This is a genomic window from Pedococcus sp. P2_D9 (assembly GCF_056404275.1).
The window spans coordinates 1-197,951 of the sequence record NZ_JBFUEI010000011.1; the positions used below are offsets into that span (position 1 = coordinate 1).

General features: G+C 69.9%; 189 protein-coding genes, 1 tRNA gene and 2 pseudogenes. 109 read left to right on the plus strand and 83 right to left on the minus strand.

The window, feature by feature from the left end; translation table 11 throughout:
* The 3 genes and pseudogenes from AC1DXJ_RS15870 to dapD form a co-directional block, all read right to left on the minus strand.
* Positions 1-121 (minus strand): annotated as a pseudogene (locus AC1DXJ_RS15870) (IS481 family transposase); the annotation flags it as partial.
* A 161-nt stretch (positions 122-282) separates the two neighbouring features.
* Complete coding sequence (locus tag AC1DXJ_RS15875; protein WP_477615618.1) at positions 283-1,170, minus strand: hypothetical protein; 888 nt, start codon at positions 1,168-1,170, stop codon at positions 283-285.
* On the minus strand, positions 1,157-2,089 hold the full coding sequence (dapD, locus tag AC1DXJ_RS15880; protein ID WP_477615619.1) for a 2,3,4,5-tetrahydropyridine-2,6-dicarboxylate N-succinyltransferase: 933 nt from the start codon (positions 2,087-2,089) through the stop codon (positions 1,157-1,159). Before dapD ends, AC1DXJ_RS15875 begins: the two co-directional genes overlap by 14 nt.
* Before the next feature lie 115 nt (positions 2,090-2,204).
* Here dapD and dapE point away from each other — a divergent pair, with 115 nt between their 5' ends.
* Complete coding sequence (gene dapE / locus AC1DXJ_RS15885) at positions 2,205-3,293, plus strand: succinyl-diaminopimelate desuccinylase (protein WP_477615620.1); 1,089 nt, start codon at positions 2,205-2,207, stop codon at positions 3,291-3,293.
* A 60-nt stretch (positions 3,294-3,353) separates the two neighbouring features.
* Here dapE and AC1DXJ_RS15890 read toward each other — a convergent pair whose 3' ends face one another.
* A complete protein-coding gene (locus AC1DXJ_RS15890) occupies positions 3,354-4,706 on the minus strand; it encodes a serine hydrolase domain-containing protein (protein ID WP_477615621.1) in 1,353 nt (450 codons plus the stop codon).
* Between the two features lie 132 nt (positions 4,707-4,838).
* Here AC1DXJ_RS15890 and AC1DXJ_RS15895 point away from each other — a divergent pair, with 132 nt between their 5' ends.
* From AC1DXJ_RS15895 to AC1DXJ_RS15925, 7 genes are all read left to right on the plus strand, one after another.
* Positions 4,839-5,627 (plus strand): LOG family protein, encoded by a 789-nt coding sequence (locus AC1DXJ_RS15895; RefSeq protein WP_477615755.1) that lies wholly within the window; start codon positions 4,839-4,841, stop codon positions 5,625-5,627.
* A 110-nt stretch (positions 5,628-5,737) separates the two neighbouring features.
* On the plus strand, positions 5,738-5,992 hold the full coding sequence (locus AC1DXJ_RS15900) for a hypothetical protein (RefSeq protein ID WP_477615622.1): 255 nt from the start codon (positions 5,738-5,740) through the stop codon (positions 5,990-5,992).
* A 37-nt stretch (positions 5,993-6,029) separates the two neighbouring features.
* Entirely contained in the window at positions 6,030-6,302 is a 273-nt protein-coding gene (locus tag AC1DXJ_RS15905) for a DivIVA domain-containing protein (protein ID WP_477615623.1), read from the plus strand.
* A 3-nt stretch (positions 6,303-6,305) separates the two neighbouring features.
* Positions 6,306-6,761 (plus strand): SRPBCC family protein, encoded by a 456-nt coding sequence (locus AC1DXJ_RS15910; RefSeq protein WP_477615624.1) that lies wholly within the window; start codon positions 6,306-6,308, stop codon positions 6,759-6,761.
* Positions 6,758-7,339 carry a DNA-3-methyladenine glycosylase I gene (locus AC1DXJ_RS15915; protein WP_477615625.1) on the plus strand — a complete coding sequence of 194 codons (582 nt, stop codon included), beginning with the start codon at positions 6,758-6,760 and terminating at the stop codon, positions 7,337-7,339. The genes AC1DXJ_RS15910 and AC1DXJ_RS15915 overlap by 4 nt, the downstream gene beginning before the upstream one ends.
* On the plus strand, positions 7,339-8,529 hold the full coding sequence (locus AC1DXJ_RS15920; protein ID WP_477615626.1) for a hypothetical protein: 1,191 nt from the start codon (positions 7,339-7,341) through the stop codon (positions 8,527-8,529). The genes AC1DXJ_RS15915 and AC1DXJ_RS15920 overlap by 1 nt, the downstream gene beginning before the upstream one ends.
* Positions 8,526-9,800: a hypothetical protein gene (locus AC1DXJ_RS15925; protein ID WP_477615627.1), complete on the plus strand. Its 1,275-nt coding sequence runs from the start codon at positions 8,526-8,528 to the stop codon at positions 9,798-9,800. The genes AC1DXJ_RS15920 and AC1DXJ_RS15925 overlap by 4 nt, the downstream gene beginning before the upstream one ends.
* 92 nt (positions 9,801-9,892) lie before the next feature.
* Here the strand turns inward: AC1DXJ_RS15925 and AC1DXJ_RS15930 are convergent, their stop codons facing one another.
* Positions 9,893-10,753, minus strand: coding sequence for an enoyl-CoA hydratase/isomerase family protein (locus AC1DXJ_RS15930; RefSeq protein WP_477615628.1), 861 nt, complete (start codon positions 10,751-10,753; stop codon positions 9,893-9,895).
* Between the two features lie 156 nt (positions 10,754-10,909).
* Between AC1DXJ_RS15930 and AC1DXJ_RS15935 the strand changes: the two genes are divergently transcribed.
* From AC1DXJ_RS15935 to AC1DXJ_RS15945, 3 genes are all read left to right on the plus strand, one after another.
* Entirely contained in the window at positions 10,910-11,083 is a 174-nt protein-coding gene (locus tag AC1DXJ_RS15935; protein ID WP_082592686.1) for a DUF3117 domain-containing protein, read from the plus strand.
* Positions 11,084-11,188: 105 nt separating this feature from the next.
* Positions 11,189-12,712: a leucyl aminopeptidase family protein gene (locus AC1DXJ_RS15940; RefSeq protein WP_477615629.1), complete on the plus strand. Its 1,524-nt coding sequence runs from the start codon at positions 11,189-11,191 to the stop codon at positions 12,710-12,712.
* The gene (locus AC1DXJ_RS15945; RefSeq protein ID WP_477624143.1) at positions 12,709-13,065 is read left to right on the plus strand and encodes a hypothetical protein; all 357 of its coding nucleotides are present in this window, start codon (positions 12,709-12,711) and stop codon (positions 13,063-13,065) included. Before AC1DXJ_RS15940 ends, AC1DXJ_RS15945 begins: the two co-directional genes overlap by 4 nt.
* A 3-nt stretch (positions 13,066-13,068) precedes the next feature.
* On the opposite strand, the gene AC1DXJ_RS15950 is transcribed toward AC1DXJ_RS15945, so the two are convergent.
* Positions 13,069-13,701, minus strand: coding sequence for an O-methyltransferase (locus AC1DXJ_RS15950; RefSeq protein WP_477615631.1), 633 nt, complete (start codon positions 13,699-13,701; stop codon positions 13,069-13,071).
* A gap of 149 nt (positions 13,702-13,850) precedes the next feature.
* On the opposite strand from AC1DXJ_RS15950, the gene sigE reads away from it, so the two are divergent.
* The 4 genes from sigE to AC1DXJ_RS15970 are packed head-to-tail and all read left to right on the plus strand — an operon-like array spanning position 13,851 to position 17,075.
* On the plus strand, positions 13,851-14,525 hold the full coding sequence (sigE, locus tag AC1DXJ_RS15955; RefSeq protein ID WP_477615632.1) for an RNA polymerase sigma factor SigE: 675 nt from the start codon (positions 13,851-13,853) through the stop codon (positions 14,523-14,525).
* Positions 14,522-15,154 (plus strand): anti-sigma factor, encoded by a 633-nt coding sequence (locus AC1DXJ_RS15960; RefSeq protein ID WP_477615633.1) that lies wholly within the window; start codon positions 14,522-14,524, stop codon positions 15,152-15,154. Before sigE ends, AC1DXJ_RS15960 begins: the two co-directional genes overlap by 4 nt.
* Positions 15,151-16,710, plus strand: coding sequence for a S1C family serine protease (locus tag AC1DXJ_RS15965; protein WP_477615634.1), 1,560 nt, complete (start codon positions 15,151-15,153; stop codon positions 16,708-16,710). Before AC1DXJ_RS15960 ends, AC1DXJ_RS15965 begins: the two co-directional genes overlap by 4 nt.
* Positions 16,711-16,724: 14 nt before the next feature.
* The gene (locus AC1DXJ_RS15970) at positions 16,725-17,075 is read left to right on the plus strand and encodes a twin-arginine translocase TatA/TatE family subunit (protein ID WP_477615635.1); all 351 of its coding nucleotides are present in this window, start codon (positions 16,725-16,727) and stop codon (positions 17,073-17,075) included.
* A gap of 40 nt (positions 17,076-17,115) precedes the next feature.
* On the opposite strand, the gene AC1DXJ_RS15975 is transcribed toward AC1DXJ_RS15970, so the two are convergent.
* Genes AC1DXJ_RS15975 through AC1DXJ_RS15990 form a run of 4 tightly spaced genes read right to left on the minus strand, consistent with a single transcriptional unit; the run spans position 17,116 to position 20,723 of the window.
* Positions 17,116-18,273: an Mrp/NBP35 family ATP-binding protein gene (locus AC1DXJ_RS15975; RefSeq protein ID WP_477615636.1), complete on the minus strand. Its 1,158-nt coding sequence runs from the start codon at positions 18,271-18,273 to the stop codon at positions 17,116-17,118.
* A gap of 9 nt (positions 18,274-18,282) precedes the next feature.
* Positions 18,283-18,852, minus strand: a complete 570-nt coding sequence (locus AC1DXJ_RS15980; protein ID WP_477615637.1) for a DUF1003 domain-containing protein — start codon at positions 18,850-18,852, stop codon at positions 18,283-18,285.
* Positions 18,845-20,119, minus strand: coding sequence for a magnesium transporter MgtE N-terminal domain-containing protein (locus AC1DXJ_RS15985; protein ID WP_477615638.1), 1,275 nt, complete (start codon positions 20,117-20,119; stop codon positions 18,845-18,847). Before AC1DXJ_RS15985 ends, AC1DXJ_RS15980 begins: the two co-directional genes overlap by 8 nt.
* A 22-nt stretch (positions 20,120-20,141) precedes the next feature.
* Entirely contained in the window at positions 20,142-20,723 is a 582-nt protein-coding gene (locus AC1DXJ_RS15990) for a hypothetical protein (protein ID WP_477615639.1), read from the minus strand.
* Between the two features lie 51 nt (positions 20,724-20,774).
* Between AC1DXJ_RS15990 and AC1DXJ_RS15995 the strand changes: the two genes are divergently transcribed.
* From AC1DXJ_RS15995 to AC1DXJ_RS16005, 3 genes are all read left to right on the plus strand, one after another.
* Complete coding sequence (locus AC1DXJ_RS15995; protein WP_477615640.1) at positions 20,775-21,866, plus strand: HpcH/HpaI aldolase/citrate lyase family protein; 1,092 nt, start codon at positions 20,775-20,777, stop codon at positions 21,864-21,866.
* Between the two features lies 1 nt (position 21,867).
* Entirely contained in the window at positions 21,868-22,770 is a 903-nt protein-coding gene (locus AC1DXJ_RS16000) for an HpcH/HpaI aldolase/citrate lyase family protein (RefSeq protein WP_477615641.1), read from the plus strand.
* Positions 22,771-23,003: 233 nt separating this feature from the next.
* On the plus strand, positions 23,004-23,885 hold the full coding sequence (locus tag AC1DXJ_RS16005; protein WP_477637488.1) for a L,D-transpeptidase family protein: 882 nt from the start codon (positions 23,004-23,006) through the stop codon (positions 23,883-23,885).
* On the opposite strand, the gene AC1DXJ_RS16010 is transcribed toward AC1DXJ_RS16005, so the two are convergent.
* Both AC1DXJ_RS16010 and AC1DXJ_RS16015 read right to left on the minus strand, forming a co-directional pair.
* Positions 23,879-24,667 (minus strand): alpha/beta fold hydrolase, encoded by a 789-nt coding sequence (locus AC1DXJ_RS16010; protein WP_477615643.1) that lies wholly within the window; start codon positions 24,665-24,667, stop codon positions 23,879-23,881. The two genes, AC1DXJ_RS16005 and AC1DXJ_RS16010, sit on opposite strands and share 7 nt — an antisense overlap.
* A gap of 52 nt (positions 24,668-24,719) precedes the next feature.
* Positions 24,720-25,556, minus strand: a complete 837-nt coding sequence (locus tag AC1DXJ_RS16015; protein WP_477637489.1) for a serine protein kinase RIO — start codon at positions 25,554-25,556, stop codon at positions 24,720-24,722.
* Positions 25,557-25,949: 393 nt separating this feature from the next.
* Here AC1DXJ_RS16015 and AC1DXJ_RS16020 point away from each other — a divergent pair, with 393 nt between their 5' ends.
* From AC1DXJ_RS16020 to AC1DXJ_RS16045, 6 genes are all read left to right on the plus strand, one after another.
* Positions 25,950-27,152, plus strand: a complete 1,203-nt coding sequence (locus AC1DXJ_RS16020; RefSeq protein ID WP_477615645.1) for an acyl-CoA dehydrogenase family protein — start codon at positions 25,950-25,952, stop codon at positions 27,150-27,152.
* Between the two features lie 97 nt (positions 27,153-27,249).
* Complete coding sequence (locus AC1DXJ_RS16025; protein WP_477615646.1) at positions 27,250-27,831, plus strand: YflT domain-containing protein; 582 nt, start codon at positions 27,250-27,252, stop codon at positions 27,829-27,831.
* Positions 27,832-27,969: 138 nt separating this feature from the next.
* Positions 27,970-30,696 carry a response regulator gene (locus AC1DXJ_RS16030; RefSeq protein WP_477615647.1) on the plus strand — a complete coding sequence of 909 codons (2,727 nt, stop codon included), beginning with the start codon at positions 27,970-27,972 and terminating at the stop codon, positions 30,694-30,696.
* On the plus strand, positions 30,693-31,088 hold the full coding sequence (locus AC1DXJ_RS16035) for a response regulator (RefSeq protein ID WP_477615648.1): 396 nt from the start codon (positions 30,693-30,695) through the stop codon (positions 31,086-31,088). Before AC1DXJ_RS16030 ends, AC1DXJ_RS16035 begins: the two co-directional genes overlap by 4 nt.
* Positions 31,081-32,211, plus strand: coding sequence for an adenylate/guanylate cyclase domain-containing protein (locus tag AC1DXJ_RS16040; protein ID WP_477615649.1), 1,131 nt, complete (start codon positions 31,081-31,083; stop codon positions 32,209-32,211). The genes AC1DXJ_RS16035 and AC1DXJ_RS16040 overlap by 8 nt, the downstream gene beginning before the upstream one ends.
* Positions 32,208-33,788, plus strand: a complete 1,581-nt coding sequence (locus tag AC1DXJ_RS16045) for a peptide ligase PGM1-related protein (RefSeq protein ID WP_477615650.1) — start codon at positions 32,208-32,210, stop codon at positions 33,786-33,788. Before AC1DXJ_RS16040 ends, AC1DXJ_RS16045 begins: the two co-directional genes overlap by 4 nt.
* Positions 33,789-33,899: 111 nt before the next feature.
* Here the strand turns inward: AC1DXJ_RS16045 and AC1DXJ_RS16050 are convergent, their stop codons facing one another.
* A complete protein-coding gene (locus tag AC1DXJ_RS16050) occupies positions 33,900-34,085 on the minus strand; it encodes a hypothetical protein (RefSeq protein WP_477615651.1) in 186 nt (61 codons plus the stop codon).
* A gap of 185 nt (positions 34,086-34,270) precedes the next feature.
* Between AC1DXJ_RS16050 and AC1DXJ_RS16055 the strand changes: the two genes are divergently transcribed.
* Positions 34,271-34,939 carry a Crp/Fnr family transcriptional regulator gene (locus tag AC1DXJ_RS16055; RefSeq protein WP_477624159.1) on the plus strand — a complete coding sequence of 223 codons (669 nt, stop codon included), beginning with the start codon at positions 34,271-34,273 and terminating at the stop codon, positions 34,937-34,939.
* 50 nt (positions 34,940-34,989) lie between these two features.
* A complete protein-coding gene (locus AC1DXJ_RS16060; RefSeq protein ID WP_477615653.1) occupies positions 34,990-35,733 on the plus strand; it encodes a PIG-L deacetylase family protein in 744 nt (247 codons plus the stop codon).
* Positions 35,734-35,751: 18 nt separating this feature from the next.
* Here AC1DXJ_RS16060 and AC1DXJ_RS16065 read toward each other — a convergent pair whose 3' ends face one another.
* From AC1DXJ_RS16065 to glpK, 8 genes are all read right to left on the minus strand, one after another.
* Positions 35,752-37,242 carry an aminopeptidase P family protein gene (locus AC1DXJ_RS16065; RefSeq protein WP_477615654.1) on the minus strand — a complete coding sequence of 497 codons (1,491 nt, stop codon included), beginning with the start codon at positions 37,240-37,242 and terminating at the stop codon, positions 35,752-35,754.
* Between the two features lie 101 nt (positions 37,243-37,343).
* Positions 37,344-38,327 carry a DNA topoisomerase IB gene (locus AC1DXJ_RS16070; protein WP_477615655.1) on the minus strand — a complete coding sequence of 328 codons (984 nt, stop codon included), beginning with the start codon at positions 38,325-38,327 and terminating at the stop codon, positions 37,344-37,346.
* A 24-nt stretch (positions 38,328-38,351) separates the two neighbouring features.
* Positions 38,352-38,780 (minus strand): SRPBCC family protein, encoded by a 429-nt coding sequence (locus tag AC1DXJ_RS16075; protein ID WP_477615656.1) that lies wholly within the window; start codon positions 38,778-38,780, stop codon positions 38,352-38,354.
* Positions 38,780-39,820, minus strand: coding sequence for an NAD(P)H-binding protein (locus tag AC1DXJ_RS16080; RefSeq protein ID WP_477615657.1), 1,041 nt, complete (start codon positions 39,818-39,820; stop codon positions 38,780-38,782). Before AC1DXJ_RS16080 ends, AC1DXJ_RS16075 begins: the two co-directional genes overlap by 1 nt.
* A gap of 4 nt (positions 39,821-39,824) precedes the next feature.
* Entirely contained in the window at positions 39,825-40,583 is a 759-nt protein-coding gene (locus AC1DXJ_RS16085) for a CPBP family intramembrane glutamic endopeptidase (RefSeq protein WP_477615658.1), read from the minus strand.
* On the minus strand, positions 40,580-41,992 hold the full coding sequence (locus tag AC1DXJ_RS16090) for a cryptochrome/photolyase family protein (RefSeq protein ID WP_477615659.1): 1,413 nt from the start codon (positions 41,990-41,992) through the stop codon (positions 40,580-40,582). Before AC1DXJ_RS16090 ends, AC1DXJ_RS16085 begins: the two co-directional genes overlap by 4 nt.
* Positions 41,993-42,087: 95 nt before the next feature.
* Positions 42,088-43,827 (minus strand): glycerol-3-phosphate dehydrogenase/oxidase, encoded by a 1,740-nt coding sequence (locus tag AC1DXJ_RS16095; RefSeq protein WP_477637490.1) that lies wholly within the window; start codon positions 43,825-43,827, stop codon positions 42,088-42,090.
* Positions 43,811-45,334: a glycerol kinase GlpK gene (gene glpK / locus AC1DXJ_RS16100; RefSeq protein WP_477615661.1), complete on the minus strand. Its 1,524-nt coding sequence runs from the start codon at positions 45,332-45,334 to the stop codon at positions 43,811-43,813. The genes AC1DXJ_RS16095 and glpK overlap by 17 nt, the downstream gene beginning before the upstream one ends.
* A 197-nt stretch (positions 45,335-45,531) precedes the next feature.
* On the opposite strand from glpK, the gene AC1DXJ_RS16105 reads away from it, so the two are divergent.
* Positions 45,532-45,987 (plus strand): hypothetical protein, encoded by a 456-nt coding sequence (locus AC1DXJ_RS16105; RefSeq protein WP_477615662.1) that lies wholly within the window; start codon positions 45,532-45,534, stop codon positions 45,985-45,987.
* 31 nt (positions 45,988-46,018) lie between these two features.
* Here AC1DXJ_RS16105 and AC1DXJ_RS16110 read toward each other — a convergent pair whose 3' ends face one another.
* Complete coding sequence (locus tag AC1DXJ_RS16110; RefSeq protein WP_477615663.1) at positions 46,019-46,537, minus strand: MaoC family dehydratase; 519 nt, start codon at positions 46,535-46,537, stop codon at positions 46,019-46,021.
* A gap of 183 nt (positions 46,538-46,720) precedes the next feature.
* On the opposite strand from AC1DXJ_RS16110, the gene AC1DXJ_RS16115 reads away from it, so the two are divergent.
* The 7 genes from AC1DXJ_RS16115 to AC1DXJ_RS16145 all read left to right on the plus strand — a co-directional run bounded on the left by AC1DXJ_RS16115 (position 46,721) and on the right by AC1DXJ_RS16145 (position 52,053).
* Complete coding sequence (locus AC1DXJ_RS16115; protein WP_477615664.1) at positions 46,721-47,095, plus strand: YciI family protein; 375 nt, start codon at positions 46,721-46,723, stop codon at positions 47,093-47,095.
* Between the two features lie 49 nt (positions 47,096-47,144).
* A complete protein-coding gene (locus AC1DXJ_RS16120; protein WP_477615665.1) occupies positions 47,145-48,005 on the plus strand; it encodes a PHP domain-containing protein in 861 nt (286 codons plus the stop codon).
* On the plus strand, positions 48,002-48,619 hold the full coding sequence (locus tag AC1DXJ_RS16125) for a MarC family protein (protein WP_477615666.1): 618 nt from the start codon (positions 48,002-48,004) through the stop codon (positions 48,617-48,619). Before AC1DXJ_RS16120 ends, AC1DXJ_RS16125 begins: the two co-directional genes overlap by 4 nt.
* A 10-nt stretch (positions 48,620-48,629) precedes the next feature.
* Positions 48,630-49,490, plus strand: coding sequence for a RecB family exonuclease (locus AC1DXJ_RS16130; RefSeq protein ID WP_477615667.1), 861 nt, complete (start codon positions 48,630-48,632; stop codon positions 49,488-49,490).
* 100 nt (positions 49,491-49,590) lie between these two features.
* Positions 49,591-50,331: a ParA family protein gene (locus AC1DXJ_RS16135; protein ID WP_477615668.1), complete on the plus strand. Its 741-nt coding sequence runs from the start codon at positions 49,591-49,593 to the stop codon at positions 50,329-50,331.
* A gap of 101 nt (positions 50,332-50,432) precedes the next feature.
* Positions 50,433-51,479, plus strand: coding sequence for an NAD(P)-dependent alcohol dehydrogenase (locus AC1DXJ_RS16140; RefSeq protein ID WP_477615669.1), 1,047 nt, complete (start codon positions 50,433-50,435; stop codon positions 51,477-51,479).
* 25 nt (positions 51,480-51,504) lie between these two features.
* Positions 51,505-52,053 (plus strand): GNAT family N-acetyltransferase, encoded by a 549-nt coding sequence (locus AC1DXJ_RS16145; protein WP_477615670.1) that lies wholly within the window; start codon positions 51,505-51,507, stop codon positions 52,051-52,053.
* 48 nt (positions 52,054-52,101) lie between these two features.
* Here AC1DXJ_RS16145 and AC1DXJ_RS16150 read toward each other — a convergent pair whose 3' ends face one another.
* Entirely contained in the window at positions 52,102-53,730 is a 1,629-nt protein-coding gene (locus AC1DXJ_RS16150) for a DEAD/DEAH box helicase (protein WP_477615671.1), read from the minus strand.
* Positions 53,731-53,938: 208 nt separating this feature from the next.
* On the opposite strand from AC1DXJ_RS16150, the gene AC1DXJ_RS16155 reads away from it, so the two are divergent.
* Positions 53,939-54,631, plus strand: a complete 693-nt coding sequence (locus AC1DXJ_RS16155) for a ferritin-like fold-containing protein (RefSeq protein ID WP_477615672.1) — start codon at positions 53,939-53,941, stop codon at positions 54,629-54,631.
* A 64-nt stretch (positions 54,632-54,695) separates the two neighbouring features.
* Here AC1DXJ_RS16155 and AC1DXJ_RS16160 read toward each other — a convergent pair whose 3' ends face one another.
* From AC1DXJ_RS16160 to AC1DXJ_RS16170, 3 genes are all read right to left on the minus strand, one after another.
* On the minus strand, positions 54,696-54,962 hold the full coding sequence (locus tag AC1DXJ_RS16160; protein ID WP_477615673.1) for a GlsB/YeaQ/YmgE family stress response membrane protein: 267 nt from the start codon (positions 54,960-54,962) through the stop codon (positions 54,696-54,698).
* Positions 54,963-55,136: 174 nt separating this feature from the next.
* A complete protein-coding gene (locus AC1DXJ_RS16165; RefSeq protein WP_477615674.1) occupies positions 55,137-55,358 on the minus strand; it encodes a DUF3107 domain-containing protein in 222 nt (73 codons plus the stop codon).
* A 79-nt stretch (positions 55,359-55,437) separates the two neighbouring features.
* Positions 55,438-56,079 (minus strand): TetR/AcrR family transcriptional regulator, encoded by a 642-nt coding sequence (locus AC1DXJ_RS16170; protein ID WP_477615675.1) that lies wholly within the window; start codon positions 56,077-56,079, stop codon positions 55,438-55,440.
* A 91-nt stretch (positions 56,080-56,170) separates the two neighbouring features.
* Between AC1DXJ_RS16170 and moeB the strand changes: the two genes are divergently transcribed.
* The 4 genes from moeB to AC1DXJ_RS16190 are packed head-to-tail and all read left to right on the plus strand — an operon-like array spanning position 56,171 to position 64,488.
* The gene (gene moeB, locus AC1DXJ_RS16175) at positions 56,171-57,397 is read left to right on the plus strand and encodes a molybdopterin-synthase adenylyltransferase MoeB (RefSeq protein ID WP_477615676.1); all 1,227 of its coding nucleotides are present in this window, start codon (positions 56,171-56,173) and stop codon (positions 57,395-57,397) included.
* 10 nt (positions 57,398-57,407) lie between these two features.
* Positions 57,408-57,770, plus strand: a complete 363-nt coding sequence (locus AC1DXJ_RS16180) for an MGMT family protein (RefSeq protein ID WP_477615677.1) — start codon at positions 57,408-57,410, stop codon at positions 57,768-57,770.
* A gap of 56 nt (positions 57,771-57,826) precedes the next feature.
* The gene (locus AC1DXJ_RS16185) at positions 57,827-61,036 is read left to right on the plus strand and encodes a PD-(D/E)XK nuclease family protein (protein ID WP_477637491.1); all 3,210 of its coding nucleotides are present in this window, start codon (positions 57,827-57,829) and stop codon (positions 61,034-61,036) included.
* Positions 61,036-64,488, plus strand: a complete 3,453-nt coding sequence (locus AC1DXJ_RS16190) for an ATP-dependent helicase (protein WP_477615679.1) — start codon at positions 61,036-61,038, stop codon at positions 64,486-64,488. Before AC1DXJ_RS16185 ends, AC1DXJ_RS16190 begins: the two co-directional genes overlap by 1 nt.
* 16 nt (positions 64,489-64,504) lie before the next feature.
* Here the strand turns inward: AC1DXJ_RS16190 and AC1DXJ_RS16195 are convergent, their stop codons facing one another.
* Positions 64,505-65,863: a phosphotransferase gene (locus AC1DXJ_RS16195; RefSeq protein WP_477615680.1), complete on the minus strand. Its 1,359-nt coding sequence runs from the start codon at positions 65,861-65,863 to the stop codon at positions 64,505-64,507.
* Positions 65,864-65,904: 41 nt separating this feature from the next.
* Here AC1DXJ_RS16195 and nudC point away from each other — a divergent pair, with 41 nt between their 5' ends.
* A complete protein-coding gene (gene nudC / locus AC1DXJ_RS16200; protein WP_477615681.1) occupies positions 65,905-66,882 on the plus strand; it encodes an NAD(+) diphosphatase in 978 nt (325 codons plus the stop codon).
* A gap of 24 nt (positions 66,883-66,906) precedes the next feature.
* Here the strand turns inward: nudC and AC1DXJ_RS16205 are convergent, their stop codons facing one another.
* Complete coding sequence (locus tag AC1DXJ_RS16205; protein WP_477615682.1) at positions 66,907-67,176, minus strand: glutaredoxin domain-containing protein; 270 nt, start codon at positions 67,174-67,176, stop codon at positions 66,907-66,909.
* Positions 67,177-67,313: 137 nt separating this feature from the next.
* Between AC1DXJ_RS16205 and AC1DXJ_RS16210 the strand changes: the two genes are divergently transcribed.
* The 8 genes from AC1DXJ_RS16210 to AC1DXJ_RS16245 all read left to right on the plus strand — a co-directional run bounded on the left by AC1DXJ_RS16210 (position 67,314) and on the right by AC1DXJ_RS16245 (position 73,634).
* Positions 67,314-67,799 carry a PPOX class F420-dependent oxidoreductase gene (locus AC1DXJ_RS16210; protein WP_477615683.1) on the plus strand — a complete coding sequence of 162 codons (486 nt, stop codon included), beginning with the start codon at positions 67,314-67,316 and terminating at the stop codon, positions 67,797-67,799.
* A 36-nt stretch (positions 67,800-67,835) separates the two neighbouring features.
* On the plus strand, positions 67,836-70,043 hold the full coding sequence (locus tag AC1DXJ_RS16215) for an ATP-dependent DNA helicase UvrD2 (RefSeq protein WP_477637492.1): 2,208 nt from the start codon (positions 67,836-67,838) through the stop codon (positions 70,041-70,043).
* 148 nt (positions 70,044-70,191) lie between these two features.
* Entirely contained in the window at positions 70,192-70,431 is a 240-nt protein-coding gene (locus AC1DXJ_RS16220; RefSeq protein WP_477615685.1) for a hypothetical protein, read from the plus strand.
* Between the two features lie 264 nt (positions 70,432-70,695).
* The gene (locus tag AC1DXJ_RS16225) at positions 70,696-70,983 is read left to right on the plus strand and encodes a WhiB family transcriptional regulator (RefSeq protein WP_477615686.1); all 288 of its coding nucleotides are present in this window, start codon (positions 70,696-70,698) and stop codon (positions 70,981-70,983) included.
* Positions 70,984-71,051: 68 nt separating this feature from the next.
* Entirely contained in the window at positions 71,052-71,183 is a 132-nt protein-coding gene (locus AC1DXJ_RS16230) for a hypothetical protein (RefSeq protein WP_477615687.1), read from the plus strand.
* 150 nt (positions 71,184-71,333) lie between these two features.
* On the plus strand, positions 71,334-72,815 hold the full coding sequence (locus tag AC1DXJ_RS16235; RefSeq protein WP_477615688.1) for an alkaline phosphatase family protein: 1,482 nt from the start codon (positions 71,334-71,336) through the stop codon (positions 72,813-72,815).
* 25 nt (positions 72,816-72,840) lie between these two features.
* On the plus strand, positions 72,841-73,434 hold the full coding sequence (locus tag AC1DXJ_RS16240) for an HhH-GPD-type base excision DNA repair protein (protein ID WP_477615689.1): 594 nt from the start codon (positions 72,841-72,843) through the stop codon (positions 73,432-73,434).
* A gap of 5 nt (positions 73,435-73,439) precedes the next feature.
* Positions 73,440-73,634, plus strand: a complete 195-nt coding sequence (locus tag AC1DXJ_RS16245) for a hypothetical protein (RefSeq protein ID WP_477615690.1) — start codon at positions 73,440-73,442, stop codon at positions 73,632-73,634.
* Positions 73,635-73,753: 119 nt separating this feature from the next.
* On the opposite strand, the gene AC1DXJ_RS16250 is transcribed toward AC1DXJ_RS16245, so the two are convergent.
* The 3 genes from AC1DXJ_RS16250 to AC1DXJ_RS16260 all read right to left on the minus strand — a co-directional run bounded on the left by AC1DXJ_RS16250 (position 73,754) and on the right by AC1DXJ_RS16260 (position 76,393).
* Entirely contained in the window at positions 73,754-75,091 is a 1,338-nt protein-coding gene (locus AC1DXJ_RS16250; protein ID WP_477615691.1) for an ABC1 kinase family protein, read from the minus strand.
* Entirely contained in the window at positions 75,088-76,071 is a 984-nt protein-coding gene (locus AC1DXJ_RS16255) for a hypothetical protein (RefSeq protein WP_477615692.1), read from the minus strand. Before AC1DXJ_RS16255 ends, AC1DXJ_RS16250 begins: the two co-directional genes overlap by 4 nt.
* Positions 76,072-76,234: 163 nt before the next feature.
* Positions 76,235-76,393 carry a DUF5679 domain-containing protein gene (locus AC1DXJ_RS16260; protein ID WP_091788997.1) on the minus strand — a complete coding sequence of 53 codons (159 nt, stop codon included), beginning with the start codon at positions 76,391-76,393 and terminating at the stop codon, positions 76,235-76,237.
* A 131-nt stretch (positions 76,394-76,524) separates the two neighbouring features.
* On the opposite strand from AC1DXJ_RS16260, the gene AC1DXJ_RS16265 reads away from it, so the two are divergent.
* The 4 genes from AC1DXJ_RS16265 to AC1DXJ_RS16280 all read left to right on the plus strand — a co-directional run bounded on the left by AC1DXJ_RS16265 (position 76,525) and on the right by AC1DXJ_RS16280 (position 80,445).
* Positions 76,525-77,349, plus strand: coding sequence for an enoyl-CoA hydratase/isomerase family protein (locus AC1DXJ_RS16265; RefSeq protein ID WP_477615693.1), 825 nt, complete (start codon positions 76,525-76,527; stop codon positions 77,347-77,349).
* Between the two features lie 24 nt (positions 77,350-77,373).
* Complete coding sequence (locus tag AC1DXJ_RS16270; RefSeq protein WP_477615694.1) at positions 77,374-78,624, plus strand: acyl-CoA dehydrogenase family protein; 1,251 nt, start codon at positions 77,374-77,376, stop codon at positions 78,622-78,624.
* 5 nt (positions 78,625-78,629) lie between these two features.
* The gene (locus AC1DXJ_RS16275; protein WP_477637493.1) at positions 78,630-79,688 is read left to right on the plus strand and encodes a phosphotransferase family protein; all 1,059 of its coding nucleotides are present in this window, start codon (positions 78,630-78,632) and stop codon (positions 79,686-79,688) included.
* A 187-nt stretch (positions 79,689-79,875) separates the two neighbouring features.
* Complete coding sequence (locus AC1DXJ_RS16280; protein WP_477615696.1) at positions 79,876-80,445, plus strand: M48 metallopeptidase family protein; 570 nt, start codon at positions 79,876-79,878, stop codon at positions 80,443-80,445.
* Positions 80,446-80,525: 80 nt separating this feature from the next.
* Here AC1DXJ_RS16280 and AC1DXJ_RS16285 read toward each other — a convergent pair whose 3' ends face one another.
* The gene (locus AC1DXJ_RS16285; protein ID WP_477615697.1) at positions 80,526-81,110 is read right to left on the minus strand and encodes an NUDIX hydrolase; all 585 of its coding nucleotides are present in this window, start codon (positions 81,108-81,110) and stop codon (positions 80,526-80,528) included.
* Entirely contained in the window at positions 81,107-82,699 is a 1,593-nt protein-coding gene (locus tag AC1DXJ_RS16290; protein WP_477615698.1) for a zinc-dependent metalloprotease, read from the minus strand. Before AC1DXJ_RS16290 ends, AC1DXJ_RS16285 begins: the two co-directional genes overlap by 4 nt.
* Positions 82,700-82,760: 61 nt before the next feature.
* On the opposite strand from AC1DXJ_RS16290, the gene AC1DXJ_RS16295 reads away from it, so the two are divergent.
* The 3 genes from AC1DXJ_RS16295 to AC1DXJ_RS16305 are packed head-to-tail and all read left to right on the plus strand — an operon-like array spanning position 82,761 to position 85,518.
* Positions 82,761-83,921, plus strand: coding sequence for an NAD-dependent epimerase/dehydratase family protein (locus tag AC1DXJ_RS16295; RefSeq protein WP_477615699.1), 1,161 nt, complete (start codon positions 82,761-82,763; stop codon positions 83,919-83,921).
* A complete protein-coding gene (locus tag AC1DXJ_RS16300) occupies positions 83,918-84,370 on the plus strand; it encodes a molybdenum cofactor biosynthesis protein MoaE (RefSeq protein WP_477615700.1) in 453 nt (150 codons plus the stop codon). The genes AC1DXJ_RS16295 and AC1DXJ_RS16300 overlap by 4 nt, the downstream gene beginning before the upstream one ends.
* Complete coding sequence (locus tag AC1DXJ_RS16305) at positions 84,367-85,518, plus strand: YlbL family protein (RefSeq protein WP_477637494.1); 1,152 nt, start codon at positions 84,367-84,369, stop codon at positions 85,516-85,518. The genes AC1DXJ_RS16300 and AC1DXJ_RS16305 overlap by 4 nt, the downstream gene beginning before the upstream one ends.
* A gap of 48 nt (positions 85,519-85,566) precedes the next feature.
* Here the strand turns inward: AC1DXJ_RS16305 and AC1DXJ_RS16310 are convergent, their stop codons facing one another.
* Positions 85,567-86,121 carry a PPA1309 family protein gene (locus AC1DXJ_RS16310; protein WP_477615756.1) on the minus strand — a complete coding sequence of 185 codons (555 nt, stop codon included), beginning with the start codon at positions 86,119-86,121 and terminating at the stop codon, positions 85,567-85,569.
* 156 nt (positions 86,122-86,277) lie between these two features.
* Here AC1DXJ_RS16310 and AC1DXJ_RS16315 point away from each other — a divergent pair, with 156 nt between their 5' ends.
* Positions 86,278-89,364 carry a UPF0182 family membrane protein gene (locus AC1DXJ_RS16315; protein ID WP_477615702.1) on the plus strand — a complete coding sequence of 1,029 codons (3,087 nt, stop codon included), beginning with the start codon at positions 86,278-86,280 and terminating at the stop codon, positions 89,362-89,364.
* 72 nt (positions 89,365-89,436) lie between these two features.
* Positions 89,437-89,513, plus strand: a tRNA-Met gene (locus AC1DXJ_RS16320).
* A 130-nt stretch (positions 89,514-89,643) separates the two neighbouring features.
* Here AC1DXJ_RS16320 and AC1DXJ_RS16325 read toward each other — a convergent pair.
* A complete protein-coding gene (locus tag AC1DXJ_RS16325; RefSeq protein WP_477615992.1) occupies positions 89,644-90,831 on the minus strand; it encodes an MFS transporter in 1,188 nt (395 codons plus the stop codon).
* Positions 90,717-91,088 carry a hypothetical protein gene (locus AC1DXJ_RS16330; RefSeq protein WP_477615998.1) on the minus strand — a complete coding sequence of 124 codons (372 nt, stop codon included), beginning with the start codon at positions 91,086-91,088 and terminating at the stop codon, positions 90,717-90,719. Before AC1DXJ_RS16330 ends, AC1DXJ_RS16325 begins: the two co-directional genes overlap by 115 nt.
* Before the next feature lie 253 nt (positions 91,089-91,341).
* On the opposite strand from AC1DXJ_RS16330, the gene AC1DXJ_RS16335 reads away from it, so the two are divergent.
* Together AC1DXJ_RS16335 and AC1DXJ_RS16340 are read left to right on the plus strand one after the other, a co-directional pair.
* Positions 91,342-92,448 (plus strand): flavin-containing monooxygenase, encoded by a 1,107-nt coding sequence (locus tag AC1DXJ_RS16335; RefSeq protein ID WP_477615899.1) that lies wholly within the window; start codon positions 91,342-91,344, stop codon positions 92,446-92,448.
* A 580-nt stretch (positions 92,449-93,028) separates the two neighbouring features.
* Positions 93,029-93,250 carry a hypothetical protein gene (locus AC1DXJ_RS16340; protein ID WP_477632409.1) on the plus strand — a complete coding sequence of 74 codons (222 nt, stop codon included), beginning with the start codon at positions 93,029-93,031 and terminating at the stop codon, positions 93,248-93,250.
* 34 nt (positions 93,251-93,284) lie between these two features.
* On the opposite strand, the gene AC1DXJ_RS16345 is transcribed toward AC1DXJ_RS16340, so the two are convergent.
* Complete coding sequence (locus AC1DXJ_RS16345) at positions 93,285-94,640, minus strand: DJ-1/PfpI family protein (protein ID WP_477615901.1); 1,356 nt, start codon at positions 94,638-94,640, stop codon at positions 93,285-93,287.
* A 220-nt stretch (positions 94,641-94,860) separates the two neighbouring features.
* Positions 94,861-96,234, minus strand: coding sequence for an alpha/beta fold hydrolase (locus tag AC1DXJ_RS16350; RefSeq protein ID WP_477615902.1), 1,374 nt, complete (start codon positions 96,232-96,234; stop codon positions 94,861-94,863).
* Positions 96,235-96,549: 315 nt separating this feature from the next.
* On the opposite strand from AC1DXJ_RS16350, the gene AC1DXJ_RS16355 reads away from it, so the two are divergent.
* From AC1DXJ_RS16355 to AC1DXJ_RS16370, 4 genes are all read left to right on the plus strand, one after another.
* Positions 96,550-97,314, plus strand: coding sequence for an HD domain-containing protein (locus AC1DXJ_RS16355; RefSeq protein ID WP_477615903.1), 765 nt, complete (start codon positions 96,550-96,552; stop codon positions 97,312-97,314).
* 44 nt (positions 97,315-97,358) lie between these two features.
* A complete protein-coding gene (locus AC1DXJ_RS16360; protein WP_477637495.1) occupies positions 97,359-98,324 on the plus strand; it encodes an NAD(P)-dependent alcohol dehydrogenase in 966 nt (321 codons plus the stop codon).
* Between the two features lie 93 nt (positions 98,325-98,417).
* Entirely contained in the window at positions 98,418-101,165 is a 2,748-nt protein-coding gene (locus tag AC1DXJ_RS16365; protein WP_477615905.1) for a helix-turn-helix transcriptional regulator, read from the plus strand.
* 169 nt (positions 101,166-101,334) lie between these two features.
* Positions 101,335-102,870 carry an MFS transporter gene (locus tag AC1DXJ_RS16370; protein WP_477615906.1) on the plus strand — a complete coding sequence of 512 codons (1,536 nt, stop codon included), beginning with the start codon at positions 101,335-101,337 and terminating at the stop codon, positions 102,868-102,870.
* A gap of 141 nt (positions 102,871-103,011) precedes the next feature.
* On the opposite strand, the gene AC1DXJ_RS16375 is transcribed toward AC1DXJ_RS16370, so the two are convergent.
* Positions 103,012-104,205 carry a nuclease-related domain-containing protein gene (locus AC1DXJ_RS16375; RefSeq protein ID WP_477637496.1) on the minus strand — a complete coding sequence of 398 codons (1,194 nt, stop codon included), beginning with the start codon at positions 104,203-104,205 and terminating at the stop codon, positions 103,012-103,014.
* Between the two features lie 325 nt (positions 104,206-104,530).
* Positions 104,531-105,451, minus strand: a complete 921-nt coding sequence (locus AC1DXJ_RS16380; protein WP_477615908.1) for a cation diffusion facilitator family transporter — start codon at positions 105,449-105,451, stop codon at positions 104,531-104,533.
* 434 nt (positions 105,452-105,885) lie between these two features.
* Between AC1DXJ_RS16380 and AC1DXJ_RS16385 the strand changes: the two genes are divergently transcribed.
* The gene (locus tag AC1DXJ_RS16385) at positions 105,886-108,144 is read left to right on the plus strand and encodes a DEAD/DEAH box helicase (RefSeq protein WP_477615909.1); all 2,259 of its coding nucleotides are present in this window, start codon (positions 105,886-105,888) and stop codon (positions 108,142-108,144) included.
* Between the two features lie 138 nt (positions 108,145-108,282).
* Here AC1DXJ_RS16385 and AC1DXJ_RS16390 read toward each other — a convergent pair whose 3' ends face one another.
* Positions 108,283-109,332 (minus strand): MerR family transcriptional regulator, encoded by a 1,050-nt coding sequence (locus AC1DXJ_RS16390; RefSeq protein WP_477615910.1) that lies wholly within the window; start codon positions 109,330-109,332, stop codon positions 108,283-108,285.
* Positions 109,333-109,455: 123 nt separating this feature from the next.
* Here AC1DXJ_RS16390 and AC1DXJ_RS16395 point away from each other — a divergent pair, with 123 nt between their 5' ends.
* From AC1DXJ_RS16395 to AC1DXJ_RS16460, 14 genes are all read left to right on the plus strand, one after another.
* Positions 109,456-110,673, plus strand: a complete 1,218-nt coding sequence (locus tag AC1DXJ_RS16395) for a heparan-alpha-glucosaminide N-acetyltransferase domain-containing protein (protein WP_477615911.1) — start codon at positions 109,456-109,458, stop codon at positions 110,671-110,673.
* A 65-nt stretch (positions 110,674-110,738) separates the two neighbouring features.
* Complete coding sequence (locus AC1DXJ_RS16400; protein WP_477637497.1) at positions 110,739-112,196, plus strand: NAD(P)/FAD-dependent oxidoreductase; 1,458 nt, start codon at positions 110,739-110,741, stop codon at positions 112,194-112,196.
* Entirely contained in the window at positions 112,193-112,924 is a 732-nt protein-coding gene (locus AC1DXJ_RS16405) for a DUF1365 domain-containing protein (protein WP_477615913.1), read from the plus strand. Before AC1DXJ_RS16400 ends, AC1DXJ_RS16405 begins: the two co-directional genes overlap by 4 nt.
* The gene (locus AC1DXJ_RS16410; protein ID WP_477615914.1) at positions 112,921-114,258 is read left to right on the plus strand and encodes a class I SAM-dependent methyltransferase; all 1,338 of its coding nucleotides are present in this window, start codon (positions 112,921-112,923) and stop codon (positions 114,256-114,258) included. Before AC1DXJ_RS16405 ends, AC1DXJ_RS16410 begins: the two co-directional genes overlap by 4 nt.
* Complete coding sequence (locus tag AC1DXJ_RS16415; protein WP_477615915.1) at positions 114,255-115,568, plus strand: class I SAM-dependent methyltransferase; 1,314 nt, start codon at positions 114,255-114,257, stop codon at positions 115,566-115,568. Before AC1DXJ_RS16410 ends, AC1DXJ_RS16415 begins: the two co-directional genes overlap by 4 nt.
* On the plus strand, positions 115,565-116,365 hold the full coding sequence (locus AC1DXJ_RS16420) for a DUF1295 domain-containing protein (protein ID WP_477637498.1): 801 nt from the start codon (positions 115,565-115,567) through the stop codon (positions 116,363-116,365). Before AC1DXJ_RS16415 ends, AC1DXJ_RS16420 begins: the two co-directional genes overlap by 4 nt.
* Positions 116,366-116,481: 116 nt before the next feature.
* Positions 116,482-117,066: an RNA polymerase sigma factor gene (locus AC1DXJ_RS16425; protein WP_477615917.1), complete on the plus strand. Its 585-nt coding sequence runs from the start codon at positions 116,482-116,484 to the stop codon at positions 117,064-117,066.
* Positions 117,059-117,784, plus strand: a complete 726-nt coding sequence (locus tag AC1DXJ_RS16430) for a hypothetical protein (protein WP_477615918.1) — start codon at positions 117,059-117,061, stop codon at positions 117,782-117,784. Before AC1DXJ_RS16425 ends, AC1DXJ_RS16430 begins: the two co-directional genes overlap by 8 nt.
* Positions 117,785-117,900: 116 nt before the next feature.
* Positions 117,901-118,323: an HIT family protein gene (locus tag AC1DXJ_RS16435; protein ID WP_477615919.1), complete on the plus strand. Its 423-nt coding sequence runs from the start codon at positions 117,901-117,903 to the stop codon at positions 118,321-118,323.
* Positions 118,324-118,435: 112 nt separating this feature from the next.
* Positions 118,436-118,948, plus strand: a complete 513-nt coding sequence (locus tag AC1DXJ_RS16440) for a methylated-DNA--[protein]-cysteine S-methyltransferase (protein ID WP_477615920.1) — start codon at positions 118,436-118,438, stop codon at positions 118,946-118,948.
* Between the two features lie 138 nt (positions 118,949-119,086).
* Entirely contained in the window at positions 119,087-120,193 is a 1,107-nt protein-coding gene (locus tag AC1DXJ_RS16445) for a lytic murein transglycosylase (RefSeq protein ID WP_477615921.1), read from the plus strand.
* Between the two features lie 188 nt (positions 120,194-120,381).
* The gene (locus AC1DXJ_RS16450; RefSeq protein WP_477615922.1) at positions 120,382-121,803 is read left to right on the plus strand and encodes an NAD(P)/FAD-dependent oxidoreductase; all 1,422 of its coding nucleotides are present in this window, start codon (positions 120,382-120,384) and stop codon (positions 121,801-121,803) included.
* Between the two features lie 90 nt (positions 121,804-121,893).
* On the plus strand, positions 121,894-123,180 hold the full coding sequence (locus tag AC1DXJ_RS16455; RefSeq protein WP_477615923.1) for a M16 family metallopeptidase: 1,287 nt from the start codon (positions 121,894-121,896) through the stop codon (positions 123,178-123,180).
* A complete protein-coding gene (locus AC1DXJ_RS16460) occupies positions 123,177-124,565 on the plus strand; it encodes a M16 family metallopeptidase (RefSeq protein ID WP_477615924.1) in 1,389 nt (462 codons plus the stop codon). The genes AC1DXJ_RS16455 and AC1DXJ_RS16460 overlap by 4 nt, the downstream gene beginning before the upstream one ends.
* 7 nt (positions 124,566-124,572) lie before the next feature.
* Here AC1DXJ_RS16460 and hisN read toward each other — a convergent pair whose 3' ends face one another.
* Positions 124,573-125,364 (minus strand): histidinol-phosphatase, encoded by a 792-nt coding sequence (hisN, locus tag AC1DXJ_RS16465; RefSeq protein WP_477637499.1) that lies wholly within the window; start codon positions 125,362-125,364, stop codon positions 124,573-124,575.
* 392 nt (positions 125,365-125,756) lie between these two features.
* Between hisN and AC1DXJ_RS16470 the strand changes: the two genes are divergently transcribed.
* From AC1DXJ_RS16470 to AC1DXJ_RS16490, 5 genes are all read left to right on the plus strand, one after another.
* Complete coding sequence (locus AC1DXJ_RS16470) at positions 125,757-127,418, plus strand: peptide ABC transporter substrate-binding protein (RefSeq protein ID WP_477615926.1); 1,662 nt, start codon at positions 125,757-125,759, stop codon at positions 127,416-127,418.
* A 245-nt stretch (positions 127,419-127,663) separates the two neighbouring features.
* Complete coding sequence (locus AC1DXJ_RS16475) at positions 127,664-128,590, plus strand: ABC transporter permease (protein ID WP_477615927.1); 927 nt, start codon at positions 127,664-127,666, stop codon at positions 128,588-128,590.
* A complete protein-coding gene (locus tag AC1DXJ_RS16480; RefSeq protein ID WP_477615928.1) occupies positions 128,583-129,512 on the plus strand; it encodes an ABC transporter permease in 930 nt (309 codons plus the stop codon). The genes AC1DXJ_RS16475 and AC1DXJ_RS16480 overlap by 8 nt, the downstream gene beginning before the upstream one ends.
* A 34-nt stretch (positions 129,513-129,546) precedes the next feature.
* A complete protein-coding gene (locus AC1DXJ_RS16485; protein WP_477615993.1) occupies positions 129,547-130,575 on the plus strand; it encodes an ABC transporter ATP-binding protein in 1,029 nt (342 codons plus the stop codon).
* Positions 130,568-131,668, plus strand: a complete 1,101-nt coding sequence (locus AC1DXJ_RS16490) for an ABC transporter ATP-binding protein (protein ID WP_477615929.1) — start codon at positions 130,568-130,570, stop codon at positions 131,666-131,668. The genes AC1DXJ_RS16485 and AC1DXJ_RS16490 overlap by 8 nt, the downstream gene beginning before the upstream one ends.
* A gap of 70 nt (positions 131,669-131,738) precedes the next feature.
* On the opposite strand, the gene AC1DXJ_RS16495 is transcribed toward AC1DXJ_RS16490, so the two are convergent.
* Positions 131,739-132,338 carry a hypothetical protein gene (locus AC1DXJ_RS16495; RefSeq protein WP_477615930.1) on the minus strand — a complete coding sequence of 200 codons (600 nt, stop codon included), beginning with the start codon at positions 132,336-132,338 and terminating at the stop codon, positions 131,739-131,741.
* The gene (locus AC1DXJ_RS16500; RefSeq protein ID WP_477615994.1) at positions 132,335-132,862 is read right to left on the minus strand and encodes an RNA polymerase sigma factor; all 528 of its coding nucleotides are present in this window, start codon (positions 132,860-132,862) and stop codon (positions 132,335-132,337) included. The genes AC1DXJ_RS16495 and AC1DXJ_RS16500 overlap by 4 nt, the downstream gene beginning before the upstream one ends.
* Before the next feature lie 195 nt (positions 132,863-133,057).
* Between AC1DXJ_RS16500 and AC1DXJ_RS16505 the strand changes: the two genes are divergently transcribed.
* Genes AC1DXJ_RS16505 through AC1DXJ_RS16515 form a run of 3 tightly spaced genes read left to right on the plus strand, consistent with a single transcriptional unit; the run spans position 133,058 to position 134,144 of the window.
* On the plus strand, positions 133,058-133,195 hold the full coding sequence (locus AC1DXJ_RS16505) for a hypothetical protein (RefSeq protein WP_477637500.1): 138 nt from the start codon (positions 133,058-133,060) through the stop codon (positions 133,193-133,195).
* 29 nt (positions 133,196-133,224) lie between these two features.
* Positions 133,225-133,545 (plus strand): hypothetical protein, encoded by a 321-nt coding sequence (locus AC1DXJ_RS16510; RefSeq protein ID WP_477637501.1) that lies wholly within the window; start codon positions 133,225-133,227, stop codon positions 133,543-133,545.
* Complete coding sequence (locus tag AC1DXJ_RS16515) at positions 133,545-134,144, plus strand: hypothetical protein (protein WP_477615932.1); 600 nt, start codon at positions 133,545-133,547, stop codon at positions 134,142-134,144. The genes AC1DXJ_RS16510 and AC1DXJ_RS16515 overlap by 1 nt, the downstream gene beginning before the upstream one ends.
* Here the strand turns inward: AC1DXJ_RS16515 and rsgA are convergent.
* Genes rsgA through AC1DXJ_RS16530 form a run of 3 tightly spaced genes read right to left on the minus strand, consistent with a single transcriptional unit; the run spans position 134,066 to position 137,050 of the window.
* A complete protein-coding gene (rsgA, locus tag AC1DXJ_RS16520; RefSeq protein ID WP_477615933.1) occupies positions 134,066-135,178 on the minus strand; it encodes a ribosome small subunit-dependent GTPase A in 1,113 nt (370 codons plus the stop codon). The genes AC1DXJ_RS16515 and rsgA overlap by 79 nt on opposite strands.
* Positions 135,175-136,524: a 3-phosphoshikimate 1-carboxyvinyltransferase gene (aroA, locus tag AC1DXJ_RS16525; RefSeq protein ID WP_477615934.1), complete on the minus strand. Its 1,350-nt coding sequence runs from the start codon at positions 136,522-136,524 to the stop codon at positions 135,175-135,177. The genes rsgA and aroA overlap by 4 nt, the downstream gene beginning before the upstream one ends.
* Positions 136,511-137,050 (minus strand): DoxX family protein, encoded by a 540-nt coding sequence (locus AC1DXJ_RS16530; RefSeq protein ID WP_477615935.1) that lies wholly within the window; start codon positions 137,048-137,050, stop codon positions 136,511-136,513. The genes aroA and AC1DXJ_RS16530 overlap by 14 nt, the downstream gene beginning before the upstream one ends.
* A gap of 171 nt (positions 137,051-137,221) precedes the next feature.
* On the opposite strand from AC1DXJ_RS16530, the gene AC1DXJ_RS16535 reads away from it, so the two are divergent.
* Positions 137,222-138,121, plus strand: coding sequence for an SOS response-associated peptidase (locus tag AC1DXJ_RS16535; protein WP_477637502.1), 900 nt, complete (start codon positions 137,222-137,224; stop codon positions 138,119-138,121).
* On the plus strand, positions 138,118-138,753 hold the full coding sequence (locus AC1DXJ_RS16540; RefSeq protein WP_477615937.1) for an alpha/beta hydrolase family protein: 636 nt from the start codon (positions 138,118-138,120) through the stop codon (positions 138,751-138,753). Before AC1DXJ_RS16535 ends, AC1DXJ_RS16540 begins: the two co-directional genes overlap by 4 nt.
* On the opposite strand, the gene AC1DXJ_RS16545 is transcribed toward AC1DXJ_RS16540, so the two are convergent.
* Positions 138,750-139,292, minus strand: coding sequence for a ferritin (locus AC1DXJ_RS16545; RefSeq protein WP_477615938.1), 543 nt, complete (start codon positions 139,290-139,292; stop codon positions 138,750-138,752). The genes AC1DXJ_RS16540 and AC1DXJ_RS16545 overlap by 4 nt on opposite strands.
* Before the next feature lie 225 nt (positions 139,293-139,517).
* Between AC1DXJ_RS16545 and AC1DXJ_RS16550 the strand changes: the two genes are divergently transcribed.
* Entirely contained in the window at positions 139,518-140,168 is a 651-nt protein-coding gene (locus tag AC1DXJ_RS16550) for a sigma-70 family RNA polymerase sigma factor (protein ID WP_477615939.1), read from the plus strand.
* The gene (rsrA, locus tag AC1DXJ_RS16555) at positions 140,165-140,446 is read left to right on the plus strand and encodes a mycothiol system anti-sigma-R factor (RefSeq protein ID WP_477615940.1); all 282 of its coding nucleotides are present in this window, start codon (positions 140,165-140,167) and stop codon (positions 140,444-140,446) included. The genes AC1DXJ_RS16550 and rsrA overlap by 4 nt, the downstream gene beginning before the upstream one ends.
* A 78-nt stretch (positions 140,447-140,524) precedes the next feature.
* On the opposite strand, the gene AC1DXJ_RS16560 is transcribed toward rsrA, so the two are convergent.
* Positions 140,525-140,599: a 50S ribosomal protein bL37 gene (locus AC1DXJ_RS16560; RefSeq protein WP_369791897.1), complete on the minus strand. Its 75-nt coding sequence runs from the start codon at positions 140,597-140,599 to the stop codon at positions 140,525-140,527.
* Between the two features lie 479 nt (positions 140,600-141,078).
* Between AC1DXJ_RS16560 and AC1DXJ_RS16565 the strand changes: the two genes are divergently transcribed.
* Positions 141,079-142,533, plus strand: a complete 1,455-nt coding sequence (locus AC1DXJ_RS16565; protein WP_477615941.1) for an HD-GYP domain-containing protein — start codon at positions 141,079-141,081, stop codon at positions 142,531-142,533.
* Positions 142,530-143,834, plus strand: coding sequence for an HD-GYP domain-containing protein (locus tag AC1DXJ_RS16570; protein WP_477615942.1), 1,305 nt, complete (start codon positions 142,530-142,532; stop codon positions 143,832-143,834). Before AC1DXJ_RS16565 ends, AC1DXJ_RS16570 begins: the two co-directional genes overlap by 4 nt.
* A 129-nt stretch (positions 143,835-143,963) precedes the next feature.
* On the opposite strand, the gene mctP is transcribed toward AC1DXJ_RS16570, so the two are convergent.
* Together mctP and AC1DXJ_RS16580 are read right to left on the minus strand one after the other, a co-directional pair.
* Positions 143,964-145,640 (minus strand): monocarboxylate uptake permease MctP, encoded by a 1,677-nt coding sequence (mctP, locus tag AC1DXJ_RS16575; RefSeq protein ID WP_477615943.1) that lies wholly within the window; start codon positions 145,638-145,640, stop codon positions 143,964-143,966.
* Positions 145,637-145,945 (minus strand): DUF3311 domain-containing protein, encoded by a 309-nt coding sequence (locus AC1DXJ_RS16580; protein WP_477615944.1) that lies wholly within the window; start codon positions 145,943-145,945, stop codon positions 145,637-145,639. Before AC1DXJ_RS16580 ends, mctP begins: the two co-directional genes overlap by 4 nt.
* A 156-nt stretch (positions 145,946-146,101) precedes the next feature.
* Between AC1DXJ_RS16580 and AC1DXJ_RS16585 the strand changes: the two genes are divergently transcribed.
* Positions 146,102-146,818 carry a class I SAM-dependent methyltransferase gene (locus AC1DXJ_RS16585; protein WP_477615945.1) on the plus strand — a complete coding sequence of 239 codons (717 nt, stop codon included), beginning with the start codon at positions 146,102-146,104 and terminating at the stop codon, positions 146,816-146,818.
* Positions 146,819-146,887: 69 nt separating this feature from the next.
* On the opposite strand, the gene AC1DXJ_RS16590 is transcribed toward AC1DXJ_RS16585, so the two are convergent.
* A complete protein-coding gene (locus AC1DXJ_RS16590) occupies positions 146,888-147,394 on the minus strand; it encodes a GtrA family protein (RefSeq protein WP_477615946.1) in 507 nt (168 codons plus the stop codon).
* Between the two features lie 63 nt (positions 147,395-147,457).
* On the opposite strand from AC1DXJ_RS16590, the gene AC1DXJ_RS16595 reads away from it, so the two are divergent.
* Positions 147,458-148,462 (plus strand): glycosyltransferase, encoded by a 1,005-nt coding sequence (locus AC1DXJ_RS16595; RefSeq protein ID WP_477615947.1) that lies wholly within the window; start codon positions 147,458-147,460, stop codon positions 148,460-148,462.
* On the plus strand, positions 148,459-149,418 hold the full coding sequence (locus AC1DXJ_RS16600) for an NAD-dependent epimerase/dehydratase family protein (RefSeq protein WP_477615948.1): 960 nt from the start codon (positions 148,459-148,461) through the stop codon (positions 149,416-149,418). Before AC1DXJ_RS16595 ends, AC1DXJ_RS16600 begins: the two co-directional genes overlap by 4 nt.
* Before the next feature lie 77 nt (positions 149,419-149,495).
* On the opposite strand, the pseudogene sodN reads toward AC1DXJ_RS16600, so the two are convergent.
* The 5 genes and pseudogenes from sodN to AC1DXJ_RS16625 form a co-directional block, all read right to left on the minus strand.
* A pseudogene (gene sodN / locus AC1DXJ_RS16605) lies at positions 149,496-149,801 on the minus strand (superoxide dismutase, Ni); the annotation flags it as partial.
* 157 nt (positions 149,802-149,958) lie between these two features.
* The gene (locus AC1DXJ_RS16610) at positions 149,959-150,333 is read right to left on the minus strand and encodes a S24/S26 family peptidase (RefSeq protein ID WP_477615950.1); all 375 of its coding nucleotides are present in this window, start codon (positions 150,331-150,333) and stop codon (positions 149,959-149,961) included.
* 90 nt (positions 150,334-150,423) lie between these two features.
* A complete protein-coding gene (locus AC1DXJ_RS16615; protein ID WP_477615951.1) occupies positions 150,424-151,281 on the minus strand; it encodes an amino acid ABC transporter ATP-binding protein in 858 nt (285 codons plus the stop codon).
* Entirely contained in the window at positions 151,281-152,228 is a 948-nt protein-coding gene (locus AC1DXJ_RS16620; RefSeq protein ID WP_477615952.1) for an amino acid ABC transporter permease, read from the minus strand. The genes AC1DXJ_RS16615 and AC1DXJ_RS16620 overlap by 1 nt, the downstream gene beginning before the upstream one ends.
* The gene (locus AC1DXJ_RS16625) at positions 152,228-153,145 is read right to left on the minus strand and encodes an ABC transporter substrate-binding protein (protein WP_477615953.1); all 918 of its coding nucleotides are present in this window, start codon (positions 153,143-153,145) and stop codon (positions 152,228-152,230) included. The genes AC1DXJ_RS16620 and AC1DXJ_RS16625 overlap by 1 nt, the downstream gene beginning before the upstream one ends.
* A 478-nt stretch (positions 153,146-153,623) precedes the next feature.
* Between AC1DXJ_RS16625 and AC1DXJ_RS16630 the strand changes: the two genes are divergently transcribed.
* Both AC1DXJ_RS16630 and AC1DXJ_RS16635 read left to right on the plus strand, forming a co-directional pair.
* The gene (locus AC1DXJ_RS16630; RefSeq protein ID WP_477637510.1) at positions 153,624-154,721 is read left to right on the plus strand and encodes an acyltransferase family protein; all 1,098 of its coding nucleotides are present in this window, start codon (positions 153,624-153,626) and stop codon (positions 154,719-154,721) included.
* Positions 154,722-154,981: 260 nt separating this feature from the next.
* Entirely contained in the window at positions 154,982-156,139 is a 1,158-nt protein-coding gene (locus tag AC1DXJ_RS16635) for an NAD(P)-dependent malic enzyme (RefSeq protein WP_477615954.1), read from the plus strand.
* Here the strand turns inward: AC1DXJ_RS16635 and AC1DXJ_RS16640 are convergent.
* The 21 genes from AC1DXJ_RS16640 to AC1DXJ_RS16740 all read right to left on the minus strand — a co-directional run bounded on the left by AC1DXJ_RS16640 (position 156,136) and on the right by AC1DXJ_RS16740 (position 178,094).
* Positions 156,136-156,801 carry an O-methyltransferase gene (locus AC1DXJ_RS16640; RefSeq protein WP_477637503.1) on the minus strand — a complete coding sequence of 222 codons (666 nt, stop codon included), beginning with the start codon at positions 156,799-156,801 and terminating at the stop codon, positions 156,136-156,138. The two genes, AC1DXJ_RS16635 and AC1DXJ_RS16640, sit on opposite strands and share 4 nt — an antisense overlap.
* 507 nt (positions 156,802-157,308) lie before the next feature.
* Positions 157,309-158,613: a lipopolysaccharide biosynthesis protein gene (locus tag AC1DXJ_RS16645; protein ID WP_477615956.1), complete on the minus strand. Its 1,305-nt coding sequence runs from the start codon at positions 158,611-158,613 to the stop codon at positions 157,309-157,311.
* Entirely contained in the window at positions 158,571-159,662 is a 1,092-nt protein-coding gene (locus AC1DXJ_RS16650; protein ID WP_477637504.1) for a glycosyltransferase family protein, read from the minus strand. The genes AC1DXJ_RS16645 and AC1DXJ_RS16650 overlap by 43 nt, the downstream gene beginning before the upstream one ends.
* Positions 159,659-160,885 carry an O-antigen ligase family protein gene (locus tag AC1DXJ_RS16655; protein WP_477637505.1) on the minus strand — a complete coding sequence of 409 codons (1,227 nt, stop codon included), beginning with the start codon at positions 160,883-160,885 and terminating at the stop codon, positions 159,659-159,661. Before AC1DXJ_RS16655 ends, AC1DXJ_RS16650 begins: the two co-directional genes overlap by 4 nt.
* A complete protein-coding gene (locus AC1DXJ_RS16660) occupies positions 160,872-161,990 on the minus strand; it encodes a glycosyltransferase family 4 protein (protein WP_477615959.1) in 1,119 nt (372 codons plus the stop codon). Before AC1DXJ_RS16660 ends, AC1DXJ_RS16655 begins: the two co-directional genes overlap by 14 nt.
* Entirely contained in the window at positions 161,983-162,567 is a 585-nt protein-coding gene (locus AC1DXJ_RS16665; protein ID WP_477615960.1) for an acyltransferase, read from the minus strand. Before AC1DXJ_RS16665 ends, AC1DXJ_RS16660 begins: the two co-directional genes overlap by 8 nt.
* Positions 162,549-163,661 carry a non-hydrolyzing UDP-N-acetylglucosamine 2-epimerase gene (gene wecB / locus AC1DXJ_RS16670; RefSeq protein ID WP_477615961.1) on the minus strand — a complete coding sequence of 371 codons (1,113 nt, stop codon included), beginning with the start codon at positions 163,659-163,661 and terminating at the stop codon, positions 162,549-162,551. Before wecB ends, AC1DXJ_RS16665 begins: the two co-directional genes overlap by 19 nt.
* Positions 163,658-164,767, minus strand: a complete 1,110-nt coding sequence (locus AC1DXJ_RS16675; RefSeq protein WP_477615962.1) for a polysaccharide biosynthesis C-terminal domain-containing protein — start codon at positions 164,765-164,767, stop codon at positions 163,658-163,660. The genes wecB and AC1DXJ_RS16675 overlap by 4 nt, the downstream gene beginning before the upstream one ends.
* Positions 164,767-165,783 (minus strand): SDR family NAD(P)-dependent oxidoreductase, encoded by a 1,017-nt coding sequence (locus AC1DXJ_RS16680; RefSeq protein ID WP_477615963.1) that lies wholly within the window; start codon positions 165,781-165,783, stop codon positions 164,767-164,769. Before AC1DXJ_RS16680 ends, AC1DXJ_RS16675 begins: the two co-directional genes overlap by 1 nt.
* A gap of 4 nt (positions 165,784-165,787) precedes the next feature.
* A complete protein-coding gene (locus AC1DXJ_RS16685; protein WP_477637506.1) occupies positions 165,788-167,026 on the minus strand; it encodes a glycosyltransferase family 4 protein in 1,239 nt (412 codons plus the stop codon).
* Between the two features lie 35 nt (positions 167,027-167,061).
* Positions 167,062-167,655: a GNAT family N-acetyltransferase gene (locus AC1DXJ_RS16690; RefSeq protein WP_477615965.1), complete on the minus strand. Its 594-nt coding sequence runs from the start codon at positions 167,653-167,655 to the stop codon at positions 167,062-167,064.
* Entirely contained in the window at positions 167,655-168,524 is an 870-nt protein-coding gene (locus AC1DXJ_RS16695; protein WP_477615966.1) for a hypothetical protein, read from the minus strand. The genes AC1DXJ_RS16690 and AC1DXJ_RS16695 overlap by 1 nt, the downstream gene beginning before the upstream one ends.
* Positions 168,525-168,747: 223 nt before the next feature.
* Positions 168,748-169,353 (minus strand): sugar transferase, encoded by a 606-nt coding sequence (locus AC1DXJ_RS16700; RefSeq protein ID WP_477615967.1) that lies wholly within the window; start codon positions 169,351-169,353, stop codon positions 168,748-168,750.
* Between the two features lie 46 nt (positions 169,354-169,399).
* Positions 169,400-170,416, minus strand: coding sequence for a GNAT family N-acetyltransferase (locus AC1DXJ_RS16705; protein ID WP_477615968.1), 1,017 nt, complete (start codon positions 170,414-170,416; stop codon positions 169,400-169,402).
* Positions 170,413-171,552, minus strand: a complete 1,140-nt coding sequence (locus AC1DXJ_RS16710; RefSeq protein ID WP_477615969.1) for a DegT/DnrJ/EryC1/StrS family aminotransferase — start codon at positions 171,550-171,552, stop codon at positions 170,413-170,415. Before AC1DXJ_RS16710 ends, AC1DXJ_RS16705 begins: the two co-directional genes overlap by 4 nt.
* Positions 171,552-173,372: a polysaccharide biosynthesis protein gene (locus AC1DXJ_RS16715; RefSeq protein ID WP_477637507.1), complete on the minus strand. Its 1,821-nt coding sequence runs from the start codon at positions 173,370-173,372 to the stop codon at positions 171,552-171,554. Before AC1DXJ_RS16715 ends, AC1DXJ_RS16710 begins: the two co-directional genes overlap by 1 nt.
* Before the next feature lie 202 nt (positions 173,373-173,574).
* On the minus strand, positions 173,575-174,174 hold the full coding sequence (locus AC1DXJ_RS16720) for a dTDP-4-dehydrorhamnose 3,5-epimerase family protein (RefSeq protein WP_477615971.1): 600 nt from the start codon (positions 174,172-174,174) through the stop codon (positions 173,575-173,577).
* Positions 174,174-175,052, minus strand: coding sequence for a glucose-1-phosphate thymidylyltransferase RfbA (gene rfbA, locus AC1DXJ_RS16725; protein ID WP_477615972.1), 879 nt, complete (start codon positions 175,050-175,052; stop codon positions 174,174-174,176). The genes AC1DXJ_RS16720 and rfbA overlap by 1 nt, the downstream gene beginning before the upstream one ends.
* Complete coding sequence (locus AC1DXJ_RS16730) at positions 175,049-175,996, minus strand: glycosyltransferase family 2 protein (RefSeq protein ID WP_477615973.1); 948 nt, start codon at positions 175,994-175,996, stop codon at positions 175,049-175,051. Before AC1DXJ_RS16730 ends, rfbA begins: the two co-directional genes overlap by 4 nt.
* A complete protein-coding gene (locus AC1DXJ_RS16735; protein ID WP_477615974.1) occupies positions 175,993-177,246 on the minus strand; it encodes an ABC transporter ATP-binding protein in 1,254 nt (417 codons plus the stop codon). Before AC1DXJ_RS16735 ends, AC1DXJ_RS16730 begins: the two co-directional genes overlap by 4 nt.
* Complete coding sequence (locus tag AC1DXJ_RS16740) at positions 177,243-178,094, minus strand: ABC transporter permease (protein WP_477615975.1); 852 nt, start codon at positions 178,092-178,094, stop codon at positions 177,243-177,245. Before AC1DXJ_RS16740 ends, AC1DXJ_RS16735 begins: the two co-directional genes overlap by 4 nt.
* A gap of 73 nt (positions 178,095-178,167) precedes the next feature.
* Here AC1DXJ_RS16740 and AC1DXJ_RS16745 point away from each other — a divergent pair, with 73 nt between their 5' ends.
* Genes AC1DXJ_RS16745 through AC1DXJ_RS16760 form a run of 4 tightly spaced genes read left to right on the plus strand, consistent with a single transcriptional unit; the run spans position 178,168 to position 183,205 of the window.
* The gene (locus tag AC1DXJ_RS16745) at positions 178,168-179,463 is read left to right on the plus strand and encodes an acyltransferase family protein (RefSeq protein WP_477615976.1); all 1,296 of its coding nucleotides are present in this window, start codon (positions 178,168-178,170) and stop codon (positions 179,461-179,463) included.
* On the plus strand, positions 179,460-180,527 hold the full coding sequence (locus AC1DXJ_RS16750) for an NAD-dependent epimerase/dehydratase family protein (protein ID WP_477615977.1): 1,068 nt from the start codon (positions 179,460-179,462) through the stop codon (positions 180,525-180,527). The genes AC1DXJ_RS16745 and AC1DXJ_RS16750 overlap by 4 nt, the downstream gene beginning before the upstream one ends.
* Positions 180,524-181,426: a glycosyltransferase family protein gene (locus AC1DXJ_RS16755; RefSeq protein ID WP_477615978.1), complete on the plus strand. Its 903-nt coding sequence runs from the start codon at positions 180,524-180,526 to the stop codon at positions 181,424-181,426. Before AC1DXJ_RS16750 ends, AC1DXJ_RS16755 begins: the two co-directional genes overlap by 4 nt.
* Positions 181,427-181,435: 9 nt before the next feature.
* Positions 181,436-183,205, plus strand: a complete 1,770-nt coding sequence (locus tag AC1DXJ_RS16760; protein ID WP_477615979.1) for a methyltransferase domain-containing protein — start codon at positions 181,436-181,438, stop codon at positions 183,203-183,205.
* 100 nt (positions 183,206-183,305) lie between these two features.
* Here AC1DXJ_RS16760 and AC1DXJ_RS16765 read toward each other — a convergent pair whose 3' ends face one another.
* The gene (locus AC1DXJ_RS16765; RefSeq protein WP_477637508.1) at positions 183,306-184,745 is read right to left on the minus strand and encodes a glycosyltransferase; all 1,440 of its coding nucleotides are present in this window, start codon (positions 184,743-184,745) and stop codon (positions 183,306-183,308) included.
* A 52-nt stretch (positions 184,746-184,797) separates the two neighbouring features.
* Between AC1DXJ_RS16765 and AC1DXJ_RS16770 the strand changes: the two genes are divergently transcribed.
* The 5 genes from AC1DXJ_RS16770 to rfbD are packed head-to-tail and all read left to right on the plus strand — an operon-like array spanning position 184,798 to position 189,893.
* Positions 184,798-185,895 carry a glycosyltransferase family 4 protein gene (locus tag AC1DXJ_RS16770; RefSeq protein WP_477615981.1) on the plus strand — a complete coding sequence of 366 codons (1,098 nt, stop codon included), beginning with the start codon at positions 184,798-184,800 and terminating at the stop codon, positions 185,893-185,895.
* Complete coding sequence (locus AC1DXJ_RS16775) at positions 185,892-187,037, plus strand: glycosyltransferase family 4 protein (RefSeq protein WP_477615982.1); 1,146 nt, start codon at positions 185,892-185,894, stop codon at positions 187,035-187,037. Before AC1DXJ_RS16770 ends, AC1DXJ_RS16775 begins: the two co-directional genes overlap by 4 nt.
* A 23-nt stretch (positions 187,038-187,060) precedes the next feature.
* Positions 187,061-188,005, plus strand: a complete 945-nt coding sequence (locus AC1DXJ_RS16780) for a glycosyltransferase family 2 protein (RefSeq protein ID WP_477615996.1) — start codon at positions 187,061-187,063, stop codon at positions 188,003-188,005.
* A gap of 8 nt (positions 188,006-188,013) precedes the next feature.
* Positions 188,014-189,009, plus strand: a complete 996-nt coding sequence (gene rfbB / locus AC1DXJ_RS16785; protein WP_477615983.1) for a dTDP-glucose 4,6-dehydratase — start codon at positions 188,014-188,016, stop codon at positions 189,007-189,009.
* Positions 189,009-189,893, plus strand: a complete 885-nt coding sequence (gene rfbD, locus AC1DXJ_RS16790; RefSeq protein ID WP_477615984.1) for a dTDP-4-dehydrorhamnose reductase — start codon at positions 189,009-189,011, stop codon at positions 189,891-189,893. Before rfbB ends, rfbD begins: the two co-directional genes overlap by 1 nt.
* Here the strand turns inward: rfbD and AC1DXJ_RS16795 are convergent.
* On the minus strand, positions 189,890-190,804 hold the full coding sequence (locus AC1DXJ_RS16795; RefSeq protein WP_477615985.1) for a nucleotidyltransferase family protein: 915 nt from the start codon (positions 190,802-190,804) through the stop codon (positions 189,890-189,892). The genes rfbD and AC1DXJ_RS16795 overlap by 4 nt on opposite strands.
* Positions 190,805-190,895: 91 nt before the next feature.
* Between AC1DXJ_RS16795 and AC1DXJ_RS16800 the strand changes: the two genes are divergently transcribed.
* Both AC1DXJ_RS16800 and AC1DXJ_RS16805 read left to right on the plus strand, forming a co-directional pair.
* Positions 190,896-191,870 carry a zinc-binding dehydrogenase gene (locus AC1DXJ_RS16800; protein ID WP_477615986.1) on the plus strand — a complete coding sequence of 325 codons (975 nt, stop codon included), beginning with the start codon at positions 190,896-190,898 and terminating at the stop codon, positions 191,868-191,870.
* A 69-nt stretch (positions 191,871-191,939) separates the two neighbouring features.
* Positions 191,940-192,161 (plus strand): hypothetical protein, encoded by a 222-nt coding sequence (locus tag AC1DXJ_RS16805; protein ID WP_477615987.1) that lies wholly within the window; start codon positions 191,940-191,942, stop codon positions 192,159-192,161.
* Between the two features lie 6 nt (positions 192,162-192,167).
* Here the strand turns inward: AC1DXJ_RS16805 and AC1DXJ_RS16810 are convergent, their stop codons facing one another.
* Positions 192,168-192,818, minus strand: a complete 651-nt coding sequence (locus AC1DXJ_RS16810; RefSeq protein WP_477615988.1) for a GDSL-type esterase/lipase family protein — start codon at positions 192,816-192,818, stop codon at positions 192,168-192,170.
* Between the two features lie 3 nt (positions 192,819-192,821).
* Positions 192,822-192,998, minus strand: coding sequence for a DUF6104 family protein (locus AC1DXJ_RS16815; RefSeq protein WP_140741227.1), 177 nt, complete (start codon positions 192,996-192,998; stop codon positions 192,822-192,824).
* Between the two features lie 224 nt (positions 192,999-193,222).
* Between AC1DXJ_RS16815 and AC1DXJ_RS16820 the strand changes: the two genes are divergently transcribed.
* Entirely contained in the window at positions 193,223-194,140 is a 918-nt protein-coding gene (locus tag AC1DXJ_RS16820; RefSeq protein WP_477615989.1) for a DUF559 domain-containing protein, read from the plus strand.
* Between the two features lie 198 nt (positions 194,141-194,338).
* Here AC1DXJ_RS16820 and AC1DXJ_RS16825 read toward each other — a convergent pair.
* On the minus strand, positions 194,339-197,951 hold a 3,613-nt coding region (locus AC1DXJ_RS16825; RefSeq protein ID WP_477637509.1), incomplete at its 5' end, for a multifunctional oxoglutarate decarboxylase/oxoglutarate dehydrogenase thiamine pyrophosphate-binding subunit/dihydrolipoyllysine-residue succinyltransferase subunit.

A 197,951-nucleotide genomic window follows, 5' to 3' on the forward strand; every position in this document is an offset into this window, starting at 1 on the left:
CCGTTGGCCATGAGCATTGGAACCGGGCCGCGACCTCGCTGATCGGGACGTGGCGGTCGACCACCAACTTGGCGACCTTGAGCCGGACACGAGGGGTCAGGGCAGCGTTAGCGTGGGACACGAGGGCCTCCTGTTTTGTGAGCGGATACCTAGGCAGTTCCACTCCACCGCGGGAGGCCCTCCCCGCGCCACTGATCAGATCAGCGGATCACACCCACTCAACCAACGTCTCGGGTCAGTACAGCTAGCAAAGGTTGCTCGCAGGGCAGGGCGAGGGGTGCGTCAGGAGGCGAAGGTGATGGTGACGGTGCTGGCCTTGCCGCCGGCCTTGGCGTCGTGCCACTCCCAGCCGGAGGAGTCGCGCGTCCGCGTCCACTCCCGCGACCCGACGCGCACGGACGTGGCGCCGTGCAGCGAGGCCGTCGCCACGGCATACGCCCCGGCACTCCAGGCGGCGCGCTCGGAGCCGGCTGTCACGGTGAGGGTCCGGCCGCTGACGGCGGAGGTCACGCCGAGCTCGGTCTTGAGGGCCGCCTTGAGGGCTGCCGGGTCGCCGGTGGTCGCGTCGTTGAGCCGGCAGCCGAGGCCTTCGGGGGAGTGGCCGCTCAGCGTGGAGGCGAGCAGCCGCCCCTCCTGCTCGTGGTCGGCATAGGCCTCGGGGTAGGCGCTCTTCTGCACCTTCTGCGCGATCTCGGTGATCCGCATGCCCTCGTAGCCGTCGATCTTCACGAGCGCGTCGTAGAACTTGTTGGTCGCGTAGACGGGGTCGAGGATCTGGTCGACGGTGCCCCAGCCCTGGCTCGGCCGCTGCTGGAACAGCCCCACGGAGTCGCGGTCGCCGTACTTGAGGTTGCGCAGCTTGGACTCCTGGATCGCTGTCGCGATCGCGATCGTGGCGGCTCTCGCGGGGAGGCCGCGCTTCTCCGCGACCGCCTCGATCGTGGCTGCGTATGCCGTCTGGCTGGGGTCGAAGTCGACGCTCGTCCCCGAGGCGGTCGCCTGGCAGCGGGGCCCACCGAAGTTGCTGATCACACCCCGAGCGCCGACGATGCCGGCCCCGACGACTCCGCCCGCCAGGACCAGCACGACCAGTCGGGTGGCGAGCCGGCGCTTGCGCGACGGTGGCCGCTGCTCCGAGAGCACGACCCCGCCGCGCCTAGTCGTTGGCATGCAGGGCCGAGTTCAGGACGATGCCGTGACCGTCGCGGGCACGGGCCTCGACGGTGCCGGTCACGGAGTTGCGGATGAACAGCAGGTTGGACTGGCCCGACAGCTCCCGGGCCTTGACCACCCGGCCGTCGGTCAACGTCACCTTGGTGCCGGCGGTGAGGTAGAGACCGGCCTCGATGACGCAGTCGTCGCCGAGGGCGATGCCCAGGCCCGACTCGGCGCCGAGCAGGCAGCGCTCGCCGATGCTGACCCGCTCGGTGCCGCCGCCGGACAGGGTGCCCATCGTGGAGGCGCCACCGCCGATGTCGGAGCCGTCGCCGACGACGACGCCCTGGCTGATCCGACCCTCGACCATGGAGTGGCCGAGCGTGCCGGCGTTGAAGTTGACGAAGCCCTCGTGCATGACGGTCGTGCCCGATGCGAGGTGCGCGCCGAGGCGTACGCGGTCGGCGTCCCCGATCCGGACTCCGGCGGGCACGACGTAGTCGGTCATCCGCGGGAACTTGTCGACGCCCAGCACCTGCACCGGACCACGGGCGCGCAGGCCCGCACGAGTCAGCTCGAAACCGTCCACCGAGCACGGTCCCTGGGTCGTCCAGACGACGTTGACCAGGACGCCGAACAAGCCGTCGAGGTTGATCGTGTTGGGCTGCACCAGGGTGTGGGAGAGCAGGTGCAGGCGCAGGTATGCGTCGGCCGGGTCGGCCGGGGCGGCGTCGAGGTCGATCTCGGTCGCGACGACCTCGCGGCGAACGTGCCGCACGTCGTCCTTGCCGACCAGTGCCTCGAGCTCGGCCGGGGCGTGGCTCCCGGCGGGTCGGGCACCGAGGGTGGGCTGCGGGTACCACGCGTCGAGGACCGCACCGTCGTCGTGGATTGTCGCCAGGCCGAAACCCCATGCGGTGCGTTCGCTGCTCATGGGACCAGCCTACGAGACGGGGTGGTGTCGCCCAGACCCATGGGTCTTCGGAAGATGCGCCGTGCCAGGGACCTGGCGGATCTTCCGAAGAAGTGGCGGTGGATAGGGTTCTGGCATGGCGAACTCACCTGTCGACACCATCGCACTCGACCTGTCGGCGGACATCGTCACCCTCACGGCGGCACTGTGTGACATCGAGTCGGTCTCGCGGGACGAGGCCGCGATCTGCGATGCGATCGAGGCGGCCCTCGCCCCGCTGGCCCACCTCACGGTGACCCGGATCGGGAACACCTTGGTGGCCCGGACCGACCTCGGTCGCGACGAGCGGGTCGTCCTCGCCGGCCACATCGACACGGTGCCGTTGACCCAGGACCCCGCCAACCTGCCGACCCACCGGCAGGGTGACGACCTCTGGGGCCGCGGCACCGTCGACATGAAGGGTGGGGTCGCCGTCCAGCTCAAGGCGGCCCTCGTGGCCGAGCCGAGCCGCGACCTGACGTTCGTGTTCTACGAGGGCGAGGAGATCGACAGCGAGTTCAACGGCTTGCTCCACATCGACAGGCAGCGTCCGGACCTCATCGCGGACGCCGACTTCGCGGTGCTCCTCGAGCCGACCGGCTCGATCGTCGAGGGCGGGTGCAAGGGAACGCTGCGCGCAGAGGTCGTCACCAAGGGCATCGCCGCCCACTCCGCCCGACCCTGGAACGGCCACAACGCCATCCACGACGCGGGCGAGGTCCTGACCCGCCTCGCGACCTACCAGCCCGAGACCGTGGTGGTCGACGGCCTGGAGTACCGCGAAGCCATGAACGCCGTGGGCATCACGGGTGGCATCGCCGGCAACGTCATCCCCGACCGGTGCGTCGTCACGGTCAACTACCGCTACGCCCCCGACAAGTCGCCCGAGGACGCGCTCGCCGTCGTGCACCAGCTGTTCAGCGGCTACGTCGTCGAGGTGAAGGACAACGCCCCCGGCGCCCGGCCCGGCCTGCACCTGCCGGCGGCCAAGGCGTTCGTCGAGGCCCTGGGTGTCGACGTCGTGGCCAAGCAGGGCTGGACCGATGTCGCGCGGTTCTCCGCCATGGGTGTGCCGGCAGTGAACTTCGGCCCGGGCGACCCGAACCTGGCCCACCACGATGAGGAGCGCTGCCCCGTCAGCCAGCTCGAGTCCGCGGAGGCCGCCCTGCTGCGCTGGCTCGCGTGAGCGCCTGAGGCGCGGCCGCGAGGCGGCCCCGGCCGCGAGGCGCGCCGCAGACCCGCGCGGTCATCCCTCCAGCGACTCCCCGAAGCCCAGCGGCGCCCGGGTGACGAGGTAGGTCGCCCAGTTCATCTTGAGCACGGTGCCATCGGAGGCGCGGGTGACCCGCAGCTGTTCGCCGCGCTCGCGACCCGACACGGTGCGGAAGGTGCTCTCGTCGAGCCGCTCGAAGACCGATGGCGCGCGGTCGGCCGGAGCCGAGTCGGCGCGTGCCTCGAGCCGCCCTTCGCGCACCGAGAAGGTGTACCCCGAACCCTCTGAGAACCACCGGCCCAGCAGGGGTGCGAGGTCTTCCGGGACGGACGTGCCCGCATGCCAGGGCTCCTCCTCCGCAGGGTCGTTCTCGAGGACGTGGTCGCCCAGGCCGATCGCGAAGGCCGCCGGGTCGGGCGACGAGGAGCTGTTCATCAGGACGATGCCTCCGGTGCCGCTCTCGCGGTGGGTGAAGACGCCGGACACCTGACCCGGCATCCCGCCCGTGTGCCCGACCCAGGTGCGTCGGGTGGTCGAGCGCATCAGGAAGAAGCCCAGGCCCATCGCGCCACCCCACCCCTCGGGGTCGACGAGCAGCTGCGGCTGGCACATCTCCTCGAGCGTGTCGGGGGACAGGATGGCCGCATCCGGGGCGGCCACGAAGCCGGACCACCGGGCGAGGTCGGTGACCGTGCTGGCCAGTGCCCCGCACGGCCCCATCGCCCGAAGGTCGAGCACCGGCTCCACCCGAGGCACGTCGTGGAACGGCTGCACGTGGTAGCCCGTCGCCCGTGGCCCGCCGTCGAAGCCGACGCTCGTGCGGGTCATCTCCAGCGGCTCGAGGATGCGGGCGCGCAGTGACTCCTCCCACGAGCGGCCCTCGAGGTGCTCCACGAGCTGGCCCAGCACGGCATACACGATGTTGGAGTAGTGCCAGTGGTCGTGGGGCCGGCCGACGCGCTCGATCGCGTTGAAGTCGCTCATCAGCGTGGCGGCGTCGGGCTGCTCCAAGGTCTCCCAGATGTCACCGAGCGGCTCGCGCGCCAGACCGGTCGCATGGGAGAGGGCTTGTCGCACCGTGGCCCGCTGCGTCACGCCGGGCAGGTGCTGGTCGAGGGTGTCGTCGAGGTCGAGGCGCCCCTCGTCGCGCAGGGCCATCACCAGGACAGCGGTGAAGCTCTTGGTGTTCGAGGCGATCAGGAACTGGTCGTCGGGGCCGGGGACGCGCGGCGAGGCGACGTCGACGGTGCCGATGCCGTCGGTCCAGACCGGCTCCCCGCGACGGACCACGGCGGCGGCTAGGCCCGGCACGCGACCTGTCCGCTGGCGGTCCAGCGCCAGGTTTCGCAGCTGGCGACGGGTGGCGTCCTGCACAGTGGTGTCCACCCGTCGACCCTAGCGAGGGTCCGGTCGCCGCTCGCCGACCAGCCGTCCTCGCGTAGGTTGGCCCCCGTGAGCGAGCAGCCCGACGAGCAGACGCCCGACGACCAGACGCCTGACGACCAGACGCCCGACGACCTGACGCAGACCGCAGGCGCCACCGAGCGCGACCACGAGTACCCCGGGTTCGACTACCACACGGGCCCGGTCACGTTGCGGGGTTCGCGCGTCCCGGCGTCGACCACCGACCAGCGCCTGCTCGACAGCGGTGGGTCGAGTGAGTGGGTCCACACGGACCCGTGGCGGGTGATGAGGATCCAGAGTGAGTTCGTCGAGGGCTTCGGCGCCCTCGCGGAGCTCGGCCCCGCCGTGAGCGTCTTCGGGTCGGCCCGCACCAAGCCCGGCACCCCCTTCTACGAGATGGGCGCCCACGTGGGTCGTCGCCTCGTCGAGGAGGGGTATGCCGTGATCACCGGCGGTGGCCCCGGCGCCATGGAGGCGGCCAACAAGGGTGCCCGCGACGCCGGCGGTGCCTCGGTGGGCCTGGGCATCGAGCTGCCGTTCGAGCAGGGTCTCAACGAGTACGTCAACCTCGGTGTGAACTTCCGGTACTTCTTCGCCCGCAAGACGATGTTCGTCAAGTACGCGCAGGGGTTCATCGTGCTGCCGGGTGGGTTCGGGACGCTGGACGAGCTGTTCGAGGCAGTCACCCTGGTCCAGACCCAGAAGGTCACGTCGTTCCCGATCGTGCTGATGGGCACCGAGTACTGGGGTGGCCTGTTCGACTGGCTGCGCAGCACCGTCCTGGACGCCGGCACAGTGAGTGCCAAGGACGTCGACCTGCTGCACCTGACCGACGACGTGGACGAAGCCGTCCGCCTCGTCACGGAGGCGGAGGAGCCGGTCGCGCCCAAGCGCCCGGAGTAGCCCTCCACCTCCACGAGTCCCACGGCCCGGCCCGGCCCGACCCGCGCTGGGAGGGAGGCGGTCGTGGACGGAGGGTGGACGGGACGGTTGCCGCCGCCGATGATGGAGGCGTGACCATCTCGCCGCTGCCGCGACATGGCGACGTCATCGTCGGTCGAGACGTCGCCGGGCGCACCCTGCGCATCTCAGGTCACCCCGAGTCCGGCCGCGTGGTGCTGTCGATCTGGCAGGACACGGTGTGTCGCGCCACGCTCCGACTGACGCCCGAAGACGTCCCGCAGTTCGTCGAGATGCTCACGCGCACGGCGATCGCGCGGTCCGACGGAGCCCCCGACGAGGTCCGTGACCTCAGCACGGCGGGCTGACTAGGTCGTCGTCAGGAGTTCGTGCGACGATCGCCCCGTGATCTGGGTCTTCTTCATCGCCGTCGGCGTGCTGGTCATCGGCGCGTTCGCCGCTCTCGTCCTGGGACGGGTGGGCTACGACCCCCTGGCCGAGGCGACGACGACCCAGGCGGATCCGATCCTCTCCGAGGAGTTCGGCTCCGGAGAGATCTCGGCTGTTCGTTTCGACACTGCGCTGCGCGGCTATCGCATGGACCAGGTGGACGCCGTGCTCGACCGGCTGCAGACCAGGATCGCGGAGCTCGAGGCCGGCAGCGATCCCCGCCGCTGACCCATGGCCGACCTCCACCTCACCCGGCACTGTGCCGCGCCGCCCACCACGGTGTGGGACGTCCTGAGCGACTTCGCGGCATACGGGGACTGGATGCCGCTCACCCGCATGCGGGTGGACGCGGGCGGTCCGCGGCCGGGCTGGGGTTTCGCGGGGTTCAGCGGGATCGGCAGAGTCGGGTTCTCGGACTCGATGCTGGTGACCGTGTGGGAGCCTCCGGACGCCGGGGGAGTCGGCCGCTTCCGGGTCGTCAAGACGGGATGGTTGCTGGGCGGCTGGGCCGAGATCTGCGTTGAACCGGCGGGCGAGGGCACCCGTCTGGACTGGCGTGAGGACGTCGTCGTGCGGCCGCTGCCGTTCAAGCGCGTCTTCACGCCCCTGTTGCGCAGGGCCAGCGACTGGCTCTACGGGCGGGCCGTGGACGCCATGGTCGCGCGGGCCGAAGAGCGTCATCGGTGAGCGGTCTGGTCGTGGGCGAGGACGGACTGGCCCGGTGTGCGTGGGCCGGCTCGACGCCCGACTACCTCGCCTACCACGACACCGAGTGGGGAGTGCCGGTCCACGGGGAGCAGGCGCTCTACGAACGGCTCACCCTGGAGGCCTTCCAGTCCGGGCTCGCCTGGATCACCATCCTGCGCAAGCGCGAGGGGTTCCGGTCGGCCTTCGCCGGCTTCGACCCCGAGGTCGTGGCGGCTTTCGGCGAGGACGACCGCGCCCGCCTGATGGCCGATGCGGGAATCGTCCGCAACCGCCTGAAGGTCAACGCCGCCATCCACAACGCCGGCGCGGTGCTGGCCCTGCGCGACCTCGGCGGGCTGGATCAGCTCATCTGGTCGCACGCCCCGGCCCACCACACCCCGCCGGCCACCACCGAGCAGCTGCGGGCCACCTCGCCCGAGTCGGTGGCCCTCGCCAAGGCGTTGAAGAAGGCCGGGTTCGTCTTCGTCGGCCCCACCACGATGTATGCCGCGATGCAGGCCTGTGGGCTGGTGGACGACCACCTCGTCGGCTGCCACCGGGCGGGCGGACACCAGTGATGCGCACCCTCACGGCGAGGGTGGTGCTGACCTACCTGGCGCTGCGTGCCGTCTCGGCCGTGCTGCTCGTGCTCGCGAGCCACGACCAGGTCGTCATGCCGGACTGGACCGGCCCGACCGTCGAACCCATGGACATGACGGTGCTGTGGGACGGCAGCTGGTACCGCTACATCGCCGAGCACGGCTATCCGCACGTGCTGCCCGTCGACGCGTCGACCGGCCGCGTCACCCAGAACGCCTGGGGCTTCTTCCCCTTGTTCCCCCTGCTGTCCCGGTTGCTCATGTCCGCCACCGGGCTCGGTTTCCCTGTCGTGGCGTCGTCCCTGTCCCTCGTGTGCGGTCTGGGCGCGGCCGTCATCATGGCCCGGCTCCTCGCCGAGCGGGTCGGCGACCGGGTGGCGCTCGCGACGGTCGTCGTCTGGGGTGCCCTCCCGGCGGCGGTCGCCCTGCAGCTCGCCTACACGGAGTCCCTCGCGATGGTCCTCCTGTGCGCCCTGTTGTGGGCGTTGATGCGGCGGAACTGGCTCGCCGTGGGAACCCTTGCACTGCTGTTCGGCGTGACCAGACCGATTGCCGTGCCCGTGGCCGTCGTGGTCGCGGCGATGCTCTGGCTGCGGTGGCGCGGTCGGGCCGCCGACCCGATCGACCGCGCCGAGTACGCCGCGGGAACCTTCGCGCTGGTCGCCTCCGGCGTCGGCGCCGTGGCCTGGCCCCTCATCGCGTGGCGGGTCACGGGGTCGCGCAGCGCGTACACCGACACGATGGCCGCCTGGCGGGCCGGGGGGGAGATCGCGCCGCTCAAGCCCTGGCTGGGCATGTCGCAGTGGGTGTTTCGCGACTTCGACGGCGGCGCTGTCTACGGACCGGTCGCCCTCGCGGCGCTCGCCACCACCATCGTCGTGCTCACCTGCGGTCCCTGGGCGACCCGGCTGGGCCCGGAGCTGCGCGCCTGGTCGCTGGCCTACCCGGCATACCTCGCCGTCGTGCTCGACCCCTTCACGAGCATCTTCCGCTACGTCCTTCCCCTCTTCCCGCTCGCGGCGGTGATCCTCGGTGGGGGCTGGGTGGAGCGCTCGGCGAGGTGGTTGTGGACTCGAACCGCCGTCCTCGTCGCGCTCGGCATCGTCGGGCAGGCCCTGTGGATCTGGAAGCTGCTCGTGTTCGTGCCGCCCTCGGACTACCCGCCGTGACCGTGACCGGCCTGCGGGCCGTCGTGACGTCTCAGGGCCGCAGCGCAGTGGGGCGGTGGGCGCTGCGCCGTCCAGTGGTTTTCCTGCTGCTCGTGTATGCCGTGACGAGGGCGCTCGCGTTCCTCGCCATGTGGGTGGCGGCGACGTGGTTCCAGACGCCGGCGGGGGTCGGTCACCTCGACCCGACCGTGGGCGACATCCTCGGCGGCTGGGACAGCATCTGGTACCGGCGCGTCGCCACGCAGGGCTACCCGGTCCCGTTGCCTGCGGACCCTGACAGCGGGCTGCTCACCTACAGCGCCTGGGCGTTCTACCCCGCCTTCCCCATGATGGTGCGTGGACTGATGGCCATCGGCCTGCCGTTCGAGGTGGCGGGTGTCGGACTCAACCTCGTGCTCGGTGCGGGGTGCACCCTGTTGGTGTGGCGGTGCTTCAACTACGCCATGCACGCGTCCCCGCAGCCGGCTCGCGAACGACTCGCGCTGGTCACCGGCGTCCTGTGGTGCCTCTATCCCGCGACCGGCATCCTCGTGATGCCCTACACCGAGGCGCTGGCGGGTGTGCTGATCGCCGGGTCGCTCCTGCTGCTCATGCAACGTCGCTACGCCTGGGTGGCGGTGCTGACGCTCGCACTCGGGTTCACCCGCGCCGCGGCTCCCGCGATCGCGTGTGCTGCGATCGCCCACCTGGTGCTGCGGTGGCGTGAGGACAGGGTGGCCGGAGTGGTGCCACTACGGGGCCACCGCATCTCGGCGGTCCTGATGCTGGTGGCGACCGGCATCTCCTCCCTCGCCTGGCCGGTCGTCGTGGGCTTCATCAGCGGGCTGCCGATGGCGTTCTTCGACGTGCAGGCGGCCTGGGGGCAAAAGCCCGAGTCCGGTCCCTTCGTGCTGTGGCTCTCCTGGGCGTGGGAGGGACACGGGATCGTCGGCGTGACGATCCTGGTCTCCCTCGTGGCGACCTACATCGCCCTCATCGTGGGTCGGCACGGTCGCTGGCTGGCGGTCGAGCTGCGGGTGTGGGCGCTGGCCTACCCGCTCTACCTGCTCGCCGTGGTGAGACCGATCACGAGCATGTGGCGCTTCCTGCTGCTGGACTTCCCGATCGCCGCGGTGGTCGCCTCAGTGGCGATGCGCACGTCGACCGGCGCCAAGATCGTGACGCACTGGCGCCGCCGGGTGGGCGTCGTCGGCGTGGTCCTGCTCGTCGGGCTCTTCTGGTTCACCTGCACGCTGCTGACCTACACGCCCTGGGCGTCCACCCCACCCTGACCCGAGCAACCTTTGCTAGCAAAGGTTGCTCGCTGAGGGACAGGTTGCAACGTGTCCGTCAGCGAGGAACCTGTGCTCGGTCGGGCGAATGCTCACTCGCCGATGAAGACCGGCTTCTCCTTGGCGAGGAACGCCGCGACCGCAGCGCGGTGGTCCGCGGTCCCGCCGGTGAGCGTCATGTACTCGCCCTCCTGGGCGAGGGACTCGGTGAGTCCGTGCCCTGCGCTGAACGCGACGGCCCGCCGGATGGACCCGTAGGCCAGGGTCGGTCCGGCGGCCAGGGTTGTCGCCAGCTCGCGCACCGTCGCCTCGAGCTCCTCGGCCGTGACGACCCTGGTGACCAGGCCCAGGGCCAGGCACTCGTCGGCCGGCACGGTGCGGGGCAGCAAGAGGAGCTCCTTGGCCTTGGCCGGACCCACGATCCGCTGAAGCGTCCAGGAGGTTCCCGAGTCGCAGGACAGTGCGATGCCGGCGAAGGCGAGGTTGAAGCCGGCGGTGTCCACGAGCACCCTGAAGTCCGCTGCGAGCGCGAACCCGGCACCTGCTCCGGCGGCCACCCCGTTGACCGCCGCGATGACCGGCTTGTCCATGGTGGCGAGGAGCTCGACGATGGGGTTGTAGTGCTTGGCGACGGTGTCCCACAGCGCCGGGTCGTCGCGCTGCAGGAAGGTGACGTGCTCGCGCAGGTCCTGCCCCACACAGAACGCGCGACCGCTGCCGGTCAGCACCACGCACCGCACCGTCGGGTCCTGCGCGACGTCGGTCAGCGCTGTGACGAGCGCTTCCTTGGTGGCGATGTCGAGCGAGTTCATCGCCTCGGGGCGGTTGAGCCGTACCGTGGCCACCGCGCCTTCCCTCTCGACGACGACGGGGGACTGCTGCGGGACAGTCGGGTCGGCGGCGTTGTCGCTGGTGGCGGGCGTGGTGCCCACGGTGTCGGAGGTGTCGGTCATGGGCGCCATCCTGCCGGACCGTCGTCCGACCCGGATTTCGCCTGTGAGCGGGTTCACGGGATAATGGAGCAAATCTGGCGCGCGCGGGGATGATCACAAGCACTGGCGTGGATCCGCGTGGCCAGCAGCAGACCACGCCAAACGGAAGGGACACTCATGGCGGCAATGAAGCCGAGGACCGGCGACGGCCCGCTCGAGGTGACCAAGGAAGGTCGGGGCATCGTGCTGCGCATGCCGCTCGAGGGTGGCGGCCGGCTCGTCGTCGAGATGACCCCCGACGAGGTTCGCGCGCTCGGCGACGCGATCACCAACTGCGAGGGCCTCAAGTAGCCTTCACCGCACGTTTCGAGGACCCCCGTCGGCAGTGTCCGACGGGGGTCCTCGCGAGTCCAGGGGTATGCCGCGGCCGAACCACAGGTGGGTAGGGTCGGGTCCGTGCGTGCACCCGAACTGCTCGATCCCGCTTCGAGCGCCTGGACCATCTCTGCCGAGCCCCTCACCGACGTCCTCGCGGACCTCGACGCCAGCGACCTGCTGCTGGCGCTCCCGGTTCCCAGGGGTGGTCTGCCGCCGACGGGCGCCGGCGCGGCAGCCCTGGCGTTGGTCGGCCTCGACGCCGCCGACGTCGTGGCAGCCCACGAACCCAAGGAGGGTGCCGGCTCGGTGACACGGATCCCCCTGGTCCCGGGGGAGCGACCGGCCCGGACCGTGCTCCTGGTGGGAGTCGCTGACGCGAGCCCGTCCGACCTGCGGACGGCCGGTGCCGCCCTGGGGCGGGCTGCCAAGGGGCACGCCTCGCTCGTGACCACTCTCGGCAGCGGCGCCGCCCGAGGCGCGCAGTCGGCCTTGGCCGAGGGACTCGCGCTCGGTGGCTACTCCAGCCCGCGATGGGTGGGCGACGACGCCGAGCCGGCGACCGGTCCGGCGGGGGAGATCGCGCTGGTCGGCTCCTATGACGAGCCCTCGGTCCGGCACTCGGTCGTGCGCGCCCGAGCCACGATGCTGGCTCGGAACCTGGCGGTGGTTCCGTCCAACATCAAGAACCCCGCCTGGCTCGCCGCCCAGGCGAGGACCATCGCAGGTCGCGCCGGGCTAGACGTGATCGTGTGGTCCGAGAGGGAGCTGCGCGCCGAGGGGTTCGGCGGTCTCCTGGCCGTCGGCGCCGCCTCCGCGTCGCCTCCCCGACTGGTCCAGCTCGACTACGCACCGCAGGGCGCGACGGCCAGGACGCCGCGAGTCGTCCTGGTGGGCAAGGGAATCACCTTCGACACCGGTGGGCTCGACATCAAGCCTGCCGAGGGCATGCTCGCCATGAAGACGGACATGAGTGGTGCGGCGGTCGTCCTCGCCGTGCTCGCGGCCTGTCGCGAGCTGGCCGTACCGGTGAAGGTGACCGGCCTGCTGGCGCTCGCCGAGAACGGCGTCGGCGGCGCGGCATACCGTCCCTCGGACGTCGTCACGCAGTACGGCGGACGTACGGTCGAGATCGGGAACACCGACGCCGAGGGGCGGATCGTGATGGCCGACGCGCTGGCCTATGCCGACCTGCGCCTCGACCCCACGGTGCTCCTCGACATCGCGACCCTGACGGGCGCTGCCCGCGTGGCGCTGGGTCGGTCGATGGCTCCGGTCTATGCGACCGAGGATTCCCTCACCCGCGCCCTCGTCGGGGCCGGCGAGGCGACCGGGGAGCTGCTCTGGCCCATGCCACTCGTCGAGGACTACCGGCCGAGCCTGGACAGCGACGTGGCCGACATCAACCACATCGCGGGCATCGGAGGCGGCGGCGGCTCGATCTCGGCAGCATTGTTCCTGCGCGAGTTCGTGGGTGCGCGACGCTGGGCACATCTCGACATCGCCGGGGTGGGTCGTTCCGACGTCGACCGCGGACTCCTCACCAAGGGCGGGACGGGCTTCGGTGCCCGCCTGCTGCTCACCTGGCTGGAGGAGATGTCATGAACGCGGGATACGGCCTGAGCGTGCGATGGTCCCTGGAGACCGCACCGGACGGCGTCGCCCAGGAGCTGCGTGACTACGTCGTGGGCACGTCGATGGCGAGGTTCATGTTCCTCGACGGGCTCGCCTTCAAGACCTGGCGGATGGTCGAGGGCAAGTGGTTCGAGGGCACCTACGTCTTCGACGAGAAGGTCTACCGCGACGACTTCCAGCGTGAGTTCACCGCGACCGCGGCCGAGTCCGCGGGCAGCGGGATCATCGGGTCCGCCCCGACCCTCATCGAGCCGTTCGAGGTCGTGGCGATCGCCGAGGGCCCAGGTCGGTTTCGTCGCGGCCCTGGTCCGGGCACCGCCTGACCGTCAGCGCTTGACGGCCGCCAGGACGCCGTCACCGACCGGCAGCAGGGCGGGGATCAACCGGTCGTCGTCGCGCAGGGCCTTGCCCAGGTCGCGCAGCACCGACGTCTGCTGGTCGCGTGCAGCCGGGTCGGCCACCTTGTCGTGCCACAGCATGTTGTCGAGCACGAGCACGCCGCCGGAGCGCAGGAGACGAATCCCGTGGCTGACGTACTCCGGGTACTCCACCTTGTCGCCGTCGATCACGACCATGTCGTAGGCGCCGTCGGTCATCCGGGGCAGCACGTCGAGCGCCCGGCCGGTGATGACGCGGGTGCGCTGGTGGGCGATGCCCGCCTCGGCGTAGGCCTTCTTGGCCACGCCCTGGTGCTCGGCCTCCACGTCGATCGTCGTGAGGATGCCGTCTTCGGGCATGCCCTGGAGCAGCCACAGTCCCGAGGTGCCGGCACCGGTGCCCACCTCGACGACCGACTTCGCCTTCACCGCGGCCGCCAGCAGTCGCAGCAGCACCCCCGCACCGTTGCCGACCGGCACGGCACCCAGCTCCTCGCCGCGGCGCCGCGCAGACTCGATCACCTCGTTCTCGGTGACGAACTCCTCGGCGTAGGCCCAGCTGGCCGGCTTCTGTGCGCTCATGCGGCAAACCCTACTGCCGCAAGCACGACGAACCGGGCACGCGGCATACAGGAAACGCTCAGGTTGTTGGGGAACGATGCAAGCCGTTCGGTCGTCTGGACCGAATGCAGGGTGTGCGCGCCGCCAGGCGCCCGACGGAGGTGAGGGACGTGACCGCGACCGACACGATCGGTTCGGCCCGACAGGATGCCCAGGGGGACGTCCCGGGCACCCAGGAGGCGACCGCGTGGGTGCCCCCGACGTGGGAGGAGATCGTCGAGCAGCACTCCGCGCGCGTCTACCGGCTGGCCTACCGCCTCACCGGCAACCCGCACGACGCCGAAGACCTGACCCACGACGTGTTCATCCGCGTCTTCCGGTCGCTGCACAGCTACCAGCCCGGCACGTTCGAGGGCTGGCTGCACCGCATCACGACCAACGTCTTCCTGGACAAGATGCGCCGCAAGCAGCGGATCCGCTTCGACGCCCTCTCCGACGAGTCCGCCGCGCGCCTGCCCACCCGTGAGGCGGGGCCCGAGGCGACGTTCGAGGCGACCCACTTCGACGACGACGTGCAGCGAGCGCTCGACGCCCTGTCGCCGGACTTCCGGGCCGCTGTCGTGCTGTGTGACATCGAGGGACTGTCCTACGAGGAGATCGCCGCCACGCTCGGCGTCAAGCTCGGCACCGTGCGCTCGCGCATCCACCGCGGCCGGGCCCAGCTCCGGGAAGCCCTCGCCCACCGCGACCCCACCCTCGCCCGCCCCGCAGTGGACGCCGACCGCGCGCCCGTCGCCAAGCGCCGCCTGCCGGTGCTCGGCCGGGCGGTGCACGGATCGCGATGAACCGCCCGCTGTGGGCAGGTATGCCGGGTGCGGCCCTCGCGGGGGGACGCGGCCGGTGTCTCGGCGACCAGCTGACGGCCTACGCCGACCGCGCCATGGACGAGGCGACCCTGCTGCGGTGGGACCGTCACGTGGTCGCGTGCCAGTGCTGCCGCGGAGCTGTCGACGAGGAGCGGCGCGTGCTGATGGCCCTGCGGTCCTCGCTCGGTGCCGCCGTGCCCGGAGACCTGCGCGGCATGTTGCTCGCCCTGGGCACCCAGACCCCGGGTCGCGCCCCTGACGGTTCGCCTGTCACGCCTGGCCCGTTGCTCCCGCCCATCCCGGCCGCGCCCGTGCGGGTCGTCGACCGTGGGGCCCCGGCGCAGCACCGCTCGGCCGGCCGGGCGACCGTCTACGCCGGACTGGCGGCCGGAGCCACGGCCGCGGCGGCCCTGAGCCTCGTGGTGACCGGTGGCCTGGCCCCGACCACGCAGCCGGTCTCTCCGGCGGTGCAGCGCGCCAGGCCGGCGACCCCGGGTTTCGCCACTGCCTCGTTCACCGTTCCCGGGCTCGGCGGCACCCCGTCTGCGACGTCCGTGGCACCCGCCGTGGGCACCGGTCGCGGTCGTTCGGCACAATCGTCTCCATGAGTGACGAGCGAGACCCGGCGGGCGCCGACCAGCCAGTCTCGGCCGACCCCGGCCAGTCCGCTCCCGACCCCCTGGCCGATTCCGCCTGGGACCCCTGGGCGCCCCCGGGGCGAACCGCTGCTGACAGCACCCAGCCGGTCGACCTGTCGCACACCCAGGAGCTCCACGGGGCCACCGGGCTGCCCGCGTCGGGCAGTGCACCGTCCGAGCCGCCACCCGTCGACGCGGTCTGGGCCGCTGAACCGACCGGCTGGCCGAGCGAGGCCTCCGCACACCAGGCACCCGCCGGACCCCCGGCACACCCCTCGAGCGATCCGGTCACGCAGGCCCCGACGGGCGCGGGCTGGGACCCCATCACCGCCCCCACGGCCGATGCGGGGTATGCCGGCCAGCCGGCACCGTGGGTCGGCCACCACCTCCCGGAGGCCACGGCCCCCCAGCAGAAGGGCCCCGGGTGGGGCGCCCTGGTCGCGGTGGCTGCGGTGGCGGCGCTGGTCGCGGCGGGGCTCGGTGGCCTGTTCGGCGGCTGGCTCGGGGCGACAGGACGGGTCGACTTCGGTTCGCTCGACCGCACACCCTCGTCCATCCCACGCGCCGGCGCCGGTGCCACGTCACGCCCCGAAGGCTCCATCGCCAACATCGCGGCCAAGGCACTGCCCAGTGTCGTGACCATCAAGGTCGACGGCGCCGACGGCGGCGGCACCGGCTCGGGGTTCGTGCTCGACCGGGACGGCCACATCATCACCAACAACCACGTCGTCGCCAGCGCGGCCGGCGGGGGCACGATCAAGGTCGAGCTGTCCAACGGCACCGAGATCGCTGCCACGATCGCCGGCCGGGACGCGTCCTACGACCTGGCGGTGCTCAAGACCAACCGCACCGACCTCGTTCCGCTGGTCATCGGCTCGTCGAAGGACGTCGTCGTGGGGGACCAGGTCATCGCCGTGGGTGCGCCGCTCGGTCTCGAGTCCAGCGTCACCAGCGGCATCGTCAGCGCCCTCAACCGCCCGGTGAGCCCCGGCGGTGACGGCAACCAGCAGTCGTACATCAACGCCATCCAGACCGACGCGGCGATCAACCCCGGCAACAGCGGTGGGCCGCTCCTCAACATGGCCGGTCAGGTGATCGGCGTGAACTCGGCCATCGCGCGGATCCCCGGAACCACCGACACCCAGTCGGGCAACATCGGTGTCGGCTTCTCGATCCCGAGCGACCAGGTCCTCAAGACGGCCGAACAGCTCATCAAGACCGGCTCGGCCCAGCACCCGGTGATCGGGGTCGTGCTCGACCGCGAGTTCACCGGTGACGGCGTGCGCATCCTGGCCAAGCCGAGCACCAGCAGCGGCCCGCCGGTCGACCCCAACGGCCCGGCAGGCAAGGCGGGGATCAAGGCAGGGGACGTCATCATCGAGTTCGACGGTCGGCGGGTGACCGACCCCGACGACCTCGTCGTGGCGATCCGCGCCAAGAGCGTCGGCGACGCGGTCTCGATGAAGGTCCGCCGCGGGAGTGAGACGATCAGCGTCACACTCACGTTGTCCGGCTCGGGCAAGTAGCGGCAGGGGCTGGCATGGCGGGCGTCAACGGCTGGGAGTTCATCGCGCTGATCGTGCTGGCCGTGGTGATCCTCGGACCCGAGCGACTGCCTGAGTACGCGTCGAAGCTGGCGCAGCTCGTCCGTCAGGCCCGCGCCCTGGCCGAGGGCGCCAAGGGCCAGCTGCGCGAGCAGATGGGACCGGAGTTCGACGACATCGACTGGCGGCAGTACGACCCGAGGCAGTACGACCCACGCCGGATCGTCCGCGAGGCCCTGCTCGACCCGACGCCGGTCCAGCCCGACGGGGACGGTCCGACCTACTCGACGAGCACGGGCGGCCACGACGCTGCCAGGCCGACGCCGTTCGACGACGACGCCACCTAGACCGGCGAGGCCAGACCCGGGTAGGGGTCAGGAGCGGGAGCTAGCGACCGACGGGGGACAGGCCGAGGGATCGACCGGCGAGTCCGCGCGACCGGGTGCCCAGACCCCGGGCGATGGCCCGCAGCGAGACGGCGGCCGGCGACTCGGGGTCGCGGAGCACGACCGGGGTGCCCTGGTCGGAGCATTCACGCAGGTTGGTGTCGAGGGGGATCTGACCCAGCAACGGCACCTCGGCGCCGACGGCCCGGGTGAGCGACTCGGCGACGACTTTGCCGCCACCGGACCCGAAGATCTCCTGGCGCGAACCGTCGGGCAGCTCGAGCCACGACATGTTCTCGATCACGCCGACAATGCGCTGATGTGTCTGCAACGCAATGGATCCCGCACGTTCGGCGACCTCTGCGGCGGCCTGCTGCGGGGTGGTCACGACGAGGATCTCGGCGTTGGGGATCAGCTGGGCGACGGAGATCGCGATGTCGCCCGTGCCCGGAGGCAGGTCGAGCAGCAGCACGTCGAGGTCGCCCCAGAAGACGTCGCCCAGGAACTGCTGGAGCGCGCGGTGCAGCATCGGTCCGCGCCAGACGACCGGCTGGTTCCCCGGCACGAACATGCCGATCGAGATGACCTTCACCTCGTGGGCGATGGGCGGCAGGATCATGTCGTCGACCTGGGTCGGCCGGTGCTCGACCCCGAGCATGCGCGGCACCGAGAAGCCGTAGACGTCGGCATCGACGACACCGACCCGCAGCCCGCTCTGCGCGAGGGACGCGGCGAGGTTCACGGTGATCGAGGACTTGCCGACGCCGCCCTTGCCGGACGCCACGGCATACACGCGGGTCAGCGAACCGGGCTTGGCGAAGGGGATCTCGCGCTCGGCGTTGCCGCCACGCAGCTGGGTGCGCAGGGCAACGCGCTGCTCGTCGCTCATCACCCCGAGGGTGACGTCGACGGCGGTCACGCCGGGCACCTTGGCCAGGGCGGCGGTGGTGTCCTTGGTGAGGGTGTCCTTCATGGGGCAGCCCGAGACGGTGAGCAGGATGGTCACGGCCACGCGGCCGGTCTCGTCGACCGTCACGCTCTCGACCATGCCGAGCTCGGTGACCGGCTTGCGGATCTCCGGGTCGATGACGGTCGTGAGCGCCTGGTGCAGGGCGTCGTCGGTCACCGTGGCGGGAGCGTCGGTCGGGCTGGGGGACATGCCCCCATGCTAGGTCGCGCCCTGGTCCTTCGAAGAACCGGTGGGTCCGCTCACGCTGTCATCTGGCTCACGTCGCCGGACCTCCAGCCCACGGTCCTCGAGCTCCTCGAGCAGGCCCCGCAGCTCGGACCGGAGGAAGTCGCGGGTGGCGGCGTCGCCCATGGCGTGCCGCAGCGACGCCACCTCGCGGGTGAGGTACTCGGTGTCGGCGAGGTTGCGCTCGTCGCGGGCACGGTCCTGCTCCAGGGCGACGCGGTCGCGGTCGGCCTGACGGTTCTGCGCGAGCAGGATCAGCGGCGCGGCATACGAGGCCTGGAGGCTGAGCATCAGCGTGAGGAAGATGAACGGGTAGTTGTCGAAGCGCCAGTCCTTGGGCGAGACGAGGTTCCAGGTCAGCCAGAAGGCGACGAAGACCGTCATCGCGAGCAGGAACTGGGCGGTGCCCATGAATCGAGCGAACTGCTCGCTCCACCGCCCGAACGTCTCCTGGTTCATGGCGGGTCGCGGCAGCAGCGCCCGGCGGGTCTCGCGGGGCTGGTCCAGCCGGCTGGAGGCCATCCTCCGGTCGCGCTCAGCCATGGGTCACCTCGTGGCGTTCCTCGCGCCAGTCGTCGGGAAGGATGTGGTCGAGCACGTCGTCGACCGTGACGGCGCCGATGAGCCGGCCGTCGCTGTCGACCACCGGGACGCCGACCAGGTTGTAGGTCGCCAGCATGCGGGTGACCTTGCCGAGCGGAGCATCGGCCCGCAGCGGTTCGATCTCCTTGTCGAGGATGCTGCCCACCGCGCCGTGCGGCGGTTCGCGCAGCAGCCGCTGGATGTGCACCATGCCGAGGTACTTGCCGGTGGGTGTCTCGTGCGGCGTCCGGCAGACGTAGACGGTCGAGGCCAGCGCGGGAGACAGCTCGACGCGACGCACGACGGCCAGGGCCTCGGCGATCGAGGCCTCTGGGCCGAGGATGACCGGCTCGGTCGTCATCATGCCGCCCGCGGACTCCTCGTCGTAGGTCAGCAGCCGGCGCAGGTCGGCGGCCTCGTCGGGCTCCATGAGCTGGAGCAGCTCCTCCTGCTTCTCCGCCGTGAGGTTGTGGAGCAGGTCGGTGGCGTCGTCGGGCTCCATCGCCTCGAGGACGTCGGCGGCGCGTCCCACGGGCAGCGTCTCGAGGATCTCGACCTGGTCGTCCTCGGGCAGCTCCTCGAGGACGTCCGCGAGCTTGTCGTCGGCCATCGCCTCGGCCACCTCCGCGCGACGCTTGGGCGACAGGTCGTGGATGACGTCGGCGAGGTCGGCGGACTTCAGGTCGTCATAGGTCTCGAGCAGCATCGCCGCCGACTGTCCGGCCGTGGACTGGTGTATGCCGGTGACGTCCTCGACGGGGACGAGCACCGTGGCGCCGCGGCGACGCCGGAACGCGCCGAGCGAGCCGCGGGCGGCACCTTGGCGCACGTAGACCTTGGACATGGCCCAGTCGCGGCTTCGCTCCTGTTCGATCGCGACGTCCTCGACGGTGGCCTCATAGGCACCCTCGGGGTCGTTGACCGTGACCGGCCGCTCGAGGATCTCGGCCATCACGAGCACCTCGTTGGTGCGCTGCTCGAAGCGACGCATGTTGACCAGACCGGTGGTGATGACCTGGCCACCGTCGACCGAGGTGACCCGGGTCATCGGCACGAAGACGCGACGCCTGCCCGGCACCTCGACCACCAGACCGATGATGCGGGGGCGGCGACGGGAGGCCCCGAACGTCACGACGACGTCGCGAACGCGCCCGACCTGGTCACCGAGCGGGTCGAACACGCTCAGGCTGGTCAGGCGGCCGACGAAGACGCGCGACGGAGTGCTCACGCGGCCAAGGTTATCCGTCCGATCAGCCGTCGTCGGGGAGGCGGTTGCCGCGCCGTCGGCGCGGTCGTCCGCGCCAGTGCCAAGGACGCCAGGTCGCCGTCGTCGCCTCGCTCGGCGGCACCGGCGCCGCACCCGAGGTCGTGGGGTACGAACCGGGTGCCTCGAGGGGGGCGCCGAACGGCTGCAGGGCACGCACGGTGCACTCGCGGGCCCACCGGTCGACGACGTCGTCGGTCGGACCGTCGTTGCGGGTGTTGAGGCGTCCTGCCTTGAGGGCCTCGGTGGCCGAGGCCCAGCGCTCGTCGGCGGGCCCGATCTCGTGGACCGTCGCCTGCACGGTCAGCAACCGACCGCCGGTGTCCTTGCTGCGCAGGATCAGCCGGACCTGCTCGGGCAGCCAGGGCAGGGTCTGCTCGCCCGGGCCCGACACGGCATACACGGTCTCGTCCGCCCAGGCGTGCCAGAACGGCCACGCGCGGTCGTCCGGTGGCTGAACCCACATCAGCCCGGACTTGGTGGCGGCTTCGGCGAACAGCGCCGTGACGTTCAGCGGCGCCGGGGCTGCGGGAGCGTCGGCAGCGGGCTCTCGCGCGGGCTCGGTCACACGTGAACTGTGTCATAACCGCCACGTGACTGTCGCTGCTAGCGTCGCCGCGTGCGCAGCCCCAAGGACTTCTTCGCCCCTCTCGCGGTGGGTGCTCCGGCGCCCCTCACCCAGGTGCCCTCCCGCCCCTCACGAGTGATCCACTTCTTCGACCCGAGCAACGACAAGATGGCCGCCAAGGTCCCGGCGATGGTCGGCACGGTCGACGTGCTGCTGGGCAACCTCGAGGACGCCGTCAAGGCGGACAAGAAGGAGGCGGCCCGCGCCGGTCTGGTGGCCATCGCCAAGGCCACCGACTTCGGCGACGCGACCCAGCTGTGGACCCGGGTCAACTCCCTCGACAGCCCGTGGGTGCTCGACGACCTCACCACGCTCGTCACCGAGATCGGCGACAAGCTCGACGTCATCATGGTCCCCAAGGTGCAGGGGCCGGAGGACATCCACTACGTCGACCGGCTGCTCGCCCAGCTCGAGGCGCGCGCTGGACTGCAGCGGCCGATCCTCGTGCACGCCATCCTCGAGACGGCGCGCGGCGTGGCCAACGTCGAGGCCATCGCCGGCGCGAGTCCTCGCATGCAGGGGCTGTCGCTCGGTCCGGCCGACCTCGCCGCGGACCGCCGCATGAAGACCACCCGGGTCGGTGGGGGCCACCCCGGGTACCTCGTTCGCCAGGACCCCCCGGCGGGTGTCGACGACGCGGTCAACGCGCCCCGCGCCACCTACCAGCAGGACCTGTGGCACTACACGATCGCGCGGATGGTCGACGCCTGCGCGATGCACGGGATCTTCCCGTACTACGGCCCGTTCGGTGACATCCAGGACGTCGTCGCCTGCGAGGACCAGTTCCGCAACGCGTTCCTCCTCGGCTGCGTGGGCACGTGGTCGCTGCACCCGGTGCAGATCGAGATCGCCAAGCGGGTCTTCAGCCCCTCGGCCGAGGACGTCGCGCACGCGCGCCGGGTCGTCGAGGCGATGGGCGACGGCACGGGCGCCGTGATGCTCGACGGCAAGATGGAGGACGACGCGTCGCTCAAGCAGTGCCAGGTGATGCTCGAGCTCGCCGAGCGCCTCGCGGCCACCGACCCGCAGCTCGCCGCCCTGTATGCCGCTGAGCCGGCTCCCGGCGAAGGTGCCGGTGCCTGACGTGGCGACGACACGCGAAGCCGGCGCCCCGGCATACCGGCCGCGTCGTTCGGTCCTCTACATGCCCTCGTCCAACGAGCGGGCCCTGGAGAAGGCGAAGACCCTCCCGGTCGATGCCCTGATCCTCGACCTCGAGGATGCGGTGGCGCCGGACGCCAAGGAGCAGGCGCGCGAGAACGCCTGCGCCGCGGTGCGGTCGGGCGAGTACGGCCGCCGAGAGCTGACGATCCGCGTCAACGGCCTCGGCACGCGGTGGCACGACGCCGACCTGGGCGCCGCGTGTGCGGCGGGTCCGGACGGGATCGTCGTCCCCAAGGTCGGCTCGGCCGACGAGGTGCGCGCCCTGGTGGCGGCCATGGAAGCGGCTGGGGCTCCCGAGCGCACCCGCTTGTGGGCGATGGTCGAGACGCCCGCGGCTGTGCTGCACGCGGAGGAGATCGCCCGGGCGTCAGACCGCCTCGCCTGCCTGGTCCTCGGCACCAACGACCTCTACAAGGAGCTGGGGGCCTCGTTCGCCCCGGGGCGCGCGGCCATCTCGGTCAGCCTGCAGCTGGTCCTGCTCGCCGCGCGGGCTGCCGGTGTCGCCGTGCTCGACGGGGTCTACAACGACGTCAAGGACGCCGACGGCTTCCTCGCGGAGGCAGGGCAGGGACGTGAGATGGGGTTCGACGGCAAGACCCTCATCCACCCCGGCCAGGTCGACCCGTGCAACGCGGCGTTCGCGCCGAGCCCCGCAGCCGTGGAGGACGCGCGCGCGGTGATCGCGGCGTTCGAGTCGGCGCAGGCGGAGGGACGTGGGGTCGCGACACTCGGCGGCCGGCTGATCGAGAGCCTGCACGTCGAGACGGCCCAGCGGGTGCTGGCCATCGACAAGGCCATCGCGGCGCTGGCCGACCAGACCTGAGCCGCTCGACCGGCGGGACAAAAGGTGGGCGGGCCGAGGCAACCTTTGCGCTCTCGGCGGCGTCTAGGTGAGTGCGGTCGTCCTCGGGGGAGGGCGACCGCGCCATGTGCCGCCCACGGTTTCGACGGTCACGATTCGGCGCGGGGGACAACCGGATCGCCCTCGCGTGCGTCACCATGACTGACAAGGCGTTGCCAGCGGACAGCGGTCTGCCGGCCAGGGAAGGGGAGTCGATGGATCGCAAGGACGTGGGAGCCCGCACCGCTCTGGCAGCATCCGTGCTGGCCGGGGTGCTCGCGTTGAGCGCCTGTGGCGGGATCACGTTCGGGCAGAACACCTCGGCGACGCCGTCGGCTGCGCAGGGCACGACCCCCGTGCCGGACCCCTCGTCCCCTGTCGTGGACCCAGCGCCCAGCGACACGGTCACGTCCACGAGCCCGGCGCCGTCGACCACCACACCCGCGCCCAAGCCGACCCCCAAGCCCTCGCCCAAGCCGACCCCGAGGCCGATCCCCACGGCGGGTGACACCCTCCACGCGGGCGACTCGGGTCCGTACGTCAAGCAGGTCCAGCAGCAGCTGTCGGCCCTCGGCTACTGGAACGGCTCGGCCGACGGGTCCTACGGCGGCCTCACCTCCCAGGCCGTGATGGCCCTGCAGAAGGCGGCCGGCCTCGGCCGCGACGGAGTCTTCGGTCCCTCGACGCGGCGCGCCCTCCAGAACGGCGTCCGCCCGCAGTCCCGCACCGGTGGCACCGGCATCGAGATCGACAAGGCCCGCCAGCTGCTGCTCGTCGTGCGGGGCGGCAGGGTCACCCTGATCCTCAACACCAGCACCGGCAGCGGTCAGCCGTACACCAGCCAGGGCACGACCCGGGTCGCCACCACGCCGGCCGGCAGCTACAGCACGTACCGGGCGGTCAACCACCTCGACAAGGGTCCGCTCGGTGACCTGTGGCGTCCGCGGTACTTCAACGGCGGTATCGCCGTCCACGGGGCGGGCAACGTGCCCGGCTACCCGGCCTCGCACGGGTGCGCGCGGGTGAGCAACCCCGCGATGGACATGATCTGGGCCACCAACCTGATGCCGCTCGGCAGCTCCGTCACCGTCTACTGACGGTCGAACTGGTCGCGGACCCAGCGCAGCTGGGCACCGCCATGGCTCTTCCAGTAGTCAGCCGTGTGTCCGCCCTCGTCGAGGGTCAGCTTTGCCGAGGGGAGTGCCGTCGCGAACTCCTTGTTGCCCGGCACGAACGGGTCTGAGCGGCCGCAGTCGAGCCGCACCGGGATCTGGCGCAGGACCTGGGTGCGGCTGGGGTCGAAGACGTCGTGGGCCTCGAAGTCCTCCGCGTCGTCGAAGGCGCCCGCGGCACTGAGCCCCGGGGCGGTCCACAGCGCGGCGCTCTCCGCGACGACGGCGGCGACCCGCTTCGGGCCCAGCTGGCTGGCAAGCAGCAGCGACCCGTAGCCACCCATCGACCAGCCGAGGAAGGCGACCTTCCCGGCATACCCCGTCTCGCGCTGGACGAGAGGCAGGAAGTCCTCGACCACCATGGCCCCGGTGTCGACGCCCGCGCGGCGCGCGTGCCAGTAGTAGTCGCCGCCGTCGACGGAGGCGAGCGTCAGGCGCGTGGAGATCACGTGGTCCTGGAGGTTCATGATCCGGAACGCGTGGCTCGCGTCGCCGCCCTTGCCGTGCAGCACGACCACGACCGGCCTCTGGTCGGCGGCACCCTCGGTCTGCTGGGCGATCCGCCACGTGATGTCGCGGCCGGGCCAGTGTTTGCTCGTCAGCGACCCGGAGCGGACCTCGACCGCGGACGGGCCACACCCCGCGACACCCAGGGCAGCCGCACCGGCCACCCCGCCGAGGAGGGTGCGGCGGGTGATCGTGGCCATGACTTCACCCTAGGGGCGAGAACGGCCAGACCTCGGTATGCCGCGTTGCCGGCTACCAGCGCGACGTCGCCTCCGCGACGAGGTCGCCGAGCAGCTCGCCCTCGTCGACCTCGAGACCCTTGGCGACGAACCACCGGCACATGTTCGCGACGTCACGCTCGAGGAACTCGAATCCGCGCGGGTTGCCGATGATGTCGACGATCTGCGGCCAGTCGATGATGACGAGGCGCTCGCCGTGGAGCAGGACGTTGTAGGGCGACAGGTCACCGTGGGTCCATCCGCGCCGCGCCAGGACGACCATCGAGGTCCGAAGCTGCTCGAACAGGTCGGCGAGCAGCCCCGGCTCGGGCCGGGTCTGGGAGAGCCGGGGGGCGGCCTCGCCGTCGCTGCCGATGAACTCCATGAGCATCTCGCGGTCGCTCAGCTGGACGGGGTAGGGCACGGGTAGCCCCATGCCCCACAGCGTGCCCAGGGCCTCGAACTCCGCGACCGCCCACTGCCCTGACAGCAGCTCCTTGCCGAACTCCGTGCGACGAGCCATCGCTCGCATCTCGCGGCTGCGACGGACCCTGCGGCCCTCGTGGTAGCCGGCGTCCCGGTGGAACATCCGGTGCTCACCGGTGCGGTAGCGCTTGGCGGCGAGGAACGAGTCGACGGCAGGCGTGGTGGTGCCGTCCGGCATCCAGCGCCGGACGATGTGGACGTCGGCCTCCTTGCCCGTCTTGAGGACGCCGAGGTCGGACTCGACGGCGCCGAGTGCGGTGATGACCCAGTCGGGCCGGGGTTGCGGACCGTGCGTGGCACCGTCCCAGCTCGACCAGCGCTCACCCTCGGGGGGTGCGTCGGGAAGGCTGTCAAACGAAAAGGAGATGTGCTCCTGGAACTGCATGGGTGGACTCCAGACAAAGAAGGGAAAGGGCACGGGATGCGCCCAGGACCGTCGTGGACATCTCGTGCCTCCAATCCCCGCTGAGGGAGTCGTGCGCGCGGCTCCGTGCCGCGCGGCATACCCGGAGAGCGTGACAGACGCGGCGCCCCTCCCGCCACCGAATTAACCGCGCCCCACCTTTATCGGGTCTAGGGACAAAGGGATGCTTCACCCCGGAACCGTTCCAGGGTGAAGCCGACACAAGTCCCTAAACCCGATAAAGGTGGGGTCTGGGTGGGGAGGCTCACATGGCGGGAACCTGTGCTGGGACTGGGGCACTCGGCATACTCGCGGGAGGTCCAATTCCCGCTGACCGCGACGACCCGGTCACGAAATCGCAAGGTGGCGAACCACATGTCCCGACTCCAGCAGACCGATGGCCTGACCGAGGAGCAGACCGAGCTCGTGAAGCTCGTGCGCGAGTTCGTCAACGAGCAGATCATCCCCGTGGCGCAGGAGCTCGAGCACAAGGACGAGTACCCCACCGAGATCGTGGAGGGCATGAAGGAGATGGGGATCTTCGGGTTGATGATCCCCGAGGAGTACGGCGGCCTGGGGGAGTCGCTGCTGACTTATGCGCTGGTGGTCGAGGAGATCGCCCGCGGCTGGATGTCGGTGAGCGGCATCGTCAACACCCACTTCATCGTCGCCTACATGCTGCTGCAGCACGGCACCGACGAGCAGAAGCAGCGCTACCTGCCGAAGATGGCGACCGGCGAGATCCGCGGCGCGTTCTCGATGAGCGAGCCTGGCCTGGGGTCCGACGTGTCCGCGATCAAGACCAAGGCCGTGCGTGACGGCGACACCGACAACTGGCAGATCACCGGCCAGAAGATGTGGCTCACCAACGGCGGCAGCGCGAATCTCGTTGCGGTGCTGGTGAAGACGGACCTTGGCGCCGACTCGGTCTACAAGAACATGACGACCTTCCTGATCGACAAGACCGCCGGGTTCGGCGAGACGGCGCAGGGCGTCACCATCCCGGGCAAGATCGACAAGATGGGTTACAAGGGCGTCGACACGACCGAGATGGTCCTCGACGGCCACCGGACCACCAGCGCCCAGATCCTCGGTGGTGAGCCGGGCAAGGGCTTCTACCAGATGATGGACGGCGTCGAGGTGGGTCGCGTGAACGTCGCAGCCCGCGCCTGTGGTGTTTCGATGCGGGCTTTCGAGCTCGGCATCTCCTACGCCCAGCAGCGCGAGACGTTCGGCAAGAAGATCGCCGAACACCAGGGGATCCTGTTCCGCCTCGCCGACATGGCCACCAAGGTCGAGGCCAGTCACCAGATGATGGTCAAGGCGGCCCGGCTCAAGGACGCCGGCGCGCGCAACGACCTCGAGGCCGGCATGGCCAAGTACCTCGCCGCCGAGAACTGCGCCGACGTGGTCGAGCAGTCCTTCCGCATCCACGGCGGCTACGGCTACTCCAAGGAGTACGAGATCGAGCGCCTCTACCGCGAGGCCCCCATGCTGCTGATCGGCGAGGGCACCGCCGAGATCCAGAAGATGATCATCGGCCGACGCCTGCTCGAGGACTTTGCATTGAAGAAGTGATGGCGAGGGTATGCCGCGGGGCCGGCCCCGCGGCATACCCACGTCGCGATCGGGTGCCGATCAGCGCACTCCCAGCCGGCTTTGACACACTGGTGCCATGAGCACGCAGCCGAATGCCATGGCGAGGTCCCGCGCGGTCCTGGCGCTGGAGTACCCGATGTCCCTGGGCCGCTACGACACCTACGCCAAGGCGCAGAAGGCCGTGGACTACCTGTCGGACCACGAGTTCCCGGTGCAGAACGTCCTCATCGTCGGCACCGACCTCAAGCAGCTCGAGCGGGTGACCGGCCGGCTGACCCGGCAGCGGGTCGCCATCGGCGGCCTGGTCTCCGGCGCGTGGCTGGGTCTGTTCGTCGGGCTGATCTTCTCGCTGCTCGACACCAGCGGCGGCGCGGGTCTGGTGGGCGTGCTGCTGACGGTGGCCTTCGGTGCGGTGTTCGGGCTCGTGTGGGCCCTGATCGGCTACGCCCTGACCGGCGGCAACCGCGACTTCACCTCTGTCATGCAGGTCGTCGCGACGCAGTACGAGGTGCTGGTGGAGCACAAGTTCGCCGCCCAGGCGCGTGAGCTGCTGACGACGATGGACCCGATGGCCGCGGCACAGGCCCAGGTGGACGCGGCGCGCGAGGCCGAGCGTCAGCGGGCTGCGGGCCAGCAACCGCCGCCGCCCTCCGCCTGACCCGCGGCTCGGCCGGCATACGTCATCGGGGCGCACGGCATACGCAATCAACCGTAGGCAAGTCCGCGCTGCGGGGAGCACACTGCTAGAGGCATCCGCACCGCTGTCTCGCAGCCCGGCTCTCGACGGGAGACCTCCATGGCCCGGTCAGCCGACGTCCCCGTCGACCCCGTGCAGTCGGTCGACGCGGCCACGCTGGCGGACCGGCTGCGCGAGACGCACGAGCGGCTCGCGGCGGTCAACGAGGTGCTCTCGGCGGTCGGACGATCCGCGGGGGACCCGGAGACGGTGCTCGCCACGATCGTCGACAGCGCCCGCCGCCTGTGCCGCTCCGACGCCGCGCAGCTCTGCCTCCTCGACGACGACCGCATCTTCCAGCTGATCAAGGCGGTGGGCATCAGCGACGAGGCCATCGCCTACATCGCCGAGCACCCGCTGCCGCTGGACCGGGCCACGCTGATGGGTCGGGTTGCGCTGGACCGCAGGGCCCAGCAGATCGAGGACGTCGTGGCGGACCCCGAGTACGGGCGCCTCGACCTGCAGCGGGTCGCGGGGTTCCGGACGACCATGGGCGCCCCCCTGATCGTGGACGACGAGGTCGTCGGGGCGATGGTGCTGTGGCGCAACGAGGTCAGCCCGTTCGCCGAGCGGGAGCTGTCCATCGTCACGGCGTTCGCCGGTCAGGCGGCGCTGGCCATCAACGGGGTCCGCCTGGTGCAGGAGCTCCAGGCCGGGCGGGCCGAGCTCGCGCGCAAGGTGGACCAGCTCGAGGCGCTCGCGGAGATCGGCCAGGCGATCAGCTCGACCCTGGACCCGGACGAGGTGCTCGGCACCATCGTGCTCCACGCCGTCGAGCTCTCCGAGGCCGACGGCGGCTCCCTCATGGAGTTCGACGAGGACTCGGGCTTGTTCCGCGTCCGGACTGCCTACGGGACCGGCCCGGAGGTGATCCAGGCACTGAAGGAGACCCGGATCCACGTCGAAGAGACGCTCGTCGGCCGAGCGGCCCTGTCCGGCAACCCGATCCAGGTCCCCGACCTGGGTGATGTCGAGCTGGATGCGCACCTCAAGGTCCTCCACGACAACGGGTGGCGCTCGCTCGTGGCCATCCCCATGGCGCGGCCCGACCGGATCGTCGGTGTGCTGGTCGTGCGCCGCAAGACCACCGGTGCCTTCACGGACGAGACGTGCGACATGCTGGCGGCCTTCGCGAGCCAGTCTGCGGTGGCCCTGATCAACGCCCGGCTCTACCGCGAGCTGGAGCGCCAGCGGGCCGAGCTGGCGGTCACGAGCGAGCACAAGTCCGAGTTCCTGGCGAGCATGTCGCACGAGCTCCGGACGCCGCTCAACGCCGTCATCGGGTTCTCGGAGGTCCTGCTCGAGCGGATGTTCGGGGACCTCAACGAGCGGCAGGAGGACTATCTGCAGGACATCCTCGGCGCTGGCCGCCACCTGCTCGACCTGCTCAACGACGTCCTCGACCTGTCCAAGGTCGAGTCCGGCCACATGGAGCTGGAGCTCACCACCTTCCCGATCGCCGACGCGGTCAACCAGGTCCTGTCGCTGCTGCGCGAACGCGCCGGACGGGGCGGCATCGACCTGCGCCCTGACATCGCTGCGGGCCTGTCCCAGGTCACCGCCGACCAGCTGCGGTTCAAGCAGGTGCTGCTCAACCTTGTTGGCAACGGCGTGAAGTTCACGCCCGAGGGTGGCACCGTGACCGTGTCGGCGTCGCGCGAGGGGGACGAGCTGACCGTGACCGTGACGGACACCGGCATCGGGATCGCGGAGGGCGACCGGGAGCGGATCTTCGACTCGTTCCAGCAGGGTCCCCGCACCCCCTCGGTGACCGAAGGCACCGGCCTCGGCCTCACCCTCACGCGTCGCATCGTCGAGCTGCACGGCGGCCGGGTCTGGCTCACCAGCGAGGTGGGGGTCGGCAGCACCTTCGGCTTCGCCCTGCCGCAGCCGGCGGCCGCGCCGCACGAGGCGCAGCAGGCTTGGACCCTGCCAGCCGTGGACGACACCCGGCCGACGGTCGTGGTGATCGAGGACGACCCGAGCTCGTCCGAGCTGGTCGGCGTCCATCTCACCGCGGCGGGCCTGCGGCCGGTGCCGGTGCGAAGCGGCGAGGAAGGTCTCGAGGCGATCCGCGCGCTGCGGCCGACAGCAGTGGTCCTCGACATCCGGCTGCCCGGCATGGACGGCTGGGACGTCCTGGGCCAGATCAAGGCCGACCCGGAGCTCGCGGGCACTCCGGTGGTCGTCGTCTCCGTCCTGCCGGACCGCGGTCGCGGCTTCGCCCTCGGCGCGTCCGACTACCTCCTGAAGCCGGTCGCCCGCGAGGTGCTTTTGGGAGCGGTATGGCGCGCGGTCGCCGACCACGCGGACCATGCGGGTGCGGGTGCGGGCGCCGGGAGGGAGGAGCGCACGCTGGTCGTCATCGACGACGACCCGCGGGCACTGGAGATCGTGCGCGCGACGCTCGAGCCCCAGGGCTGGCGGGTCGCGACGTTCACCCGCGGGGCCGAGGCGCTGAGGTCCATTGCGGCCCTCGCGCCGAGCGTGGTCCTGGTCGACCTGCTCATGCCCGACACCGACGGGTTCGCCGTCATCGACGCGCTGCGTGCCGACCCCACGACCGCCGCAGTGCCGGTGGTGGTCCTGACGGCCAAGTCGCTCACGCAGGATGACCGGGCCCGGTTGCAGGGGCGGATCGAGTTCGTGGCCTCCAAGAGCCAGCTCGACCTCGGGGTGCTGGCCCGACGGCTGGCCCAGGTCGCCACCTCGCGCGGCCGCACGGCGGCCGTGACGGAAGCGGCGGGCGTGACGGAAGCGGCGAGCGCGACGGAGGCGGCGGGATGAGCGAGGGAACCGTGCTGCTCGTCGAGGACAACCCGCGCAACCTGAAGCTGGCGCGCGACGTCCTGGAGTACGCCGGGTTCACCGTGACCGTCGCCACGACCGGGGAGGAGGCGGTCATCGAAGCGACCCGGACCCTGCCGGACCTCATCCTGATGGACCTCCAGCTGCCGGGGATCAGTGGTCACGCGGCACTGGTCCGGCTGCGGGACGACCCCCGCACTGCGGCCATTCCCGTCGTGGCGCTCACTGCCTTCGCAATGCGGGCTGATCGCGAGCACGCCCTGTCGACGGGCTTCGACGGCTACCTCGAGAAGCCGATCAACGTCCGCGAGTTCCCCGACCAGGTGCGCAGCCACCTGCGCGCCGGTCGGTCGGGGGGTCTTCGTGACTGACGTGGCCGGCACGGTCCTGGTCGTCGACGACCTTCCGCAGAACCTGCGCCTCATGGACGCGGTGCTCTCGCCCCGTGGGTACACCGTGGTGGGTGCCAGCTCCGGCGAGGAGGCGTTGGAGCTGATCGCCGCCCACCTGCCGGACGTGATCCTCCTCGACGTGATGATGCCGGGCATCGACGGCTACGAGACGTGTCGGCGCATCCGCTCGGACCCGGCCACGTCCTTCCTCCCCGTCGTGATGGTCACGGCCAGTGGCGACGCGGAGCGGTTGCGTGCACTCGAGGCGGGTGCCGACGACTTCATCACCAAACCCCTGGACCAGCCCGAGCTGCTGGCGCGGGTGCGCTCCCTGGTCCGGGTCAAGCGCTACCACGACACCGTGACCGCCCAGGCGGAGGCGCTCGCGTCCTGGAACCGCGAGCTGGAGGCCCGCGTGAGCGCCCAGGTCGAGACCTTGGAACGGTTCGGACGACTGCGCCGGTTCCTGTCGCCACAGATCGCAGGGCTGGTCGTCGACAGCGGCGACGAGTCGTTCCTCCAGAGCCACCGATGTGAGATCACGGCGGTGTTCACGGACCTGCGCGGCTTCACACCGTTCGCGGAGACGGCCGAACCGGAGGAGACGATGGCCGTCCTGAGGGAGTACCACCTGGCCCTGGGGGAGCTCGTCTTCGCGTACGAAGGGACGCTCGAGCACTTCGCCGGTGACGGGTTGCTGGTCTTCTTCAACGATCCCGTTCCCTGCCCGGATGCCCCGGAGCGTGCCGTGCGGATGGCCGTTGCCATGCGGGAGCGGGTGACCGAGCTGGCACAGGCCTGGCGAAGCCGCGGTCACGACCTCGGCTTCGGGGTGGGAATCGCGCAGGGGTACGCGACCCTCGGCCGCGTGGGCTTCCCCGGGCGGTACGACTACGCAGCCATCGGGACGGTGACCAACCTTGCCGCACGGTTGTGCTCGGAAGCGGCCGCCGGCCAGATCCTGGTGACCCAGCGGGTGCTGACCGGCGCCGGGGCCACGGCGACGAGCCGGAGTGTGGGACCACTGGCGCTGCGGGGCTTCAGCCGCCCCGTGGACGCCCACGAGATCCTCGGACTGACGAATGCGGAGGTAGTGCAATGACGACCACAGCGGAGAGCACGATGTCCGGTCGCACCCTCGACGACCTCGACGACGCGGCCCGGAACGCCGCCTTCGACGCCCTCCAGGCCCGGATGCCCGAGGTCTGGCGGGCGATCGGGACCAACGCGGCGGACGAGTCCGTGGTGGTCATCCCCTCGATGACGGTGGACCGGGTCGTCGCGAGCTCGGGCGGCATGAACCAGGCCCTGGAGGAGCGCTTCCTGTTCCTCCTCCTGCTGCTGCGCCAGCCGCGACTGCGCATGGTCTATGTCACCTCGATGCCGATCAACCCGATGGTCGTGGAGTACTACCTGTCGCTGCTGCCGGGCGTGATCCCGAGCCACGCCAGGGCGCGGCTGTCCCTCGTCTCCATCGGCGACACCGGCCCTGAGCCGCTGACCGAAAAGCTCCTGACCCGGCCGCGGGTGCTTGCCCAGATCAGGGCGCTCGTCCCGAACCGGTTGCGCTCGCACCTCATCCCCTACAACACGACCGAGCTCGAACGTGACCTGGCGCTCGTCCTGGGGATCCCCATGTATGGCGCGGATCCTCGGCTCTTCCCCCTCGGAACCAAGACGGGGTGTCGCCGCCTCTTCGGCGAGGCCGGTGTGTCCTATCCCGCGGGGTACGAGGACCTGCACTCACGGGCGGACCTGGAGGCGGCCCTGCAGTCCCTGCGCCACGACCGACCGAACGCGAGCGGTGCGATGGTGAAGCTCAACGAGGGTGTCTCCGGGGCGGGCAACGCCCTCGTGAGACTCGACGGGCTCCCCCCAGTGGGTGCCGCGGACGAGGCCGCGGAGCTGGCTCGTCGCATCGACGAGATGGAGCTGGAGGACACGCGGATCTCGGTGGACACCTACCTCGCCAAGCTCCTCGAGCGCGGCGGGATCGTCGAGGAACGCATCGCCGGCGACGAGATCCGCAGCCCGAGCGTCCAGCTCAGGGTCACCCCTCTCGGTGAGGTCGAGCTGCTGTCCACCCACGACCAGATCCTCGGTGGCCCGAGCGGGCAGTCCTACCTCGGCTGTCGCTTCCCTGCAGACCCGGAGTACGCCGGGCTCATCACCCGCGACGCCCAGCGGGTCGGGGACCTGTTGGCCGAGAAGGGCGTGCTGGGACGGTTCGCCCTCGACTTCGTGACGGTGCGCGAGGGCGACTCGTGGACGGCGCACGCCATCGAGGTGAACCTGCGCAAGGGCGGGACGACCCACCCCTTCCTGACCCTCCAGTTCCTCACCGACGGCCGGTACGACGCCGAGGAGGGGCGGTTCGTCACGCCCAACGGCGAGGAGCGACACCTCGTGGCCACGGACCACCTGCAGGACCCGAGCCTGCGCGGGCTGCGGGTCGAGGACCTGTTCGACCTCGTCGCCCGGGCCGGCCTGCACTTCGACCAGGCCCGGCAGACCGGCGTCGTCTTCCACATGATGAGTGCCCTGACGGCCTACGGACGGGTGGGGATGACGGCGATCGGGGAGTCGCCCGCGGCGGCGGACCAGCTCTACGCCGCCGCCGAGGGCGCCCTGCTCGAGGAGGCCCGCGCCGCCCTGCGGGCCGACCCCGTCCCCTCCTGACCCCCGTCCCCTCCTGACCCCCGTCCCCTCCTGACCCCGTCCCTCGGGGCACTGTGCCCTCCTGACCGCCCCGGCATTTCCCCTGGGGGCGGTCAGGGGGCGCTCATGGGGTCACGGCGCGATGGCCGTGGCGTGCAGCAGTGCCTCGATGACGACCTGGCGCCAGCTGGTCCGTTCGGTCGCGGTGCGACAGGAGGCGCCACCGCAGCGGCACTCCCACACCCACTTGGCGCCGACCTGCCGCACGGTGGGGTGGTGGTGGGCGATGTCGGGACGGTGGCGGGCGATGGTGCTCATGGGGTGCTCCCTCGTGTCGTGGCCGGTGGGCCGGCCGCCCCCTGCGGGACACCTCAACCTTCCCGTCGGCGAGCCGGACGGTCTGTGGGCGCCGACACGCCCGCTGTGTGCCGCCGGTGACACAGAGCCGCCGTGACACGGTGCCGGCGGTGACACGGCGGGCCGACCCGTGCTGCACTGAACGCATGGAGTGGCGACTGCTGGGGGGTCTGTCGGAGCAGGAGCGCCGGCTCGTCATCGCGGGCACCCAGCGGCACCGCTACCGCTCGGGTGAGGTCGTCTTCCACGAGGGCGACCTCGCGGAGTCCCTCCACTTCGTCGCGGAGGGTCGCCTCGTCGCGCGGCGCACCACGGCAGCCGGTGACAACGCGACCTTCGCCGTGATGGGGCCGGGAGAGGCGTTCGGCGAGATGGCGATGCTCTCGCCACAGGCGCGGCGCACGTCCACCGTCGCGGCCCTGGAGCCGGCGGTGACCCTCACCCTCCGGTATGCCGAGTTCGAGCGGCTGCGTGCAGCGCACCCGGGCGTCGAGAGACTTCTCGTCGACGTGCTGGCAGAGCGGGTCCTGCGGTTGTCCGACCACCTCGTCGAGGCGTTGTACCTGCCCGCCGAGCAGCGCGTGCTGCGTCGCCTCGACGGCCTCTGCGCTCAGTACGGCTCGCTCGGGAACGGACAACCGGTCCGGATTCCCTTGACCCAGACCGAGATCGGTGAGCTCTGCGGTGCCTCGCGGGCGACGACCAACAGGGTGCTCCAGGCGTTGGTGGCCGACGGGCTCGTCACGCTGCGCCGCGGGGGCGTCGACGTGCAGGACCGCCACGGGCTGCACCGCCGCGCGACCGCCGGGAGCTGACCCGCCGGTGAGGGAGGCGCGAACTCGGCCCGGCGGCATACCCTCTGTCCATGACTGAGCCTGCTGGGGACAAGCCCGCTCTCGCCGAGTTCGGCGACGACTTCTCGTCGGTGCTGTGCGTCGTCGCGCACCCCGACGACATCGAGTACGGCACCGCCGCCGCCGTGGCGAAGTGGACCGCGGTGGGCAAGACGGTGACGTACTTCCTGCTGACCCGCGGCGAGGCGGGGATCGACACGATGCACCCCGACGAGGCGGCCGGCGTGCGCGAACAGGAGGAGCGCGACGGCGCCGCCATCGTCGGCGTGACCGAGGTCGACTTCGGCACCCACCGGGATGGCAACGTCGAGTACGGCCTGGCCCTGCGGCGGGACATCTCCCGCGAGATCCGTCGTCGCAAGCCGGACGTCGTCATCACCGGGCACTACGGCGACCGGTTCGTCCAGGGCATGCTCAACCAGGCCGACCACCGGGCCGTCGGGCTGGCGACGGTCGATGCGGTCGCCGACGCGGGCAACCGGTGGATCTTCCCCGAGCTGGTCGACGAGGGCTTCGAGCCGTGGAATGCCAAGCGGCTCTGCTTCGCCGGCTCACCGACGGCCACGCACTACGTCGACGTGGGCGACCACTTCGACCAGGCGGTGGCCTCGCTCGAGGCGCACCAGGCCTACAACTCGGCTCTGCCTGAGGCCTTCCCCAAGCCGGCCGAGCTGATCGGCATGATCCTGGGCTGGGGTGGTCAGGCCGCAGGCGTCGACAGGGCCCTCACGCTGGACGTCGTCGAGCGCCGCTGAGTCCTTGGCGCTTGCAGCTCAGCGGGACTGGACCTCGCGGATCCACGTCTCCACGTCGGTCGACGTGCGTGGCATGGCGGCCGAGAGGTTCTCGCAGCCGTCGGCAGTGACGAGCACGTCGTCCTCGATCCGCACGCCGATGCCGCGGAACCGCTCCGGCACCTTGAGGTCGTCGGCCTTGAAGTAGAGGCCGGGCTCGACCGTCAGGACCATGCCGGGCTCCAGGTCGGCGTCCATGTACTCCTCGCGGGTGGCCAGCGCGCAGTCGTGGACGTCGAGGCCCAGGTGGTGGCTGGTGCCGTGCACCATCCAGCGCCGGTGGTACTGGCCGTGGTCCTTGTCGAGCGTGTCCTCGACCGAGACACCGTCGGGCAGCAGGCCCCAGGCGTGCAGGTGCTCGGCGATGACCCGGATCGCGGCGGCGTGGACGTCCGAGAACTTGTTCCCCGGCTTCACCGCCGCGAGCCCGGCCTCCTGCGCGGCATACACCGCGTCGTAGACCTCGCGCTGCGCGTCCGAGAAGGTGCCGCTGGCGGGGAGCGTGCGGGTGATGTCGGCGGTGAAGAGGGACTCCACCTCGACGCCGGCGTCGAGCAGGATGAGGTCGCCCTCGTGCAGCTCGCCGGTGTTCTTGATCCAGTGCAGCGTGGTGGCGTGGTCGCCGGCAGCGCAGATCGAGTCGTAGCCGACACCGTTGCCCTCGTGCCGTGCGGTGAGGCCGAAGACGCCTTCGACCCAGCGCTCGCCGCGGCCCTTCGCCAGGGCTTCGGGCAGATCGGCGATGACGGCCTCGAACCCGTGGTGGGTCGCCTCGACCGCCTTGCGCATCTCCTCGACCTCCCACTCGTCCTTGGTGAGGCGCAGGTGGGAGAGGAAGTGGGCGAGCTCGTTGTCGGCCTCGGTGAGGTCGTCCTGCTCGGTCGCCTCGGCGGTGCGGGCCGCGTCGAGCTCACGGGTCAGGTCACGGTCGGCGTCGCGCACCATGCGCACCGTCACCTCGCCCGAGTCCTTGACGACCGCGTCGGCGAGCTCGTCGATGTGGCGTCCGGTCAGCCCCAGCTCGACCTCGATGTCCTCGATGGTCGGTCGCGCGCCGACCCAGAACTCGCCGTAGCGGGTGTCGGCGAAGAACTCGTCGGTGTCGCGGCCGGCGAGCGGGCGGAAGTACAGGATCGCCTCGTGGGTGCCGTCGTCGCGGGGCTCCAGGACGAGCACGGCGTCGGGTTCCCGGTCGCCGCCGAGCCCGGTGAGGTGGGCGAACGCGGTGTGCGGCCGGAACACGTAGTCGGTGTCGTTGCTGCGCACCTTGAGGCCACCGGCGGGGATGACCAGCCGGTCGCCGGCGAACGCCGCGCTGACGGCGTCACGCCGCGCCGCGGCATACCTCGCGGCCTCGCTCAGGGCGCTGGGGCCGGGGCGACGTGGCGCCCAGTCCTCGGCGACGAACGCACGGAACTCGTCGGTGGTGGGGCGGGCGCGGTTCTCGGCGTTCTTCTGCTCTTCGCTCACCCCGCCATCGTGCCACGCGCGTATGCCGCGTCGCAGCCTGCCCGGTCGCGGCACCTCGGGCGGCGCTTCGAAGCGCCTCGGCGAGCGTCGGCGCTCGCCGCTCAGGCGTCGGAGAGGAGGGTGAGCACGGCCTTCTCGATCGCTGCCTGGCGGCGCTCGGGGGTGCGGTAGCGGGAGGGGTCGACGTCGACGGTGGAGCCCGACTCGTAGCGGTCGAGCACGCGCGGGTCGATGTAGGAGTTCTTCGCAATGGTCGGGGTGTTGCCGAGGTAGCCCGCGACCTCGTCGACGGCGGCCTTGATGGCCCGCTTGCGCGAAGCCTTGGTGTCACCCGGCTCGTCGCTGGCGCCGAGGGCGAGGGCGGCGAGGACGGTGGCGTGCCACGTGCGGAAGTCCTTGGCCGTCAGCTCACCACCGAGCAGGTCGGCAAGGTAGGCGTTGACCACGGTCGAGTCGAGGTCGGCCCAGCGCCGGGCGTCCTGGTAGGCCAGCAGCCGCTTGCTCGCCGACTTGCGGCGGCGCATCCGGTCGAGTGCGGCGATGGCGGCGGCGTCGTCGATCTCGATGGTGTGCTCGATCCCCGACTTGCCGACGAAGGTGAAGACGATGACCTCACCCCGGCGGCGGACGTGCTGGCGCTCGAGCGTGGTGAGGCCGAACGAGCCGTTGTCCTGGGTGTAGGCGTCGTTGCCGATGCGGAAGTAGCCGAGGTCGAGCAGTCGGACGGCGGTGGCGGCTGCCCTGGGGCGGGGCATGCCCTCGAGCGCGAGGTCGTTGAGGATCCGGCGTCGGGCCGCGGGCAGCTTGGCCGCCGCGGCCAGCACCCGGTCGAACTTGGTCTGGTCCTGCTTGAGCCGCCACACGGGGTGGTAGAGGTACTGCCGCCGTCCCGCGACGTCGGTGCCCACTGCCTGGATGTGTCCTTGGGGCAGCGGGCAGATCCAGACGTTCTCCCACGCCGGCGGGATGGCCAAGGAGCGGATCCGCTCCACGTCGGCGCCACCCAGCCGTTCGCCGTTCTCGTCCAGGTAGACGAACCCCTTGCCGGCACGTCGCCGCGTCCACCCCCTCGACTGGGGGGACACCTTCCGGAGCCTGGGCATCGCGGCCTACAGCCTGTCCAGGGCCGACTTCAGGGTGCCGGCGGTGTCGTTGCCGAGCTTGGTGAGGAGCGGCATGGCCACCGGCCAGAGCCACCGGCCCAGCCCGGTGAAGGAGAACTCGGCCTGGTAGTCCACCGACGACCCGGAGCCGTCAGGAGCCACCGTGATGGTGTCTCGGCTGGTCGTGGTCTCGTTGCGCCCCACGATGACGAACCCGTGGTCGGAGACGCTCTCAAGGGTGTAGTCGAGGTCGACGGTCCGGCCGGCGAACCTCGACACGTTGTGCCAGACGGTGCCCGGTGACCCGTCACCGGAGAGCAGCTCGCACCTGACCGTGCCGGCGTCCCACTCGACGGCGTTCTCGAAGTCGAGCAGGTAGGGCAGGACCTGTGCGGGGGTGGCGGACGTGGCGACGGTGCGCTGGACGGTGGGCATCAGGAGCTCCTGTGGTTGCGACGGGCACGGCGGGTGGTGAGGGCGGTCGTGCCCAGGACGAGTGCTGCGGCGCCGACCGAGGCTGCCGTGCGCCGGACTGTGTGCCGCCAGCGCAGGGGGTCCACCGAGCGCAGGGCCGCGCGGACGGCCGCGTCGTAGCCGGTCTGTCCGCCGGGCGGAGGGCCGATGGCCGACTGCACGTCGTCCTCGTGGCAGACCGCGTCGTGGACCAGGCTGCCCACCAGGGGGCGTGCGATGCCGGCCGAGATCGGCGTGACCAGGCCGACCCACAGCCCGGCCAGCCGAGGAGTGAGGACCGGGACCGAGACGATGAGCCGGCGCCCGATGCCCGCGACCAGGGCATAGCGCTGCATCATCTCGGCGTAGGTCAGGACGTCCGGGCCGCCGATGTCGAACGTCCGGTTGGTCTCGGACGGCAGGTCGGCTGCTCCCACGAGGTAGTGGACGACGTCGTCGACGGCGATCGGCTGGATGTTGTTGTCGACCCACCGGGGGGCCACCATCGCCGGCAGCCGTTCCGTGAGGTGACGCAGCATGTCGAAGGACGCGGAGCCGTCGCCGAGCACGACCCCGGCCTGCAGCACCGCCGCCGGCACGGGTGCGTCGAGGAAGATCTCGCCGACCTCGACGCGCGAGGCCAGGTGCTCGGACAGGTCGCCCTGGGGGTGCAGCCCGCTGAGGTAGACGATCCGGCCCGTGCCGGCGTCGGCCGCCGCCGCCGCGAATCCCTGGGCCATGGTGCGGTCGCGTTGGACGAAGCTGCCTTGGCCGTCCATCGAGTGCAGCAGGTAGTAGGCCACCTCGGCTCCGTCGAGCGCCCGCGCCAGGTCGTCGGGTGAGGTCGCGTCGCCTTCGACCACGTCCACGTCGTCGCGCCACCCATGGCGCTCGAGGCCCGCCCTGCTGCGGGTCAGGACCCGCACCGACCAGCCGGCGTCGAGCAGGGCAGGGACGAGCACCCCGCCGATGTAGCCGGTGGCGCCGGTGACGAGGGCGGTGCGGGGTGCGGGGGAGGTCATGGCATCAGCTTCCGGTGGACAGGACGACGGGTAGGAGGAAGAGCATCCCCAGCGACCACGTCAGGTGCGTGATCATCGGTCCGAGGATGCCGCCGGTCACCCGCCGCTGGAGTGCGGTGACGAGGCCGAGGAGGGCGGCCGCGAGGACGAGCAGCGGTATGCCGGCCCCGGCCGTGGTCAGCGCGTAGACGACCGTGGTGATCGCCACCGCGTGGCGCCGTCCGACGGCGGAGTAGAGCGCGCCGCGGAAGTAGAGCTCCTCGGCGACGCCGTTGACCGCGGTGAGCAGGGTGACGAGGGCCAGGGACCCCAGGCGTGCATGGTCGAGCAGGTGCTCCACCGGGTTGCGCAGGACCGGGACGTGGGCGACGACCGCGGCACCGGCCAGGAACAGGACGAGCAGCAGCGCCCCGAGGGCGAGGGACTGGACGATGGGCCGGGCGTCCTCCCCTCCGGCACGGGTGTGCGCTCGCCCCAGGTGGAGGGGCCCGGACACGAGCGCACCAGCGGTCCAGACGCCAGCAAGGCCGAGCGTCGCGACGTAGAACAGCGGGTCGCCGGGCCGGATCCGCAACGCGAAACCGAGGACGACGGTGCCGACCACGAGCGTGACCAACGCGACCAAACGACGGCGACGGAAGGCCTGGTCGCTCTCGGTGTGGTCACGGGCAACCGGCTGCACCAGCGCGGCCCGGATGAAGTCACGCACCTCCCGGACGGGGTTGAGTCCCTGAGCCGGGTGTGGGGTCGCGGGGCCGGTCATGCGCGTGCCGCGTCGTAGCGTCGCAGTGCCTCGCGGCGTTCCTCGGCATGGTCGACGATGCGCTCGGGATAACCGCGGGCGAAGCCGTCGGCGCTCTTCCAGGGCTCGTGGGCGGCCTTGCCCGAGAGGTGCGCGAGCTCGGGCACGTAGCGCCGGACGTAGTCACCGTGGGGGTCGAAGCGCAGACCCTGCGTCACCGGGTTGAAGACTCGGAAATATGGGGAGGCGTCGGTGCCGGTGCCGGCGACCCACTGCCAGCCGTGGTTGTTCGACGCGATGTCGCCGTCGATGAGGTGGTCCAGGAAGTGCCTCGCCCCGATCGGCCACCAGACGTGGAGGTCCTTGGTGAGGAAGCTGGCGGTGACCATCCGCATCCGGTTGTGCATCCAGCCCTCCTGGAGCAGCTGGCGCATGGCTGCGTCCACGACGGGGTATCCGGTGCGTCCCTGGCGCCACGCGTCGACCGCGTCACCTGCCTCGTCGTAGTCCATCCCCGACAGGGGTGTGCGCAGGTCGTGCCACGTCGAGGTCGGGTGGTGCCACAGCACGTCCGCGTAGAACTCGCGCCACGCCAGCTCGGTCGCGAACCGCTCGGCTCCGTCGCCGAGGTGACGGCGCCCGTCTGCCAGGTCCGCCAGCAACGTGCGGGGGTGGACCGCCCCGATCTTGAGGTAGGGCGACAGCCTCGAGACCCCGTCGAGGTCCGCGCGGTCACGGTCGGTGGCGTAGTCGGCGAGGGCGCCGTCGCGGAAGTCCGCCCACCGTCGCAGCGCGGCGCCCTCGCCCGCCTCGGGCAGGCTCGGGAGGTCCGCGGCCGCCCGCGCCTTCTGCAGGGTGCTCAGCGCTGACTGGTCGGAGCGCACCCGCGCCAACCGCAGCCCCTTCGGCTCGATCGCCGGCGCGGGCCACCCGTGGTCGCGCCACGCGCGCGAGAACGGCGTGAAGACCTTGTAGGGCGTCCCCTCGGCGTTGACCACCGAACCCGGCCCCACGGCATACGGGGAACCGGTCTCGACCCAGTCGACGCCCGTCTCGGCGAGGGCGGCAGCGACCTTGCGGTCACGGCGCTGACCCGCGGGCGTGGTCTCGCGGGAGACGTGCACGGAACCGGCGCCGACCTCCTGCGCCAGCTGCGGGAGCACCGTCGCGGGATTGCCCTCCCGCACACAGAGCCGCCCCTCGTATGCCGCGTCGGCCGCCTTGAGGCTCTCGGCCAGCCACGCGCGGCGCGCGTTTCCTGCGCCTCGCCACAGGGCAGGGTCGAGGACGAACACGACAGCCACCTCGCCCTGTCCGCCACCCGCCGCGGCCCGGGCGGCGTCCTGGGCGGCCTCGTGGGCTGCGCCGAGTGCCGGGAGATCGCCCCTACGCAGGTCCCGGCGCAACCACAGGATGCTCGAGGGGGACACGCGGACGCTCCTTCACTGGGGCTGGAAAGGCTCAGGGAGACCCGGGACGGCTCACGGTAACCCGCTGACCTGCGATGTTCAATGTGTGTTGAAGGTCAGAGGGTGCCGTCGGGGCCGCTGCGACGCGCCTCGTCGGCCGAGGCGTCGTCGGGCATCGTCTGGCTGACTCGCTCGGCCTCGACCCGGCCGAGGTAGATGTCGACCTCCTCCTTCGTGCGCGCCTCGTCCCAGCCGAGGACGGGAGCGACGAGAGCCGCGGCGGCCGGCGCGGCGGAGACGCCCCGGTCCCAGGCCTCGATCGAGATGCGCGTGCGCCGGGTCAGGATGTCGGTGAGGTGCAGGGCGCCCTCGTGCGAGGCCGCGTAGACGACCTCGGCCTTGAGGTGGTCCTCGGCACCGTCCAGTGGCTCCTTGAGCTCGGGTCGCTCGGCGAGGAGGTCGAGGATCTCCTGGGTGAGCGAGCCGTAGCGACGCAGCAGGTGCTCGACCCGCGCGACGTGCAGCCCCGAGGCGCGGGCCAGCGACTGGCGCTGGTTCCACGCGGCCTGGTAGCCGACGCCGCCGAGCAAGGGGATGGTGTCGGTCGTGGAGTCGGCGATCCGGCCGGCGATGGCCTGGGCCGCCTCGTCGACGGCGTCCTTGGCCATGACGCGGTAGGTCGTGTACTTGCCGCCGGCGACGACGACCAAGCCCGGGGCGCTGTGGGTGACGACGTGCTCGCGCGAGAGCTTGCTCGTCGACTCGGACTCGCCGGCGAGGAGTGGTCGCAGGCCCGCGTAGACGCCCTCGACGTCCTCGTGGGTCAGTGGCGTCGCGAGCACGCGGTTCACGTGGTCGAGGATGTAGTCGATGTCAGCGCGCGTGGCCGCGGGGTGGGCCTTGTCCAGGGCCCAGTCGGTGTCGGTGGTGCCCAGGATCCAGTGGCGGCCCCAGGGGATGACGAACAGCACCGACTTCTCGGTGCGCAGGATCAGGCCGGTGGAGGAGTGGATGCGGTCGCGGGGCACCACGAGGTGGATGCCCTTGGAGGCCCGGACGTGGAACTGTCCCCGCTCACCGACCATCGCCTGGGTGTCGTCGGTCCAGACCCCCGTCGCGTTGACGATCTGCTTGGCGTTGATCTCGAACTCGCGATCGGTCAGCTTGTCGATGGCGCGCACGCCGGTGACGCGCTCACCCTGACGCAGGAAACCAATGGCAGCAACGCGGTTCGCGACGTGGGCCCCATAGCTGGCGGCGGTACGTGCGAGCTCCATCGTGTGGCGGGCGTCGTCGACCTGCGCGTCGTAGTACTGGACCGCACCCGTGAGGGCGCTGCTCTTGAGGCTGGGCATCAGTCGCAGCGCCTGGCGCCGCGTGAGGTGCCGGTGGTGGGGGAGGGCCGAGCCACCGCCGGAGCTCATCGACATGGCGTCGTAGAGCGCGATCCCGGATCCGACGTAGGCGCGCTCCCACACGTGGTGCGTCAGCGGGTAGAGGAACGGGACGGGACGGACGAGGTGGGGCGCGAGGCGGGTGAGCAGGAGGCCGCGCTCGTGCAGGGCCTCCCTGACGAGGGCGAAGTCGAGCATCTCGAGGTAGCGCAGACCGCCGTGGATCAGCTTGCTGGACCGAGAGGAGGTGCCGCTGGCGAAGTCGCGCTGCTCGATCAGACCGGTCGACAGCCCCCGAGTCACGGCATCGAGGGCCGTGCCGCTCCCGACCACGCCGCCGCCGATGACGAGCAGGTCGAGCTCCTCGCCACTGCCGAGCACGTCGATGGCGTGCTCGCGCCCCTGCGGTGAGAGCGCGGTGTTCGTGCCTGCCAGTCCCATCGTGCTACCCCTCGTCGACATCCACCCAGTCCAGGGTGCGTTCCACGGCTTTGCGCCATCCGGCATACCCGTCGGCGCGCTGCTGGTCCGACCAGGTCGGTGACCACCGCTGGGACTCCTGCCAGTTGGCGCGGAGCTCGTCGGTGCCTGACCAGAAGCCAGTGGCCAGACCTGCAGCGTAGGCCGCACCGAGCGCGGTCGTCTCCGCGACCACGGGCCGGGACACGGGGACGCCGAGGATGTCGGACTGCAGCTGCATGCAGAGGTTGTTGGCCGTGACCCCGCCGTCGACCTTGAGCACCTCGAGCTCGACGCCGGAGTCCTTGGTCATCGCGTCCGAGACGTCGCGGGTCTGGTAGCAGATGGCTTCGAGGGTGGCCCGCGCCAGGTGGGCGTTGGTGTTGAACCGACTCATCCCGACGATGGCGCCGCGGGCGTCGGGACGCCAGTAGGGCGCGAACAGGCCGGAGAACGCGGGAACGAAGTAGAGGCCGCCGGTGTCCTTGACCTGGTTGGCGAGCCGCTCGATGTCGGCCGCTCCGGAGATGATGCCGAGCTGGTCGCGCAGCCACTGGACGGCCGACCCGGTGACGGCGATGGAACCCTCGAGCGCGTAGACGGGCTTGGCGTCCCCGAGCTGGTAACAGAGGGTGGTCAGCAGCCCCGACTCGCTGCGCACGATCTCCTCGCCGGTGTTGAGGATCATGAAGTTGCCCGTGCCGTAGGTGTTCTTGCCCTCGCCGGGCGCGAAGCAGACCTGGCCCACGGTCGCGGCCTGCTGGTCTCCGAGGTCGCCGGCGAGCGGGACCTCGCCGCCGAGCGGGCCGTTCGCGAGGGTGTGGCCGTAGAAATCGGGGTCGGAGCTGGGCCGGATCGTCGGGAGCATCGTGCGCGGGATGCCGAAGAAGCCGAGCAGTTCGTCGTCCCAGTCGAGGGTCTTGAGGTCCATCAGCATGGTGCGGCTCGCGTTGGTCACATCGGTGACGTGCACGCCCCCGTCGGTTCCCCCCGTGAGGTTCCAGAGCAGCCAGGTGTCGATCGTGCCGAAGATCGCGTCGCCGCTCTCGGCGACCGCACGGGCACCGTCGACGTTGTCGAGGATCCACTGGACCTTGCCCGCCGAGAAGTAGGCAGCGGGAGGGATGCCGGCGCGTTCGCGAATCACGTCGCCCTGGCCGGACTGGTCGAGGGCCCGGGCGATCCGGTCGGTGCGCGTGTCCTGCCAGACGATCGCGTTGTGCAGGGGCCGTCCCGTGCGGCGGTTCCACACGACGGTGGTTTCGCGCTGGTTGGTGATGCCGAGCGCGGACAGGTCGCCGGCCTGGAGGTTGAGGTGCGACAGCGTCGAACCGATCACGGTCTGGGTGCGCTCCCAGATCTCGAGCGGGTTGTGCTCGACCCAGCCCGCCCGCGGCATGACCTGCTCGTGCTCGAGCTGGTGCCGACCGACCTCGGCACCGTCATGGTCGAACACCATGAATCGCGTGCTCGTCGTCCCCTGGTCAACCGCGCCAACGAAATCGGCCATGCCGCGACCCTAGTGCGGCGCCCTGCCAGCCGCCCGGCATACCCGATCGTGGGTGTTCGGGATCACGCCGCTGGATCCGGTCCGGCACGCGCCTGGCGCCGGGAAACCGGCGGGCGCGGCAGTTGGCGATTCAGAACGCGAAACGAGCCTGTGGATATCTGAAGGCTCGTTTCACGTTCTGCAGAGAGACTGTCGCGGTGAGCGAGAACGAGGGCTTCTGGTCCGAGGTGGACGAGCGGGCTGAGCGCCGGGAGCTCGCGGCGGAAGAGCGGGCCGCGGTGCTGGCCAGGGAAGAAGCCGTCGTAGACCTGCCGTCCGTCCTCCGCCTGGCGTCGCGAGCGGTCGACGGGCTGGTGCGCAGCACGTTGAACGCCCAGGGCATGTCGCACGTGTCGCTGACCGGGCTCGACATCCTGGGCCTGGGAGGTCAGGGCCTGGTCGACAAGACCATCGGCCATCTCGATCAGCGGACGGTGACGGTGTCGACAACCGAGGAAGGTCGTCGGCTGCACGAGTGCGCACGGAGGGCGATCGACGACGCCCTCCACGTCGTGGCCGAGGACATCACCGACGGGAGGTTGGCCGACCTCACCGAAGACCTGGCCCGCGTCGCCGACGTCGACCGTGGCCGCCATCCGTGGAATCGGTGGTGAGCCGCGCCGCGCCGGGTCAGGTGGCGCGGGGTCAGGCCTTGGGCTCGGGCTCGGTGAGCGTCGGTCGACCGGGCTGTTCGCCGCCGCGCGCCTCCAGGTAGGAGTTCTTGGGCACCATCACCTTGCGGCGGAAGATGCACACGAGCGTGCCGTCCTGGTTGTAGCCCTTGGTCTCGACGTACACGACACCGCGGTCGTCCTTGGACGTGCTCTCCCACTTGTCGAGCACCTCGGTCTGGCCATAGATCGTGTCACCGTGGAACGTCGGCGCGACGTGGCGCAGCGACTCGACCTCGAGGTTGGCGATGGCCTTGCCGGAGACGTCGGGCACGGACATGCCGAGCAGCAACGAGTAGATGTAGTTGCCCACCACCACGTTGCGCTTGAACTGCGTGGTGTTCTCCGCATAGTTCGCGTCGAGGTGGAGGGGGTGGTGGTTCATGGTGAGCAGGCAGAACAGGTGGTCGTCGTACTCGGTCACCGTCTTGCCGGGCCAGTGCTTGTAGACCGCACCGACCTCGAACTCCTCGTAGCTGCGTCCGAATTGCATGGGCCCATCCTGCCGATGGCAGCCGGACAAGGACACCGGTATGCCGCGTGCGTTCCCTCACAGCCGGCGTGGTCGAGCCTGGGCGAAAGTTTTTCGTCGCAAAGATCGAGAGGACCAGCGCCCGCCCGTCAGGGTGGTGACAGGGCCGCACGGCCAACCCACGCCGACCAGGGAGCAGCAACCATGAAGTACGTCATCCTCATCCACTCCAACCCCCAGCCCTGGGGGCACCCGACCAGCGACTTCATCCCCGAGCACCAGGCGTTGTCGGCCGAGGAGCGCGCGGTCCTCCAGTCCGACTTCGAGGCGGTGCTGGAGGACCTGTCCGATCGCGGCGAGCTCGTGGGCGGCCAAGCCCTCGGCAGCCCCCACGACGCGAGGCTGTTCCGCTGGTCGGGCGGCCGCCGCAAGATCACGGACGGTCCCTACGCCGAGACCACCGAGCACTTCGCCGGCTTCTTCCTGATCGACGTCCCCACCCAGCAGCGGGCCGAGGAGGTCGCGCAGAAGTTCTCCGGTCCCGGCGAGACCGTCGAGCTCCGCCCCGTCGCGGAGTGACCGGGACGGCTGTCCCGAGGCATCCCTGCCGGGCCCTACCCTTGGGCACGTGCCGATCGACCTCCACACCCACTCCACCGCGAGCGATGGCACCGAACCCTCCGACGTGGTGGTGGCCCAGGCGGCGCGCGCCGGTCTCGAGGTGGTGGCCCTCACCGACCACGACACGTATGCCGGGTGGCCGGCTGCCGTGGCCGCCGCACACGAGGTGGGCGTGGACCTGGTGCGTGGCGTCGAGGTCTCGTGCTCACGCCGGGGCGTCAGCGTGCACCTTCTCGGCTACCTCGTGGACCCGCAGGCTCCTGGCCTGCTCCGCGAGCTGGAGCGGGCGCGGGAGTCGAGGGTGACCCGGATCGACCGGATGGTCGAGCTGATGGCCGCCGACGGCATACCGGTCACGATCGAGGAGGTGCGGGCGCAGGCGGGCGAGGGCACGACGATGGGGCGTCCACACATCGCCGACGCCCTGGTGGCCAGCGGCTACGTGCGCACCCGGGACGAGGCGTTCGCCGACGTCCTGCGCAACGGCAGCCGCTACTACGCCTCGCACTACGCACCCGACCCGGTGCTCGCGGTGCAGCTCGTCCGCGAGGCTGGCGGGGTGCCGGTGATGGCGCACCCGTTCGCCAACGGTCGCGGCTGGACCGTCGACGACGCGGTCATCGAGGAGATGAGCGCGGCCGGGCTCGCGGGGCTCGAGGCGTACCACCGCGACCACCGGCCGGGCGAGGTGCGCCACGCGGAGGAGCTCGCGGCGCGCCTGGGGCTCTTCGTCACCGGGTCGAGCGACTACCACGGCGTGGGCAAGGAGAACCGCCTCGGCGAGAACACGACGTCGGCCGACGTCCTCGCCCAGATCGAGCAGCAGGCAACCAGCAGCACCGACGTGGTCAGGGCAGGACGAACGTGAACGACATCATCAACCTCCAGACGTTCGGCTCGGTCTTCGTGACCCTGCTGGTCATCATGGATCCGCCCGGCGCGCTCCCGATCTTCCTGGCGCTCACGGGTTCGCTGACCCAGAAGCAGAAGGTCGCCGCCGCCCGCCGCGCCTCGCTCGTGGCGCTCGGCGTGATCGTCCTGTTCGCCGTGTTCGGCCAGCAGATCCTCACCTACCTCCACATCTCGCTGCCGGCCCTCCAGGGAGCCGGCGGGCTCCTCCTGCTGCTCGTGGCCCTGCAGCTGCTGACGGGGTCTGAGCAGGAGCAGCACGCCGACGCCGGGGTCAACGTCGCGCTCGTGCCGCTCGGCACCCCACTGCTGGCCGGTCCCGGTGCGATCGTCGCGACGATGCTCCAGGTCAAGCGGGCCGACGCGGTCAGCGACTACGTCGCCGTCGCAGCCGGACTGGTTGCCACGATGTTCGTCGTCTGGCTCTTCTTCCGCTTCGCCAGCCAGGTGCACCGGGTGCTCAAGGACAGCGGCACCGTGCTGGTGACCCGGATCGCCGGACTGCTCCTCTCGGCGATCGCCGTGCAGATGGTGGCCGACAGCATCCGAGCCTTTGTCAGCGGCACCCCCTAACGTGGGCGAGGTGAGCGTGGGGGAGTTCGTGCAGCAGGAGTTCGGGGGTATGCCGCGGCGCCTGTTCCGGGCGAGCCCCAGCAAGCTGCTGGCGTGGGTCGACTGCCCACGGCGCTACCGCATGCAGCACCTCGACCGTCCGGCGCCGGCCTCGCGTCCGCAGCGTGCGCACACCTCGTTCGGTGTGGCTGTGCACAACGCGCTCCGCGACTGGTGGGACCTGCCGGCCGGGCAGCGCACCCCGGCTGCCGGCGCCGAGCTCGTCCGGACGTCCTGGATCGACCTCGGTTTCCGCGATGCCGACCAGTCGCGCGAGTGGCGCGAGCGGGCCCAGCAACAGGTCGTCGACTACCTCGACGAGGTCGACCCTGCTCACCAGCCGCTCGGCATCGAGCGGACGGTCTCCCTCAAGACCGAGGTGTTCACCCTTCAGGGCCGCATCGACCGGCTCGACGACCGTGGCGGTGAGCTGGCGGTCGTCGACTACAAGACCAGTCGCTCGGAGCCGACCGACGACGACGCCCGCACGTCGTTGCCCATGGCGCTCTATGCCGCTGCCGCGTGGAAGATGTTCCGACGCAAGTGCGTCCGGGTCGAGCTGCACCACCTGCCGACCGGCGCCGTCGCCACCCACGAGCACACCGGTGAGTCGCTCAGGCGCAAGATCGCCGAGGCCGAGTCGATCGCGCAGGACGCGCGCAGGGCCGAGGAGGACTACGCCGAGTTCGGCGTCGACTCGGGCCGCTTCCCGGCCAACGTCGGTCCCCTGTGCCAGTGGTGCGACTTCCGCGCCCACTGCCCGGCGGGTCAGGCCTTCGGTCCGGAGAAGTCCGACTGGGCGGCCCTGGAGCAGCCCGCGGTCCGCACCTGACAGACTTGGGCCACCGGCACACGCAACTCTCGAGGCAATCACAGCAGAAGGGCAGCCACTGGTGGCCAGGACATCCGCGAAACCGGCCACCATCGTCTCGGTGGCCAACCAGAAGGGCGGCGTCGCGAAGACGACGTCCGTGGCCTCCCTCGGTGCTGCCTTCGCCGAGCAGGGCAAGCGGGTGCTGCTCGTCGACCTCGATGCCCAGGCCTGCCTGACGTTCAGCCTCGGTGTGGACCCGGACGAGGTCGAGAGCTCGATCAACGAGGTGCTGCTCGGGCGGGCCAGCATCGCCGACGTGCGCGTCACCTGTGATGACGGCGTCGACCTGGTGCCCAGCGTCATCGACCTCGCGGGCGCCGAGGCCCAGCTGCTGCCCCGCCCCGGCCGCGAGTACATCCTGCGGACGGTGCTGGAGGAGGTGCGCAGCGAGTACGACGTGATCATGCTCGACTGTTCGCCGAGCCTGGGCGTCCTGACCCTCAACGCCCTCACCGCCAGCCAGGGACTGATCATCCCGATGCCCTGCGAGATGCTCAGCCACCGCGGCGTCGGCCAGCTCCTCGACACGGTGACCGACGTGCAGAAGATCCTCAACAAGGACCTCGAGGTGTGGGGCATCCTGCCCACCCTGTTCGACGGTCGCAGCAACCACGCCCGCGAGGTGCTCGCCGACGTCGGTCAGCGCTACGACCTGCCGGTGCTGGACCCGCCGATCCCCAAGACGGTGCGCTTCGCGGAGGCGCCGGCCGTCGGGCGGTCGATCCTGGCCACCTCCCGCACCTCCAAGGGCGCCAAGGCCTACCGCGACGTCGCCGCAGCGCTCGCGAAGAAGCTCTGACCCGGCGCCCACTGGGCGATCCGGCCCGCGGCGGCGGAATAGCGATGCGCCGAGCCGACTTGTCACTGGACGGTGACTGAACCCGACCCCCGAGGAGCATCATGTCCCGCACGGCTGCACTGTCCACCGCCTCCGCAGGCGCCCCGCTGACGTCGACGACGATCGAGCGCCGCGAGCTGCGTGACGACGACATCACCATCGACATCGCCTTTGCCGGCATCTGCCACAGCGACATCCACCAGGTCCGCGAGGAGTGGGGGAGCGCCATCTTCCCCATGGTTCCCGGCCACGAGATCGCCGGGGTCGTCTCCGCCGTCGGTGACCGGGTGACCCGCCACAAGGTGGGTGACCGCGTCGGCGTCGGCTGCATGGTCGACTCCTGTGGCGAGTGCGAGTACTGCAAGGACGGCCAGGAGCAGTTCTGCGTCGCGGGTGCCGTCATGACCTACAACGGCAAGGGTTACGACGGCGAGGAGACGATGGGCGGCTACAGCCAGCAGGTCGTCGTCAGCGAGCGGTTCGCCGTCCGCATCCCCGACGCCCTCGAGCTCGACGTCGCCGCACCGCTGCTCTGTGCGGGCATCACGACCTACAACCCGCTGAAGCGCTGGGGGGCCGGCCCCGGCACCAAGGTCGCCGTCGTCGGCCTGGGCGGCCTGGGCCACCTCGGCGTGAAGTTCGCCGCCGCCCTCGGGGCCGAGGTCACCGTGCTCAGCCAGACGACCGCCAAGGAGGCTGACAGCAAGGCCTTCGGCGCCGTGGAGCACCGGGCCACCAAGGACGACGCGACCTTCGAGGACTTGCGCGGCCAGTTCGACCTGATTCTCAACACCGTCAGCGCCGACCTGCCGTTCGACCGGTACCTGTCCCTGCTGCGACCCAACGGTGCGATGGTCAACGTGGGGGCGCCGAGCGAGCCGAGCACGTTCCAGGCGTTCTCCCTCCTCGGCGGCAGCAAGGTCCTCGCCGGCTCCAACATCGGCGGCATCCCGCAGACCCAGGAGATGCTCGACTTCGCAGCCGAGCACGGCATCGCGGCCGAGATCGAGACGATCAGCGCCGACCAGGTCAACGAGGCCTACGACCGCGTCGTCGGCTCCGACGTGCGCTACCGCTTCGTCATCGACACCGCGACGATCGGCGCCTGAGGCCCTCGGCGCGGCCGAGCCACCGATGAGCGGGTATGCCGTGGAGTTCCGGCGCGTGACGCGCGCCGACTTCGCGCTGCTCTCCCGGTGGCTGGCCGCCCCGCCCGTGGCCCGGTGGTGGAACCACGAGTGGTCGCGGGGCGCGGGCGAGCGTGACTTCGGGCCCTCGGTCGACGGCACGGAACCGAACCAGGACTGGCTGGCCGTCGTGGACGGTCGACCGGTCGGGCTGGTGCAGCGTTCCCGGGTCAGTGACTACGCCGAGAACCTCGCGGACTTCTCCTCGCTCGTCGCGGTCCCCGAGGGCGCACTGACGATCGACTACCTGCTGGGTGACCCCGCGGCATACGGCAAGGGGCTTGGCACAGCGATGATCGCTGCGTTCGTCGCCCGGTCGTTCGACGAGTTCCCTGACGCACCAACGGTTCTCGTGTCGGTCGTGGCGGCCAACGTCGCCTCGTGGCGGGCTCTGGAGAAGGCAGGGTTCCGCCGGGTCGCCGAGGGTGACCTCGCGCCGGACAACCCCGTCGACGACCCGCTGCACTACATCCTGCGCCTCGACCGCCCGGCCTGACGCACAGCTATGCCGCGCGGCATACCTGGTCTGTCACGGGGTGGGGCGTCAGGCCTGGCTGGCCTCGCCCGCGCCGGCGCCACCACGAGTGCGGCGACGGTTGCGGTTGCGGCGCGGCTTGGCCGCGACATCGCCGCCCTCGGCCGGTGCGCTCTCGGCGCGACGTTCGCCACCACGACCGCCGCCATCACGGTTGCCGTCACGACCGCCACGGCCAGCGCCGTCGCGGCTGCCGCCGTCACGGCCACGGCCGCCACCGTCGCGGCTCGGGCCGGCACCGGGACGACGCCCACCGGACTTGCCCGTCTCGCCGAGGTCCTCGAGCACCTCGGCGCCCAGGCCGGCGAGCTTCTGCGCGGCCCTGGGCAGGCGGCCCTTGGCTGTGCGCGGGATGTCGAGCTGCTCGTAGAAGTGGTCGGAGGAGGAGTAGGTCTCCTCGGGCTCGGGGATGCCGAGGTCGAGGGTCTTGTTGATCATGCCCCAGCGCGGCAGGTCGTCCCAGTCGACGAAGGTCACCGCGATGCCGGTGTTGCCGGCGCGGGCGGTGCGACCGATGCGGTGCAGGTAGGTCTTCTCGTCCTCGGGGCACTGGTAGTTGATGACGTGGGTGACGTTGTCGACGTCGATGCCGCGGGCCGCGACGTCGGTGGCGACGAGGATGTCGACCTTGCCGTTGCGGAACGCGCGCAGGGCCTGCTCGCGCGCGCCCTGACCGAGGTCACCGTGGATGGCCGCGGCGGCGAACCCGCGCTCGGTGAGGTCGTCGGCGACCTTGGCGGCCGTGCGCTTGGTGCGGCTGAAGATGATGGTCAGGCCTCGGCCGTCGGCCTGGAGCATGCGGGCCAGCATCTCGACCTTGTCCATCGCGTGGGCGCGGTAGACGAACTGCTCGACGGCCTTGACCGTGTGGGCGTTCTCCTGGTCGTCACCCATCGCGCGGATGTGCGTCGGCTGACGCATGTAGCGACGGGCGAGGGCGACGACGGCGCCGGGCATGGTCGCCGAGAAGAGCATCGTCTGACGGGCCGGCGAGGTCATCGCGAGCAGCTTCTCCACGTCGGGGAGGAACCCGAGGTCGAGCATCTCGTCGGCCTCGTCGAGCACGACCGACTTGGTCTGCGAGAGGTCGAGGTGGCCCTGCTTGGCCAGGTCGATGAGGCGACCGGGCGTGCCGACCACGATCTCGACGCCGTTCTTCAGCGCCTCGATCTGGGGTTCGTAGGCGCGGCCGCCGTAGACGGTGAGCACGCGGATGCCGCGCCGCTTGCCGGCGCGCTCGAGGTCTGCGGCGACCTGGACGGCGAGCTCGCGCGTCGGGGCGACGGCGAGGGCCTGCGGCTTGCCGGCGTGCGGGAAGGTGTCCCAGGCCGCGTCGCCGCGAGCGACGGTGCGGTTGAGCATCGGGACGCCGAAGCCGAGGGTCTTGCCCGTGCCGGTCTTGGCCTGGCCGATGATGTCGTGCCCACTGAGCGCGACCGGGAGGGTCATCGCCTGGATGGGGAACGGCGTCACGATACCGGCGTCGCCCAGCGAGGCGACGATGTCGGGGTGGACGTCGAAGTCGGCGAACGTCGGGTCGGCCGGTGCGGCGACGGGAGCGTCGGCGGTGGTGTCCGGCGTGGTGGCATCGGACAGCTCGGCGTCGGGCGCGTGGGTGCCCGAGGTGGTCTCAGTCATGGAGTTCTCTCGATCGGGGGCGCCCCCACAGTCGGGGTGGCGCTCGCACAGCGGGCCGATCGGAGGTCTTCGTCATGGGTAGCGCGGACCGTGTCCGCGGCTGATTCGTGCCGACCGGGCACCTTTGACCACCTGAGTCTAGCGGGGCGGCCCCGACATCCCCGCATCGGCGAGGGTCACCGAGGGCCCCGACGTTAGGGTGACGGGCATGACCAAGGACGACTGGCTGGCCGATCCGCAGTACCGCGACGCAGTCGCCGACCTCCTCGGAGTGCTTGCGTACGGCGAGCTCACTGCGTTCACCCGACTTGCCGGGGACAGCGAGCTGTCGCCGACCCAGCCGCTCAAGGCTGCCGTGGCCGGGCTGGCGGTGGCCGAGTTCCGGCACTACGAGATCCTCGTCGCCCGACTGGACGAGATGGGGATCGACCCCGAGGTCGCGATGGCGCCGTTCATCGCCCCGATCGACGCGTTCCACGAGCGCACCAAGCCGAGTAGCTGGCACGAGGGCCTGGTCAAGGCCTATGTCGGCGACGGCATCGCCACCGACTTCTACCGCGAGATCGCCGCCTACGTCGACCCCTCGACGCAGGCGCTGGTGCACTCGGCCATGGAGGACGTGGGGCAGGCCGAGTTCGTCGTCAAGGTGGTGCGCGAGGCGATCAAGGCGGATCCCAAGATCGCCGGGCGCCTGGCGCTGTGGGGCCGCAGGCTCGTGGGTGAGGCGCTCTCCCAGGCCCAGCAGGTGGCCGTCGAGCGCGACGCCCTGGCCTCGCTCATGGTGGGTGGCATCGGCGGTCCAGATCGCCCGAGCGCCGACCTGGCCGAGCTGGGCCGCATGTTCGCCCGCCTCACTGACGAGCACACCCGCCGGATGGGTCGTCTCGGCCTCGCCGCCTGAGGGCGGGCATGCGAAAGGGCCCGGTCCTTTGCGGTCCGGGCCCTCTCGGGTGAGGCGGGTGGTCTCAGACCGTGGTGTTCCTTCGCCCGGTGACCGCACCGTAGATGGCGATGAGCACCACCGCGACGATGATGCTGATGATCCAGCGGAGCCAGTCGACGCCCTTGGTGGCCTCGACCCCCAGCGCCGCTGCGAGGTAGTAACCGATGATGACGCCGATGATGCCGAGGACGATCGTGACGATGATCCCGCCGGCCTGGCGACCCGGCATGACTAGCTTGGCGAGGGCGCCGATGATGGCACCCGCGATGATGACACCGATGATCTCCATGTGCTGCCTCACTTTCGTGTGAGCGAGCGGCTGACCGATCGCATTGCGTCATTACCCCACCATGGATCGCGCCAAACCGCACATACTCCAACGGCGTGTTGCGTCACGGTGCGGACACGATCTGCCCGGTATCGGTGCAGGTCAGGGCCGCGAGAGGGGCCTGCCAGGGGAGGGTCAGACGCCGAAGCCGACGCCGCGCTTGTCGGACTCACCGATCTGGACGTAGCCGAGGACCGCGGCCGGGACGAGGAGCTGGCGCCCCTTGTCGTCGACGAGCGTGAGGACGGTGCCCTTCTCGAGCGACTTGCTCACGGCGGCAGCGATGTCGGCTGCGTTCTCGGTCGACTCGAAGACGACCTCGCGCGAGACGTTCTGGACGCCGATGCGGACCTCCACGGTGGTTCCCTTCAGGGTTGGGTGGGCACGCGGCATACGAGCGCGTGCGGAACTCTCGACAAGGCTAACGAGCGGTGTGTCAGGAACCTTCCCCGCCCACCTTGGGGAACGACCCGAGGCCTCGCCAGGCGAGCGCACCCATGAGGAGGGCGGCCTCCTCCTTGGGGACGTCGGACCCCTGGGCGAGCCAGTGGCGGGCGCTGACCTGCGCGATCCCGGTGAGCGCCATACCCAGCAGCGAGGCGTCCTCGTCGGTCAGCCCGGTGTCCTCGGCGATGACCTCGGCCACGGCTTCGGCGCAGACCAGGCCGACGGCGTCGAGGCGGTTGCGGACCGCGGACTCGTTCGTGAGGTCGGACTCGAAGATCAGCCGGAAGGCCGCCCCGTCACGGGAGACGAAGTCGAAGTAGGCCGCGATGGTGGCGTAGACCCGTTCCCGGTTGTCCTGGGTGGACGCGAGGGCCTCGCGGACGAGTTGCTCGAGCGCCTCGCTGTGCTTGTCGAGCAGGGCGAGGTAGAGCTCGAGCTTGCCGGGGAAGTGCTGGTAGAGCACCGGCTTGGAGACGCCGGCGCGATCGGCGATGTCGTCCATCGCGGCCGCGTGGTAGCCGGACTCCACGAAGGCGGCCTGGGCCGCTTCGAGGAGCTGGGCGCGGCGGGCGGAGCGTGGGAGGCGTTGGCCCCGGGCGTTGTCGGTGCCTGGAACTGCTCGAAGGGACATGGGGACCTTCTGTTCGATGGTGCAGCGTTCGGCGGTGGTGCGGCCTGACTGCGGTGTCGTGAACATCGTACGGGTGGGTAACCTGCATCACATGGCCATCCCACCGCTGGTTGCGCCCGGACCAGAGCTGACGACCGAGCAGAAGGCCCGCTACGCCCGCCACATCCTGCTCCCCGAGGTCGGCCTGGAGGGTCAGCGAAGGCTGGCCAACGCCCGCGTACTGGTCGTCGGTGCAGGGGGGCTCGGCTCGCCCGCGCTGATGTACCTCGCGGCCGCTGGAGTGGGCACCATCGGGGTGGTCGACGACGACGTCGTGGACGCCTCCAACCTCCAGCGGCAGGTCGTGCACGGGGTCGCCGACGTCGGTCGTCCCAAGACCGAGTCCGCAGCCGAGACGGTGGCGGCCATCAACCCGCTCGTCACCGTCGTCCGCCACGACGTGCGGCTCACCTCCGAGAACGCGCTCGAGATCCTGGCCGACTACGACGTCGTCCTCGACGGGGCCGACAACTTCCCGACCCGCTACCTCGTCAACGACGCGTGCGTCTTGCTCGGTATGCCGCACGTGTGGGGTTCGATCTACCGCTTCGACGGCCAGGTGTCGGTCTGGTTCGCCGGCCGCGGCCCCTGCTACCGCTGCGTCTTCCCCGAACCCCCGCCGCCCGATGCCGTTCCCTCCTGCGCGACGGGCGGTGTGCTCGGCGTGCTGTGCGCGGCCATCGGGTCCGTCCAAGTGGCTGAGGCAGTGAAACTCATTGTGGGACAAGGTGATCCGCTCGTAGGACGCCTGCTCGTGCACGACGCCCTGCGCCAGACCTGGGACTCGCTCACCGTCCGCGCCGACCCCGACTGCCCCGTGTGCGGCGAGTCGCCGACCGTGACCTCGCTGGTGGACTACGAGCAGTTCTGCGGTATGCCGGGTGCTTCCGTGTCGGGGTCCGTCCAGGCTGAGGGCGAGGGCAGCCGCGCGCCGGCTGCCGCGTTCGCCGAGGTGTCGGCGACGGACCTGGCCGCCATGCTGGCGGAGCGGGACATCGGGGACCGGGAGTTCGAGCTGGTCGACGTCCGCGAACCGGGGGAGCGTGCGGTCGTGTCGATCCCCGGCGCCCGGGCCCTGCACCTCGACCGGTTCCGCGACGGGACGGCCGCCGACGAGCTGCCACCCGGCATACCGGTCGTGGTCATGTGCAAGTCCGGGGTGCGGTCAGCGGAGGCTGCCGGGCTGCTCGCCGCGAGGGGCCGTGCCGACGTCGCCAACCTGACCGGGGGCGTGCTGGCCTGGGTGAAGGACGTCGACCCGAGCCTGCCGGTCTACTGAAGGGGCTGGCATGGTCACGCAGCCAGGGCGGGTCGGTGGTGCCCCGAGCGACTTCGCCGACGACGTGCTCGAGGTGGTGGACACGATTCCCGAGGGCAAGGTGATGACGTACGGCGACATCGCCGAGCTGCTCGGGCGTGGCGGCCCCCGCGGTGTCGGAACCGTCATGGCGAGGTACGGCTCGGATGTGCCCTGGTGGCGGGTGATCCGGTCCGGCGGCTACTTTCCGCAAGGCCTCGAGGCCGAGGCGCTGGCGCACTACCGCGAGGAGGGCACCCCTCTCGTCCGCGGTCAGGTCGAGGGGCGACGGGTCGACCTGGCGCGCGCCCGGTGGCTGGAGGCGAAGGTCCCTGTCCCGCCGCCGGACTCCTGAGCTCCGCAGGGCGTGGCGGCCGGTCGACTGTCGGTCGCGGATGGTGGGATGAGCGGATGCTGACCTTGCGCCGCGCTCCGAGCGTGGTGGCCGAGGCGCCCCCGCTCGACGACGTCCAGCTGGCTGCCCTGGCTCACCGCGGTGGTGTGCTGCGCGTGCTCGGAGGTCCGGGCACGGGCAAGACGACCACGGCGATCGAGGCCGTCGTCGCCCGGGTCGAGTCGGGTGAGGCGACGCCCGACCAGTGCCTCATCCTCACGTCCTCGCGGGTCGCGGCCGGCAGCCTGCGCGAGCGGGTGACGGCCCGGCTCGGCGGCACGTCGACGGAGCCGCTCGCCAGGACGCACCAGGCCCTCGGTTTCGGCATCCTGCGCCAGGCGGCCGCCTTGCGAGGGGATCCCACGCCCCGGTTGCTGAGCGGACCCGAGCAGGACGTCATCCTGCGCGAGCTGCTGGCCGGCCACGTGGAGGAGGGCACCGGCCCGGCGTGGCCCGAGCGGGTCCACCTGGCGTTGGGCACCCGCGGCTTCAGGGGTGAGCTGCGCGACCTGCTGATGCGCGCGGTCGAGCACGACCTCGAGCCGGCCGACCTCGTCCGGCTGGGGCGCGAGCACGACCGGCCGGAGTGGGTCGCCGCGGCGGAGGTGCTGGCCGAGTACGACGAGGTCACCGCGCTGTCCGCACCGGGTGCCTACGACCCGGCGTGGATCCTCGGGGCCGCGGCTGACCTGCTCGAGGAGGACCCGGCGGCCCGCGCGCGGCTCGTCGACGGGCTGCGCCTGGTGGTGGTCGACGACGCCCAGGAGCTCACGTCGGCCGCAGCCCGCCTGCTGCGCACCATGGCGACCCCGGGCCTCGACCTGGTCCTGCTCGGCGACCCCGACGCTGCGGTGCAGACCTTCCGCGGGGCGGACCCGCGCCACCTCAGCGACGGCTGGACGCAACTGGTCGCGACAGCGGAGCACACGGTGGGTGCGACCGGCGTCGAAGCACGCTCCGGTGGGCCCCGCACGCTGGTGCTGCCCACGGCATACCGGCTCCCGCAGGCGGTCGTCGACGCGGCGGCCAGGGTTGCCCCCAAGATCGGCGCCCTCGGGGGTGGCCTCCAGCGCGGCGCCGCCGCGGGGCGTCCCGGTGGCCAGGTCGACGTGCGGTTGCTGCGCGCCGTGAGCCAGGAGGCCAGCCACGTCGCCGCCGAGCTGCGCGAGTCGCACCTGAGGTTCGGCATCCCGTGGTCGGAGATGGCCGTCATCGTCCGCGGCCAGGGGCGCACCGCGACCCTGCGCCGTGTGCTGATGGCGGCAGGGGTGCCCGTCGCCGGGACGGCCACCGACCTGCCCGTGCGCGACGAGGTGGCGGTCCGGCCGTTGCTGGCGCTGCTCGACGTGGTCCTCGACCTGGCCCGCGGTGCCACCGAGGCGCTCCACCCCGAGGTAGCCGTCGACACCCTCTTGTCCCCCATCGGTGGTGCCGACGCGGTCGGGCTGCGACGGCTCCGCCGGGCACTGCGCAGGTTCGAGCTCGAGAACGGCGGGGGGCGCACGAGTGACGAGCTGCTCGCCGAAGCCCTCGTCATGCCCGGTGCCCTGATCGAGCTCGGGCCCGAGGCCAACCCTGCTCGGCGGGTCGCCGCGACGATCGCCGCCGGGATCAAGGCGGCGCGGGGCGTCCTGGAGGGCGAGGGGGACGGCGCGGTCTGGCGCTGGGAGGGCGGCGTCAGCGCGGAGTCGGTGCTCTGGGCGATGTGGGCCGCGACCGGGCTCGGAGCCGAGTGGCAGGCGACCGCCCTCGGCGGTGGTGCGGGTGCAGCGCGGGCGGACCGTGACCTCGACGCCGTCGTGGGGCTGTTCGACGCGGCGGCGAAGTTCGTCGACCGGCTTCCGCAGGCCGGACCCGAGGAGTTCCTCACGCACATCGGCAGCCAGGACATCCCGGGCGACACCCTGGTCGCCCGGTCGCCGGTGGGAGAGTCCGTCACCGTCACGACACCCCAGGCGGCTGCCGGGCGTCAGTGGCACCTCGTGGTCGTGGCGGGGGTGCAGGAAGGCGTCTGGCCAGACCTGCGACTGCGAGGTTCGCTGCTGGGTTCGGAGCACCTGGTCGACGTGGTGGCGGGGCGGGCGACGACGTTCCGGGCGGCGCAGGCGGCCGTCCGCTACGACGAGACGAGGTCGTTCCTCGTCGCGCTCACCCGGGCGAGCGATCGCGTCATCGTGACCGCGGTGCGCTCCGACGACGAGCAGCCCTCGGTCTACCTCGACGTCGTCGACCCCGAAACCATTGCCATTCAAGGAGATCGACGGTTCGCCGAGGTCGCACGCACGATGACCTTGCCCACCCTCGTGGGTGAGCTGCGCCGCCAGCTCGTCTCGGAGGACCCTGCGGTGCGCGCCACTGCGGTGGCCGCGCTGTCCCGGCTCACCCGCGAGGGTGTGCCGGGGGCCGACCCCGGCCAGTGGTGGGCGCTGCGCGAGGTGTCCGACGACCGTCCACTGCGGTCCGACGACCAGGAGGTCAGGGTCTCGCCGAGCAAGGTCGAGTCGTTCGGCAACTGCGGGCTGCGCTGGCTGCTCGGCTCCGTCGGCGGGGACGGGCCGTCCGTCGGCGCCGCCGACATCGGCACGCTCGTCCACGACATCGCCGCCGAGCTGGGTGACGTCGATGCCGACACCCTGGTCGCCGAGGTGGATGCCCGCTGGGGCCGCCTCGGTATGCCGGCCGGCTGGGTCTCCGACCGCAAGCGCCTGGATGCGCACGGCATGGTCCGCAGGCTGGCGACCTACTTCGACGAGGCGCGAGCGGGCGGCTGGGTGCGGCTCGGTGCCGAGATCGACATGAAGGTCGTCCTCGGCAGGGCCGTCCTCAGCGGCAAGGTCGACCGCATCGAGAGGACGCCGGACGGCACGGCGCTGCGCGTCGTGGACTACAAGACGGGCAGCAGCAAGCCCCGCGCCGAGGAGCTCGCGCGTCACCCGCAGCTCGGTGCCTACCAGCTCGGCGTCGAGAGCGGCGCGTTCGGCGAGCTGGGCGACCGGTCTGCCGGCGCCGCCCTGCTCCAGGTCGGCAAGGCCGCGTTGGTCAAGACGACCCTGCAGACGCAGGGCCCGCTCCGCGACGACGCGGATCCGCAGTGGGCCGCCGACCTCGTGACGTCGACGGCCGAGGGGATGGCCGGCTCGACCTTCAAGGCGACGGTCGGGGACTGGTGCAAGCTGTGCCAGCTCAGGGCCTCCTGCCCGGCGCAGCCCGAGGGGCGGGTGCTCTGATGGCGCACAACCCGACGACGCAGGACCTGGCAGCGCTGGACCTGGCAACGCAGGTGCCGATGGCGCGAGATCTGTTGTCCGCCAAGGAGATTGCCCATGCTCTCGGCCAACCTGAGCCCACGGCTCAGCAGGTCGAGGTGATCGAGGCGCCGATGTCGCCGCTGCTCGTCGTGGCCGGGGCCGGGTCGGGCAAGACCGAGACGATGACCGGCCGCGTGGTGTGGCTGGTCGCCAACGGCTTCGTCGAGCCCGACCAGGTCCTCGGCCTCACCTTCACCCGCAAGGCCGCGACCGAGCTGTCCGAGCGCATCGGCGCCCGCCTGCGGCTGCTCCAGCAGCGCGACGTGTGGCACCCTCGCACCGACGACGCCGAGACGGGGGCCGAGGTCCTGGGCGGGACGCCGACCGTGTCGACCTACCACTCCTATGCAGGGCGGTTGGTGCGCGAGCACGCGCTGCGGCTGGGCTACGAGTCCGAGTCACGGTTGCTGTCCGAGGCCGCCGCGTGGCAGTACGCGTCCGAGGTGGTCGCCGCCTACGACGGGCCGATGGACGACGTGCAGTTCGCCGAGTCCACCGTGACGGCAGCCGTCGTCGACCTGGCCGGCGAGATGGCCGAGCACCTGGTCGGCGTCGGTGACGTCGCGGCATACCTCGACCGGGTCCTGGATGCACTGGCCGCGCTGCCCCCGCACGCCGGGGCACGTGGCAAGGACCTGCCCGGCGAGGTCAAGAAGATGCGCGAGCAGCTGCGGGCGCGGGCCGGCGTGCTGCCGATGGTCGAGCGCTACCTCGCGCTCAAGCGCACACGTGACGCGATGGACTTCGCCGACCAGATGGCGCTGGCCGCCCGACTGGCCATGACCTTCCCCGACATCGGCGCCATCGAGCGGCAGCGCTTCGGCGCTGTCCTGCTCGACGAGTTCCAGGACACCTCGGCCGCCCAGCTCGAGCTGCTGCGGTCGCTGTTCGTCGCGCCGGGGGAGCCGTCGCCGGTGACCGCCGTGGGCGACCCGCACCAGTCGATCTACGGCTGGCGAGGGGCCAGCGCGACCACCCTGAGCGAGTTCCGCAGCGCGTTCGGTACCGACGGCGGGCTGGCTCCCGTACTGCCCCTGGCGACCAGCTGGCGCAACGACGTGGGGGTGCTCCGGGTGGCCAACGCGGTGGCCGGTCCCCTGCGGGCGGGGTCCAAGGTCCCCGTCGACGAGCTCGTCTCGCGTGCGGGCGCAGGGCCCGGACGGGTGGTGGCTGCCCGTGTCGAGACGGCGGGCGACGAGGCTGCCCTGGTTGCCACGTGGCTGCAGGACCGTCGAGCGGCCGGGGCCACGTCGTGCGCGGTGTTGTGCCGCAAGCGGTCCCAGTTCGCTGCCCTGATCGACGCGCTCGACTCACGGGGGATCCCGCACGAGGTCGTCGGCCTCGGCGGGCTGCTGCTCACCCCCGAGGTCGAGGACATCACCGCCCTGCTGCACGTCGTCAACGACCCGAGTCGGGGGGACCAGCTCATGCGGCTGCTCACCGGCCCACTGAGTCGACTGGGGGCGGCTGACCTCGACGGACTGATGGCGTGGGCCCGCCACCAGCAGGACCTGAGGCTGGGCGTCGACGACCGCGACGCGCCACAGGACGACGACGACGCCGAAGGGGCGGTGGCAGGGCCAGCCGCTCGCACGACCCGTGACCAGGCGCCCGACAGCTCCGACCGGGTCAGCATCGTCGAGGCCGTCGACGACCCGCCTCGTCCCGGCTGGACCAGCTGGGACGGCAAGGGCGTCAGCGAGGTGGGGCTGGGTCGGCTGCGTGGCCTCCAGCAGGCGATCCGCCGGCTTCGGTCCCTGTCGGCGCTGCCGCTGGCCGATCTCGTGGGAGAGGCGGAACGCGCCCTGGGCCTCGACATCGAGGTGCTGGCTCGAGAGGGCTACACGCCGGCCGCCGCTCGCGCCCACCTCGACGCCTTCGCCGACGTCGCAGCGACCTTCACCGTCAGCGCTGACCGACCCAACCTCGGCGGGTTCCTCGCCTGGCTGGCCGCCGCCCTCAAGGAGGAGCGAGGGCTCGACAAGGGCTATATCGAGGCCTCCTCCGACGCGGTCCAGATCCTGACGGTGCACGCGGCAAAGGGCCTGGAGTGGGACGCAGTCGCCGTCCCCGGGCTCGTGGAGGGCTCGTTCCCGGCGCTGTCCTCGGCGGCCAGTCGCTCCGACGGCGAGCAGTGGCGGATGTCGCCGCCCAAGCAGCGCGGGTGGATCGGTGGGTTGTCCGACGGCGGCATCCCCTACGCCCTGCGTGGCGACCGTGACGGGCTCCCACTGCTCGACTGGCAGGCAGCGTCGGACTGGAAGGACATGGACACGCGGGTCGAGGACTTCCTGCGCGCCGGGGGAGACCACGGTGTCGACGAGGAACGTCGGCTGGCCTACGTCGCCTTCACCCGGGCCCGGTCCGACATGCTGCTGACGGCGCCGGTCTGGACCGACGGCAAGACGCCCAAGGTCACTTCGCGGTTCCTCACGGAGGTCGTGGAGGCCGAGCAGGCTCTGCCTGTCGAGCGCCTCGCGTGGGTCGACCTTCCTGACCCCGCGCTGCCCGACGAGGCGGTAAACCCGTCGGCGGCCGAGGCGGTGTCCGTCCAGTGGCCGGCCGACCCGCTCGCCCAGCGCCGTGCCGCCCTGGCGACCGGTGCGGCTGCCGTCCGGTCCGCCGTACAGGCGCACGCCGAGGGGTCGAGCCAGCCCGGTGAGGCCGCCGAGCAAGGGATCCTGCCGATGCCCGGCGCCGCGCTGCCGGTGCTCGAGGAGCTCGACCTCCTGCTCGAAGAACGCCGCCGGCTGGCCCACCGTGGCGACGTCACCGTCCTCATGCCGCGGCACCTCTCCGCGTCTGCCGTGGTGTCACTGGCCCAGGATCCTGCCCGCTTCGCGTCGGCCCTGCGGCGCCCCATGCCCGAACCCCCTGCGCTGGCCGCTCGCCGCGGGACGGCCTTCCACGCCTGGGTGGAGCAGCACTTCGCCCAAGCCGCGATGGTCGACATCCTCGACCTGCCCGGCAGCGCCGACGACGACCCCGGTGATGATGACGACCTTCCCCTGATGAAGGAGCGGTTCCTCGCGAGCGACTGGGCACACCGCACCCCGGCCGAGATCGAGATCGCGGTCGAGACGGTCATCGACGGGATTGCGGTCCGGGGCCGCATCGACGCGGTCTTCCCCCGGCCGGGCGGTGGCTTCACCATCGTCGACTGGAAGACCGGTGCCACGCCGCGGGGTGGTTCCGGGGCGGCACGTGCCCTGCAGGTCGCGGCCTACCGCGTCGCCTTTGCGCGCCTTCGCGGCCTCGAGCTGGACTCCGTCGATGCGGCGTTCTACTACGCCGCAACGGGCGAGACCGTCTGGCCGGACCTACCCGACGCCGACGCCCTGGCACAGCTGCTGGCAGGCGTGCCCGACTAGGAGTCGGCGTGCGCGGCTAGGAGTCGGCGTGCCCGACTGGGCCGCGCTGCGAGGACCGCGGGCTGTAGCCGGGCTCGAACTCCGGTCCGGGGTCCTCGCCCTCGATCGGCTCGGGAGCGCGCAGCTCGGACACGTCGATCTCCGCCGTGACGTCGTTCTCGGCCAGCCCGAGCTGGGGCGACCCGTCGTCCTCGAGATCGCTGTCCTCCTCGTCCGGCGCCGCCAGCGCTTCGTCGTCGCTGTCGCGGCTGTCCTCGCCGTCTCCAGGGCCCGGGTCAGGGTCAGCGTCAGCGTCAGCGGTCCGGCCGAACATCACCTCGACGTCGTCCTCTTCGTCGTCCTCGTCGTCGACGACCGTCGGCGGCACCAGCACCGGGCTCTTGGGCCGAGCAGGCGTCAGACCCGCGCGCCGGTAGTCGTTGGCTTCCTCTTCCTCGGCATGCACCCGCGCGTCCAGTCGGCGCAGCGCCGAGGCGTGGCGCTCGACCTCCAACCGGTCGCCTCCGGTCACGGCGGACATGAGCTGTGACAGGGTCCGCATCTGGGCGCACAGCCGGGCCCGGGTCAACAGGTGGACGTCAGGGCGTTCGGCGCGGGCGTGGGCATAGGCCTCCATCAACGTCTCCATGGCCCTCGGCGACGCCTGGGTGACCAGTGCGAAGAAGTCGTCCGCGGGATCCGCGACCTTGGCGTCCTCCCAGCCGGTGAGCGCCTTGACCCGGCCGGTCGAGGCGTCGTCCTCGTCGTCGAAGACCACCAGCACCTGGTCGCCGGTGAGGTCCCCGTGGGTCGGGGTCGGCGCGAACCGCCACAGGGTGACGTCCTCCAGCAGCTTCTCCCAGCGCGCCAGGAGCCCCGTCGGCACGTGTCCGGTGGCCGCCGCCCGGTCCAGCTCGCTGAGTCGCCGAGTGCGGTAGGTGTCGGCGTCGTAGGCCGGGAGCCCGGCTTCGTCGAACAGCCCGTGGTCAGCGTTGTGCAGGGCCGCGATGGCCCGCCCGAGCTCGGCGGCGAGCCCGGGACCGCCCGACAGCTGGGAGAAGTCGATGTTCTGCCCCGGCAGGTAGGGGTAGATCGCGGCCCGACCGCCCTCCTTCAGCGCGGCGAAACCCTTGGGCGTCGGCACGCTGAACGGCAGCCGTCGCGCCAGCAGGGCCAGCAGCCCGAAGGTCGACTCCATCTGGGCGGCGGCCGCCTGGCTGCGCGGCACGCGCACGACCCACCGTCGGTGCTGGGTGTCCTGCACGAACGCCACGTCGTAGCTGTTGGCGCGCTCGGGGTGCTCGTGCGCACCGGGGAGGGCCTCGACGCTCGCGGGGTCGAGGCCCGGCACGGCAGCACTCGCGAGAGCGGCGAGGAAGAGGGGGCTGCGGTCCACACCGTCACCGTATGCCGTGCGGGCGCGCCTAGGGTGGAGGCGTGGGCCTCCTGACCGAAACTCTCGCGAATGTCTCGCTCGCCCGTCCCGGCCTGGACCGTCACGCGGAGCGCCGGGCTGATCCGGACCTCGTTCCACGGCTGCTGGCCCAGCCCGCCACCCGGGTGCTCGTGGTCCGCGGTGACAAGGTCCCCGTGGTCACCTCCGTGGTCGGCTCGGGTGACGCGGCCTCGGACGATCCGGCACTGCTGCTGCGACCTCCCATGGCGTCAGACTCGGCCGCGCTGGTCCTCTACCTGGGGCAGGACGGTGACGGCACGGCATACCTCGCGGTGGCGGAGCCGGTCCCTGCGGAGGGAGAGGTGCCGGAGGGTGAGGGGCCGGAGGGTGAGGGCGACCACTGGCGCTCGCTGCGTCAGGTCGGCGCGGACCTGTCCGACCGCGACGCCACGATCTTCGCCACCGCGCTGGCGCTGGCGAACTGGCACGCCACCCACACCCACTGTCCGCGCTGCGGCGCCCCGACCGCGCCTGTCCAGGGAGGGTGGCTGCGCCGGTGCGAGCGGGACGGCAGCGAGCACTACCCGCGGACCGATGTCGCGGTCATCATGTCCGTCATCGACGACCGCGACCGGATCCTGCTGGCCCGGGGCGCGGGCTGGGGGACAGGGCGGTTCTCGGTGCTGGCGGGCTTCCTCGAGCCGGGCGAGAGCCTGGCCGCGGCGGTCGCGCGAGAGGTGTACGAGGAGGTCGGCCTGGTGGTCAGCGACGTCGAGTACCTGGGGGACCAGCCGTGGCCGTTCCCGAACTCGATCATGGTGGGGTTCACCGCGCGCGCGGCGTCCAGCGAGCTGCGGCTGCAGGAGTCCGAGATCGCCGAGGCCCGGTGGTTCACCCGGGACGAGTACCGCGAGATCCTGGCCGCGGGTCACGTCAGCGCGTCGACCCGGTTGTCGATCGCCCGCCGGATCATCGAGCGTTGGCTGGGCCACGACCTCGAGGACGTGACACCCGGCTGAGGGGTGTCCGGGGGGCTCAGCGCGTCAGGACGCGAGCTTCTTCTTGACCTCGTGGATCGAGGGGTTGGTTGCCGAGGAGCCGTCCGGGAAGAGCAGCGTGGGGACCGTCTGGTTGCCGTCGTTGGCGTCCATCACGAACTTCACGGCCTCCGGCACGTCCTCGATGTTCACCTCGGTGAAGGCAATGCCCTCGCGACCCATCTGGGCCTTGAGGCGGTTGCAGTACCCGCACCAGGACGTGCTGAACATCGTCACGGAGCCGGGGGCAGGGGACTTCAGGGCGGTGGCGCTCATGCGTCGCGTCGTCTCTTTCGAAGGTGGGGTCGCAGGTGGGGGCGGTCGTACGGACCGGGGGGTCTACGCGTTGGTCAACACCAACCGGGCCGCTGACCTTCCGTGCCGGAGTGTGATCTCTGTGACCATGATGTCCCATGCCGCAGACTTCCGCGCACGACCCCGCCCTGCTCGCCCTGGCTGCGGGGCGCAACCTGGGCACCCTCGCCGCCCTCAAGCGGGACGGCCGGCCCCAGCTCTCGATGGTCAACTTCGCCCTGGACCAGGCCCAGCGCAGTAGCCCCACCAGCCCTGCCGACCTCACCAGCCCCACCGGTCCCACCGTTCGGGTGTCCGTGGTCGACGGCCGGGCCAAGGTGGCGAACCTGCTGCGCGACCCGAGGGGTTCGCTCCTGGTCACCTCACCCGACGGCTGGTCGTATGCCGTGCTCGAGGGTGACGTCGAGTTCTCGCCCGTGGCGAGGGCGCGGGACGACGAGACCGTGGAGGAGCTGGTCGAGCTGTTCCGCACGATCCGGGGAGAGGAGCACTCGGACTGGGACGACTACCGGCGCGCGATGGTGCAGGACCACCGGCGGATCCTGCGGCTGCATGTGACCCGGGTCTACGGCCTGATCCAGTGACGACGGGCGTCGGTTGCCCATGACAGGATCGCGCCGATGCCTATCCAGCCCCGCGGCATACCCGTGCACGCCTCCGCAGACGACATCCTCGACGCCCTCGACCCCGAGCAGCGCGAGGTGGCCGCGCATCCCCTGGGGCCCATGGTGGTGCTGGCCGGTGCCGGCACGGGCAAGACGCGGGCGATCACCCACCGCATCGCCTACGGCGTGCACTCCGGCGCCTACCAGGGCCAGCGCGTGCTGGCGGTGACGTTCACCGCGCGCGCAGCCGGTGAGATGCGCACCCGCCTTCGCACGTTCGGCGTCGCCGGCGTGCAGGCACGTACCTTCCACGCGGCCGCCCTGCGGCAGCTGCACTACTTCTGGCCGCAGGCAATCGGCGGCGCAGCTCCCGAGGTGATGAGCCAGAAGGCCGCGGCAGTGGCCCAGGCCGCCGCGTCGCTGCGGCTCGACCTTGCCCGCGACCGCACCGCCATCCGCGACCTCGCCGCCGAGGTGGAGTGGGCCAAGGTCTCGATGCTCACCCCGGAGACGTATGCCGCGGGGGCGCGTGCCGCGCGCCGCGAGCCTCCCGGTCTGGATGCGACCGCGATGGCACGGGTGCTCGAGGCCTACGAGCAGGTGAAGACCCAGCGCGGCGTGATCGACTTCGAGGACGTGCTCCTGCTGACGGTCGGGATCCTCGCGGAGCGCGAGGACATCGCCCGAGCGGTGCGCTCGCAGTACCGCCACTTCGTGGTGGACGAGTACCAGGACGTCAACGCGCTGCAGCAACGGCTGCTCGACCTGTGGGTGGGACAGCGCGACGACCTGTGCGTCGTGGGCGACCCGGCACAGACGATCTACTCCTTCACCGGGGCGAGCCCGGCGCACCTGCTGGGCTTCCAGGCCCGGCACCCCAAGGCCCAGGTGGTCCGACTGGTCCGCAACTACCGGTCGACCCCCCAGATCGTGGGGCTGGCCAACCTCGTCGTGCGTGGGCCGTCGGGCTCGATGCGGAGCAACGCCGTGCAGCTGCAGGCCCAGGGCGCCGACGGCCCGACACCGGTGCTGAGCTCCCATCCGGACGACCCGGCCGAGGCGGCGGCGGTGGCCGGCGAGATCGCCAAGCGGGTGGCCGACGGAGTGTCCCCGGCCGAGATCGCCGTGCTCTTTCGCACCAATGGGCAGTCCGAGGCGTTCGAGTCAGCGCTGGCCGAGCAGGAGATCCCCTACCTCGTCCGGGGAGGGGAACGGTTCTTCTCGCGCAGGGAGGTCCGCGACGCGATCCTGCTGCTGCGCGGGGCGGCCCGCTCGGACGACGCGTCGAAGCCGCTGCCCGAGCTGGTCCGCGACGTGCTGCTCGGGGCTGGCTGGACCCGCGAGGCGCCGGCTTCGGGTGGCGCCGGCCGAGAGCGGTGGGAGTCGCTGAGTGCGCTCGCCGCCCTGTCCGACGACCTGGTGGTGGCGACGCCCGAAGCCCGCCTGCCCGACTTCGTGCGTGAGCTCGACGAGCGCGCCTCTGCCCAGCACGCACCGGCTGTCCAGGGCGTCACGCTGGCCTCCCTGCACGCGGCGAAGGGGCTGGAGTGGGACGTCGTCTTCCTCGCCGGAGTCTCGGACGGTTACCTGCCGATCATGATGGCCGAGACCCCTGAGGCGATCGAGGAGGAGCGGCGCCTCACCTACGTCGGGGTGACCCGTGCCCGGCGCGAGCTGCGGCTGTCCTGGTCGGGCGCGCGGACGCCGGGGGCCCGGGCAAGCCGCCGCCCGTCCCGGTTCCTCGACGGTGCGGCGAGCATCCTCGGCGACGGCGCCCGGTCGACCCCCAAGGGCTCCGGAAAGGTCGGCGCGTCCGGGTCGGGCGGGTCCGGCAGGGGAGGCCGGGGCAAGCAGCTCAAGGCCGCCCTCCCAGTGCACTGCCGCACGTGCGGCACCGAGCTGACGACGGCCGCACAGCGCAAGACCGGCCGGTGTGACACCTGCCCACCGACCTACTCCGAGGAGACGTTCGAGCGCCTGCGTGCCTGGCGACTGGCCGTCGCGCGCGAGACCAGCGTGCCGGCATACGTCGTCTTCACCGACGCCACGCTCACGGCGATCGCGGAGCGCGAACCCACCTCCGAGGGGGAACTGACCCAGATCTCGGGTGTCGGCGCCCGCAAGCTCGGACTCTACGGCGCGCAGGTGCTGGCCCTCATCGGTGGCGAGGACGTCGAATCTGTGCTCGAAAGTCGTTCTACCGCAACGGATTCCGACGACTAGGCGTTCGTTCACCAATTCTTTGCGGGAAATCTCGTTAAATGCGTTGCTGGCGCCGCAGCGCGTCCCCTACTCTGGATGAACACACCAGCCCAGGGGGTCGCGCGCGATGCGCCGGCGTCCACGAGCAGCCGAAGGAGGGAAGGTCCCAATGGAGAACATCACGATGACGATCGACGCGACTCACATGTCCCGCGTCCGTTCCGTGTGCCCCGAGGTCGGCCGTGTCCTCCTCGCAGGCAACCGTGGATGGGTCCAGGGGACCACTGTGCCCGCGCCCGTCGCCGCCCGTGTGATCACCGATGCCCCGGTTCCGACGTTCTACGTCGGCAGCTTCGGCGCCACCACCAAGGATCTCGAGTTCCGTCCCTTCGGAGAACCACCTGTCTAGGCCACCAGCCAGCAGGCCCTCTCCAAGGCCGCGGAACCCGATATCCGGGATCCGCGGCCTTTCTGTTTGTCCCGACGGCTGGTCGCCCAGCCGGTCAGGCAGCAGCACAGATTTCTTCCGCACCACCGCAAGCAGGAAGAAGCACCACCAGATGAAGTTCGACACCGAAGAGAACGGGTCGGCCCCCCACCGGGGACCAGCCGGCCAGACGGAACCAGAACTCGCCACCACCGTGGCGGGACGACGAGAGGGAGGTGACACCCGATGCATCTGAGCGCACTCCACGACCTGAACGAGCAGGCCGCGAGCGTTGGCGCCGGCATCCCGTGTCGAGACAACGACGCCGAGATGTGGTTCGCCGAGAGCCCGGCCGACGTCGAGTTCGCCAAGGCGCTGTGCCACACGTGTCCGGCCCTGGCCGCCTGCCTTGCGGGTGCCCTCGAGCGGTCGGAGCCGTGGGGCGTGTGGGGCGGTGAGCTCTTCGTCCAGGGAGCTGTCGTCGCACGCAAGCGGCCGCGGGGCCGGCCGCGGAAGAACCCGGTCGCCGCCTGATGTCGTCCACGACGCACGGTGCCGACCACATCACCCATTTCCAGTTCTCACCCACCAGGAGCTTCACCATGTTCCAGGCCTTGTACGCCGACCTGGCGCGCGCTCATCGAAAGCGCCGTCAACGGGAGTACCAGCGCCGGCTCGAGGCGCAGGCGCAGCACGACATGCTGCTCGCCCTGCCTCGCATGCTGGCCCGGTGACCCCCGTGCCCGAACCCGCCGGGACCTTCCGCTCTGGAGGTCGTCCCGGCGGGTTCTTCATGTCCGGGGGCCGTCGAGAGTGCACGACACGCTGACGGCCGACCCGCGTCGTCAGCGTGTCGTGCACTCTCGACTCGTTATCGTCCGGGCATGTCCCGCGAAGCCGTCGTCACGGCGCTGACCGCCCCCGAACTGTCCGCCGTGGTCGACCTCGTTCTCTGGGTGGACGAGGGGGTCGCCCACGCCGCCAACCACCTGGGAGTGGTGCGGTTGCACGAGGACGGCAGCCACGAGGTGCTGGCGGGCCTCGATCCCGTGGCGAGCGAGGACCCGATGGCGTTCCTGCCCTACGACGCGGAGATCGCGGCCGCCGGTCCGCGGGTGTCCACCGACAACGCCTACCCGTATGCCGCGCAACGGATCCTGTCGTTGTTCGGCGACGCTGACCGCAGTCCCGACGTCGCGATCGTGCACTCACCGAGGCACTACTTCCCCGACGAGGGCGGCCACCTCGGCGAGCACGGTTCGCTCGACGTGATCCAGTCACGAGCGCCGTTGGTCATGTCCGGACCAGGCGTCGCACGACTCGGTCTCGTCGACGACCACGCCCGGCTGGTCGACGTGGCCCCGACCCTGGCCGTGATGTCCGGGGTGCCGGAGGCGGACCTGCGCGACGGCCGAGGTGAGGCACTGGACGGTCGGCCGCTCACGGCATACCTCGAACCACTGCCCGCAGGGCAGCGGCGCAGGGTCGTGGGGATCCTGTGGGACGGTGCGCACTGCGGCGACCTGCTGCAGCTCGCCCAGGCCGGCGACTTGCCCGGGGTGGCCAGACTTGTGTCTCGCGGACTGGCACTGCGGGGCGGTGCGGTGGCGGAGTTCCCCAGCGTGACCCTCACCAACCACACGTCGATCCTGACCGGAGTCGGACCGGGGCGGCACGGCGTGCTGGGGAACGTCTACTACGACCGAGCGTTGGACGAGCAGGTCGTGCCGAACAATGCCGAGACCTGGCACCGCAGTGCAGAGTGGCTGCGCCCGGGTGTGCGCACGGTGTTCGAGATGGTGAACGACCATGTGCAGCAAGGGGACTCGCCGCGAACGGCGAGTGTGGACGAGGCGATCGACCGGGGAGCCGACTACGGCACGATGGCGTTGTTGCGGGCGGCGGGCGGGTTCGAGGCGGCGACGAACGGCATGGGCGACCTCCTTCCGGACCCGGATGCTTCGCCGTTCGTGCAGCGCGCCGAGGACCTCGAGGACGCCTACTTCCGCTGGGGGGTGCAGGTCGACGACATGGGGCTGCAACAGATGCTCCAGCTCTGGGAGGACGCCGAAGGGGCGCCGACCCTGACCTGGTGGGCGCACGTCGTGACCGACGCAGGGCACCACGCGGGCGGCCCGCGCTCGCAGATGGCGCGCGACTCGTTGCGGCAGAGCGATGCCCGGCTGGTGGCGTTCCTCGACCACCTGGAGTCCTTGGGGGTGCTCGACGAGGTGACCTTCCTGTTGACTGCCGACCACGGGTTCGAGGGGGCTGACCAGAGCGTCACCGGTTCGTGGAAACCCGCGCTGGACGCGCTCGGCATCCCCTATCGGGACGAGGGCCCCGGCTTCGTCTACCTCCTCTGAGCATCGCCCAGTTAGGCTGGCGCGCATGGCTACGCAGATCCGGATCGCCCAGGACGAGGCCGCTGACGAGGTCCTCAGCAACGACCCCTTCGCCCTGCTGGTCGGCATGCTGCTCGACCAGCAGTACCCGATGGAGCACGCGTTCCGGGGGCCGTGGAAGATCCTCGACCGGTTCGGCACGCTGGCGCCCGATGCGATCGCAGCGGCCGAGGCCGAGGCCTTCGCCGACCTGTGCGCGACGCCGCCTGCCATCCACCGCTACGGCCGGTCGATGGCGGGGCGCGTCCAGCAGCTGGCGACCGTCGTGCGCGACCAGTACGACGGCCGCGCCGAGACGATCTGGACCGACGCCAAGGATGCCCGCGACCTGCTGGACCGGCTCAAGGCGCTGCCCGGTTTCGGCGACCAGAAGGCCCGCATCTTTGCGGCACTGGTGGCCAAGCAGCTCGACGTGCGACCGGCGGGCTGGCAGGAGGCGATCGGCCCGTACGCCGAGGACGGCTCCTACCGGTCGGTGGCCGACGTCGTCGACGCGTCGTCCCTGGCCAAGGTGCGCGAGTTCAAGCAGGCCGCCAAGGCATCGGCCAAGGCCAAAGCCGCCACCGTCACGAAGAAGTAGTAGCCGTGGCCGAGTCCGCGGGACCGACCCTGCAGCCACCGGTCTGCGCGACCTGCGGCACGGTGGCGCCCGACGCGTCGCTCGCCGCGATCACCTGGACCCGCGGCGTCGAGAACGGCAGGGACACCTGGACCTGCGACCGTTGCAGTCGCGAGCACCTGCGCAGCATCGAGGGCAAGCTCGACTCCGCCTGGTGGTGAACCGCGTTGCCCTCAGAGCCGAGCGGCGCGCGACGTGTCGCCTTCTGGTGGTCACGGAGCCCCCCAAACAGGCGGTCCGTGACGATCTGCCGGCAACAAGTCGCAGAGGGGTCGCAGGGTCAGGAGACGGGCGGGGGGAGGTGACGCAGCTGCATACCGGGCATGTGGTCGACCACGATCTGGCGGGCCGGCACGGTCCCCCCGAGCTGGCACAGCACACCGATCCCGCCCAGCCAGACCCGGTGGATCAGCAGGTAGGACGGCGGCAGGTTGAGCTTCATCCCGACGAGGAACTCGGGCCGCCGGATGTCGTTGACGTGCGCCGCGACCCCTCGCAGCCAGGGCCGGCTGAAGGTGAACTCCGCGTGCGTCAGGGGCTCGATGAACGGCTGGAGGTACTCGAGCAGGGCCTCGGCGTCCAGCGACATCGACGGCTTGATGAACCCCTCGGACCGCAGGCCCTTCTCCAGCTCCGCTGCCTCCGACCGCAGGGCCGCGCCCACGAGCGAACCCATCGCCGGGGGCAGGCCTGCGGGCAGCCGGTTGACCGCGCCGTAGTCGATGACGCCGAGCCGCCCGTCGTCCAGCAACCGGAAGTTGCCCGGGTGCGGGTCGGCGTGCAGCAGCCCCGCGCGCGCCGGTCCCACCAGGAGGAACGCCATGTAGCGCGCGGAGGCTGCATTGCGCTCCTCCGGGGTGCCTGACGCCACGATCCGGGACAAGGGTGTCCCATCCATCCACTCCGAGACGATGACGTGCTCGCTGTTGACCAGGACGTCTGGCACCGCGAAGTGGGGGTCGCCGCGGAACGCCTTGGCGAAGGTGCGCTGGTTGGCCGCCTCGAGGTTGTAGTCGAGCTCCTCGCTCATCCGCGACTTGAGCTCGTCGGTGATGGGTTTGATGTCCATGCCGGGGATCCAGCCCCCGGCGAGGCGAGCCACGCGGGCGAGCTGGTTGAGGTCGGACAGCAGAGCCTTGCCGGCCCCGGGGTACTGGATCTTGACGGCGACCTCGCGGCCGTCCCGCCAGACCGCCTTGTGCACCTGACCGATCGAGGCGGCAGCTGAGGGCGTGTCCTCGAAGGACTGGAACTTCGCCGTCCGCCAGCGCGGCCCCAGCTCCTCGGCGAGCACCTTGTGGACGGTGGCTGCGGGCAGCGGGGGTGCCGCCTCCTGCAGCTTGGTCAGGGTCGCGCGGTAGGGCCCGGCCATCTCCTCGGGCAGCGCCGCCTCCATGACCGACATCGCCTGCCCGAACTTCATCGCCCCGCCCTTGAGCTCGCCGAGCACCTTGAACAGCTGCTCGGCCGTGCGCGCCTGGAGCTCGGCGGCGACGGCCTCGGCGGGCTTGCCCCCGACCCGCTTGCCGAACCCCATGGCGGTGCGCCCGGCGAACCCGAGGGGCAGGCTTGCCAGGCGGGCCGTGCGGGTGACGGCGCGGCGGGGGAGTTCGTTCACCCGGCCATTCTCGCCTGTACGCGGGTGTCGACGTGGGCGGGTCGCCCAGACGCGTCGGATCCGGCCCCGCAGCCGCACCGCGGGTGCACCTCCCACTGCCGCTGTCGCACGCGTGGCCACGGCAGCGAGACCTCCAGGGAGCGCCCCAGCGGGAGCACCTGTCCGTCGAGCACCGCGAGGGCCACCATCGCGGTCATCGACGTGGCCAGCCCCACGAGGGTGGTCTCGCCGCTGACCTCGGCGCCGGCGCCGACCCGGGCAGGAAGGAGCTGGCCGAGCAGGGCCGGCCACCCGGGGTCGCGGTCCGCGCGCGCGAGGTCCAGGCACCGCAGGCAGGGACCGTGCGGCACGACGACCGGCCCCACCACGGCCTCCAGGCCATGCAGCACCACGGGCACGACGGGTATGCCGCGGGCTCGCCACGGTCCCGCGGCCGCCGGGTCGAGGGCGCAGCTGCCGACGAGGACGACGAGCGCGGGCCCCGCCAGGCCGTTCCGCTCGGCGAGCGACTGCTCCCAGTCGTCGGCCACCTCGAAACCTTGTCGCACGGTCCCCACTCCGGCGTGGCGCAGCTCGGCAGCGACCGCTGCCGGGAGCTCTCCGCGACCCACGACGAACAGGTGGGCGGCGCGGCGCCTGGCCAGCGCGGCATACCCCTGCAGTGGTGGCGTGGCCGTGCGCAGCAGCGCCTGGGCGTCGTGGGCGAGCAAGGCACGGACCGGTGGCGGCAACGAGATCGGGTCACCGGCCTCGACGACCAGCCCGTGCCCGAGGAGCAGGTCGAGCAGGTCCTGCCCTGCCGGCGAGCGCAGCGCGGCAGGCACCTCGCGAGTCCCGTCGAGTGACTCGAGGGCGGACACCTCGTCCTCGCGCAGCCCGTCGAGGACGACCGCGTGGTCCGGGTCCGTGCCGAACTGCACGCATCCGCCGCCCCGCCGCAAGACAGGCCACAGGGTCTTGAGGAGGGGTCGTCCGGTCACGCGGCCCAATCTCGCACAGCCGCCGGGGCCGTCTGCCGGTCATCCACAGGGCTGCCCGACGTGCGGAGCAGGGCTGGACGTCTCAGCCGGGCACGCCGCGAGGGGCGGACCCGACCGAAGTCGGGCCCGCCCCTCGCGATGGAAAGCCTGGGTGGTGCTGGTGTCAGGCCTTGCCGAGAATGCGGTTCAGGTTGGTGCCGCACACGGGGCAGACGCCCTTGGCCATGCGACGGCCGTTCGTCTCCACGACACGGCCCTCGGCCTCGCGCTTCTCCTTGCACTTCACGCAGTAGAACTCGCCCTTGTAGGTCTCTTCAGCCATCGCCATGTCTCCTCTTGTTCACGGCACACGGTGCGCCGTCGGACTTCGGCCAACTTAGACCATGCTGAGCACAAAATGGCGCAAGGGGGGCCTGTGCGTCGTGCTCAGGGCCCACCCCTAGTCTTCGCCCCATGAGCGCACAGCCGTGGTGGGAGACCGAGCTCGAGGACCTGCGGGCCGAGCTGCGAGAGGCCTCGGGCCGTCGGATCGCGGTGGTGACGTTGAACCTGCCGGAACGTCGGAACTCGATGAGCACCGCCATGACGGCGTCATGGGTGAGGCTGATGGGGCTGCTGCGCACTGATGAGGCGCTCGCGGCGGTGGTGGTGACCGGCGCGGCCCCGGCCTTCAGCGGCGGTGGTGACCTGTCGTGGATCGTCAAGGACCCTGACGCGTCGGTGAGCGAGCTTCGCGACCGGATGCTCACCTTCTACCGCTCGTGGCTCTCGATCCGCGACCTTGAGGTGCCCACGATCGCGGCCGTGAACGGCGCCGCGATCGGTGCGGGTTGCGCCGTCGCGCTCGCCTGCGACATCCGGTATGCCGCCGCGGACGCCAGCCTGGGCGTGCCGTTCACCTCCCTGGGGCTGCACCCGGGCATGGCGACGACGTGGTCGCTGCCCAACATCGCCGGGCATGCGGTGGCCCGCGACCTGCTGCTCACCGGTCGCCTGGTCAAGGGCACCGAAGCCGTCGGGCTGGGCCTGGTGTCGCAGGCACTGCCGACCGACGAGGTGCTGCCGGCAGCGATCGCGGCAGCCGAGCGGGTCGCCGGCGCTGCACCGGTTGCCACGCGGCTGACGTTGCAGGCCCTGCGCGACGGCGGGCACGCGAGCTTCGACGACGCGCTCCAGTGGGAAGCGCTGGCCCAGGCGGTCACGCTCGCCACCGAGGACCTGCACGAGGGGATCGCAGCGGCTGCGGCCAAGCGGCGACCGACCTTCCACGGTCGCTGAGCACCCGAGGCTAGGGTCGAGCGCATGGACTTCTCCCTGTCACCGCGTGCCACCGACCTGCGCGACCGCGTCCGGGCGTTCGTCGACACGGAGGTCGAGCCCGTCGAGGCCGACGTGCACGCCGAGATCCAGCGCCGCCGTGAGAGCGGCGGCGACCCGTGGACGCCCCTGCCAGTGGTCAAGGAGCTCCAGGCCAAGGCACGGGCCCAGGGACTGTGGAACCTGTTCCTGCCCAAGGAGCATGCGGGACGGTATGCCGCCGACTTCGGCACCGACGGCGGCGAAGGACTGTCCAACGTCGACTACGCCCCCGTGGCCGAGGTGATGGGCCGCTCGGCCCTGGCGCCACTCGTCTTCAACAGCAACGCCCCCGACACCGGCAACATGGAGGTGCTGCTGCGGTACGGCTCGCCCGACCAGCAGCGCGAATGGCTGGAGCCGTTGCTCGACGCGCGGATCCGCAGCGCGTTCTGCATGACCGAGCCGGATGTCGCCTCCTCCGACGCGACCAACATGGCCGCCACCGCGGTGATCGACGGTGATGAGGTCGTCGTCAACGGGCGCAAGTGGTTCTCCACGGGGGTGGGCAACCCCGAGTGCAAGATCCTCGTCTTCATGGGGCTGTCCGACCCGGACGCCGACCGCCACTCGCGCCACACCATGGTCCTCGTGCCGCGCGACGCCCCCGGCGTCAGGGTCGAGCGGATGCTCTCGACGATGGGCTACTACGACGAGCCGCTGGGTCACGGCGAGGTGTCCTTCACCGACGTCCGCGTCCCGGCGGGCAACATCCTGCTCGGGCCTGGCCGTGCCTACGAGATCGCCCAGGGACGCCTCGGACCGGGCCGCGTTCACCACTGCATGCGGACCATCGGCCTGGCAGAGCGATCCCTCGAGCTGGCCTGTCAGCGAGCCCTGTCGCGCACCGCGTTCGGCAAGCCGATCGCCAGGCTCGGCGGCAACCTCGAACGCATCGCGGACGCCCGCATCGCCATCAACCGCTCGCGGCTGCTGGTCATGCACGCCGCCTGGCTGCTCGACCAGGGCCTGTCGACCGAGGCGTTGTCGGCCGTCAGCGAGATCAAGGTCGAGGTGCCCGCCATGGCGCTCGACGTGATCGACCTCGCCGTCCAGCTGCACGGCGGCGGGGGCATGACCACGGACTTCCCGCTGGCCGCGGCCTGGGTGGGGGCGCGCTCGCTGCGCCTCGCCGACGGCCCCGACGAGGTGCACCGCAGCGTCGTCGGTCGGATCGAGCTGGGCAAGCACCGGTGAGTGCCGTGGCCGGCGCAAGGCCGGTGCGCTCCGAGGACGCCTTCGACGTCGACGCGGCGGCCGCGTGGCTGCGCACCCACACAGACCCCCGGTATGCCGCGGGGCTGGCCGGCCGGCCGGAGGTTCTCCAGTTCTCCGGGGGTGCGTCCAACCTGACGTACCTGCTGCGGTTCGCCGACCTCGACCTCGTGCTCCGTCGAGGCCCGAGCGGCACCAAGGCCAGGGGCGCCCACGACATGGGTCGCGAGCACCACATCCAGTCGGCGCTCCGTCCCGTATTTCCTTATGTGGCAACGATGGTCGCGTTCTGTGACTCGCCCGAGGTCATGGGGGCCGACTTCTACGTGATGGAGCGACTCGTCGGCACGGTGCCGCGACGCGAGATGCCGGTGGAGCTGTCGCCCGACCAGGCCGGTCGGCTGTGCGAGTCCATGCTCGACGTCCTCGTGGAGCTGCACTCCGTCGATGCCGCGGCGTGCGGACTGGACACCCTCGGCAAGGGCGAGGGCTACGTCCGTCGCCAGGTCGAGGGCTGGTCGGCCCGCTACCGCAGGGCGCGCACCACCGGTCAGCCCGACCTCGAGCACGCCATGGCCTGGCTCGACGAGCACCAGCCCGCAGACGTGCGCAGCGGCGTGATCCACAACGACTACAAGCTCGACAACCTCGTGCTCGCCCCCGACGACCCGACCCGGATCGTGGGCATCTTCGACTGGGAGATGGCCACGGTCGGCGATCCCCTCATGGACCTCGGCGCGGCCCTTGCGTACTGGGTGCAGGCCGACGACGACGAGGACCACCAGGCCTTCCGTCGGGTGCCGACCCACCTGCCCGGCATGCTGACGCGCGAGCAGATGATCGCCGGCTACTGCGAGCGGATCGGGGTCGAGGTCAGCGCGCGGCAGGCACTGTTCTACCAGGCCTACGGCGTCTTCCGCCTCGCCGTCATCGCCCAGCAGATCTACTACCGCTACGCGAACGGCCAGACCACCAACGAGGCCTACGCCGTGTTCGGTCCGGCCGTCCAGATCCTCGATCGACGGCTTCGCAAGCTCCTCGCCTGAGGGGCACCATCCGGAGGGCGCGATCAGATCCCACGGAGGTGTTGCGTCCTGGTGGTCACCGGGCGCCTAGAACGCCTGTCGGTGACGATCTGCGGGCAACAAGTCGGGTGCCCGCCGAAGACCGCGGCGCACCGTGCGACGTTGCAGATCACGGGTGTTGTCGGCGGGCTCGCCTATCGTGGTGGGCATGGGGAGCACCGACATCGAGGTCCGTCGCAGCCGCAAGCGCCGTCGCACCGTGAGTGCCTACCGCGAGGACGGGCGCACCATCGTGCTGATCCCCGCCCGGTTCACCAAGGCCGAAGAGCAGCAGTGGGTCGCCACCATGCTCGACAAGCTGGCCAAAGGCGACAAGCGCCGACGCCCGAGTGACGCCCAGCTGCGCACCCGCTCGGTCGAGCTCTCCCAGCGCTATCTGGGCGGCCAGGCGCGACCGAGCAGCATCCGCTGGGTCACCAACCAGAACTCCCGCTGGGGTTCCTGCACCCCGTCCGACGGCACCATCCGGATCTCCACCCGCGTCAAGGGCATGCCGGGCTTCGTCCTCGACTACGTGATCCTCCACGAGCTGGCCCACCTGCTCTCACCCGGCCACGGCCCGGACTTCTGGGCGCTGCTCGAGGGCTACCCGCGGCTGGAGCGCGCGCGGGGCTACCTCGAGGGCGTGGCGGCGACAGCCGGGCTCGACCTGTCCGACGGCGAGACCGACAGCGACGAGCTGGGCCAGGCCGCCCTGGACTTCGGTCCCAGCGACTGACCCCACGACCCCACAGGGACTGATCCCACAGCGACTGACCCGACCGCGACTGACCCACCGGCTCAGCCCAGGAGCACCGCCTAGGCGTCCAGCACCCGTCTGGCTGCCTCGACCAGCGGCCTGATCTCTCCAGCGCTGGCTGCAGGGAGCCCGTCCACCGGCCACCAGGCCACGTCGAGGGATTCCTCGCTCACGGCATACGCGTCCTCGTCGCGGGCGACGCCGGCGTACCTCAGGTCGAGGTGCTCGCTGCACCGCCCGAAACCCGTGGCCAGCAGCGCGTGACGGTCGAGGTGGACCAGCTGCGGATGCAGCGCGAGGTCGGCGATGCCCGACTCCTCCTGCGCCTCCCGGGTCGCGGCGGCGAGCATGGTGGTGTCGCCGGGCTCGAAGTGACCACCGAACTGCAGCCAGAGACCGGCCTTGGCGTGCAGGGTGAGCAGCACCTTGTCGAGAGAAGCGTTGAGCACCAGCGCACTCGCGGTGAGGTGCGCCGGCGGTCCCTGCTTCCACAAGGCGTCCGGGTGCGCCTCGCAGTGGCCCAGCAGCTCCACCCGCAGCCGCTCCTGCTGGGCGTCCGGCGCCTTCCACTCCTCCAGCACGCTCTGGGCGTCAGCCCGGAGCGCGAGGTATGCCGTGGGCACGTCCGTCGGCGGCGCCGTCACCGTCCGTCCTCGTCGGGGGAGTCCGGACCAGCGTGGGAGTCCGGACCAGCGTGGGAGTCCGGACCAGCGTGGGGTTCGTCGTTCGTCGGCGCGCCGTCGGTCGGCTGCGAGACGCCGCTGGCCCCACCCTCGCTGAGGAGCTCGTCGAGGGCTGCGTCGAGGTCGGCGCTGTCGGACGTGCCGTAGCGCTCGACGTAGCCGAGGGGGTCGTCGAGGTCGGCGCCGGTGGGTGCGACATCGGGGTGTCCCCAGGCTCCGTCACGACCGGCGGCCCCGTGCCTGGCCTCGAGGGCGGCCCACAGGTTGGCGGCGTCGCGCAGCCGCCGTGGTCGCAGCTCCAGTCCGACCAGGCCCGCGAAGGCCTTCTCCGCCGGACCCCCGGTGGCCCGTCGGCGTCGCACGGCTTCGCCCAGGGCGGCCGCCTGCGGCAGGTGATCGCGGGTCGTGCGGTCGGCGACGACGTCGACCCAGCCCTCGACGAGCGCGAGGTAGGTCTCGAGCCGGGCCAGCGCCGCGCGTTGCGCGGGACTGGGGTCCGGGCGGAAGAGCTGGTCCTGCAGCGCCGCCTGCAGCGCGTTCGCGTCGCTGGCGTCGACCGACTCCAACGCCGTCTCGATCCGGTCGGTGTCGATGCTGATGTCGCGGGCGTAGTCGCGCACCGCCGCCACCAGCTGTGGCCCGATCCACGGCACCTCGGAGAACAACCGGACCCGCGCTGCCTCACGGACGGCGAGGTAGATGCGGACCTGGTCGAGGTCCACGCCGAGTCCGTCGGCGAAGGCCTCGACGTTGACGGGGAGCAGGGCCACAGACCGGTCCGGCACGAGCGGCAGACCGACTTCGGTGCCGCTGACGGTCTCGGTCGCGAGGGTGCCGACGGCCTGGCCGACCTGCAGCCCGAACATCGCCCCGCTCATCTTGGCCAGCATCGGCTCCATCTGGCCGAGCATCGCGGCGGGGTCGATCCCTGCGGGCAGGATCCCCTCGGGCAGGCCGCCCTCACCGAGCTGCTGGAGCTGGGTGCGCATGGCGTCCCCGACGGCTCGTCCCACGCCTTCGGCGACCGGCTCGACCAGCGTGCGCCAGGTCGGCATGGTCGCCTCGACCCATTCGGCGCGGCTCCACGCGTGGGTCGTGATGCCGGGTGCCTCGAAGGCGGTCACCTCGTCGAGCCAGAGCTCGGCGACCTGGACCGCCTGGTCGAGCTGGCGACGGGCGGCGTCGCCGACCACCGCGTCGCCCGCCTCTGACACCGTCTTGCGGGCCGTGTCGGTCGCGAGGGTGAGGTTGAAGGCGTCGGTGTCGGTGCTCGCGAACATGGACTGCATCTGGCCGACCATCATCTGGAGCATGGCGGGGTCGACCTGGTCGATGCCCATGTCCTTGAGGGCCTTGGCCATGTCAGGGTCGACCTCACCGCCGGTGAGCCGGGCGAGGACCGCCTCGATCTCCGGCGAGAGCCCGGAACCCCCGGAGGAGTCGTCGGAGGAGTCGTCGAGGGACTCGCCCGGGTCGTCGCGAGGGTCGTAGGGGTCACTCGGGTCACTGGGGTCACGCGGGTCGTGGGGGTCACGGGGTAGGTCGGGCACAACTGCTCCTCAGCGGTCCTGAGAGGATGGACTCTCACTAGACAACCACGCGGAGGCCACAGTGAGTTCCCCCGGGCGGGCTGGACGGGACGCCGTTCGCTCGCGGCGTAGCGTCATCGACGTCGCGGTGATCGGCACGGCCGGTCCCGCCGGTCGAGCGTTGTTGCGCGCGCTGGTCTCGGCCGCTGCCCGAGGGTCCACCACGGCACGACCCGGCGGTGCCGTCGACGAGGCGCGCATCGGTGCCGTCGTGGCGATCGACACCGAGCCGACTCCGGTGGGTGGGGTGCAGTTCCGCTACGCCGACCCCGGTGACCCGAGCCTGGTGAAGGCGCTCGCGGGGGTCCACGCCGCGGCATACGTGGCGGCGAGCACCAACCTCGCTCGGGACCTGGCGATGGGCACGCGGGCGCGTCGCGAACGCAGCCTCCGCATCGCCCAGACCGTCATCACCGCCGCGGCGGCTGCGGGCGTCCGCCACCTGGTGGTCGTGACGTCGGCGCAGACCTTCGGGGCGCTCGCCGACAACCCCGTGCCCCTCGAGGACGACGCACCCCTGCGCGCGCCCGCGGACGGCGGGCACGTCGGTGACCTGATGGACGTCGAGCAGCTCATTCGGGTGGCCCGCGACGTGCACCCGGGACTGGTCATCACGGCGGTGCGGCCCGCGGCCCTCGTGGGAGAGGGCGTGGACACCGTCGTCACCCGCCACTTCGAGGCGCCCCGGCTGCTCATGCTGCGAGGCGCCGAACCCGCGTGGCAGTTCTGCCACGTCGACGACCTGGGCTCGGCCGTCGCCCTGGTGATGGCGCAGGGAGTCGCCGGAGAGGTCTCGGTCGGCGCGCCCGGCCACCTCACCCAGTCCGACCTCGAACGGCTCACCGGCATGCGCAGGGTCGAGCTCGGCATGGTGGCGGCGATGGGAACTGCGGACCGCCTCCACCGCGTTGGGGTGTTGCCGGCACCCGCCAGCGACCTGGCCTTCGTGGCCTTTCCCTGGGCAGTCTCTGCTCGCACACTGCTGGGTCGCGGCTGGGTGCCGGTCCACGACAACGAGACCTGCCTCGGCGTGCTGCTGGACACGATCCGGGGTTCACACGCGGTGGCGGCCCGCAGGGTGGACCGCAAGGATGCGGCTCTGGGGGCGGCCAGCGCCGCGGTGGCCCTGGTGGGCACGGCAGCAATCATGCGGCGACGCCGCAGGAAAGGTTCGACGGCATGAGCGATCCGGTCACCGAGCTCGACAGCGAGCCCACCGTGGTGCTCTGCGACGTCCGCGACGAACCACTGAGCGTCGACGAGGTGCTCGCCCTGGTGCAGCACCCCCGGTGTGGGGGCATCGCCCTGTTCGTGGGCGTCGTGCGCGACCACGACCACGGAGCGCCGGTGTCGGCGCTCGACTACTCCGCCCACCCCAGCGTGGTCGAGACCCTGGAGCGGGTATGCCGCGAGGTCGCCGCGCGCCACCACGTCGCCCGCCTCGCAGCGGTGCACCGCGTGGGTCACCTCGAGATCGGTGACCGCGCGGTGGTGGCGGCAGTCTCGGCTCCGCACCGTGGCGAGGCGTTCGAGGCCTGCCGTGACCTCATCGACACGCTGAAGGGGACGGTGCCGATCTGGAAGCACCAGCTGTTCACCGACGGCAGCGATGAGTGGGTGGGGCTGCCGTGAGCGGGCCGTTCCAGAAGCACGCCTCGGACCAGCACCTCACGGATGACACCGGCCGGGCCCCGCACACGCCGGACCAGGGTGCGCTCGCGGAGGACCCCTACCGGCTCAGCCGGCGGTCCACCGTGGCCCTGGTCGGCTTCTTCCTGCTGATCGCCCTCGGGGCCCTGTCGACCATGGTCGGACTGCCGTATGTCGTGATGAAGCCCGGACCGATCACCAACACCCTGGGCACCCTCGACGGCAAGCAGCTGATCACCGTCTCGGGCGCCCAGACCTTCCCGACCGAGGGAGCGCTCGACTTCACCACCGTCCGCATCGCCGATGGCCCCGGCTACCGCGTGACCATGTGGAGCCTGCTCGCGGCCGCGATCGACCCCAGCGAGGACGTCGTCGACGAGGAGCTGTACTTCCCCAAGGGCGTGACGGACAAGCAGGTCGAGGAGGAGAGCACCGCCGAGATGATCGACTCCCAGCAGGAGGCCGTGGCTGTGGCGTTGAAGGCCCTCGGCAAGAAGGTCGTCGAGCACGTCGTCATCGGACAGGTCGCCAAGGACGCACCGTCGGCGGCGCTGCTGAAGGCGGGCGACGAGATCGTCACCATCGACGGCAAGCCGGTGGCCGACTCCAACGCGGTGCGTGCCGGCGTCGGCGCCCACAAGCCGGGGGAGCGGGTGGCCCTCGGGCTGGTCCGGGGCGGCAAGCCACTCACGGTCACGGCCCAGACACGCGAGGCCGATGGTCGCGCCACGGTGGGCGTCTTCCTCGGCATCCGGTTCGAGTTCCCGATCGACGTCAAGATCAACGCCGGCAACGTCGGAGGCCCGTCGGCCGGGACGATGTTCTCCCTGGCCGTCTACGACACGCTCACACCCGGCCCGCTCACCGGTGGGCAGAAGATCGCCGGCACCGGCACGATCAACGCGGCCGGCCGGGTGGGACCGATCGGCGGCATCCAGCAGAAGCTGGTCGGCGCCCACGACGGCGGTGCCACGTGGTTCCTCGCTCCCGCGGACAACTGCGACGAGGTCGTGGGCCACGTCCCCGACGGACTGCGCGTGGTCAGGATCGCGACCTTCGACGAGGCCAGGAAGGCCGTCGAGGCGATCGCCGACAAGCGCGCCGGCTCGTTGCCCACCTGCACGAAGTAGCCCCTGAACGCGGCACCACCGTGCACGGAGGCGACACCGAGGAGTGGTTCAGCCCTGCAGGGTCGCCTTCAGCGCGTGGACGAGGCCCGGTGCGATCTCGTCCCCGAGGGCGACCTTGTCGTCGCGGTCGTTGGCGCGCTGGCGAAGCAGGCAGCGGCTCTGGCCGTCACGGGTGACGGCCACGAGCAGCCGGACGTCCTGGCGGTCCGGGTGGGACGCCAGCGCGTCGACGGCCGACTCGGTGTGCGCGGGCAGGTCGCGCTCGGCCTCCGGCGGGACGACGATGCGCTCGACGGCCAGGGCGGCGCCCACGACGCTGTCCGGCCACGCGATCCCCCCGAGCAGGCTCTCGAGGTTGGAGGTCGGCGGCAGGTCCTCCTGCTCGATCGCGCTCAGGGCGCCCTCGGCCAGGTCGGAGCCCCGCATCTGGGCGCGCAGGTGCGGCTCGCGCTCGAGGAGCTCAGCCGTGGGGACGAGCGCGAACAGCCGCGGGTTCTGGTCCCACCCGGAGGCTGCGACGTGGCGTTCGGTGTCCAGTGCGGCGATGGACAACGGGTCGGCGACGGGTTGGGAGTTCTGGGTCACGCGCCCATGGTGCCCCATGGCGAGTGGTCGCCGGCCACGCGGCATACCCAGGGCTTGCACAGCTGGTGCCGACACGTGTCCGACGTGCGCGTGGGAACCACCTGGGCGGTCGGTAAGTTGGACCACTACAGCAGGCGGCCTCGCTGGGCGGTCGCACGGCAGATCGGGCGTGGCGTGAGTTCATCTGAGTGGTTCGGCCAGGGCGATTCGGGCGCCGAGGGCGCCCGTCCCGAGGGCACTCCGCGCGGGTCAGGGTCGGGAGCAGGTGGCCGCCGTCCTCCGTCGCTGTCCTTCAACCGGCGCCGTGGGCCGTTGGTCCCGACGGTCGTGATCCTCGTCGTCCTCGGCTTCCTGGTGTCGATCATGGCGTCCGTGTGGACCGAGGTCCTGTGGTTCCACTCGGTGGGCTACGAGGGTGTCTTCGTCACGCAGCTCACGACCAAGATCCTGCTGTTCGTCGTGGGGTTCGTGCTCACGGCGGGAGTGGTGGCGTCGAGCCTGCTCGTCGGCTACCGCACCCGACCGATCTATGCGCCGGTGACGCCGCAGCAGCAGAGCCTCGACCAGTACCGCGAGGCCATCGAGCCGTTGCGGCGAATCGCCATGTTCGCCATTCCCGGCATCCTGGGCCTGCTGGCGGGGACCGGTGCGGCGGGGCAGTGGAAGACGTTCCTGTTGTGGCGCAACGGCGTCTCGTTCGGCAGCAGCGACGCACAGTTCCACCTCGACCTGTCGTTCTTCGTCTTCACCCTGCCGTGGGTGCAGTTCCTGCTCGGTTTCCTCACGATGGTGCTGGTGATGGCCACCCTCGCCGCGGCCTTCACGCACTACGTCTACGGCGGGCTCCAGATCCAGGCCCGAGCGGAGCGCACGTCGCGGGCTGCCAGGACCCATCTCGCAATCCTCGTCGCGGCCCTGGTCCTGGTCCGGGCGGCGACCTACTGGTTCGACCGCTATGCGCTCGCGACCAAGGACTCACCCCTGCTGACGGGCATCCGCTACACCGATGCCCACGCGGTGTTGCCGACCAAGGCGATCCTCGCGGTGGCCGCGCTGATGACCGTCGGTCTGTTCATCGCCTCCATCTGGACCCGCTCCTGGCGGCTCCCCGTGGTCGGCGTCGCCCTGCTGCTGATCACCTCGATCGTCGTCGGCAGCATCTACCCGGCGCTCTACCAGCGGTTCAAGGTCCGCCCGTCGGAGAAATCCCTCGAACAGGTCTACATCGACCGCAACATCAAGGCGACGCGTGCTGCCTACGGCATCGCGAACGTCGACACCAAGGGCTACACCGCGACGACCGAGGCGAGCCCGGGTCAGCTGCGTGACGACGCGGAGACGATCCCGGGCATCCGTCTGGTCGACCCCATCGTGGTCTCCCCGACGTTCAAGCAGCTCCAGTCGGTCAAGTCCTACTACGCCTTCCCCGACGCCCTCGACGTCGACCGCTACAACATCAACGGCAAGATCAACGACACCGTCGTGGCGGTCCGTGAGCTGGACCTCGACGGCCTGCCGCAGAACCAGCGCAACTGGCTCAACGACCACACGGTCTACACGCACGGGTTCGGTGTGGTCGCGGCCTACGGCAACCAGCGTGGCGCCGACGGTCAGCCGGTCTTCTACGAGCAGAACATCCCCCAGATGGGTCCGCTGGGACAGTTCGAACCCCGGGTCTACTTCGGCGAGCAGTCGCCCACGTACTCCATCGTCGGAGGTGCGACGGGATCGCGGGCGCGTGAGTTCGACTACCCCGACGGCAGTGCAGCCGGACAGAAGAACAACACCTACACCGGCAAGGGCGGGGTGCCCCTCACGTCCTTCCTGCGCAAGGCCGCCTATGCGCTGAAGTACCGCGAGCTCAACTTCATGCTCTCCGACGCCGTCAACGACAGGAGCCGGCTGCTCGACCACCGCGAGCCGATCGAGCGCGTCCAGCGGGTCGCCCCCTGGCTGACCCTCGACGGCAACCCCTATCCCGCCGTGGTCGACGGGCGCGTCCAGTGGATCGTCGACGGCTACACCACCACGGCCGACTACCCCTACTCACGGCTCACCGAGATCGACAGCGCGACGTCGGACTCGACCACCGCGAACTCGCAGTCGGTGCGCCCCATCGGCACCGGTCAGGTCAACTACATCCGCAACTCGGTGAAGGCCACCGTGGACGCGTACGACGGCTCGGTGAAGCTGTACTCGTGGGACGACAAGGACCCGCTGCTCAAGGCGTGGTCCAACGCGTTCAAGAACACCGTGCTGCCGATGAGCGAGATCAGCGGCGACCTGATGTCGCACCTGCGCTACCCCGAGGACCTCTTCAAGGTGCAGCGCACGATGCTCAACCGCTACCACGTGACCGATGCCGACTCGTTCTACGGCGCCGGTGACTTCTGGGAGGTGCCGGAGGACCCCGCCCAGGAGGGCAACGTCGACCAGCCGCCCTACTACCTCACGCTCAAGATGCCCGACCAGACCGGCGCACGCTTCTCCCTGACGACGACCTTCAAGCCCATCGGCGACCGGCAGGTGCTGTCCGGCTTCCTGGCGGTCGACGCGGATGCCGGGTCCACCGACGGCAAGCGCAGCGACGACTACGGCACGCTGCGACTGCTCACGCTGCCCAAGGACAGCCAGGTGCGAGGGCCGGGCCAGGTGCAGAACGACATCAACTCGTCGAACGTCACCTCGCCCGACTCGACCCTCAACCTCAGCCAGTTCCTCAACAACGCGCGGCAGACCGGGTCCCAGGTCACCCTGGGCAACCTGCTCACCCTCCCTGTCGGCGGTGGGCTGTTGTACGTGCAGCCGATCTACGTGCGGGCCCAGGGCACGTCGGCGTTCCCACTCCAACGGGCCACGGTCGCGGCCTTCGGCGACAAGCTCGCCTGGGCCTACACCCTGGACGGCGCGCTGGACGGCCTGTTCGGCGGCAACTCTGGCGCCAGCGCCGGCGACTCCGGCTCCACGCCGACCACGCCCCCCACCACAGGAGGCGGCACGCCGACGACACCGACCACGCCCCCGCCGGCCGACGCAGCCGCGCTGGCCAAGGCGCTGGCCGACATCCAGGCGGCCTACGACGCGGGTCAGAAGGCGCTCAAGGCAGGTGACTTCGCGGCATACGGAACGGCCCAGAAGCAGCTCGCCGACGCCATCGGGCGCGCTGTGGCCGCCGCCCCGAAGGGCGGGTCGGTGACGGTCACGCCCACACCGTCATCGAGCACCACCACCCCGGCGCCCACCGCGACCTCGACTCCCTAGGGGCCTTGTCCGGACCCTGCGCCGCCCGATTTGGTTCCGGCGCAGGAGCTCCCGTAAGGTGGTGTCTACCGACGCGGGGTGGAGCAGCTCGGTAGCTCGCCGGGCTCATAACCCGGAGGTCGCAGGTTCAAATCCTGCCCCCGCTACCAACGCGTCAGCGACAGAAGGCCCGGACCACTGGTCCGGGCCTTCTGCTGTGCCCTGGGACGTTTTCCGGTATGCCGCGCGGCTCAGCTGCGCGGCGCGGAGCTGACGCCGTCCCGTACTCCCTTTGCCTGATCACGGCTGCGTCCGGTGGATGGTGGCCCCGAGCGTCGCGGTGGCGAGTGCCACGACCGCGGCGGCGGCGAACGCCGCCGAGAACCCGTTCGCGCCGAGCATCCCGGCACCGGGGCTTCCGACGGAGAGGCCAATGGCGACGAAGGTGGCCGTTCCGAGCGCGGACCCTATCTGGGTGGCTGAGCCTGCGAGGCCGGATGCCAGCCCGGTGTGCGATGCCGGCGCGGCCGTGGCGATGACCATGGTGGTGGGTGTGAAGCTCATGGCCACGCCGATGGCGACGAGCAGGAGCCCTGGCAGGACTGCTGCCGCGTATCCGTCACCCAGTGGTGCGTTCGCGAGCCACAGGTGGCCGACGGCGAGGACCAGCAGGCCGGCGACGAGGGTGCGCTGTGGGCCGAGGGTGCGGAGGATGCGCGGCAGCAGGGTGAGTGAGAAGGCGAAGCCGGTCAGGGAGGTGGGGACCATGGCGATGCCGGCCTGCCGTGGGGCCATGCCGAGGGCCTGCTGGAGGTAGAGGGCGAGGAGGACGAAGGTGGAGGCTCGCGCGGCGCCACCGAGGACGGCGAGGGCGACGCCGGTGCTCAGGCTTCGGGACTGGAAGAGCTCGAGAGGCACGAGGGGGTCGCGGGTGCGGCTTTCCACGGCGATGAAGGCGGCGAGCAAGGCAGCGGACGCGCCGAGGCTTGCCAGGACGGACGGGGAGGTGAGGCCGCGTTCGGCGATGCCCAGCGCCCCGTGCACCACGGCGATGACTGCGCCGGTGATGGCGGCGGCGCCGTACCAGTCGAAGCCGCGGCGGGCGCCGTGTGCGCCTTCGGGGAGGACGTACCGGGGGAGGATGACGGCGGCGACGGAGACAGGCACCGTCACGAAGAACACCGAGGACCAGCCGAAGGTGCCGACGAGGAGGCCGCCGGCCATGACGCCGGTGGCTCCGCCCAGCGCTGAGGCGGCGCCCCAGATGCTCATGGCGCGGGCTCTTTGCTCTCCGGGGAACGTCAGCAGGAGCAGCGACATGGCGGCCGGGCTGAGTGCTGCGGCGCCTGCGCCTTGAACGACGCGACCGCCCATCAGGAGTCCTTGGTTGGTAGCGAACCCGGCCAGCAGGGTGCCAAGGGTGAAGAGCCCAGAGCCGACGACGAACAGGCGGCGCCGTCCGAACAGGTCAGCGGCACGCCCGGACAGGAGCAGCAGGCCGCCGAAGCGAGCACGTACGCGTTGACGACCCAGGTGATCGCGGTGGGGCTGAGCCCCAGGGCGCTCTGGACGGAGGGCAGGGCCACGTTGACGATGGAGGTGTCCAGCATGACGACGAACTGGGCGGACACCAACAGGCCGAGGGCGACCCAGCGGCGTTGACGGGCGCGGCGGTCCGCGACGGCTGCGGCAGTTGCGTTGGTGGGGTCTGCCGGGCGGGTGTTGGTTTGGAGGGCGGCGGACACGGTGGGCTCCTTGGGTGCGGCACGGGTTGTCGTGCACGTCCAAGGTGCCGCTGGGCCCTGGTGTTCGCGCCGGTGAAATGGCCGGGTTCTGGCCAGGTCATGAGGGTGCTGCGGGTCGGTGGCGGGGTCTGTTCGGCTCGTCGTGGGGTCGGTGGCGGGATTCGCCTGGTCAATCCCGGCTATTGCGCCGGGGTGATGGTTGCCGCCGTTGCCTACCGTCTGAGGGCAACAGCTCACTTCGGAGGAGACGACCATGAACGACATCGCCAGCAGTGCGAACGGACCGTTGGACGTGGTTGTGGTCGGCGCCGGTCAGGCGGGGCTTGCTATCGGGCACTACCTGGCGCGGAGCGGTCTGAGCTTCGTTCTGCTGGAGGCGGGTGCGGAGGTTGGTCAGTCGTGGCGGAACCGGTGGGATTCACTGCGGCTGTTCAGCCCGGCTCAGTTCGACTCACTGCCGGGGATGGCGTTCCCGGCCCCGGTGGACAGTCACCCGTCCAAGGACGACGTGGCCGACTACTTGGCCTCCTATGCGGAACGCTTCGACCTGCCGGTGCGGTTGAACTCGCCGGTGCTGCGAACGCGCCGCGAGCAGGACGGAACGTTCGTCGTGACGACGCCCGCCGGTGAGTTGCGTGCCCGGCAGGTGGTGGTGGCCACAGGGCCGTTCCAGAGCCCCCGGGTGCCCGCAGCCGCAAGCCAGCTGGACCCGCACGTGCAGCAGCTGCACAGTGCCGACTACCGCAACCCTGGCCAGCTGTCCGGGGGCCGGGTGCTGGTGGTCGGTGCCGCGAACTCCGGGCTGCAGATTGCGGAGGAGCTGGCACCGACATGCGCGGTGAGCGTGGCGGTCGGGTCGAAGCCGATGGCGCTGCCGCAGCGCGTCGCGGGCAGGGACTTGTTCTTCTGGCTGACGAAGGTTGGCTTCTTCACGGTGCCGGCGACCAGTCGTCTGGCTCGTCGGCTGCGCGCTCGGGGCGACCTGGTCATCGGCACCCGCAGCGCCGACCTGCGAAGGGCAGGTGTTGGTTTCCGGCCGCGGCTGACCGGTTTCACCGGGCAGGTCGCGCACTTCGCGGACGGCAGCACGATGGACGTGGATGCGGTCGTGTGGGCTACCGGGTTCGCGTCGGACTATTCGTGGCTGGAGGTGCCCGGCGTCGTCGTTGACGGGCAGGTCCGCCAGCACGAAGGTGTGACGCCGGTTCCGGGGCTGTTTTTCTTGGGGTTGCCGTGGCAGACGAGCCGGGGTTCGGCGTTGCTCGGGTTTGTCGGTGCTGACGCGGCCGTCCTGTCTGCGCGCATCGTCGGGGGTGTCGGCGCGGCGCCGGGAACGGCGGTCGTGCCCACAGCGTCCTGACCTGGACTGTGTCGGAGGGTCTGAGGCGCCCTGATGTGGCGTCCGCGGTGGCGTTGGTCAGGGTCTGCCAACTCCCCGGGAGGTGCGCCCGGCTGCTGCGGCGGTCGTTCGCTGCCACGGCAGAAGGGGTCGGCGACCCACGGCCGGCTGGCTACTTCACTCGGTGCCACTCGCCACCTCGTCGAACACATCGTGTGAGCAGATCAGTGTTCTGGTCGCGCGTCCGGACGTGCTGGCGCACCTACTGTCTCCTCGGCCACGGGTACTGCCCAGACCCGCCCACCAGGGCTGACCCCCGTGACAGGCGATCGAGTGCTGATAGCCGGCGGCTGGGTCGTGGGGTGGTTGCGACGCGAGACGGTGCCAAGCCCCGAACTCTGACGTGTAGAGCTACACCACGCCGGGCACCGTACGCTCACCCGATGTGACCTCTTCTGCTGCCGTTGCCGCCTGCGTTCTTCTGGGGGCTCTGGCGGTGTTTCAGGCCCTGTTGGTCTGCGGACTGCCTCTGGGCCGGTTCGCGTGGGGTGGTCAGCACGAGGTGCTCCCGACGCGGCTGCGGTTAGGCAGTCTCGTTTCCTTGGTCATCTACATCGTCATCGGTTGGGTGCTTCTCGCCAGGGCCGGTCAGGGCAGCGGAAGCCACGGCATCTTGGGCGTCGCGACGTGGGTCATCGCGGGCTTGTTCCTCCTCGGTACCGCGGGCAACCTGGCATCACGGAGCCGCCCAGAGCGCTTCGTCATGTCCCCGGCCGCAGCGTTGCTGTGCGCGCTCACCGTGGTTGTCGCCCTTCAGGATTGACTCGCAAGGTGCGCTACGCGCCTGCGGTGCGCCTTCAGGCGCTGGAGACCGAGCGCCTGCGTGCCCTGCGGAGCATCGTCGGCAAGCCTGCGGCAGCGACAATCAGCGACAGACCGAGCCCCACGAGCATCGGGATGCGGCTGCCAGCCTCGCCTTCCAGGCGCAGATGCGCGGTCGGGTAGTCGATCATCTTCGCCGCCGAGACCGCGGTCTGCCGTCCGGCGTGGGCGGCGAGGTACTCCAGGGCGCCGTCGAAACCTTGAGACGCATCACGTCCGTGAACGGCATCGACCGGTACGTCGTGCCGGTCCGCCCATGCCTTCAGTGTGGGGTCAAGGGTGGCGGTGCCGGCCGGTCCGGGGACGACCAACGTGGTTGGGGTGGGCCCGTCAGCGACAGTGTTCGTGTGCAGCACGAGGCCGTGCTTGGTGGTGACGGGGCCGGTGGCGCTGAGCGGGATGGGTCGGGCGGCGTAGGACACCTCGTACACCTCGAAGCTGCTGGCGACGTCGATTTCGCCGATGCCGTCAGCGAGCACGATGCCCAAGGTCGGGCGTCCCCACGGGATGACGGCATTCAGTCCGACGGGCAGGTCAGCGCTGGCGAAGGACTGCGTGGGGATGTCGGGCGACTGCGTCAGCGACCAGTTCGGATACCCGACCAGGCGGCCGACCCTGGTGGCTTCGTCACCTCCGGCGAGGTCGGCCATGACGCGTATCGCTCCGGGTATGCCGGACGTGACGCCGGCAGTGCTCGTGATGGACCCGTCCTGGACGAACCGGTTCCCGGCAACCCAGTCCACGCCCGGGTACCGCTTGGCGTAGGCGCCGAGCCGAGACCAGTGCGCAGTGGCGGTGCGTCCATCAAGGAGGCCGGCTGCAGCCAGGACTTCTGCCCCGTTGCACACGCTGAGGACGGGCACTCCCTCCGTGGCTCGCTCGGCGAGCCATGCCCGCATGGGCGCCTCGGTGGGTCCGTCGGCATCTGCGACGGCGGGTACGACGACCACATCCGGGCGGGGAGCCCGACCCGACGTGGTGTCGGCGAACGTGAACGTGGGCACGATGGCCGGGCCGCCCTGCGTAGGCTGCGCGCTGGAGCTGGCGGCGACCGTGTAGACGGAGAACTGCGGGGAGCTGGCGAACACCTCGTACGGGGCGAGGGCGTCGCTGCCGACGGTGCCGGACGCCCCGAGGACGACGGCGACCTTGATGGGGCCGTTCGATGATGGCTGGCTGACCGGAAGAGCTCCGACCGGGCGGGTGGCTGCTGGGGTGGTGGCCTGACTCGTGGTGACCCGAGCTCCGGCGGCGGCCAGGCCGGCCAGGGTGAGGATGGCGAGGGCGCTCGAGGAGGCGATGTGGCGGGCGCGGCGACCGGGTGTGCGCATGAGGGTTCGTCCGTTCGGGTCGGGCGGTGGTACCGCCGTGGCTTGGCGCTGGGTGGTGCGCGGTCGAGGTTTGGGGTCCGGAGCGGCCCGCCCGGTGGGGGCGGGCCGCTCCCCGGGCCGTCGCCACCGTGCAGGGGGGTTGGCGGCGGGGCCTCGGCGGTCACCCGGGAAGGGGGTTGAGGTGACCGGGAGCTCGGGTTGCTTCGTGGACGCTGTGGGGTCAGCGGGTGGGCAGCGGGCCGTGGGTGCGGGTAGCGGTCACGACGTCGGTGATGGCGGTGACCGTCTGGGCTGCACCGGTCGGGTCGGTCAGGAGCCCGACGTGTGACAGGTTCTCCACGGAGTGCCGGGGGTTGGTCGACAGGGCCGCCATCTGGTCCTGCGCGGTTCCCCAGCCGGGCTTGGAGTCGACGTTGTCCTTCGCGGTCAGCACGACCAGCGGGGTGTCCCCGACGGTGGTCAGTGCCTGCGCCTGACGAAACGCGACCGGGAGCGCGGCCTGGTCGGCGCGCGTGTTCGCCCACCCTCGCGGGCTGTTCGTGAACGCGGACACCTGCGCACCAGCATCGCCGGGAAGCGACGGGCCACCCATCGCGGTGAGGACGTGTCCGACCCCGAGCCGGAACAGGGTCGGTGCAACCGCAAGGGCGCGTCGCATGACCTGGTACTCACCGTTGAACGTCTTCACGAGCTCGACCTGGCGCGGGCTGGCGCTGTCGAGCAGGACGACACCGGCGACGTCGTTCGGGTACAGGTGGGTGTAGGTGAGGGCGTGGACGCCACCGCTGGAGTGCCCAGCGAGGACGAACGGGCCGCTCTCGCCGGCGGCGGCCAGGAGCTTGTGCAGGTCGGTTGCCGCGGTGGTGGCGTCGGCCGGGTTCGAGGAGTCGTCGCTCCAACCCTGTCCGGCCCGGTCGTACGCACAGACGCGGCTGGTTGCCGCAACGGTCGGCTGGACGCGTGCCCACAGCGGGGACGTCTCACCGAGACCGTTCAGCAGGACAACGGTCGGGGAACCGGTGCCGGTGCAGTTCAGGTGGAGGCGGTACCCGCCCACGTCGACGAGCTTGCCCGGCATCAGGCCAGCTTCGGTGGTGGGTGCCTTGGTCGTGGCCTGGTACAGGCCGCCGAGACCGGACAGGAGCATCGCGAGGGTGACCGGGTAGACCCACAGGCGGGCGCGGCCAGGGATGTCGTGGCGGGTGCGGCGCTCGATCCACACAGCCCCAGTCACCAGGGCAGGCGCCCACACCCACGCGAGGAAGGACATGGTCGGCTCTCCCGGGTTGACTGCTGCCAACACGACGCCGGCGGTCGCCATGACGGTGGCGGGCACGTACGCCCACCGCTGCGGGCGGGTCGTCTGGCGCGTCGTGAGAAAGGCGAGGATGGCCCACCCGGTGGCGAACGCGACCAGGGCGGCGCCGATGACGCGGGCCTCGGACGCGTCCGGTACGACACCGAAGACGAGTGCGGCGGCGCCGACCACGCCGGTGGCCATGGAGACGAAAGTGATGCGGCCCATCGGGCCGACCCGGGTGGCCGACGAGCTGGTCGCGACGTCGGTCGGGGTGGTGCGGGCGGTGGTGGTCATGGCGGTTTCCCCTTTCCTGGCCGTCCGGGAGTGGTCGGCCACAGGCACCACGGTCGCGGTGAACGGATGTGCTCGCCCCGGTCACATGGCCGGGATTGCCGCTCCTTGCTTGGTGCGTCATCGACGCCATGGACGGCGGGTTCCCGGCCTCTGTCCTGCGACTGTCGCCTCCACGCCCTGATGCCCGGGCCGCGGCCGCACCGGTTGCAGGCGGCATACGTCTCGGGGCAGAACCCGGTCACTTGACCGGGGCGAACCAACCGTCTCCTGCGTCAACCTCGAAGCAGACCAACGCTGTGAAGAAGGAGCGCCACCATGAACGCCGACACCCGAGTGGGAACGCACGCGTGGACGATGCGCACCGGCGGCCACCTGCAACCCGCGGACACCCGCCGACTGCTCGTCGACCTCGCCCGCGCCCACGCCACCAACGCCGTGGGTCGCCTTGCCCTGCTGACGCACCTGAACCCTGGCCGGAACGCGTACGTATCGCCCGCCCGCCTCGTTCCCCCGAGCTCGGCCTTGACGCGGGCAGCCACCGACGCCGCCACCAAGGTCCTGCCCACACCGCTGCTCAACCACAGCCAGCGCACCTACCAGTTCGGCCGCGCCATCGGCGAGCTCGAAGGAGTCGATGTCGACGCCGAGCTGCTGTACGCCGCAGCCCTGCTCCACGACACCGGCCTCGTCCTCGCCGACGGAGGCGACGACTTCACCCTCACCTCAGCTCGCATCGCCAGAGATGTCGCCGAACACGTCGGCCTGTCCACCGCCGCCACCGAAACCCTGCTGACCGCCATCACCATGCACCACAGCCCCCGCGTCACCCGCGACGCCGGCCCCGTCGCCTACCTGCTCTCCGCCGGCGCCGGTGTCGACGTCGTGGGCGTCCGCACCTGGCAGCTGCCGGCGGCCACCCTCACCGCCACCGTTCGCGACCACCCCCGCGACGGGTTCAAGAAGTACTTCACCCAGGCATGGGCGGACGAAGCAGCTCGCGTCCCACAGGGCCGCGCTCGCCTCCTACGCCGCTACGGCGCGTTCACCGCCGCCCTGTCACTCGCCCCGTTCGACGAATGAACCCCTCACCCCACCACCCACCCCGCAAGTAAGGACCCAGTGACATGAAAGCCATCGTGCAAGACCACTACGGAAACGCCTCCTCGCTCCGGTTCGACGACATCGCCCGCCCCGAAGTGGGCGACGACAAAGTGCTCGTCCAGGTCGTCGCCGCCGGCGTCGACCGCGGCGCCCTGCACTTCATGACCGGCCAGCCGTACCTCATGCGGCTCGGAACCGGGCTGCGAACCCCGCGAGTGCGCGTCCCCGGCGTCAGCTACGCCGGGCGCATCGAAGCCATCGGGTCGAACGTGACCGGGTTCGCCGTCGGCGACGAGGTCTACGGGGCCGCCCGCGGCACGTACGCCGAGTATGTGGTCGCGTCACCAACCAAGATGGCGCACAAGCCCGCCGAGCTCACGTTCGAGCAAGCCGCCGTGCTGCCCTACGCCACGTTCGCCGCACTCCATGCAGTCCAGGACCACGCCAAGGTGCAGCCGGGCGAACGCGTCCTGGTCGTCGGCGGCACCGGAGCCGTCGGCTCCATCGTCGTCCAAGCCGCCAAGGCAGCCGGCGCCGAAGTCACCGCAGTCACCGGACCCCGCAACCAGCAGACTGCCACCACTCTCGGCGCCGACCACGCCATCGACTACACCCAGGCCGACTTCACCGACGGCGCCCGCACGTACGACGTCATCATCGACGTGTTCGGGCGCACTGCCACCAGCCGACTACGCCGCGCCCTCACCCCCGGTGGCCGGCTCGTGATCGTCGGCGGCGAAGGCGACCGATGGGTCGGCGGCATCCAACGCCAGGCCGGCGCCGTGCTCCTCACCCCGTTCATCAGCCAAACGCTGCGAATGTTCGTCGCCAAGGAGAACACCGACACCCTCGAGCGCATGAACGACCTCCTCGCTGCGGGCAAGGTCCAGCCCCCGCAGATCCAGACCCACCAGCTGGTAGACGCAGCCAACGCAGTTGCCGCCCTGGAAGAGTCAGGAACACCGGGACGGCTCGTGCTCACCATCTGAGCGTGCGGTGGACGACTGGCGAGGCCCACAGCCGGGCCTCAACAACAACCGGATGCGCCAAACGTTGACGCGGGCCAGCGGTACGGTCGGCTCGTGCTACACGGCCGTGAGTCCGAACGCGCGCACCTTGCCGCCCTGGTGGACCAAGCGCGCGCGGGAACCGGTGCCGTTCTGGTGGTGCTGGGAGAGCCCGGCGTTGGCAAGACCGCCCTCCTGCGCGATCTGACCGCTGTGGGCGAGCCCGCTCAGGGTGGGACAACGCGGGTGCTGCGCACCGCCGGGGTGGAGTCCGAGTCCCCCTTGCCGTATGCCGCGCTGTTCCGCCTGCTGCGTCCCGTCACGGACTTCGACCGGCTCCCGGCTCCGCAGGCGAGAGCGTTGCGGGTCGCGTTCGGCCTCGAGGACGGACCCACCGTGGAGCCGTTCCTGGTCGGTGTTGCGACCCTGTCCGTGCTGACGGATGCAGCCGAACCAGACCAGCCGCTGCTGTGCGTGGTCGATGACGCGCACTGGCTCGACTCGGCGTCTGCGGACGCGCTGCTGTTCGCCGCCCGTCAGCTGGCCGCCGACCCCGTCGCCATGGTCTTCGCCGCCCGGACCGGTGACACCGCCGGACGAGCGTTCGCCGCTCCGGGGCTGCCCGTCCTCGAGGTCCGAGGTCTCGACGACACGGCGGCCCGCCAGCTCCTCGACGAACGCGGCGGCGACCCACTGCCCGGTGGCGTCGCCGAACGCCTCGTCCGCGACACCGGAGGAAACCCGCTCGCCCTGCTGGAGCTGCCCACCGGGCTCACCTCCGCCCAGCTGCACGGAGAGGAGCCGCTGCCGCAACAGCTCACGTTAACCGCCGGTGTCGAGCGCGCGTTCCTCGACCGGTGCCGTCGACTGCCCGAACAGGTCCAGACGCTGCTGCTGGTCGCCGCCGCCGATGCCACGGGCAGAGTCGCCACCGTCCGCCAAGCAGCAGCCACCCTCGGCGTCGACGCGACCGCGTGGACGGACGCCGAGAGGTCAAACCTGGTGACCATCACCGGCGACACCGTGTCGGTGCGGCACCCGTTGGTCCGATCGGCCGTGTACCAGGCAGCCACCAGCTACGAACAGCGACAGGTGCACCGCGCTCTGGCGGAGGCAGTAGGCGCCGACGACGCGGACCGCGCCACCTGGCACCGCGCCGCGGCCGCCGACGGACCCGACGTCGACGTCGCCGACGCCCTCCACGACGTCGCAGTGCGGGCCGAGCAACGCGGCGGTCACCTCGCTGCCGCCGACGCATTCGAACGCTCAGCCGCACTCACCGTCAGCGAGCCGGACCGCGCCACCCGTCTGTTCGGAGCCGCGCGCACCGCGTGGGCGGCCGGGCAAGCGGTCCGCGCGCGCACCCTCGCCTCCTCAGCTCGTGACCTCGCCTCTGACCCGTTACAGCGCGCAGACATCGACCGGCTCCGGGCCCGCATCGAGGTCAACGTCGGATCCGCCGTCGACGCGCATCGCATCTTCACCGTCGCGGCCCGAACCGTCGCCGACCACGACACCGGACGCGCCCTGGAGATGGCATGCGCCGCCGCCCTCAACCGCACCTACGGCGCCGACAGCGGAGCCACCCTTGGCACGGACGTCCTGACCCGACTGTTGACCCCGACCGAACAGGACACCCCGCGCACCACCTGCCTGCGACTCCTGCTCGCCACCCTGACCGCGTCCGGCGACCAGGACTGGGCCCGCGCCGCCCCCGCGCTCGAGCGGGCACTGGAGGCTGGACGAGAGGTCGAGGACCTGGACGTGATGGGCAACCTCGGCAACACCGCACTGCACCTCGGCCACGACGAAGGAGCTCGCTTCTACTACTCCGCCATGGTGGCCACCGCGCGGGAGGCCGGTGCCGGCATGGTCGTGCTCTACGCCTTGGAACGGCTCATGTTCGGCCAGTTCCCGACCGGCCCGTGGACCCTCATGCGGAGCTCGGTCGACGAAGCCCTGACACTCGCGCGCAGCGTCGGCCAGCCCACCCTGACCGCCGCACCCCTGGCCTGCCTGACCCTGCTGGCTGCCCTGACCGGCAGCGACGACTTCGACCAACACCTTGCTGCCCTCGAGGATGTCGCAGCCGCACACCCGTTGGGCATCATGACCGGCCCCACGCACGACGTCACCCGATGGGCCAAGGGCGCCCGCGCCGCCGCCCAAGGCGATGCGGCAGCAGCGCTGCACCACCTGTCCGGAATGCGAGTCCCAGCCCTGCACCGCCTCGCCGCCGTCGACCGACTCGAAGCAGCTGTCCGCGCCGGCGACACCGCCCAGGCTCTCGCGTGGGTGGACGAGCTCGCCCCGTTCGCCACCGGGACCGGGCACCCTTGGGCTCTGGGTGCAGTCGAGCTGGGGCGTGCCCTGACCTCCACCGACCCTGCCGACGCGACCGCGGCGTTCGAGCGGGCAGTCGGCCACTACCGACGCGCCGCACGGCCATATGACCTCGCGCGGGCCCAGCTCGCCTACGGAGAGTTCCTGCGCCGCACCAACCGCCGCGTGGACGCCCGCACCCACCTGCGGGCAGCGCTGGAGACCTTCACCGACCTGGGCGCCGTCCCGCTGGTCGAGCGCGCCACCCAAGAGCTCCGCGCCTCCGGCGAAACCGCCCGCAAGCGCGACCCGTCCACCCTGCTGGACCTGACGCCGATGGAGCTCAAGGTCGCCCAGCTGGTCAGCACCGGGCTGTCGAACAAGGACGTCGCCGCCCAGTGCTGGGTGTCACCCCGCACCGTCGCCTTCCACTTGCGCAACGTGTTCACCAAGGTCGGCGTCAGCTCGCGCACTGAGCTCGCCCAGCTCGACTTCAGCTGACGCTCGACGCGGTCCGGCTCGGGGGAGCCGCACCCCGGCTTGTCCCTGCACATCCCGGCCATTTGACCGGCGTGAACCCTCGGCACTCCGACGACGGTAGGTGTCACCATCGCAACCTCGGCGGTGGGACCAGAAGCAGAGCTTCACCGACACCGCCCAAGGAGTTGTCATGCACGCCAAGCCCGCCGCCGAACCGCTCGCGGTCCACACTCCCACGCCCACCGCACCCACACCGCATACCCCCAGCACCACCCACCACGAGCACGCACCCACCCCCGCCCAACACGGGGACCCGGACGACGGCCCGCGCAAGTCCTGGGTCGTCCTGGCCCTGGCCCTCGCCGCCCAGATTCTCGTCGTCCTCGACATCTCCGTAGTCAACACCGCCCTACCGTCCATCGGACGCGACCTGCACCTGGACGGGTCCGACATGCAGTGGGTCGTCACCGCGTACCTGATGATGTCCGGTGGCGGGCTGCTGTTCGGTGGCCGCATCGCGGACCTGCTGTCGCGCAAGTGGGTGTTCCTGACGGGACTGACCATCTTCACCATCGCGTCCATCGTCAGCGGATTCGCCGGCAGCGCAACCGAGCTCATCGCCGCGCGCGCCGGCCAAGGGCTGTCCGCTGCCCTGATGACCCCGGCCGCGCTGTCCATCATCATGACCACGTACTCCGGCGCGCAGCGCCGCCTCGGACTCACGCTGTGGGGTGCCGTGGGGTCGCTCGGCGTCGCCGCCGGAGTCCTGCTCGGCGGTGCCCTCACCACCTGGGCCGGCTGGCAGACCATCTTCTTCATCAACGCCCCCATTGGCGCCGCCGCACTTCTGATCGGCCTCAAGGTCATCCCCGCCGCCACGACCTCGCGGGTCACCCTCAAGCAGTTCGACGTCGCGGGTGCCGTCACCGTCATCGGCAGCCTCGCCGCCCTCATCTACGGGCTCGGCGCCACCGAACAGCACGGCTGGCTCTCCGCCCGGGTACTCGTCGCGTTCGCCGTCTCGGCGGTCCTCGCGGTCGCGTTCAAGGTCCGGGAGAACAAGGCCGCGAACCCGCTCGTCCCGCCGCACACGTGGAAGGTGACGTCGCTCGTGTCCGGCACCACGGTCATGCTCGGCGTCACCGGCATCCTGGTCGGGACCGTATTCCTGGCCTCCATCTTCGTCCAGACCGTGATGGGCTACTCCGCCATCCGGGCAGGCGTCGCGTTCGTCCCGTTCGCCCTGGCCATCACTCTTGGCACCGTCGTGGCAAGGCACGCCATGGCTCACGGCACTCCGCGTGCCATCGCGGCCATCGGTCTCGTCGTCGTGGCTGGTGGTGCGGTCCTGCTCGCGCAGGCGTCAGCCGGTTCCGCCTTCGCCACCGGCGTCCTGCCCGGCCTGGCCATCATCGGCCTGGGCGTCGGCATGGTCTTCGCCCCAGTGTCCGTGACGGCGATGGCTGGCATCCCCTCCCAGCACGCCGGTCTGGCGTCCGGGTTCCTCATGACCGGACACGAGGTCGGTGCCGCCCTGGGCGTTGCCGTCCTGTCCGCCGTCGCCAGCACGGCCGGCAGCCTGGCCAGCGCGGCCGGCGTCGTGAACGGGTTCGGTCGCGGGTTCCTCGCAGCCGCAGGCATCGCCATGGTGCTCGCCGCCTTCGCCTACCTGAGGATGCCCGCCACCCGCGTCGAGGGCGGCGCAGGAATGCACATGCACCACTGAGCCGTCGTGCTGTGAGAGAAGGCCCGGACCACTGGTCCGGGCCTTCTCCTGTGCCACGTGGTGCAGGTATGCCGCGTGGCTGGGCAGTGCCCTGATGGCATGACTTCCTCCCTGCGGGAGTCATGCCACCACCTGCAGGCCTCACGCCACCGCGGGCAGCCGCTCTGCCAGGAAGTGGCGCAGCGTCTCGCGGTCTCGCTCGTCGTACTGGCCCGGCCCGGCCACCAGGGCTGTCAGGCCGCTGGGCCGCAGCACGTGCATCCCGCCGACCTCGAGGTCGGCCACCGCCAGGGGCAGCAGGCCGTCGACGAAGCACAGGGCTCCGGTCACCGGCACATCGTCGATTCCCGCGGCCAGCAGGATCAGTCGCAGCACCTCGACGCGCTGAGCCACCGCCCTGACGGCTGCGGTCATGACCCGACCTCCGACCACGAGGTCGTCGGTGTCGGCGTCGGACTCGGCCGCCGGACGCACCTCGATGGAGGCGTTCTTGAAGTGCAGCGCGTCGATGACGTAGACACCGCTGGCGCCGACCGCGATGTGCTCGATGGGGCCACGGCGACCGGGCACCCGCCGGTTGTGCAGAGACACCACGCCCTTGGTGTCAGCGGCCTCCAGGAGGGTGCGCACTGCCGCGTGCGACTTGCTGACCCGTGGCTGGGCCTGCTGGGTCCGGAAGGTTCGCACCGTCATCAGGCGGCTGAACAGACCTGCCCGCCGGCGGGGCGCCGCGGCCGGCATGCTCAGGTCCTGCGCCGCGGCAGCCTCGTGCCGTGACCGGCGCGTCTGCGTCTCCGCGATCTTCTCGGCGACCGACGGGGCGGCGGCTGAGGTGACGGCCGGACTGACAGGCGGGGTGACAGCCGGGGCGGCCGGGATGACAGCCGGAGCGGCCGAGGGGGCAACCGGCGAGGCAACCGGCGAGGCTGCAGGCGGGGTGGCAGGCGGGGCCGCTGGCGGAGCCGACGGGCGTGGCCGCGCGAGGAACGCCGCGGGTGCCGCGACTGCGGGGCCGGCGAGGTCGGCATCCGGCGCGGCCTCGACCCGGGGCTTGCGCCGCGGCAGGACGATCAGCTGCTCGGGCGGCGCCGCGTCCGTCCCCTCGAGGGGAGCCGGCCGGGAGAGCGGGGTCGACGACCACTCGGTCGGCACGTGGAGGATGTCGGGCGCCGAGGAGCGCCGCGTGGGTGCCGACCCGCCGCGGAGGGCCTCCAGCGTCGCCGCGATGACCAGCTCGTCCGCGGTCCAGCTCGCAGGCAGCACGGCGGAGCTCGCCCGTGGGGCGTCACGGTGTTCGCGCCCGGCTGGCTCGTTCGCCAGGCAGGTCAGGCACACGACTCGCTCCTGCGGCGGGACATACCCTGCCCGCTCGCCCGCAGCGACGAGCTCCCCACAGCCGCACACTCCGGCGCGTTCCAATCTGACAATCTCAGGCACCATGGCGCCTACCCCCTTGGGTTCGAGGTTGCCAATGTGACACCCGACAGCATCACCACGCGTGTGTTTGCGTTCGATCTGGGCAGATTTGGGTACGGCACTCGTATACGTTTGGACTAATCAGGTAAGGACTTGCCCATTTCCCTCGCGCTGCGCCAAGCCTGGCCGTACAATGGCCCGGCGCCAAGGGCTCATTGTCTCTTCCGTCCCTCAGGCCCCACCGCTACCAGGTGACTTCCTTGCACCCGGTGTGCGTGTCCGGCTCCACCTGAAGGGTGGCGTGCTCGACACCGAACTGGCTTCGCATCACCTGCATGGCCTGGTCCAGCACCCCGTGCGAGTCGGCGTGTTCCGCGGTGACCAGGTGGGCGGTCGCGACGTTCATGCCCGAGGTCAGGGTCCAGACGTGCAGGTCGTGGACGTCGCGCACCCCGGGGACGCCGGCGAGGGCCGCGGCAACGGTGTCGGCGTCCATGCCCGCCGGGGCGTGCTGCCCGAGGACCACCATGACCTCACGGCCCAGCATGACCGCTCGGACGGCCACGAAGGACGCGATGGCCAGCGCGATCCCGGTGTCCCACCACGCGCTCCCCGTCGCGGCGACCAGGACGCCGGCGGCGATGACGCCCACCGAACCAAGCGCGTCGGCCACCACCTCGAGGTAGGCGCCCTTGACGTTCAAGGACTCCGCGGCGCCGCCGCGCAGCAGCGTCAGGCAGACCAGGTTGACGACCAGTCCGACCGATCCGACGACGAGCAGCGGCGCCGACGAGATCTCGACCCCCCCGCCGACCCGCCGGATCGCCTCGAGGCCGATGTAGGCGGAGACACCGAGCATCAGCAGGACCGCCAGCCCGGAGGCGAAGACCTCGGCACGGTAGGACCCGAACGTCCGTCGACCGGTGGTGTCGGGTCGTGCCGCGATCCGCGTCGCGACGAGCGCCGCTCCCAGCGCGACGACATCGGCAGCCATGTGACCGGCATCGCTGAGCAGCGCCAAGGACCCGGAGACGAGCCCGGTGACCAGCTCGACGACGAAGAAGCCGGCCACGAGGACGAACGCGGTGCGCAGCCGCCAGCGGTGGGCCGCGCCCGGGTGACCGTGCGGGGGACCGTGCCCGGGACCGTGCGAGTGGCCGCTCACGACGTCACGTCAGCGCCGGAGGCTGCGGTGGGCTCGCTCACGCAGCGCATGTCCCGATCGTACGTCACCGCGCGCGAGCCGGGCCCGGTGCTGGACGGTATGCCCTGTCGACGGCACGGCGTTCGCCGCGCGCCCGCACCGGGAGGTACTATCGACCTGTTCCGGCTCCCGGCCGTACCGCAACTCTGGCAACACCGCAGCTCTGGCAACTACTGAGCTCGAAGCCTGGCGGACCTCGATCCGTGGTCGTCGGTTGCATGCGTGGGCGAGCCGTCGGGGTCGGCGCGCCGATCTGTTCCAGCACCGCATACCGCGGAGCAGGCGGTCCTCCGGGTCCGCTCGGTTCGGCGTCCCACACCGCCCCGGCCGCGCGACTGCGCTGCACATGTCGTTCCGCTCGGCCCGCTCGTCGCGGGCATCCTGAGGAGGAGTTCTTGGCTCAGCGAGGCCAGCGCCAGTCAGGCGCCCAGCGCACCCAGCGACGCGGTCGCCCCCTCGACAACGAGGGGATCATCCCCGTGCTGGCGCGCGCCGTGCGAGAGGTCGAGGCCGACGCACAGCGAGGCCGCGTCAAGCCCGCCGGACGGGTGAAGTTCCAGGTCATCGGCCTCCTGGTGCGTGAGGAGCGCGCCCGGGTCAAGGCCGACCCCACCGCTACCACGGCCGAGCGTGAGGCCCAGCTGAAGCGGCTCGACGGTGTCGCGACGATCCTGGCCAAGACCGCAGCGAGGGACACCTCCTTGCTCGCCCTGCTCGCCGAGGACGCCGTCGTCAGCCAGACGGCAGCGGAGCTGCGGCGTGACATGGTGCGGGCCGCCGGCCTGGAGCCGGAGCCTGAAGAGGTCGAGCCGGAGGCAGCTGCGGGCACGGCTGCCCCAGCCGAGCGTCGCGCGGTGCCGCAGTCGGTCGTCGCCCGCCAGCTCGCCAATCCGTTCCTCGCTCCCGACTTCAGCGCCGTCGCGCCTCGCAAGCCCACGACGGGTCGACTGGCCAGCTGGGAGCTCCTCGGTCCGCTCTTCAGGGCCTTCGAGTACGGCGGGGACTCGTCCTGCATGTCCCTGCCGGAGCCGGTCAGCGTCCTGCGTGGGGCCGGTGAGCTCCAGCTCATGCACCACCAGGGCCAGGTCGTCGCGGCTGCGGCAGCCGGGCACCGCAGCTTCCTGCTCGCCGACGAACCCGGCCTGGGCAAGACGGCGCAGGCGCTGCTGGCCGCCCAGGCCGCGAACGCATACCCGCTGCTGGTCGTCGTGCCCAACGTGGTCAAGGCCAACTGGGCCCACGAGGCCGAGCTCTGGACCCCGGGCCACCCCGCCACCGTGATCCACGGCAACGGTGACAACATCGACGGTTTCGCCGACATCGTCGTGGTCAACTACGAGGTCCTCGACCGCCACGTCGGATGGCTCGGCGACCTCGGGTTCCGGGGGATGGTCGTCGACGAGGCGCACTTCATCAAGAACAAGACCTCGCAGCGCTCCCAGCACGTCCTGCAGCTCGCGGAGCGGATCCGCACCCGCACCCCCAACCCGTTGCTCATGGCCCTCACCGGCACCCCCCTCATCAATGACATCGAGGACTTCAAGGCCATCTGGCAGTTCCTCGGCTGGATCGAGGAGAAGAAGCCGCGGCACGCGCTGATGGCCGCCCTCGAGGAGACCGGTCTGACCCCGGCCGACTCCGGCTTCTACGCCGCCGCTCGCACCAGCGTCATCGACCTCGGCATCGTCCGTCGTCGCAAGGTCGACGTGGCCGCGGACATCCCCGCCCGCCGCGTGGCTGACCTGCCGGTCGAGCTCGACGACGATGCCGGACGGTCCATCCGGGCCGCGGAGCAGGAGCTCGCGCGTCGCCTCGTCAAGCGCTACCGCGCCGCACTCGAAGCCCGCACGTCCGGAGTCGTCGTCGAAGGCATCGACCACGACCTCGTGCGCCGGGTGGCGACCTGGGAGCGAGAGGAGGGCAGCAAGGCCAAGTCCGGCGACAACGTGTTCACCGTGATGCGCCGGATCGGTCAGGCCAAGGCCGGGCTCGCCGCCGACTACGCGGGACAGCTCGCCCGGAGCGTCGGCAAGGTCGTCTTCTTCGCCAAGCACATCGACGTCATGGACGTCGCCGAGGAGACGTTCGCCCGGCGAGGGGTCAGGTACTCCTCGATCCGCGGCGACCAGACCCCCAAGGTGCGCAAGGCCAACATCGACGCCTTCGTCAACGATCCCGACGTCGCCATCGTCGTCTGCTCCCTCACGGCCGCCGGGGTGGGACTCAACCTGCAGGTCGCCTCCAACGTGGTGCTGGCCGAGCTGTCGTGGACCGCCGCCGAGCAGACCCAGGCCATCGACCGGGTCCACCGCATCGGTCAGGACGAGCCGGTCACCGCCTGGCGGATCATCGCCGCCCAGACGATCGACGCCAAGATCGCGCAGCTGATCGACAGCAAGGCGGGGCTCGCGGCGCGCGCCCTCGACGGCTCCGACGAGGAGGTCGGCTCCTCGGCGGACGTGCAGCTCGAGGCTCTCGTGGCGCTGCTCACCGACGCCTTGGCCGCCGAGCTCGAGGTCGACGCAGGGCTTGACGAAGTCACGGAGCAAGGGCCCGACGGCGACCTCCTGACCACGGCGCTCGCGCACGAGGCCGCGGCGCCGGTTCCGACCATTGACCTGTTCTCAACGAGCGAGATGTCGGCCACTCAGTGACCGCGTCCGGTCGACGAAACCCTGGGCGGGCCAACGGTCCTGCGTGACCTGGCCGCCCCTGACCGACGCGGTCATCCCGACCGGACCTGACGGCAGGACGTTTCACTTCCCACAGATGCAGAGGTATGCCGGGTGGTGTCAGCCGGCGTCGGCGGTGCGCAGCCCCTCTGCCAGGCCGTGGGCCGCCGCCGTCACGGCGTGGCCCAGGGCGATGGTGCCCTGACCCACCTCGAACTGGGCGCCTCCGCCCACGTGCACGCTGAGGCGCGGCCGAGCGGCGTGGAGAGCCGCCACGGTCTCCCGCACGGCCAGGACGTCCGTGGCGGTCGGGACCCCGATGACGACGGCGCTGGGGTCGTGGTGCTTGACGACGGCCACCCAGTGCTGCGCGGGCAGGTCGGCGCCGAGGTAGACGACCTCGATCCCCGCGCGGCGCAGGAGGACGGAGAAGGCAAGGATGCCGAGCTCGTGGTGTGACCCGCGGGCCAGGCCGACGGCGACGCGTGGGCCGCCCGACGCCGGGGGAGTGGCCTCCATCGCGGCTCCCAGCTTGCGGTGCAGGGTGGCGCTCACGACGTGCTCCCCGGCGACGTCCACGCGCCCGGCCTTCCACTGGTCCCCGAGCATCTGGAGGGCGGGCATCAGCCAGGTGTCCACGACCTGTTCGAGGGTTCCCGCCGCGAACGCCCGGTCGACAGCCTCGCCCACGGCTGCTGGGTCCATCTCGGCGGCCCCGCGGGCGAGCGCGGTGACATCCCAGGCTCCACGCGTCACCGGTGCGTCCGGGTCCGGGGCCGGTCCCGCGCCCTCGTGGTCCCCGCCCGCGTCGTACGCCTTGGAACCCTTCGAGCCCTTGGACGCCTTGGCGCCCCTGGAACCCGGCGCGCTCTCGGCCCCGTCGGGGCCGACCTGGTCGGTGTCGGTGAGGTACGCCTCCCACGGTTGGTGCTGCTCGTCGTCGGGGGAGTCGTTGCCGTCGGAGCGCAGGTGCTCAGCCGCCTGGCGCGGCGACCAGCCGGCGGCGACCAGGGCGGACATCGCCCGGAGCAGCTGCAGCCCACGCTCGTCATACAGGCGGTAGCCACCCTCGGTGCGGACCGGTGTGACCAGGCCGTAGCGCCGCTCCCAGGCGCGCAAGGTGGCGGACGGTACGCCGGTCAGGCGAGCTGCGTGCCCAATCGTGTACACGCTGGCAGCGTCCCACACCGCGGGTGGGCGGCGTCCCGGATCGGCCCCGAGCAGGGCGAAATCGTTGTGCAAACCATGGACAACAACCGCCGATCGTCGCCGTCCCGGTGACAGGATGTCGCCATGAGCGAGCCGGTCCTGCCGCAGGTGGCGCCGGGCCGGATCGTCGGCGTCGACGTGGCACGGGCGCTCGCGCTCCTCGGGATGATGGCGACCCACATGCTCCCCGGCATCGAGGGCACCCACGTCCCCTGGCCACAACAGCTGGCGGGAGGACGTGCGTCGGCCCTTTTCGCCGTCCTCGCCGGGGTCAGCGTGGCGTTGGTCAGCGGGCGCACGAGTCCGGTGCGAGGACGTGCTCGGTATGCCGCGTCCATCCGCCTCGTCGTCCGTGCCCTCTTCATCGGCGCGCTGGGCCTCCTGCTGGGACTCGTGCCCTCGGGCATCGCGGTGATTCTGGCGTTCTACGCCGTGCTGTTCCTGCTCGGCCTTCCGTTCCTCGGCCTGCGGGCCCCCGCCCTGGCCGCGCTCGCCGTCATGTGGGCCCTCGTGGCGCCCGCTGCCTCCCTCGTGGTGCGGCCGCACCTGCCGGAACACGTCGTCGGCAGCCCCACGCCGACGGCCCTGACGTCACCCCACCTGCTGCTCAACGAGCTCCTCCTCGTCGGCTACTACCCGGCCGTCGTGTGGCTCGCCTACCTCTTCGCCGGGATGGCGATGGGCCGAGTCGACTTGCGACGCAAGGGAGTAGGCCTGTGGCTCCTCGCAGTCGGGGTGGTGCTGGCGGTGGCGGCGACCGTGGTCTCCAGGGCGCTTCTGGCCCGTCCGGACGCCGCAGCCGCGCTCGCATCGACCTATCCCGACGCGTCGGTCGGCTCGGACCCGGCCGCCCTGCACGCTGTCCTCACCCATGGCCTGCACGGCACGACGCCCACGGGGTCGTGGTGGTGGCTCGCCACCGTGGCGCCGCACTCCGGCACGCCCCTCGACCTCGCGCAGACCATCGGGAGCGCGATGGCCGTGCTCGGGCTGTGTCTGCTCGTGACGAGGGTCCAGCCCCGGGTGTGGGCGGCGGCCTTCGGCGCGGGCGCCATGACCCTGAGCCTCTACACCCTCCACGTGCTCCTGATGGGACGCGGCTGGTGGCCCGACCTCGAGACGCCCGACAGCTACGACGACCAGGTGCTCATCGTCCTGGGCATCGGAGCGGTCCTGGCCCTGATCCCCCTGCGGGGCCCGCTCGAGACCGTGGTGTCCCACCTCTCCCGCGCCGCGGCGGCGCCGTTCGGCGAGCCGGACCGCGAACCCAGCCCCGCGGCATACCGGCGACCGCGGCGGTGACCCAATCCACCGGGTCGGGCGCGCCGAATCACTGTCGACCCGTCACCCAGAACGGATGGACCACCATGCCTGCACCACGCCGCGCCGTCATCGGCAGCGGGATCGCCGGACTCGCCGCTGCGCACGTGCTCAGCACGCGCGGCCCGGTGACGCTGTACGAAGCCGACGCCCGCCTCGGCGGCCACGCCGACACCCACGAGGTGCAGGTGGACGGCCGGACGATCGGCGTCGACACCGGCTTCATCGTGCACAACGACCGGACGTATCCCACCCTGCTGCGCCTGTTCGCGGAGCTCGACATCGCGACGCAGGAGTCGGACATGAGCATGTCCGTGCGCGACGACGAGACAGGCCTGGAGTATGCCGGGGCGCGGGCCGCCCGAGGCCTGTTCCCGCGGGTGCGCAACCTGACCGATGTGGCCTACCTGCGCATGCTCACGGAGGTGAAGAAGTTCCACCGCGAGGCGCGGAGCGTGCTTGCCCGCGAAGCCACCGACGCGGGACGCGACGAGACCCTCGGTTCCTTTGCCGCGCGCTGTGGCTTCAGCGCCTACTTCACCCGCCACTTCCTCGAGCCGGTCGTGGCAGCGGTCTGGTCGTGCGACCCGTCGGACTCGCTGGAGTACCCGGCCCGCTACCTCTTCGAGTTCCTCGACCACCACGGGATGCTCACCGTCTTCGGCTCGCCGACGTGGCGCACCGTGACCGGCGGTTCCCAGCGCTACGTCGAGGCGCTGGCCGCCGGGATCGCCGACATCCGGCTCTCGACCCCGGTGCGCTCCGTCGTCGAGACTCCTGACGGGGTCGTCGTGACGGACGCCCAAGGCCTCAGCGAGACCTTCCACTCCGTGGTGATCGCCGCCCACCCGCACCAGGCGCTGGCCATGCTGGCCGAGCCGTCGCAGGGACAACGCGACGTCCTGGGCGCGATCCGCTACTCGACCAACGTCGCCCAGCTGCACACGGACGAGTCGGTGCTGCCCAGGTCCACCGGGGCGCGCGCGTCGTGGAACTACTGGCGTCGAGCCGGGGCGGAGGGGACCGGCGTGCTGGTCACCTACGACCTCAGCCGCCTGCAACGGCTCGACGTGCCGGACCGCCGCTTCCTCGTCACCCTGAACGGCGTGGACTGCGTGGACCAGGGCCTGGTCATCGACACCATGCACTACGAACACCCGCTCTACACGCCGGAATCCGTTGCAGCACAGCGCCGGCTGCCCGAGATCAACACCAGTCGGGTCGCCTTCGCCGGCGCCTACCACGGCTGGGGTTTCCACGAGGACGGCGCGCGTTCGGGCGTTGCCGCTGCCGCGGCCCTTGGAGTCCTCTGGCCCGCCGGTGACGCCGCCGCTGACGCCGCCGCTGACGCCGCCGCTGACGCCGCCGCTGACGCCGCCGCTGACGCCGCCGCTGACGCCGCCGCTGACGCCGCCGCTGACGCCGCCGCTGACGCCGCCAGTGACGCCGTCGACAGCGAGATCGCCGTCGAGGTCGCCGACCTCGAGGACGTGGGTGCTCGATGAAGGCCTCGCCCTCGACGCGCATCTACGCGACCTCGATCATCCACACGCGCACCTCGCCGGTCCGGCACCGGTTCACGAACCGCAGCCACACCTGGCTGGTCGACCTGGACGACCTGCCGCGCCTGGGCATGCTCGGCGGGCTCGCCAGCTTCGAGTCGCGTGACCACCTCGGCGCGCCGGAGCGCAGCCTGCGCGAGAACCTCGACACCTTCCTCGCCACCCAGGGCGTGGACCTCGGCGGTGGTCAGATCCTCATGCTGACGATGCCCCGCGTCCTCGGCACGGTGTTCAACCCGATCAGCGTCTACTGGTGCCACACGGCGGACGGCAGGCTCGCCTGCAACGTCGTCGAGGTCCACAACACCTACGGCGACCGGCACGCCTACCTCGTGAACGCCGATGAGAACGGTCACGCCGAGGTCGACAAGGCGCTCTACGTCAGCCCGTTCAACGACGTGTCCGGAAGCTATCGGCTGACCATCCCGATGCCCCGCGACAAGGTCCACGTGCGCGTCGTCCTCGACCGTCCCGACCAGGACCCGTTCGTGGCCGGCTTGCGCGGACGGGCGCTGCCCGTGCGGACGAGCACGGTCGTGAGGCTCGCCCTGACCCAACCACTCGAACCCCTTGCCGTCGCAGCGCGAATCCGCTGGCACGGCATCCGCCTGTGGTTGCGCCGCCTGCCGGTGCAGCCACGCCCTTCCCACCACCAGGAGGCAGTCCAGTGACCACCGCCACCGCAGGCCTGTCCACCCGGCCTGCCATCGACGCCAGCCGCTGGCCCGACCTGACCGCCCGGCGCGCCAAGGTGCGCCAAGCCGTCGAGGGCGCCGTCGCCCGCCGCATCTTCCTGTCCGCGGCCCGGCGACTGCCGGTCCGCATCCAGCTCGGTCGCGAGGCGATCGTGGGCGGGGCCGCCACCGACCCGCAGGCACCCCTGATGGTCCTCGACCGCCCGGACGCGTTCTTCGCAGCGCTCGGGGCGGGGGGCCTCATCGGCTTCGGCGAGTCCTACATGGCCGGCGACTGGCACGCCGACGACCTGGGCGGTCTGCTCGAGGTGTTCGCCGCCCAGATGGGCACCCTGATCCCCGAGCCCCTGCAGAAGCTCCGCGCCTTCTACGTCGCCCGGGCCCCGCACACCGAGCGGAACACGACGCAGAACACGCGCACCAACATCGCCCGGCACTACGACCTGTCCAACGACATGTTCGCCACCTTCCTCGACGCCACGCTGAGCTACTCCTCGGCCCTCTTCGCCGGTGACGAGCAGTCCGGCCGCCCGGTCGCGGGGGAGCGGGTCACCACCAGCACCCCAGCCCTGGCGCCCACCTGGGACCAGCTCGCTGACGCCCAGCGGCAGAAGGTCGACCGCATGCTCGACTCCGCCGGGGTCGCGGAAGGGACCCGCGTGCTGGAGATCGGCACGGGCTGGGGTGAGCTCGCGATCAGGGCTGCGGCCCGGGGTGCCACCGTTGTGTCGGTGACGCTCTCGAGTGAGCAGCAGGCGCTGGCGCGGGAGCGCATCGCAGCAGCCGGCTTCAGCGACGCCGTGTCGGTGGAGCTGCTGGACTACCGCCTCGTCGAGGGTGAGTTCGACGCCGTCGTGTCGGTCGAGATGATCGAGGCGGTCGGGCACCAGTACTGGGGGGAGTACTTCCGCAAGATCGACAGCGTGCTGGCCCCCGGCGGCAAGGTCGCCGTCCAGGCGATCACCATGCCGCACGACCGGATGATGGCCACGAAGTACACCTACACGTGGATCAACAAGTACATCTTCCCCGGCGGCTTCCTGCCTTCGACCGAGGCGATCGTCGACGTCAACCGCGAGCACACCTCACTCCACGTCAGCGAACGGTTGTCCTTCGGGCAGCACTACGCCGAGACGCTGCGGCTGTGGGACGAGCGCTTCCTAGCGTCGCTCGACCGGGTGCGCCAGCTGGGTTTCGACGAGGTGTTCGACCGCATGTGGCACTTCTACCTCGAGTACTCGCGGGCGGGCTTCCGCTCGGGATACCTCGACGTCCAGCAGCTGGTGCTGGAGCGCGAGGGCGACCGATGACGACCGTCTACCGGGTCGAGAACCCCACTGTCAGCAAGGCATCCGGCGTCGCCGCCGAGCTCGCCACGGCGTTGGCACCGTTCGTCGGCGGCGACCTGCCCGTGCGCCTCACGGCATGGGACGGGAGCGAGGCCGGCCCCGCCGACGCGCCGCACGTGACCCTCCGCTCACCGCGCGCCCTGCGCCGCCTGCTGCGCCACCCCGGTGAACTCGGAGCGGCCCAGGCCTACGTCACCGGTGAGCTCGACGTCGAGGGCGACCTCGACGCAGCCCTCACGCACGTGTGGTCCGTGGCGCAGCAGCGCCGGCTCAGCGGCATACGTCCCACGCCCGCGGCCATCGCCGCCGTGCTCAAGGTCGCCCGGGGAGCTGGCGCGCTCGGGCTTCCGCTGCCGGCACCCGCCAGCCAGGCGGTGCTGAAGGGACGGCTGCACAGCGTCGGACGCGACCGTCAGGCGATCCACCACCACTACGACCTCTCCAACGACTTCTACAGCCTCATCCTCGACCCGCACCTGGCCTACTCGTGTGGCTACTGGCGTTCCACCGCAGCCGACTACACCGTCGAGGACGCGCAGCGCGACAAGTTCGAGCTCGTCGGGCACAAGCTCGGTCTGCGCCCCGGGTCGACCCTGCTCGACGTCGGCTGTGGCTGGGGCTCGATGAGCCTGTATGCCGCGGAGCACTTCGGCGCGCAGGTCACCGGGGTGACCATCGCGGCCGAGCAGAAGAAGTTCATCGACGCGCGGATCGCCGAGCGGGAGCTGCAGGACCGGGTGGAGATCCGGCTCCAGGACTACCGCGAGGTGCAGGACGAAGGCTTCGACGCCGTCGTGTCCCTGGAGATGGGCGAGCACGTGGGGCAACGCAACTACGCGACGTATGCCGCGGTGCTGCACGACCGCGTCCGTCCCGGTGGGCGCGTCCTCGTGCAGCAGATGTCCCGCCGTGGGCGCCATCCCGGTGGAGGCCCCTTCATCGAGTCCTTCATCGCCCCCGACATGCACATGCGTCCGGTGGGCGAAACCGTTGACCTCATTGAGGGTTCGGGTCTTGAGGTGCGCGACGTGCATGCCCTGCGCGAGCACTACGTTCGCACGGTGGCCGCGTGGCACCGCACCTTCGAGGACAACTTCGACCAGGTCGTCGCCCTCGTCGGCGAGGAGGTGGCCCGCGTCTGGCGGCTCTACCTCGTCGGTGGGGCGATGGCCTTCCGCGACGGCCGGATGGGTGTCGACCAGATCCTCGCGGTGCGGCCCGACCACGGAGAGTCCCAGCTGGAGCCGGTGCGTCCGGCGCAGTGGTCATGATGTCCGAGACCTCGAACTTCCTTGTGGTGACGGCCTTTTCGCTGCTCGCCGTGGTGCTGCTCATGGCGGTGACCGCGGTCGAGGGCCACCGACAGGGCCGGGTCAGCGTCGTCGACACGACGTGGGGGCTGGGCTTCGTCGTCGTGGCCGCCGTTGCGGCCGTCGTCGGTGACGGCGCTGGTTGGCGTCGCCTGGCCCTGCTCCTCGTGGTGTCCGTCTGGGGCCTGCGGCTGGCGTGGCACATGCACCGGCGCAACAGCGGCAAGGGCGAGGACCCGCGCTACGCGCAGATGCTGGCGCAGGAGAAGGGCAACCCCACGTGGGTGGCCATCCGCAAGGTGTATGCAATCCAGGGGCTCGCGGTGTGGTTCGTCTCGCTCCCCATCCAGGTCAGCGCGGCCAGTGGCCGGGGCGTGGTCCCCGTGGCGGTCCTGGGACTCCTGGTCTGGTTCGTGGGAGTCACCTTCGAGTCGCTGGGGGACAAGCAGCTGAAGGACTTCAAGGCCGACCCTGCCAACAAGGGGAAGGTCATGGACCGCGGCCTCTGGTCCTGGACCCGGCACCCCAACTACTTCGGTGACTCGTGCGTCTGGTGGGGGATCTGGCTGGTCACGGCCAGCGCCTGGCCGGGCGTCCTCACCGCGCTGTCTCCCGTGGCGATGACCTACTTCCTCGTCTTCGCGACCGGGGCCCGGCTCCTCGAGCAGCACATGGCCGAACGGCCCGGCTACGCCGAGTACCAGCAACGCACCAGCTACTTCCTGCCGCGCCCACCCCGACGCCCATCCCGACGCTGACGACGTCAGACAGGACCACTCGGGGCCAAACGCGCGCAAACCCGGATCCGAGCGGCTACTGTCCTCGGTTGGCGAGCAAGTAGCCACGGAACCGGGTCGAGCGGAGGTGGAGGCCAGTGGACGAAGCCCACATGGACGCCACCGTCGCCGCGGCGAGGGCTGGTGACCGTGCCGCCTTCGGGCAGCTGTGGCAAGAGCTCTCCCCCCGCGTGGCCGCCTACCTCCGTTCGCACGGCGTCCCCGACGCCGAGGACGTCACGAGCGAGGTCTTCCTCGCCGTGTTCCGGCAGGTGGGTCGATTCTCGGGCGGGGGCGCAGCCTTCCGCGCCCTGGTCTTCACCGTCGCCCACCGCAGGCAGGTGGACTGGCACCGGCAGCGGGCGCGCCGTGGGTCGTGGCTGCCCCTGGACGAGGCGGGAGCAGACCCCGCAGTGCCGTCTGCCGAGAGCGCGGCGCTGGCCCTGATCGCGCAGGAGCGGGTGGTCGAGGTGCTGGACACCCTCACTCCGGACCAGCGAGCCGTGCTCACGCTCCGGGTCGTGGCCGATCTCAGCCTCGAGGACACCGCGGCCGTCCTCGGCAAGGACCTCGGCGCCGTGAAGTCGCTGCAGCACCGGGCGCTGTCACGTCTGCGGCGAAAGCTTTCGCCAGAGCCGTATCCCTGGGACGCCCTCGCGCGATTGAACCCCCGACATGCCTGAGCCTGAAGACACCAGCCCCAGCGGACTGCACCTGCCCGCGAGCGACCCGGCGGCCTCCGCCGTCGAGTCGCTGCGCGCCATGGCGTCCCACGGGCCGGTGGAGCCCAGCCCCGAGCTGCTGGCGTTCTTCGACGACCCCGCCGGTCAGGGCCCGGGCGCCACCCCCCACTCAAGGAGTGAACTCGTGACCGTTGTCCGACTTCCCATTCGCCGTGCCGGCCGCGTCGCCGTGGCCGTCGGCGCCGCCCTCGCCCTCGCAGCCCTCGGTGGCGCCGCCGTGGCCGCTACCGGTGGCGGCCAGGACCGTGAGCCGGCGCAGGTGCAGCAGGACGACCCGAGCGACACCACCACGACGACGTCGTCGACCGAGACCGAGACCGAGACCGACTCCACCGAGACCGAGACGGCCACGGATGAGTCCGAGGAGTCCGAGACCACTGACGCGGGCGACGAGGGCGCCTCGACGCACACGGCCAACCCGATCGCCTCGGCCAACCACCATGACGGTGTCGGCAGCGACGACGAGCACGCCGACGTCCGCGGGGGTGGCGAGGTCGACCACCACGCCGAGCACACCCCGAAGGCCCACCCGACCAGTGGCGACGACGCTGACGAGAACGACGACGGTCAGGGTGAGGACCAGCAGGGCGGGGACGACCAGGGCGACGGCGCTCAGGCTCCCTCCTCGGAGCGTGGCGGCGGCTCGCACGGCCACTGACTCGCAGGAACGGTGAGTCGCACCCCCACTGAGCACACCTGACCCGGTGGCTGCCCCGCACTCCGCGGGGCAGCCACCATCCCGCGTTCGCAGGACTGCCGGGCTAGAGTCCGCCCGTGGAATGTCTGTTCTGCCGGATCATCGACGGCGCCCTGCCTGCGACCGTGGTGCTCGACGAACCGTTCACGCTGGGCTTCCTCGACACCAGGCCGGTCTTCAAGGGACACGTCCTGCTCGTCCCCAAGATCCACGTCGACACGCTCGTCGACCTGCCCGCGGAGTTGCTTCCGGTGCTGATGGGAGCGGCTCAGCGGCTGTCAGGAGCCGTCGTGGGCGGCCTGGGAGCGCAGGGGTCCTTCGTCGCGGTCAACAACGTGGTGTCGCAGTCGGTCCCGCACCTGCACGTACACGTGGTGCCGCGCACCAAGGGCGACGGACTGCGCGGCTTCTTCTGGCCGCGCACCAAGTACGCCTCGGACACCGAGGCCCAGGAGTATGCCGCGCGGCTGGCTGCCGCCCTCCCGCCCCCGCCCACCTGACCCGCCTACACCCGCGAGTCTGAAGGATCTGCCGGGCCAGGACCCCCACGATCCTTCAGGGTCGGGCGCGGGGCGGGGTCGCCTGTCAGCCGGGGCTGGCAGGATCGGCAGCGTGCGCAGCCACACCGTGACGCCCTCGCCCATCGGCGAGCTGACCCTCGTGGCCGAGGACGGTGCCCTCGTCGGGTGCTTCATGGCGCTGCCCGCCCGCGACCCGGCCGACGAGGTCCTGGGCGTGCCCGCTGAGGACGGTTCGGCCGACCCGGTGCTGGGGGAGGCCGAGACCCAGCTCGCCGAGTACTTCGCGCGACGGCGCACCGAGTTCACGCTGCCGCTGGCGCCCAAGGGGGACGCCTTCCAGCAGCAGGTCTGGGCTCTCCTGCGCGAGATCCCCTATGGCCAGACCCGCAGCTACGGCGACCTCGCGCGGACGCTCGGAGACGTCAACCTGAGCCAGCGAGTCGGGTGGGCCAACGGTCGCAACCCCCTCGGCATCATCGTCCCGTGCCACCGGGTCATCGGCGCTGACGGCAGCCTGGTGGGCTACGCCGGGGGCCTCGAGCGCAAGCGCTTCCTGCTCGCCCTGGAGGAACCTCCCGCGGACGAGGCCGATCGCCTCTTCTGAGGGTCGATGGCCCTCGCGAGGTTGAGCCCAGTGGGGTTTGTGCCCGTTTGGTGATCGTCCGTTCGTCTGGCATCGGCCCGAAATGCCCCCATGGACCCGTCCTGAGCAGGGACGATGCCGGACGGAAGGAGGCGGCCCATGCGGAGGCATCACGCGGGCCCGGCGGCGGTAGCCGTGGCGGCGATGGCGGTGCTCAGCGCCTCCGCGCCCCTTGCCTCGGCTGATCCGGCGCAGGCGTCCTCGCGCCCGAACCTGCGACAAGCCCTCCTCCTCGAGACGGTCCCCGCGCTGTTCTCCTCCGACGACCTCGCCCCGAGCGAGGCAGTGGCCCGGTTCGGTGCCAGGACCGCCCTGTCCGTGGCCCCGAGCCCCGCGATGGCGAAGCCGAAGCGACCGCCCAGCAAGGGGACCGTGGGGAGCTCGCCGCCCGCGGGGACCCCCCAAGCCGTGCTCGCCGCGGCATACCGCAAGGCGGTGGCTCGTGCGCCACGCGCGTGCCACCTGCAGGCGGCCCACCTGGCCGCCATCGGGCAGGTCGAGTCCGGCTCGATCGGCGGCCGCTCGGTGACAGCCGACCATCGGGTCACGCCCGCGATCTACGGCCCGCTGCTCGACGGCGGCCCTTTCGCGGTGATCCACGACAGCGACGGAGGTGCCGTCGACGGTGCCTCCGACTACGACCGGGCGGTGGGTCCCCTGCAGTTCCTGCCCGGCTCGTGGAGCTGGGCCGGCCGCGACGGGGACGGCGACGGCCGACGTGACCCGCAGAACGTCTTCGACGCGGCGTCCGCCACGGCCGGATACCTGTGCCAGGGCGGCCGCAACCTCGCTCGCCCCGGCGACCTGCGCAGCGCCGTGCTGTCCTACAACCAGTCGGGCGCCTACCACTCGGCCGTGCTGGAGTGGGTTTCCTACTTCCAGCGCCACGGTCTGGCCGCGCTGGTCACCGTGGCGTTCCGGGTGGGGTCGGGGGGACGGGCCAGCGCCATGACCGTCCAGACCCCGGATCCCAGCCCGCCCAAGAGCGCGCCGACGACGACCGCCGCGAGGACGCCGTCGACCGGATCCGGCGCCGCCACCGGCTCGGCCGCCACGGCGACACCGACGGGCACCCCCACGACTCCGGCGACCGATGCCCCCACGCCTACGCCCCCCGCCACGCCCTCTCCGGACCCGACGCCGGCGCCCTCCCCGTCGACGACCACTCCCGATCCCGTCCCGGAGCCGACAGCCACCACTCCGTGAGACGGGCAGCGTGATGCGCGTCGCACTCCGTGCTCAGGTGCGCCGAGGCGGCATACCGACGCGGCTAGGGTGGTTGACGTAGGAGGTTGCTTGACTCACAGCAGCCTGGATATCCGTAGAGCACGCGTCAGCGAGGACGGCACACCCACGGGGTGGCCGTCCTTCGTCTTTCACAGGAGAGTGTTGGCATGACCTCGCAGCAGGTACCCGCAACGCACCGCCACCGCGTCGTCGTGGTCGGCTCCGGCTTCGGCGGACTCTTCGGCACCCAGGCGCTGAAGCGCGCCGACGTCGACATCACGCTGATCGCGAAGACCACCCACCACCTCTTCCAGCCGCTGCTCTACCAGGTCGCGACGGGCATCCTGTCCGAGGGCGAGATCGCGCCGGCGACCCGCGAAGTCCTTGCCCGGCAACGCAATGCGCGCGTCCTGCTCGGCAACGTCACGAGCATCGACCTGGCCGCCAAGACGGTCACCTCGCGCGTCCTCGACCGCGACACGGTGACGCCCTACGACACGCTCCTCGTCGCGGCCGGCGCCGGTCAGTCCTACTTCGGCAACGACCACTTCGCCCAGTTCGCCCCCGGCATGAAGTCGATCGACGACGCCCTCGAGCTGCGCGGCCGCATCTTCGGTTCCTTCGAGTGGGCCGAGCTCGCGAGCACGCCCAAGGAGATCGAGCGACTGATGACGTTCGTCGTGGTCGGAGCCGGACCCACCGGGGTCGAGATGGCCGGCCAGATCGCGGAGCTGTCGCGCCGCACGCTGCGCAAGGACTTCCGCAACATCGACACCAGCCGGGCACGCATCGTGCTGCTCGACGCCGCCCCGACCGTGCTCGGCGCTTTCGGCGACCAGCTCGGCGCCAAGGCCGCCAAGCGGCTCGCCGAGATCGGGGTCGAGGTGCAGCTCGGCGCGAAGGTGACGGGTGTCGACGCCACCGGCATCGACGTCGAGGACGCCGACGGCACCCAGCGCCGCATCGAGTCGGTCTGCAAGGTGTGGGCGGCCGGCGTGCAGGCCTCCGAGCTCGGTGCCCAGCTGGCCGAGCAGTCCGGGGCGCAGCTCGACCGCGCGGGGCGCATCGCCGTCAACGACGACCTCACGCTGCCCGGTCACCCCGAGGTGTTCGTCGTCGGCGACATGGCCTCGCTCAAGGGCTACCCCGGCGTCGCCCAGGTGGCCATCCAGGGATCGCGCTACGCCGCCGACCAGATCAAGCGGCGCCTCGCCGCGAAGGAGCCGAGGGGCCCCTTCGAGTACCACGACAAGGGCTCGATGGCGACGATCTCGCGGTTCAGCGCGGTCGCCTCGATCGGCAGCCTGCGGTTCACGGGGTTCATCGCGTGGCTGTTGTGGCTGGCGGTCCACCTCGTCTACATCATCGGGTTCAAGCACCGGCTCACCACGCTCCTGCACTGGGCGGTGAGCTTCCTCGGCCGAGGTCGCTCGGAACGCACGGTCACCGAGCAGCAGGTGTTCGCCCGCACGGCGATCGAGCAGCTCGGCTCGAGCTACGCGCCGTCCCTGCCGCGCGTCCCGGCCGACAAGAAGGCCCCCGCCCAGTCGGTGGCCCAGGCCCGCGACGAGGGCAGCCGCACCCTCTGACGAGCTCGACAGCGCACCCCGCACCGTCCGCAGGGTGACCGGTGCGTGAGATTCCGCGTGCTCCGCGGGCCTCTCGCCTAGGGTTGCGCCATGCCGCTGGACTATCCGATCCACGAGAAGACACTGGCCAACGGCCTGCGGGTCGTCGTGTCGCCGGACGCCTCCGTGCCCACGGTGACCGTCAACATCTGGGTGAACGTCGGATCGCGGCACGAGCTCAGCGGACGCACCGGCTTCGCCCACCTCTTCGAGCACCTGATGTTCCAGGGGTCACGGCACATCGCCAGCGGTGAGCACTTCACCCGGCTGATGGCCGAGGGCGGTCGGCTCAACGCGACGACGTGGTTCGACCGCACCAACTACTTCGAGACCGTCCCCAAGGGCGCCTTCGAGCTGGCCCTGTGGATGGAGGCAGACCGGCACGGCCACCTCCTCGACGCCGTCACGCAGGAGAACCTCGACAACCAGCGCGACGTCGTCAAGGAGGAGAAGCGCCAGCGCTACGACAACGTGCCCTACGGCACGGCCCTGATCGAGGTGTATGCCGCGGTGTTCCCTCCCGGCCATCCCTACCACCACCCCACGATCGGGTCGATGGAGGACCTCGACGCCGCAAGCCTCGAGGACGTGCACGCCTTCTTCCGTCGTTATTACGGGCCGAACAACAGCGTGCTGACCCTCGTCGGTGACCTCACTGCGGACGAGGGTTTCGCGGCAGCCGAGCGCTACTTCGGCCACCTCCCGGCGTCCGCGGAGCCCGCCCGGCCCCCCGTTGCCCCGCTGGCCCCGGTCAGCGAGCCGGTGCGGGTCGACCGGCCGGGCAACGTCCCGAACGACCGGATGCACATCGCCTTCCGGCTCCCGGTCGACAACACCGACGAGTTCTTCGCGGCGGGACTGGCCATCGACGCCCTCGGAGGCCTGTCCACCTCGCGCCTGGTGCAGCGGCTGGTCAGGCGTGAGCAGGTCGCCAACGCGGTGCAGGCCCACGCGATGGGGTTCGTCGACGGCGTCTCGCTGGGCTTCCTCGTCATCGACGTCGCTGACGGCCAGGACCCCGAGGCCGTGGAGGCTGCGGTGGTCGAGGAGCTGGTGCGGTTCGCGGCGGAGGGTCCGACCGACGTGGAGATGGAGTCCGCGATGGCGCAGTCAGAACGCTCGTGGCTCTCTGCCCTCGCCGGACAGGAGGAGCGGGCCGACCTGATCAGCCAGCACGTCCTGCTCCACTCTGACGGACAGTTCGTCAACACCTTCCTCGACCGGATCGGGGATGTCGGCGTCGAGGACGTGCGCGCCGCCGCAGCCAGGTGGCTGCGGCCCGAGAGCCGCGTCGTGGTGCGTCACCTCGCCGTCCGCGACGAGGAGGAGGTGGCATGACTTCGGTGAGTGGGACTGCCGACCGGCTCGAGGACCGGACCCCGCCACGCCCGGAGGTGCACCCGCCGGAGCGGTGGCGTTTCGCCACGCCGCAGCGGCACGTCCTGGCCAACGGCATCGAGCTGCTGAGCTATGACATCCCCGGTCAGTACGTCATCTCCGTGCGCACCGTCCTGCCCCTCGCGCTGTCGGTCGAGCCGCGGCCGGTCGAGGGCGTGGCCACCATCATGGCTCGGCTGCTCGACGAGGGCACGGCGGAGCATTCGCCCGAGGAGTTCGCAGAGTTGTTGGAGCGCAAGGGAATTGCGCTCGGTGCGTCGGTCACCGACGGTGGCCTCGGAGTCGACCTGGACGTGCCCAAACGTCGTCTCGGCGACGCCCTGGACCTGCTGCGGCAGGCCCTCGCAGAGCCGGTCTTCCCCGAGCCCGAGGTGGACCGGCACCGCAAGACCCGGCTTGCCCAGATCGAGCAGGAACGCGCCCTCGCGCCACAACGGGCAGCCCAGGAGTTCATCGCCACCCACTTCGACGAGGCGGACAGGGCGTCACGGCCCACGGCGGGGACGACGGCCAGCATCACGGCGTTGACCCGCCAGGACATCGTGGACTTCCACGCCGAGCGCGTCGGGCCCACGGGGATGACGGCCGTCATCGCCGGCGACCTGTCGGGCCTCGACGTCCGCGACCTGGCCGAGACCACGCTCGGCACGTGGGTCAGCGCGACCCACGTGCCCTCGCCGGGGCCGACCGAGGCCCGTCGCGCGGCCGACGCAGCTCGCGTCGTGCTCGTCGACCGACCTGGCTCGGTCCAGAGCGAGCTGCTGGTGGGGTGGACGGGCCCGGACCGTCGCGCCCCGGGCGGCTGGGCGGCATACCCCGTCCTCGGTTTCATGGTTGGTGGGTCGCCCAACGCCCGCGTCGACGCGGTCCTGCGCGAGGAGAAGGGCTACACCTACGGCATCCGCTCGGTGTTCCGGCCGCGCCGCGTCGGCGGGCTGTTCCTCACGTCCGGCTCGGTGCGGGCCGATGCGACCGTCGAGTCGGTGCGGTTGCTTCTGGACCTGCTTGCCTCAGGGCGCGAGGGGTTCAGCCCCGAGGAGGTGCAGGCCGGGGTCGACTTCATCAGCAAGACCGCACCGGGGCGCTTCGCCACGGCCGATGCCGTCGCCGACGAAGCCGCGACGATGGCCCTCGACGGACTCACCACCGACTTCACCACCCAGACGCTCGACGCGATGCGCGACCTCGACGGTGAGCGCCTGACGGCGGCCTACCGCGACTGGGTCCAGGGGGAGTGGACGGTGGTCATCGTCGGCGATGCCAGCACGTATGCCGACGGGGTGCGTGAGCTGGGGATCGGCGACGTGACGGTCGTCCCCGCCTGAGCGACGGTCAGACGCGGGCGTCCGTGCCCAGTCGGGCCAGGACCTCGTCGTGCAGCAGGCCGTTGGTGGCGACGGCGTTGCCGCCCCACGGTCCGTCCTTGCCCGCCAGGGACGTGAACCGGCCGCCGGCCTCCGTGACGATGGGGACCAGCGCCGCCATGTCGTAGACGGCGAGGTCGGGTTCGGCGGCGATGTCCACCGCGCCCTCCGCGACGAGCATGTAGGACCAGAAGTCGCCGAACGCCCGAGTCCGCCAGCAGGCATCGGTCAGCTCGAGGAACTCCTCCTGCCGGTCGAGGTGCCGCCAGCCCTTGAGGTCGGAGTAGGAGAACGACGCGTCCGACAGGTTCGAGACGGCAGAGACGTGGATCTGCTTGGCCGCGGAGAGGCTGCGGCCCGACCACGCGCCGGACCCGTTGGCTGCCCACCAGCGCCGGCCGAGGGCCGGAGCGGCCACGAGGCCGAGCACCGGCATGTCGTTGTCGACCAGCGAGATCAGGGTCGCCCACGCGGGTACGCCGCGGACGAAGTTGTGCGTCCCGTCGATCGGGTCGATCACCCAGCGACGGGGGGCGTGCCCGGTGGTCTCGAACTCCTCGCCCTCTACGGCGTCACGGGGGCGGGTGCGCTTGAGCTGCATGCGCACCATCTCCTCGGCAGCCTTGTCGGCGTCACTCACCAGGGACAGGTCTGGCTTGGACTCCACGACGAGGTCGTGGGCGCGGAACCGGGCCATGGTGATCCGCTCGACGGCGTCCGCCAGGACATGGGCTAGGCGCAGATCATCGTCGTAGGGCACCTTCCCACGCTAGCCCGTCGGCTGGTCGGGACGCGGGATGCCACGTCGCCCGGCGGGGGCTAGGGCCTCTCCGGGCAGGTGCGACGGCATCTCCCGACAGGTGCGAGGGCGTCTCCCGGGCGGTTGGGGGCGACCTCCGGGCGTAATACACGAAACACCATCAAATGGCAGCAAAAGCCACTTCGACCGAAGATCTGCTCTCAACTGTGCTGCGGGACGATCACGTTTTTGTCTCGGGTTGGCCCAGAGCGTCGCCTTTGCTCCCTCCGTGCTCTTTCATAGGGGCCACAACACACGAACGCCCTGTGCGTTACAGGGCTGCGCCCAAATCGGGCACAGCCCGGAACGACCGCTCATCATCTGGGCGGCAGACCCTAAGTAGGAGGACGTCAATGCGAGGAACTACTCGCACGGTGGCCATGGTTGCTGGAATCTCGTCCGTCGCGCTGCTCGCTGCAGCTTGCGGTGGCGGGAACAGCAAGGATGACACCAGCTCCAGTGCCGGCGGCAAGGCCGGCGGTACTGTCACGGTCCGCGGGTGCAACCCCCAGAACCCGCTCATTCCGAGCAACACGACCGAGACCTGTGGTGGCAACGTGCTTGAGGCCATCACGGCCAAGCTCGTGCACTACAACGCCGAGACCGCTGCCCCCGAGAACGACATCGCGGACAAGATCGACTCGACGGACAACCAGAACTTCACCGTCACCCTGAAGAAGGGCTACAAGTTCTCGGACGGCACCGAGGTCAAGGCGCACAACTTCGTCGACGCCTGGAACTACGCCGCCTACGGCCCGAACGCCCAGTCCTCCGGCTACTTCATGGAGCCCATCGAGGGCTTCGGTGACACCCAGTGCACCGGCACCGGCGACGACCCGTGCAAGGGCTCCGGCAAGGCCAAGGCCGACAAGCTCACCGGTCTGGTGGTGAAGGACGACTACACCTTCACGATCAAGACGACCGAGAAGGTCTCCAACATGGCCGTCCGCCTGGGCTACTCGGCCTTCGCGCCGCTGCCGGACTCCTTCAAGGCCGACCCGGCCGCCTATGGCGAGAAGCCGGTTGGCGCTGGCCCGTTCAAGCTCGACAGCTGGACCAAGAACACCGAGATCAAGCTCAGCAAGAACGCGAGCTACTCGGGCAAGTTCCCCGGCAAGCTCGACGGCATCACGTTCAAGATCTACCAGGACGAGGACGCCGCCTACAACGACGTCATCGCCAACCAGCTTGACGTGACGGACCAGGTCCCCTCGTCCGCGATGATCGATGACAAGTACAAGACCGACCTCCCGGACCGCAACTCGCAGAAGTCCGTCGGCGTCATCCAGACCATCACCTTCGCGCCGACCAAGGTCGACCCGAACTACTCTGACCCGAAGATCCGTCAGGCCATCTCCATGGCCATCGACCGTCCGACGATCATCAAGCAGATCTTCAACAACACGCGTCAGCCCGCCACCGGCTGGGTCTCCCCGGTCGTTGACGGCTACAAGGCCAACCAGTGTGGCGAGTGGTGCACGTTCGACGCCGCCAAGGCCAAGGCCAAGCTCGACGAGGCCGGTGGCTTCAAGGGTGGCAAGATGACCCTCGCCTACAACGCTGACTCCTCGCACAAGGCGTGGACCGAGGCAACCTGCAACTCGATCAAGGGCGCCCTCGGTGTCGACTGTGTCGCGACCCCGGTCGTGGACTTCGCCACCTTCCGCACCCAGATCGCCAGCCGCAAGATGAAGGGCATGTTCCGCACGGGATGGCAGATGGACTACCCGTCCATCGAGAACTTCCTCGCCCCGATCTTCAAGACTGGTGCCTCGTCCAACGATGGTGACTACAGCAACCCCGAGTTCGACAAGCTCCTCAACGAGGCTGCTGCCCAGACGGACCCGGCTCAGGCCAACGCCAAGTACCAGGAGGCCGAGGCACTGCTCGCCAACGACATGCCGGCCATCCCGATGTGGTACTCGACGGCCACCTTCGGCTGGTCCAACAAGGTCACCGGCGTGAAGATCACCGCATTCGGCACGATCGACTTCGAGAGCCTCTCGCTCAAGTAAAGTCGCCCGGACCGCCCACCTCGCCGGTGAGCGAATCCAGATAGCGTCGTGGGGCGGGCGGCCCCCGGGCCGCAGGCCGACGGCCTGTCCGGGGCCAGTCAGGGGCAACCCTCCTGATGACCCCCCACCGTCCAAAACGACTATGTTGTGACAAGCACGGGCGCGCACGTCTGGCCCCGCACGGCTTGTCCAGCCACGCCACCCGGGAACACCCCACCCGACGGCGTCATAGAGAGGGAGGTGACGTGTACAAGTACATCCTTCGGAGACTTCTCCAGATGATCCCGGTGCTGCTTGGATCCACGTTCATTATCTTTGCCATGGTTTTCGCCCTGCCCGGAGATCCCACAGCTGGCATGTGCGGTGAGCGGCCCTGCGCGCCGGCCTTCGTGGCCAAGTTCCGGACCGAGCACAACCTCAACGACCCCCTGCCGACGCGCTACGCCAAGTACATGGGCAACATCGCCCAGGGCGACCTCGGCACCACCTTCCGCAACATCAAGGTGGCGGACGAGCTCAAGCAGCGTTACCCCACCACCGCCAAGCTGGCTGGCATGGCGATCCTCTTCGAGACGCTGATCGGCGTCATCGCGGGTGTGCTGGCGGGGATACGCAAGGGCAAGTTCATGGACAACCTCGTCCTCGTGAGCACCCTGTTCGTCATCGCCATCCCCATCTTCGTCATCGGCGCCACGCTGCAGTACTACCTCGGTGTCAAGTGGGGCCTTCGACCAGTGACGGTCTCGTCCGAGGCGACGTTCAACGAGCTGCTGCTCCCCGCCTTCGTGCTCGGCAGCGCCTCGATCGCCTACGTCGCCCGACTGACCCGCACCAACCTGGTGGAGAACCTGCGCGCCGACTACCTGCGCACGGCCATCGCCAAGGGACTGACCCGTCGGCGGGCCATCGGCCTGCACGCCCTGCGCAACTCGCTGATCCCGGTCGTCACCTTCATCGGCGCCGACTTCGGTGGTCTCCTCGGTGGCGCCATCGTCACCGAGCGCATCTTCAACATCCAGGGCGTGGGCGGCTACCTGTTCACCGGCATCCACAACCGCGACGGCGTGTCCGTCGTGGGGACGGTGACGGTCCTGGTGCTGGTGTTCCTGCTCGTCAACCTGCTCGTCGACCTCTTGTACGGCGTGCTCGACCCGAGGATCAGCCATGACTGAGGCATCGACCATTGCCGTTGGCGCCGAGACCGGCGCCGGCGCCGCAGGGCACGACGAGGCGCGTTCGCTCACCTCCGACGCCTGGCGCTCGCTCAAGAAGAACCCCATCTTCTGGGTCTCGATGGCCCTCATCGTGGTGTTCCTGCTGATGGCCGTGTGGCCGGCGCTGTTCACCAACGTCGACCCCGCCGCTGCCGTGCTCAAGGAGGCGCGTCAGCGTCCCAGCGGCAGCGCCTGGTTCGGTCGCGACATCCAGGGCTACGACATCTACTCGCGCACCATCTACGGTGCTCGTGCGTCGATCCTCGTCGGCGTCTTCGCGTCGATCGCGACCGTGCTGATCGGTGGTGCCATGGGCATCGTCGCCGGCTACTACGGTGGCTGGCTGGACGCCCTGGTGTCCCGTGTCACGGACATCTTCTTCGCCATCCCGCTGCTGCTCGGCGGCATCCTCTTCATGGCGACGTTCCCCAACGACGTGAACTCGCCCTACCTGCTCGTGGTGGGCAAGGTCGTGCTGGTGCTGTCGATCTTCGGCTGGCCGGGACTGGCGCGCCTCATGCGGTCCAGCGTCCTGCAGGTCAAGCCCAACGACTACGTCCAGGCCGCCCGCGCCCTCGGAGCCACGCCGTGGCGGATCATCCGCGCGCACGTGCTCCCGAACGCACTGGCGCCGATGATCGTCGTGGCGACCATCAACCTGGGTGTGTTCATCGCCGTCGAGGCGACCCTGAGCTTCCTCGGCATCGGGTTGACCCCGCCGGCGATCTCGTGGGGTGTGGCCATCTCCGACGCCATCGTGGCGCTGCGGACGACCCCGCACATCCTGTTGTTCCCCAGCCTCTTCCTGAGTCTGGCGGTGCTGGCCTTCATCATGCTCGGCGACGCCGTGCGCGATGCCTTCGACCCGAAGTCGCGCTGAGCGGGAGAGACGACACATGACAACCTCTGAAACCATGGCCCGGGAGTCTGCGAAGTCCTCCGGCCAGACCTACGCCCCCCAGGACGGGCTGCTGCTGGAGGTGGAGGACCTCCACGTCGAGTTCCACACCCCCGACGGCATCGCCCGGGCGATCAACGGCGTCAACTTCGACCTCCACGAGGGCCAGACCCTGGCCATCCTCGGGGAGTCCGGGTCGGGCAAGTCCGTGACCGCGCAGGCGATCATGGGCATCCTCGACATGCCGCCGGCAGTCATCCCCAAGGGCCAGATCCGCTACTGCGGTCAGGACCTGCTGACGATGCCGGACGAGCAGCGTCGCCGCACCCGTGGCCCGGAGATCTCGATGGTCTTCCAGGACGCGCTGTCCTCGCTGAACCCCGTGTTCCCCGTGGGGTGGCAGATCGCGGAGATGTTCCGCGTGCACCGCGGCATGAACAAGTCCGACGCCCTCGAGCGTGCGGTCAAGCTCATGCAGCGGGTCCAGATCCCGGCGGCCAAGGAGCGCGTGGGGGCCTACCCCCACCAGTTCTCAGGCGGCATGCGCCAGCGCATCATGATCGCGATGGCCATCGCGCTCGACCCGGCGGTCCTCATCGCCGACGAGCCGACCACCGCCCTGGACGTCACCGTCCAGGCGCAGATCATGGCGCTGCTGCAGGAGCTGCAGGAGGAGCGCCAGATGGGGCTCATCCTGATCACGCACGACCTGGGTGTGGTGGCGAACGTCGCCGACAAGATCGCGGTGATGTATGCCGGTCGGATCGTCGAGCGCGCCGACGTCTACGACCTGTACCGCCAACCGGGCCACCCCTACACCAAGGGCCTGTTGGAGTCGATCCCGCGCCTGGACCAGAAGGGACAGCAGCTCGCTGCCATCGGTGGCCTGCCGCCGAACCTGATGCGGATCCCGGACGGGTGCGCCTTCAACCCGCGGTGCAAGTTCGCCCAGGACGTGTGCCGCGAGGACCGTCCTGCCCTGCTCGAGGTCGCTCCCGGCCGAGAGAGCGCCTGCCACTTCGCCGAGGAGGTCCTCCATGGCTGAGGCCATTCTGACTGCGACCGACCTGGTCAAGTACTACCCCATCAAGGGCGGCGTGCTGCGCCGCACCGTGGGTCACGTGAAGGCCGTCGACGGCGTCAGCTTCGAGCTCCTCAAGGGTGAGACGCTGGGCATCGTCGGTGAGTCCGGGTGTGGCAAGTCAACGCTCGGCCGCCTGCTGATGCGCCTGGAGGAGCCCACCTCTGGCTCGGTCGTGTTCGACGGTGTCGACATGTACGCGCAGAAGGGTCGCGCGATGCGCAAGCTGCGTCGCGACATCCAGATCGTGTTCCAGGACCCCTACACCTCGCTCAACCCTCGCAAGACGGTTGGCGACATCGTGGGGGAGCCGTTCGACATCCACCCCGATGTGGTGCCGAGGAAGGGCCGCCGCAAGGCCGTTCAGGACCTGCTCGACCTCGTGGGCCTCAACCCCGAGCACATCAACCGCTACCCCCACCAGTTCTCCGGTGGACAGCGGCAGCGCATCGGCATCGCCCGAGGGATCGCCCTGAACCCGAAGGTGCTGATCTGCGACGAGCCGGTCTCCGCGCTCGACGTGTCGGTGCAGGCCCAGGTCGTCAACCTGATGGAGAAGCTCCAGGACGAGCTCGGCCTGTCCTACATCTTCATCGCGCACGACCTGTCCGTGGTCCGGCACATCTCCGACCGCGTCGGCGTCATGTACCTCGGCAAGATGGCAGAGCTGGGCGAGGAGGACGACATCTACGGTCGTCCCACCCACCCCTACACCCAGGCGCTGCTGTCGGCCGTCCCGGTGCCCGACCCGACCCTGCGCGACAAGAAGGAGCAGATCGTCCTCAAGGGCGACGTCCCCTCGCCGGCCAACCCGCCGTCGGGCTGCCGCTTCCACACCCGGTGCTGGAAGGCGCAGGACAAGTGCAAGACCGACATCCCGATGCTCGAGCTGCGCCCCGACGGCGCGGGCGAGCACCTGTCGGCCTGCCACTTCGCGTCGCCTCGCGAGATCATCGAGACCGTGGACGTCTCCGGCGCAGCCTCGGTCACGTTCGGCTCGGGTCTGCGCGACGACTCGTCGCTCGAGCCCGTGGGTGACGGCCCGACGGACTCCTGACCGCGAGCGCACAGCACACGACGACGGCGCCGTTCCCCACCAGGGGGGCGGCGCCGTCGCCGTCCCCTCCTCAGAGGCGCCGGTTGAGGGAGAACACGCGACCCAGCAGGGGCATGAGCACGATGTTCAGGCCGTGCAGGATGCCGATGATGAGGAGTATGCCGCCGAGCCGGCCGAGCTCGAACGTCACCTGTTCTGCGGTGACCTCCTGGCTGATCGCGTTGTGCCAGCTCTCCTGTGGGGCCACGTGCAACGAGAACAGGATGTAGGCGGCGAAGATCAGGTAGTAGACGATGTCGGTGAGCACGATGTAGCTCTTGCCGGTCAGCGGGTTGTCGTGGAAGACGTCAGCAGCGTAGGCCCGGCCGAACCGCTTGATGAACGGGCCGAGCCACAAGGCGATGCCGAGCAGGGCGAGGTTGGTCCCCACCTCGAGAATCCACCAGGGCATGTGCAGTCCTCTCTCGTCTCTGGGGGTGAGGGTCAGCAGTGTGGTCACGGAGCCGGCCAGGGCCACGACCCAGGCCGCCCCGACCCGGCGTACCCGCCGTCGCCGGGCGCGGTCGTGGTCGATGCCTTCGACGACGCGTGCGAACAGGTCGGGGGAGGGGGCGTGCACGCTGCCCTCGGCGGTCAGCGCATCATGGAGGCGATCTTCGAGCGCGCTCATCGCGTCTCCTCCAAGGTGGCAGCCAGGGACCTCAGGCCGCGCTGCAGATGGGTCTTGACCGAGTTGGGTGAGAGCCCCAGGGTCCTGGCGATCTCCTCGACGGACAGCTCGAGGTAGTACCTCAGAGCCACGCAGTCCCGCTGTCGCCGGGGCAGGTCGTGCAGTGCTGCGACCACCTCGAGGCGCGACTCACGAGAGGCGGCGGTCTCCTCCGCCGAGGGCTCGTCCGGTATGGCCGGGGGCCGGTGCCGTAGGGACACCAGGCCGCGCCGGTTGTGGTCGCGCGCGAGGTTGATGACGATCGAGCGCAGGTAGGCCGCGGCTCGCTCGGGGTCGCGGATGCGCTGGGCGCTGCGGGACAAGCGGATGAACGCCTCCTGGACGAGGTCCTCGGCCGCGGTGCGGTCCTGGACGAAGAAGCGGGCGAGGGTCACCAGTCGTGCGCCCTCGGCAACGAACAGGGCCGAGACCAAGGCGTCGACGTCGGCCTGCGCCGTCGACTCCCCGATGCTCCCTGTCAGCATTCCCACGGACTCCATCACCTAGACAGACGAACGAGCAGAGGCGTTGGGTGACAACCAATTTCGATGATTTCAGTGTCACCCGCTGCGCCGTTGTGCCGCGTCAGTCAGGTGTCAGCACCACGGTTTCACAAGCGTAAGGAGAGCACCATGGAACATTCGCAGTCATCACCTCTTTGGCGGAGGTCTGCCACAGCCGTGGCATGTGCCGCGGTACTCGGCGTCGGCGCAGCGGTGGCACCGGCCATCGCGGGGGTGGCCTTCAACTTCAAGAGCGACCTGCGTGACTTCGCGCCCGCCGCCACCGACCGTTCGACGGAGCGCGTGCCAAGCTGACGCTGGTCGCCACGGACTCCACCAAGGCGGTGTTCGTCGTGCACGGCGTCGACCCGGCCGTGGCCGGACGGACCTTCGGTGCGCACCTGCACCTCGGACCGTGTGTCGCGGGCAGCGGCGCGTCAGCACTGGGGCACTACAACCACTCGACCACGAGCCCGCTGACGGTCAACGACCAGACCGAGATCTGGCTCGACTTCACCGTCGATGACGAGGGCAACGCACAGAGCTCGGCCGCAGTCGACTGGGCCCCGGTGCCCGGTGCCCGCTCGGTCGTCATCCACGCGAACCCGACCGCACCTGACGGCACGGCTGGGGCAAGGCTCGCGTGCCTGCCAGTGGAGTGGTGATGACAGTGCTCTCACGGCACGCGGTGCTCCGCACCGCCCTCATCGGCTTCGGCCTGGGGGCGGTGTGGGGTGTGGCCGCGAGGGTGTGGATGCGCATCGTGTCGACGAGTCCTGAGTTCAACTGGTCCGGCACCCTCATGATCGTCCTCTTGGGCGCGGTCTTCGGGCTGCTCGTCGGCCTCTCGTGGCTGGCTCGTCACGCGACCGGGTGGCGACGGTGGTTGCGGTTCCTGTTCGTGCCAGGGCTGATCCTGTTCGCCGGACAGGGCTTGCCGCTGGCGCCCGGGTTCCTCGTCGCGGGGCCGCTGCTGCGTCGTGGCGGACCGTTGGCGCGGCTGGGCGCCGTCGTGGCGATCGTCGGGCCGGGCGTGTTGCTCTGGTGGTCGGAGCGCCTGAACGAAGAGACGATGCTCAGTGCTCCACTACACGTGCAGATCGGCCTGCTGATCGGAATGCCTGTGGTGGCAACGGCATTGGCGCTTGCCGGCCATCTGGTCATGGGACCTCTGGCAGACCGCGGTCACTCGCCGTCGCCCGAGCGTGCCCGCAGCAGCCGACGCAGGGACTCCAGCCTGGAGGTGCCCGCAGGCCCGGCCTGACCTGAGGCCACCCAGGCGTCGAGGGCGCACTCCTCCTCGTCGTGGCCGCAGCCGCGGGGACACTGGGCGGTGCCGGGCTCGAGGTCGGGGAAGTGCTGGATGATCCGTGCGAGGTCGACGTGGGCCAGGCCGAACGACCGCACCCCGGGGGTGTCGATGACCCACCCCGCCTCGTTCGGCAGTCGCAACGCGACGGCCGAGCTCGAGGTGTGGCGGCCGCGACCGGTGAAGTCGTTGACGATGCCCGTCGCTCGGCGGGCGTCCGGGACCAGGCCGTTCACGAGGGTCGACTTGCCGACTCCGGAGTGCCCGATGAAGACGCTGATCCGGTCGAGGAGCTGCTCGTGCAGCAGTTCCAGACCCTCGAAGCCGGACTCCCCGGTCGCGGTCACGACGTAGCGGACGTTGAGTGGCGCGTAGTTGGCGAGAAAGGCGTCGGCGTCGGCGAGGTCGGCCTTGGTCAGCACGAGCAGGGGGTCGAGGCCGGCGTCGTAGGCGGCGACGAGGCAGCGGTCGATCATGCGCGGGCGCGGCTCCGGGTTGGCCAGCGCGGTGACGATCACGAGCTGGTCGGCATTGGCGACGATCACTCGCTCGACGGGGTCGGTGTCGTCCGCGGTGCGTCGCAGCACCGAGCGTCGAGGGGTGAGGCGGACCACGCGGGCCAGGCCGTCAGGATTGCCCGAGGTGTCACCGACCAGCTCGACGTCGTCACCGACCACGATTCCCTTGCGCCCCAGCTCGCGTGCCTTCATGGCGGTCACGATGCGCTCTGCCGAGGCCTTCCCACCGCCGCCCTTGCCACCGCCGCCCTTGCCAGCAACGCCTTTGCCAGCAACGGCTTTGACACCGATGCTCTTGCCGCCGACGCCATTGCCTACGAGGACCGTGTAGCGACCCCGGTCGACGCCGATGACGAAACCCGGGACGGCGTCCTCGTGGGCGGGGCGATCCTTGGACCTCGGGCGTGAGCCCCGCTTGCTGGGACGGATGCGGACATCGCTCTCGTCGTAGTCCGAAGTGCGCCGACTCATGGCGTGGGGCCGTCGGGGTCGACGAGGCCGTGCCAGAGCTCGACGAACTCGGGGAGGGTCTTGGCGACCGTGTCGGGGTCCTCGACGACCAGGCCGGGAGTCCGAAGGCCCAGGAGGGCGCCGGCCATGACCATCCGGTGGTCGGCGTAGGTGTGGAACAGCCCACCGGTCAGGGGTCGCGGCGTGATGCGGAGGCCGTCTTCGGTCTCCCTCACCTCGGCTCCGCGGTCCCCGAGCTCGCGCGCCAGGGCCGCCAGCCGGTCGGTCTCGTGCCCCCGGATGTGGGCGACTCCGCGGATGACACTGGGGGAGTCGGCGAGGGCTGCCAGTGCTGCGATGACCGGTGTGAGCTCGCTGGCGTCGTGGAGGTCGATGTCGATGCCGTTGATCTCGCCGGTGCCCGACACGGTGAGCCCCTCGCGGGCGAGCGAGACGTCGGCGCCCATGGTGTCGAGGATGTCGCGGATAGCGTCACCGGCCTGGGTGGTGTGCTGCGGCCAGCCCGGCACGGTGACCCGGCCGCTCGTCACCAGGGCCGCGGCGAGGAAGGGTGCGGCGTTCGAGAGGTCGGGTTCCACCTGGACGTCGAGCCCGTTGATCTCGGACGGCTCGACCCGCCAGGTGTTGGCGTCCCCGTCGTCGACGATCGCCCCGGCGTCGCGCAGGGTCTCGACCGTCATCTCGATGTGCGGCTCGGAGGGGACCGGCTTGCCGGCGTGGTGGATGGTCACCCCCCTGTCGTAGCGCGGACCGGCCAGCAGGAGTGCCGAGATGAACTGCGAGGAGGAGGAGGCGTCGAGGGTGACCGAGCCACCCGGCATCTGCCCGGTGCCGTGGACCGTGAACGGCAGGGTGCCGCGTGCCTCGTCCTCGACCTGCGCGCCCAGGACGCGAAGGGCTTCCAGCACGGGGCCCATCGGACGCACCCGTGCCTGCTGGTCGCCGTCGAACGTCACGAGTCCGCGGGAGAGCGCCGCCACCGGCGGCAGGAAGCGCATCACCGTGCCGGCCAGGCCGCACTCGATGTGCGCGCCACCGTCCAGGGTTGCGGGCGTGACCACCCAGTCAGGCGCGGTCGCACCGAGCGCCACAGCGTCCTCGACCTCTGCCCCGAGGTCACGCAGGGCCTGCGCCATCAGCAGCGTGTCGCGGGAACGCAGCGGCCGACGAAGCAGGGACGGACCGTTCGCCAGCGCCGCGAGCACGAGGAAGCGGTTGGTCAGGGACTTGCTGCCGGGCAGGGTGACGTCCGCGTCGACCCGTTGCAGGGCTGCAGGGGTGGACCAGCCAGCGAGGTGGGAGACGGAGCCCGTGGCTCCGGCGTGCGATGGGTCAGGTGAGGGCATCGTGGGCCTGGGATGCGGCCAGCCTGGCCTCGCGGCGCGCAGCACGGGTGGCGTACCTGGCCTCGCGCTTGGCGCGTTTGGCGGTGCGCTTGGCGGTGTCGCCGGCCAGCCCTGCGCGGTAGACCAGTCCGGGCCGGCCCTCGGTGTCGACGCTGGCCAGCAGCAGGCCGCCGATGAGCCCGAGGTTCTTGAGGAAGTTGATCCGCTGGGCGCGCTTGGCCGCGGGGTCGGTCTCAGCCCAGAACTGGTGTCCCACATAGGTGGTCGGCACCATGGCACCGACGAGGGCCAGCGAGGCGAGCCTGGGCACACGACCTGCGGCGAGGAGCGCTCCGCCGCCGACCATGGTCGCGCCGTTGGCGCGCACCAGGAGCTCGGGGTCGTTGGGCAGACCCAGCGGGGCGAGCCGCTCGGCGAGGGGCGCGACCTTGGGCGTCAGCGCCGAAGGGTGCCGCAGCTGCTCGAGTCCCTGGACGACGAAGATCGCGGCGAGCAACGGTCGGGCCACGCGGCGGACGACGGTCATGTTCACTCCTGGCTGGTGCGGGCTGGGTGCGGGCTGGGTGCGGGCTGGTGCGGGCTGGTGCGGGCTGGTGCGGGCTGGGTGCGGGCTGGTGTGTGCTGGGTGCGGGCTGTTCGCGGTCGTCTCCCTTCTTACCGTATGGGCAGGTCAGCGTCCCTGCGTACCCTGTCCACCATGTGCGGCCGATATGCAGCCACAGCCAACCCCGACGAGCTCGTCGAGGAGTTCGAGGTCGACCAGGACCGGACGGCCGAGCCGGCCCGCAGCATCCTCAAGAACCCCCAGTCGCCGCCGGCGGGCACCCCCGACTTCAACCTGGCGCCGAGCAAGCAGGCCCCCGTGGTCCTCACCCGCCTCCCGCGCGACACCGCGGAGGAGTATGCCGGTGACCCGGCGCCCGTGCGCCAGCTGCGGTTGCTCACGTGGGGCCTGGTGCCCAGCTGGTCCAAGGACACCAAGATCGGCATGCGGATGATCAACGCGCGGGCGGAGTCGGTCCTGGAGAAGGGGTCGTTCGCCAAGGCCGCTGCGTCACGTCGCTGCCTGGTGCCGGCCCAGGGGTGGTACGAGTGGCAGAAGTCCCCGGTGAGCACCGACGCCAAGGGGAACCCGCGCAAGCAGCCCTTCTACATGCACCGGGCAGACGGCGACGTGGTGGCGTTCGCCGGGCTCTACGAGTTCTGGCGGGACCGCGAGATCGCCGACTCCGACGATCCAGAGGCGTGGCTCACGACCTTCACCATCATCACGACGGAGGCCGAGGCCGGGCTGGACCGCATCCACGACCGGCAGCCCCTGGTGCTCGAACGTGAGGATTGGGCGACTTGGCTCGACCCGTCGATGAGCGACCAGGACGAGGTCGCGCGGCTGCTGGCGTTCTCGGCGCCGGGGCGGTTCGAGGCCTATCCGGTCGGAACGGCCGTGTCGTCCAACCGCAGCAACGGTCCGCAGCTGATCGAGCCGGCGGGGCTCGACGAGCTCGACGGCGTGGTCGACCCCATGACCGGCGAGATCATCGGGGGTCAGGCCCCGCCCAGGGCCGACGAGACCAGTGGGGGACCGAACCCGGCATGAGCACCACCCGAGTCGTCGAGGTCGAGACCCCACTGGGACCGGCGCGCGCGCACGTCACCCGACCACCGCGGGCGCAGGGCTCCGTCGTGCTCACCCACGGCGCCGGTGGCAGCATCCGAGCCGGCGACGTGACAGCCGTCGCAACCGGCCTCGTCGATGCCGGTTGGGCCGTTGCCCTGGTCGAGCAGGCCTGGGTCATCGCCGGCCGCAAGATGCCGCCACCCGCTGCCACCCAAGACCCGTCGTGGTTGCCAGTGCTCGCCCACCTGACGGCAGGGCGTGGAGCCCTGCCGAGGCCCCTCGTGGTCGGGGGCAAGAGCAACGGCGCACGGGTGGCGTTCCGCACGGCCAAGGACACCGGCGCGGACGCGGTCCTCGCCCTCGCCTTCCCCCTCCACCCGCCGGGCAAGCCCGAGCTGTCGCGGGCCGAGGAGCTGCGCGCACCGGTGCCGCACGGCATACCGCTGCATGTCGTCCAGGGCGAGACCGACCCCTTCGGCACGCCCGGTGAGGTGCGCGCCGAGCTGCCCGACCCGTCCTGGGTGAGCGTGGTCAAGGGTGGCCACGGCTTCACCAAGAAGCCGGACGACCTGGTGGCAGCCGCCCTGGCCTTCGTGAACTCTCTGGGTTAGAGCGCGCCCCCGGCGGCGGTCGGCGCGGACGCGTCCTTGCCTCCGTCGCCCACGGCCTCGCGGGCGAGGTGGTCCTCGATCTGGAACCAGTCGTCACCGGCGCGCTCGGCGATGGTCAGCAGGGTGTTCATCGCCGCGACCTCCTCGACCTGCTCCTTGAGGAACCACAGCATGAACTGCTCGCCGAGCACGTCGCCCTCGGCGCGTGCCGCCCGGAAGAGCGCCTCGATCTGGCCGGTGACGGCCTTCTCCTGGGCCAGGGCCAGCTTGATCGGCGCGGTGAGCTCGTCGAAGTCGTTGCGGACCTCGTCCACGCCGGGCACGGCCACGGCCCAGTCCCTGTCGAGCATGTACTGGACCATCATCATCGCGTGGTTCCGCTCTTCGACGCTCTGCAGGTAGAAGTGCGTCGCCAGCCGGGGGAGGTCGTGGCCGTCGAACCAGACGGCGATCGCGATGTACTGCTGGCTGGCGGTGAACTCGTGGCGAACCTGCTGCGTGAGCAGCTCGACGAACGAGGCTTCGGAAGGGCGCGGCATACCGGAAACCGTAGTGCCTGGGAATGTCGGCGCGAGGCGCCCCGTTGGACCAAGGGACCGACCGCGACGCGGTCGAAACCCACCCCATTCACCACCAGGAGTCCGCCAGTGCCCGTTCTGACCGTGCAGCCCGGCGACACCGCGCTCTCGGCGCCTGTCGCATTGGGCTTCTCCGCACCGACCGACAAGCCGGCCACGGCCGATGCCGGGCTAGGCTGGAGGGCAATGACTGACACACCTGCCACCGACACCATCATCGACGAGGCCACCCCTGACGCCACCGTCGACGTGGCGAGCGAGACCCCTGCCGAGCGGCAGTCGCGGTTCGAGCGCGAGGCGATGCCGCTGCTGGACCAGCTCTACTCAGCGGCGCTGCGGACCACGCGGAACCCGGCCGACGCCGAGGACCTGCTCCAGGAGACCTACACCAAGGCCTTCGCCGCGTTCCACCAGTACCGCCCCGGCACGAACTTCAAGGCGTGGATGTACCGCATCCTCACCAACACCTACATCAACACCTACCGCAAGAAGCAGCGCGAGCCGCTGCAGTCCGATGCCGCCGAGATCGAGGACTACCAGCTCGCGCGTGCCGAGTCGCACACGTCGAGCGGGCTGCGATCGGCCGAGACGGAGGCGTTGGACCACCTGCCCGACACCGAGGTGAAGAGGGCACTGCAACAGCTGCCGGAGGACTTCCGGTTGGCGGTCTACCTTGCCGACGTCGAGGGCTTCGCCTACAAGGAGATCGCCGAGATCATGGATACCCCCATCGGGACGGTCATGTCGCGGTTGCACCGCGGCCGACGCCAGTTGCGGGAGTTGCTGACGGAGTATGCCGCCGAGCGCGGCTTTGCCACCCAGGGAGCGGACTCATGAGCTGCGAAGGTCAGGGAGCGGGAGAAGTGGCGGGCTCGGACTGCTCGGAGGTCCTTCACCGCGTCTACGAGTACCTCGACGGTGAGATGACGCAGGACGACACCGTCAAGATCAAGCACCACCTCGACGAGTGCGGGCCCTGCCTGCAGGAGTACGACCTGGACCAGGCACTCAAGGCGCTGGTCAAGCGGTCCTGCGCCTGTGAGGAGGCTCCTGTGGAGCTGCGGACCCAGATCATGGCCAGGATCACCACGATCCGCTACGAGATCTCGGAGTAGCCGACAACGGCGGCGCACGACGAAGGGGCGGTCGAACCAGCTGGTACGACCGCCCCTTCGATGCGTCGTGGCGCGGGCTCAGGCGTTGGGCTTGCGGCCGTGGTTGGCCGCGTTGCCCTTGCGCGAGCGGCGCTTGCGGGCGCGCTTGCTCATGGGAGTCACTCCGTCAGTGGTGGTGTGGCGCATTATGCACCGGGTGCGGGGCCAGTCTCTCACAGCCTAGAGGGGACAACGTGCCCACGGAAGATAACCGGGTGACTTGCATGCAAACGCGGCCCAAAGGTGTGAACCAACGCTGGCAAACGTGGGATACGACCTTCAAGGTTTGGCAAAGAAGAGGCAAGGAAAGTCCCAAGCGCGCAGGTTGACCGGCATCATAGTCCTGTCACCGACCCGCACCCCTGGCGGCTAGGGACAACTGATGGTCTGAAGTAACCGAACGTATGAGTCGGGCATCAGACAGAAGGAGCACCGCCATGAAGGCGATCACCACCATCTTCGAGTCCATCCTCTCCGGCAGCGACAACATCGTCTGGGCCCCCGAGGACGTCGACTCCGCCACCGGCATGACCTCCGTGTGGAGCTGGGGCGGCTGACCCACCCCGAGTGCCGCCCGGGCCTAGATTGGTGCCGTGAGCACAAGTCCTGACCCGGGAGCGTCTCAGCGCAGACTGCACAACCGCGCGACCATCATCTATGTGGCCGTCGTCGTTGCCCTCGCGATGGGCCTTGCGTCGATCGGTTGGCTGGCCACGGGTCAGCTGGGTGACATCTACGCAGTGTGCGTCCTGTCCGGCCTGGGCATCACCAGCTGGTTGCTGCGCGAGATCGATGTCGGTTCGCGCATCCAGCTGTCGTTCCTGAGCATCATCCTGCTCACCTCTGCCGTCGTGGTCGGCCCCGTGGGGGCAGCCATCGTGGGCGCCGCCGCCGCTGTGGTCCAGAAGGAGTCACAGCCGGTCATCGTCCGACTGTTCAACGTCGCCCTCTGCAGCTCGATCGGATCCCTTGGTGGTCTGGTCTACGTGTGGGCCGGGGGGCTGAGTGATCCCGGCGACACCGACTCGGCCGGTCGCATCCTGCTCCTGGTGGGGCTGCCCCTCATCGTGGCCGACGTGGCCCAGTGCCTGCTCAACGCCGCACTGATCTCCGGTGTCGTGAGGTTCTCCGCCGGAACCCCGATGCGCACCCAGTTCTTCAAGCTGCTCACCACCTCCGGCGCCGCCTACATCGGGTACGGCGTGATCGGCTTCCTCTTCGTCGTGCTCTGGCTGCCTGCCGGCGTCGGCTGGTTCAGCGCCGTCCTGGTCCTTGCGCCCCTGTTCGTCGCCCGCTGGGCGTTCGTCCAGTACGGCGATGAGCTGCGTGCCCACGACCGCACCCTGCGAGCCCTGGTGACGGCCGTCGAGACCAAGGACCCCGCCAACAGCGGTCACAGCGATCGCACCGCCCAGCTCGCGCAGTGGCTCGCCGAGACCCTTGGCTTGGGGCACAAGGAGATCCAGGACGTCCGGACGGCGGCGATGCTCCACGACATCGGCAAGGTGTGCGTGCCCAGCAAGGTGCTCCGGGCTCGGCAGCCGCTGACCGACGACGAGCTGGTGGTCCTTGCGGAGCACGCACTCAGCGCCGTGGAGCTCGTCCAGGGGATCGACTTCGTGGCGGGCTCGGTGGACGGCATCGCCCACCACCACGAGCGGTTCGACGGCCGCGGCTACCCCGCGGGGCTCAAGGGTGAGGACATCCCCCTCACGGCGCGACTGGTAGCGGTGGCAGACACCTTCGACACGCTGACCACCTCCCGCACCTACCGTGCTGCCGTCGACGTGGACGCCGCGCTGGAGATGGTCGCCGCCCGCGCCGGCACGCAGTTCGACCCGGCGGTCGTCGACGCGCTCAGGCGGGTGCTCGCCCGGCACGTGTGGACCATGACCGAACGCACCCCCGAGGAGCTCGCGGGCGCGACGGTCACCCTCGACCACGACGAGCCCGAGGTCTCCGACCTCTTTGCCCAGCGCCACGATCTCAGGGCCAAGGTCAAAGGTGCGACGGCCTCCGTGGCCATGCCGGTAGGAGGGGCTCTGTGACAACCCTGCGGCGGGTCACCGTCGACCTCCGGTGGCCACTGGTCCTGCTGGCCCTCTTCGTGGTCGGCGAGGCCTTCGTGTCCGGGCGTCAGGAGCTGATGTCCCTCCGTGGCACCTCGCTGGTGTCGGTCTCCCTGTTCTGCGTCGCCATCGCGCTCGGTGAGACGGCCCGACTCCGGATCCTCACGGGGCGCGAGACCGCGCCGATGTCCACCGCGGCTGCCCTGGGGCTCGCGCTGTCCTCGATCCCTCAGCCCGGTGGATCGCACCTGAGCGCTGCCCCGGTGGTGCTGGTGGTGGCTGTCGCCATGATCGTGGGAGGCGTTGTCCTGAGGGTGTCCGGCGCGACCGTCTCCTGGGTGGAAGTCTCTGCGCGGGTCGCAGGCGTGTCCCTGGCCCCGGTGCTCTACCGCGGTGTCCAGTTCGACGGCCAGACCCTGGTCGAGTGGCAGGGCACCTGGGCCGGCCAGCGCTGGCTGGTCGGCGTCGTGATGCTGCTGGTCGGTGGCCTGACCATGGTCGCCCAGCTCACCCTCGAGGCCGCTGCGCACGCCGGACGCGACCACGCGCCCCTCATCCCCGCCGTCATCGACGAGGTCAGGTCGACCCTGGCCCTCGGCACTGCTCTGGTCACCTCGGGCGCCCTGATCGCGTTGGCCGACGTGGCCATCGGGATCGCGGCCCTGCCGCTGTTCCTCTTCCCCTTGGTCCTGACGTCCTTCGCGGTGCAGCGCAATGCCAGCATCCGCACGACGTATCGCCAGACGATCGGGGCGCTGTCGTCCCTGACCGACCGGGCCGGCTACACCACCTCCAACCACGCCCAGCGGGTCGCGGACGTCTCCCTGGCGATCGGTCGGGACCTGGGCATGGGCCAGCGCGAGCTCACGGACCTGGAGTATGCCGCCCTGCTGCACGACCTGGGGCAGGTCGCCCTGCGCGAGCCGATCCCGGCAGGGGCGACGGTGATGGCCGCCCCCGCGGACCAGCAGCGGATCGCCCACGACGGCGCCGAGATCGTCCGGACCACCGGTGTGCTCGACAGCGTCGCCGCGATCCTGGAGGCGCAGACAACGCCCTACCGGCAGGTGCGCGAGTTCGGCCAGGACCTCCCGATGTCCAGCCGCATCATCAAGGTGGCCAACGCCTACGACGACCTCTGCGACGCGGGTGGGAGCGACCACAGGGCGATGGAGCGGATCCACCTCGGCCTGGGCTACGAGTACGACCCCCGGGTCGTCGACTCGCTCACCCGGGTGCTCGAACGTCGACGAGGACGGTCCGCGGCAAGCGGTTCCTGACCCGCGGCATACCCGGTCGTCCTGGCCCTGGCCCGCGGGATGGCGTTGGGGCACAAGCGAGTCGGGCGGTACCGAGACCGTGGCGAACCGGTCTCGACACCGCCCGACGCGGTGGAGTGTGCGCAGCCGCTACGGAGAGCCCGTGGTGAGGTGCGCGTCCATGGCGAGGTTCTTCTCGACGCGGGGGTCACCGGCGTCGGCGAAGTAGTCGCCCTTGATCGTGTCGTCCGTGCCCGGGTCGACCTTGAGGGCCCGGAGGATCAGCGTGGCGACGATGGCGATGACCAGGTTGATCACGAAGGCCGTCATCGCGATGTAGCCCATCTTGCCGAGCATGGGGATCATCGCCAGGGAGCCGCCGAAGTGGCCCTTGGTGGTCGGGTTGATGACGTTGTAGGCAGCGATCGTGCCGTAGACCATGCCGACCGCCCAGCCGCCGAGCAGCGCCCACCGGTGGAACCACCGGGTGTAGAGCCCGAAGACGATCGACGGGAGCGTCTGGAGGATCCAGATGCCGCCGAGGAGCTGGAAGTTGATCGCGTTCTGCTTGTCCAGGGTGAGGACGAAGACGAGCGCAAAGGCCTTGACCAGCAACGAGACCAGTTTGCCGACCTTGGCCTCCTGGGCGTGCGTCGCGTCGGGCTTGATCCAGTCGCGGTAGATGTTGCGCGTGAAGGTGTTGGCTGCCGCGATCGACATGATGGCTGCCGGGACGAGTGCTCCGATCGCCACCGCGGCGAAGGCCACTCCGGCGAACCAGCTGGGGAACTTGTCCTCGAACAGCTGGGGGATGACCAGCTGCGCGTTCGGCTTGCCGTCGAGGCCGATCGGCTTGGTGCCGGCGGCGATGGCCACCCAGCCGAGCAGGGCCAGCAGGCCGAGCACGAAGGAGTAGGCCGGCAGGATCGAGGCGTTGCGGCGGATCGTGTTGCGGCTCGAGCTCGACAGGGTCGCCGTGATCGAGTGGGGATACATGAACAGGGCCAGGGCCGAGCCGAACGCCAGGGTTGCGTAGGCCCAGTACTGCTGGCTGTTCGGGATGAACGCACCGGTGGGCTTGGCGGGGTTGGCGACGCTCGGCTTGGCCATCTTGGCCTCCGCGGCGCTGAAGACGTGGTCCCAGCCGCCGACCTTCGAGGGGAGGTAGATGACCGCGACGATGATGACGAGGTAGATCAGCGCGTCCTTGACGAACGCGATGATGGCCGGCGCCCGCAGACCGCTGGAGTAGGTGTAGGCAGCGAGCAGGGCGAAGGCGATGAACAGCGGCAGGTCCTTGGCGAGGGCGTTGCTGCCGCCGACGCCGGCGACCTCGAGGACGGCCTGGATGCCGACGAGCTGAAGGGCGATGTAGGGCATCGTCGCGAGGATGCCGGTGATCGCCACCGCGAGGGACAGCCCCCGCGAGCCGTAGCGGCCCTTGACGAAGTCCGCCGGGGTCACGTAGCCGTGCCGGTGGCTCACCGACCAGAGCCGAGACATGAAGATGAAGATGATCGGGTAGAGCACGATCGTGTAGGGCACCGCGAAGAACCCGCTGACCGAGCCGAGGGCGAACATCGCCGCGGGCACCGCGACGAAGGTGTATGCCGTGTAGAGGTCACCTCCGAGGAGGAACCACGTCACCCAGGTGCCGAATCGTCGGCCACCCAGGCCCCACTCGTCGAGGGACTCCATGCTGTCGGCCTGACGCCAGCGAGAGGCCCAGAAGCCCATGCCCGTGACGAGGGCGAACAGCAGGATGAGGACGGTCAGGGCGACCCCGTTGACCCCGGTGTTTGCTGCGGCGGGTGCGAGGGCGCTCATCGGCCGGCCTCCCAGCTGTCGCGGCGGGCATCGTTGCCACGGTCGTCGCCGGTCATCGGGCGGTGGGGGCGGGCCTTCAGGACCAGCTTGTACGCCGTGAACGTCAGCGCCGAGCACAGGAAGACCCACAGGAACTGGTACCAGATGAAGAAGGGGAAGCCCCAGAGCTCGGGGTCCTTCTTCGCGTAGCTGCCCACCCAGAGGAGGGCGATCATCGGGATGGCCAGCAGCACGCCGGCGATTGCCAGCAGTCCCTTGTTGGCCGGGGGGACGGTGTCGTGGTCGACAGCGTTGTCGGTACTCACCTTCGGACCTCCGAGTGGAAGATGGAGCGACTGCCGATGGGCAGTTCGGATGTACGTTATGCCCGACTCGCCAGTAACCGTGGGATGTCGGACTGCCGGGGACAGGGCTCTGACCTGTGCCGCGGGCAGCCACAGGATCCGGTTAGGGTGTCGCCCATGACTGTGGCTCACGGCGGCTCCGCCTCGATCGTCGCGCCGACGTACTGGTGGTACCGCGCGCGCACGGACCTGCTCCGAGAGGTGCTCGAGGAGTATGTCGACCGGGACGCGCGGATCCTGGACGTGGGCAGCGCCGACGGCCCCAGCGTGGCCTGGCTGCGAGGCGGCGACCGCCACGTGTCGCTCGACCTCGACCCGCGTGGTCTCGGCACGGACGGCGTCTGCGGCTCGGCCCTGGCCCTGCCCTTCGAGGACGCCGCGTTCGACATCGTGGCGGCGTTCGACGTGATCGAGCACTGTGAGCCCGAGCAGACGGCGCTGAGCGAGGTCGCTCGCGTCCTGGCACCCGGCGGACGGTTGCTCGTGTCGGTCCCTGCCTACCAGTGGGCCTGGACCGACTTCGACGACCAGAACGGCCACCACCGTCGCTACACCCGTGCCCGGGCCGTTGCCGCGGTCGAGCGCAGCGGGCTGACCGTGGACCGCGCGACCTACGCCTTCACCTCGGTGTTCCCGTTCTTCGTCGCCGAGCGCCTCGCCCGCCGGGTGCGGCCCTCGTCGAACGAGGCAGCCGACGTCGTCAGCCTCCCGCAGGTCCCCAAGCCGGTGGAGCGGGTGCTGATGGGGCTCAGCCGGGTCGACCGTGCCCTGCTGGCGCGGATGGACCTGCCGTTCGGTTCCTCGGTGGTCGTCGCCGCGAGCAAGCCCGCCTGAGCCGGCAGCCCGAAGCGGCGCTCTGGTGGCAGCCCGGCGCGAGCCTGGCGGCAGCCCGGTGCGCGGCAGCTACGAGTTCGGGTCGTCCGACTCGTGCTCGATGAGGTCGCCGGGATAACCCGGCCCGAGGTCGCGGGCGAAGCTGAAGTACTTGTGCGCGAAGTAGCTGAGCACGACGGTCAGCCCGGTGGCGATCGCCTGCGCCACGAGGGGACCCAGCCCGGCCACCTCGATGAGCAGTGGCAGCAGTCCCGCGTTGATCGCCAGTGAGGTCGACTGCACCCCCGCGAACCGCGCCAGGTCACGCGCGCGGTGGCCCTTCACGCGGAAGACGAACCGCCGATGCAGCTCGAACGCCACCAGGATCGCCAGGGCGTAGGCCAGCACCAGGGACCCCATGTAGCCGATCGTGCTGCCGAGCAGCCAGTGCGCCAGCGCGAAGAACCCGAGTCCGACCGCGGTGTTGATGCCGCCGACGAGCAGGTAGGCGACCTGTTGGTTGTGGACCAGCTGGGTCAGCGGACCTGCAGGTGGCAGGTGCGGCTGCGTCGCGTCGGGGGCGGGGAGGTTGGCCATGGCACCCGGTTCCTCGGAATGGTCGCCCCCAGGGGCGGGGGACTGGATGACTATAGTGCGGGCATGTCGGCAGCACCCCCCACCCAGTCCGCCGCCCACCTGATCTCAGTGGTCATCCCGGTCTACGCCGGTCGCGCGACGCTGCCTGAGGTGGTCGCCGAGATCGCCGAGTACACCAGCGATTTCCGCACCGAGGACGGCCACCTGGCGCGGGTGAGCGAGCTGTTCCTCGTGCACGACAACGGCCCCGACGGTTCGGACGAGACCATCCGCGAGCTCGTCCGGCAGTACGACTTCGTCCGCCCCGTGTGGCTGAGCCGGAACTTCGGCCAGCACGCGGCGACACTGGCCGGGATGTCGTCCTCCGGTGGCGACTGGGTCGTGACGATGGACGAGGACGGGCAGCACGACCCGGCCTATCTGGGTGCGCTCCTCGACCGCGCGATGGCCGAGCAGGTCGCCGTCGTCTACGCCCGCCCCACCAACAAGCCGCCGCACGGTCCGCTGCGCAACACCGCGTCGAAGGGCTCCAAGTGGCTGGTCGAACGGCTGACCGGCAACAGCGGCGCGAACCTCTACCACTCCTACCGTCTCGTCCTGGGTGAGGTGGCTCGCGGGCTGGCGGCCTATGCCGGTGCCGGCGTCTACCTCGACGTGGCCCTTGGCTGGGTGGCCGGTCGGGTCACCAGCTGTCCCCTGCCCATGCGCGAGGAGGGCGACCGTCGCAGCGGCTACCGGCTGCGGAGCCTGATGTCGCACTTCTGGAGGCTCGTGCTCACGAGCGGGACCCGGTTGTTGCGCGTCGTCAGCATGATCGGGGCCGGGTTCGCGCTGCTCGGCGTCGTCGTCGCGGTGGTGCTGGTGGTCAGCAGGCTCTTCGGCGGCATCGTGGTCCCCGGTTGGACGTCGGTCATGGTGTTCGTCATCGTGGGCACGGGCGCGGTGCTGTTCTCGCTGGGCATCGTGGCCGAGTACCTCGGGGTTGTCGTCAACATGGCCATGGGCAAGCCGCTCTACCTCATCACCACAGATCCCCAGCGCGGCCCGCTAGGACGCCGGTCCGCATGACGCGGACGACCACCTGGGTCGTCGGTGCAGGCGGGCTCCTGGGCTCGCACGTCGCAGCCTCGGTCCGGCGGCGCGGCGACGAGGTGGTCACCGCACGCGTGCCGTGGTCGGACCCCGTCGCCGCGCGCGCCGCGTTGCGGGAGGGCATCTCGACCCTGGTCGAGCGCGCGGACGGTGGGAGCTGGGCCGTGGCCTGGTGCGCCGGAGCCGGCGTGGTCGCCACGGCCGAGGCAGACCTGATCGCCGAGGTGGACCTCTTCGAGGGCTTCCTCGCCGACCTGGCCGCCGCGCTGCCCGAGGGCGGCGCCGGAGCCTTCTTCCTCGCCTCCTCCGCCGGTGGGGTGTATGCCGGGTCGCCGGTCCGGGCGCCGTTCACCGAGGACTCGCCCACCGCTGCGCTGGTCGCCTACGGACGAGCCAAGCTGAGGATGGAGGCGGCGGTCGAGGACTTCTCGCGGCGGACGGGGACGGCCGTCCTGGTGGGGCGCATCGGCAACCTCTACGGGCCGGGGCAGGACCTCACCAAGCCGCAGGGCCTCATCTCCCAGCTCTGCCGCACCCACGCCACCGGGCTCCCGCTGACGGTCTACGTCCCCCTCGACACCATGCGCGACTACGTCTATGCCGAGGACTGCGGCAACCTCGTGGCGGCGGGCCTGGCCGGCGTGCGCGCCCGCGTCGAGGGACAGCCGTCGCGCGTCGTCACCAAGATCATCGCCTCCGGCCAGTGCACGACGATCAGCGCGCTCATCGCGGAGTCGGCCCGGCTCTACAAGAAGCGTCCGCGCGTCGTCGTCAAGGCGCCGGTCGAAGGGACCGGCCAGGTGGTCGACCTGCGGCTGCTGTCGGTGGTCTGGACCGAGCTGGACGCGCACCTGCGCACCTCGGTCACCATCGGCATGGCCGGCACGGCTGCCGACGTGGGGGAGCAGACCCGGAACCCGTCCGCCGGCTGAGTGCCGCGACGTCCGGGCACGACAGAGGGTCGGCCCCCAGCGGGGGGGGGCCCGGGGCTGTCGAACTCACCCTTGGTGCCCGACGCACCGGCCAGCTTGGTGGCCTCGTTGAACAGCGTGTGGAGGTCGGGGTACTTCTCGAAGTGCGGCGGCTTGAAGTAGTCGGTCCACAGCACCCACAGGTGGTGCTTGACCAGCTCGGAGCGCTGCTCCTTGATGAGCACCGCGCGCGTGCGGAAGTCGGGGTCGTCGTTGTCGGCGACCTTGGCGATGATCGCCTTGATCGACTCGGCCTCGATGCGTGCCTGGGCGGGGTCGTAGACGCCACAGGGCAGGTCGCAGTGGGCGCTGACCTCAGTGGGGCGGAAATGGCGGGAGAGCATGCGAATCCCTTCTGCGAGGTGGATGATCTCGTGCGTCTTCGACCCTACCCGGCAGGTCAGCGGGCCGCACGGCACCCCCGGCGGGTGACCGGCATACGAGCAGGTATGCCGCCCGGGCGCCCATGCGAGGCGCGGTGCGCGCGGGTGCCGAGCCGGGTCAGCGGGTGAAGCGGCGGACCACCCGGCGGGCGAGGCGACGTCCGGGATAGGTCGCGGGCAGGCGGAACAGGACCAGGGCCCGGATCTGGTCACGGGCGAGCGAGCCGATGCCGTGGGTCCACGAGTCGGTGACGCCGGGTGCGGTCTGGTTGTCGCTCTCCACCCAGTAGCGGGTGGGGTCGGCCGGGTCGCGCCCGGTCACGCGCTTGATGGCGAGCGGGCGGCGGACCCCGTCGGGGTCGTCAGGGAGGCGCACGATCGCCAGGCGGCCGAGGCGCGGCGGCGCCCCTCGCAGGACCAGGAGCCGGTCTCCGGTGTGCAGGGTCGGCTCCATGGAGCGACCTTTGACGCGGACTACACCGATCACCGTCACGCAGCCTCCCGCTCGTCGTTGCCTGAAGCCATCATGCCGACCAGGAAGCCGTCGCGCATCCGGGTGTCAGCGTCTGAGCCGCCGTGGGGCTCAGACATCCTCGTCGGACTCAGTGGTCTGCTCGTGCTCCTGCTCCTCCTGGCGCATGCGGCTGAGGAAGGACTTCGTCCGAGCGTGCTGGGGGTTGGAGATGACCTCGCTGGGCGGGCCTTCCTCGACGACGACGCCACCGTCCATGAAGACGACCCGGTCGGCCACCTCACGGGCGAAGCTCATCTCGTGGGTGACGACGATCATCGTCATGCCGTCCTTGGCGAGCTGGCGCATCACCTTGAGTACCTCGCCGACGAGCTCGGGGTCGAGGGCGGAGGTGGGCTCGTCGAACAGCATCAGCTTGGGCTGCATCGCGAGGGCCCGGGCGATCGCGATCCGCTGCTGCTGCCCACCGGACAGCTGAGCGGGATAGGCGCTGGGCTTGTCCTTGAGGCCGACCTGCTCGAGGAGGGCCAGGGCGCGCTCGCGCACGGCCTTCTTCTTCTCGCCCTTGACCTGGATCGGGGCTTCCATGATGTTCTCGAGGGCGGTCATGTGGGGGAAGAGGTTGAACCGCTGGAACACCATGCCGATCTCGCGGCGCTGGGCGGCGATCTGCTTGTCGGTGAGGTGGTGCAGCGTGCCGCCGCGGTCGTCGTAGCCCATCAGGTCGCCGTCGACCCAGATGCGTCCGCCGTCGATGGACTCGAGCTGGTTGATGCACCGCAGGAAGGTCGTCTTGCCCGAGCCCGAGGGGCCGAGCAGGCAGACGACCTCGCCCGGGTGGACGTCCATGTCGATGCCCTTGAGCACCTGGTTGCCGTGGAACGCCTTGGTGACGTTGACGGCGTGGACCAGGGGAGCGCCCCTGTCCTGCTCCGCTGAGCGGGTGCGGGTGGTCGTGTCGCTGGTCATCAGTGGCCTGCCGTGATCGTGTCGAGCTTGCGCCTGGTCGCCTTGGACGGGGCCCCGAAGCCGCGTCCGTAGTAGCGCTCCAGGTAGTACTGACCGACCATCAGGATCGAGCAGACGATGAGGTACCACAGCGTTGCGGCCATGAAGCCGGGGACGATCTGGAACGAGCGCTGGCCGAACCCATAGGCCTGGAAGTAGAGCTCGGTGATGATCGACGCGGCGATGAACAGCGAGGTGTCCTTCACCATGGCGATCGTCTCGTTGCCCGTCGGGGGCACGATCACCCGCATCGCCTGCGGAAGCACGATGCGGCGCATCGTCTTGCCCGGGGGCATCCCCAGCGCGTGCGACGCCTCGATCTGGCCCTTGTCGACCGACAGGATGCCGGCCCGCGCGATCTCTGCCATGTAGGCGCCCTCGGAGAGACCGAGGCCGAGGATGCCGATCCAGATCGACGAGGAGATGTCGTTCCAGCTGAAGCTGAAGAAGGTGAGGTCGTTGGACAGGCCGAGCGCGTGGGACAGCTGCTGGCCGAAGGGGATCCCGATGTGGATCGGGTTGTAGAGCACCGCGATGGCACCGCCCAGGATGGCCAGCAGGACGTAGCGCGGCATGGCCCGGAAGAACCACGTGTAGACGAACGCCACCCCCCGAAGGACCGGGTTGGTGGACAGCCGCATCACCGCGAGGGTGATGCCGATGGTGATGCCGAGCACCATGGCCCCGATGGTGCCGAAGATGGTGCCCTTCCACAGCCCGTCGATGACCGGCCGCTGCTGCATGATCTCGAAGGCGAAGGACCAGTTCCAGTTCTCGTTGGTGACGACCGAGCTCACCATCATCGCGACGAGGACGACGATCACGGCAACGGCGACCCAGCGCCAGGGGTGCCGGACCGGCCGGGCGTGGATCTTGCCCGGCCGGTCTTCAGCAGGTGTGGTGGACATCAGGGCTGCGGGTTCACGGCGAAGTCGCTGATCGCTCCACCCTCGGTCTTCCACTTCGTGAGGATGGCCTTGTAGCTGCCGTCGGTGTCCATCGCCTTGAGCGCGTCGGCGATGGCCTGACCGAAGTCGGTCTGGTCTTTCGGGAGCACGAAGCCGTAGGGAGCCGAGTCGTACTGCTCACCGAGCAGCTCGAGCTTGCCCTGCGTCGTGTCGACCGCGCTGATGGCCGGCGGCAGGTCGACGAGCATGGCGTCGGCCTTGCCCGTGAGCACGGCCGAGGTCACCTTGGCCTGGTCGGCGTCCACGATCGCCTTGATGGCCGGCTTGCCTGCGTCGGTGCAGGCCTTGCTCCGCTTGGGCAGGTCCTCGTCGGACTGGACGGTGGCCTTCTGGACCGAGATGTTCAGTCCACAGGCGTTGTTGGGGTCGACCTTCTTGGGGTTGCCCTTCTGGGTGACCCACTGGGTGCCCGCCGTGAAGTAGCTGACCATCGTGGCCTGCTGCATGCGTTCGGCGTTGACGGTGAAGGAGGAGACACCCACGTCGTACTTGCCGCTCTTGACACCGAGGATGATCTGGTCGAAGCCGGTCGGGACCCACTCGGTCTTGATGCCGAACTTGGCCATGACCGCGTCGAACAGCTCGACGTCCATGCCGATGACCGTCTTGCCGTCCGCGTCGAGGTACTCGTTCGGCTGGTAGGTGGCGTCCGTACCGATCACGATCTTGCCGGCGCTCTTGACCTTGGCGGGCAGCTTCGCGACCAGGGCCTGGTCGACCGCGGCCTTGGTCGTGGAGCTGCTGCTCGAGCTGCTCGTGTTGGTGGAGAGCGAATCCGAGCCGCAGGCGGACAGTGCAAGTCCTGCAGTGGCCAGCCCCGCGATCAGGAGAGTGGTGGGGCGCAAGCGATGGGTCATGCGGTGAGGTTCCTTCCTCGTATGCCGGGTCACCTGGGGAGGTTCCCAGGTCACCCGCTGGGGGTTAGGGGCATCCTGCCAGCAAGGATCGGGAACCGGGCTAGATCTGATGTTCCGAAACAGTCTCGAATCCGAGATGTCCCACTTGGGTAGGGGTCTAGGCACGGCACGGCCTGCTAGCGGTGCCATCGCAACCGTTGGTGGGAGGGCAGGCGTTCGCCTACCCACCCGCTCCGCGGTGCCTGGCCGGCCTGTGGCCATCACTCGGGGCGATGCGGTCACACTCGCGTCACGCCGTCTGGTCAGCTGGAGGCAGCCAGTCACTGCTCGGCGGCCGAGGCGGCGGCCCTGACGAGTGCCGCGCTCAGACTCACGCGTCGTGCCGTTCGCCGGTCGTTGGCGTAGGCCCCATAATCTGGGCGTGCAACTCAACACAGCTGGCGACGCAGCGGACACAAACCATGCCGTGAGCACGGATGTGGAGGGGCCTCAAGAGGGGCACCCTCGGGGTCGTGATCGGATCGGATATCTGGACGGGATTCGCGCAGTTGCGATCATTTCGGTGCTGATCGTCCATTGGATCTCGTCCCAGGTTCCAATTGCGTACGGCGGCTACATCGGTGTCGACGTCTTCTTTGTGTTGAGCGGATACATCATAACGTTGCTTTTGTGGCCACGCTTGGACGGTCCGTCTCCAAGTATTCCTGGCGAATGGCGAAGGTTCCTCAGTCGCAGGGTCAGGCGGCTCTATCCTGCGCTGGCGGGCGCATGTCTGGGCGTAATAGCACTCTCGCTTGTGCTCCCCGGCTCACCATTTTCGCCCATGGAAATGCTCACTGCCAGCGCGCTCACCTTGTCTCAGCTGGTTTCTCCGATTCATGCAGGAAGTTCATTGGAGTTCGGGCCGCTGGGCGTCGCTTGGTCTTTGTCCATCGAGTGGATGTTCTACCTTCCCTGGCCGCTGGTTCTTGGATACCTTCGACGCCGCTCAGAGGGCCCCAGGAGCGTTGCCAAGATCTTGATGGTTGTTGCTACCGTCATGTTCGCGTTCTCCTTGGTACAGAGTCCAAGTTGGTTCTACTACGGACCCTTGGCGAGGATCCCCGAGATCCTCGTGGGAGCAAGTCTCGCGCTTTGGCTCATCCAGCCAACCGCACCTGGGCCCAGGCCTAAGCCAGATCGGTTGACCAGTATGGCCTCCTTCGCGGCGCTTGGATTCCTATTGGGATATACGATTTTTGGGCCAAACCAATACTCCCCCATCTACCGCTGGGCGGGACTGCCTCTTGCCGTGGTTGCCACTGTCACATTGATTTGGTTTGGGACCAGACAACAGTCAAGCTGGAATAATACTCTCCTTTGTTGGCGTCCCTTAGAGTTTCTTGGTCGATCAAGCTACAGCGTCTACCTGTGGCATCAGGTTCCTATTGCTTTCATCACAAGGCAGACATTTCCGGACATGAACCTCCTTGCCGTAGCCGCAATTGGTGGCGTCTCGGCCCTGGCGCTTGCGGCAGCGAGCTATCGCTATCTTGAGAGACCATTTCTTAGGCCCCGGGTGCGGCGTCCGGCGTAGCCGTGGCGAAGCCACGCCAGTCGCGCAAATGTCCGCTCGTCCGGACTCGCGCGTCCTTGTAGCCTCTAGGAGGCACGCGATGCGGGTCACACTCGCGTTACGACGGTGGTTTCGGGCGCTCGGGTGTGCCACCATGAACTCGCGGGTAACCCCCGCGCTCTGCGTCTGAGAGGCCACACCCGGCTGTCGTTCGACCGCGGATCTATCCGTGCGCGGTGTGCCCCACGCATCTTCTTGTCTTCCTTTGAGGTGAATCGTCCATGTCTGCGTTCCCGTCGTTTCCGCTGTTCGACCCGTCCGACCCGGTCTTCCGGGCGCACGAGGGCGGCAAGCTCGGGGTACACGCCACGCAGCCCCTGCGGGACCGCGTCGACCTGGCGATGCTCTACACGCCGGGCGTGGCTGACGTCTCCCGGGCGATCGCCGCCGATCCCTCACTCGCCGCGCGCTACACAGCCCGCGGCAACACCGTCGCCGTCATCACCGACGGCACGGCCGTCCTCGGCCTCGGCGACATAGGTCCACTCGCCGCGATGCCGGTCATGGAGGGCAAAGCGGTGCTGTTCAAGCACTTCGGCGGGGTCGACGCGGTCCCTGTGTGCATGGAGACGGGTTCGGTCGAGGAGCTCGTCGAGGCCATCGTGCGGATCGCGCCGACCTACGGCGGCATCAACCTGGAGGACATCTCAGCACCGCGGTGCTTCGAGATCGAGCGGCAGCTGCAGGAGCGGCTGGACATCCCGGTGTTCCACGACGACCAGCACGGCACCGCGATCGTCGTGCTGGCCGGTCTGATGAATGCCGCGAAGGTGGTGGGCCGCACCCTGGAGTCGCTGCGGGTGGTCGTCTCCGGAGCCGGCGCCGCGGGTGTCGCGGTGACCAAGCTGCTCGCTCGGGCCGGCGTCGCCGACATCGTCGTCTGCGACTCCCGGGGGATCGTGTCCCCGGCTCGGCCGGACCTCGCCGACCACAAGCGGCGGCTCGCCGCCACGACGAACCCCCGTGGCCTCTCGGGGTCGCTCGGCGACGCGCTGGTGGGCGCCGACGTCTTCGTCGGAGTGTCCGGCGGCCAGGTGCCCGAAGCCGAGATCGCGCGGATGGCGCCGTCGTCGATCATCTTCGCGCTCGCCAACCCCGATCCCGAGGTGCACCCCGACGTGGCGTCCAGGTATGCCGCGGTGGTCGCCACCGGCCGCTCGGACTTCCCGAACCAGATCAACAACGTGTTGGCCTTCCCCGGGATCTTCCGCGGTGCGCTGGACTCAGGAGCGCCGCAGATCACCGAGGCTATGAAGCTTGCGGCGGCGGCAGCCATCGCCAGCCTGGTGTCTGAGCCGACCGCGGACGAGATCGTTCCTAGCGTGTTCGAGCCCGGTGTGACTGACGCGGTGGCAGCAGCCGTGGCAACGCTGCGCTAGGACGCCGATCTCGCAGTTTGCTCGAAGACACGGGCCCACCCCGCCTGATCCGTGGGGTCGAGATGGTTATTTGCCGTAATCGTGGCGCGCAAGGCTTCCAAGGCGCGAATGTCAACGACTGCGTCATTCCAGCAGACCCCGACCTGTGGCGTAAAACTGTCGAAGACGAATCGATGCTTGAAGGGCTTCGACGCCCGTCGATACTCGCGGTGCTCAAAATCATGGATCACGACCAGCGGAGCAGAAGGAGATTGCTCGCACACCGCGGTGATGGTCTGTGCCCTTTCGCTAAAGGTCCTCGAGTCGTCGATGAAGATCAGGTCGAAGCCCTCCAACGGACGCGGCACGGAAGTTCGTACCGCGTCGACCAGCGTCAACGTTAAGCGCGCATCGTTTCCAGCTGCATCGCGCACGACCCGTTCCCAATCTGGGTCATCCTCGAAGGATCGCAGCGCCTCCAAGTGGGGAAAGGCCGCGATCTCTAGGAAGAGGCGGGTGCTGTAGGGCCCGCTCCCCAACTCCAGCACTCGAGTCACCGGTGCCATCGTCGCGAGGCCGGCCAGCACAGGGAGGTGAGTCGCGAATGGGGTCGTATGCGTGTCGCGTATGCCGAGCGAACGTCGCCGGATTGAGGAAGCCGTCTTTCGCCATTTCGACACCATATGGCCGAGAGTAACGGGTCAGCTCGACTGCGTGAGGTCTGGCCCTGAGGTGGTCCACCGTGTGTTGGTCAGCCTCATGTACACCCGGGCGCAAGTCTCCCTTGTCGCCCCCTTCTGTTGGGGCGCACGGGCCTGGCCTCATCTAGACAGGAGTTCCTCGGCAGCAGCGGGTCCCTCGCATGTTGACGGAAGGGCGGGCAGTCGCTTACGCGGACAGGACGGCAGATCGTGTCTGGAGCTACTCGCCCCCGGCAACGTCGGGCCGAGTGGACCAGTCGCAGCCTTGTCCGGGGCTCAGCCCGGTCGGCACTGCCCGACGCCCCTGATCTACGGTCACAACGACTCGCCGCTAGGCGGGTTGACTGCGAGTTTGGTCAAGCGGGTCATGGGTGAGGCACGCGGCCCATTTGGTCCTGGAACTGTCGATCTCAGCACCAAGGGCCCGCGGGTGTGCTCGGCCACCGTCTGGAATGACGCAGGGTTCGAACCCCATTTCGGCTCCGTGCGTCAGGGCGACGGCGGTCGGAGCAGGTCAACCACGTCTCGGTCTGCTGCGACGACTCTGCGGCTGGTGCGACCAAGAATCACCAACATGATGACTTGGACCAAGCAATATGCGATGGCGGCGCCGTTGGCGCCCAGATACGTCGCCAACGCGCTGAGAGCCACGAATTGGAGCACGACGGAGACAGCGACGGCCTGCGCAGCTGACCGTTCGTGGCGACGTGCATTGAGGAACGCATAGAGGATCTGATTTACGGCCCCCGGCACTGTTCCAAGAGCGAGAAACCGGAGCACATTCGCCGATGCGGCGTATTGCTCCCCTAGAAGCCACACAACAAGGCTGGGAGCGGAGAACCAAATAGCTCCCACGCCGGCGAGCAATGGTACGAGTAGCCAACGCCCCCGCGCCATCTCTCGCCAAGCCGTGCTGCTGGAACCAGCGGCAGAGGCTTCGGGATAGTGCGCTTGAGCGTAGGACGATGCCACGAGGTTCATGGGCTGGGTCCAGCGATTCACGCCAGAGTAGAGGCCGGCGGCATGTCCACCCGCGATGATGTTGAGGACTGCCACGTCGGCCTGTGTAAGGGCCAGCAGGGTGGAAGAGACGCCAATATGGATACCTCCGCTCCAAGGGTTCGTGAGTCGAATTCGCCCACGGAGAAGGCTGCCCAGGGAGCCATGCAGACTAGAGCTCCAACTGACTATGGCTAACAAGCAAGAGACGCTTGCCCCGGCCGCGAGAGCAAAAGGTAGCGCGTCAGGGCTACGAATACCGGCCCGGTGCAGAGTCAAGACGCAGCAAAGCGCCATGGCCTTGTCCAAGATGATGACCAGGCTGAGACGACCGAACTGTTGTGAAGCCGAGACGGGAGTCAAGCTCATTTGACTGGCTGTGAGGGCCACGAGGAGCAGCCCACCGCCCATAAGAAGGCGTTCGGATCCCTTGTCAATCACGGCAATTCCGAGCGGGACTAGGGAGATGCTCAAGGCGGCGAGTATCTTACCCCCGAATCTCGAAGCGAACTCGGCTGCATCGAACCGGCCGCTTGACATTTCTCGAACCACGAGAGCGTTGCTTCCGAAATTGAGCAGATTACTGGCGACAGTCGTTACGGCGATTACTGTCATGACTTGGCCGAACGCTGCGACGGCGGTACCCCGCGCAACCAACAGCATCGTCCCAGCTGTGAGGGCCTGCGCAACCACGGTCGCGACCGTGAGGATGCCCGCATTCATAAGGGAGCGGGGTATCGCCCGCACATGCCTCATGACGTCGGTGGAATCAATGTGGCGCAGAATTCCTCCCACCCGAGGTCTGCACGGGCAGATGGGGCGGTTTGGTCCATGCGGTCCATGAGGAGAGGGGTCAGCGAGGCCACGTCCAACTTTGCCGTCGGGCCACGACCAAGGTCGCTGACGAAGCCAGCCAGGGTGGTGCTGCCGGCCGCGGCTACCCGCACTCCAAGGGCGACCGACTTGGCCAAGGTTGAATTGGGGGCCTCAGACGAATATGCCATAACGAGGCAGTCAAGGGTAGCCACGGCTTCGTTCAGTTCATCATTAGTAAGGACACGGTTGTCGATGACCATGGGAAAAGGAAGATTGCGTGCTAATGCCTCAATGTCCTGCGGGCTGTCCGGCATTGACGAGTGTTGTGGTCCGATCAACGCAAAGCCAAACGCTTTCGGCTTGAGATGTGACAGGGCCTCAAGGCTGGCGACGACCAGCGACAAATTCTTGCGCGGAGTCAATGAGCCGACCATCCCGAACCAGAATACGTCGTCAGTCATCCCCAGCCTGCCGCGTACGTGAGCCGCGCCCGTGTGAACCGCCGTGTGGTCTCGCGGAACCAGAACGGGGTCCGGGGCCGCACGTTCCCTGGCAGTCTGGGCAAAGCACGGCGCTCGCAACCACACAATCTCAACCTGTCGCCGCATACTCAAGAGACGAATCGCAGCGAGCTTGGCGATCAGTCGGATCCTCCGGCGTATCGAACCAGGATGCTCCCACCGTGGATCACGCATGATGAGGAGCGTCGTCTTGGGGGTCCCGTCCCAACGCAACATCTTCAGAGCTTGGCCCACAAAAGGGTCGCCATGCGGAATGACGATGTGCGCGGCACCGACTCTCTCGGCGGTCGCCTTGACATCCTTCAGGCTTATCGCCGACTTGTAGTGAACTTCGACCTCCTGAATAACGGCAGATAGGTGGGTTGAGTGCTCGGGTGAACCTCTTCCCTCCTCTCGCAGCAATAGCACCGGATTGAGTCCCTGGCTCTTGGCCCACTCGGCCAGCAGTTTCACGTAGACATACAAATGGCCGCTATGACCGGGTTCGACGATGAGTATGCCCCTCATGTCTTAACCCGCGATTCGGTTCCCTGAGGCATATGGCGTGAATGGCGGTAAGCCGTGCCAGCAACGAGCATGACTGACAGTGAAGACCACCACATCCGATTTCCATTAATATCACTTGAAAAAAGAGCAGAGACGCCCCAAAAGGTCGCAAGTGTCATAGTCAGTGCCACTATGGCCGTGCCCGATTCTCGCCAAGCTCGAACTCCAGCTATTCCGGTCACCAACAGGAAGCCAGCGAGTGCTATCCATCCGCCTTCTGCCCCAATCTCAAGGACAATGTCGTGAGGATAAATGGACTCCCCTGAGAAGTTTGATGCGATCTCGGACAGGTGAGAGAAACCTCCCCAGCCCAAACCCTCAGGATGCTGCGAGATGGCATTGGCGGCAGTTGAATACAATAGTGCGCGCGATTGGTCGGAGGAGTCTCCGGTTAGCACGGCCGCCAGTCGGGATGTGGCAGTCCCACCATTGGAAAAGACGTACCATAGAAACGGCACCAGCGCGACCGCGGCACTTGCCACCACGATGACACGTCGTCGAGCAAAAATCTTTGCGAAGGCAATCAGGACCACGGCAGCGGCAATAAGTGCCACGAATGGGCCACGACTTCCTATGAGCGCCATGGCTAGAGCGAGGGCACCGGACGCCACCCACCAAAGGGGTCGTTTTGTGAGGCGCGCGGTTAGTGCGTAGAAGGCGCAAATAAGGGCACCGTTGGCCAAGATCCTGGCGATGGCTATGCTCGTGCCACCTTCCAGATTGATTCTTCCCACGTTCCCGGCAGTCTCAGTCGCGGGAAAGAGATAGAGCGCTGGGGCCACCGCGACGGCAATCCAAACCTGAGCTCGAATCCATTTCATCATTTGGTCGGTCGAGTGCACGATGAAGGATGGAGCCACAGCACACATGAGCGTGACTGTGTAGAGAAGAAGAGTCTTGTAACTATCCACGCCGTCGGCCCTGGCCACAACAACGCCCGGAAGAAAGCACAGCCAGAGACAGATCGTAGGAGCCGAGCCGGGAGGGAATCGCAAGTGAGAGCCAACCAACCGCTTCACGACGATAAGGCCCAACACCGCCGCCCCCAACAGCGTCGCGTCGATGGGAAGCCACGACAAGAGCGGCGTCCCTTTCAGATCTCCAGAATAGACAGTCCACAGAAGCGCGCCGATGGCCATTCGGTCGGAAAGCTTGGAGTTCCCTCTTGCCTCATCGGTGGCCATTTGACACCTCCCCGAGCACGGCCTTAAGGACGTTGCGCCCGTTGGCCTCGACAGTCCAAAGGGCCTCCAAGGACGCGCGACACTCAACTGCCACTGCTGCTCGATCCACGGATGGATCGAGCCATCGACTAATTGCCTCTGTGAGCGCTTGGACGTCTCCTGCAGCGTAGAGACTGCCGTTTACTCCGTCGATGACAGCCTCATACTCAGGCATCTGGAGGTCGGGTCTGTCGCACGTCACCACCGGAACGCCGTATCGAAGACTTTGAATTACGGTCAGCCCCGCGGCCTCGGGGATCACGCACACGAGTGCGTTTGCGTAGAACTGGGCAAGGGACTCTCGGTCGTGTATTGGACCCGGCATCCAAAGGAGAACTCCAAGCGATTTGGCAAGCTGGGCGAGGTTCTCCTTTTCCGGACCGTCGCCAACCAGCGTTACAGAAGGACGATGTTCCTCGGAAATCTGTGCCACGGCCCGCAGGAGCAGGTCCAGGCGTTTCGAGGAATTCAGACGGACCACAGCGATGATCGGTGATGTGTTGTGCTGGCCGATTCGTGAAGCATCTCCTGTGCCCGTGTCAGCAGGTACCTCCGAGCTGCTGTTCCCAATGACGGTAAGCCGCCCTCGAGAGAAGCCGGAGGCAGCACCAAGCGCTGCTCCTCGCGGGGCGTACACCAGCACGCGGTTGCCTAGGCAATAGAAGCGGTTGCGCACCCAACGTCGAAGACCGCTGTCGAGCCTATGCCACCCAATTGTCCAGAACAGCACTCGTTTGCGTCTTAGTCGTGCGACGCTTGCCGCCAACCAGGTTGATGCGTAACGCCAGTCACCGAGGAATACAAAAGCGTCGTAGTTCCCAAAGGCCACTGTAGTGAGCAAGCCTCGTTGCCAGAGTATGGGGCCGAACCAGAGGTTGCGCAAACGAATATGGTGATTGATAGCTTCTAGAGGTATCAACGCGATGTTGCCCTCTTGGGAAATGGTGTCAGAGGCAAAGGCAAACGTTATTTCATGCGAATTCTGGAGTTCGGAGAAGACGCCGTACCGGTAATGCGGAAGGTGTTGATAAACGACCAGAGCCGCAGGATGGTTGTTACTATTCACGGGCGCCCCATAGTTTCTCCTGCGACGCAGCAAACACTGGAGCAGATAGGGGGCCTTGCGTCATGAGGTGGTGGGCCCTGTCGAACTCCTCATTCTCAAATCGACGGCGGAGGAGTCGCGCCGGGACGCCCGCCCATATCTCCCTCGCTGGGACGTTTGACGTCACGACGGATCCCGCCCCGATGATGGCGCCATCACCGATTGTGAGTCCACGCGAAATAATGGCGCCCTGGCCGATCCAGACGTCCCTGCCGATTCGCGTCTCTCGCTGGGCTGGTCTCCCAGAAAACTGGATCGGGACTCGTGGGTTGTCCCACAAATGGTCGTCACCAACCACGGAGGCCCCAGGAGCGAACATCGTGTATCGACCGATGGACGTTCCCGGGCAGAGCGAGCACCCGCGGGCGATAAAGACGTACTCCTCGGCCCTTACTCCCTTGGCAATGAGGGCGCTTGGGTGCACAAACGAGCTCTTTGACCAGCCTCGCCGCCTCTTGACGAGTGCGAAGCTCAGATTCCGCACTTCGCGCAATCGTGCGTGTGTCCAGGCCCGCTTACTCATCGCAGCCCCAGCCATTGTCTGTGCCTTCTTTGGGTGGACAGGACGAACCGAACAGCGCGCTCGGAGCAGTTGTCGATGGCGTAGTCCGCAGGCACGTGCTGCCCGGCGCTCTGATCGGTGATCACGACGTTGACCGCCTCGACAACATTCTCGGGGTCGAGGCCAGTCATGATGATTGCTCCAGTGTCGAGAGCTTCGGGTCGCTCGATCGAGTCCCTGAGGGTGACTGCGGGGAAACCGAGGACGGACGACTCCTCGCTGATGGTCCCACTGTCTGACAGCACACACAGAGCGTCCTGCTGGAGACGGACATAGTCGATGAACCCCAAAGGTTTGTGGAAGATCAGGCCCTCGGGAAGTTCACGCCCCAGGGCTTCGAGACGCAGGCGGGTCCGCGGGTGTGTAGAGACGAGGACGGGGACCGCGAAGTGCTCGTGGGCAGCGACTAGGGAGTCGAGAAGGGCGCCGAGACGGAGGGGGTTGTCGACGTTCTCCTCTCGGTGCGCCGAGACGAGCAGGTAGCGCTGAGGCTCGAGTTCGAGGTCAGTGAGAATCGAGCTCTGGGCAAACTGCTCCATGTGGTGCATCAGCACCTCCTTCATGGGGGACCCGGTCAGGAGTATGCGACGTGGGTGCAGCCCCTCGGCGAGCAGGTTGCGGCGAGCGTGCTCGGTGTAGACGAGGTTGAAGTCAGCGACGTGATCCACGAGGCGCCGGTTCGTCTCCTCTGGCACGTTCTCGTCGAAGCAACGGTTGCCGGCTTCCATGTGGTACACCGGAATTCGCATCCGCTTGGCCATGATCGCGGCGATGCAGCTGTTCGTGTCGCCAAGGACCAGAACAGCATCCGGCTGCTCCTCGAGGAGAACCTCTTCGGCCTTGATGAGGGTCTCGCCCAGCACTCGACCCAGACTCGACGTGTCGACTTCGAGGAAGTGGTCCGGCTTACGGATCCCCAGTTCGTCGAAGAAGATGCCGTTGAGCTCGTAGTCGTAGTTCTGTCCAGTGTGGACCAGCACGTGGTCGACGGTTGCGTCGAGTCGGGCGATGACCCGCGAGAGCCGGATGATCTCCGGTCGGGTCCCGACAATTGTCATCACCTTCGTCATGCGTCTGCCTTTGCAACGTCAGCCACTGGTTCCCAGTAGGTGTCGGGGTTGTTAGCGTCGAAGAGCGTGTGGGTCCAGAACAGCGTTGTGACCTCGGTGTCGCCCGTGTTCGTGATGTTGTGCACCCACATTGTGGGCATGTCGACCACAGTCGGGGCGTCACCCGAGACGTCGAAGGACACGACCTCGTCATGGAACACGCGTCGCAGCGAGATTCTGGCTTGACCACTGAGCACCGCGAAGCGCTCGACCTTGCCCAGGTGGAAGTGCTCCCCGCGCGTGATCCCGGGTCGGGTCGTCGACACGAAGGTCTGGCCCTGTCCGCCATGGGCGCGAACGGTCTCCACGAGGCGGCCCCGCTCGTCCGAGTGCGATGTGAGCGCGATCGGGTAGTGGGCAGGAAATAGGGCCGCGCGATAAGTGTTGAACAGGTCCACTCGCAGGGCTGTGTCCAGGACCGGGATGTCTCCCGAAGCGTAGAGGTCGTGGAATTCGCTCAGCAGGTCGAAGACCTCGCCCACTGACGTCGGTGTCGCGGCGGGCGTGAGGGTCGCCTTGGACGTCACGAGTCCGTTCATGAGCTCCTGGGCGGCGCCCTGGACGTGCAACAGGGAAACCTCGCGGTCGTTCATCTGGGGCTGGTCGCCACGCACCACGGCATCGACGAAGGTCGCGACGAACGAGTTGTAAGCCGGCTTGCCGTGCTCGCCGAAGATATTGGGGAGAAGCACGTCGACGAAGTGGCCGCCGACCGCAGCGGCGGCCTCGGACAGGAGGGCCCCAGCCCTCTTCTTGCCCGTGCCGTACGGTGTCCCGTTGCCAGCCTGGATCGAGTTGGCGAATACCAGGCGGACGGGCCTACCCGCCTCCCTCACGGCATGCGCGAGCTCGCTCGCCAGCCGCACGTTCGCGGCCTCGACGTCGTCCGGCTCGCCACGGTTGACGCCAGCGATGTGGATCACCGCATCGGCACCATGGAGCAGCATTGGGAGCTGGTCCCAACTCTCCCGGGTGACGGGGACGACCTCGTGATCGGTCAGGGCGCGCAGACGGGTCCTGGTATGCCACCCCAGAAAGCCGGCTGCGCCGGTCAGGACGATGCGCATCAGGCGACGGCCCCCAGCAGCTGCTGCATTTCGGGCAACTTCAGCAGCAGCGCCTTGGTCTGTTCGACGTCGAGCTGCTCGGTATTGGCAGACGTGTAGTCGTCGACCTCGGCGGCTTCCTTCTCGCCCTCCTCGACGTAGACCTCGTACTGGAGGCCCCGTGCGTCGAGGGGGACCCGGAAGTAGTCGCCCTGATCTGTTGACTTGAGCATCTCCTCGCGGCTGAGGAGGGTCTCATGGAGCTTTTCGCCGTGACGGGTACCGATGATCTTGATCTCGGGGTCGTCGTGGCCAAGCAGTGCTGCGACTGCGCGGGCGAGCACCTCGACTGTGGCCGCCGGAGCCTTGCGCACGAACAGGTCACCCGCTTCGGCCTGGGTGAAGGCGTACTCCACCAGATCAACGGATTCCTGAAGAGTCATGAGGAAGCGAGTCATGCCCGGTTCCGTGATGGTCAGGGGGCGACCCTGCTCGATTTGCTGGACGAACAGTGGAATGACAGATCCGCGGGAGTACATCACGTTGCCGTATCGCGTCACCGAGACGGTGGTCTTCGAGTGTGGGTTGTTGCGGGCGTACGCCTGGGCCGTCTTCTCCATGAGAGCCTTCGACATCCCCATGGCGTTGACGGGGTAGACGGCCTTGTCGGTGCTGAGGCAGACGACGGAGCGCACCCCGGCCGCCGCGGCCGCCTCTATGACGTTGTGGCTACCGACGATGTTGGTCTTCACAGCCTGCTCGGGAAAGAACTCGCATGAGGGCACCTGCTTGAGTGCAGCGGCATGGAAGACGAAGTCGGTGTCCACGAATGCGCTGGCCACGGATTCACGGTCGCGCACGTCACCCAGGAAGAACCGCAGCCGCGAGTCGCCGAACCTCTTGCGCATCTCGTCCTGCTTGGCTTCGTCGCGACTGAGGATGTGGACGGTCTCGGCACCCTCGGTCAAAAGGTGTCTGGCCATCGTCGACCCGAATGAGCCGGTCCCTCCCGTGATCGCTACGGTCGCTCCCTGCATGTGGCTAGCCACGAGATCTAAGTCCTTCCGTCATGGTCTGGTTCACCAAGGCCACGAGGGCTCCGGCGTTGATTTCCTGGCTCAGGTGGGCGTGGTAGTAGGTCCGAGCCGCTGCGCCCCGTTGTCTCAAAGCTTCGGCACCCTCTTCGCGGGCCGCACTGATGTTCCTCGACAAGGCCTCGATATCTCCGGGGTGTGAGGACCACCCGGCACCTGAGTCGTCAACCAGTCGCGCCGCATCTCCGCGAGCTGAGATGACCACAGGTTGACCAGCCGCGAGCACGGCCTGAACCTTGCTTGGCATCGTGATCGCGAAGAGCGGATCATCCCGTAGGCAAATCAACTGTACGTCTCCGGCGGCCATTATCCCGGCAAACTGGGTGGGTGGGACGGGCTGGACGAAGTGGACCCGCCCGGGACATCGCTGAGCAGCTAGCTCCTGGAGTTTCGGCTTCTCGATTCCGTCACCGACGAGGGCAAGGTGCACGTCCGGCGGAAGCATCGCGATTGCGGCGATGGCGACATCCAGAGATTGTGCGGCGCCCAGATTTCCACCGTAGATGACAAGAAACTCGCTGGTCAGGCCCAGGCTGGGCCTGAAGTCAGGGTCGGGCGAGCAGGGTCGCAGGGCCGTCTCATCAACCCAGTTGTAGATCAGAGAGATCTTGCTCGAGGGCACTCCGCGCTGCTCCAGGACACCACGCATGCTGGGCGAGATCACGGCCACATGGGCGGACATTCGGTAGGCGAGCTGCGTGAATCTCTCGAGCACCGCCTCGACCAGACGCAGCTTCCATCCTGACGCGACCAGGCCCGTCGAGGTCACCGAATCGGGCCACAGATCCTGGACGATCAGCACGTACGGCACCTTGTGAGCCACCTTCGCCACCATGGCCGGCAGGGCGGCAGTTGCGGGCGAGCTGTAAACGACGCTGGCTCCAAATCCCCTACATGTCGCCAAGGCGCCCAGACTCGCACTGAACGCCCACGAAGAGTAATTGAGGATGCGGCGCAGCGAGGACTGATCATGGCTTGGGTACAACGGCGATCGAAGCACGTTGTGGCCCCCCGCGCGATCCCGTGAGAATCGTCGTGCACGAAAGCCGGGATGCACCTGGCCGTCAGGAAAGTTGGGAATCCCGGTATGGACACGGAGGTCTAGTCCGCGCTCCTTCATCGCGTCAGCGATCCACCTCGGAATCAGAACGGGCTCGGGGGTGAACCATTGGGTGAAGTACGCCACCCGCGAAGTTCGCAGGTGACGACTGCGTCGGTTTATCACGGGAGCGAGGGATCGTCCGGGGTCGTGCCGTCAGTGAGCCGCTGAACGTAGCCCGCTGCGTCAGGAAGCGCGTCGAACTCCTCCTTGAGGATCCCTACATACAGGAGGTCCTGGTACTCGCCGTGTCGCCACACATGCCGACGAGCGGTCCCCTCGACGGTCCACCCGCATTTCTCTGTGTACGCCCTCAATGAGGCGACATTGTTTGCGAGGATCGAACTGTGGATGCGCTGCAGTCCGACGTCGTAGAAGCTGAAGGCCATCACCGTCATGATCGCATCGGTGCCGAAACCACGACCTCGGATCGCGTCGTGCCCGCCCAGTTTGAGGGCGGTCAGGGCAGTGCGATTGTGCCAGTCGATGTCCCATAGTCCGGTGAGTCCAATAGGCCCACCCTTGAGCTGATCAACCATCCAGCGCCGAGTGTTGGGCTGCCCGGGTGAACTGAACCACCTCTCCTGTTCTTGCAGGGATGTCGGCCAGTCCCAACCGACCACGTTCGAGCGAACCACAGGGTCGCTGTTGAGGTCGGTGATGAATGCCTGGTCGGTGCTTTCGATGGGACGAAGGCGAACGTACTTGCCCAACATCAGCGACTCCTCGTCTTTCGGGGGGCTTTGAGCGATTCAAGGCCCTCATGCACTGCAGCGCCTATGTGGTGCATGTCCTCCACGCCGTAGCGATGGTCTATGGGGACGGAGAGAAACCTTTGGGGCCAGTCTGATCTGTGGGGCAGTAGCTCCGAAGGCGGCCAGTGAATCGGGCAGTAGATCCGCCTTCTGGCCAGCCACTCACGGAGGGCTTGTGGATCCGAAACCTCCAGAACGATATGCGAGGGGTTGGTTGTGGCGCTCGGTGGATTCAGGACGCGGAGGGCTGACTGCCGGGACAGCGCCTTGACGAGTGCTTCGGCGTTCTGGCGGCGACGCACTGCCAGCTCGGGCAGATTCAGTCGTCGGAGGAGGTCTAGCGTAGGCGCGCTCATCGCGCGAGGGGTCAGGTCGACCGTCAGCGCGCGCTCGGACTCGTGGAACATGGCCAGGTGGCTGCTTTGTGGCCCGGGCTTGGACAGGTTGGCCGTCTTGGTGCTCATTGCTCTATGTCGCTGGGCAACTGCGTCACTGTTCGACGGTCCGACGTGCGTGTCCTCGGTGGGAAGCCCAATGGCGTAGCCACCATCAAATACCGGGAGAAGCTTCCGTAGGCTGGCGACTCGAATATCCGTTTCAATACAGGGCTCGTCCAGCACTCTGTGGGTCTCGTCGGTGACGACCACAACACCAGCTCTTCGAGCAGTGCGCAATGCCGTGACCATGTCACTCGAAGGACTGCGTCCAAAGTATGGGGCATTCAAGAGGACTGAGGCCTTCAGTGATCCGACCGCGTCAGGCGGCGTTTCCAGGTCGGCCGTCGTTGGAAGTGCAACAACCTTCCAGTCTTTTGTGAACGGCTCGATCATGCTGTCGCACAGGTAACCCGGCACGTGGATTGTCCGAAGGCCGCGACGCCACAGCGACTCTGCAGTCAGCGAAAGTGCCTGACGGCCGTTGGCAACGTATGTGGTGAGCGGGCCGTCCCAGGGGAGGACCCCTGCCGGCCTCGTGAGGTACTCACCGCCCACGAGCTCGAAGTCGGATCCGATCTCAGTTGGCCAAGACGTAGGAGCCGCCTGTGGGTCACCGCTACCCATTAGGGCCGCTCTTCATGCGTGGACCGTCCTTGAGGTCGTCCACGTCCACGGCCGACTGACCGATGATGACGCCTTCGCCCTGCAGGGCCTTGGGCAGGGTCATCGCAACGATGAGAAGGTCACGCCGGAAGGAAAGGGTCTCGATGTACTCGAGGTCCGACTCAATCCGCTGAGACCACGGTGCGCTGTTCCTGTGTCGCACTTGGGCGAGGCCCGTCAGGCCGGGGCGGACCTCCAACCGTCCCAGTTGTCGCGGCGAATACCTCTCGACCTGGGATGGAAGAGCCGGTCGTGGGCCTACAAAACTCATCTGGCCGTTCACGATGTTGAGCAGCTGCGGCAACTCGTCGAGGCTCAGTCTCCTCAAGAGGCTGCCGATCGGCGTCACCATCGCAGCGGTCGGATAGTTGTTCGACTTGGCCTCCGTTCCCACCGGCATGGTGCGGAACTTGTGGACTCGAAAGAGGTCCCCTTGCCTGCCGGCCCGCACTTGATGGAAGTGAATCGGTCGACCACTCGTCAACAGGATGAGGAGCGCACAGGTCGCATAGACCGGTGAGACAAGCACGATCAGAGCAACGGCGCCGATGACGTCCAAGGGCCTCTTGACGTGCCTCGCGTAAGCGGAGTTGGGGCCAGGCATTTCAGCCTCCCGCTCGATACGCCGGGAAGTGGCGGCTGTCCACCTTGGGGGCAGCTGAACCTCGGGAGCGCCCAACGAGGTCGTCATACGCAGCTTCATCCACGACCAGTCCCGTGGCCGAATAGGTGAATCGGCGTCCACCAAAGGCCCGCTTGAACTTGAAGAGGGCGTCCTCGCCCCTGACCCCGCCGCCGAGGTGAAACTGCGTCACGCCGATGGTGCCCGCATACTTGAGCGCTCCCCAAAGGAGGAGGTTGTTGACACCCAACCGCGCTGCTTCGACCTGTGAACCTGACAGGTGATAGTGCAGGAAGCGACCGTGTCGCATGAGCAAGGCAGCAGCATGAGTCGTGCCTTCAGGGGAGATGACCTCGGAGATCGCCAAGTTCGGACCGAGTGCTGCTCGCAACTTGGTGTAGTAGCCGTCCGAGAATGTGTACGAGGGCGCCGCCTCTCTGCGCGCCATCGTGCTCTCGTAGAGGGTGCGGAACGGGCTCCCCTCGACCAGGTCCTCGCCTGCCACGGCGCGCACGACATTCGTGTATCCCGCCTTGAGTGCCTTGCGCACAGCGGTCCTGCTGCGGCCTTCCATGCGTTCCCACATGCGTTCATCGGGGCCGACATCAACCGCAGTCGTGGGGTGGTCCTCAACCACCGAGACCTGGCTCGCGGTTCGGGGAGCTTGCTCGACGAGAGGGGAATGACGAAGAAAGACGCTCACGACCCGGAGGTCAGACAACGCACGGGTGGTCTCGCGCCAGGCAGTGACGAGGTCGCGGTCGGACAGAGTTTCGGCGGCATAGACGCCGGAGTATCCATAGGGCGATGTAGCGTCCTTCAAGCCATTTGCCAGGGAACGAACGGCAAGGGGGATCAGCCACCCGCCGTCGAACATCTCCAGCAGGACCCACGTGGCGTTGGCCTCTGAGGCATCGACGCCGCCATAGGCAGGGGTGAAGTAGATGTCCGGCGAGACCAAACCTTTCGGTGCCGACCGCTCGTCGTGGCAGTGGATCACAAGGCCCTCAGCGCGTGCCGCACGCTCAGAATCACGCGCTCCACGTCCGGCTCCGACAGGATCGAGCCGCTGGGTAGCGTGATCCCGTTTTCGAACAGGCGGTCCGACACCCCGGTCAGGAAGCTGCGCTGCTGGGCGAACACCGGTTGCGCGTGCATCGGCTTCCACAGGTGACGGGCCTCGATGTCTTCCCGTTCCAGATGGGCGATCACATCGCCCGCACTAGCGGTCGCTTCGTCAGGGTCAAGTACCACACAGGTGAGCCAGCAGTTGTCTGCCTCTGAGCCACGCGGCCCATCTTCGCCCAGGAGGCGAAGGCCGGGCACGTCTGCCAATCCAGCGGCATACGTCTTCCGGATCTCCCTGCGACGGGCGATCATGTCGTCGAGGCGAGACAGCTGACCTCGGCCCAAGGCCGCCAACAGGTTGGACAGGCGGTAGTTGTAGCCGATGTCGGTGTGCTCGTACCAAGGGACGGGTTGGCGAGCCTGCGTGGAGAGGTACCGAGCACGGTCGAGGAGCTCGAGGTCGTTGCTGACCAACATGCCCCCGCCCGACGTTGTCATGATCTTGTTGCCGTTGAAGGACAGCGCTGCCGCACGACCGAAGGATCCGGCCGCTGCCCCTTCGTACGTGGCGCCAAGGGCTTCGGCTGCGTCTTCGACGAGCGGGATCTCGCGTTCCTCGAGGCCGCCCACGATGGCCGCGTAGTCGGCGGCACGGCCGAACAGGTCGACCGTCATGACCGCTGCGATCTGCTTGCCCTCGCGGCGGAGCGTGTCCACCGCCTCGAGCAGCAGGGTCGGGTCGACGTTGCCGTCGGAGGCTTGCGAGTCCACGAACACCGGCTCGGCGCCCGTGTAGGCGACGGCATTGGCGCTCGCGGCGAATGTCATCGATGAGACCACGACGACCGTGCCTGGCTTGGCCCCCACGTGCAGCAGGGCCAGGTGGAGGGCAGCGGTGCCGGACGAGAGGGCGAGGGCGCCGGCGACTCCGAGACGCTCTGCTACCTCCGCTTCGAAGGCGTCGACGTGGGGTCCGAGCGGAGCCACCCAACCCGAGCGGATGGCATCGAGGACGAACGACTCCTCGACGTCAGTGATGTCCGCCTTGGAGAGGAAGATTCGGTCCATCAGATAATCGCACCCATTGGTGCTCGACCATTCGCTTCCCTGCGCATCCAGTCCGCTGCTGACCTGTGGCTGGTCAGCCGCACCTCCAACACATCTGAGCAGTCGATGGAGGGCACGGCGACGCTGGACACCAACACGCTGGTGGTGGGCTTGCGTTCCTCGGTGGAGGAGAACAGCTCCTCGCCGAGCTTCTCGCCCGGACGCAGGCCCGTGTAGACGATGTCGATGTCGCGCCGCCCGGACATCCGCAGGAGGGTCTTGGCCACGTCGACGATCTTCACCTGCTCGCCCATGTCGAGCACCATGACCTCACCATCGCGGCCGATGGAGGAGGCTTCCAGCACGAGCTGGCAGGCTTCCGGGATCAGCATGAAGAAGCGCTCGACCTCGGGGTGGGTGACGGTGATCGGGCCACCGCGCTCGATCTGGGCGGTGAAGGCGTGGACCACCGACCCGCGTGAGCCCAAGACGTTGCCGAACCGCACCGAGACGTAGCGACCGGGGAACCGGTGGGAGAAGTCCGCGGTGATTCGCTCGGCGAGCCGCTTGCTGTAGCCGAGAACGCAGATCGGGTTGGCGGCCTTGTCCGTCGAGATGTTGACGAACGTGCCGACCCCGACCCGGGCGGCTGCTTCGAGGACGTTCATGGTGCCGAGGACGTTGGTCTTCCATGCCTCGAGCGGGTGCGACTCGAGCAGCGGCAGGTGCTTGAGCGCGGCCGCGTGGAAGACGATGTCGGGGCGGGCCCGAGTGAACGCGTGGTCCATGGCCTCGACGTCGCGGATGTTGGCCAGGATGAGCTCGTCGCTGTCGAGCAGGCCGTTGCCGTGCATGCTCATCTGGGTCGACTGGAGGCCCGACTCGTCACGGTCGAGCATGAACAGCTTGGCGGGTCCGAAACGCGCGATCTGGCGACACAGCTCGGAGCCGATCGAGCCGCCGGCACCGGTGACGAGGATGCGCTTGCCGGCGATCTGCTCGGCGATGGCCGCCATGTCGAGCTCGATCGGGCGTCGGCCGAGGAGGTCCGCGACGTCGACGTCGCGAAGGTCCCCAGCGGTCGGCCGGCCATCGATGATGTCCCGGACGGGCGGGAGGGTGAGCACCTTCAGCCCGGCGTCCTCGGCGAGGGCGGTGAGCTCACGGATGGTGCTGGCCTCGGCCCGCGGAAGCGCGATGACCAACGTCTGCGCGTCGTACTTGGCCGCGACCCCTCCCATGTCGGCCCGCGACCCGCGCACCCGGACGCCTTCGACGCGAAGTCTGGCCTTGGCGCGGTCGTCGTCGAGGAGGGCAACCGGCTGGTAGCCACTGCCCACGTCGCGGATCAGGCTCCGCGTGAGGCGGCGGCCGGCCTCGCCGGCGCCGAACACGATGGCCCGCTGTTCCTCAGGGGCGTTGGCAGCCCTGCTCGTGCGCATCGTGCGGATGATGAAGCGGGCCGCGAACATGCCGAGCATGGCGAAGGCCGGGGCAGTGAAGGGGACGCTCCTGGGCACGGGTCCGAAGTGCAGGCCGAAGACCAGGGTCATCAGGACGAGCGTCGTGAGGAGCACCGTGCGGCCCACGTCGTAGGTCTCCTCGAACGAGCCACGGTCGTGGCCGACGGCATAGGGCCCGAAGAAGGTGCCGAAGCCGAGCTGGGCCACGACGGCGACCGCGGTGAACCACAGCAGGGGTGGGGCGACGGTGGGCGCCAGCTGGAGGTCGAACCTCAGCCACGCAGCCATGAACACCGCGACGACCCAGACACCTGCGTCGACCAGAGCCCACATCCAGCGGTTGACGCGCTCACGGCGCACCCGACGGACGGCAGACATCCGATCTCCTCCCGCTGGTAGTCGGCCCAAACGATCGTGAGTTTAACGTCAATTGGGGCAAACGCCTGACACCACGACGTCAGCCACACCCGTGTCCTCTGGGCAATTGTGCAGGTCAGTGGTTGTTTTCGAAGTGTGTAGGTGTGAAATGCAACCAAACGGAGGAGTCCACCTATCGACCATCTGCGGCCGGCTCCGGGAGTCAGCCCAGGGACGAGTAGAACTCGCGGCACGCGGCATACGTCGGGAGCAGTCCCTGCTCCTTGGCCTCGGCGAGGCTAGGCGCCTCGGCGTCCTTCGGCGAGAGCAGCGGCGTCTCCATCCCCTCGGGGAGCAGCAGCCCCACCTCCGGGTCCAGCGGGTGTATGCCGTGTTCGCGGCTCGGGGTGTAGGGAGCGGTGACGAGGTACATCGCCGTGGTGTTGTCCTCGAGCGCGGCGAACGCGTGCCCCATGCCCTCCGGCAGGTAGACCGCGCGACGGTCGATCGTGTCGAGGAGCACCGAGTCCCACTGACCGAAGGTGGGAGACCCCACCCGGATGTCGACGATGTAGTCGACCAGGGAGCCGCTCAGGGCGGTGATGTACTTCGCCTGGGAGGGCGGGACGTCGGCAAAGTGGATGCCACGGACCGTGCCGCGCGAGGAGACCGACACGTTGGTCTGCACGATTTCCGGACGGTGCCCGATCACCTCCGCCAGCCGATCCCCGCGGAAGGACTCGAGGAAGACACCCCGGTCGTCGGGAAACTGACGTGGCGTGATCTCGAACGCGTCCGCGATCCTCAGCGGTCGGATCTCCACTAGAGCGTGCCCCGCTTCTCCTCGAGCAGCCCCGACATGTAGGCGCCGTAGCCGCTCTTCTCCAGCGATGCGGCCAGGGCGGCGAACTCGTCGTCGCTGAGCCAGCCGTTGCGCCAGGCGATCTCCTCGACGCAGCCGATCTTGTGCCCCTGGCGCGCCTCGACGACGTGGACGAAGTGCGCCGAGTCCATCAGCCCCTCGAAGGTGCCGGTGTCGAACCACGCGGTGCCCCGGGGGAGCACCGTGACCGAGAGGTCACCGCGCTGGAGGTAGGCGTCGTTGATCCCGGTGATCTCGAGCTCGCCCCGCGGACTCGGCTCGAGGTTCCGCGCGATCTCGACGACGTCGTTGTCGTAGAAGTACAGACCGGGCACGGCGTAGGAGGACTTCGGCCGCTCCGGCTTCTCCTCGATCGAGAGCACCTGGCCGTCGTCGGCGAACTCCACGACGCCATAGGCCGAGGGCTCCGTGACGTGGTACGCGAAGATGTTGCCGCCGCTCACCGTGGTGTTCGACCGCAGCGCGGTGCCGAGGCCGGTGCCGTAGAAGATGTTGTCGCCGAGCACGAGGGCGACCGAGTCGTCCCCGATGAAGTCGGCTCCGATGATGAACGCCTGGGCCAGGCCGTCGGGGCTGGGCTGCGCGGCATACGACAGCTCGATGCCCCACTTCGAACCGTCCCCGAGCAGCCGCTGGAACTGGCCCTGGTCGTCCGGCGTCGTGATGACCAGGACCTCGCGGATGCCAGCCATCATCAGCGTCGACAGCGGGTAGTAGATCATCGGCTTGTCATAGACGGGCATGAGCTGCTTGCTGATGCCGAGTGTGATCGGGTGCAGTCGCGTGCCGGAACCGCCAGCCAGGATGATCCCCTTCATGGGCCGACCCTATCGGCAGCCGACGGAAGGCTCCTGCGACGCCGCCAGACCGAGGGGAACATGCGGACCAGGCCCCCCAGGGCACGTGCACGCACCCGGGTACTCGGCGCCGGTCGCTCGGGCGCAGGCCCCTGCGACACCTCACCCTCATCCGTCCCGCGACGGTGCGCGGCCTGCGCCAGGAGGCTCGACAGGGGAGCGTTGGCGAGCAGGACGGCGAGCCGGTTGCGCAGGTTGTAGAAGTAGAACCGGTCACTGCCGTGGTGTGACGATGCGCCGTGCCGGTGCACGGCGACAGCGCTCGCGACGTAGGTGACGCGGAAACCGCCGCGCCGCAGCCGCCAGCTGAGGTCGACGTCCTCGTAGTAGAGGAACAGGTCGGCCCAGAACCCGCCAACGGCCCTCACCGCACTCGTGCGCACGGCCGCGGCGCCGCCACAGAACCCGAAGACGTCGGCGAACGCCGGCCCGTCGAACTGGCCTTCGTCGCGCTGAAGGTAGCCACGGTCCGATCCGCGGCCTCCGGCGTCGACCACGACCCCGGTGGACTGAAGGACCCGGTCGGTCCCCTCGAGCAGGATCTTCGACGTTGTCGCGCCCACGGCGGGATCGGCGACCAGGGGCTCGACGAGGGATCGCAGCCAGGCAGGCTCGGCGACCGCATCGTTGTTGAGCATCGCGACATAGGGCGTGCGCACCTGCTCCAGGGCCGCGGCCATGCCACCGGCGAAACCGCGGTTGGTGGGAAGGCGCAGCAGGCGGAGGTCGGTCTGGACGGCCACCCACTCCGCGGTGCCGTCGGTCGAGGCGTTGTCGACCACCAGGACGTCGAGCTCACCGGCCGCGACGTCTTGGGAGCGCAGCGACTCGATGCACTGCTTCAGTAGCTCAAGCCTGTTCCAGGTGACGACCACGACGGTGGTCAGGGGCTGACCGCCCGTCACGAGGTGCTCTGTGGACCGCTCCAGGAACCGGCGACCTCGACGAGCCCAGTCGGTTCGAGTCCGCTGTGCGGCAGCACCTTGAGGTCGAACGCGCGCTCGCGCCAGTCGAAGACGTGGGTCGTCGACTGGTCGGTGATCGCGGCCGTGAACGACAAGCGTCCCGGCACGAAGGTGACGCGGTCCATCGTGAAGTCGACGAAGCCGTCTCCGGACACGCGTCCTGTCGCCACCTCGGACAGGTGCGTGTTGGGCGCGCCGATCGGCCACCCCTGCTCTGACCAGATGGCCAGGCCGAAGTTGGGGTCGTCGATCGGCTCGCGGGTCGAGTAGTGGAGTCGCACGGTCAACGGTGCCCCGAATTCGACTGCGACAGTAGCGTGGCCGCGTGCGTCGAGGAACTCCACGTCCGTGACGCTGGCATCACCCGAGCCCCAGCGGTTCGGGTCGGCGGCGATGTCGGCCTGCTCCGGATCGAGGTCCTGCGCCCGACCGAGCTCCTCTGCCCGACCGAGGTCCTCGCGGTTCACCTGCTGCAGGTAGCCGTCGATGACCTCGCGCGCCGTCCCGACCTGGCGCACCGTGCCCTCGTCGATCCACACGGCGTGGTCCGCCAGCTGTTCGACGAGGCTGAGCGAGTGCGAGACGAAGAGGATGGTCACGCCTCGTCGCCGCAGGTCGTGCAGGTGGTCGAAGCACATCCGCTGGAACTGCTCGTCGCCCACCGCCACCACCTCGTCGACGATCAGCACCTCAGGGTCGAGGTGGACCGCCACGGCGAACCCGAGGCGCACGAACATGCCTGAGCTGTAGACCTTGACGGGCTGCTCGAAGAACTCGTCCAGGCCCGAGAAGGCCTTGACGGCCTCGACATCGGCGTCCACCTCGGCGCGGCTGCGGCCGTTCATCGAGCCGGCCAGGTAGACGTTCTCGCGACCCGTCAGCTCAGGGTGGAACCCCGCCCCGAGCTCCAGGAGGGCAGTGACCCGACCGGTGACGTGCACGGTGCCGCTGCTCGGCGGGAAGATGCCGGCGATCAGCTTGAGCAGGGTGCTCTTGCCGGAACCGTTGGCACCGATCAGCGCAAAGGTGGACCCGTGCGGGATCTCCAGGGTGATGTCGTCGAGGGCGCGGAAGTGCTCGGCACGCTGACCTCGGGGTGTCAGGACCCGGTGCTTCAGGCTGCCGGCGTGGCCGTGGTCGATCTTGAAGTCTCGCGTCACGTTGGTGACTCGCACGGCATACGAGCTCATGGCACCTCCGCGACGCGGGCGGCGCGCCCGCGGAACGCCAGCCAACCGAGCAGGAGCGAGACGATGGTCAGGCAGACCATGGCCAGCACCGCGCCCGCGGAGGGCGAGCGCAGGTTCCACAGCGCGTCACGCAGCGCCTGCACGAACGGCGCGACCGGGTTGAGCGACAACAGCACGGACGGCAGCGACCCGTCCTCGAACTTCCTGTGGACGAAGTCCGGCGGATAGATGATCGGCGTCGCGAAGAACAGCAGCTGGAGCCCGACAGCCAGGAAGTGGCTGACGTCGCGGAAGGCCACGTTGAGCACGGACAGCCCCAGGCCGATCCCGAAGGCGAAGCCGCCCACGAGCACGACGATCACCGGCGCCCACAGGACCGTCCACCCGATGTTGCCGACGATGGTGAAGGTGACCACGAGGAGCACCAGCTCGACCCCGCGCTCGATCAGCGTCGCGGCGGTCAACCCCACGAGGGGCGCGATGACCGGGAAGGCCACCTTGCGCCGCAACGGGATCAGCTCGAGCAGCCCGTCGACCGTGCGCTGAAGGACCGTGGCGAAGACGTTCCAGACCACCAGCCCGGTGAACAGGTAGACGGCGAACAGCTTCAGCCCGGTGGGGGACGGAGGCATACCGCGGTCGGCCCCCAGGACGATGCCGAAGACCACGGAGTACGTGGCGAGGACCGCGAGCGGCATCGCCAGCGACCAGGCCCAGCCGAAACGCGAGCCCAGGAAGCGGGTCCGCAGCTCACGTCGGACGAAGTTGGACGTCAACGACGAGAACCGGAGGAGGTCGGTCAGGTGCTCGCGGTAGACCCGCGGGCCCACGATGGCCGCACTCTTCACCGACCTGTGTCACCCCACCTGCTTGGTAGCCTCTGGGGCCACTTGAATGCTCTGCCGTGACGAAGGATACGGGATGCGCCGACGACAGCCGGACGACGACGGGTCGACCCTCGTGTTGTCCTCGATGCTGCGGGGGAGGGACAACGCGTTCGGTTTCCTGCGGTTGATCCTCGCCAGCGCCGTCATCGTCGACCACGCCTTCCCGCTCGGTGGCTTCGGCGAGGACCCGTTCTGGCGCTACACGCACGGCCAGAACAGCATCGGCGGGCTCGCGGTCGAGGGCTTCTTCGTCGTGAGTGGTTTCCTCATCGCACGCAGTGCCATGTCGGCCGACACGCTTCAGTTCCTGTGGCGGCGTGTCCTGCGCATCTTCCCTGCGTACTGGCTCACCCTCGTGGTCTCGGCGGCGGTCGTCGCCCCGGCGTTCTACCTGCGCCACCACGGGACGCTCGCGGGTTTCTGGACGGCTGCGTTCCCAGGGCCGCTCACGTACTTCACGCGGAACTGGAACCTGCACATCGGCCAGTACGGCCTGCTCGACGTCTTCGCCGAGACCCCCTACGGGCACCAGGTCGGCTGGAGCGTCCTCAACGGGTCGCTGTGGACCCTCGAGTACGAGTTCCGCTGCTACCTGCTGGTCGGGGCCTTCGCCCTCTTCGCGATCTTCAGCCGGGCCCGGGTACTGGTCCCCGTCTCCGCGGCGGCCCTGCTCCTGCTCGGGTCCCTGTCCGCAGCGGCACCCGACGTGGCCAAGGCCATGGCCCCGTGGCTGGGCGACCTCCAGTTCGTCCAGCTCGCCGCCACCTTCCTCGTCGGCAGCACCGCCGCCGTGTACGCCGACCGCCTGCCCATGAACGGACGGCTCGCCCTCGGCGGCCTCCTGGTTGGTCTGCTCGCCCTGTTCCGGGTCGGCGGGTACCACCTCATCGGCGTCCCGGCCATGGGCTACGCCCTGCTCTGGTTCGCGTATGCCGCGCCGGCGCGCGTCAAGTCGGTGGCGGCGAAGAACGACTACTCGTACGGCATCTACGTGGGGGGGTTCATCGTGCAGATGGCCCTGGCCTCCCTGGGGGTCCACCGCCTGGGGATCCTGCCCTACATCGTGATCGCCTGGTCGGTCACCTTCGTCTTCGCGTTCGCCAGCTGGCACCTCGTCGAGAAGCCGGCGCTGCGGCTGAAGTCCTGGGGACCTGGGCGGGGGCTGGCGTTCTGGCGCGGGTGGGCTCGTGGCCGAGTCGAGGCGTGGGGCGACGCGCCCGCTCGCACCGCCGGGGCCGATCCGGCGGGAGTCGGTTACAGTCACGCGGGCGTTCGCGAGGAGCTCGATCCTGACGCGGCCACCATCGATCTAGGGGGATCACCACGTTGAGCAAGCTCGGACACGTCCTCGTCACCGGCGGGGCGGGATTCATCGGCTGTGCCCTCAGCCAGCTCCTGACGCCACAGGCCGACTCCTGGACAGTCCTGGACAGCCTCCACCCGCAGGTCCACCCCTCTGGCGGCCGACCGGCGCTGCTCGCCGACGAGGCCACCCTGGTCGTCGGCGACGTGACGAAGGCCGAGGCCTGGGACGAGCTCGGCGACCTGCGGCCGGACACCGTCATCCACCTCGCCGCCGAGACGGGCACCGGGCAGTCGCTCACCGAGGCGTCCCGGCACGGCCGCGTCAACGTCGTGGGCACCACCCAGCTGACGGACTGGCTCGGGCGCGTCGACCACCTGCCGGCTCACGTCCTGCTCACCTCGAGCCGGGCCGTCTACGGCGAGGGCGAGTGGGAGCGCCCGGATGGTTCCCGGTGGTATCCGGGCCAGCGGTCCCACGACCAGCTCGAGCGCAGGCAGTGGGACTTCGAGGACGGGCACGGGCTGCCGGCCCGGGCCGACCTCACCGCCCCTGCCCCGACGAGTGTCTACGGCGCGACCAAGCTCGCCCAGGAGCACATCCTCGCCGCGTGGGCGCTCAGTCGCGGTGTGCCCCTCAGCATCTTCAGGCTTCAGAACGTCTATGGGCCGGGGCAGTCCCTGACCAACTCCTACACGGGCATCGTCACGCTGTTCTCCAGGCTGGCCAGGCGCCAGGAGGAGATCCCGCTCTACGAGGACGGCGACATCACCCGTGACTTCGTCTACATCGACGACGTCGCAACGGCCCTCGCCGTGGGTCTGGCCCAGGCTCCGGCGGACGTGCGGGTGCTCGACGTCGGCTCGGGCAGGCCGACGACCATCGGGCAGCTGGCCACCGAGATGGCCGCCTACCACGGCGCTCCGTCGCCCGTCGTCGTGGCCAAGTTCCGCGACGGCGACGTGCGCCATGCGCTCGCCGACATCTCCACGACCCGGGCCGAGCTCGGCTGGGGGCCTGCCGTGAGCCTCACTGAGGGCGTGGGACGCCTTCAGGAGTGGGTCGAGACCGAGGAGCACGCGACCGTATGACCGCGCCAAGCCTTCAGATCCACTCGATCCTGTTCAACAACGAGGCCGAGCACGTCGAGCGCTTCCTCGGTGCCATGGCCCGGTCGATCGAGCTCGCCCGGTCCGCCGACGTGGTGGGGAGCACCCGCGTGCTCCTCGGGGACTGTGGCCCGACTCCCGCTCTGGGTGATGAGCTCCTGCTCCGGCTGCGCGAGGAGGTCAAGGGACTCGGGATCGACGACGTCGACTACCGCTTCTTCGGCAAGAACCTCGGGTCGGCAGCCGGGCACAACGCGCTGCTCGAGGACCTCGCGAGCGACTACGTCATGATCGTCAACCCCGACACCGTGCCGTCGCCCCGCCTGGTGGAGGAGCTGTTCCAACCCTTCGGGGCACAGGCCTCGGTGGGACTGGTCGAGGCCCGCCAGCTCCCCTTCGAGCATCCCAAGCCCTACGACCCCACCACCGGCGAGACCCCGTGGGCCACCACCGCCTGCGCCCTCGTCTCCAAGGAGGTCGTCGAACGCGTCGGCGGCTTCGACAACGAGGCGTTCTTCCTCTACTGCGACGACGTCGACTGGTCGTGGCGGATCCGGCTCGCCGGCTACCGCCTGATCCTGCGCGACAGCGCCAGGATCTTCCACGACAAGCGGCTCAACGACGACGGGACGTGGATGGTCGGCGGCGCCGAGGAGTACTACTCCGCCGAGGCCGCGCTGATGATGGCCCACAAGTGGGGCCGCCCGGACCTGGTGAAGAAGTACTCCCGTGACCTCACGGCATACGGCAGCGAGCTGCAACGCAAGTCCGTGACGACGTTCGAGGAGCGGCGCGCCGCGGGCACGCTGCCCGAACCCGTCGCCGACGCCGCGACCGTGGCCACGTTCGTGGACGGCGTCTACGCCGTGCACCGGTTCTAGGGGCGCTCGATGACTGGTGACCAGTACAAGTTCGTGTACGGCCCCGAGACGGTCTACGCCCGCGTGGTCTCGCTTATCGAGGAGCACCATGCCGAGAAGGACGGCGCGGTGCACCTGGACCTCGGCTGCGGGTTCGGGGCGATCGCCGAGCCGGTCCGCGACCTGGGGCTGACCTACGTCGGCGCCGACCTCGCCGACGCCGGGATCGCCGAGCTCAAGGGTCGGGGCTTCGAGGCCCACGAGGTCAACCTCGACGACACCGCCGGGTTGTTCGCGACGCTCGAGCGCATCCTCGCGGGCCGGCCCCTCGCGAGCATCTCCATCATCGACACCCTCGAGCACGTCCTGCACGGCCCGGCGGTCCTGGCGGCCCTCGGCGAGCTGAGCCGCGCCAACGGCGGCGCAGCGCTCATCCTCGGCGTGCCCAACGTCGCGCATCGTGACGTCGCCATCAAGCTGCTCCTGGGTCGGTGGGACTACACCGAGACGGGGCTGCTCGACCGGACCCACGTCGTGCACCACACGGAGGACCTGGTCGACCGGTGGACCAGGGCCGCCGGATGGCGCGAGGTCGGGGAGGCAGACTTCAACCTGCACCTGAGCGACCAGCACTTCCCGCCCGACAACGTCGCCCTCTCGGACTCCACCGAGCTCGGCGCGTTCCTGCGCAGCCTCACGCAGCGTGCCCACCCGCACTCCGAGACCAACCAGCTCGTCCGGGCCTACCTCCCCGGAGCCCCTCGCGGGTCAGCCTGGCCGGAACCGCATGAGGGCGAGGGCCCGTTCCTCTCCGTGATCATGCGCACCCAGGGACGCCGGCCCGAGGCCATGCGCGACGCGCTCATCTGCCTGATGGGCCAGACCAACCAGGACTTCGAGCTCATCGTGCTCCCGCACCGGGTCAGCTACGAGCGACAGCTCGTCGTGGAGCGGATGATCGACGACCTCCCGGAGGGACTGCGCTCGCGCAGCCGCGTCATCGCGGTCGACACGGGCGGTCGCTCGCGACCCCTCAACGTGGGAGTCGAGGCGGCCCGCGGCCAGTACGTCGCGATCCTCGACGACGACGACCTCGTGCTCGGTCACTGGGTCCAGACGTTTGCGACCATGGCGGCACGCAAGCCCGGGCGCCTGCTGCGTGCGGTGGCGGTGGAGCAGGACATCACGGAGCAGCCTGCGACGACCGGTGCTTCCGTCGGGCACCGCACCGTGTCGGCCGTCCGCAAGAACTTCGAGTCCACGTTCGACCTCTACGACCACTTCACCGAGAACCAGTCCCCACCCGTGTCGGTGGCGTTCCCCCGCAGCGTCTTCCGCGACCTCGGCGTGCGTTTCGACGAGGCGCTCAACGTCCTCGAGGACTGGGACGTGCTGCTCCAGACCGCGCTGGTCGCGGGGGTGGCCCAGTCGCCTCACGTCACGAGCGTGTACCGACGCTGGCTCGTCGGCGAGGCCTCACACACGCTGCACGACGAGCGCGAGTGGAAGGCCACCGAGGACGCCATCGTCTATCGGCTGGACCGGGGCCTGCACGTGTTCCCGCCGGGGACGATCGCCCGGATCCGCGCGGCCAGGACCGGCGGATCCGAGTGGGACCCGACCGCTCATGCCTGGGTCCGCAAGCTGGAGGGCGACATCGCGGAGCTCCGGGGCGCCCTGCTGGCAGCCGAGCAGGATGCGGCCGACCTGCGGACCTCCCGCTCGTGGCGCGTGATGGCTCCGGTGCGAGCGTCGGGACGTGTGCTGCGCAAGCTCACGGGAGGCCAAGCAGCCCGCTGACGAGCCGCCCGCTGACGAGCCGCCCGCTGACGAGCCGCCCGCTGACGAGCCGCCCGCGGCTCCCCTCGCTCGACGACGACTAGCGACGAGCGACTACCGCCTACCGTGCGCGCAACGCGCGGAGCACCTTCTTGACCGGGGGCCCGACCGGCGTGCCGGCCAGGGCGACGCGGGACCGGTGCAGCCGCCGCGCGGCATACCCCTTCACCCGGACGCGGAAGGGTCGGTGGGTGAGGGCGAAGAACTCGAGGTCGCGCAGCCGCGTCGCCGACCCGGAGGCCAGGGCGACGGCCGAGGAGTCGAGGCCGTCGAGCACGCGGGTGCGCACCTCTCCCCAGCTCGCCTCCGGGAGCTCGGCGAACGAGTTCTCGGCGTGCGGCCACACCCGGTAGACCGCGGTGATCTCGGGCGAGGACGCAACGCCGAGCCGCAGGGCCGACCGCAGCAGCAGGTCCCAGTCCTCCAGCACGGGCAGCTCGGTGTCCCACCGCAGGTTCCAGACGTGCGCCTCGCGGCTCAGCGCCCACGAGTGGATGGGGGAGTGGTTGTCGACGAGGTGGCTCACCAGGTCGAACGTGCTCATCCAGCGTTTCTCGACCGGGGCGACCGCGCGGAACCCCGCAGGTGACTGTGGGAGGAGCTCCATGGCCTGGGCCACGGCGCAGGCGCGCAGCACCGTCGGTCGTCCGGCCGCGACGGCCAGCTCCCTGAAGGTCTGGACCCAGTGGCCCAGGACGAGGTCGTCGTCGTCGAGCGCCGCGAGGTAGGCGCCGCGGGCGCGGCGATGGCCCTCGACCAGACCGGCGGCGCGACCGCCGCCCAGCACCTCGACGGCCTGCACGCGGCCACGGAACTGCGCCGGAAGGCCCTGCACCAGCTCGAGCAGGCCCTGCCAGCCCTCGGGAGGCGGGTCGTGGGCCAGGACGAGCACCTCGAAGTCGTCGTCGGTCTGCCCCTGGAGGCACGCCAGGACGTCCACCAGGGTCTCCAGGCGCCGGGGAGTCGCCTGGGTGCGGACGAGGACGGACAGGAACGGCGCGCCGTCGTCGTGCCCTGGCCGGCTCCGGGCGGTCTCCGGGACGTAGGTGCGCACCAGCGGCTGACCCTCGCCGGGGAGGCCGACCTCGGAGCGCACCTGGTCGATCGCCGCGACGAGCCCTCCCGCGACGACGGAAGGCGCGCGGGGGGAGGGCTCCCGGTCCCAGGCGTACCCAGCGTGCGCCAGCCTGGCATCGACGTCTGCCACGGCCTCGCCGGCCCAGGACGGAGCCTGCCCCAGCAGGGCGGCGACGACCACGGACGTGGGCACGGGGTCTGCCGCGAGGACCACGATCACGGCCGGGTTGCTCGAGGCGGCCTCTGCCACCATGTCGGCGTCCGGCAGTCCGTCGGTGACGGACAGGACCACGGTGGGCGACTCGGTGTCATCGGCCCGCCACCCCTGGGGCGCGGTCGCAGGCAGCACCCCGAGCACCCGCGCTCGCGGATGACTGGCGTAGACCCCACCCAAGTTCTCCCACACGAGCAGCGATCCTCCCATGGCCCACCACGCCAGCCGACTACCGTTCGTCCGGAAAGGTGGTGGAGGCCCGGTGCAGGTGCGTCTGCTGTTGGAACAGACCCGCTCGCCCGTGCCGGGCGGGACCGGCAGGTATGCCGCCGAGCTGGCTCGCGCGCTGGCCCTCGCCTGCGCTCCGGAGGACGAGCTGGTGGGCGTGTTCGCGACGGCCGGGCCCGTCCCCGACCACCTCCAGCGCCACGAGACGATCGGGATCCCGGCAAAGGGTCTCGCGCGACTGTGGGAGCGCGGGGTCGGACCGCGCCTGCGAGGCGCTGGGGTCATCCACGCCCCCACCCTGCTCGTGCCGCCGACGGGGCGGTCCCATGCCCTGGTGGTGACCATCCACGACGTCGTGCCCTGGACCCATCCCGAGACGCTCACGGCCCGCGGGGTCGCCTTCCACCGGCGGATGGGCGCCCGGGCGGCCGCCGAGGCCGACGTCATCGTCACCCCGACGCAGGCCGTCGCCTCCAGGGTGGTCGAGCTCCTCGCGCCGACGGGTGAGGTGGTCGTGGTTCCTCTCGGGGTCACCCGCCTCGAGGGGGACGTGCAGCACGAGTCCGCTCCACCCGCCGACCCCGGGTACGTCCTGTTCGTCGGCACGGCCGAACCCCGCAAGGGGTTGGACGTGCTGCTCGCGGCGATGGCGCAGCCGGCCCTGGCCCAGGCCCGCCTCGTCGTGGTCGGCCCGCACGGATGGGGAGGCGTGGACGTCCCCTCGATGGCTGCCGGGCTGGGGGTGTCGGACCGTGTCCACGTGGCAGGCCGGGTGTCGGACGCGGACCTGCACCGCTGGTATGCCGGTGCGGCCGTGGTTGCCGTGCCGTCGCGCTCCGAGGGCTTCGGGCTGCCGGTCGTGGAGGCCATGGCGGCCGGGACCCCCGTGGTGACGAGCGACGATGCAGCCCTCGTGGAAGTGGGCGGTGGGGCCGCCGTCGTCGTCCCCGTCGGCGACCCGCAGGCCTTGGCGGAGGCGCTCGGGTCGGTGCTCGCCGACTCAGCGCTGGCCGTTGGCCTCTCCGCGCGTGGACTGGAGCGCAGCCGGCTGTTCGAGTGGCACGAGGTAGGTTCGCGGATGTGGCAGATCTACGCAGGGGCGATGTCCCGGAGGGGCGCGCGACCCGCGTGAAGGTGCTGATCGACGCCAGCGCCCTGCCCGCCCAGCGCGGGGGCGTGGGGCGTTACGTCGACGAGCTCATCGCGGGGCTCGCGTCGCTGGACGTCGAGGTGCTCGTGGCCTGCCAGCGACGGGACGCCGCCTCCTACGAGCACCTGGTCGGTCGCCACCGGACCCACGTCGTGCCGTCGTGGGCCCGGCATCCTGCTGCCCGGCTGGTCTGGGAGCAGGTGGGTCTGCCCCGCCTCGTCGCACGCCACCAGCCGGACGTCGTCCACTCTCCCCACTACACGCTGCCCCTCTTCCTCGGTCGCGCCCGCCCGGCGCGCGTGGTCACCCTCCACGACGCAACCTTTTTCAGCCACCCTGAGGTCCACGGCCCGGTCAAGCGCAGGTTCTTCCGGGCGTGGACTCGGGCGGCGACCCGCCTGGCCGACGCAGTGGTGGTGCCCAGCGCGGCGACCGCCGACGAGGTCGTCGCGCACACCGGCGCCGACCGCAGTCGCCTGGTGGTGATCCCCCACGGCGTGGATCTCGAGACGTTCCATCCGCCCACGACTGCCGAGATCGCGGAGGCGAGGGAGTGGCTGGGGCTCGGCTCCGCGGCATACATCGTCTTCCTCGGCACGATCGAGCCGAGGAAGAACGTCCCCGCCCTGCTTCGCGCCTACGTGCAGGCCTGCAGCGAGCGCCCGGAACCGCCCGTTCTCGTCCTCGCAGGAGCCGCAGGGTGGGAGACCACGCTCGATGGCGACCTGACCGCGGTGCCGCCGCCGCTGCGCGTGCTGCGCACCGGTTTCGTCCCCGACGGGATGGTGCACGCCGTGCTCGGCGGGGCCGAGGTGATGGCCTATCCGAGCCTCGGTGAGGGCTTCGGGTTGCCGGTGCTGGAGGCCATGGCGGCGGGTGTCGCCGTGCTCACGACCCGCGAGCTGGCCCTCCCCGAAGTCGGGGGAGAGGCGGTGGCGTACGCCGCTTCGCCCGATGCGGACGACATCGCTGACGCGCTCACCCGACTCCTGGACGATCCCGACCTGCGGGCCGCAATGCGCACTGATGGGGCATCTCGGGCCCTACAGTTCTCGTGGAGTCGCGCGGCCGCGCGGCACCTCGAGGCCTATGGGACGGCCTGTTCTTCACGACTGGCGCGATAGCAGAGGGGGCGCTCGTGAACACGATGACCAAGGTTCGGCTGCTCGTGGTGACGTACTCACCGGGGGTTTTCCTGGACGAGCTGCTCGACTCGTTGGCCGAGGCGACGCAACACCCGGTGCCCGTCACCCTGATCGACAACGGGTCCACTGACGGCTCGCCGGAACGCGCCCGAGGCCGCGGTGGTGTCCAGCTCGTCAGCTCTGGCGGCAACCTCGGCTACGGCCGGGCTGCCAACCTCGGTGCCGAGGGCAGGGACGAGGAATGGTTCATCATCGCCAACCCCGACGTGCGCTTCGAGCCGGAGTCGATCGACCGGTTGCTCGACGCCACGGAGCGCTGGCCCCGAGCAGGAGCGCTCGGGCCGGGCATCGTCACCGATGAAGGCCTGCTCTACCCGTCTGCTCGCCAGATCCCACGTCTGCACAACGGGGTCGGCCACGCCCTCCTGGGCTGGGCCTGGCCCAACAACCCCTGGACGGCGCGCTACCGGCGCGAGCGTCACGACCCTGTCGAGGGCCGGGTGGGTTGGCTCTCCGGGGCTTGTCTCCTCCTGCGCCGCGAGGCCTTCGAGGCGGTCGGGGGATTCGACTCCGCGTACTTCATGTACTTCGAGGACGTCGACCTGTGCGAACGACTCGCCGAGGCGGGCTGGGACGTCGTCTACGTGCCCGACTCGGTCGTGGTCCACCACGGCGGTCACGCGACCAACCGGGACCGCATGGGCATGTCCCGCGTTCACCACGCCAGCGCCTACCGGTACCTCGCCCGGCGGTACTCCTCCCCGCGCCAGCTACCCCTGCGGCTGATCATCCGACTGGGGCTGGCGCTACGCTACCTCGCGTCACGGCGGAGCAAGCGGGTGTTCCACGGCGCACCCCCCACCCGTCCGGCGGACTCGCTCCCAGACGTCGAACCCGCACTGATCGCAGAGCTCGATCACGGGACCCGGCCCGCCTCCACCACGTAGGAGAAATCGTGAAGGTCCTCGTCACCGGCGCCGCCGGTTTCATCGGCTCGAACTTCGTCATCAGGGCCCGCCAGGTCCGCCCCGACTGGCGGCTGACCGTCCTGGACTCGATGACGTATGCCGCGAACCTCACCTCGCTCGACCCCGTGGTCGGCGAGGTCGACGTGGTGAAGGGCTCGGTGACCGACGCCGACCTCGTGGACGAGCTGGTCGCCGCCCACGACCTCGTCATCCACTTCGCCGCGGACTCGCACAACGACAACTCCTTGGACGACCCGTGGCCGTTCATCGACACCAACATCATCGGCACCTACCAGCTCATCCAGGCGGTGCGTCGGCACGACAAGCGGATCCACCACATCTCCACCGACGAGGTCTACGGCGACCTCGAGCTCGACGACCCGGCCAAGTTCACCGAGACCACGCCGCTGAACCCCTCGAGCCCCTACTCGGCGTCGAAGGCCAGTGCCGACCTGCTGGTCCGCGCCTGGATCCGCTCCTTCGGGCTCAAGGCGACACTGTCGAACTGCTCGAACAACTACGGCCCGCGCCAGCACCCGGAGAAGTTCATCCCCCGGCAGATCACCGGGATCATCGACGGGGTGAAGCCCAAGCTCTACGGAGCCGGCGCCAACGTCCGCGACTGGATCCACGTCGACGACCACAACGACGCCGTGATCACCATCGTCGAGCAGGGCCGGCTCGGGGAGACCTACCTCATCGGGGCCGACGGCGAGATGAACAACAGGGACGTCGTGGCGCTGATCCTCGACCTCATGGGCAAGCCGGCCGACTGGTTCGACCACGTCCCGGACCGCCCGGGCCACGACCTGCGCTACGCGATCGACGCCACCAAGCTGCGGGCCGAGACCGACTGGCGGCCGGCCCACCCCGACGTCCGTTCGGGCCTCGAGGACACCATCGCCTGGTATCAGGACAACCAGGACTGGTGGCGCACGGCCAAGGTCGTCGCCGAGGCGCGGTACGACCGGCTCGGCCGCTGATGACCCGCTGGCTGGTGACCGGCGCGGGCGGCATGCTCGGCCTCGACCTGCAGGTGACGCTGGCGCTCGCCGGTGTCCCGGACGACGACGTCACCGCGCTCACCCGGTCCGACCTGGACATCACCGACGCCGATGCCGTGCGTGATGCCGTGCGGGGCCACGACGTCGTGGTGAACTGCGCGGCATACACGGCAGTTGACGACGCGGAAAGCCATGAAGGGCAAGCCTTTTCGGTCAACGCGGTGGGCGCGGCCAACGTCGCAGACGCGTGCCGAGCCGTCGGAGCGCGCCTCGTCCACATCTCGACGGACTATGTGTTCGCCGGCGACGCGACCGAGCCGTATGCCGAGGACGCACCTCTTGCGCCGCTGTCCGCCTACGGGCGGACCAAGGCCGCAGGGGAGTGGGCGGTGCAGGCGCGGTGCCCCCAGGCGTGGATCGTCCGGACGGCCTGGTTGTACGGCGCCGGGGGCCCGAACTTCGTGAAGACCATGGCGAGGCTGGCCGACCGGCACGACACCCTCGACGTCGTCGACGACCAGACCGGCCAGCCGACCTGGACGATGGACGTCGCCCAGGCGATCCTGCGGCTCGTGCACGAGTCGGCGCCGTTCGGCGTGTGGCACGCCACCAGCCAGGGAGAGACGACCAAGTTCGGACTCACCCAGGAGATCTTCCGTGGGCTCGGGCTGGACCCGGAGAGGGTGCGGCCGACGTCCAGCGACGCGTTCCCCCTCCCCGCACCGCGTCCCACCTACAGCGTGCTGGGGCACGACTCCTGGCGGATGGCACGCCTCGCACCCCTGCCGCCCTGGCAGGAGAGCCTCGCCGCGTCCTTGGCCGACGTCGTCGCAGACGCGGTGGCCCAGGAGCCGAAGGCCTAACGGAGCCGGCGAGCGCGACCCAGAGCCCTCGGCAGCGAGGCCAGCGCGCGACCCCAGCGTCGACAGTGGAGCAGCACGAGTCGCCCGCGGCCCAGGTCCGCTGCGAGGTGCGATCCGACGAGGTACTCGGGCGACGGGAGGAGGGCTCGACGGAGCACTCCCGGGCGTTCGCGCCAGGGCGAACGCCGCAGCTCCACGAGCCACATCGTCGATCGCCCGAACCCCTGCTGACGCGCTCGCCAGTCCGCCACCCGTGCTGAGTACCGTGGGCCGTCCGTCGCGACGACCGCACCCACGTGCCCGAGGAACGAATCTGCGGAGTCCGACGAACCCGTTGCGGCCGCCAGGTCTGCCAGCTGCGCGAGCAGGTCAGGTGGCCAGCCGGCCACGGTCGCCTCCAGGTGGGCCAGGTCCTGCTGGCTCGTCACCTTGCCCGGGTCTCGCAGCGCGTGGAGCGCGACGACCAGGGCCTGCCCCTGCACCGAGGGGCTGGGCACCGAGCGGCCTGCGACGTCCACCGTGGTGCTGGTGTCCCACAGCGCCTCGAACACCTCGGCCTCCGGCGCCAGGAACCCCGGAAAGGAGAAGTGCACGTCCAGGTCGCACGGCCAGTCCGGGTGGATGAAGTGCGCGGAGTGTTCAAACGCCAGGTCGGCCGCGCGACGCAGTCCCGTGGCCGCGATGCGTCGCTGCCACCCGGACCCTTCCAGGGCGGCGCACAGGGCGACGAACCCGGCCCGGTCGGCGAGGACGTCCACGTCGGTGGAGGCTCGGTCAGGCCGGGCGCCCAGTGCAACGGCCGTCGGCCCCTTGATGAAGAGAACCCGGGCACCCACCTGGTCGGCAAGGCGCGCCACGAGGGCGTGCGCGAGCAGCACGCCCTCGGTCATCGACAGCGTGGACTCCGGCACCCCGTCAGTATGCGGCTGCCGCGGATCAGGGTGCCCCGTTTCAGCTCCCCCTCCGCCGTTCGTGCCACAGGACTCTCGCTAAGGTCGGTCCATGCTCGCCGTCTACGCTGCCCGCCAGTCCGCCGACGACCCGCTGTCCGGCCTCGAGGTCGGCGAGCGGCCCGACCCGCAGCCGCGCGAGGGGTGGACGACCGTCACGCTCCGGGCCGCCGGCCTGAACCACCACGACGTCTGGTCGCTGCGCGGCGTCGGGCTGTCCGCGGACCGCCTCCCGATGATCCTCGGTTGCGATGGCGCCGGGATCGACGAGGAGGGCAACGAGGTCATCGTCCACGCGGTCGTGCCCAGCGACGGGTGGCGGGGCGACGAGACGCTCGACCCGCGCCGCACCCTCCTCTCCGAGCTGCACGACGGGACCCTCGCGGAGAAGGTCGCCGTCCCGACCTCGAACCTCGTCGCGAAGCCTGCGGACCTGCCGTGGACGCACGCCGCGTGCCTCTCGACGGCCTGGCTCACGGCATACCGGATGCTCTTCAGCAATGCGGGGCTCACGCCCGGTGCGACCGTCCTGGTCCAGGGAGCCGGCGGCGGGGTGGCCACTGCCCTGGTCCAGCTCGGTGCTGCGGCGGGTTACCGGATGTGGGTCACCAGCCGCGACGAGGAGAAGGGGCGGCTGGCGGTGGGGATCGGTGCGGACCGCGCCTTCGGGAACGGCGAACGGCTCCCCGACCGGGTCGACGCCGTCATGGAGACCGTCGGCGCCGCCACCTGGTCGCACTCCGTGAACTCGCTCAAGCCGGGCGGGACGATCGTCATCTCCGGCGCCACGTCAGGCGATGCCCCGAGCAAGGCCGAGCTGACCAAGATCTACTTCAAGCAGCTGCGGGTCGTCGGGTCGACCATGGGGACGCGCACCGAGCTCGAACGGCTCACGCAGCTCGTGGTGCAGCAGCGGATCGAGCCGGTGATCGACACGACCCTGCCACTCGACCGGGCGCGGGAGGGCTTCGCCAAGATGGCGGCCGGCGACGTGTTCGGCAAGGTCGTCTTCACCGTCGGATCCTGACGGAGCACCTCCCTGAGAGGGGCCTGAGGCCGATTAGGGATCTGGCCGACACAGGCGTATCAAGGGGAGATGGAACAGTTCCCCTCTTCACCGGACGACATCATCGACTCGAGGTGGACACACAATCCAAAGGCGGTGGCCCCGGTCCCGCACGGTCACACCCGCCGCAACCCTCCGGGGCCCGACCTCGACGCCGAGATGCGGGCTGTCGTCAACCCGTGGCTCATCGGTGACCGCAGCGCGATCGAGACGCTGGCCCAGCTGCGCGCCCTGGCGGACCGGCACCTCTAGGACTCGTCAGCTCGGCGAGATCTGCAGCCAGTCGTACCAGCCGTTGTGCAGCACCAGCCACGCGATGAGGCCGTATCCCGCCTGTCCCGGGTGGTGGGCGATCCGGCTCGCCGCCAGGTCGCTCTGCCACTGCTCGTGACCGAGCAGCGGACGGAAACAGTCCACGAACGGCACCCCACGGCGGGCGCAGACATCGGCCTGCGCCTCCACGAGCACGTCGAGCTTGGCGTTGATCTCGGAGTCGTCGGTCGGCGTCGGGCTCGCCACGAACGTCCCGATACCTGCGCTGGCCGCGTCGTCGAGGATGTTTGCGAGGTTGAGGCGGTGGCGGGCCAGGGTCACGCCGGTGGCCGCGTCGTTGCCGCCGACCGAGACGACCAGCCGCTTCTCGGCGCGTCCCGCCCAGCGGGGCGCGCACTCCGCCTTCCAGCGGGCCAGCACGTCAGCCGTGGTGTCGCCCCGCACCCCCAGGTTGTAGGCCGTGAGCTCGAGGTCGGGGTGGTGCGTCCGACCGGCCACCCGGGAGACCCAGCCCTGTCCCTTGGGGTCACCCACTCCGACGACGAGCGAGTCGCCGACGAAGACGATCCCCACGTCGCGGGGACCGTCGGAGGCAACCTGGAACTCGGCGCTCGGGGTGAAGGTGGGGTCGCTCACGCGTCAGTCCTCGTCGTCGTCGAGCCGGGCCAGCCAGGTGGCCAGGCGCTCGACGGGGGTCTCGAAATCGGGATTCAGGTCCACGAAGGTCCGCAGCTGGTCGGCCAACCACTCGAAGGAGACCTCTTCTTCCCCTCGGCGAGCGACCAGCTCCTCGATGCCGCGATCCGTGAAGTACACGACTGCAAGGTTAACGGGGGTATGCCGCGTGGCTGAGCCAGCCACGCGGCATACCCGGCGCAGTGTGGCGCGGTTGTGCGCGGACGACCACGGTCGGCGACGCGGATCGGACGCCCTGCGGAGGATGCGCCTGGCAGGGGACCGGCGCGGCGACCCTGGTCGTCCGCCGACGAGGCTGTGGACAGAGTCGGGGGCGAGCGTCGCGGTCGGGCCAGACTCGCAGCGTGAACGCAGTGGAGGCGCTGGGCCGACTGGGGGGCGCCGCCACCCGGGCCGAGGTCATCGCGGCGAGTGACCGGCGGTCCTTCGAGAACGCCCTGCGTGCCGGGTTGGTCGAGCGGGTGGCCCGGGGCCGCTACGCCCTTCCGACGGCAACGAGTGCGCGGCGGATGGCAGTGCAGCTCCGAGGCACCTCCGTCCTGCTGAGCGCCGCGGCACACCATGGTTGGGCGCTCAAGTGGCAACCCCGGGCACCTCAGATCGCGGTCGGGCGCGGTCGCAAGCTCACCGCCGACCAACGTGGGTCGGCGCAGGTGACGTGGGTGAACCTGCCTGATGCCGACGTCGATGGACTGGTGACCGGGCCAGTGCGGACCGTGATCGACTGCGCGGCGCGGCTGCCGTTCGACGAGGGGCTCGCCGTCGCCGACTCCGCGCTGCGCGACGGCACGGTGACCAGGGCCGAGCTCGCTCGGGCAGTGGCGGCACTCCCCGCCCGCGGGCCTCGCCGCAAGGTGGCGCGGGTGGTGGAGCTGGCGGATCCCCGAGCAGCAAACCCGTTCGAGTCGGTGTTGAGGGCGATCGCGCTCGAGGTCCCCGGGCTCTCGGTCGTGCCGCAGGTCCGCATCGACCGCAACGGGCGCTGGGTGGGCCGGGTCGACCTCGCGGACGTCAGCCTGAAGATCGTGCTCGAGGCGGACAGCTTCGAGTTCCACGGGGAGGGCGAGCTGTTCGAGAAGGACTGCGTGCGGTACGACGAGCTGGTGGCCGACGGGTGGCTGGTGCTGCGATTCCCTTGGACGCGGGTGATGACCAGGCCGGCGTGGGTGGCGGAGATGATCGCGGCCGCTGTGGCCATCCGGCGCGAGGAGCTGGCCCTGCGCGAAGAACTCCACCGGGCTCGCCTGCGTGTGGCCGCGTGACCTCGTGGCAGGACGACCGTGGTCAGGGGCGGCTCGACGAGGGTGTGCTCAGGGCGGCGCGATCACCCGACCGGGGCGCGGACCGTGGTCGTCCGCCCACGACCGCCAGGCCACAGACGCAGGTATGCCGCGTGGCTGGGCCAGCCACGCGGCATACCTGGTGGAGTCCGTGCGTGAGACTGCCTGGACTCTGGTGTTCTATCTCGCGAAGGCGGACGTGATGAGCTCGGACTGCTGCTCGGCGTGCCGCTTGCTCGAGCCGGTGGCCGGTGAGGCCGAAGCCTTGCGCGAGACCACCCGCAGCAGGCGGGTCTCGCCGAGTCCGGCGAGGGCCTGCGGCAGGTTGAGCGCGATGAACGGCCAGGCGCCCTGGTTGTTGGGCTCGTCCTGCACCCAGAGCACGTCGGCAGCGGGGTACTTCGCGAGCTCGGCCGCGATCTCCTTGGCCGGCAACGGAGCCAGCTGCTCGACCCGCACGATGGCGGTGGTGGTGTCACCCGCCTTCTCACGGGCGGCCTCGAGGTCGTAGACGACCTTGCCGCTGGCGAGCAGGACTCGGGTGACGGCGGCGGTGTCGAACGACGCGCGGTCGGGAATCACCGGACGGAAGGTGCCGTCGGTGAAGTCGGCCGGCATGCTGCTCGCCGCCTTGAGCCGCAGCATCGACTTCGGGGTGAAGACGATGAGCGGACGACGCGGACGGGCATAGGCCTGTCGGCGCAGCAGGTGGAAGTAGCTCGCGGGCGTCGACGGGTAGGCCACCGTCATGTTGTCCTCGGCGCACATCTGCAGGAAGCGCTCGATGCGGGCGGAGGAGTGGTCGGGGCCCTGGCCCTCGTAGCCGTGGGGGAGCAGCAGCACGACGGACGAGCGCTGGCCCCACTTCTGCTCGGAGGACGAGATGAACTCGTCGATGATGGTCTGGGCGCCGTTGAGGAAGTCGCCGAACTGCGCCTCCCACAGGACGAGGGCGTCGGGACGCTCGACGGAGTAGCCGTACTCGAACCCCATCGCCGCGAACTCGGACAGCAGCGAGTCGTAGACCCAGAACCGGGCCTGACCCTCGCCGAGGTAGAGCAGCGGGGTCCACTCCTCGGCGGTGTTCTTGTCGATGAGGACCGCGTGGCGCTGGACGAAGGTGCCGCGCCGGCTGTCCTGACCGGCGAGACGCACCGGCGTGCCCTCCATGAGCAGCGACCCGAAGGCCAGCAGCTCACCGGTCGCCCAGTCGATGCCACCGTCGCGGGTCGACTGCGCGCGCTTCTCCATGGCCTGGAGCAGCTTGGGGTGCACCGTGAAGCCCTGCGGCGGGTTCACGAAGGCGTCACCGATGTGGTGGAGCTGGTCCGCCGGGATGGCCGTCTGGTCGGCCGAGCGGGTGGCCTGGTCGGTGGCCTGCGCGGTCGGCGGCTCGAGGCCGGAGTGGCCCTCGGCGTCGGTGCCGGCGAGCGTGGCATCGGTGGAGTCGGCCGTGGCGGCCTCCTTGAGAGCGGCCTTGGTCTCGACGAACACCCTCTCGAGCTGCTGCTGGTAGTCGCGCAGCGCGGCCTCGGCCTCCTCCTGCCCGATGTCGCCGCGGCCGATGAGGGCCTCGGTGTAGAGCTTGCGGACCGAGCGCTTGGCCTCGATGAGGTTGTACATCAACGGCTGGGTCATCGAGGGGTCGTCTCCCTCGTTGTGACCGCGGCGGCGGTAGCACACCATGTCGATGACGACGTCCTTGTTGAACTCCTGCCGGAACTCGTAGGCGAGCTCGGCCACCCGGACACAGGCCTCGGGGTCGTCGCCGTTCACGTGGAAGATCGGAGCCTGGATCATCCGGGCCACGTCGGTCGAGTACGTGCTCGACCGGGACGCGCTCGGCGACGTCGTGAAGCCGACCTGGTTGTTGATGACCACGTGGATGGTGCCGCCGGTGCGGTAGCCCCGCAGCTGGGACAGGTTGAGCGTCTCGGCGACGACCCCCTGCCCGGCGAACGCCGCGTCGCCGTGCAGCAGCAGCGGCAGCACCGTGAAGTCCTCACCGGCGAGGTCGAGCCGGTCCTGCTTGGCCCGGGTGATGCCCTCGAGGACCGGGTTGACGGCCTCGAGGTGGGAGGGGTTGGCGGCGAGGTAGACCTTGGTCTTGTTGCCGTCCTCGGCGACGAACTCGCCCTCGGTGCCCAGGTGGTACTTCACGTCGCCGGAGCCCTGCACGGACTTGGGGTCCTGCTTGCCCTCGAACTCGCGGAAGATCTGGCCGTAGGACTTGCCCGCGATGTTGGCGAGCACGTTGAGGCGCCCACGGTGCGGCATACCGATGCAGACCTCGTCCATGGCGTCCGCGGCAGCCCGGCACAGGATGCGGTCGAGCAGCGCGATGACCGACTCGCCGCCCTCGAGGCTGAACCGCTTCTGGCCGACGAACTTGGTCTGCAGGAACGTCTCGAACGCCTCGGCGGCGTTGAGCCGGCGCAGGATGCGCAGCTGCTCGTCGGGGCCCGGCTTCGCGTAGCCGACCTCGATCTTGTCCTGCAGCCAGCGGCGCTGCTCGGGGTCCTGGATGTGCATGTACTCCGTGCCGATGGTGCGGCAGTAGGAGTCCCTCAGGATGCCCAGGATCTTGCGCAGCCGCAGCATCGGCGCACCGCCGAAGCCGCCGGTGGCGAAGTCGCGCTCGAGGTCCCACAGCGTCAGGCCGTGGCTGGTGACGTCGAGGTCGGGGTGACGGCGCTGGCGGTACTCCAACGGGTCGGTGTCGGCCATCAGGTGGCCCCGCACGCGGTAGGCGTGGATGAGCTCCTGCACGCGCGCGGTCTTGTTGACGTCGTCGTCGTGGTGGGTCGAGATGTCCTGGACCCAGCGCACCGGCTCGTAGGGCAGCCGCAGGCTCTCGAAGATCTCGTCGTAGAAGCCGTTCTCGCCGAGCAGCAGCTGGTGCACGATCCGCAGGAAGTCGCCGGACTGCGCGCCCTGGATGATGCGGTGGTCGTAGGTGCTGGTCAGCGTGATGATCTTGGAGACGGCGTTGCGGTTGATGGTCTCCTGGCTCGCGCCCTGCCACTCGGCGGGGTACTCGAGCGCACCGACACCGATGATCGCGCCCTGACCGGCCATCAGGCGCGGGACCGAGTGGACGGTGCCGATGGTGCCGGGGTTGGTGAGGGTCAGCGTGGTGCCCTGGAAGTCCTCGACCGTGAGCTTGCTGCCCCGGGCCTTGCGGACGATGTCCTCGTAGGCGGTCCAGAAGTGCGCGAAGTCCATCGACTCGGCGGACTTGATGGAGGGGACCAGCAGCTGGCGCGTGCCGTCGGGCTTGGCCATGTCGATGGCGAGGCCGAGGTTGACGTGGCCCGGGACGACGAGCGCCGGCTTGCCGTTCTCCTCGGTGAACCCGTTGTTCATCTCGGGCATGTGGCCCAGCGCCTTGACCAGGGCGTAGCCGATGAGGTGGGTGAACGACACCTTGCCCCCGCGCGAGCGCTGCAGGTGGTTGTTGATGACGACGCGGTTGTCGATGAGCAGCTTGGCGGGCACGGCACGGACGCTCGTGGCGGTCGGGACCGTCAGCGAGGTCTCCATGTTGGTGACCGTGCGGGCGCTGGCGCCGCGCAACGGCCTGACCTCGTCCTGGTTGGTCGCCTTGGTCGCCTTGGGGGCCTCCGGCTCGCGGGGCTTGGGCGCCTCCTTCGTCGTGTCGACGGTGGCGGGGGCCTCGGCCCGGGCCGCGGGGGCGCGTGCGGGAGCCGGCGCGGTGGGCGCGGGCGTGGCCGCAGGAGCGGCGGCAGCGGCGGGAGCCTGGGCGGCGGGCGCAGCGGGCGCGGCGGGAGCC

Bases quoted from the DNA above. Each gene is read 5' to 3' on its own strand.
- AC1DXJ_RS15875 (WP_477615618.1), bottom strand. From the start codon at position 1,170: ATGCCAACGACTAGGCGCGGCGGGGTCGTGCTCTCGGAGCAGCGGCCA.
- dapD (WP_477615619.1), bottom strand. From the start codon at position 2,089: ATGAGCAGCGAACGCACCGCATGGGGTTTCGGCCTGGCGACAATCCAC.
- dapE (WP_477615620.1), top strand. From the start codon at position 2,205: ATGGCGAACTCACCTGTCGACACCATCGCACTCGACCTGTCGGCGGAC.
- AC1DXJ_RS15910 (WP_477615624.1), top strand. From the start codon at position 6,306: ATGGCCGACCTCCACCTCACCCGGCACTGTGCCGCGCCGCCCACCACG.
- AC1DXJ_RS15920 (WP_477615626.1), top strand. From the start codon at position 7,339: ATGCGCACCCTCACGGCGAGGGTGGTGCTGACCTACCTGGCGCTGCGT.
- AC1DXJ_RS15930 (WP_477615628.1), bottom strand. From the start codon at position 10,753: ATGACCGACACCTCCGACACCGTGGGCACCACGCCCGCCACCAGCGAC.
- AC1DXJ_RS15935 (WP_082592686.1), top strand. From the start codon at position 10,910: ATGGCGGCAATGAAGCCGAGGACCGGCGACGGCCCGCTCGAGGTGACC.
- AC1DXJ_RS15945 (WP_477624143.1), top strand. From the start codon at position 12,709: ATGAACGCGGGATACGGCCTGAGCGTGCGATGGTCCCTGGAGACCGCA.
- AC1DXJ_RS15950 (WP_477615631.1), bottom strand. From the start codon at position 13,701: ATGAGCGCACAGAAGCCGGCCAGCTGGGCCTACGCCGAGGAGTTCGTC.
- AC1DXJ_RS15960 (WP_477615633.1), top strand. From the start codon at position 14,522: ATGAACCGCCCGCTGTGGGCAGGTATGCCGGGTGCGGCCCTCGCGGGG.
- AC1DXJ_RS15965 (WP_477615634.1), top strand. From the start codon at position 15,151: ATGAGTGACGAGCGAGACCCGGCGGGCGCCGACCAGCCAGTCTCGGCC.
- AC1DXJ_RS15970 (WP_477615635.1), top strand. From the start codon at position 16,725: ATGGCGGGCGTCAACGGCTGGGAGTTCATCGCGCTGATCGTGCTGGCC.
- AC1DXJ_RS15975 (WP_477615636.1), bottom strand. From the start codon at position 18,273: ATGTCCCCCAGCCCGACCGACGCTCCCGCCACGGTGACCGACGACGCC.
- AC1DXJ_RS15980 (WP_477615637.1), bottom strand. From the start codon at position 18,852: ATGGCTGAGCGCGACCGGAGGATGGCCTCCAGCCGGCTGGACCAGCCC.
- AC1DXJ_RS16005 (WP_477637488.1), top strand. From the start codon at position 23,004: ATGGATCGCAAGGACGTGGGAGCCCGCACCGCTCTGGCAGCATCCGTG.
- AC1DXJ_RS16010 (WP_477615643.1), bottom strand. From the start codon at position 24,667: ATGGCCACGATCACCCGCCGCACCCTCCTCGGCGGGGTGGCCGGTGCG.
- AC1DXJ_RS16015 (WP_477637489.1), bottom strand. From the start codon at position 25,556: ATGCAGTTCCAGGAGCACATCTCCTTTTCGTTTGACAGCCTTCCCGAC.
- AC1DXJ_RS16020 (WP_477615645.1), top strand. From the start codon at position 25,950: ATGTCCCGACTCCAGCAGACCGATGGCCTGACCGAGGAGCAGACCGAG.
- AC1DXJ_RS16025 (WP_477615646.1), top strand. From the start codon at position 27,250: ATGAGCACGCAGCCGAATGCCATGGCGAGGTCCCGCGCGGTCCTGGCG.
- AC1DXJ_RS16030 (WP_477615647.1), top strand. From the start codon at position 27,970: ATGGCCCGGTCAGCCGACGTCCCCGTCGACCCCGTGCAGTCGGTCGAC.
- AC1DXJ_RS16035 (WP_477615648.1), top strand. From the start codon at position 30,693: ATGAGCGAGGGAACCGTGCTGCTCGTCGAGGACAACCCGCGCAACCTG.
- AC1DXJ_RS16045 (WP_477615650.1), top strand. From the start codon at position 32,208: ATGACGACCACAGCGGAGAGCACGATGTCCGGTCGCACCCTCGACGAC.
- AC1DXJ_RS16050 (WP_477615651.1), bottom strand. From the start codon at position 34,085: ATGAGCACCATCGCCCGCCACCGTCCCGACATCGCCCACCACCACCCC.
- AC1DXJ_RS16055 (WP_477624159.1), top strand. From the start codon at position 34,271: ATGGAGTGGCGACTGCTGGGGGGTCTGTCGGAGCAGGAGCGCCGGCTC.
- AC1DXJ_RS16060 (WP_477615653.1), top strand. From the start codon at position 34,990: ATGACTGAGCCTGCTGGGGACAAGCCCGCTCTCGCCGAGTTCGGCGAC.
- AC1DXJ_RS16075 (WP_477615656.1), bottom strand. From the start codon at position 38,780: ATGCCCACCGTCCAGCGCACCGTCGCCACGTCCGCCACCCCCGCACAG.
- AC1DXJ_RS16080 (WP_477615657.1), bottom strand. From the start codon at position 39,820: ATGACCTCCCCCGCACCCCGCACCGCCCTCGTCACCGGCGCCACCGGC.
- AC1DXJ_RS16085 (WP_477615658.1), bottom strand. From the start codon at position 40,583: ATGACCGGCCCCGCGACCCCACACCCGGCTCAGGGACTCAACCCCGTC.
- AC1DXJ_RS16095 (WP_477637490.1), bottom strand. From the start codon at position 43,827: ATGTCGACGAGGGGTAGCACGATGGGACTGGCAGGCACGAACACCGCG.
- glpK (WP_477615661.1), bottom strand. From the start codon at position 45,334: ATGGCCGATTTCGTTGGCGCGGTTGACCAGGGGACGACGAGCACGCGA.
- AC1DXJ_RS16110 (WP_477615663.1), bottom strand. From the start codon at position 46,537: ATGCAATTCGGACGCAGCTACGAGGAGTTCGAGGTCGGTGCGGTCTAC.
- AC1DXJ_RS16115 (WP_477615664.1), top strand. From the start codon at position 46,721: ATGAAGTACGTCATCCTCATCCACTCCAACCCCCAGCCCTGGGGGCAC.
- AC1DXJ_RS16140 (WP_477615669.1), top strand. From the start codon at position 50,433: ATGTCCCGCACGGCTGCACTGTCCACCGCCTCCGCAGGCGCCCCGCTG.
- AC1DXJ_RS16145 (WP_477615670.1), top strand. From the start codon at position 51,505: ATGAGCGGGTATGCCGTGGAGTTCCGGCGCGTGACGCGCGCCGACTTC.
- AC1DXJ_RS16150 (WP_477615671.1), bottom strand. From the start codon at position 53,730: ATGACTGAGACCACCTCGGGCACCCACGCGCCCGACGCCGAGCTGTCC.
- AC1DXJ_RS16155 (WP_477615672.1), top strand. From the start codon at position 53,939: ATGACCAAGGACGACTGGCTGGCCGATCCGCAGTACCGCGACGCAGTC.
- AC1DXJ_RS16160 (WP_477615673.1), bottom strand. From the start codon at position 54,962: ATGGAGATCATCGGTGTCATCATCGCGGGTGCCATCATCGGCGCCCTC.
- AC1DXJ_RS16170 (WP_477615675.1), bottom strand. From the start codon at position 56,079: ATGTCCCTTCGAGCAGTTCCAGGCACCGACAACGCCCGGGGCCAACGC.
- moeB (WP_477615676.1), top strand. From the start codon at position 56,171: ATGGCCATCCCACCGCTGGTTGCGCCCGGACCAGAGCTGACGACCGAG.
- AC1DXJ_RS16180 (WP_477615677.1), top strand. From the start codon at position 57,408: ATGGTCACGCAGCCAGGGCGGGTCGGTGGTGCCCCGAGCGACTTCGCC.
- AC1DXJ_RS16185 (WP_477637491.1), top strand. From the start codon at position 57,827: ATGCTGACCTTGCGCCGCGCTCCGAGCGTGGTGGCCGAGGCGCCCCCG.
- AC1DXJ_RS16190 (WP_477615679.1), top strand. From the start codon at position 61,036: ATGGCGCACAACCCGACGACGCAGGACCTGGCAGCGCTGGACCTGGCA.
- AC1DXJ_RS16205 (WP_477615682.1), bottom strand. From the start codon at position 67,176: ATGAGCGCCACCGCCCTGAAGTCCCCTGCCCCCGGCTCCGTGACGATG.
- AC1DXJ_RS16210 (WP_477615683.1), top strand. From the start codon at position 67,314: ATGCCGCAGACTTCCGCGCACGACCCCGCCCTGCTCGCCCTGGCTGCG.
- AC1DXJ_RS16215 (WP_477637492.1), top strand. From the start codon at position 67,836: ATGCCTATCCAGCCCCGCGGCATACCCGTGCACGCCTCCGCAGACGAC.
- AC1DXJ_RS16220 (WP_477615685.1), top strand. From the start codon at position 70,192: ATGGAGAACATCACGATGACGATCGACGCGACTCACATGTCCCGCGTC.
- AC1DXJ_RS16225 (WP_477615686.1), top strand. From the start codon at position 70,696: ATGCATCTGAGCGCACTCCACGACCTGAACGAGCAGGCCGCGAGCGTT.
- AC1DXJ_RS16230 (WP_477615687.1), top strand. From the start codon at position 71,052: ATGTTCCAGGCCTTGTACGCCGACCTGGCGCGCGCTCATCGAAAGCGC.
- AC1DXJ_RS16235 (WP_477615688.1), top strand. From the start codon at position 71,334: ATGTCCCGCGAAGCCGTCGTCACGGCGCTGACCGCCCCCGAACTGTCC.
- AC1DXJ_RS16240 (WP_477615689.1), top strand. From the start codon at position 72,841: ATGGCTACGCAGATCCGGATCGCCCAGGACGAGGCCGCTGACGAGGTC.
- AC1DXJ_RS16260 (WP_091788997.1), bottom strand. From the start codon at position 76,393: ATGGCTGAAGAGACCTACAAGGGCGAGTTCTACTGCGTGAAGTGCAAG.
- AC1DXJ_RS16265 (WP_477615693.1), top strand. From the start codon at position 76,525: ATGAGCGCACAGCCGTGGTGGGAGACCGAGCTCGAGGACCTGCGGGCC.
- AC1DXJ_RS16270 (WP_477615694.1), top strand. From the start codon at position 77,374: ATGGACTTCTCCCTGTCACCGCGTGCCACCGACCTGCGCGACCGCGTC.
- AC1DXJ_RS16280 (WP_477615696.1), top strand. From the start codon at position 79,876: ATGGGGAGCACCGACATCGAGGTCCGTCGCAGCCGCAAGCGCCGTCGC.
- AC1DXJ_RS16300 (WP_477615700.1), top strand. From the start codon at position 83,918: ATGAGCGATCCGGTCACCGAGCTCGACAGCGAGCCCACCGTGGTGCTC.
- AC1DXJ_RS16310 (WP_477615756.1), bottom strand. From the start codon at position 86,121: ATGGGGCACCATGGGCGCGTGACCCAGAACTCCCAACCCGTCGCCGAC.
- AC1DXJ_RS16335 (WP_477615899.1), top strand. From the start codon at position 91,342: ATGAACGACATCGCCAGCAGTGCGAACGGACCGTTGGACGTGGTTGTG.
- AC1DXJ_RS16345 (WP_477615901.1), bottom strand. From the start codon at position 94,640: ATGCGCACACCCGGTCGCCGCGCCCGCCACATCGCCTCCTCGAGCGCC.
- AC1DXJ_RS16350 (WP_477615902.1), bottom strand. From the start codon at position 96,234: ATGACCACCACCGCCCGCACCACCCCGACCGACGTCGCGACCAGCTCG.
- AC1DXJ_RS16355 (WP_477615903.1), top strand. From the start codon at position 96,550: ATGAACGCCGACACCCGAGTGGGAACGCACGCGTGGACGATGCGCACC.
- AC1DXJ_RS16360 (WP_477637495.1), top strand. From the start codon at position 97,359: ATGAAAGCCATCGTGCAAGACCACTACGGAAACGCCTCCTCGCTCCGG.
- AC1DXJ_RS16370 (WP_477615906.1), top strand. From the start codon at position 101,335: ATGCACGCCAAGCCCGCCGCCGAACCGCTCGCGGTCCACACTCCCACG.
- AC1DXJ_RS16395 (WP_477615911.1), top strand. From the start codon at position 109,456: ATGAGCGAGCCGGTCCTGCCGCAGGTGGCGCCGGGCCGGATCGTCGGC.
- AC1DXJ_RS16400 (WP_477637497.1), top strand. From the start codon at position 110,739: ATGCCTGCACCACGCCGCGCCGTCATCGGCAGCGGGATCGCCGGACTC.
- AC1DXJ_RS16405 (WP_477615913.1), top strand. From the start codon at position 112,193: ATGAAGGCCTCGCCCTCGACGCGCATCTACGCGACCTCGATCATCCAC.
- AC1DXJ_RS16415 (WP_477615915.1), top strand. From the start codon at position 114,255: ATGACGACCGTCTACCGGGTCGAGAACCCCACTGTCAGCAAGGCATCC.
- AC1DXJ_RS16420 (WP_477637498.1), top strand. From the start codon at position 115,565: ATGATGTCCGAGACCTCGAACTTCCTTGTGGTGACGGCCTTTTCGCTG.
- AC1DXJ_RS16430 (WP_477615918.1), top strand. From the start codon at position 117,059: ATGCCTGAGCCTGAAGACACCAGCCCCAGCGGACTGCACCTGCCCGCG.
- AC1DXJ_RS16445 (WP_477615921.1), top strand. From the start codon at position 119,087: ATGCGGAGGCATCACGCGGGCCCGGCGGCGGTAGCCGTGGCGGCGATG.
- AC1DXJ_RS16450 (WP_477615922.1), top strand. From the start codon at position 120,382: ATGACCTCGCAGCAGGTACCCGCAACGCACCGCCACCGCGTCGTCGTG.
- AC1DXJ_RS16455 (WP_477615923.1), top strand. From the start codon at position 121,894: ATGCCGCTGGACTATCCGATCCACGAGAAGACACTGGCCAACGGCCTG.
- AC1DXJ_RS16460 (WP_477615924.1), top strand. From the start codon at position 123,177: ATGACTTCGGTGAGTGGGACTGCCGACCGGCTCGAGGACCGGACCCCG.
- AC1DXJ_RS16470 (WP_477615926.1), top strand. From the start codon at position 125,757: ATGCGAGGAACTACTCGCACGGTGGCCATGGTTGCTGGAATCTCGTCC.
- AC1DXJ_RS16480 (WP_477615928.1), top strand. From the start codon at position 128,583: ATGACTGAGGCATCGACCATTGCCGTTGGCGCCGAGACCGGCGCCGGC.
- AC1DXJ_RS16485 (WP_477615993.1), top strand. From the start codon at position 129,547: ATGGCCCGGGAGTCTGCGAAGTCCTCCGGCCAGACCTACGCCCCCCAG.
- AC1DXJ_RS16490 (WP_477615929.1), top strand. From the start codon at position 130,568: ATGGCTGAGGCCATTCTGACTGCGACCGACCTGGTCAAGTACTACCCC.
- AC1DXJ_RS16495 (WP_477615930.1), bottom strand. From the start codon at position 132,338: ATGAGCGCGCTCGAAGATCGCCTCCATGATGCGCTGACCGCCGAGGGC.
- AC1DXJ_RS16500 (WP_477615994.1), bottom strand. From the start codon at position 132,862: ATGCTGACAGGGAGCATCGGGGAGTCGACGGCGCAGGCCGACGTCGAC.
- AC1DXJ_RS16515 (WP_477615932.1), top strand. From the start codon at position 133,545: ATGACAGTGCTCTCACGGCACGCGGTGCTCCGCACCGCCCTCATCGGC.
- rsgA (WP_477615933.1), bottom strand. From the start codon at position 135,178: ATGAGTCGGCGCACTTCGGACTACGACGAGAGCGATGTCCGCATCCGT.
- aroA (WP_477615934.1), bottom strand. From the start codon at position 136,524: ATGCCCTCACCTGACCCATCGCACGCCGGAGCCACGGGCTCCGTCTCC.
- AC1DXJ_RS16530 (WP_477615935.1), bottom strand. From the start codon at position 137,050: ATGACCGTCGTCCGCCGCGTGGCCCGACCGTTGCTCGCCGCGATCTTC.
- AC1DXJ_RS16535 (WP_477637502.1), top strand. From the start codon at position 137,222: ATGTGCGGCCGATATGCAGCCACAGCCAACCCCGACGAGCTCGTCGAG.
- AC1DXJ_RS16540 (WP_477615937.1), top strand. From the start codon at position 138,118: ATGAGCACCACCCGAGTCGTCGAGGTCGAGACCCCACTGGGACCGGCG.
- AC1DXJ_RS16545 (WP_477615938.1), bottom strand. From the start codon at position 139,292: ATGCCGCGCCCTTCCGAAGCCTCGTTCGTCGAGCTGCTCACGCAGCAG.
- AC1DXJ_RS16550 (WP_477615939.1), top strand. From the start codon at position 139,518: ATGACTGACACACCTGCCACCGACACCATCATCGACGAGGCCACCCCT.
- rsrA (WP_477615940.1), top strand. From the start codon at position 140,165: ATGAGCTGCGAAGGTCAGGGAGCGGGAGAAGTGGCGGGCTCGGACTGC.
- mctP (WP_477615943.1), bottom strand. From the start codon at position 145,640: ATGAGCGCCCTCGCACCCGCCGCAGCAAACACCGGGGTCAACGGGGTC.
- AC1DXJ_RS16585 (WP_477615945.1), top strand. From the start codon at position 146,102: ATGACTGTGGCTCACGGCGGCTCCGCCTCGATCGTCGCGCCGACGTAC.
- AC1DXJ_RS16590 (WP_477615946.1), bottom strand. From the start codon at position 147,394: ATGGCCAACCTCCCCGCCCCCGACGCGACGCAGCCGCACCTGCCACCT.
- AC1DXJ_RS16595 (WP_477615947.1), top strand. From the start codon at position 147,458: ATGTCGGCAGCACCCCCCACCCAGTCCGCCGCCCACCTGATCTCAGTG.
- AC1DXJ_RS16600 (WP_477615948.1), top strand. From the start codon at position 148,459: ATGACGCGGACGACCACCTGGGTCGTCGGTGCAGGCGGGCTCCTGGGC.
- AC1DXJ_RS16615 (WP_477615951.1), bottom strand. From the start codon at position 151,281: ATGACCAGCGACACGACCACCCGCACCCGCTCAGCGGAGCAGGACAGG.
- AC1DXJ_RS16620 (WP_477615952.1), bottom strand. From the start codon at position 152,228: ATGTCCACCACACCTGCTGAAGACCGGCCGGGCAAGATCCACGCCCGG.
- AC1DXJ_RS16625 (WP_477615953.1), bottom strand. From the start codon at position 153,145: ATGACCCATCGCTTGCGCCCCACCACTCTCCTGATCGCGGGGCTGGCC.
- AC1DXJ_RS16635 (WP_477615954.1), top strand. From the start codon at position 154,982: ATGTCTGCGTTCCCGTCGTTTCCGCTGTTCGACCCGTCCGACCCGGTC.
- AC1DXJ_RS16640 (WP_477637503.1), bottom strand. From the start codon at position 156,801: ATGGTGTCGAAATGGCGAAAGACGGCTTCCTCAATCCGGCGACGTTCG.
- AC1DXJ_RS16650 (WP_477637504.1), bottom strand. From the start codon at position 159,662: ATGAGGGGCATACTCATCGTCGAACCCGGTCATAGCGGCCATTTGTAT.
- AC1DXJ_RS16655 (WP_477637505.1), bottom strand. From the start codon at position 160,885: ATGGCCACCGATGAGGCAAGAGGGAACTCCAAGCTTTCCGACCGAATG.
- AC1DXJ_RS16665 (WP_477615960.1), bottom strand. From the start codon at position 162,567: ATGGCTGGGGCTGCGATGAGTAAGCGGGCCTGGACACACGCACGATTG.
- wecB (WP_477615961.1), bottom strand. From the start codon at position 163,661: ATGACGAAGGTGATGACAATTGTCGGGACCCGACCGGAGATCATCCGG.
- AC1DXJ_RS16675 (WP_477615962.1), bottom strand. From the start codon at position 164,767: ATGCGCATCGTCCTGACCGGCGCAGCCGGCTTTCTGGGGTGGCATACC.
- AC1DXJ_RS16680 (WP_477615963.1), bottom strand. From the start codon at position 165,783: ATGCAGGGAGCGACCGTAGCGATCACGGGAGGGACCGGCTCATTCGGG.
- AC1DXJ_RS16690 (WP_477615965.1), bottom strand. From the start codon at position 167,655: ATGTTGGGCAAGTACGTTCGCCTTCGTCCCATCGAAAGCACCGACCAG.
- AC1DXJ_RS16695 (WP_477615966.1), bottom strand. From the start codon at position 168,524: ATGATCGAGCCGTTCACAAAAGACTGGAAGGTTGTTGCACTTCCAACG.
- AC1DXJ_RS16710 (WP_477615969.1), bottom strand. From the start codon at position 171,552: ATGGACCGAATCTTCCTCTCCAAGGCGGACATCACTGACGTCGAGGAG.
- AC1DXJ_RS16715 (WP_477637507.1), bottom strand. From the start codon at position 173,372: ATGTCTGCCGTCCGTCGGGTGCGCCGTGAGCGCGTCAACCGCTGGATG.
- rfbA (WP_477615972.1), bottom strand. From the start codon at position 175,052: ATGAAGGGGATCATCCTGGCTGGCGGTTCCGGCACGCGACTGCACCCG.
- AC1DXJ_RS16735 (WP_477615974.1), bottom strand. From the start codon at position 177,246: ATGAGCTCGTATGCCGTGCGAGTCACCAACGTGACGCGAGACTTCAAG.
- AC1DXJ_RS16745 (WP_477615976.1), top strand. From the start codon at position 178,168: ATGCGCCGACGACAGCCGGACGACGACGGGTCGACCCTCGTGTTGTCC.
- AC1DXJ_RS16755 (WP_477615978.1), top strand. From the start codon at position 180,524: ATGACCGCGCCAAGCCTTCAGATCCACTCGATCCTGTTCAACAACGAG.
- AC1DXJ_RS16760 (WP_477615979.1), top strand. From the start codon at position 181,436: ATGACTGGTGACCAGTACAAGTTCGTGTACGGCCCCGAGACGGTCTAC.
- AC1DXJ_RS16765 (WP_477637508.1), bottom strand. From the start codon at position 184,745: ATGGGAGGATCGCTGCTCGTGTGGGAGAACTTGGGTGGGGTCTACGCC.
- AC1DXJ_RS16780 (WP_477615996.1), top strand. From the start codon at position 187,061: ATGACCAAGGTTCGGCTGCTCGTGGTGACGTACTCACCGGGGGTTTTC.
- rfbD (WP_477615984.1), top strand. From the start codon at position 189,009: ATGACCCGCTGGCTGGTGACCGGCGCGGGCGGCATGCTCGGCCTCGAC.
- AC1DXJ_RS16800 (WP_477615986.1), top strand. From the start codon at position 190,896: ATGCTCGCCGTCTACGCTGCCCGCCAGTCCGCCGACGACCCGCTGTCC.
- AC1DXJ_RS16805 (WP_477615987.1), top strand. From the start codon at position 191,940: ATGGAACAGTTCCCCTCTTCACCGGACGACATCATCGACTCGAGGTGG.